This window comes from Ruegeria sp. AD2(2025) (genome assembly GCF_056542385.1).
The window spans coordinates 1-178,996 of record NZ_JBQFZS010000010.1 but is presented as its reverse complement, the minus strand read 5'-3'; the positions used below and the strand labels follow the sequence as shown (position 1 = coordinate 178,996).

Genomic DNA, 178,996 nt, shown 5'->3' with positions numbered 1-178,996 from the left:
AGGTGCCGTTATACGCATGGTACTGCCAGTCCGACTGCGCCACACCAAACTCCAGCTCGCCCTCGCGAATGGTGTTGATGTTGTAAACCGACCCACCCGTCGATTCCACCGAACACCGAACCCCATGTTCCTTGCGCCCCTTGTTCACCAAACGGCAAATCGCACCACCCGTCGGATAGTAAACACCCGTTACACCACCCGTCCCAATCGTGATAAACTCCTCTGCATAAACAGCCGGCGCGAGAAACGCAGCAGTTACAGCCGCTGTGATCGAAGATTTATTGAGCACTTTGACACTCCTGTTGTCAGTCTTTTTTGATCCTTGTGGGAATGCCTGATCGACCCAAAACACGGTTTTGGAATCAGCCACCCAGATGCAAAAGATGAAAGCGAAACCAATCGGCGCGTGTCTATACGGTAGATTACGTATAGGCTTGGGGGCCAGGGCGCGGGCATCATGGTCCGAGCCCATCCGCAACCACCATCTGGACAGAAGATTGGACAGCACAGCGCAACAGGATTTCCGCCGGGATCAGGCCGAACCCGCCCGCAGGCGCAGATCGCTGCGCGCGACGCTGGCCCTGTGTCTGGCGGGGCTGCAGTTTGTGGCGGTGCTGTCGGTCACGCTGTCGACCTTTGTCAGCTCGGAAAACGCGCTGTTGCGGCAATCGCGCATTTCGCTGAACGAGGTCAGCGTCAATGTCATCGGTCAGGTTAAGAACTTTCTGAACCCGGCGCGGCAGGTGCTGGATGCCACGCGGCGGCTGGCGGAAAACGATGTGCTGGACATCAACGATACCGCCGCGCTGGAAAGTCATTTCTTTCAGCAATTGCAAGTGGCCCCGCAGCTGGCCGGGATTTATCTGGCCGATGAAACCGGGCGCTTCGTCTATGTGATGCGCACCGAAGAACCCGGTCGCTACCGCACCAAAACCATCCCGCCCTTTGCGCCCGAGATCACCGAACATCCGGCGGATTTCCAATGGCGCAACGACCGTTTTACCCTGTTGGAAACCGCCGAGACCCAGACCGACACGTACGAGGCCCGCACCCGTCCGTGGTTCACGATGGTCGATGCCGCGAAAGCCCCGATCTGGACGCAGCCCTATATCTTCTACACGACCCGCCAGCCGGGGATCACCTATGGCGTGCCGGTGTTGGACGACGCGGGCGAAATCCGCGCCATTCTGGGCATCGATATCCAGATCGATGCGCTGTCGGGCTTTCTGCTGGACATTTGGTCGGAACGACGCGGCGCGGCGCTGGTGCTGAACGAGGATGGCTCGGTTCTGGCGCATCCGACATTGGTCCTGATCGATCAGGATGCGGATTTCGACAATCCGGAACTGCCGATGGTTGACCAGATCAACGACGCATTGGCACGACAGGCCTTTGGTACGTTAGTGCAGAAAGACAAGGCCGAGGTCGAAGGCCCCGTTCATACCGATTTCGAACTGGGTGGTCAGGACTATGTCGCAATGCTGATCGACGTGTCGGAGCCCGGCCTGAACTGGTTGATCGGGCTTTACGCCGCCGAAGACAACTTCATCGGCGAGATCAAGAAAAACCGGGTGCAGGGCATCTGGATTGCGCTGTCGATCGCCATCCTGACCGGCGCTATCGGTCTGGCACTGGCCGATCGTATCTATGCCCCGGTGCGCAGCTTCGCCAGCCAGACCCGGCGCGTTTCAAGCGGCGAAATTACCCCCGAGGAAGGGTTGCACAGCCCCTATCGCGAACTTGAAGATACCGGAGCCGCGCTGGCGCAGGAGGTGCGCCAGCGGCAGCGGTTTGAGACCGCCTATGGCCGCACCTTCGATCTGGCCTCGCGCGGGATGGCGCAGATTTCGCCGGAAACGGGCCGGTTCCTGCGGGTGAACGAGCAGCTTTGCGACATCATGGGTTATCAACCCGGCGAGTTGGAGGCCATGACGCTGGCAGAAACGCTGCCCGATGATGGCCAGCAGATCGCGGTCAAGTTCCGCGAAACACTGTTGCAGGATTCCGAATTCATCGTGGAAAACCAGTTTATCCGCAAGGACGGCTCGACCATCTGGTTGCGGGTGAATGCGATCCTGATCCGAGATGAAAACGGCGTGCCGGACCACGCGGTTGCCATTGTCGATGATGTCAGCGACCGCAAACAGGCCGAGGACGAGGCCAGCCGCCTCAGCCGTGATCTGTCGCATGTGGCGCGGGTGAATCTGATGGGCGAGATGGCCTCGGGGCTGGCGCATGAGCTGAACCAGCCGCTGAGCGCGATTTCTTACAATGTGGATGCGGCCAAGATCACGCTTGAGGAAATCGGCGATCCCGACCCCGAGCTGAGCCAGATCCTGACCGATATCGACCGCCAGTCGCGCCGCGCCGGTGACATCATTCGCGCCCTGCGCGAAGTGGTGCGCAAGGATCGCGGGCGGCAAACACCGTTCGAGCTGGGCGGGCTGATCCGGCAGACCGTCACCCTGATGGAGGGCGAGGCCCGGGTGCATGACATCGCGTTGACCTATGCCGAGACCCCTCTGCCGCAGGTCATCGGCAACCGCACGCAGATCGCGCAGGTGCTGGTCAACCTGTTGCGCAATGCCATCGACGCGCTAGCCCGCGCGCCGGTCCCTGCGGGCCGGATCACCATCGCCACCGAGATCACGGCGGAGTTTGTCGAGGTCCGGGTCGAAGATAACGGGCCCGGTGTCAGCGCCGATGTGACCCTGTTCAACACGTTCGATACCCAAAAGACCGACGGGATGGGTCTGGGCCTGTCGATCTGCCGCACCATCGTCAAGGCCAATGGCGGCACGATCTGGCATGATCCCAACGGCACATCGGGCGCGCGGTTCTGTTTCACCCTGCGCCGCAGCGACAGCGACGCAGAGGGCACGTCATGACCAAGCCGACCGTCTATATTGTCGATGACGATGATGATGTGCGCATCGCCCTGTCCCGTTCGTTGGGCAAGCGGGGCATGGTGGTTTCGCATTTCGCCGATGCGCAATCGTTTCTGGATCAGGTCAGCGCGGATGCGGCGGGCTGTCTGATTCTGGATTACGGAATGCCCGGCATGGACGGGCTGGAACTGCAGGATCACCTGGTCCGTCAGAACTCGACCCTGCCGATCATCTTTGTCTCGGGGCACGGTGGCATCCCGGAATCGGTGCGGGCGACCAAGGCCGGTGCGATTGATTTTCTGGAAAAGCCCTTTGACCTGACCGTTCTGATCGAACGGATCGAATCCGCATGGGAACTGGGTGCGCAACTGCGCACGGAAAAAGCCCGACGGCAGGAGCTGGCGGACAAGCGCGGCCTGCTGACCGAGCGCGAGGAACAGGTGCTGCACCATATCCTGACCCACCCCGCCCGCACGTCGAGTAAGGAAATCGCGGCTGAGCTGGGCATCAGCCCGCGCACGGTGGAAATCCATCGAGGCCGCATTCAGCAGAAGGTCGGGGTGAAGACCACCATCGAGCTGTATGAGCTGTTCGGGCAGATGCAATGATCGCCAGCTTGATGATGTACGCCCGCCCGCAGCTTGAGGGCGCGCATGGGCGGTACTGGTCCCTGATCCGCCAAACCCTGCGGCAAGCCGGGATCGACAGCCCCGAACATCTGTCGCAGCAGGCCGAGGAATTCTCGGTCTGGCAGGACCCCGATCTGGTGCTCAGCCAGACCTGCGGGATACCTTACCGGACGTGGCTGCACGATAAGGTCGCGCTGGTGGGCACACCGGATTATGGGCTGGCGGGTTGCCCACCCGGCTATTACCGCAGCGCGCTGGTGGTGCGCGCCGATGATAAGCGCGAAGAATTCGGGGCGTATCGGGATGCGGTCTTTGCCTATAACCAGACCTTCTCGCAATCGGGCTATGCCGCGCCCTACTGGCATCTGACGGCGCATGGGTTCTGGTTTGAAAACCGCCTGCAGACCGGGGGACATCTGGGCTCGGCCCGGGCGGTGGCCGAGGGTCGGGCGGATATTGCCGCACTGGACGCGGTCTCATGGCGGTTGATGCGCGCGCATGAGGGGTTTGCCCCAAAGCTGCGCGTTCTGGACTGGACCGAGCCCACTCCGGGCCTGCCCCTGATCACCGCACTCGGCAATGACGCGGACGCGATTTTTGCCGCCGTCCGGTCGGCCATCGAACAGCTTGATCCGGCGGACCGGGCAGCCCTTGGGCTACACGGGATCGAGCGTATCTCTAAAGAACACTACCGCGCCATCCCCAACCCGCCCGAGGGGGTTTAGACGACCATGGAACAGGCCCCGAATATCAGCCCCTTCGGGCAGATGCCTGATGGCCAGCCGGTGCATCGCATCACGCTGCAGAACGGTGGGCTGCGGGCCTGCATCCTGACCTATGGCGCCGCGCTGCAGGACCTCCGGCTGGACGGCGTATCGCATCCTCTGGTGCTGGGTTGGTCGACGCTGGACGGCTATGTGAACAGCAGCGCCTATTTCGGTGCCATCGTTGGCCGTTTCGCCAACCGCATCGGTGGCGCGTGCTATGAGATTGACGGGCAGGTCCACCACACCGACGCCAACTTTCGGGGCAGACACACGCTGCACGGCGGCAGCGCGGGCAGCGCCCGTCAGGTCTGGCAGATCGAGGCGGTCAGCGAAAATGCTGCCACCCTGTCGCTGCAGATGCCGGACGGGCACATGGGGTTTGCAGGACATCTGACCGTCCGCGCGACCTATGAGATCGGGGCAGATCACACCCTGCGCCTGTCGATCGATGCCGAATGCGACCGCCCCACCCCCTGCAGCTTTGCCCCGCACAGCTATTTCAACCTCGATGGCGGCGAGACCATCGCTGAGCACCACCTGCAAATTGATGCGCCGCACTATCTACAGGTCGATGACGACCTGATCCCAACCGGATCACTGACCCCGGTCACGAGCAGCCCGCTGGATTTCCAGACCCGTCGCCGGATCGGGACGCAGGCAATTGATCACAATTTCTGTGTCTCGGATGGGCGGCAGGCGTTGCGGCCTGTGGCATCGCTTTGCGGGCCGCGCTCGGGGCTCTGCCTGCATCTGGCGTCGACCGAGCCGGGGCTGCAGGTCTATTCCGCCGCCGGGCTCGACGAACCGGGCCGGGTCGGTCTGAACGGGCAAGTCTACAGCCCGTTCGCCGGCCTCGCGCTGGAGCCGCAGGGCTGGCCGGATGCCCCGAACCAGCCCGGTTTTCCGTCGGCCATCCTGCAGCCGGTGGAACGCTACCGGCACGAGACCACGTCTCAGATCACCCGGTCAGGGCACGGTCTGCTCTGAGACGACCTCGCCGAATGTCGTGAAGAACTTGCCTGACAGCTTCTTGGCGGTGCCCGCAATCAACCGGCTGCCCAACTGCGCGATCTTGCCGCCGATATCGACCTTGGCGGTGTAGGCCAGAACCGTCTCATCCCCGTCTTCGGTCAGCGTCACATCCGCGCCGCCCTTGGCAAACCCGGCAGCGCCGCCCTTGCCTTCACCCATCAGGGAAAACCCGTTCGGCGCGTTCGAGGTGTCCAGCGTCACCTCGCCCGCGAATTTCGCCTTCACCGGGCCAACCTTCAGCACCACCTTGGCCTCAAGCTGATCGGGACCGGCCTGTATCAACTCTTCGCATCCGGGGATGCAGTCGCGCAGCACATCGACGTTGTTCAGCGCCTGATACACAACATCGCGCGGGGCCTTGATGCGGATTTCGTCACTCAGTTCCATTCCTGTTTCCCTTTGATCAACAACATCTTGGATAGACGCGCAGCGCCTCTTCGGTCGCTTCTTTTGCGCTTAATTCGGGGCGCGCGGGCCAGATCGCCCGCAGCCATCTACGCAAGCTTTTCATCGTCACGGCTCTCCTTCACTGTATCAGTGTTTCGCCAGCGCACGATCTCGGCTAGGATCGAAAGTGCGATCTCATGCGGGTCGACGGCGTGGATATCCAGCCCGGCGGGCGCCTTGAGCTGCGCCGCGCGCGCAGGGTCCATCCCCTGCTTGATCAGCTTGTCACACAGCACCTGCGCCTTGCGCCGACTGGCCACCATCGACACGCGACGGGCCGCCGAGCCCAACGCCGCCTGCAACGCCGCGCCATCGCCATTGCCCTGCGAGGCGACAACGACGAAATCCCGCGGCTCAAGACCCAGCGCAGGCAGGTCATCGGGGTCAAACCGGGTCTGAGCTTCCGCCGCCCCTGTCGGCAGGCAAACCCGCAACCCGGCCAGAGTACCATGCGCCGCCAGTGCCGCAGCAATCGGCGTGTCGCCAAAGATCACCAGCCTCGGCGCGTGCTGATAGGGTTCAACCAACAGGTCGACAGTGCCGCCGCTGGGGCATCCGCTTTTATAGGTCTGCACACCGTCCGAGTCCGTCATGGCCACCACCTTGTCCGAGGGTTTCACACGGATCATCGCGGGCTGGCCGCTCTCCAGCGCCGCCTGGGCCGCCGCCCGGACCGCCCGCTGCACACAGGCCCCGCCCAGATGGCCCAATATCCGCCCATCCCGTGCAATCGCCGCCTTGGCCCCCGCCTTGGCCGAGGTCACATCCGCCGTGCGCAGCACCGTGGCGACGCAGAAACTGTCCCCGCTCTGACGCAGGTCTTCGATGGTGTCGAATATGTCGAAACCGGGCATATGGGGTCCTTTCACAACTTGCGAAACTGAGGTTCCAGCGCAGCCAGCGCCTGCAGCGTATTGGCAGGCAGATGCGCATCCAGATGCGGCAGCGCTGCCTGCATCGCGGCCGCTATGGGCTCATAACGATCCCAGCCCTTCAAAGGGTTCAGCCAAACGATCCGCCGCGCCTTGCGCCGGATCCGCGCAAGCGCCGCGCCCAGCGCCTGCGGATCGGAACTGCAATAGCCATCCGACAGGATCAGCACGACCGTCCGCCCATTCAGCGCCTGCGCGCCATAGCCGTCCAGAAGGCTCTCGAGACTGCCGGAGATATCGGTGCCACCGCCAAAGCCCTCGGCCATCAGCGACAGCCGCCCCGCCGCACGGATCGTATCATGGTCCCGCAACGCATCCGTCACCCGCATCAGCCTGGTGTGAAACAGATAGGCATCGGCCTGCGTGCCGCTTCCAATCAGTCCCTTGAGAAAGGCCAGAAAAACGCGCGCATAAACGGTCATCGAGCCACTGACATCGCACAAGGCCACAATCCGCATCGGGCGCGGCGGGCGGGCGCGACGGAACAGGTCGATGGGCTCACCCCCGCGCGCCAGACTGGCCCGCTGAATGCGCCGCATGTCCAAAGCCGTGCCGCGCAAGGCCCGTTTCCGCCGCCGCGACCGCCGATCCCGGATCGCCCGCGCCAAACGCTCAGCCGCCATTTCCGCCCGTTTTAGAGACTGTTCGTCCATCACTTCACGCAGGTCCCGGCGCGACAGGTTGGCCTTGCGGGTCGCAATCAGCTTCCCGTCCATCCCTTCGACCTCCCCGTCGCCCGGGCCAGGAGTGGTGGCTGCCTGATCTGTATCCGTCTGCCTGGTCTCCGCGTCCTGATCCGACCCCTGCCAGATCATCGGCTTGGCTGACTGCACGCGCACATGCGCTGCTTGCGCCTGACCCGCTCGCTGCTTGCCCGCGTTGTACCAATAAGCATCGAACAACGCGTCGAACCGCCGCCAGTCCTCGGCATCGCCCGCCAACAGCACACACAACGCCTGCCGCGCCTGATCGACATCGGTCGCGTCAACCGCAGTCAGGGCAGCAAGCGCATCGCCTGTCTCTTTCGGCCCCACACGCAACCCGTTCATGCGCAGATGCGCGATGAACCCCGACATCCGGTCGGCAAGGCCCAAGGCCCGAGACGGAAAGCGCGTCACCTGCATCAGGCGACCTTTCCAATCAGGCGATCCATCACCTCGGGCGGCGCGGCACCAAAATCTGCCGCCGTCTTCAGCAAACAGACCAAAGTCGCCTGTATTTCGTCGCGCGCCTGCGCCAGATCGTTGACACCCAGCCCAGACAGGGCCGCTGCCCAATCCAGCATCTCGGCAATCCCCGGCACCTTCTCAAGGTCTTCCTTGCGCAGCGCCTGAACAACGCCAATGATCTGACGCGCCAAAAGCGCCTCAACCTCGGGCATCCGCGCCCGCAGGATCGCCATCTCTGTCTCTTTCGACGGGTAATCCAGAAAACTGTAAAGACACCGCCGACGCAGCGCATCCGACAGATCCCGCGTCCCATTGGCCGTCAGAATCACAATCGGCCGCGCCTTCGCTTCAACAGTCCCAAGCTCGGGAATCGTGACCTGAAAGTCGGACAAGATTTCCAGCAGATACGCTTCGAACTCTTCATCCGCCCGGTCAATCTCATCAATCAGCAAAACCGGAGGCACATCCTGCGAAATAGCCTCTAACAAGGGTCGTTTCAGCAGATAGGCGTCAGAAAACAACTGCGCTTCCCCAACGCCTCCGTGCGCTTCACTCGCGCGGATCGCCAACAACTGCCGCTGATAATTCCACTCATAAATCGCGTGGCTGGCATCCAGCCCTTCGTAACACTGCAACCGGATCAACCGCGCCTCAAGCCAGGCCGCCATCGCCTTGGCCACCTCGGTCTTGCCAACCCCAGCAGGCCCCTCCAGCAACAAAGGCCGCCCTAAAGCCCGCGCCAGATGCAACGCCATCGCCAACCGATCATCAGCAACATAGCCTTGCGCGGCCAACCCGTTCTGCACATCACTCAAAGTCAAAACCAGGATCCAATCTTCATCTGGCTAAAAATATCCCGGGGGTCCAAGGGGGCAGAGCCCCCTTGCTCGATCGGACCGGCCCAAGCCGGTCCGAACCCAATCACCCATGCATCCCCAACCCATTGGCAATCTTCCAGATCCGCCAATGATCATGCGGCATATGGCTCTGCACCAACCCAAACGGCCGGAACGCATCATGCACCGCATTCGAAAAGCACGGCACGCCACCCACATTCGGGCTCTCACCCACACCCTTGGCACCAATCGGATGATGCGGGGACGGCGTCACCGTGTAGTCGGTGATATAGTTCGGCGTCTCCCACGCGGTCGGCAGGAAGAAGTCCATCAGCGTACCGGTCTTCACATTGCCCATCTCGTCATAGGCAATCTCCTGCCCCATCGCGATGGCCAGCGCCTCGGTCACGCCCCCATGGACCTGCCCGTCGATGATCATCGGGTTGATCCGGGTGCCGCAATCGTCCAGCGCATAGAACTTGCGAACGTCCCATTCGCCGGTATCCACGTCGATCTCCATGACGCAGATATAGGCCCCGAACGGATAGGTCATGTTCGGCGGGTCATAGTAGCTGACGGCCTCCAAACCGGGTTCGAGCCCTGGAAACGCCTGATTATATGCGGCAAATGCGATTTCCTTCATCGTCTTGAACCGCTCGGGCGCGCCCTTGACCGCGAAGCGATCCACATCCCACTCGACGTCATCATCATGAACCTCAAGCAGATAGGCCGCGATCATCTGCGCCTTGGCACGGATTTTGCGCGCAGCCATCGCCGTTGCCGCTCCGGCCACAGGCGTGGACCGAGACCCATAGGTCCCAAGACCGTAAGGTGCCGTGTCGGTGTCGCCTTCCTCCAGCGTGATATCATCAGCCGGCAGGCCGATCTCACTGGCTATGATCTGAGCGAAGGTCGTGGCGTGACCCTGACCCTGCGAGATCGTCCCCAGCCGCGCGATGGCAGACCCCGTTGGGTGGATGCGGATTTCGCACGAGTCAAACATGCCAAGCCCGAGGATATCGCAGTTCTTCACCGGCCCGGCACCCACGATTTCGGTGAAATGCGTCAGACCAATGCCCAGCAGCTTGCGGGTTTTACCAGCTTTGAAGTCCTCGACCCGCTGCGCCTGTTCCGCCCGCAGACCGTCATAGTCCACGGCCTTCAGCGCCTTGTCCCAAGCGGTGTGATAATCGCCTGAGTCATACTCCCAGCCCAGCGCAGACTGATACGGGAACTGGTCCTTGGTGATAAAGTTGATCCGCCGCAGCTCGGCCGCGTCCATGTTCAGCTTGATGGCCAGAACCTCGATCATGCGTTCGATGAAATAGGCGGCCTCGGTCACACGGAAGGAACAGCGATAGGCCACCCCGCCCGGAGCCTTGTTGGTATAGACACCATCCACGGCCAGATAAGCGGTGGGGATGTCATACGACCCCGTACAGATATTCATGAAGCCTGCCGGGAACTTGGTTGGATCGGCACAGGCGTCAAACCCGCCGTGATCCGCGGTCGTATGGCACCACAAACCGGTGATCTTGCCATCCTTGGTGGCGGCGATCTTGCCCTGCATCCAGTAGTCGCGGGCAAAGGCGGTGGACATCAGATTCTCCATCCGGTCCTCGACCCATTTCACCGGCTGGCCGGTCACGATTGAGGCCACGACCGAGCAGACATAGCCCGCATAGGCCCCGACCTTGTTGCCGAAACCGCCACCGATATCAGGGCTGATCACGCGAATATTGTGCTCGGCGATGCCTGAGATCAGCGACACAACAGTCCGGATCGCGTGCGGGGCTTGAAACGTACCGTAGAGCGTCAGCTTGCCGGTCACCTTGTCCATGCTGGCCACGGACCCACAAGTTTCCAGCGGGCAGGGATGGGTGCGGTGATAGTACACCATCTCTTCGGCCACGACATCGGCCTCTGCCAGAATAGCCTCGGTCGCGTCTTTGTCGCCTTGCTCCCATGTGAAGATGTGGTTGTGATGCTTGCGGGGGCCATGCGCGCCTTCGGTCTGGCCCTCAAGGTCTTCGCGCAGAACCACATCGGACTTCAGCGCCTCGAAGGGGTCGGTCAGAACGGGCAGTTCTTCATATTCAACCTCGACCAGTTCCGCAGCGTCCGCCGCGATATAGCGGTCTTCGGCGACGACAAAAGCGACCTCCTGGCCCTGGAACAGCACCTTGCCATCGGCCAGCACCATCTGCTTGTCACCAGCCAGGGTCGGCATCCAGTGCAGGCCCAGCGGCGACAGGTCCTCAGCGGTCAGAACAGCGATCACGCCGGGCAGCGCCAGAGCGGCCTCTTTGTTCACGCTGACAACGCGGGCATGTGCGTAGGGGGAGCGCACAAAGTCGCCGAACAGCATCCCGTCCAGCTTGATGTCATCGACATAATTGCCCTTGCCTTGGGTAAAGCGCACATCCTCGACGCGTTTGCGCGAGCTGCCCATCCCTTTGAGGTTGGCGGCGCGTTCTTCGGGGGTCAGAGTCTGGTCGTTCATTCCGCGGCCTCCTTCTGCCCATTGAGAACCTCGGCGGAGGCCGAGATCGCCTTGACGATGTTCTGGTATCCGGTGCAGCGGCACAGGTTCCCGGCCATTCCGAAACGAATTTCTTCCTCGGTCGGGTTCGGGTTTTCCTGCAGCAAGCGGTGCGCGCGGGTGATCATGCCCGGCGTGCAGAAGCCACATTGCAGCCCGTGATGCTCGCGGAACATTTCCTGCAACACACCAAGGCTGCCATCGTCATTGGTCAGCCCCTCGACGGTGGTGATATCGGCGCCGTTTACCTGCGCGACAAAGGTCGTGCAGGATTTGACGGACTTGCCGTCGATATCCACGGTGCAGGCCCCGCAATGGCTGGTTTCACATCCGATATGAGGGCCGGTGATTTTCAGGTCTTCCCGCAGGAAGTGGATCAACAGCGTGCGCGGCTCGGCCAGACCTTCGACCTCTTTACCGTTCACGGTGAGTTTGACGTGCATTTTCGACATGGTTTCCTCCCCTCAACCCGCGCGGCTTTGCGCGCGGTCGATGGCGCGGCGCAGCATCACGGCGGCCACATGTTTCTTGAATTCGACAGGTCCGCGGTTGTCGGCAACGGGTTCGATCGCATCCAGCATCGCAGCAACGCAGCCGTTCACATCGCCATCAGCCAGCGCAGCGCTTGCACTTTCGGACCAGACCGGCGTGTCGGCCAAATTGGTCATCGCGACCGAGGCCGTTCCGTTGCCCACCATCACGGCGGCGGCGGCGGTGGCATAGTCACCGATCTTGCGCTTTTGCTTTTCATAGGCCTGACCGACACCGGCACCCGGCACCGGGATCGAAATCCGAGTCAGGATTTCCTCATCCTCACGGGCGGTGAAATACGCAGCCTCGTAAAACTCCCGCGCGGCGACACTGCGGGACCCATCGGGGCCGGACAGATCGAATGTCGCGTTCAGGCATTGCATCAGCCCCGGCATGTCATTCCCCGGATCGCCATTGGCCACGTTGCCGCCAACCGTCCCGACATAGCGCACCTGCGGATCAGCGATCTGCAACGCCGCCTCGCGGATCAGCGGAATGGCCGAGGCGAGGCCATCATGGGTGATCAGCTCATGCTGCGTGACCATCGCGCCAAGGGTCACGGTGTCGGACCCGACCTCGATGCCTTTCAATTCCTCGATGGCCTGCAGATCGACAAGATGGCCCATCTCGGCCATGCGCAGTTTCATCATCGGGATCAGGCTGTGCCCGCCCGCGATCACGCGCGCCTCGTCTCCGTGTTCCTGCAGAATGCCGATGGCCGAGGCGATGTCGCCTGGCCGGTGATACTCAAAACCGGCTGGTATCATATGTTTCCTCCCTGGGTCCGGGCAGTATGTCTTGGGGGACCTGCAGCCAGCAGAGGATGCGGGGATCAGCCATTCCAGCCAACGGAAACAGGGCGCGCAGCTTGTTTCACGAAATGCGAATGGGCTGCACGAACTGCGATCAGAGACCCAACGCGTCGCGGATATCGGTCAGCCGCGACCGGCTGACCGGCACTTTGGGCAGGGCGTCTATCCCGTCGAAATAGCAGGTGCCATTGTCCTTGTGCCGTTCGAAGCTTGAGACATGACGGGGATTGACCAGATAGCTTCGATGGGCGCGCAGGAACCCGTCAGGTTGCAGGCGGGTTTCGGCCTCAGTGATCGACCACGGGCAGAACAGTTTCTCAGACCCCATGTAGAGGACGGTGTAATGCCCCTCGGCCCGGATGGCGGCGATGCGGGCGGATTCAGCAAAGAAGGTCTGGCCTTCGCGCTCGAACGGGACACCGGCGCGCAGGGCTGCGGGTTCGGGCGCAGGGGTGGGCTGTGCGGGGGCCTCTTTCGGCTCGACGAAGGAAATCCCGGTCAGCAGGAAGGCCCCGCAGATCAGAAAGACCGAGACGGTGACGCCCATGGCCAGAACCTGATTGTCCAGCGCCGGGCCCGCGCCGCCGGGGCTGTCGCTGGCAATGAAATCGGTCAGGCCGGTGGCGACGAAATGCATGGTGAACACCGCCAGCCCGAAACAGACCGTGCCCAGCAGGATGTTGCGCTGGGTCCGGTTGCCATAGGCCACCCAGATCGCAGCAACCGACAGGATCACCGAGGCCAGCGTCGACAGGACGACATCCAGAGCGTTGTAGACCGGGCGGCAGAGCTGCATCCCCGCCATGCCGATATAGTGCATCACCACGATGCCAAGACCGACGATCACCCCGGCCCAGACCATGGTCTGAACCGTGCGCAGCCGGAAATGCAGCAGCAGCAGCGCCAGCCCCACCATCAGGATCGCCACCAGCGCCGAGATCAGCGTGATCAGCGCGTCGTAATAGAACAGGATCGGCAGCTGCAGCCCCAGCATGGCGACGAAATGCATCGACCAGATGCCGCCGCCCAGCACGACCGCCGCCAGCGCCACCACCAGCTTGCGCCGCTGGCTATCCAGCCGCGACGCGCCATGGGTCAGGTAAAGACCGGTAAAGCCCGCCATCAAGGCAACGGCCAACGAGGCCGCCACAAGCCAGGCGTTATGCGAATAGTCCAGCATTTCGGTCTGCACGCCCTCCCCCGGCGTGAGCAGACGTTAGCAAACGGATTTGACGGGAACAATCGGAGTTTGGGGCCGCCAACTGACGGACGGCCCCAACAGTAATCAGTCGCTGATCGCGCCTTCTTCGTCGCGACGCTGGTGCATCCTGGCCTTCAGGCGCGCGCCCACGATCAAGGGTAGGACGAAGCCGATGATCGCGATCGCCCACAGACCGATGGACAGCGGGCTGTCGATCAGGGTCCACCAGTTGCCGTTGTCGATGGTGACGGCGCGGCGCAGGTTGTTCTCCATCGAGTTGCCCAGCAGCGTGCCAAGGATGATCGGCACCAGCGGCACGTCCAGCTTGCGCAGAACCCAGCCCATGACGCCGAACCCGATCATCACCAGCAGATCAAAGCTGGACCCCGAGATGCCGTAGATGCCGACAAAGCTGACCATCGCCACGATCGGCATCAGAATGCGCGAGGGCACCATCAGCACGCGGGTGAACAGGCCCACCATCGGGATATTCATCGCCAGCAGCATGAAGTTGGCAATGAACAGCGCCGCAATCAGGCCCCAGACCACATCCGGGTTCTGGGTGAACAGCAGCGGCCCCGGCGTGATGTTCAGCGCCAGCAGAACCGCCAGCAGCACGGCTGTGGTCCCCGATCCCGGCACGCCCAGCGCCAGCATCGGCACCAGGGCGCCGCCAGCAGCGGCGTTGTTGCCGGCCTCGGGCGCGGCCACGCCACGGGGATCACCGGTGCCAAAGGTGTTCTCTTTATCGACCAGCCGTTTCTCCATCGAATACGAGATGAACGAGCCCAGCGACGCGCCCGCCCCCGGCAGAACACCGGCGATGAAGCCAAGGAAGGACGTCCGCAGCATGGTCGGTGTGCATTTCTTGACCATCGACAGCGGCGGATAGAGGCGACCAATGTTCAGCTTGCTGCTGGTGGCATCCGACCCGCCGTGGCGGTGTTCAAGGAAGATGAACACTTCGGACAGGGCGAACAGGCCCACGATGGCCACAAGGAAATCCAACCCGTCATAGAGATGGACCTCGCCAAAGGTAAAACGCGGCACGCCGGTCTGCGTATCGACGCCGATGGTGGCCAGCCCCAGACCCAGGGCAGCGGCGAAGGCCGATTTCGCCTGATTGGTCGAGGACACGCCTCCCAGCGTCATGAACGCCAGTGCGAAAAGGGCGAAATACTCGGCCGGGCCGAACAGCAGCGCGATCTTCACCAGCTGCGGCGCAAGGAAGATCAGGCCCCATGTGGCCAGAAACGCGCCTACGAAGGATGCGATGCCCGACAGCGACAGCGCCTCACCGGCAAAGCCCTTTTTCGCCATTGGATGCCCGTCGAGACAGGTCATCATGGCGGGCTCGTCCCCGGGGATGTTCAGCAGGATCGACGAGATCCGGCCCCCGTACATTGCGCCGTAATAGACACTGGTCAGCAGGATCAGCGAGGGCGTGGCCCCCAGCCCCAGCGTAAAGGCTAGCGGGATCAGGATGGCCACGCCGTTCGACGGGCCAAGACCGGGCAGCGCGCCCATGATGGTGCCCAGAAAACAGCCCAGCAGGGCCAGCATCAGGTTCTGCCATGTCAGCGCGATGGCAAACCCGTCGCCAAGAGATGCAAGAGTTTCCATGTTCTATTCCTCAGAACCCCAGCGGGCCACGGGCCAGCGACAGGCCCAGAACCAGATGGAAAATGACGTAGATGCCCAGCGAGGTGCCAATGCCGACGATGACGCTTTCGATCGGGCCCGAGCCCAGACGCCAGGCCAGATAGGCGGCAGCAAAGGCGGTGGCGATAACAAAGCCCGCGATGGGCAGGAACTCGGCATAAAGGATCATCACGACCACGGCCGCGCCGACTTCGACCAGACGGCCCAGCGTGGGCCATTCGGGTTCGGCATCCGGGCGGATGGCGATGACAAGGCTCGACAGGCCCAGAATAGCGGCGATGATCAGGGGGAAGGCCTTGGGCCCGACGGCATCGGACAGAAAGCTTTCCTCGATGGCCAGCGCCGAGATGGCAAATCCGATGGCCAGCAGCAGTCCGACGACCCCGAAGATACGGTCACTCATCGGTGTCTCCTATTTTTGCGGGTAAATCTGGTGATCCCGGGCGCGGCAAGACAAGGCCGCGCCCGGGTCTTCGTGAGTGGTTACTTAATGATCCCGATCTCTTTCGAGATGGTCTGAATCTGCCCGACAGATTCCGCCACGAAGTTCTGGAAGTCAGCGCCCTGCAGGTCCAGCGGGGCCAGACCGTTTGCGGCCATGACCTCTTTCCACTCGTCCGAGGCGTACAGATCACCGATCTTGCCGACCCAGTCGCCATAGGCGTCGTCGGTCATGCCGCCCGGAGCGTAGAAGCCGCGCCAGTTGGCCCCAATTGCATCAACGCCCTGCTCTTTTGCAGTCGGGAAGTCGGCGAACTCACCGGGCAGGCGGTCGGGGGCCAGGACGGCGATGACCTTGATGTCACCGGAATCCACGAAACCCTTGGCCTCGGAAATGTCACCGGTAAAGGCCTGAACCGAACCGGCCAGCAGCTGCGTCACGGCCTCGCCACCGCCATCAAAGGCGATGTATTTGACCGAACGGACATCCTCGATGCCATAAGCATTGGCGGCGATCAGCACCTTCAGGTGGTCCCAGCCACCCACGGCCGAGCCACCCGCGACCGACACGGCGGTCGGGTCGGCTTTGATCTGATCCAGCAGTTCAGGCAGCGTGTTGACCGGGCTGTCGGCCGCGACGGCAATCACGCCATAATCGGCACCGATGGCGGCCAGCCAGCGGACCTGATCCATGGTGTTGCCGGGATACGCGCCCTGCGCCAGACGGGTGGCGGTTGCGGCACTGGCGGCCACGATCAGCTCATTATCTTCGCCGCGCTTGTTCACAACTTCTGCAAAGGCCACACCTCCGCCGCCACCGGCGAGGTTCACCACCTGCATGGTCTGGTCGATCAGGCCCAGATCCTGCAGCGATTTACCCACCTGGCGGCAGGTGAAATCCCAGCCGCCGCCGGGGTTGGCGGGGGCGATACATTCCTGTGCACTGGCAGCTACGCCGGACAGGGCAAAGACAGCAGCCGCAATTGCGCCACTGGTTCCAAACAGTTTCATTCGTTCCTCCTCCTAGGGTCTTTTTGGGCCGCGCGCGCGGCCGAAACCGATCCCTGCCACGGTCGGGGTCTTTCGTGCGGGTCCGTTCTGTGTAACGATAAACCTGTCACGAACCTGTCACGCCAAACTGACCAAGGGGGCGAGGGGGATATGCGCGTTCTGATGATCGAAGATGCCGAGGATCTGGCCGAGGGTGTGGTCGCCCATCTGGCGCGGTCCGGCGTCGTCTGCGATCTGGCCACCACGGTCGAGGCGGCGCAGGATTTCCGCGCGGTGCAAAGCTATGACGCCATGCTGCTGGACATCAACCTGCCCGACGGGTCGGGTCTGAACTTCCTTGCCAAGATCCGCGCGTCGGGCGACCGGACACCGGTTCTGATGCTGACGGCGCTGACCTCGGTCGAGGATCGCGTGGCCGCGCTGGACAAGGGGGCCGACGATTATCTGGGCAAGCCTTTCGATCAGCGCGAGCTTGAGGCCCGGCTGCGCGCGCTGGTACGCCGCGATGCGGATCGCAAGACCGAACAGGTCACGCTGGGGCCCCTGATCTACGCCCCCAAGGACCGCAGCGCCACGCTGGACGGCAAGCGCCTGAACCTGACCGCGCGCGAGGCCGCCGTGCTGGACGCCCTGATCCGGCACGAGGGGCAGTATATGTCCAAGGCGCGGCTTTACGATTCGCTCTATGGGTTCGAGGACGCCGATGTTGGCGAAAACGCCATCGAGCTGTATATCGCCCGGCTGCGCAAGAAATTCTCGGGCAGTGCCGTAAGCATCACCACCCAGCGCGGGGTGGGATATCGGATCGGGTTGGATGGGTAGCCTGCACCTGCCCCACAGCCTGACGGCCCGCGTGCTCAGCGCCGTGGTGCTGATCCTGGTGCTGGGCGGGCTGCTGGTAGCGTTGTCGATCTGGGCCAACGGTCGGCTGGCAGCGCGGCAGGCCTATGACCGACTGCTGCTGGGCGCGGCCAGCGACATCGCGGAATCGGTACGCATTCAGGACGGCGCACCGGTGGTGGACCTGCCGGTTTCGGCATTTCAGCTGCTGGCGCAGGCGCCCGAGGACCGTATCTACTACGCGGTTCAGGTGCCCGGCGGCCCCTTCATCACCGGGCTGGACCGCGACACGGTGATCGACGCCCCGCCCGCCACCGGCACCGCGCCGCAATATTTCGCCGCCGATCTGAATGGCGAGCCCGCACGGTTCGTCCGCGTGGCGCGGCTGTTTGCCGAACGTGATTTCTCGGGCGAGGTCGAGGTTCTGGTCGGTCAGACCCTGCGCGCGCGCCATTCGATGACCGCTGGGCTGATGCGCGACGCGCTGTTGCCCATGGCACTGGCCGGAGGGCTGCTGGTCATCATGTCGTGGTTCGTCACCCGCTCGGCCCTGCGCCCGCTCGAGGCGCTGTCGGATGATCTGACCGGGCGCGACCCGTATGATCTGACGCCGATGCCCAGCGCCGGATTGCCGCGTGAATTGCAGGTGATGCTGGGCGCGATGAACCGGTTCATGGGGCGGCTGGACCGGCAGGTGGATACGATGCGCAACCTGATCGCCGATACCGCACATCAGCTGCGCACCCCCGTCGCCGCCATCCGCGTGCAGGCCGAGATCGCACAGGACGACCCCGACGCCCCGGCCCGCGCCCGGGCGCTGGATCGGCTGCTGGGCCGGACCCGGTCGCTGGGTACGCTGCTGGATCAGCTTCTGTCGCGCGCCATGGTGATCCACCGTATCGACAGCGCCCCCCGCCGCCCCGTTGATCTGCGCGAGGTGGCGCTGGAGATCGTCGAACAGCGCGATCACGAGGTCATCGCCCCCGGCGTCGAGGTCCGGCTGGAGATCGGCGAACAGCCGGTGCTGGTGCGGGCCGATGCCTTTTCCATCGGCGAGGCGGCCAAGAACCTGCTGGGCAATGCGCTGCGGCACGGGCAGCCTCCGGTCGGCATCGGGGCCGAACTGGCTGGGGGTCGCGCCGTGCTTTGGGTGCGCGATTGCGGGCCGGGGCCGGACCGGGCGATTGCCGACCATCTGGGCGCGCGGTTCAACCGCAACGCAGGCTCGGGCGAGGACAGCACCGGGCTGGGCCTGTCCATCGTGAAATCCACCGCCGAGGCCTTTGACGGCACGGTCGAAATGGCCAGCGACGACCGCGGCTTTCGCGCCGCGCTCAGCTTTCCGGCGGCATCGGAAGGAGGCGCCTCATGATCCGGCTTATCGGTCTTTTCCTGCTGACCCTGACAACCGCTGCACGGGCGCAGGAAGATACGGCACAGTTTGGGCAAGGCCCCGAGGCGATGCTGGTGCGCTCGACCACCGACATCGCCATCATCCGCCCGGTGATCGAACGGTTTGCGGCGTTGAACCCGAACCTGACCATCACCTACGAGCAATGGGGGTCAAACGCGCTGTTTCAGCACAGCCGGACGGCCTGCAGAACCGGCGAAGGCGCGGCGGATGCGGTGCTGTCTTCGGCGGTGCAGCAGATGGTGTGGCTGGTCAACGCGGCCTGTGCCAGCCGCTATAGCTCACCCGCGACGCAGGCGTTGCCGTCCGCCCGCCGCTGGCGGGACGAGCTGTGGGGGATCACGACCGAGCCCGCCGTCATCGTCTACAACAAGGACGGGCTGAAGGATCACGAGGTTCCGCGCAGCCGCTTTGCCCTGCTGGACGCGATGCGCACCCAGCCCGAATTGCTGCGCGGGCGGGTTGCCACCTATGACATCGCCGCCTCGGGCCTTGGATATCTGTTTGCCTATGGCGACAGCCTTGAGGCGACGACCTTCGGCTCGTTGATTGAAGGCTTTGCGCGCATCGACGCGGTGGCCACCTGCTGTTCGGCGCGCATCATTGACGACGTGGCGCAGGGTCGGTTCCTGATCGCCTATAACGTGCTGGGGTCATATGTCGCCAGCGCCGAGGCCCCCGGTGTGGGTGTCATCCTGCCCGAGGATTACACGCTGGTCCTGTCCCGCGCCTACATGATCCCGCGGCAGGCCGGGAACATTCAGGCCGCCACCCGGCTGCTGGATTTCCTGCTGTCGCCCGAGGCGCAGGACCTGCTGGCCGCCTCGGGTCTGGTGGCCCGTCTGGACGCCGCCGATACCGGGCTTGCGCCCAGCGCCCGGCGGTTCATTCCGCTGTCACCTGCCCTGCTGGTCGCGCGCGATCAGAACCGGCGGGCCGAGTTGTTCAAGCTGTGGAACGACGCGTTCAACGTCGAAACCGCGCGCTGACGATCAGGCCTGCCGGGCGACATCATCCTGAACCGGTTCGGCCTGCGCTTCGATCACATCCTCTTCGGGTGCCTCGGCGGGGGTTTCATCCTCTGCCGCCTCGTCCGCGTCGGCCTCGTCTATCTCGGCCTGATTCTCAAGCGCGCCGACGATCAGCGGCAGCATGTGCACACCTGTTGCGCTGGCGATCTCAGGCGTTTGCGGGGTCTGCCAGCTGAGCGTGTCAAAGCTGTTGCAATTCTGGCAGACCGGCCCCCATTCGGGCTGAATGTCATGGCAGTTGTTGCACACCCATTGCGGACCGCGCGGCGCCGTTAGCGCCTTGGCCAGCCAGCCCTGCACCACCGCATCCGAGGCGCCCTCGCCCCGTTCGACCGCCGCCATCAGCGTATAGGCCCGCGCATCGGCCTGTTTCTCGACCAGATCGCCCAGCGCGCGACGGGCTTCGGGGAAATCCTCGGCCACGATGTTCAATTCGGCGCGGATCAGGCGGGTTTCCATGTGATCGGGGTGAATGCGGGTCAGGGCAGTGAAGCGCTTGATCCGCTGGTCCGGGGTTTCATCCGGCGCGATCTCGGCAAAGGCATGGGCCAGATCGGGATGCGGCTGCACCTCCCACGCCTTTTTCAGAATCTTGGTCGCGGCGCGGGGCTTGCCCTTGGCCAGATAGGCCCGTGCAGCCATCGCGGCGGCGGGCACTAGGTCGGGCGACAGGCGGTTGGCCTCGATCGCGTGCTCCTGCTGCTCGACCGTGCTGGTCTCATCCAGAATATCGCGCGCCTCGGACAGGGCCAGCACCGCGTCGCGGCGTTTGAACACGTCGCGTGGCAGATGGCCCGATTTCAGCTTGGCTGTCAGGGTCGAGCGCGCGCCCGCCCAGTCCTGCGCCTTGGTCTGCAGGGTCAGCAGCACGTCCTGTGTTTCCTCGTGCCGGGGCTTCATCGCCAGCGCCTTTTCGGCCAGTTTGCGGGCGGTGTCGTCATCGCCCTCGGCCAGTTTCTGCTTCATGATCCCGCGCACACCGACAAAGCGGGTTGCACTGTTCGTCACCAGCTTCTTGTAGGTCTCGGACGCCTTGCGCGTGTCGCCCGTCATCTCAGCCGCCTGCGCCACCAGCAGGTTGGTCAGTTCGGGCTTGTTCAGCAGCTTTTCGGCCTTGGCCGCCTTGGTCATCGCAATGCGCCCCTCGCCCGAGGCCAGCGCCATCAACCCATCCGACAGCGCCTGATACCCGCGCTGTTCGCGGCTGCGGTCGAAATAGCGCGACAGGGCGGTTTCATCGCCGTTGAGGAATTTCAGCGTTGCAATCAGCAGGCTGAGCAGTTTGAAGAACAGCCACACCGCCAGCACCAACACGCCCAGCGCGATCACCGATTGTAGCGGGCCCAGTGTGTATTCCGTGCCCGCGACGGTGATCTGCACCCCGCCGCTGGATTCCATCAGGAACCCGGCGCCCAGGGCCAGAAGGCCGATAATCGCAACAAAAACAAGGATTTTTAACAATGACCACAGCATGTCAGGCCCCTCAGTTCGAATTCGCGCCGGATGTCAGCGCCTGTGCGGCTTCCACCGCCGACAACCGCGTCTGGGCCGCCTGTTCCCACTCGGCCAAGGCGGCCCGCGCCGCCTCGGGCAGCGCTTTCAACTCGGTCAGCGCGGTGGCCACATCGCCATCGGCCAGCGCCGCCTGCGCCCGCGACAGAACCGCATCAGGGTCGTCGCCCTGCTGCGGCGTCACCGAACGCGCGCCGGTCTGGCGCTGCAGAAACGCCACCAGCCCAGTGCCTTTGTCTGCGTCACGCGCATCGGCCAGCGCCGTCCGCGCGACCGGTTCAAAAGACGCACGCAGGGCGGCCATCGTCTCGACCCCCTTCTCGGCCGGGTCCGACAGCGCAGCGGGCACATCGACCCCGCCCGCCTTCAACTCGCTCACAAGCTCATCATAAGGCTGGCCCGTGTCCAACTGGCCCTGCAGCCGCGACAGGATGGCGGTGTTGGTCGCCGCGCGGGCCTCGGATGCAGCCTTGGCCTCGAGCGCTTGTGCGTCCGAAACCATCTTTTCCACCTCGGCCCGCTGGGTGGCCAGTGAGTCCTGCAATTTCTTCAGTTCCGCCTCATAAGCCGCCACCGCGTCGGGCGAGGCCGCATCGGTGACAGGGCGCTTTTCCAACTCGGTCAGACGGTCGGCCAGCGGATCAACCTTACCGCCCAGCGCATCCAGGCCGGATTTGACCGTGCCAAGATCGGTCTCGATCGGGGTCAGCTTGTCGGTCAGGGCGGTGATCTGGTCCGACAGGCCCGAGATATCAGGGCTGTCCGACAAGCTCTTGGCCAGTTGGCTGAGTTGATCCGACTGATCGGCCAGCTTCTTCTCAAGCGCCGCGATAGTGTCGGTTTGGTCACCACCCTGCGACAGCAGGCCCCCATTGCCGACAACAAACCCGATCCCGGCGGCAATGACGCCCCCGATCAGCGCCGGGACAAAGCCGCCGCGCTTTTCCACGGTGCGCTCGATGATCTTTTCCTCGACCGGCGCGGGCGCAGCTTCGGCTTCGGCTTCGGCTTCGGCTTCGGCTTCGGCTTCGGCTTCGGAAGTTACCTCGGCAGCGGGCTCGGTCGTGTCAACCGAATCGTCCGCTTTATTGGGGGCGTTTTCAGCCCCGGTATCCTCGGTCTGTTCTTCAACATTGGGGTCTTCGACCGGTTCCTGATCGGGTTTTTTCTTATCAGCCACCGCCTTATTCCCCTTATTGATTCCAAAAACACATGAACAACAGACCAACCCAAGTTAATCCGCACCCGGCGCGCCCTCAACCCGCATCGCGTATTTCACAAGTTTTTTAACGGCTTTCTGCATCCGGGCCGGGGTCGGTTCGCGGGCGATGATCAACCGTTCGAAAGCCAGGGATTCAACGGGTTCCGCCGCCGCATCGCTGATCGCGACCAGCCACAGGGGGGCAGAGCCGGGCCAGACATTGGCAAATTGTCGCGCCGTGCGAGGTGAAAACAGTGGCACGATCACCGGCTCATCACCTTCGGCTGCGACCGAAGCCTCATCGCTGAGCGGCAGCAGGTGCTGCTGGTACACCGGCTGTTCGCGGGTGGTCAGGCCGGAACCTGTCAGTCGTTCCGCGATATTGCCGCGGCTGTGTTCGCCGCGCAGATGCAGCAGAGGGCTGGGGGGCCGCAGCCGTAGCAGGCCGGCCACAAGCTCTTCGGCTGTGCCGCCGATCATCTGCGCATCCCAACCCGCCGATCGCGCGGCCTGCGTTGTGGCCGGGCCCACGCACCAGGCAGGCAGCCCGCGATCGACGTCCAACGACGCCGCAGCCTGCACCCCGTTGGCCGAGGTAAAGATCAGCCCGCGCATATCGCCGGTGTCCACCGGCACAGCCAGCGGCCTGATGTCCAGAAGCGGGGAATAGAGCACCGAAACCCGGGACCGAACACTGTCGGGCAGCTGCGCAACGAACCTGTCCGAGGCGGCGCGAGGGCGGGTCATCAACAAATACAACGGTCGGTGCCTTCGGCCCTGGGATTGTTTGCGTCCGCGCGGGGTGCTACCCCGCCATAAGATCATGATGCAACGGATCAGGCCAATGGTGCAAACACTTACCGTCCTCGGGCTGGAAAGCAGCTGTGATGATACCGCAGCCGCCGTGGTGCGGGGGGCTGAGACTGGGGCGCAGATTCTGGCCTCGGTCGTGCATGGCCAGACGGACCTGCACAGCGCCTATGGCGGCGTGGTGCCCGAGATCGCGGCACGTGCCCATGCGGAAAAGCTGGATATCTGCGTAAAACAGGCTCTGACACAGGCGGATTTGACGTTGGCCGAGATCGACGCGGTGGCCGTCACCGCCGGGCCCGGCCTGATCGGAGGGGTGATGTCCGGCGTCATGTGCGCCAAAGGGATCAGCGCGGCAACCGGGCTGCCGCTGATCGGAGTGAACCATCTGGCAGGTCACGCGCTGACGCCGCGGCTGACGGACGGGATCGCGTTTCCCTATCTGATGCTGCTGGTCTCGGGCGGGCATTGCCAATATCTGATCGCCCACGGGCCGGAAAGCTTTACTCGTCTGGGCGGCACCATCGACGACGCGCCGGGCGAGGCGTTTGACAAGACCGCCCGTCTGCTGGGCCTGCCACAACCCGGCGGACCCTCGGTCGAGGCTGAGGCGCGCGCGGGTGATCCCAACCGGTTCCGCTTTCCCCGGCCTTTGCTGGACCGACCCGGATGTGACCTGTCGTTCTCGGGGTTGAAGACCGCGCTGATGCGGATGCGGGACCAGATCGTTGGTGAAAAAGGCGGGCTCACGCGGCAGGACCGCGCCGATCTGTGCGCCGGGTTTCAGCAGGCCGTCGTCGATACGCTGGCCGAGAAAACCCGCCGGGCGCTGGCGCTGTATCTGGCCGAAAAACCACCTGAACCGGTTGTCGCCGTTGCGGGCGGCGTGGCGGCCAATTCGGCTATTCGCGCCGGATTAGAGACTGTTTGTTCCGAGGCAGGCGCGCGGTTTATCGCCCCGCCATTGGCATTGTGTACGGACAATGCAGCGATGATCGCTTATGCCGGGCTCGAGCGGTTTCGCAGCGGCGCACGCGACGGGTTGGACTTGACCGCCCGTCCGCGCTGGCCCTTGGATCAGACCAGCCCGGCGATGCTGGGCAGCGGCAAGAAGGGGGCCAAGGCATGAGCGTTTCGGTTCTGGGCTCGGGCGCATTCGGCACCGCGCTGGCAATCTCACTGGCCAGGAACGGGCCGGTGACCCTGTGGGCGCGCGATGCGGAACAGGCCCGGTTGATGCAAACCACCCGCGAAAACGCGGCACGGCTGCCCGGCGTAACATTACCTGACCGGATTACCGTCACCTCGGACATCGCGCAGACCGCGGAAAGCGAAACGCTGCTGCTGTCGATCCCGATGCAGAAACTGCGCGGTGCCCTGCAGGACCATGCCCCGGTTCTGACAGGCAAGACGCTGGTCGCCTGCTGCAAGGGGATCGAGCTGTCGACCGGGCTAGGGCCGGTCTCGGTCATCCGGCAGACTGTCCCGGACGCCTGCCCTGCCCTGCTGACCGGGCCCAGCTTTGCCGACGACATCGCGCGTGGGTTGCCCACGGCGTTGACGCTGGGCTGTGCGGATGATGAAAAAAGCGAGCAACTTCAGCATCAGCTCAGCAGACCGAACCTGCGCCTATATCGCACCACCGATGTGATCGGGGCCGAGCTAGGCGGGGCACTAAAAAATGTCATGGCAATTGCCTGCGGTGCTTGCATTGGCGAAGGGTTGGGCGACAGCGCCCGCGCTGCCCTAATGACCCGGGGCTTTGCCGAGATGCAGCGATACGCCGCCATGCGCGGCGCGCGACCCGAAACCTTGATGGGGCTTTCGGGCATGGGCGATCTGGTTCTGACCTGTTCGTCTGAAAAGTCGAGAAACTATCGCTTTGGACTGGCTTTGGGGCGGCTGGACGAGTTTGATGCCGACACGACCGTCGAAGGTGTCGCGACAGCAAAAGCTGTGGCCGAAATTGCTGCGACCGAAGAACTGGACATGCCCATAAGCACGATAGTAGCAGAGATAAGTACCGGAGAATGCAGCGTTGGCGAAGCGATCGTCTGGCTGCTCAACCGACCCCTGAAGGAGGAATAACATGCTGATCGCCCTGATCGCGCGCGACAAGGCTGGCGCGCTGCAAACCCGGCTGGACAACCGCGCCGCCCATCTGGCCTATATCGAAGAGACCGGCGTCGTCGCGCAGGCCGGTCCGCTGCTGGACGGAGAGGCGATGATCGGCTCGCTGATCATACTCGACGTCGAGGATCTGGCCACCGCGCAGGACTGGGCCGCGAACGATCCTTATGCCATGGCGGGGCTGTTCGAGTCGGTCGAGCTGATCCCATGGAAACGGGTGGTGGGCTGATGGCCTATTGGCTGTTCAAATCCGAACCCTCGACCTGGAGCTGGGACCAGCAGGTTGCCAAGGGCGACGCGGGCGAGGAATGGGACGGCGTGCGCAACTATCAGGCGCGCAATTTCATGCGGCAGATGGCGGTGGGCGACCGGGGGTTCTTTTACCACTCGCAAAAAGACAAGGCGATTGTCGGCATTGTCGAAGTCTGCGCCGAGGCCCATCCCGACAGCACCACCGATGACGACCGCTGGGAGTGCGTCGACATCAAGGCGGTGCGCCCCTTCACCACGCCGGTCACGCTGGACCAGATCAAGGCCGATGAACGGCTGGCCGAGATGGTGCTGGTACGCAATTCGCGCCTGTCGGTGCAACCGGTGGCCGAGGCCGAATGGGCGGTGATCTGCGGGCTGGGCGAGACGCAGCCCGATTGAAGAAAAAAGGGAAGGTCCTGACGATGCAGAACCTTCCCTACCCCCCGCGTGCTCCCAACTCACCACACGCGTATGGAATTCAATGGCTCTGACCGTCCTGGTCTTTCCGTGACCTTAGCCCACAGAAGGCGGACGGTTCAAACACCAAGTCCTTAAATTACATCTCAAATCCAAGACGCCCGCCGGGGGCGTCAGCCATAGACCGACTCTTTGCCGAAATGCTTGGTCAGCATGTAATAGACCACGGCGCGGTATTTGTTGCGCTCGGACATGCCATAGGTCTCCATGCTCTTGTTGATCGCTTCCATCAGCTCGGGACCGTCCGACAGGCCCAGCTTCTTGATCAGGAAGTTGTTCTTGACCGTCTCAAGCTCACCCTCCTGGCTGGCCGCCACGGTCGAGGCGTCGGCGTCATAGATTGCCGGGCCGCAGCCGATCGTGACCTTGGTCAGCAGGTCCATATCGGCATCCATGCCGCATTTCGATTTCAGGTCTTCGGCGTATTTGGCGATCAGCTCGTCACGTTTTCCCATAAAGCATTCTCCCGTCAAACAGTCATTGCTGCGTTAAAATCAAACCCTTGGGGCAGGTGCGGAAAGCCTAGCCAGATCGGCGCGCCGCACAAAGGGAAAATTTCGGCGCTTTCCCCCTAAGCGCGGGCCTGAAACGCCTGCGTGGCCAGATCGGAGAAGGCGCGCACCTTGCGGCCCGGCGTGGCGTTGCCGGCGTGAACGAAGGCAATCGGCGCATCGGGTGCGCGCAAGGCGCCGGGCATGACCTCGCGCAGCAGCCCATGGTCCAGTTCGCGCTGCACCGCCAGACGGGATTTGACCGCAAGGCCCAACCCCTGCACCGCCGCCTCGGTCAGCATGTCCGAGTTCGATACGGCAATACGGGTGGGCACGGTCAGGCGGGTGCCGTCGCGCAGGTCGAACCGGGTCTGCCACGGCAGGCAGGCCCAGCGCATCAGGCGCAGATCCTCGACAGTCTGCGGCGTGCCGTAGCGGTCGCAAAACGCAGGCGCGGCGCAGATCAGGCGGTCATTGTCGCTCAACTTGCGGGCCTTCAGGGTGCTGTCGGCCAGCTGGCCCACGCGGATGGCGCAGTCGATGCCTTCATCCACCAGCGAGACATAACGGTCGACCGCAAGGAATTCGACAGACAGGTCGGGGTGGCGGGTCTGGAAATCCTCCATCAGCGGCATGATGAAGCGCGACAGGATCCAGGGCGACAGCGTCACCCGCAGATGCCCGCGCAGCGCGCCGGTGCCGCTGCCCGCGTCCAGTTCGGCGTCGCGCAGATCGGCCAGAACGGGCTCGATCCGGTCCAGAAAGATGTGACCTTCGTTGGTCAATTGCACGGTACGGCTGTTGCGGTGAAACAGCTTGAGGTTCAGCACATCCTCAAGCTTGGCAATGCGGTGGCTGACCGTCGCCGCCGAAACGCCCAGCGCCTTTGCGGCGGACCCCACGCCCCCGGTTTTGGCAACCGAGACAAAGGTGAGCAGGTCGTTCACGTGGTACATTCGAAAAATCCTGATGCTGGTTTCAGGATCAAGCCAGTTATCGTGAAAAATTTCAAATGGTATCTGAGCTGGTATCAGAGGAGGACCCCATGAAACACCTGTTCGCCATTTGCGCCCTTGCGCTGGCCGCCCCTGCAACTGCAGCGGAATTGGAAACCTATCTTGAGTTCGAAAAGGCCATGCCCCCGGGCAATCTGGCCATTGGCCCCGATGGGCGCATGTTCATGTCGGTGCATGAATTCTACGGCCCCGAATTGCGCGTGGTCGAGGTGATGCCGGACGGCTCCACCAAACCCTACCCGACCGAAGACTGGGCGCGCGCGCCGCAGGACGATGCGGATGGGCTGAACGGTGTGCTGGGGTTGCGGGCCGACCGCGATGGTATCCTGTGGATGCTGGATGGTCAGGGCGAGAACCAGACCGGGCGCATCGTCGGTTGGGACACCAATACCGAAACGCTGCATGCGATCTATTACATCGGTGCACCTGTCGCGCGCCCGACCTCGTTCCTGAACGATCTGGCCGTGGACCGCGATCATGGAGCGATCTATATCTCGGATACAGGCGACGGTCAGAACTCGGCCATTATCGTGGTTGATCTGGACACCGGGCGCGCGCGGCGGGTTCTGGAAGGCTCTAAATATACGATTCCCGAGGATACGCCGATGGTGATCGACGGGCGCGAGATCACGCTCGGCGGCAATCCGGCCAAGATCGGCATCAACCCGATCACCGTCGATCCGACCAACACATGGGTCTATTTCGCCCCGATGACGGCCAGCGCGATGTACCGCATCCCGACCGCCGCACTGCTGGATGAAAGCCTGTCAGATGCTGATCTTGAGGCGCAGGTCGAACGCTATGGCGATAAGCCGATCTCGGATGGTTCGACCGTAGATACAGGCGGCAATGTCTATATCACGGCGATGACGGATAATGCGCTGGGTGTGACCAAGCCGGACGGGACCTATGAGGTTCTGTTCCAGTCGGATGATGAATTGCCGTGGCCAGACGGGTTCTCGATCGGTGCGGATGGGTATGTCTATGCCACGATTAACGAGTTGCACCGCTCACCCGTTCTGAACAATGGCGAGGATGCCTCTAAGGGCATCTACAAGATCGTCCGGTTCAAATCGCTGTCTGACGCGGTCAGCGGACGCTAAGCGAAAACCCCGGTCCTGCTGATGCGGGGCCGGAAACCCTATCGGCAATAGCCCCAACCGGGGCCTTGCAGATGGAAGTGATCCGCGTGCAGACGATTGAAGTTCGGGCCAAGCACCACGCGGAACCAGTCGCAGGCCCCTTTTCCGATCCGGTGTAGAAAATCGGCCTCAGGCCCCGGCGTGGTCCAGTCCTGTAGCAGGCTAAGTGTCCTGCCATCCGCCAGTTCAACCCCCACGATATCGATGGAATCCGCCGTGGCGTGGCTGCTCCATCCGCTGTTTGCACCCTGCGCAGTGCGCATGCGGCGGCAATTGTAACTGCCGAGATGCCGCAACGCGCGCACCTCGATTCCCAACAGCTCGCGCGCGGCGGGTTGCACCACATGATGTTCCCACATCGCCAAACGCAGGGCGGTCGTACAGCGGGTCTCGACCCCGCTGACCCGGGCGCTGACCAACTGTGACAGCGTTCCCCGACCTGCGATGCCGCAATTCTGATCGACCACCAAATCCTCCATCTCCGAGAATGCTGCACCAGCTTGTGACAGCACCGCCCGGCACTGTGCCTCGTCCGCCAGCGCGCGGTTCAACTGGAATTTGGTGGCAGGTGTGACCGGGGCTGTCAGGGTCAGGTCCCGAAGGGGATTCCAATGCGCAGGAAGCGGGGTCTTGGGATGCGCCAATAGCAGATACCCGGCCGACCCAACAAGACATAGAAATACAATGATCGAAAAGAAAGACGCCGCCAGTTGCATCAACCGGCGGCGTCCAGAAGGTTTGGTCATACCCGACCCGCGATCAATAGCGGTAATGCTCGGGCTTATAGGGGCCTTCAGGTTTCACACCGATATAGGCCGCCTGTTCCGCATCCATCTGCGTCAGCTTCACGCCGATACGGTCCAGATGCAGACGCGCGACTTTCTCATCCAGATGCTTGGGCAGGATGTAGACCTTGTTTTCGTACTGATCGCCCTTGGTGAACAGTTCGATCTGCGCCAGAACCTGGTTGGTGAACGACGCCGACATCACGAACGAAGGATGACCGGTCGCGTTGCCGAGGTTCAGCAGACGGCCCTCGGAAAGCAGGATCAGACGATTGCCCGAAGGCATCTCGATCATGTCCACCTGTTCCTTGATGTTGGTCCATTTGTGGTTCTTCAGGCTGGCCACCTGAATTTCGTTGTCGAAATGGCCGATATTGCCAACGATGGCCATGTCTTTCATCTCGCGCATATGCTCGATGCGGATCACGTCCTTGTTGCCGGTGGTGGTGATGAAGATATCCGCCGATGCGACTTCGTCTTCCAGAAGGGTGACTTCGAACCCGTCCATTGCAGCTTGCAGGGCGCAGATCGGGTCGACTTCGGTGACTTTCACCCGGGCACCTGCGCCACGCAGCGAGGCAGCCGAGCCTTTGCCCACGTCGCCATAACCGCAGACGACAGCAACCTTACCAGCCATCATGGTGTCGGTGGCGCGGCGGATACCGTCGACCAGCGATTCCTTACAGCCGTATTTGTTGTCGAATTTCGACTTGGTGACCGAGTCGTTCACGTTGATCGCGGGGAACGGCAGGTGGCCGTCTTTCACCAGCTGATACAGACGGTTCACACCGGTGGTGGTTTCCTCGGACACGCCCTGAATCTGGTCGCGCATCTTGGTGAACCAGCCGGGCGAGGCCGCCATACGCTTGGCAATCTGCTTCTTGATCACCTCTTCCTCTTCCGAACCCGGAACGGGGATGATGTCTTCACCCGCCTCAGCGCGCGCGCCCAGCAGGATATACAGCGTCGCGTCGCCGCCATCGTCCAGGATCATGTTGGGGCCGTCTTCGAACAGGAAGGATCTGTCCAGATAATCCCAGTGCTCTTCCAGCGTCTGGCCTTTGATGGCAAAGACCGGAATGCCCGCATCGGCAATCGCCGCCGCCGCGTGGTCCTGCGTCGAAAAGATGTTGCACGACGCCCAGCGCACATCCGCGCCCAGCGCGACCAGCGTTTCGATCAGAACAGCGGTTTGGATGGTCATATGCAGCGAACCCACAATACGGGCGCCCTTCAAAGGCTTGCTGTCGCCGTATTCCGCTCGCAGAGACATCAGCCCCGGCATTTCGGTTTCAGCGATATCCAGTTCCTTGCGGCCAAAGCCCGCCAGCGAAATGTCTTTAACGATATAGTCCCCGGCCATCAGGTGCTCCACTCCGGTAAATCTTGATCCGGATTGCCCCTAGCATTCCTTCGGGCAAGTGGCAACGAGGATGGCCGGAAACGGGAACTTACGCCTTGATAATCAGCTTGGCGTACCCTCGACCTTGATCTTGGGGATCGCCTCGAAAAAATCAGTACCAACAGCGACAATACAACTGATGCCGTTGGGTTGCGTGACCAGAACGGTGTAACTTCCCGTCTCCTTTGAGGTCCAGACCTCCATCACAGATTGCGCGCCCCGAGATTTCTGCAATCCGCCAAAGGCCAATTCCTCGGCGTATTTGTCCTGCAGATTGGAAATCAGTTGATCGCGGACGGCACAGTTATTCTGGGCAAAAGCCGGCGGCGCGGTCGCGGCCATACCAAAGGTCAGGGCAATTCCAAGTAGACGCTTGAACATGACAAGCTCCTTTCGATACGAGTTTCGTTTCGAGAGGGGCGCAACTGGGAGGAGTCAGCGCCCCCCTCAGTCCTTGATGTCGGGATCGTACCGAACGGTTTCAAAGCACGAGTGCTCAAGAAAATGTTGGCAGCCGGTGATCCGGACAGGTACATCATAGCATAAAGACACGGATTTTATGTGTCCCACTTCACAAGGCATGGCAAAATGGCAACACAACCCCGCGCATGGCAGAGGATGCTGTCGGGCCGCAGGCTGGACCTGCTGGACCCGACGCCCGTGGATATCGAGATCGAGGATATCGCCCATGGCCTTGCCTTTGTGGCGCGCTGGAACGGGCAAACGGGCGGCGATTTCGCTTATTCCGTCGCTGAACATTCGCTGCTGGTAGAAGAGCTGTTTGGGCGGATTGCGCCCAGAGCACCCGTGAAATGGCGGCTGGCGGCCCTGTTACATGATGCCCCCGAATATGTGATCGGAGACATGATCTCGCCCGTCAAATCCGCCGTCGGCCCGGATTACGGCGCGCTGGATGATCGGTTGGCGGTGGCGATTCATATCCGGTTCGGGCTGCCCGCCGAGGTGCCGAAGACAGTGAAACGGCAGATCAAGAAGGCCGACAAGATCAGCGCCTGGATGGAGGCGACGCAGATCGCGGGGTTCTCCGAGGCCGAGGCGACGAAGTTTTTTGGTCGACCGGATAAAGCGGTGATGGAGGGGTTACAGATTAGGTTGAGACCGCCGGTTGAGGTAAGGCAGGCGTATGCGGAGCGGCATCGCGCATTAATCCAAAATATGGAATAACAGTTGACGTGGTTTCGGATTGGCGAAGTAAATCAGTGGGAAATGTAGAAATACCCTACAACCAACAAACCGACTAGAGAGAGCCAGCCGATAATCTGATAGAGAAACCTCAGCTTCTCGGCATTTAACTCGCTTACATCAATGTGCGGCTGAGATGATCGCTTCTGCTTGCTTCCGAGAAGACTGGGAAAAGCTGCCGTCAAAGCATGCACGATGCCAATCAGAGACAGCAAAGTACAAAGTACCAAACCAAAGGCGCTCGCCCATACGCCTGCGATGGTCCATGGTTCAGTCCAAGCATGAAAAACGACACCGCCCACAACAAGCAAAGACAATAGCGAGATGGCGCCAAAAACCAATGCACCCAGACGTTGCACCCAAGTTTCAGGCGCGGTTTTAGCTAGGAGTTGCAACACTTTCTGGGCTCAGTCAGTAGTCTACCGCGGACTGCGCTTCGCCAAAATCCGCTGCAATGTCCGGCGGTGCATGTTCAGCCTCCGCGCGGTTTCGGAAACATTCCGATCACACAGCTCATAGACCCGCTGGATATGCTCCCAGCGTACGCGGTCCGCGCTCATGGGGTTTTCGGGCGGCGGGGGCAGTTCGTCGCCTCTGGCCAGCAGCGCATTGGTGATGTCGGTGGCATCTGCGGGTTTGGACAGGTAGTCGGTCGCGCCGATCTTGACGGCGGCCACGGCGGTGGCGATGGCTCCATAGCCGGTCAGCACCACAACCCGGCTGTCGGGGCGTTTTTCACGCAGAACTTCGACCACGTCCAGACCGTTGCCATCCTCAAGCCGCAGGTCAACCACCGCATAGGCGGGCGGGCGGGCGGTGGAGATGGCGCGGCCTGCGGCGACGGAGCCTGCGGTTTCAACCTCGAACCCGCGCTTTTCCATGGCCTTGGCCAGACGTCTCAGAAACGGCTCGTCATCATCTACCAGAAGCAGCGATTTGTCGGGGCCGATCTCAAGCTGGGAACTGTCTGCCATATGTGGGTCTTTCCGCTATTTCATGCCTTTGGCTTAAACATGAGTAATAGCAGCGCCATTCCAAAGGTCAAACAACCCGTCGTACCCTAGAGCCGGTCGATAAAGCAGCCCACCTTGTCCGCCATCTGCTCGGCCGTGTCCTCACGCTTGAAGAATTCAAGAAATCCATCCCCGGGGGTGACCAGATAGGTAAAGGTGGAATGATCGACCAGATAATACTCGTCGCTTTTGTCATGGGCCTTGTAGTAGGTCTTATAGGCTTTGCTGGCCGCCTTGACCTGCTCGGGCGAGCCGGTCAGCGCGATCATGCGCTCGTGCAGGTTGAAGGCGTAATCGCCCATGACTTCGGGCGTGTCGCGGTCGGGGTCGATCGAGATGAACAGCGGCGTCACCGACTGGCCGCGCTCGGCCAGAATGTCGATCGCCTCGGCGTTGCGGGACATATCGAAGGGGCAGACATCGGGGCAGAAGGTATAGCCGAAATAGATCAGCGTCGGTTCGGTGATCACATCCTTGTCGGTCACGGTCTGGCCTTCGGCGTTGATCAGCTCGAACGGGCCGCCAATGGCTGCGGTGCCGCCCGCGATCTGGCTGGACCGGCATTGGGCGAACCGGTCATCCGATCCCGCGCCCCGGGTCAGCAGCCACATGGCCCCCAGCCCGACGGCCAGAACAACGGCGGCAAGTATGGCGTAAAGGCGGATCATGGCGGCGTTCCTCGCATGAGGGGTTATTGATCGTTTCGGCGCGGACACCTATCAACATGAGGGGCCGACGCAATAGGACATAATCGACCGATGACCGATTCCAATACCAGCCTCTGGCGCGGGCATGAGCGCAGTACCTGGATCAGACTGCGCACGCTGATCCTGCTGCGCTGGGTCGCCATCGTCGGCCAGATCACCGCGATCACCGTGGCGCAGCAATCCTATCACGTGCAGCTAGAGCTGGGCCTGTGCTATTTCGCCATCGGCGTCTCGGTCATGGGCAACCTCACGGCCATCCTGCTGTTCCCCGAAAACAAGCGCCTGTCCGAGTTTGAAAACTTCCTGATGGTGCTGTTCGACCTGCTGCAACTGTCCTTCCTGCTGTATCTGACCGGCGGGCTCAACAATCCGTTCGCCCTGCTGCTGGTCGGCCCTGTCACGATTTCCGCCAGCGTGATGAGCACACGCTCGACCCTGATCATCGGCGGGGTGGCGGTGATCCTGACCACTTTGCTGGCGCAGTTTCACCTGCCGTTGCGCACCGATCTGGGTCTGGTGCTGGACATCCCCGACATCCTGCTGTTCGGCAACTGGGCTGCGATCATCATCGCCATCGTGTTTCTGGGCGCCTATTCCCACCGCGTCAGCTCCGAGGTGCATTCGATGTCCGAGGCGCTGTCGGCCACTCATATGGCGCTGGCACGCGAACAGAAACTGACCGATCTGGGCGGCGTGGTCGCCGCCGCCGCGCATGAACTTGGCACGCCGCTGGCAACCATAAAACTCACCAGCTCGGAACTGATCGAGGAACTGGACGACCGCCCCGAGCTGAAGGAAGACGCCGCCCTGATCCGTGAACAGGCGGACCGGTGCCGTGATATCCTGCGCGACATGGGCCGGGCGGGCAAAGACGACCTGCATCTGCGTCAGGCCCCGCTGTCGGCGGTGATCCACGAAGCGGCAGAGCCGCATGTCGACCGTGGCACAGAAGTGCATTTCGCCGAAGGGCCGCTGCAGGACGGGGACGTGCAGCAGCCGTCGATCCTGCGCAAGCCCGAGATCATTCACGGGCTGCGCAACCTGATCCAGAACGCGGTGGATTTCGCCCAGACGCAAGTCTGGGTCGAGGCCGGGTGGACGGCAGACCAGATCACCGTCTGCATCATGGATGACGGGCGCGGGTATCCTTCGCATATCATCGGGCGGATCGGGGATCCGTTCATGCGTCGGCGGCGCGCCGACCGCAGCAGCCGCCCGGAATATGAAGGCATGGGCCTGGGCCTGTTCATCGCCAAAACCCTGCTGGAACGCAGCGGGGCCGAGCTTTACTTCGCCAACGGGGCCGACCCCTATCAGAACCTCACCGATCAGCCCGAGCGGCGCGGGGCCATCGTCAAGGTGGTCTGGCCGCGCAAGCTGATCGACGCGCAGACCGGCGATACCCCAGTGCCCTCGGGCGCGAACCAGCCGTTTCAGATCTGAGTTAAGACCCCGTTAACATTTCACCGGCATACAAGGCGCTGAGGGTTTTTCAGGGACGCGACAGCAATGGCTGACTGGATCATTGTGGCTGCAATCAGTCTGGTTTCGGCGGGTTTTGCAATACGCTGGTTGCTGCCGCGCAGACCATATCGAGGGGGCGATTACGGGCTGTCGGCCCGGGGGTGCCTGTTCGATGCGGTGTTCCTGTTCGAAGACGAACATCTGATCGGCCATTCCGATATTGCGCTGGACGGGTATGAGGCGGTCACCTGCTGGGCCGATCTGCGGCGGCTGCTTCAGCGCGATTTCCCGGCCTTCCCCGAAACCCCGCAAATCGTCTGCTACAAGGGTAATCTGGTGGTCCCTGCCATCGACTGCACAGTCCAGCGCGAAGTTGTCTGCGAATGGATCGACGGCATCGTCCGGGTGCAGTTGCGCGACCTGACCGACGGCGCCCCTGTGGCCCGGTGGGATCAGGATGATCCGATCCGGCTGGCCATGGACCAGGCACCCTACCCGGTCTGGCTGCTGGACAGCGCCAACAAGGTCAGCTGGTGCAATGCAGCTTATGTTGCGCTGGCGCGCAAGGCCTGCGGCCCCGATGCCGATCTGACGATCCCGTTGTTCCCCACTCCGCAGGACGAGGCACAGCTGGGTCGGAAAACCCGCGTCCCGATACCGGTGCAAGGCGGTAACGCGAAGCTCTGGTTCGACCTGACCCGGGTATCTCATGAACAGGGGCAGCTATGCTATGCGGTTGATATCAATGCGATTGTCGAGGCTGAGGTGGCGCAGCGCAAATTCGTCCAGACCATGACCAAGACCTTTGCCCAGCTGTCGATAGGTTTGGCCATTTTCGACCGCAACCGGCAGCTTGCCCTGTTCAACCCCGCGCTGATCGACCTGACCACGCTGCCGCCCGATTTCCTCAGCTGCCGCCCCAGCTTGTCCAGCTTTTTCGACCGGCTGCGCGATCAGCACATGATGCCCGAGCCCAAGAACTATCGCAGCTGGCGCAACCAGATGAACGATCTGCTTGAGGCGGCGCAGGACGGGAATTATCAGGAAACGTGGTCGCTGCCCTCGGGGTCGGTCTATTCCGTCAGCGGCCGCCCGCATCCCGACGGCGCGGTGGCCTTCCTGTTCGAGGATATCACCGCCGAGATCACGCTGACCCGTCGCTTCCGGTCCGAGATGGACCTGATGCAATCCATTCTGGACAAGCTGGCAGATGCGATCGCGGTGTTCTCGGATGACGGAACGCTGGCGCTGACCAACTATGCCTATCGGATGCTGTGGGGCGGCAGCGATGAGGCTGGGTTTGAGCCCGTGACCGTGCTGGACGTCACCCGCCAGTGGCAGGACCGCTGCACCGCCACCCCAGTGTTAGGTGAAATCCGCGATTTCGTCGCCGCACGCGAGAACCGGGTCGAATGGTCCGCCGATCTGACGCTGCGCAACGGCACCATCCTGACCTGTACGGTCAACCCGATGCAGAATGGCGCGACCATCGTCCGGTTCGGCACCAGCGACAGCGCCCACACCCCAGAGGAAATCCGCAAGATCAGCGCCTGATCCGGGTTGCGGCCACCGGGGCGCAGGTTCATTGTGGCGCCATGATTGCGCCGCTCAAGCTTACCCTCCGCTCACCGCAGGACACCGCCGCCCTCGCCGCCCGCCTAGGCGCTGCGCTGTGCCCCGGCGACACTATTTTGCTGGACGGCGCTATCGGCAGCGGCAAGACCCATTTCGCCCGCGCGCTGGTGCAATCCGTGCTGTCGGTGCCCGAGGATGTCCCCTCACCCACCTTCACCCTCGTTCAGGTCTATGACACCCAGATCGGCGAGATCTGGCATTCCGATCTCTATCGCCTCTCCTCGGTCGAAGAGGTTGAGGAACTGGGGTTGATCGAGGCCTTCGACACCAGTATCTGCCTGATCGAATGGCCTGAAAAACTGGGCGCGCTGACACCTGACGCGGCGCTTTTGATCCGCTTTGCCGCCGACCCGGATGGCCCGGACATGCGGCATCTGGACCTCAGCTGGGCAGACCCGAAATGGACCACCAGACTGGAGGGGACCTCATGACAAACCGGGCGGTTCTGGCCGAGGCGCTGATTGCCCAGACACCCTGGCGCGGGGCGCAGCATACGCCGCTGGCCGGCGATGCCTCGAACCGCCGGTACGAGCGTCTGACCGATCCCGCGACCGGCCGGACTGCGGTGCTGATGGACGCACCGCCGGACAAGTGTGAAGATATCCAGGCGTTTGCCCGCATGGCCGAGTATCTGCGCTCGCTTGGCCTGAGCACACCGAAGATCTATGCGGAAGATGCCGAATACGGGTTCCTGCTGCTTGAAGATCTGGGGGATGCGCTGTTTGCCCGCGTCCTGCGCGATGATCCAAAGGCCGAACGGGAGCTCTATGGCGCGGCCACGGATGTTCTGGTGCATCTGCACGCGGCCCCGACCCTGTCGCTGGACAGTTACGACCCGGCCATGATGACCGAGTTCGCGGCGCTGTCCTTCACCAAATACACCCAGGGCGTGCTGGGAACCCATGACGCCGAAGCCCGCGCCCGGTTCGAGCTGCGGTTTGCCGACATCCTGCACCGCGAAACCGGCGGCACCCGCGTTGTGGTGCAGCGCGACTATCACGCCGAAAACCTGATCTGGCTGCCCGAGCGCGACGGGTTGGCCCGCGTCGGTCTGCTGGATTTTCAAAGCGCGATGCTGGGCCATCCCGCCTATGATCTGATGTCGCTGCTGCAGGATGTGCGCCGCACCGTGCCCGCAGGCATCGAGATGCGGATGATCGACCGTTATATCTCGGCGACCGGCGTTGACGGACATGATTTCCGCACCGCTTATGCGGTGCTGGGTGCCCAACGCAATCTGCGTATTCTGGGCGGGTTCGCGCGGTTGGCGACAGATTACGGCAAGCCGCATTACGTCGATCTGATCCCCGCCGCCTGGGCCCATCTGATGCGCGATCTGGAACACCCCGCGCTAGTTCCGGTGGCTGATCTTCTGCACAAGGCCCTGCCCGCACCCAGCCCCGAAAACCTCGCAAAGCTGAGGCCGCAATGACCGACAGCCCCCAAGCCGCGATGCTGTTTGCCGCCGGGTTCGGCACGCGTATGGGTGCGCTGACCAAGGACCAGCCCAAACCGCTGATCAAGGTGGCCGGGCGGCCCCTGATCGACCACGCGCTTGACCTGTTCGCGCCGCTGCAGTCGGTGCGCGTGGTGGCCAACACCCACTATCACGCCGATCAGATGGCCCGCCACCTGACCCCGAAAGGCGTGCTGCTGTCACATGAGGCCCCGCAGATTCTGGAAACCGGCGGCGGGCTGCGAGCTGCGCTGCCGATGCTGGGGTCGGGTCCGGTGTTCACCCTGAACAGCGACGCGATCTGGGCCGGGCCCAACCCGCTGCAAATGCTGCAGGACCATTGGGACCCAACCCGGATGGACGCCCTGCTGATGTGCATTCCCACCGGCCAGACGATTGGCCACACAGGTGCCGGAGATTTCACCCAGGACGCAGCCGGGCGGATCACCCGTGGCCAAGACCTGATCTATGGCGGCGCACAAATCCTTAAGACCGAAGGTTTGCGCGATATTGCCGAGGATGCGTTTTCGCTGAACCTTCTGTGGGATCGGATGCTTCAGGATCGCCGCCTGTTTGCGCTGGCCTACCCCGGTCGCTGGTGCGACGTAGGCCGCCCCGAGGGAATCGCGCTGGCCGAAGGTCTGCTCGCCGATGTTTGAGCCCGGCACCCTGCCCCGGGTCTTTGCCGTCCCACCCGGCGCGGACTTCCCGCGCGTTCTGGTCGACGGGCTGCGCAACCGGTTTGCATCACACCCGCCCGAGGCGCTGGCCCGGGTTCAACTGGTGGTCAACACCCGCCGCATGGCCCGGCGCGTGCGCGAGCTGTTCGATCAGGGGCCGCCCTGTTTGCTGCCACGATTGTCTCTGGTCACCGATCTGGGCGACGGCGCTGATCTTGCGCAGGTGCCGCCCGCGATCCCGCCGTTACGGAGACGGCTAGAGCTGACGCAACTGATCGCGAAACTTCTGGATCAGCAGCCCGATCTGGCCGCGCGGTCGTCGCTGTTTGACCTGTCCGACAGTCTGGCGGCGCTGATTGACGAGATGCAGGGTGAAGGCGTCTCTCCGGATGCGATCCGGGCGCTGGATGTCAGCGATATGTCCGGCCACTGGGCCCGGGCGCAGGCCTTTATTGGGATCGCCGATCATTTCATGCAGACCAGCCCCGACGCGCTGGACCCGCAGGCGCGGCAACGGCGCGTGGTCGAAGGTCTGATCGCGCGTTGGGAAAAGACCCCGCCGCAGCACCCGATCATCCTTGCCGGGTCCACCGGATCGCGCGGCACAACGATGATGCTGATGCAGGCCATCGCGCGCCTGCCGCAGGGGGCGCTGGTACTGCCGGGCTATGATTTCGATCAGCCTGCTCAGGTCTGGAGCAGCCTTGATGACGCTCTGACATCAGAGGATCATCCGCAATACCGCTTTCACAAACTGATGCGCGACCTTGATCTGACACCCGACCAGATTCAGCGCTGGACTGCGGATCAACCACCCTCACCCACTCGTAACAAATTGATTTCGCTTGCCCTGCGCCCTGCCCCGGTCACCGATGCGTGGATGGCCGAGGGGCCCTCCCTGACCGATCTGCAGGGCGCAACCCAGGACGTGACGCTGATCGAGGCCGCCTCACCCCGGGCCGAGGCTCTGGCGATTGCGCTGCGTCTGCGTCAGGCGGCCGAGACCGGCCAAACCGCGGCATTGATCACCCCCGACCGGATGCTGACCCGACAGGTCAGCGCCGCGCTGGATCGCTGGAACATCCTGCCCGATGACAGCGCGGGCCTGCCGCTGCAACTGTCGCCACCGGGCCGGTTCCTGCGCCATGTGGCGGGGCTGTTTGCCCACCGTCTGGATGGTGAGGCGCTGCTGACCCTGCTCAAACACCCGCTCTGCCACGATGGCGCGGCGCGCGGCGCGCACCTGCTGCACACCCGCGATCTTGAGCTTGACCTGCGTCGCCACGGCCCGCCCTTCCCCGACAGCGCCAGCCTGACCGCCTTTGCCATCCGCGCCGAAGCACCCGACGATTGGACTCGCTGGGTGATCCAATCCTTCTGCGATCAATACAGCCCGGCTGAGCGCCCGCTGGCCGATTGGGTGGCACGGCTGCGAGGGCTGGCCGAAGCAATTTCTGCCGGGTCAACGGACGCACCCGGCACGCTTTGGGACAAGAACGCCGGTCAAAAAGCGCTGACGGTCATGACCACGCTGGAAGCCGAGGCGCAGCACGGCGGAGCAATGACCGCACATGATTTCGCCGACCTTCTAGGCGCGCTACTTGCCGGAGAGGAAGTGCGCGACCGCGACGCCCCACATCCGCATCTGATGATCTGGGGCACGCTCGAGGCGCGGGTTCAGGGGGCCGACCTGCTGATCCTCGGCGGGTTGAACGAGGGCAGCTGGCCCGAGGCCCCCGCACCCGACCCGTGGCTGAACCGGCAGATGCGCAACGCCGCCGGGCTGTTGCTGCCCGAACGCCGCATCGGCCTGTCCGCACATGATTTCCAGCAGGCGGTGGGCGCGCCCGAGGTGGTTTTGTCTCGCGCCACCCGCTCGGACGATGCAGAAACCGTACCATCGCGTTGGCTGAACCGGATGACCAACCTGCTGCAGGGCCTGCCCGAACAAGGCGGCGCGGATGCTCTGGCCGCGATGCGCGCGCGGGGTCGGCAATGGCTGGGCTGGGCCGAAGCACTGGAACAAGCCCCCCGGATCGACGCCGCGCATCGCCCCTCACCCCGCCCCCCCGTCTCGGCCCGGCCCCGGCGTCTGTCGGTCACCGAGATCAAGCGCCTGATCCGCGACCCTTACGCCATCTACGCGCGCCACGTCCTGCGCCTGAAACCGCTGGACCCGCTGGTCCGCGCCCCCGACGCCCTGCTGCGCGGGATCGTGATCCATGAGGTTCTGGAACAATTCGTCCGCGACAGCCTGCTGGACCCGGCCCTGCTGACCCGAGAGAATTTCCTGAAACGCGCAGTGGCATTGCTGAGTGAGCATGTCGCGTGGCCCACGGCGCAAAAACTGTGGCTGGCGCGGCTGGACCGGATCACCGACAGTTTTCTGTCCGCCGAAATCCAGCGCCGCGGTGACGGTGGGCCCGTCGCCTTTGAGGTCGCCATGAAACTGGCGCTGACGCCGTTGGATTTCACCATCGCGGGACGCGCCGACCGGATCGATCTGAACAGCCGCGGCGCGATGCGGATCATCGACTACAAGACCGGGATGCCCCCCACCGAGAGCCAACAGGCCAAGTTCGACAAACAGCTTCTGATCGAGGCCGCGATTGCCGAACAGGGCGGGATCGAGGGCTTCGACCCGCTGCCCGTGGCGCAGGCCGTCTTCATCGGTATGGGCGGGACCTATAAAGAGGTCGACGCGCCGCTGGCGAAAGAGCCGGCTGACAAGGTGCTGGCCGACCTCAAACAGCTCATTTCTGTCTATTTAGAGCCGGATCAGGGCTTTTCCTCGCGCCGGATGCTGCACAAGGACACCGATATCGGGGACTATGATCATCTCGCTCGGTTCGGTGAATGGGATCGATCCGCCGAAACCCGACCGGAGGACTTGCGATGACCCCGCGCAATGATGCCACCGAACGACAGGTGCAGGCCGCGCGCCCGGATGCCTCGACGTGGCTTGCGGCGAATGCGGGCTCGGGCAAGACGCGGGTTCTGACCGACCGTGTGGCGCGGCTGCTGCTGGACGGGGTGCAGCCGCAACATATCCTGTGCCTGACCTACACCAAAGCCGCCGCCAGCGAGATGCAGAACCGGTTGTTCAAACGGCTGGGCGAATGGGCGATGCTGGGCGACACGCCGCTGTTGGCGCAACTCACCGATCTGGGTGTCGAAGGTGCGATCAGCGGTGACCGGTTGGCGCAGGCCCGCACCCTGTTTGCCCGCGCCATCGAGACGCCGGGCGGGCTGAAAATCCAGACGATCCACTCTTTCTGCGCCTCTCTGCTGCGGCGGTTTCCGCTGGAGGCCGGGGTCAGCCCCCAATTCACCGAGATGGAAGACCGCGCCGCCGCCCTGTTGCGCGAAGAGATTGTTGAGGATTTTGCCGAGGGCCCGCAGGCCGCGCTGATCGAGGATGTGGCCCGTTTTGTTACCGACACCGGCTTTGACAAGCTGACCGGCGCCATCGCACAGAAACGCAGCCATTTTGCGCAGCCGCTTGCATGGCCAGACCTGCTGCAACGCTTTGATCTGCCGTCAGATTTCGACGAAGATATCCTGCTGGGCCGCGTTTACATGGGTGGAGAGGTTGACCTGATCCGATCCACGCTGCCTGCGCTGACCGAGAGCGGCGGCAATAATGCCAAAGCCGCGGCCAAGCTGGCCGGTTTCACCGAACCAACGCTCGGGAATTTGCCGCTGTTGGAAAGCGTTCTGCTGACTGGAAAATCCGCGAAAGAACCGTTCACCGCCAAGATCAACAGCTTTCCCACCAAAGCGCTGCGCGAGGGAGCGCTGGCCGACCGGATGCCCCAGCTTGAGGCGTTGATGCTGCGGGTCGAGGCGGCACGAGAACAGCGTCTGGCGCTGGTGGCGGCCCGGAAAACCCATGTATTACATCGCTTTGCCGCTGCCTTCCTGCCGGAATACGAGCGGCGCAAGCAACTGCGCGGCTGGCTCGATTTCGACGATCTGATCCTGCGCGCGCGGCAGGTCCTGAACGATCCGGCGGTGGCGGAATGGGTTCTGTATCGGCTCGACGGTGGCATCGACCACATCCTTGTGGACGAAGCACAGGATACCAGCCCGGATCAGTGGGACGTGATCGAGAAACTGGCGCAGGAATTCACCAGCGGAGAAGGGGCCCGGTCCGGGGTTGAGCGCACGATCTTTGTGGTCGGCGATAAGAAACAGTCGATCTATTCCTTCCAGGGCGCTGACCCGCAGGCCTTTGATCGGATGCAGGCCGAGTTTGGGCGGAGGTTGCAAGAATCAGGCTCTAAACTGTGGGATTCGACGTTGGAATATTCGTTCCGATCCTCCAGCGCGATCCTTGGATTAGTCGATATTCTGTTCGAAAACCACACTGAGGCCGGGTTTCACAAGGACGCGCTGCACCGCGCTTTCAAGGCCGATCTTCCCGGTCGCGTCGATCTGTGGCCCGTGGTCGAGAAGGTCGAGGAGGATGACGAGGGCGACTGGACCGACCCCGTCGACCGACCCGGCGCGCGGCATCATACCGTTGTTCTGGCCGAGCAGGTCGCGCATTCAATCAAGGATATGATCGCGCGCGGCGAGACCATCCCGGAAGATGGCGACACGCCCGGCGACTTTGTGTGCCGCAAAGTGCAGCCGGGGGATTTTCTGATCCTTGTCCAGCGCCGCTCGGACCTGTTTGCCGAGATCATTCGCGCCTGCAAGGCCGCGGACCTGCCCATCGCGGGCGCGGACCGTCTGAAAGTGGGTGCCGAATTGGCGGTCAAGGACCTCGCTGCTTTGCTGAGTTTTCTGGCCACGCCCGAAGACAGTCTATCGCTGGCAACGGTGCTGAAATCGCCTCTGCTCGGGTGGTCAGAACAGCAGCTGTTCGATCTGGCGCATCGGCGCGACGAGGCCTTTTTGTGGGCCGCGCTGCGCAAGCGGGCCGAAGACTTCCCCGAAACACTGGAAATTCTCAATGACCTGCGGGGTCAGACCGACTTTCTCCGCCCCTATGATCTGATCGAACGCATCCTGACGCGGCATGACGGACGGCGCAAACTGCTGGGCCGGTTGGGGGCCGAGGCCGAAGATGGGATCAACGCGCTGCTGTCGCAGGCGCTGGCCTATGAGCGCACGGATGTCCCCAGCCTGACCGGATTTCTGGTCTGGATGCAGACCGACGATCTTGAGATCAAGCGGCAGATGAGCGGTGTCGGCAACGTGATCCGGGTGATGACCGTTCATGGCTCAAAAGGGCTGGAGGCGCCGATTGTGATCCTGCCGGATACGGGCAAACGACAACCTCCGCGCGATGCCGAGATCATGATGGCCAAAGAGACGCCGCTGTGGAAGGTGCCCGCCGACGCATCGCCCGCGCTGGTCGCCGCGGCGCGGGAAGAGGCGCGTAAGCGGGAAGAAAATGAGCGGTTGCGGCTGCTCTATGTGGCTCTAACACGAGCAGAAAAGTGGTTGATCGTTGCTGCGGCAGGCGATGTCGGTAAGGATGGAACCAGTTGGTACCAGATGGTCGAGGCCGCGATGGCCCGCGCCGGGGCGACGCAGTTGCCCGGAACACAGGTGCAACGGCTGGCGCATGGCGATTGGGATGCGCTGCCCTTGGTCGACCACCACGCGGACACGTCCCGGCAACAGGAACTGCCCGAGATGTTTCGGCAGGCGGCGAAGGAACCACCCGAACCGGTGGACACCATCAGCCCCTCGGATCTTGGCGGGGCAAAGGCGCTGCCGGGGGATGCGGGGCAGGATGAAGAGGCCGCCAAACTGCGCGGCACCCGGCTGCATCTGCTGCTGGAACACTTGCCCGCCACCGACAGGGACCAATGGCCGCAGCTGAGCGCCCGATTGCTGCCCGATATGTCCGATACGGATCGGCAAGAGATCGTCGCCGAGGCTGAAATGGTACTCACCGCTGATCACCTGCAACAGGTGTTCGCGCCCGGGGCATTGGCCGAGGTGCCCGTCTCTGCCGACCTAAACGGCACCCGGATGCACGGCGTCATCGACCGGCTGATCGTCACAGATACCGAGGTGCATGTGGTTGATTTCAAGTCAAACACCACCGTCCCGGACACACCCGAGGCCTGCCCGGACGGGCTGCTGCGCCAGATGGCGGCCTATGCCCAAGCGCTGGCACAAATCTATCCCGATCATCAGATCCGAACCGCGATCCTTTGGACCCGCACGGCACAGCTGATGTGGCTGCCACACGATCTTGTGACAGATGCCTTGACCCACCACCCGATATCTTGACCTCCCCCAACGCGGCACCTAGGTTCTGTGCCCAAGCATTCCCCATTCAGGAGACAGAATATGTCGACCGTTGCCGTAACCGACGATACCTTTGACGCCGAGGTCAAGAACTCGGACGTTCCCGTAGTTGTGGATTTCTGGGCCGAGTGGTGCGGACCCTGTAAACAGATCGGTCCCGCGCTGGAAGAACTGGCCAATGAATACGGCGGCAAGGTGAAGATCGCCAAGGTGGACGTGGACAGCAACCCGAACTCGGCCGCAGCCATGGGCGTGCGCGGCATTCCGGCGCTGTTCATCTTCAAGGACGGACAGGTCGTATCGAACCGTGCGGGCGCGGCCCCCAAAGCGGCGCTGCAAAGCTGGATTGACGAGTCGATCTGATCCAACCGCATAGACAAAACAAAGGCGCCCGAACCGGGGCGCCTTTTTTCATGGGCTTTTGTCTTGCCCCAAAAAGAAAAGCCGCCTGAGGATCAGACGGCCATCTTGATTAGGCTGTGCCAGCGGCGATCAGAAGTTGTCGATGTCGCTGCGGCTGAGGCCGATATCGTCCAGTTGCTCGTCGGTCAGGCGGTCCAGCTCTTGGCGGGTTTTCCGCGCAAGGTGCCATTCGACAACGCTTTCAAAGCGATGGATGATTGCGTCCACTACGTGCAGGATGGTGACTGCTCCGAGTGGCGCGTGGTTTTTGGTAATCGTAGCCATGTGCGCGTTCCTTCAAACAGAAACAGCCGACCCGTTGTCGGTTGTCCCGCCCGTTTAGCCCCGGCACATGAGTCCCACAAATGCTGGTTCGACAGCCCCGCTTTGCGCTGTGTGCATATCTTTTAGGCAGTTTAAGAACGGTTGCGCCGTCCGCGCGCCCGGCCCATATATATCGCCACGGATTACGGAGGCTTTCATGGCAGACAGCGATTTTCCCGGTTGGCACGGCACGACCATCATCGGCGTCAAAAAGGGCGGACAGGTTGTGATTGCCGGGGACGGGCAGGTCAGTCTGGGCCAGACCGTGATCAAGGGCACCGCGCGCAAGGTACGCCGCCTGTCGCCCGGCGGATTTGAAGTCGTCGCGGGTTTCGCCGGATCCACCGCTGACGCCTTCACGCTGCTGGAACGACTGGAAGCCAAGCTGGAAGCGACACCCGGTCAACTGGCCCGTGCGTCGGTCGAGCTGGCAAAGGACTGGCGCACGGACAAGTATCTGCAAAAGCTTGAGGCGATGCTGATCGTCACCGACGGCAAGGATTTGTTGGTCATCACCGGGGCAGGGGACGTGCTGGAGCCCGAACATAACGTGGCCGCCATCGGATCGGGCGGCAACTTTGCGTTGGCCGCCGCGCGGGCGATGATGGACAGCGACAAGCCCGCCGAAACGGTCGCACGCGAGGCCATGGCGATTGCCGCAGATATCTGCGTCTACACCAATGGCAATCTGACGGTTGAGACCATATCAGGCTAGCAGCGCCTTGATCTCTTTGCCTTTCCAGCGCAGGTGCATTCCGATCAGACCCATGATCGCGGTGGCAATCACGATGTAATAGGGCAAGCGGATGTCGACGCTCATCAGCCCGCCGCCGATCAGAGACATGATGCCGCCCGCAAGGCAGAACACCGCAGTGGTGACGCCCATGACCCAACCCTGATCCGTCTCACTGACCGAAGATGAGAACAGGCCCAGCAAGGTCGGGTAGGATACGCCGAAGAAGAAGTAGAAGAAGAAGACGGGGATATAGCTCAGTACGCCGCTGGGGCTGAAGGCAAAGCCAAAGCCGCAGATCACCATGACCACCAGCGAGAAATAGATGATCTGGTGTTTGCTGAACCTCTGCTGCGCGGGTTTCACCAGGAAGGTGCTTGAGAAGGCCAGCGCGAAACCGATCACAACCATGGCCATGCTGCCGCCGATCACGCCATAGCCCCAGGCGCTGGTCAGGAAATTGTCGACGAAGACATAGAAGGTGACGTTGGCGATCATGAACAGCGCGTAAACCGGCAGGATTTTCAACACCATCGGATGCCCGCGCACGGCAATCAGGCTGTCGGTGATGTCGCGGGGGCGAAAGACAAAGGGCGCGCGCTCGGCCCGTGTGTCCTTGAAGAATGTGGTCACTAGGAAGATGGCGATCACGACCAGCACAAAGGCCCCGTAGAACGGGGTTTTCAGTGTCGCCGCGCTGCCCAGCAGGGCCGCGTCGGACAGGACCGCACCGATGATGGGCCCTCCGACCAGACCAAAGCTGACACCGGTGACGATATAGCCCATGTTGCGGTCCCGGTCTGCCGCATCGGTGCTGCCGTCGATCATCGCCGCCTGCGCAATGGGCTGGTTCCCGGCGGTGAACCCCGTGATCGAGCGCCCGATGATCAGCATCAGAAGGCTGTTCATGTAAAGCGCGGCGATGGTCAGCGCATAGCCCACCAGCGCCCCGCCCAGACAGATCAGCAGGGCATTCTTGCGCCCGATGGAATCCGAGACCTTGGACACGTAGACAACGCCCAGAAACCACGACAGGAAGAAGCACCCAATCACCAGCCCGTAGTAGAAATGCCGCCGTCCCATGGGGGTGTTTTCAGGCAGGAAGCCCGATTTCGTCTCCATGATCAAAGAGTTGATGATGGGGAACACCAACCCCTGTCCGATCAGGTCCACAAACACCACAAACAGCAGGGTGATCTTGGCAATTTTCGTCATCTGCGCGCTCCGGACCCTCAACACCTTGAAATCACTGTATCAGAGGGCGCGCCGATCGCCTAAGGAAAGCATTTGCAAACCGGGTTGGGCGTTGCTAAGCAACGCCGCCGCTGTTGTTTTCGCCTGCGCGGTGACTACGTAAGCCAAACCGCTGATCGAAAGGACCGCCACCCGTGACCGACCTGACCCCGCGCGAGATTGTCTCGGAACTGGATCGTTTTATCATCGGGCAGAAGGATGCCAAACGCGCAGTGGCCGTGGCGTTGCGCAACCGCTGGCGGCGCAAGCAACTGGCGGATGATATCCGGGATGAAGTCTATCCCAAGAACATCCTGATGATCGGCCCCACCGGCGTCGGCAAGACCGAGATCAGCCGCCGTCTGGCCAAACTGGCCCGCGCGCCTTTCATCAAGGTCGAGGCGACCAAGTTCACCGAGGTCGGCTATGTCGGTCGAGACGTGGAACAGATCGTGCGTGATCTGGCGGACGCGGCAATCATCCAGACCCGCGAATACATGCGCGAGGATGTGAAGGCCCGTGCTTATCAGGCTGCCGAGGATCGCGTGATCGCTGCTATCGCCGGGGAAGACGCCCGCGAGGCCACGCGCGAGATGTTCCGCAAAAAGCTGAAAGCCGGCGAATTGGACGATACAGAAATCGAGCTGGAGCTTTCGGACACGTCGAACCCGACGCCGATGTTCGACATTCCCGGCCAGCCCGGCGGGCAGATGGGGATGATGAATCTGGGCGATATCTTCGGCAAGGCCTTTGGCGGGCGCACTGTCAAAAAGCGCATGACCGTCGCCGACAGCTATGACGCGCTGATCGGGGAAGAGGCCGACAAGCTGCTGGATGACGAAACCGTCAACCGTGTGGCGTTGGAGTCGGTGGAACAGAACGGCATCGTCTTTTTGGACGAGATCGACAAGGTCTGCGCACGTGCCGAAGCACGCGGCGGCGATGTCAGCCGGGAAGGGGTGCAGCGCGACCTGCTGCCTCTGATCGAAGGCACCACCGTTTCCACCAAACATGGTCCGGTGAAAACCGACCACATCCTGTTCATCGCCAGCGGGGCGTTCCACATCGCCAAGCCCTCGGACCTGTTGCCGGAATTGCAGGGGCGTTTGCCGATCCGTGTCGAGCTGCGGGCGCTGACCGAAGAAGATTTCGTGCGTATCCTGACCGAAACCGATAACGCTCTGACCCGCCAATACACCGCGTTGATGGGCACCGAAGAAGTCACCGTCAGCTTTACCGATGACGGCATTGCCGCGCTGGCCAAGATCGCGGCGGATGTGAACCAGAGCGTCGAAAACATCGGCGCGCGGCGGCTATATACAGTGATGGAGCGCGTGTTCGAGGAACTCTCATTCACCGCGCCCGATCAGGCCGGGGTCGAAATCACCGTGAATGCACAGTTTGTCGAGGACAATCTGGGTGAACTGACCAAATCCACCGACCTCAGCCGTTACGTTCTGTAACACGGACAGGCCGGTTTTCGCCGCTGTTGCGACCCTGCGCTGCTGGACGTCGGGTCAGGATTTATTAGCATTGGGCACAGTCTAGCTGAGGGCCGCCTTGTGCTTCGTTACATCCTGATTGCATCCGTCGCGGTGACCCTGACCGCATGTGTTGACCGCACCATTTCGGAAGTCGTGCCCTCGGCGCTGAACGTCGGCACACCGGAAACCATCTATGCCACAACGACCCGCGCGCGCGAGCCCGATGGCTCTTACGGGTTTCGGCGGGCTGACAGGTTGCAGTTTCTTGAGATGACCGTCTCGATCCCACCAAGCCATACGCCGGGGACACTGGACTTTTCTTATGCCAACCCCAACCCCAACAAGCAGTTCGTCATGGCCGGGGTGGAAGAGCTGCGGGGTCCCATGGATTTGAAATCCCGACTGCGCGGTGTGGATGAAGTGTCGATCTTTGTCCATGGCTACAACACGACACAATCGGAAACCGCCTTTCGTGCCGCGCAGCTGCGCCACGACCTTGAAATTCCCGGCGCCACGATGGTCTATTCCTGGCCCAGCCAGGCAACGGGCTATGGCTACGCCTATGATCTGGACAGCATGTTGTTTGCCCGCGACGGGTTAGAGCAGACCATTCGACAACTGAAATCCATGGGGGTTCAGCGCGTCCTTCTGGTCGCACATTCGATGGGCACCGCGTTGACGATGGAAATGATGCGACAGGCCGAATTGCGCGAACCCGGTTGGTCGAACCGCAATCTTGAGGGCGTTGTTCTGATTGCACCCGATCTGGATATCGACCTGTTCCGCTCACAAATGGATACGATCAAAACACCACCGGATCCGTTCATCGTGATGGTTTCGCAGAAAGACAAATTGCTGAACATTTCGGCGCGGTTGCGAGGCACGACAAAGGGCGAGCGGTTGGGCAATATCAGCTCGGCCGATGCGTTGTCCGAGTATAAGATCAATATCATCGACACGACAGCCTTCAACAGCGATGCGGAATCTTCGCACTTCATCGCTGCGACCTCGCCGGCTTTGCTGGCCATCATCGGATCAGCCCGGCGGGTCAGTAACACTTTCGGAACCGAGCAACGCGGATTTGATGTCATAGCGCCTGCGAGCGTTCGAAATCCAACCGGCGCGACCGAGATCGTTCTGACCGAAACCGGGCAGGCCCGGGTGACGTCACCCTAGCCCCTCAGCGTACACGCCTGAGATAGACGTAATAGGCCCCGTCGCCCCCATGGCTGATATGGGCCGGTGTAACCTGCAGCACCGCCTGCGCCAGCGGCGGGATCGACAACCAATGCGGCACCTGATTGCGCAGCACACCGCGCGGCGTCGGGATCGGGCCGGGTTCGTCACGGTCTTTGCCCTTGCCCGTGACCACAAGCACCAGCCGCTTGCCCTGCGCCTGCGCGGTCAGGACGAAACGGATCAGCGCCGGATGAGCCGTAGCCATCCGCATCCCGTGCAGGTCCAGCTTGCCCTCGGGCTTCAGCTTGCCACGCTTCATGCGGCCAAAGGCTTTGGTGTCCATCTGCACAGGCGCGGCCCGCATACCTTCGGTCACCGAGGGTTTCAGACTGTGCCGCGCCGGTTTCGACGGCGCGATCTGGCCCAGTTCAAACGCATCGATGCGCGCCTTGGGCGTCTTGGTCGGCTTCGGCTTGGGCAGGGTGGTCGGGTGCACGGTCTGCGGCAGTTCGGGGTGCAATCTTTCGGCCTGTTTGGCGACTTTGCGCCACAGCTCGATCTCATCCGAGGTCAGTTTGCGCCGAGTCATCAGAACTCATCCGGCAGCAGGGCATAGGCCCGCTGGATCGGCAGCAGCAGCACCATCCGGCCGGGGTCTTTCAAACGGCCCGCAGCCTGACCGGCGTCATCGCCGGTGCCAAAGAAGATATCGGCCCGCTGCGCGCCCTTGATCGCCGACCCGGTATCCTGTGCGATCATCAAGCGTCGCAGGGGGTTTTTGCCGTCCTTCTCAACCCAGACCGGCGCGCCCAGCGGCGTATAGGCTGGGTCAGCGGCAATGCTGCGCATGGTGGTGACCGAGCGGTTCATCGCGCCCAGCGGTCCAAACTCGGGCGCAACGCGCGTGACCTCGCGGAAAAACACATATGAGGGGTTGTGAAACAGCAGTTCCGCCCCGGCTTCGGGGTTCTTGCGCACCCAGGCGCGGATCATCTGGGCGCTGACCTCATGCGCGCCCAGCGCACCGCGTCGGATCAGCTCGGCCCCGATCGACCGATAGGGGTGCCCGTTCGCCCCGCCATAACCCACCCGCAGGCCCGAACCATCGGGCAGGCGTATCCGGCCCGAGCCCTGAATCTGCAGAAAGAACAGCTCAACCGGGTCATCGACCCATGCGATTTCAAGCCCCCGACCCGACATCACATCGCCGGTCAGCAGATCGCGGCGGCTGAGCCATTGGCCCGCGCCGCGCGCCTCGGGCGGCATGCGATAGAGCGGATAGCGGTATTTGTCCGTGCGCGTTTTCGACCCGTCCAGTTCGGGCTCGAAATAGCCGGTGAACAGGGCGTCGTCACCGTCTTCCACCAGAACAGGACGAAAGAACAATTCAAAAAAGGCCCGCGCGGCGTCGGGCTCATAGGTCTGCGCCACGCCGCACAGCGCCTGCCAGTCCGGATCATCCAAATCGCCGCATGTGTTCAGGAAAACCGACAGGGCCGCCCCGTGATCATCGGCGGCCCAGCCATCGAGGTCATCGAATGACAGGATGGTTCGCGTCGCCTCGGCTCCGGCGGCGCTGGCGGTGGTCATGACAACCCCCAGTAGAAGCGACCGGAGTGCGGCAATCATGCGTCCGTGGCAACAAGCAGCCAGTTCGGATCGTCCGAGCCCATGACACGGGCAAAGGTCCAGCTGTCCTTTTGGCGTTTGACGGCGTTGGGGTTGCCTTCGATGATGTCGCCACCCCGATCGCGCACGACCGAGGTCAGCTCACCCACAAAGCGCATGGTGATCTCGGCCTCATTGCTGTCCTTGTCGAACCGCGCATCGGTCAGCGTCGTTTCGCGCACGCCGATGAATTCGGCCTCGACCGTCAGGCCCTGATCCTCGCGCGCGGCGACGACCGAGACGAAGCTGTCGAACACCTCTTCCGACAGGAAGGGCTGGATCTCGTCCAGATTGCCCTTTTCAAAGCCCATCACGATCAGCTCATAGGCCCCGCGCGCACCCTGCACGAATTCGCTGACGGAAAACCCGGGCTCGATCCGTTTCATCGCGGCCAGGGTCTGCGCCTGTTCGCTGTCTTCGGCCACGTGGTCGGTGATGTCGTGATCCGGGCCGCCCTCGATCACCTCGAAATCGCGGCGCGCGGTATTGCTTTCGGGCTGCTGCAGCGGAGGCTTCTCGAAACCTTCGCGGGTACCCAGAACGCTTTTCAGGCGCAGGATCAGGAAGATGGCAATGCCGGCCAGCACAAGAAGCTGGATCAGGGGTGAGTTCATTTCGTCCTCTTTTCAGAACCGGGGCTTTGTATACGGGGCCTCATGCCACTATGTAGGTGACAGTTCGGGCCAAGTCCACAGCCCGGCACATCCTGAAGGATAACGCAAATGTATCTGTTCTTGGCATTTTTGTTGGTCCCCATCATCGAAATCGCCCTGTTCATCCAGGTCGGCGGCCTGATCGGGCTGTGGCCGACGCTGGCCATCGTGGTGCTGACGGCGGTTCTGGGCACGGTTCTGGTGCGGACACAAGGTCGCATGGCGCTGGCCAATCTGCAGCAATCCTTTGCCCAGCTCGATGACCCGACCGAGCCGCTGGCCCATGGGGCGATGATCCTGCTGTCGGGCGTTTTGCTGCTGACACCGGGGTTTTTCACCGATGCCATTGGTTTTGCGCTGCTTGTTCCGGGTATCCGGGTGGCGGTGTTCCGCTATCTGAAGTCCAAAGCCACGATCACGCAGTTTCAGATGGGCACCGGCGCGCAGTTCCGGTCAGGCCCCGATCCGTTTGCGCAGGACGACGTGATCGACGGTGAATTCACCGAAGTGCGGCCTCGGCAGCACCCGGATAAGCCCTCGAAATGGGTCGAAGGGCCGCACCGGCATTGAGGTGCCCCGCCCAACTTGCTAATCAGTGGCGAATTTCATTTTTGGAGTAGCTTCATGGCCGAAGAAAGCGCCGCGGAAAACACCGCCGCCCCGCAACCCCCCCAGATCCAGATGCGCGTACTGGGGCAGTTCATCCGCGATATGTCCTTTGAAAACGTGATGGCGCAAAAGGGCGTATCGGGCGACGTACAGCCCGAGATTTCCGTGCAGGTCAATCTGGACGCGAAAAAACGCACCGCCGATCATCAGTTTGAAGTGTCGATCAAGCTGAACCTGAAATCCAAGGCCAAGGGCATGGAGGACGTTCTATTCCTGTGCGAGATCGACTATTGCGGCCTGTTCCACGTGGAAGGCGTGCCCGAGGATCAGATGCACCCCTTCCTGATGATCGAATGCCCGCGCATGTTGTTCCCCTTCCTGCGCCGCATCGTCAGCGACATCACCCGCGACGGGGGCTATCCGCCGGTCAATCTGGACAACATCGATTTCGTCGCGCTCTATCGCAACGAACTGGCGCGCCGTCAGGCCGCACAGGCGCAAAAGACCGAAGCCTGATTGCTTACGACCCGCGCGTGATCGGAATCAGGCGCGGGTCCACAGGGCGTTTTCGCCCAGTTTTTCCACAAATTCCTGATGGGCCGCACGTTCGTCTTCGGTGATCCGGGGTGGCAGGGCGGTTGGCCGCGGGGATGGCCTCCATTCATCTGCACCGCCTGCTGCATTTGAACCCGAATTGGACAGGCCGAAATCGGGCTGGCGGCCGCCGATCAGTTCCAGATAGACCTCGGCCAATATCTCGGAGTCGAGCAGCGCGCCGTGCAGCACCCGGTTCGAGTTGTCGATCCCGAACCGGCGGCACAAAGCGTCCAGCGAGGCGGGCGAGCCCGGAAACCGTTTGCGCGCGATGGCCAGCGTATCGATGGCCTGATCCATCGGGATCAGCGACGCACCCATCCATTTGAGCTCGGCATTCAGGAACTTCATATCGAACGACGCGTTGTGGATCACCAGCTTGGCGTCGCCGACAAAATCCCGAAACCCCTGACCGACCTTGGCAAAGACCGGCTTGTCCTTCAGCGTCACCTCTCCCTTTTCCGGTGGTCGCGGGTTTTCCAACAGGTCGGGGCCGATCCCGTGAACGCCGAACGCCTCGTCGGGCATGCCGCGTTCGGGGTTTATGTAAACGTGATAGGTCTCGCCCGTCGCCACATGATTCCATAACTCGACCGCGCCGATTTCAACAATGCGGTCGCCGCTTTCGGGATCAAAGCCCGTGGTTTCGGTATCCAGTACGATCTCACGCATCTGCCATCCCCGCCCGTATCTGCCTGACCACATCCTGCACCTGCGCGCGGGCGTGGTCCAGAGTGTCCGTGACGATGATGAAATCCGACCGCGCGCATTTTTCGTCATTCGGCATTTGCTTGGCGCGGATCTGTTCGAACTGCGCCTCGGTCATGGTGCCGCGGTCCATCACGCGGCGCTTTTGTTCCTCAGCAGGGATCGAAACGCAGGCGACTGCATCCATCGCGGCCTCGCCGCCGGTCTCGAACAGCAAGGGGATATCAAAAACCAGAATGTCCGCGGTCGCCGCATCCCGAAAAGCGGCCCGGTCGGCGGCGACCAGCGGATGCACGATTGCCTCGATCCGTTTCAGCGCGGTCGGGTCCTCGGCAATGATCCGTTTCAGCGCGTCGCGGCTGACCGCTCCTTCAACAACGGCGTCGGGCAGAGCTGCCCGCATCGGCGCAACCGCTGCGCCGCTGGTTGCATACAACCGATGCACCGCCGCATCCGCATCCCACACCGCGCAGCCTTCGTCTGCGAACAGCTGCGCCGTGGTGCTTTTGCCCATCCCGATCGAACCGGTCAGACCCAGAGCGAAGCTCATGCCAGCACAGCCGCGCGCAGATCGTCATCCACCTGAGGTCGAACACCGAACCAGCGCTCAAAGCCGGGCGCGGCCTGATGCAGCAACATGCCCAGACCATCAACCGTGGTGCATCCGGCCTGCTCCGCCGTTTGCAGCAGGCGGGTTCTCAGCGGGGCATAGACCAGATCGGTAACCACCGCTCCGGGTTGCAGCCCGTCCAACGGCACCCGCAGTTCCGGCTGGCCCTGCATCCCCAGCGAGGTCGTGTTGACCACCAGTTCCGCGTTTTCGATCACGTTTCCGGCCTGTACCCAGTCGACCACGGTGATCCGCTGGCCGAATTCCTCTTTCAGATGATCGGCGCGGGCCCGTGTGCGGTTGGTCAGCAGGATTTCGGGCACGCCCGCCTCGGCCAAGGCTTGCAGCACCGCGCGCGCGGCCCCGCCTGCGCCGAACACCACTGCCGGGCCATCACCCGGAACCCAGTCCGGCGCGCCGCTGCGCAGGTTTTCGATGAATCCGTAGCCATCGGTGTTGTCGGCATGGATCGAGCCATCCTGCCGGAAGGTCAGCGTATTCGCCGCGCCGATGACCGAGGCGCGATCCGACACGTGATCGGCCAGACGCAGCGCGGCCTCTTTATGCGGAACCGTCACATTGGCCCCGACAAACCCCGCCTTGGGTAAAGTCCGCAGAACCTGCTCCAGATCAGCCGGGGCCACATCCATCGGGACATAATGCCCGGCCAGCCCATAGGTTTTCAGCCAATGCCCGTGCAGCTTCGGCGACCGGGAATGCGCAACCGGATGGCCGATCACCCCGGCCAGCGGAATAGAATGGTCCGTCATTGGTCGATCACCCCTTTCACGGCCAGAAAATTGAGCAGTTCCAGCAGGGGCATACCCAAGACGTTAAAATAGTCGCCGTCAATGGTGGCAAACAGGCGCACACCTTCTTCTTCCAGCTTATATGCGCCAACCGCATGGCGAATGCTGTCCCAGTTGCGCGCCACATAGGCCTTCAGATAGGCATCCGAGCTGGCGCGCATCTGCAGACGCACCTGCCCGACATGCCGCCAGAGGGGTTCGCCGTCGCGGTAAATCACCGCCGCCGACAACAACATATGCCGCTTGCCCCGCATCGCCTTCAGCTGAGCCAACGCATCTTCGGGGGAGGTTGGTTTCGACAACACGCGCCCTTCGAAATCCAACACCTGATCGCAGCCCAGAACCATTGCGCCGGGGTTCTTGTCACTGACCTTGCGCGCCTTCATCTCGGCCAGCGTATCCGCGATATCACGCGGCGCAGCGCCTTCGGCCAGCAACGCCCGCTTGGCGGTCTCCTCATCCACGCGCACCGTCTGCACGTCGAAGGGAACCCCCGCATTGCGCAGCAGCTGCGCCCGGATGGACGAACCCGAGGCCAGAAGAATGGGGACAGTCATGTGGAAAACCCCCTGTGTAAATCGTTGAGCTGTCCTGAACGGTTTGTATGGTTTTCCGGTTGACACGCAAGCCCGGGATTTTGGCCGCGATCTTCCCCGAGTCGTTCGAATTCGATCCCACCGGGGTAAGGATAACTGAGGGAGATGGAATAACCGGGATATCCCCGCTTGGCCCAAGAGTTATCCCCAGATTGGATGGCCTGTATTCGAATTAACTATATGAAATAATTATATTATTCACGTTCCTAACAGAATCTCTTCCAATCCAAGGAAATCCATCCACTTGGGGAGAAGGCATGGATAAAAAAGTAATCCACCGATTTTGATCTCCCTACAAAACCATCATCCTTTTTCTTTTCTTATTTTTTTATTAGGGAGGGTCCCAAGCAATGCCCGGAGCCCCCGATGACCGATCTTCTTTTCACGATATACCCGTGGGTGAAGTCCCTGCATATCATGGCGGTAATCTCTTGGATGGCGGGTCTGTTCTATTTGCCCAGATTGTTTGTCTATCATGTCGAAAAGGCGCAGGCCGTCGATGGGGCGGAACCGATTTTCTTTGAAATGGAAGAAAAGCTGCTGCGCGTGATCATGCGCCCCGCGATGATCGTGTCCTGGGTCTGTGGCCTGATCATGGTGTTCACCCCCGGCATCGTCGGCTGGGACTGGAGCTGGCCCTGGATCAAGGGTGCGGCGGTGATCGGGATGACATGGTTCCATCATTGGCTGATGGCCCGACGCAAAGACTTCGCAGAAGGCCGAAATAAGCTCACTGGACGGCAGTACCGCATGATGAACGAGGTTCCGACCCTTCTGATGATTGCCATCGTTCTGGCGGTCGTTGTGAAGTTCTGAGGGGTCATTTGACTCCGTAAGCTTGCGCGCATATGTAGGTTTTAACACGCCCGTCCGGGCGGCGTATCTTCCGTGCTGAAATTCCAATCCATGCCGCAATCCTTCGCGGTGAAGGTGTATATCATGACGACCGAGTCCCTGAATCTTGCCGATCTGAAAGCCAAGAGCCCCAAAGACCTTCTAGCCATGGCCGAAGAGCTTGAGATCGAAAACGCCTCGACCATGCGCAAAGGCGAGATGATGTTCCAGATCCTGCGCGAACGCGCAGATGAGGGCTGGACCGTTGGCGGCGATGGCGTGCTGGAAGTGCTGCAGGATGGCTTTGGCTTCCTGCGCTCGCCCGAGGCGAACTATCTGCCCGGTCCGGACGATATCTATGTCTCGCCCGACATGATCCGCCAGCATTCGCTACGCACCGGCGACACGGTCGAAGGCGAGATCAAGGCCCCGAACGAAAGCGAGCGCTATTTCGCTCTGACCAAGGTCACCAAGATCAATTTCGAAAACCCCGATAAGGCCAAGCACAAGATCCTGTTCGACAACCTCACGCCGCTCTACCCTGATGAGCGCCTGAAGATGGAGATCGAGGACCCGACCATCAAGGATAAGTCTGCTCGTGTGATCGACCTTGTGTCGCCGATCGGTAAAGGCCAGCGGTCTCTGATCGTGGCCCCGCCGCGGACCGGTAAGACCGTGATCCTGCAGAACATTGCGCATTCGATCGAAAAGAACCATCCCGAGTGCTATCTGATCGTCCTGCTGATCGATGAACGGCCCGAAGAGGTGACGGACATGCAGCGCTCGGTGAAGGGTGAGGTTGTCTCCTCGACCTTTGACGAACCGGCAACGCGCCACGTTGCCGTGTCTGAGATGGTGATCGAAAAAGCCAAGCGTTTGGTCGAACATAAACGGGATGTTGTTATTCTGCTCGATTCGATCACAAGACTTGGTAGAGCCTTTAACACCGTGGTCCCATCCTCGGGTAAAGTTCTGACCGGTGGTGTGGATGCGAACGCCCTGCAACGGCCCAAGCGGTTCTTCGGTGCGGCACGGAATATCGAAGAGGGTGGCTCGCTGACCATCATCGCCACCGCGCTGATCGACACCGGCAGCCGGATGGACGAGGTCATCTTCGAAGAATTTAAGGGTACAGGTAACTCGGAAATCGTTCTGGACCGCAAGATTGCCGACAAGCGTGTGTTCCCGGCCATCGACATTCTCAAATCCGGCACAAGGAAAGAGGACCTGCTGGTCGACAAGGGCGATCTGGCCAAGACCTTCGTTCTGCGCCGCATCCTCAACCCGATGGGCACGACCGACGCCATCGAGTTCCTGTTGTCGAAACTGAAACAGACCAAGACAAACGGCGAGTTCTTCGATTCGATGAACACCTGACGCCGGTCCGGCACTGTCGCGGGGGCTATCCATGGATACGATATTCGCCCTGGCCAGCGCCCAGGGCAAAGCAGGCGTAGCGGTCATCCGTCTTTCCGGACCTGATGCGCATAAGTCGGCCAACGCGCTGACCGGGGGCGGGTTGCCTCCGCGCGGGATGCACCTGCGGACGCTGCGCGGGCCGGACGGTGCGGTTCTGGATGACGGGCTGGTTCTGACCTTTCAGGCACCGTCCAGCTTCACCGGCGAAGATGTGGCCGAGTTCCAGATCCACGGCAGTACCGCCTCGGTCAACGCGGTGTTGCGGTGCCTATCGGATCGCGACGACCTGCGTCTGGCCGAACCCGGAGAGTTCACGCGCCGGGCGCTGGAAAACGGCAAGATGGATCTGGCCCAGGTCGAAGGGCTGGCCGATCTGATCGACGCAGAAACCGAAGCGCAGCGCAAACAGGCGCAAACCATTCTGTCCGGGGCACTGGGCACGCTGGCCGAGGGCTGGCGGCGCGATCTGATCCGGGCCGCCTCCTTGCTTGAGGCGGTAATCGACTTTGCCGATGAAGAGGTGCCGACGGATGTCACACCAGAAGTCCGCAGCCTGATTGCGGGCGTGAAAGCGGATTTGACGCGCGAGGCCGACGGGGTTCGGATTGCTGAACGCATCCGCTCGGGCTTTGAGGTGGCGATTGTGGGTCCTCCGAATGCGGGCAAGTCAACGCTGCTGAATGCGTTGGCTGGCCGTGAGGCGGCGATCACCTCGGAATATGCCGGGACCACGCGGGATGTGATCGAGGTGCGGATGGATCTTGGTGGGTTGCCGGTCACGTTGCTGGATACAGCCGGCCTGCGCGAGACCGAAGATCATGTCGAAAGCTTGGGCATCGAACTGGCCCGCAACCGGGCAGAGGCCGCCGATCTACGGGTGTTTCTGACTGACGCGCCGGATGCACTGGGGATTCAGATGCGGGGCGGGGATATTCACGTTCATCCGAAATCCGACCTGCGAGAGGGTGCGGCAGAGGGTATTTCGGGGAAAACCGGGCAGGGCATTGATCGGCTGATCAACAATATATCGCGGGCTCTAAGTGAGCGAACTACTAGCCATGGTATCGCGACGCGGGAACGGCACCGCACCGCGATGATTCGGGCCGGCGACGCGTTAAAGGCTGCTCAGACGGTTCTGGAATCAGGACCCGAGATGTATGATATAGCGGCTGAGGAACTGCGGACCGCAATCCGCGCGCTTGAATCTCTGGTGGGCAGAATAGATGTTGAAACCCTTCTCGATGAGATATTCGCCAGCTTCTGTCTGGGTAAGTGAGGAGTGTTTCACGTGAAACATTCAGATTTTGATGTGGTGGTGATTGGCGCGGGCCATGCCGGGGCCGAGGCCGCCCATGCGGCGGCCCGCATGGGTGTCTCGACGGCGCTGGTGACCTTGTCCGAACGAGATATCGGTGTGATGTCCTGCAATCCCGCGATTGGTGGGCTGGGCAAAGGTCATCTGGTTCGAGAGATCGACGCGCTGGATGGTGTCATGGGGCGTGTTGCAGATCAGGCGGGGATTCAGTTCCGCCTTCTGAACCGAAGAAAGGGCCCGGCTGTTCAGGGCCCGCGCGCCCAGGCGGACCGGGCCTTGTATCGCGCCGCCATGCTGAAGGAAACGCAGGGCCAGCCCCTTCTGTCCGTCATCCCGGGAGAGGTCGTGGATTTCCGCATGGACGGCACGCGGGTTACGGGTGTTATTCTGGCGGACGGATCAGAGATTACATCAAAGACGGTCATTCTGACTTCGGGTACGTTCCTGCGCGGCGTGATCCATATCGGTGATGTATCAAGACCCGGGGGTCGTATGGGCGACCGCCCGTCGGTGAGGCTTGCCGAACGTCTTGATGGTTTCGCGCTGCCCATGGCGCGGCTAAAAACCGGCACACCGCCGCGTCTGGATGGACGGACGATCGATTGGGACGCTCTTGAACGGCAAGACGGTGACCCCGAGCCGACGCTGTTCTCGTTCCTGTCGACGACCGTGACGGCGCCGCAAATCGCCTGTGGCATCACCCATACCAACACGCAAACCCACGAGATCATCGAGCGTAACTTGTCCCGATCCGCCATGTATGGCGGGCATATCGATGGGGTCGGTCCCAGATATTGCCCCTCGATAGAAGACAAGATCGTGCGCTTTGCGGATAAGGAATCGCACCAGATATTTCTGGAACCTGAGGGCGTCAACGACCACACGGTCTACCCCAATGGAATCTCGACTTCTCTGCCGCAGGATGTTCAGGTGGCCTATGTTCGCTCGATCAAAGGCCTTGAGCAGGCAGAGATCCTGCAGCCGGGTTATGCCATCGAATACGACTATGTCGACCCGCGTGTGCTGAGTGCTTCGCTGTCGCTGCTTGATGCGCCGGGGTTATATCTTGCGGGGCAGATCAATGGCACCACAGGATATGAGGAGGCTGCGGCCCAAGGTCTGGTCGCCGGACTGAATGCGGCGCGCGAGGTTCAAGGGCGCGATCCGGTGTTTTTCACGAGATCAGACAGTTATATCGGCGTGATGATCGATGATTTGACCACCCGCGGGGTCGCGGAGCCTTATCGGATGTTCACCTCCCGCGCCGAGTTCCGCTTGTCTCTTCGCGCCGACAATGCAGATCAACGCCTGACACCGAAAGGCATTGAACTGGGCTGTGTCGGCGCGCTGCGGCAACAGGTTTTCGCAAAAAAATCGGATAAGCTGCGGGCGGTGAGCGCTCGATTGACTGACAGAACTTATACGCCGAAAGAAGTTCGCGCGGCCAGGATCGCAGTCAATCAGGATGGAAATCGCCGGGACGGGATGGCGATACTGGCCTTCCCGGATGTCACCTTCGACGATCTGATTGCGCTTGATCCCGAACTTGCAGCCACCGATGACGATACGCGGCGGCAAGTCGAACGTGATGCGCTTTATGCCAACTATATCGAGCGGCAGCAGCGTGACGTCGAAGCGATGAAACGTGACGAATCTCACACGATTCCAAGGGATTTTGATTATTTCGCGCTAGATGGCCTGTCGACCGAGATGAAGCAAAAGCTGTCGAAGGCCAGGCCCGAGAATATCGCGCAAGCCGGACGTGTCGAAGGGGTAACCCCGGCGGCACTGACGCTGGTGCTGGCAAAACTGCGTCGCGAGACGAGGGCGCGCAAAGCATGACCGCCCGGAACGGTATGACGCCCGAGGATCTGGATGTTTCACGTGAAACATTTGATCAGCTCAATACGTATGTAGACCTGGTCGAGCGTTGGAATCCTAAGATCAACCTTGTGTCGCGGAACAGCCTGAGCACCATATGGGAGCGCCACATTCAGGATTCGGTGCAGGTCTTCCGGTGCGTTGATCCCGGCGCGCGTTGGATTGATCTGGGTAGCGGCGGAGGATTTCCGGGGCTGGTATGCGCAATCATGGCGGTCGAAGCGGCGCCCCAGATGCAATTCACTTTGGTAGAAAGCGACCAGCGTAAATCGGCCTTCCTGCGCACTGTTGCGCGCGAATGCGGCGCCAATTGCAAGGTCATATCACGACGGATCGAGGATATTGAACCGCTTGAGGCGGATATCCTGTCTGCCCGGGCACTGGCGGACCTGAGCAAGTTATTGTCTTTTTGTGACAGGCATTTAAGCCAGAACGGCATCGCGCTGTTGCCGAAAGGCGCAAGCTGGAAAAAAGAACTGAACGATGCGCGCAAGGAATGGAAATTCGAGGCCGAGCCGATTACAAGTTTAACGGAACCCCAAGCCGTTATCCTGAAAGTCAAAGGAGTCACTCGTGGTTGATCTGTCTCGCCCTGCCGGGCCCCGGATTATCGCGGTCGCCAACCAGAAGGGCGGGGTGGGAAAGACAACAACAGCAATCAATCTGGCCGCGGGGTTGGCCGAGGCTGGGTGCAAGGTGCTGGTGGTCGACCTTGATCCGCAAGGCAACGCGTCGACCGGGCTGGGTGTCGAGGATCGGGATTGGACGACATATGACCTGATCTTGGACGACGCGCCGCTTGAAGCCGTGGTGCAGGAGACCGAGATCAGCAACCTCTATGTGGTTCCGGCGACAGTTGATCTCAGCTCGGCGGATATCGAACTGATTTCAAACGAGAAGCGCAGCTATCTGCTGCACGATGCGTTGCGTCAGACCGCGATTGACGCCTTTGGTCTGGATTTCGTGCTGATCGACTGCCCGCCATCGCTGAACCTGCTGACGGTCAACGCCATGGTCGCGGCGCATTCGGTGCTTGTGCCGCTGCAGAGCGAATTCTTCGCGCTCGAAGGTCTGTCGCAGTTGATGCTGACGATCCGTGAGGTCCGTCAGACCGCGAATCCGGACCTCAGAATCGAAGGTGTTGTGTTGACCATGTATGACAACCGCAACAACTTGTCCCGCCAAGTCGAAAAGGATGCGCGTGACAATCTGGGTGAGATGGTATTTAAAACCAAGATACCCCGGAATGTGCGGGTGAGCGAGGCGCCGTCTTACGCGCTGCCCGTTCTGCAATATGATTCCGGGTCTCTGGGGGCGATGGCCTATCGGCACCTCGCCCGTGAGATCATGCATAAGAACAACAAAGCGGCCGCCTAAGCCGCGGTCAGGAGAGCAAATGAGCGTCAGGAAAAGCAAACCCCGCGGGCTGGGTCGCGGTTTGTCGGCGTTGATGGCCGACGTGACACCCGAGGCCGACGGCCGGATCGCGTCCGAGCCGCGCCGCCCAGATCTGAAGGTTCCGATCGAAAAACTTCAGGCCAACCCGGATCAGCCGCGCCGCCGCTTTGCGCAAGAGCAGTTGGATGAGCTTGCGGCCTCGGTGAAAGAGAAGGGGATCATTCAGCCCCTGATCGTGCGCAGCATCGCAGGGGGGCAGTATGAAATTGTCGCGGGCGAGCGTCGCTGGCGCGCCGCCCAGATGGCGCAACTGCATGAAATCCCTGTGATTGTTCGCGAATTCGACGATACCGAGGTTCTTGAGGTCGCGATCATCGAGAACATCCAGCGCGCGGACCTGAACGCAGTCGAAGAGGCCGCCGGTTTCAAGCAACTGATGGATCGGTTTGGCCATACGCAGGAAAAACTGGCCGAGGCTTTGGGCAAAAGCCGCAGCCATATCGCCAACCTGCTGCGCCTGCTGTCGCTGCCGATGGATGTGCAAACTCTGGTGATCGAGGGCAAGCTGTCGGCGGGTCATGCTCGGGCTTTGATCACGGCGGAAAACCCGTCGGAGCTGGCGAAACAGGTGGTTCGGGACGGGTTGTCGGTTCGGGCGACCGAGGCTTTGGTCAAGAAGCAGCAGGGCGGGTCTGACACCCCGGCACCGCGGTCCAGAAATCTGAACGCCGGGAAAGATGCGGATACGCGCGCGCTCGAGAAAGACCTCTCGGCGATTCTGGCGATGAAGGTGACCATCAATCACAAGACCGGATCGGAGTCGGGGCAGGTTGTGTTGACCTATGAAAACCTCGATCAGCTGGATGATCTGTGCGCCAAGCTCAGCCGTTAGGCCGGGTCCAGATAAAGGTCATGACGCCGCCCAGCACAACCGCCTGAATAATCAAGACATGCGCCGGGACGGAAATCAAAACTGACAGGCCAAACACGGCGGTGACCGAGACGGTGGCCGCCTTTTTCGCGGCAGGCCGGATTGCGCCCGAGCTTTGCCAATCCAGGATCAACGGACCAAAGGTCTTGTGACTCAGCAGCCAGTGATGCAGGCGCGACGACGAGCGCGCAAAGAAGAACGCGGCCAGCAGCAGGAACGGGACGGTCGGCAGTAAGGGCATGGCGATGCCGATCATGGCAAGCGCGACGCAGAGCAAACCCAGACCGGCCCAGAGATATTGCATCATTCCAGAACTTCCCGGATTACCGCGTTCAGCACCGCGCGCCCATCATGTGTGGCGCGTAGACGGTTTTCGCAGAGCTCGATCATCCCCAGATCGACCAGTGCAGCAACCTTGTCCTGCGGGAGCGCGTGGCCTGCCAATCCTTGATATCTATCAACACCTAGACCCTCTGAGAGGCGAATACACATCATAAGGTACTCAGATGCCTGATCCTGCTGACTGAGTTCGATCCGATCACTCTCACCCAGACCTTGCGCCGCAGCCAACAGCCATTTCGCCGGCGACAGGTAGGTTTCGGTTGCAAGCTTGCGCCCGTTCAGAGTGATCCGACCATGCGCGCCGGGGCCGATGCCGACATAGTCCCCATAGCGCCAATAGATCAGATTGTGCTGCGATTCCGCGCCGGGCCGGGCGTGGTTCGAGACCTCATAGGCGGGCAATCCGTGCGCGTCACAGATGTCCTGCGTGGCCAGATACATATCGGCGGCGTGATCGTCTTCGGGCAGGCCGCGCAGTTTGCCCACCGCATAGCGGTCGCCAAAGGCGGTGCCGTCTTCGATGGTCAGTTGGTAGAGCGACAGGTGATCGACGGCCATCGACAGCGCCTCGGACAGCTCAGCCCGCCAGTCCTCCAGCGTCTGGTGCTGGCGGGCATAGATCAGGTCAAAGCTGACGCGCTCGAAACAGGTCCGCGCGATGTCAAAGGCGGCGCGGGCCTCGGCGACGGTGTGGATACGGCCCAGTCGACGCAGGTCGTCATCGTTCAGGGCCTGCACGCCCATGGAAATCCGGTTTACTCCGGCGTCGCGATAGGCTGCGAAGCGCCCGGCCTCGACCGAACCGGGATTGGCCTCGAGCGTGATTTCCATGTCATTGGCGGGGCGCCAGAGCGCGCGGGCTTCGTCGATCACCGCCGCTACAGTGTCGGGTTCCATCAGGGATGGGGTGCCACCACCGAAGAAGATCGTGTTCAGGACCCGGTCGGGCGTTTCGGCGGCAGAGCGGCGCAGTTCGCTCAGATAGGCGTCAAGCCATTGTTTTTGATTGATATTTCGGGAAACATGGCTGTTGAAGTCGCAATAGGGGCACTTGGCCTCGCAAAAGGGCCAATGCACATACAGGCCAAAGCCCCCGTTGCGCCAATCATCCGCCAAAGCAGCCTTTCACGAACATCTCCACCGCGCGGCCGCGATGGCTGATCTTGTTCTTTTCCCAGCGATCCATTTCCGCAAAGGTAATGTCGTGGCCCTCGGGGACAAACATCGGGTCATAGCCAAAGCCGCCTTCGCCCCGGATCGGCCAGACCAGATGGCCGGGGGCGATGCCCTCGAACACTTCGTCATGACCGTCGGGCCAGGCCAGCACCAGCGTGCTGCGGAATTGCGCGGTGCGGGGGTGGGGGGCGTTTTTCGCCTCAAGCTCAGTATGCGCGCGGGTCATCGCCATCAGGAAATCGCGGCCATTGCCGGTTTCAGCCCAGTCGGCGGTGTAGACACCGGGCGCACCGTCGAGCGCGTCGATGGTGATGCCGGAATCATCAGACAGGGCAGGCAGGCCGGTTGCTTGCGCGGCGGCGTGGGCTTTGATCCGGGCGTTGCCGACAAAGGTATCCTCGGTTTCTTCGGGCTCGGGCAGATTCATGTCGCCCGCGCCCACCACGTTTACGCCAAAAGGTTCAAGCAGATGCGCGACCTCTTCCAACTTGCCTTTGTTGTGGGTGGCGACCAGCAGCCGGTCGCCGTCGAATTTGCGGGTCATGCGGTGGCGGCTTTCTGGGCTGCGGCCAACTCGCCGACGCCTTTTTCCGCCAGATCCATCAACTGATCCATCTGCGCGCGGCTGAAGACGGAGCCTTCGGCGCTCATCTGCACTTCGATCAGCTTGCCCGAGCCGGTCATGATGAAATTGCCGTCCACACCGGCCTCGCTGTCCTCGGGGTAATCCAGATCCAGCACCGGCTGCCCGGCGTAGATTCCGCAGGACACGGCGGCCACGGGATCGACCAACGGATCAGAGATCACATCGCCAGCCTTCATCAGCTTGTTTACCGCCAGACGCAGCGCGACCCAACCACCGGTGATCGAGGCGCAGCGGGTGCCGCCATCGGCTTGGATCACATCGCAATCAACGGTGATCTGGCGTTCGCCCAATGCGACACGGTCCACACCGGCGCGCAGGGCACGGCCGATCAGGCGCTGGATTTCAACGGTGCGACCGCCTTGCTTGCCGCTGGCGGCCTCGCGGCGCATCCGTGTATTTGTTGCGCGGGGCAGCATTCCGTATTCGGCGGTGACCCAGCCCAGACCCGAGCCCTTGATGAAGGGCGGCACGCGATCCTCGATTGTGGCGGTGCACAGCACATGGGTGTCGCCCATCTTGATCAGGCAGGACCCTTCGGCATGTTTGGTGAAACCTGTCTCGATGGAAACAGCGCGCATTTCGTCTAGATTACGTCCTGAGGGTCGCATGGGCATTCCTTTATCTGATGGCTTGGGGATACCGCCCCGTGGCGTTACGATGCAACCCCGATTGACCTTTCGAATACCTGCTATTTAATGACGACCCAGCAGGGGATGCGGATGAGCGAAGCAAGCAAGATTCTGAACGAGATGAATGACCGGTCGCGTGAGGTGTTCCGGCTGATCGTCGAAAGCTATCTGGACAGTGGTGAACCGGTGGGCAGCCGCACTCTGACACGCACCCTGTCGGAAAAGGTCAGCGCCGCCACCGTGCGCAACGTGATGCAGGATCTGGAGTTTCTGGGCCTGCTCGACAGCCCGCATGTCAGCGCGGGGCGGATACCGACGCAGCAAGGGTTGCGGATGTTCGTGGACGGGCTGCTTGAGGTCGGCGATCTGGGGGTCGATGACCGGCAGAAGATTGATGAAACATTAGGCTCTAAGGCGGGCGATGTGGCTGGGATGCTGGACCGAGTGGGTTCGGCCCTGTCTCACGTGACACAAGGCGCGTCGCTGGTGCTGACGCCCAAACATGAGGCCGAGATCAAGCATATCGAGTTCGTCTCGCTGGGCCATGACCGGGCTTTGGTGGTGTTGGTGTTCTCGGACGGGCATGTTGAAAACCGGTTGTTCACGCCGCCGCCGGGACAGACGCCCAGTTCCATGCGCGAGGCGGCGAATTTCCTGAATGCGCTGATCGAGGGGCGGACCCTTAGCGAAGTGCGCAAGCAGATGCTGTCTCAGATCGATGCGCGGAAACAGGAAATTGATGTCCTGGCGCGTGAGATGGTCGAAAGCGGGATTGCGGCTTGGGACGGAGATGGCAGCGACTCGGCCCGGTTGATCGTGCGAGGGCGGGCGAATCTGCTGGGTGATCCGGGCGAGGCCGATGAGCTGGACCGTATTCGCACACTGTTTGATGATCTGGAACGCAAACGTGATATCGCCGAATTCCTTGAATTGACCGAAGACGGCGAAGGTGTGCGCATTTTTATCGGCTCTGAGAACAAACTTTTCTCACTTTCGGGTTCCTCTTTGGTGGTGTCTCCATATATGAACGCTGATCGTAAGATAATCGGTGCGGTCGGGGTCATCGGACCCACACGTCTGAATTACGGGCGGATCGTACCTATAGTGGATTATACAGCGCAACTGGTCGGCAAGCTGATTTCCGACCGGAGCTAGAGGGTAAGAAATGGCAGAGCCCAAGAACGAAGAATTTCTGGACGATATCATGTCCGCCGAAGCAGAAGAACTGGCCGAGGAAATCGCCGAGATCAGTGAAGAAGCGCTGGAACTGGATGAGCTGCGGGCGCAGCGGGATGAATACAAAGACCGGTTCATGCGCGCACTGGCGGATGCCGAAAATGCGCGCAAGCGCGGCGACAAGGCACGTCGGGATGCGGAACAATATGGCGGGTCCAAACTGGCGCGCGATATGCTGCCGGTTTACGACAACATGAAACGCGCGCTTGAGGCCGCAACCGATGAGCAGAAAGAGGTTGCTGCCGGTCTGCTGGAAGGGGTCGAGCTGACCATGCGGGCGCTGAAGGATGTGTTCCAGAAACATGGGATCGAGGTGATCACGCCTGAAGTTGGTGATCGGTTTGATCCGAACGTGCATGAGGCGATGTTTGAGGCTCCGGTGCCGGGGACACGCGCGGGGGATATCATTCAGGTGTCTGCCGAAGGGTTCATGCTGCATGACCGGTTGTTGCGGCCGGCGCAGGTTGGGGTTTCTTCGACGCCTGCGAGCTGATTGACCTCTTCGAGGCCAAGCCTCCGGCGGAAGTATTTTTGAACAGAAGAAGGGGCGGTCAGGATTTGGCCGCCTCTTTCAGTTTATAGATCAGGTCGAGCGCCTCGCGGGGGGTGAGTTCGTCGGGCAGGATGTCGGTAAGCATTGCCGCGACGGGCGAGGCTTTGGGGGCGGGCGGCGGCGGTGGCGGCGCGGCTGAGAAGAGGGGCAGGTCGTCGATCAGCGCCTTCTGTTTGCCGCCCTCGCGTTCGGTCTTTTCCAGCTGGTCCAGCACGACGCGGGCGCGGTCGACGACCGAGGCGGGCAGGCCTGCGAGTTGCGCCACCTGAACGCCGTATGAGCGGTCGGCGGCGCCTTTGTGGACCTCGTGCAGGAAGATCACCTCGCCTTCCCATTCCTTGACGGCGACGGTGGCGTTTTCGACGCCTTCGAGTTCACCGGCCAGCGCGGTCAGTTCATGATAGTGCGTGGCGAACAGCGCGCGGCATTGGTTGGCGGCGTGCAGGTGTTCGAGCGTGGCCCAGGCGATGGAGAGGCCATCATAGGTGGCTGTACCGCGACCGATTTCATCAAGGATCACCAGCGCGCGGTCGTCGGCCTGATTGAGGATGGCGGCGGTTTCGACCATCTCGACCATGAAGGTCGAGCGGCCTCTTGCCAGATCGTCCGACGCGCCGACGCGACTGAACAATTGGCTGACGACGCCGATATGGGCCTGTTCGGCGGGAACGTAGCTGCCCATTTGCGCCAGCAGCGCGATCAAGGCGTTCTGGCGCAGGAAAGTGGATTTACCGGCCATGTTGGGGCCGGTCAGCAGCCAGATGGCAGCGCCATCCTCGGCGCCGAGATCACAATCATTGGCGATGAACGCATCGCCGCTTTGCTGGCGCAGGGCGTGTTCGACGACCGGGTGACGGCCGCCCTGAACGTCAAAGCTGCGCGAGGTGTCGACCTGCGGGCGCGCCCAGTTTTCACCTCGGGCCAGATCGGCGAGAGCGGTGGTCAGGTCGAGCTCGGCCAGCCCTCGGGCGGCTTGGTTCAGGCGGGCGGCGCGGTCCAGAATTGCATCCGAAAGCCTTTGATAGAGTCTTTTTTCGATTTCCAGTGCCAGATTGCCCGCGTTCAGGATGCGGGTTTCGATCTCGGACAGTTCGACGGTGGTGAATCGGACCTGATTGGCTGTGGTCTGGCGGTGGATATAGGTTTCACTGAACGGCGGGTTCAGCATCTTTTCGGCATGGGTGGCTGTGGTTTCGATGAAATAGCCCAGCACGTTGTTGTGCTTGATCTTCAACGAAGTGATGCCCGTATGTTCCGCGTATTTCTGTTGAAACCCGGCGATGACCGACCGGCCTTCGTCGCGCAGGGTGCGGGCTTCGTCCAGTTCGCTGTCAAAGCCGGGGGAGATGAAGCCGCCGTCGCGGGCCAGCAGGGGGGGCTCGGCCACAAGGGCCTCGTCGAGCAGGGTGAGCAGATCGGCAAAGCCGGTCAGGTTCTGTACCGCGGTGGCCAGCAGGACCGGCAGGGTGTGGTTGGCGCACAGATCGGCAATCGCCGCCGCCTGCGTCAGCCCGTTGCGGATGGCGGCCAGATCACGAGGGCCGCCGCGGTCCAGCGACAGGCGCGACAGGGCGCGGTCCAGATCGGGGGTTTTGCGTAACGCTTCACGCAGGTCCGAGGCGGTCAGGCTGTCCTCGGTCGCGAAGGTCACGGCGTCCAGCCGGGCGTGGATAACGTCGAGCGTGCGCGAGGGGCTGGACAGGCGCTGTTCCAGCAGCCGCGCGCCGCCCGGAGTTACAGTGCGGTCGACCACTGACAGCAGCGAGCCCGCACGGCCACCGGACAGCGAGCGGGTCAGTTCCAGATTGCGGCGTGTGGCGGCGTCGATCTGGACGGTGCGATCCTCGGATTCCTTCAGTGGGGTTTGCAGCAGGGGCAGTTTGCCCTTCTGGGTGATCTCAAGATAGTCGATCAGGGCGCCCATGGCCGAAACCTCGGCACGGGTGAAACTGCCGAACGCATCCAGCGCACCTACGTGAAATAACCCGCAGATGCGCTTTTCCGCAGCCGTGCTGTCAAAGCTGGCGCGTCCGATGGGGGTCAGCGAGATGCCCAGATCGCGGGTTGGTTCGTGCAGCGCGGGCTCGGTTCCGTCGGCCACGATCAGTTCCGACGGGGCCAGCCGCGCCAGTTCCGGGCTGAGCCGCGCGCCGGTCAGCGGCATCACGTGAAACGCGCCGGTCGAGATATCGGCCCAGGCCAGCGCGGCCTCGTCCCGCACCGCGCTGTAGGCGGCCAGGAAGTTGTGGCGGCGGGCCTCAAGCAGCGCGTCCTCGGTCAGCGTGCCGGGGGTCACCAGACGCACGACATCCCGGCGAACCACCGATTTAGAGCCTCTTTTCTTCGCCTCGGCCGGGCTTTCCATCTGTTCGCAGACGGCGACGCGAAACCCTTTGCGGATCAGGGTCAGCAGATAGCCCTCGGCGGAATGCACCGGCACGCCGCACATCGGGATATCCGCGCCCTCGTGCTTGCCGCGTTTGGTCAGAGCGATGTCCAGCGCTTCGGCGGCGTTGACGGCATCGTCGAAGAACATCTCGTAGAAATCGCCCATGCGGTAGAACAGCAGCGCGTCGGCATGGGCCGCTTTGATTTCCAGATATTGTGCCATCATGGGCGTGACACCACCGGATGCCGACTTGTTCATGTGCCGCCTTACCCAAATTACCGGCCATCGCCGAGCGCGCCTTAGTGGCCCGCCATCCCGACAATCCCGATCCGTTTCACCAGGGGATCAGATCACTGATCCTGCCATCCCGCGTGCCGGGATGCCTCTGGTTGTTCTTGCCGGAGCGGATGGCATCTTGCAAGCGGCAGAACCGTCCGGAAGGGTCGGTGACCCGGAAATGCGCCGCGCCGCGGACCTTGCGGGCCAGCGGCGCGGAACATGGGGCATATTGATCGCTGATCCAAGCGGGGGCGTGATCAGGATCCGGCTGCAAATGGTGCGTCGCTGCCCCACAATTGACGGACACGGTCGTCGCGGCCGCAGGCCTTGCGATAGGCCTTATAGGCATTCTTCTGGCGTTTGGGTCCGAAGCGGGTGAAGACCAGCTTGTCGCCCTTGTAGTAGTCCTGGTGATATTCTTCGGCGGGATAAAAGGTACCAGCCTGCAGGATCGGGGTGACAACGGTCTGACCCAGCGCCGCCTGAGCGTCGGACTTGGCCCGCTGGGCCAGCGCTTTTTCCCCGTTGTTAGAGACAAATATGGCGGTGCGATAGCTGTTCCCCCGGTCGCAGAACTGACCGCCCGCATCGGTGGGGTCGACCGAGCGGAAGAACATATTCAGCAGCGTCTGGCGCGAGACGCGGGCGGGGTCAAAGGTGATCTGGACGGCCTCGTAGTGGCCGGTTCCGCCCTTGGACACCTGATCATAGGTCGGATTTGCCGCCTTGCCGCCGGTAAAGCCCGACACCGCGCCGATCACGCCGGGGACGGATTCGAAATCGGATTCCACGCACCAGAAACAGCCACCCGCAACGGTCAGCGTCTCGGTTCCTGCCGCGGGGGCGGGCAGGGCGCGCAGCATCGCGGCCAGCAGGATCAGCACGAACAGCGCTGTGGGTTTCAGGTAGTCAAGGTAAACGGTCCGGGTCATGGCAGGTCTCCTTCTGAGATCAGGCTGCCCTTAGTTCTGCCCGCTTGCAATGCGCTGACATCGTTTGTCACGGGCTGGTGAGACGAGTTTATCCGTGATCGCCCGTTACCCCAGCAGCTGCCCCAGCTTCATCGCCACGCCCATATTGCCCGAGATTTTCAGCTTGCCCAGCGCCACCCCGGTCATCGGATTCAGCTTGCCGGTCAACAGCTTGGTCAGATTCTCGCGCGAGATGCGGATGGTGCAGTCGGTATCGCGATCCTGCGTCGAGGCGGTATTATCGGCCAGTACGATAACCCCATCATCGCCGCAATCGAATTTCAGCGAGCCGTCAAAGTTTTTGCCGTTCAGGCCTTTCTGAATCCCGTCGGCGATGTCCTGCAGCATGATCCTCTCCCTTCTGATCAGGTCCATGGGTAAAGACCGCAGGCGGCGGCAGACAAGGCTGACCCCACGGGAACCGGCGCAAAAAAAGCCCGGCCTCCAATCGGACGCCGGGCCTTTGATTGATTGAATGGACCGATTACTTGGCCAGCCGTTTGTCGCGGGCGGCCAGCAGTTTCAGGCGCAGCGCGTTCAGCTGGATGAAACCGGCGGCATCTTTCTGATCGTAGGCCCCGGCATCGTCTTCAAAGGTCACATGGGCCTCGGAATACAGCGAATGATCGGACCAGCGCCCGACGGTCGATGCCAGACCTTTATACAGCTTCACCCGGACGGTGCCCGTCACATGCTCTTGCGACTTGTCGATGGCGGCCTGCAGCATCTCGCGCTCGGGCGAGTACCAGAAACCGTTATAGATCAGCTCGGCATATTGCGGCATCAGCTGGTCCTTCAGGTGCATTGCACCGCGGTCCATGGTGATGGATTCGATGGCGCGATGCGCTTCCAGCAGGATGGTGCCGCCGGGGGTTTCATAGATGCCGCGGGATTTCATACCCACGAACCGGCCCTCGACCAGATCCAGCCGCCCGACGCCGTGGCGACCGCCATATTCGTTCAGACGGGTCAGCAGGGTGGCGGGGCTGAGTGCTTCGCCATTGATGCTGACGGCGTCGCCCTTCTCAAAGCCGATTTCGATGAATTCCGGCGTGTCGGGCGCATCTTCGGGATGGACGGTGCGCTGATAGACATAATCGGGCGCCATATCAGCGGGGTCTTCCAGCACTTTGCCTTCCGACGAGGTGTGCAGCAGATTTGCATCGACCGAGAACGGAGCCTCGCCACGCTTGTCCTTGGCAATCGGAATCTGATGCGCCTCGGCCCATTCGATCAGGCGGGTCCGGCTGGTCAGATCCCATTCGCGCCACGGCGCGATCACCTTGATATCGGGTTCCAGCGCATAGGCGGCCAGTTCGAACCGGACCTGATCATTGCCCTTGCCGGTCGCGCCATGCGCTACCGCATCGGCTCCGGTGGCATGGGCGATATCGACCAGATGTTTCGAGATCAGCGGCCGCGCGATCGAGGTGCCCAGCAGGTACAGCCCCTCATACAGCGCATTGGCGCGGAACATCGGGAAGACGAAATCGCGGACGAACTCTTCACGGATGTCCTCGATATAGATGTTCTCGGGCTTGATACCCAGCATCTCGGCCTTTTCGCGCGCCGGTTCCAGCTCCTCGCCCTGACCCAGATCGGCGGTAAAGGTGATGACTTCACAGCCGTATTCGCTTTGCAGCCATTTCAGAATGATCGAGGTATCGAGGCCACCGGAATAGGCCAGAACAACTTTCTTGGGCGCGGACATCTGACTTCCTTTATGCGTAGAACGCTAGGCCCCTAGCGGGTTTTGGCCTTGGGGGCAAGTTATCAGCGTTGACCCGGCCTGCGAATTGGGATGAAACGGTGGGATAGAGAACACGGACCGATTGAAAAGGGCAGATTTCAGATGCTGGGCTGGAAAATTTTTGCGCATTCCCTGCGGATGGTATTTGGGAACATCACGCAGGTTCTGCAGATTACTGTGGGCCCGGCATTGATCGCCACGCTGGTCATCGTCGGGCTGTTTCTGGCGCTGGGCCTGCCCATGGATGTCTTCACCGATGACACAAGCAATCTGCCGGCGGATTTGTCGCCGGGCACGGTCATCATCTTCATCCTGTCGATGGTAGTGGTCATGTCGGTCGTCATGTTCTGGATCGCGGTGTCCTGGCACCGGTTCATCCTGCTCGAGGAATATCCCAGCGGTATTGTCCCGCCCTTCCGCACCGACCGTATTCTTGCCTATCTGGGCCGTGCGCTGTTGCTGGTTCTGCTGGCGATGGTGGGCTACATCCCCATCGCGCTGATTTTTGCGGTGTTGGGCCAGGCTCTTGCGATCGTGTCCGTCGTTGTATCGCTGGTCTATGGTATCTTTCTGGCGATCAGCCTGTACCGCTTGTCGATCATTCTGCCTGCGGCCGCAATCGGACATCCGATCACCCTGGGCGAGGCATGGAGCAAGACAGAAGGAATCGCCGGGACCATCGTTGTTCTGGTGATCGTGGCCATGCTGTTTCAGCTTTTGGTGCAACTTGGCTTTACCATGCTGGCCGCTGTCCCGGTTCTGGGGGTGCTGCTGTCGGTGTTTTTCGGAACGCTGATCCTGCCGATGGTCAATATCAGCATCCTGACGACCATGTACGGGATCTTCATCGAAAAGCGCGAATTGGACTAGGGTCCGCACACATATGTATTCCTTGCCCTTTCGGGCGGGATAGGCCAGTGACAGGCGCATGACTGATTTTGCAACCCGCGCCCGCGCCGCCGAACAGGCGATGCGCTCTGTCTTCCCGGCGACGCCCTTGCAGCGCAACGCCCATCTGTCCGAGCGCTACGGGGCCGATATCTGGCTGAAGCGCGAAGACCTCAGCCCGGTGCGGTCGTATAAGATCCGGGGCGCATTTAATGCCATGCGCAAGCAGCAGGGGCAGGAGCTGTTCGTGTGCGCTAGCGCGGGCAATCACGCGCAGGGCGTGGCCTATATGTGCAAGCATCTGGGCGTGAAGGGCGTGATCTTCATGCCGGTCACAACCCCTCAGCAGAAAATCCAGAAGACCCGAATCTTCGGCGGCGATAATATCGAGATCCACCTGACCGGAGACTATTTCGACGACACGCTGGCCGCTGCCCAAGCCTGGTGCGCGCAGCAGGGCGGCCATTTCCTGTCGCCCTTCGACGACACGGATGTGATCGAAGGGCAGGCCTCGCTGGCGGTTGAGATCGAAGAACAACTGGGGGCCGTGCCCGACCATGTCGTGCTGCCGGTGGGCGGCGGCGGTATGTCCTCGGGCGTGGCGACCTGGTTCGGGGACCGCAGCCATTGCCTGTTCGTCGAACCGGCGGGTGGCGCTTGCCTGCGCGCGGCGCTGGCGGCGGGGCATCCTGTGGCGCTGGATCATGTGGATACGTTTGTCGATGGCGCGGCCGTGGGCCGGATCGGAGAGAAGCCGTTCGAGCTGTTGAAATCACGCCACCTGTCGGATGTGCTGACCCTGGCCGAGGACCGCATCTGTGCCACCATGATCGAGATGCTGAATGTCGAAGGCATCGTTCTGGAACCCGCAGGCGCGCTGGCCATCGAGGCGGTGGGCGATGTGCAAAGCTTTGTGCGCGGCAAGACCGTGGTCTGTGTGACTTCGGGCGGGAATTTCGATTTCGAACGGCTGCCCGAGGTCAAGGAACGTGCGCAGCGCTATTCAGGGGTCAAGAAATACTTCATCCTGCGCCTGCCGCAGCGCCCAGGTGCGTTGAAAGAGTTCCTGAGCATCCTCGGTCCCGAGGACGATATCGCCCGGTTCGAATACATGAAGAAATCGGCGCGCAATTTCGGCTCGGTCCTGATCGGGATCGAAACCCGCAGACCCGAGAATTTCATGCGTCTGTTTGCCCAACTGGACGAGGCCGGGTTCACCTATACCGACATCACCGAAGATGAGACGCTGGCCCAGTTCGTAATCTAGCGGAGGTTTTCGGCCAGCCCGTCCTGAAACAGCGCTTTTGATTGGTCATAGGCGGCTAGTATTTCGGTCAGATCGACCGTAGCGCTTTCGCCCGCCGCCGCGCGACGCTCACCATCCTGACAGAGCTTGGAAAAGCTGTCGAACCCAAGGCTCAGCGCGCTGCCTTTCAGGAAATGCAGGTTCTGTTCCAATTCGGATCGCGCGGTATCGTTGCGCAGCTTCGCGATCACCTCCTGCACCTCGTCCAGAAAGATCTCGACCACTTCATCGAATTCATCTGCGCCGACCTCGTCGCGCAATTGCCGGACTCTGGACCAGTAAATCATGTCACCCTCTTGCGGTTGGGTTCTGCATAGCGCGGGGGCGGTAAAGATGCAGTTAAATCGCCAGCCCCGGGGGCTTTCATCAGATGTTAAACCCGCACCCCTAGCGTCGTGGCATCTTGGACGTTGAACAAATGCAGGGATTCCATGGTGCCGGACGTCAGTCAGTCAGACAGCCGGGTCGCGCCGGACTTCGGCGCGATCCGCAAGGTTCTGGTCGTGGATGACAGCCGGCTGCAGCGGCGGATCCTGGTGGCTTCGCTCAGGAAATGGGGGTTCGAGGTGCTCGAGGCCGATACCGGCGAAGCGGCGATTGATCTGTGCGCCGGAGATCCGCCCGATCTGGTCCTCAGCGACTGGGTCATGCCGGGGATGAGCGGGCTGGAATTCTGCCGGACGTTTCGCGGGCTTGAGAGCGAGCAATACAGCTATTTCATCCTGCTGACGTCAAAAAGCGAAAAGCAAGAGGTGGCGAAGGGGCTGGATGCCGGGGCCGATGACTTTCTGATCAAACCGCTTGAGGCGGATGAACTGCGCGCGCGGATCTCGGCGGGGGCGCGAATTCTGGATATGCAGCGGGAATTGTCCAAGAAAAATCGCATGATCGAGACCGCCCTGAACGAGTTGAAGCTGGCCCATGACGCCATCGACAAGGATCTGATGCAGGCCCGCAAGATCCAGGATTCTCTGGTGCCCGAGCTGATCGGCCAGTTCGGCAAGTCCCGGGTCAGCCTGTTGCTGAAACCCTGCGGCCATATCGGCGGCGATCTGGTGGGCATGTTCTCGCCCGGCGTCAACCGGCTGGGGTTTTACAGCATCGATGTGTCCGGTCACGGCATCACGTCGGCGATGATGACCGCACGGCTGGGCGGATACCTGTCCAGCACGCATTTCGACCAGAATGTCGCGATGGAGCGGCGCTTTAACAAGTTCTATGCCTTGCTGCCCCCGGAAGAGGTCGCTGCTCTGCTGAATTCCCGTCTGATCGCCGATACCGGGGTCGAGGAATATTTCACTATGGTCTATGCCATCGTCGATCTGCGCAACGGTCATGTGAAGATGGTGCAGGCCGGGCATCCGCACCCCTTGCTGCTGCGCGCTGATGGCGGGGCCGAGTTTCTGGGCGAGGGCGGTCTGCCCATCGGCCTGCTGCCGGATGTTCCGTTTCACCAGACCGAGACTTATATGCAACCCGGCGACAAGCTGCTGCTTTATTCGGACGGTTTCACCGAATGTCGCCTGAAAGACGGAAGCCTGCTGGATGAAAATGGGCTGCGCAGCATGGCCTCTGATTGCCTGACCGAGAATGTGGGGTCAGAGTTTCTGGACGATATGTTCTGGCGGCTGACGCAGGTCATGTCCCCTGAACACGGGCTCGAGGATGACGTCTCGGCCGTGTTCTTCGAATATAACAGGCCCTAAAGGCCCAGAAGGTGGCGCTGGGCGAAATGGGCGTCGCCTTCGTTGCCCAGCAGATGCACGGCGTCCGCTGTTTCCATCCACAGGGCTTCGTGAAACGGTTCGGTCGGCGGGCCGATGCGGCGCACGGGACGGGCGCGGTAGATCAGGCAGATTTTCTCGGCCCACAGATCGTATTCGGGCATATAGGTGAACCGGCGGAACGCGCCGACGCGACGGGGATCGGCGATCAGCCAGCCGGTTTCCTCGTACACTTCGCGGTGCAGGGCGGTGATTGGGGATTCGCCCGGATCAATGCCGCCGCCGGGCAGTTGCAGATCGGGGCCGGGTTCCAGCTGACAGGTCAGCAGCAGGCGGTTGCCCTGTGGCAGCAGGGAATAGACGCCCACACGCCGCGTATATCTGCGCCCGGCTTCGGGGCTTTCACCGAACCGTCTGATCATGTATGGCCCCTTTCAACACAATTTGTTCGACCTATATGGTGGCGGTATGCCAACCTGTGGCGTGTAAGGAAACCCTCATGTCTCTTGGAACCAAAATCGCGTGGGACGATACCGTCCTGCCCTTTCAACTTGATGTACCCGACATGCGTGGCCGCGTGGCTCGGCTGGATGGTGTGTTGGGCGGCATCCTGAAACAGCACGACTATCCGCAAGTGGTCGAGGCGCTGGTGGCCGAGATGGCCTTGCTGACCGCATTGATCGGGCAGACGGTTTCGCTGCGCTGGAAGCTGTCGCTGCAGGTGCAGTCCAAAGGCCCGGTGCGGATGATCGCAACCGATTACTACGCGCCGCAGGTCGAGGGTGAGCCCGCGCAAATCCGCGCCTATGCCAGCTTTGACCGGGACCGGCTGACCGACGCCGCGCCGTTTGATCAGGTGGGCGAAGGCTATTTCGCCATCATGATCGACCAGGGCGAGGGCACGCAGCCCTATCAGGGCATCACCCCGCTGGCCGGAGGATCGCTGAGCGCCTGCGCCGAGGCTTACTTTGCGCAGTCCGAACAGCTGCCCACGCGATTCTCGCTGAGCTTTGGCAAATCGACCGAACCCGGCGTCGGAGAGCATTGGCGCGCGGGCGGAATTATGTTGCAGCATATGCCCAAGGCCTCGCCCTTCGCCGCGTCCGGCGAAGGCAGCGGAGAGATTCTGACTGCCGCCGATTTGGTAGACGGGGAAGAGGGTGAGAACTGGGGCCGCGTCAACATCCTGCTGGACACCGTGGACGATCTGGAGCTGATCGGTCCGTCGATTGCGCCCACCGATCTGCTTGTGCGCTTGTTTCATGAGGAACAACCCCGCGTCTATGACGCGCAGCAGGTCCGGTTCGGTTGCACCTGTTCTGAGGATCGCGTGCGTCAAAGCCTGTCGATCTATTCGGCGCAGGATATCGCGACGATGACCACCGACGAGGGCACCGTCACCGCCGATTGCCAGTTCTGCGGCGCGCATTACGTGCTGGACCCGACCACTGTCGGGTTCGAGGCCGAAGGTCCGGATGGCGCGTGATCTGATCAGTGATTTGACGGCGGCGTTGGGCCGGGACGGTGCGGGGTCCAGCGACTTTGACCTGAACCCCGACACAGTGTTGCTTGCAGGGCGCAAACTGCGCCCTGCCGGTGTGTTAGTGCCTGTTTCGTTGGCTTATGACGCGCCCCGATTGATCCTGACAAAGCGATCATCGGCGCTGAAACACCACCCCGGTCAGATCGCTTTTCCCGGCGGCAAACAGGATGACGGGGACATGGACGTCACCGCCACCGCATTGCGCGAGGCGCAGGAAGAGATCGGCCTGCCGACCGACTTGCCACGGATCCTGGGTCACCTGCCGACCCATGAAACGGTCACGTCGTTCTCGGTCACGCCCGTGGTTGCTGTGGTGGAATCCAGTTTTGACACCGTCCCTGAACCCGGCGAGGTGGACGAGGTTTTTTCGGTCCCGCTTGCGCATGTGCTCAACCCCGAGAATTATGTTGTCGAGTCGCGCCGTTGGCGCGGCCAAAGACGATATTACTATGCCGTGCCCTATGGCCCCTATTACATCTGGGGTGCCACGGCGCGGATGCTGCGCGGGTTGGCCGCACGGATGGGCGAATGAAGCAGATCACCGAAGACTGGATTCGTGAGCCGGCAACGCAGGCGGTTTGTGCCGCGTTGACCGAAAGTGGCGCGCAGGCGTTGTTTGTGGGGGGCTGCGTGCGTAACGCGCTGCTGGGGGCTGCGGTCTCGGATATCGACATTGCAACCGATGCGCGGCCCGAACGGGTGATGGAACTGGCGCAGCAGGCCGGGTTGAAACCGATCCCCACGGGGATTGATCATGGCACGATCACTGTGGTCAGCGATGGTATCCCACACGAGGTCACTACCTTTCGCCGCGATGTCGAAACCGATGGCCGCCGGGCAGTCGTCGCGTTTTCGGACAAGGTGGAAGAGGACGCTGCGCGCCGCGACTTCACCATGAACGCTCTTTATGCTCGTCCCGATGGCACGATCCTTGACCCGCTGGACGGTTTGCCAGACCTGCAGGCGCGGCGGGTGCGGTTTATCGGCGAGGCTCAGGATCGTATCCGCGAGGACTATTTGCGGTCGCTGCGCTATTTCCGGTTTCACGCGTGGTACGGCGATGCCGAGGCCGGGTTCGACCCTGATGCATTGGCTGCAATTGCCGCAAATTTGGACGGTTTAGAGACACTTTCCCGCGAACGCGTCGGGGCCGAGATGTTGAAATTGTTGGCCGCGCCCGACCCAACACCCTCGGTTGCCGCCATGCGCAGCACCGGGGTGCTGGCGCAACTGCTACCAAGTGCAGATGACCGGGCGCTGGCCGTTCTGATCCAGCTGGAACAGGACGCCCACGCCGCGCCCGAGGCGATTCGTCGTCTGGCCGCAATCGCGCCACCGGAGGCCGCCAAAACCCTGCGCCTGAGCCGTGCGCAGCTGCAGCGTTTGACCCGAATGCGCGACGAGGCCATGGCGGCCACCAGCGTCGCGGAACTCGGCTATCGCTATGGGTCCGAAGGCGGTTTGCACGAAACCCTGCTGCGATGTGCGTTTCTGGAACAGCCATGGTCAAACGACCTTGCCGCCGCTCTGGAACAAGGGGCCGCGGCCAGTTTTCCGATCAAGGCTGCCGATCTGATCCCCGCCTTCTCAGGTCCCGCGCTGGGCGCAAAACTGGCCGAGCTTGAGGCGCGTTGGATCGCCTCGGATTTCGCGCTGAACCGCGAAGAATTGCTGGCGGATTAAGACGAAGTCTCAAAAGGGGATGACAAATCCCGCAAGTTTTGGCAGGGTGCGCCTGACTCAAACCGAGGGAGGACTGCGAATGTATTACGGGATCTGGGACAGCTAAGGCTGAACACTTGACCCGTAGGGGTGGTGTTCAGACGCCATCTTTCTTCGCATGACCTATTATCTGCTCAATCGGAGCACCCTCTATGTTTCGCTATTTCGAAAATCTTGTAGACCCTTTTGTCGCCTATGACGAAGTTGACACGCCGCCGACACGGCTGTGGCCCTTCATGCTGGAATATTCACGGCCATTTTTCCGCGTTTTTGCCTGGACCGCACTGATCTCGGTCATCGTGGCGGCGGTTGAACTTGGGCTGATCTACTATATGGGCCGCATCGTTGATCTGCTGAACGGCTCACCTGCTGAACTGTGGCAGGCGCACGGGACCGAACTGGTGCTGATCGCGCTGTTTGTTCTGTTTCTTAGGCCGCTGTTGCATGTGGTGGACGTGCTGTTGCTGAACAATGCGATCCTGCCCAATTTTGGTACGCTGATCCGCTGGCGGGCGCATAAACACGTTCTGCGTCAATCGGTTGGCTGGTTCGAGAATGACTTCGCAGGGCGCATCGCCAACCGTATCATGCAAACGCCACCCGCCGCTGGCGAGGTGGTGTTTCAGGTGTTCGACGCCATTTCCTTTGCGCTGGCCTATATGATCGGTGCGGCCATCCTGCTGATCGCAGCGGATGCGCGCCTGTTGCTGCCCCTGCTGATCTGGTTCGTGTTCTATGGCGCGCTGGTCGCATGGACGGTCAAGCGCGTGGGCCCGGCGTCGCAAGCGGCATCTGATGCACGCTCGACCGTGACGGGACGGGTTGTGGACAGCTATACCAATATCCATTCGGTCAAGATGTTCGCCCATGACACGCAGGAGATGGATTACGCGCGTGAGGCGATCGAGGAAACCCGGCGCACCTTTCAGATCGAGATGCGGATTTTCACCATCATGGATGCCGCTCTGGTCACGCTGAACGGGTTCCTGATTGTCGGCGTGTGTGGCTGGGCCATTGCTCTGTGGATGCAGGGTAGCGCATCGGTTGGGGTGGTTGCAGCAGCCACGGCGCTGACCCTGCGGCTGAACTCGATGACCGGCTGGATCATGTGGGCGCTGACCAGTTTCTTTCGCGAGCTGGGGATCGTCGCCGAGGGGATGCAGACCATCGCGCAGCCCGTCGGTTTGCTGGATGATGCAGACGCAAAGCCCTTGCGCCTGAAGAATGGTCAGATCGAAATCCGCGACCTGTCGCATCATTATGGCCGCGAAACCGGCGGGCTGGATCATGTCAGCCTGACCATCCAGCCGGGTGAAAAGATCGGCCTGATCGGGCGTTCGGGTGCAGGAAAATCGACCCTGGTTAAGCTGCTTTTGCGGTTCTATGACGTCGAGCGAGGCGCGATCCTGATCGACGGTCAGGATATTTCGAAGGTCACACAGGACAGTCTGCGCAGCCATATCGGCATGGTGCAACAGGACAGCGCCTTGCTGCACCGCTCGGTCCGGGCCAATATCCTCTATGGTCGCCCTGACGCGACCGAGGAACAGATGATCGCCGCCGCCAAGCAAGCCGAGGCGCATGACTTTATCCTTGACCTGCAGGACCCGCAGGGGCGCAAAGGCTATGATGCGCACGTGGGCGAACGCGGCGTGAAACTGTCGGGGGGTCAGCGGCAACGGGTAACGCTGGCGCGGGTGATCCTGAAGGATGCGCCGATTTTGCTGTTGGATGAAGCCACATCCGCCCTAGATTCCGAGGTCGAAGCTTCGATACAGGAAACGCTCTATGGTATGATGCAGGGGAAAACCGTGATCGCCATTGCCCACCGGCTCAGCACCATCGCGCAGATGGACCGCATTCTGGTCATGGATGGGGGCCGCATCGTGGAACAGGGCGGCCATTCCGATCTGTTGGCGCAGGGTGGGCTTTACGCCCAGTTCTGGGCGCGGCAATCTGGGGGCTTCCTGAACCCGGAGGCCGCCGAATGAGGATTGCCGACCTCATCCAACCGTTCAAAGACACCGACACGCCCCCGCCGCAAACGCTGGGGGCGTTCATTCGCTGGGCCCTATCCGGTGCATGGCCAATGTTGTTCATCGCTGCCCTGTTCTCGGCCACCGCAGGCGCAATGGAGGCCGGAACCGCGTGGATATTGGGCCGCGTCATCGATGTGGCGACGCTCGGCGGGCCGGATGCGTTTCTGACCGGCAGCAATCTGTGGATGATCCTTGGCGCAGTGGCGTTTTTCATGCTGCTGCGCCCGGTGTTCTTTGGCCTTTCAGCGTTCTCGAACAACTACGTGGTCATGCCCAATATCCCGCCGCTGGTTCTGGCCAAGCTGAATCGCTGGACGCTGGGGCAGTCGGTCACCTATTTCGACGATGATTTTGCAGGACGGATCGCGCAGAAACAGGTTCAGACCGCAACCGCGCTGACCTCGGTGGTCTCGGAAACGATCAGTGCCATTGTGTTCGCGCTGGCCTCACTTGCGGGCTCTTTGCTTTTGTTAGGGTCTATTCATCCGCTGGTGATGCTGCCCTTTGTCCTGTGGCTGAGCGTCTATTTCCTGCTGGTCCGCTGGTATCTGCCGCGCATCCGCAAACGCTCGGGCGCGCGGGCCGGGGCGCGGGCGATGGTGTCGGGGCAGATCGTGGATACGATCACCAACATCAAGACCGTCAAGCTGTTTGCCCATGCGCAACACGAGGACCAAGCCGCCCGAACTGCGCTGGTCGATCTGCGGAAAAAGGCACTGGATTTCGGTCTGCTCTCGGCCAGTTTCCGGTTCATCCTGATGACGCTGGCCGGAGTGCTGCCGGTGATGCTGATCGGCGCGACCCTGTGGCTGTGGCAGGCGGGCAATGCGACCACCGGCGATATCGTGGCGGCAGGGGCCGTGTCCGTGCGCATCTCGCAAATGACGGGCTGGGTCAGTTTTACGCTGATGGGGCTTTATGCCAATGTCGGCGAGATCGAGAACGGGATGCACACCTTGACCAAACGCGACCGTGTCGAGGACGCCGCAAATGCCGTCCCGCTTGGGGTGACGCAGGGCGAGATCGCATTCGATCACGTCAGCTTTGCCTATGGCCGGAATGTAGGTGGCGTGTCGGACCTGCATTTCACCGCCGCCCCGGGTGAGAAACTGGGCATTGTGGGTGCGTCGGGTGCTGGGAAATCGACCTTGGTTTCGTTGCTGCTCAGACTCTATGACGGGGAAAAGGGCACTATTCACATCGACGGTCAGGATGTCTCGGCGGTGACGCAGGACAGCCTGCGCCGTCAGATCGGGATGGTCACGCAGGAAACCGCGATGTTCAACCGCTCGGCGCGCGAGAACATCCTATATGGTCGTCCCGACGCGACTGAGGCCGAGATGATCGAGGCCGCCACCAAAGCCGAGGCGCATGAGTTTATCCTTGGCCTGCAGGACGCGCAGGGCCGCAAGGGTTATGACGCGCATCTGGGGGAACGGGGGGTGAAGCTTTCCGGCGGGCAGCGGCAAAGGATCGCTCTGGCCCGCGCCATCCTGAAAGACGCACCGATTCTGGTGCTGGACGAAGCCACATCGGCGCTGGATTCCGAGGTCGAGGCCTCAATCCAGGCCGCGCTGCATCGGGTGATGCAGGGTAAGACCGTGCTCGCCATCGCCCACCGCCTGTCCACGCTCAGCGAGATGGATCGGATCATCGTTCTGGATCAGGGGCATATCGTTGAAAGTGGCACGCATGAGGTGCTGTTGGAACGCGGCGGGCTTTATGCCCGGTTCTGGCACCGTCAGTCTGGCGGGTTCATTCAGGCGGAAGCAGCTGAATAAGGGGCCTTTGCGTTTCTCACAAATCAAGCATCGGAATGCGCGTTCGACCGTAGGGAGAGGCAGCGTATTTCGATCCAAAGCAAACGCAAAGGACCCAAAGGGGTTTTGTTGCGTCCAAACCCCCGGTATCAGGCCCCCATGACGCAGCACCACACCATAACCCGCCTTGGCCATCAGGGCGACGGCATCGCAGATGGCCCCGTCTATGCACCCCGCACCCTGCCGGGTGAGGTGGTCAGTGGCACGCTGCTTGGTCAAATGCTGACCGATATCCGGGTCGAAACACCCTCGGACCAGCGGGTGAAAGCACCCTGTCGCCATTACAAGGCCTGCGGTGGCTGCCAGTTGCAGCACGCAGCCGATGATTTTGTCGCCGACTGGAAAGTTGCGGTGGTGCGCAACGCGCTGGCCGCGCAGGGGCTCGATGCCCCGATGCGGCCCATTCACACCTCACCTGACCGTTCGCGCCGCCGCGCCACTATTGCCGTGCGGCGCACCAAGAAGGGCACTTTGGCCGGGTTCCACGGGCGGGCGTCCGACACGATCACCGAGATCCTCGATTGCCACCTGCTGCATCCCGACCTGATCGCCGCCATTCCGGTGGCTCAGGCGCTGGCGCTGCTGGGCGGCAGCCGCAAGGGCGTTCTGGCCGTGACGCTGACCCTGTCCGAGGTTGGTCTGGACGTGTCGGTCAAAGGAGGCAAACCACTGGACGGCCGGCTCGAACTGGCGCTGGCGCAAGCAACCGAACATCATGGCCTCGCCCGGCTGAGTTGGGAGGGGGAGGTGATCGCCATGCGCGAACCTCCGACCCAACGGTTCGGTCCTGTGGCTGTCGTACCGCCGCCGGGTGCCTTTTTGCAAGCGACTAAAGATGGAGAACAGGCTCTAAAGCAGGCCGTTTCCGAAGCGACGCAGGGCGCAAAGCGTATCGCCGATCTGTTCGCGGGCTGCGGCACCTTCTCCCTGCCGCTGGCGCAAACGGCCGAAATCCACGCGGTTGAGGGTGAGGGTGAAATGACCAAAGCCCTGGATCAGGGCTGGCGCAAGGCGCAAGGGCTGAAACAGGTCACGACCGAGACGAGGGACTTGTTCCGCCGCCCGCTGATGCCCGGCGAATTGAAAAAATTCGACGCTGTGGTCCTTGACCCGCCGCGCGCCGGGGCCGAGGCGCAGGTGAGCGAGCTGGCGCAGGCCAAACGCCCGGTGATTGCTTATGTTTCGTGCAACCCTGTGACCTTTGCCCGCGACGCAAAGACGCTGGTTAACGCGGGATACACCCTTGAATGGGTACAGGTGGTTGACCAATTTCGATGGTCGTCACACACCGAACTTGCCGCCCGGTTCGCCCTGAACCCGAAATCCTGACAGGAGACACCCGCATGGGGATCGCCCAACGCTTGCTGCCCATCATCGAAGCGCCCGCTTTCGGGAAATTCATCACCGGCGTGATCATGTTCAACGCGGTGCTGCTGGGCATGGAAACCTCGCCCACGCTGATGGAGGTTGCGGGCCCGCTGATCGTGACGCTGGACAGGCTGTGCCTTGCCATCTTTGTCGCGGAAATTGCGATGAAACTGATCGCGACGGGGCGCAGGTTCTTTACCAGCGGATGGAATATCTTTGATTTCATCATCGTGGGCATCGCGCTGGTGCCCAGCGCCGGGGCGCTGTCGGTGCTGCGGGCGCTGCGGATATTGCGGGTGCTGCGGGTGATCTCGGTTGCGCCACGCCTGCGCCGGGTGGTCGAAGGCTTCATTTCGGCCCTGCCGGGCATGGCCAGCGTGTTCCTGCTAATGGCCATCCTGTTCTATATCGGCGCGGTGATCTCGACCAAACTGTTCTCGGCCACCTTCCCCGACTGGTTCGGCGATCTGGGTCTGTCGGCCTATACGCTGTTTCAGATCATGACGCTGGAAAGCTGGTCCATGGGCATCGTCCGCCCGGTGATGGAGGTCTATCCCTACGCATGGCTGTTTTTCGTGCCCTTCATCATGGTCACCACCTTCGCCGTGGTGAACCTGCTGGTCGGTCTGATCGTGAACTCGATGCAGGACGCGCACCATGCCGAGGATGAGGTCAGAACCGACGCCTATCGCGACGAGGTGCTCGAGCGGCTGGAATCCATCGAACGCCGCCTGACCGAACAGGCGCACATCAAAAAGTGATTTCCGTTTTGGCGGGTCTGACGTAATACTTGCAAAAAAAAAGAGCAGTAGGCAGTGAAACTCATGGATCGTCGAGCATTTGGATTGGGTGCGGTGGCCACGCTGAGCCTTTCGGCATGTGCCTCAGCCAGCCCCAGATTTCTGGCTTATGATGGCCCCGAGGTGACGTCGTTGGTCATCAACAAGGGCGCGCGTAAGCTTTATCTTCTGCATAACGAGCAGATTTTGAAGGAATACAAGGTCGATCTTGGCTTTGCCCCGGCGGGCACCAAGACCAAGAAAGGCGACGGGCGCACGCCCGAGGGCACCTATCTGATCGACCGCCGCAACCCGCGCAGCCGCTATCACCTGTCGCTGGGCATTTCCTATCCCAACTCGGCGGATCGCGCGCAGGCCAAGGCGGCGGGTGTCGATCCGGGCGGTGATATCTTCATCCACGGCCAGCCCAACAAGCGCTCCGAACGGAAGCGGGCCAAGAAAACGGTGGATTGGACGGCAGGCTGCATCGCGGTCAAGAACGAAGAGATGGAAGAGATTTACGCGATGGTGAACGAGGGCACGGTCATCACCCTGCGCCCCTGATCACAGCGGCTTCCAGTCCCCAAACCCGAACAGCAGATAGTCACGCTGGTAGGCCTCGACCGCCAGCGCCTCAAGCTCGGCGTCGTAAATCTGGGCCAGAGAAAACGGTGTGTCCGCCTGCGCCGCACCCGGGGTTGCGGGGTTCGGGTGGCCCAGCTTTTGTGCAAGATCGGGCAGGGCGGTGGCGATCTCATCCTCGCGCAGGATCAGGTCGGGCAGGGTGAAACCGGCCATCCCCTCAAGCGTTTGCGCCTGACCGCACCATTCGCCATCCACACGCACGGCGGTCTGACCGGCCAGAATGCGCTGCAGCATCACCAGAAAGGCTGCAAATGCGGTGCGATGCTGGTCGAGCGTATAGCACGCCGGATCAAACGTCTCGGGGATCGGCAGCTCATACCGGCGGCGCAGCATGTTGCGAATCTTGCGATAGGCCCCTGGTCCGGTACCCAGGATGCGGGCACAGAACACCGCATGTGCCCGCGCCAGCGGATGGCGCAGAACGGTGAATTTGCGGTGACCGGGGTGGTCCAGCATCCACCTGCGCAGCTGTTTCTGATTGCGCCCGGTCAGCAGGCCGTCGGCTTCGACCCCGTCCAGATCCGCCAGCCATTGCGCCACCTCAGCCTCGGGCCCTCCGCGCACCGGCAGATACAGCAGCGGCGTCTGCGGCGCGGCAACATAGCGCGACACCGCAGGGCCCCGGTGCGGCTCAAAGCTGGGGATGTGATGCAGACCGAACCGGTCCTGATGCGACAGCGCCTGCTCCATCTCATCAGGATTGGTGACCTTTGACAGGGCGGGCGCGGGGTTCTGACGTCTGAGATGTTGGTCCAATGCCTCAAGTCGCGCGTCGACGCCCAGCCACGCGGCAAGGCCGTTCAGAACCTCAAGATCGTTGAGGTCTTCGTAGTCGATCTGAAACGCAGCCTGGCCTGTCTTTTGCAGGTGGTTCAACACGGTGTGCTGAAACTCCCGCCGTTGCGCCAGCTGATCGGCGAATTCATCGGCGTCGAACGCGACCTGCGCGTCGCGCCGCTGTTTGATATTGACCAGCTTCCACTGTTTCGTGGCTTTCGCGATCTTCCACGACAGGTAGCTGTCCAGCGGATTGCGGGTCAGCAGGATCTTGGCGCAGCGCGGATCGTCCAGAGCAGGCACCAGACCGCGCGGGTCATGGTCGCTGAAGAACCGAAACCCGTTGATCGCGCCGGGGGCGGTTCGGATCGCCTCAATCAAGCCCAGCGGATCGGCATCGCGGTCGCCTAACGTGAAGCCCAGCAGCTGATCCAGTTTCGGCAGGCCCACGAAATAGGGGTTGAATGCCTCGCCATGGCAGGTGATGCCGTCAAACGCATTCAAATGCTGTTCCAGCAGGTTCGAGCCGGTGCGCATATCGGCCAGCACGATGAAAGTGTCAAAGGCGCGGGTCATTCCGGGTTACTGCACCAGATAGGGTTTCTTGAAGGATTTGGGCTGCGTTCCGAATATGTCATCGGCGGGGAAATCCCCCATCAGATACGGGTGCATCCCCTGATTCTTGAGGTTTTGCAGGAACTTGCCGAACCCGGTCAGGTCTATCATCGTGGGCGCTTCGGTCAGGTGATTGGGTTGCGGGGCGCCCATATCCTCAAGAATCGTCTGCAACGGATCCATCGGAGATTCCACGAAATCCGCCATCGTCCAGACCCGGATGCGCGCCTTGGCACGGGCCGTGTCCAGCAGCTCTAGCTGTTTGGTTTCCAGCTGTTGCAGCCGCGCCGCCTCGCATCGGATATCGGCGAAGTTCATGTTTGAGCGGAACAGCGGCACCGCCCATGCCCCGGTGACAATCGAAATCTGGGCATTCTTGTCGCGGATCAGGAAATCGTTGATTTTCTGCGTGTCCGACGGGCAGAACTGGAAACACTGACGCTCACCCCGTGTGTTCCAGATCAGGTTCGTCAGGAACGCCGCGGGGTTATAATCCCGCAGGCTGGCGCAATCGCTGAGGCTGCCGTTGATCAGGGGCGTGTCCCCGGCAAACTCTGCGTGATCGGGGTGGAACAGGCGGCCATGCACCCGTGCGCCGGTGGTGTTGGCCAGCCAGGGCGCAAAATCCTCGAACAACTCGGCAAAGCCCTGAAACACCGAATACGGGTGGGCGGTCAGGTTGAGTTCGGTCGTATGACGCGGAAAGCGGCTTTGCATATACAGCCCGTCGCGGCCGCGGACCCGCCGCTCGACCGCTTTGGAAAACAGACGGTCGATCTTGCCCGGGTTGGGCTCGGCCGGGGTCATGGCGCTGCTTTGATCGGTCAGAAACGCCTGATACAGCCGATCCGCCTTGTGCCAGACTTTGCGGGCCACAAAACAGTCGGACCGGCGCAGCAGCTGCAGATGATCGTCATAGAACATATGCGGACGGCCCTGATAGTCGAATTTCGACAGGGTCAGTGACCGGCTTTCGATATGGGTGGAATAAAGCCGCGCCAGCGTCTGGAAATAGCTTTCATCCGGTATCCAGACGCTGCGGAAATAGCGGTCATAATCCTTGCGCTTGGGGTCCTGCAGGATCGCCGACAGCGTCTGCCGCGTCAGGCACCACCACTGGCTGCCCATATGCGGCACCAGCCCCTCGGGGATCGTGCGGCGCATTCCCAGAGCCCGTTGCAGGCGGACATAGGCGTCAAACAGCCTGCGCTGCTTGCGCCATGAAAACGGAAACCGCAGGGTAAAGCGTTCGAGATCCAGTCCACCCACGGTCCAGCTGACATCGCGCGTGGTGGCGCTTTCGATGAAATCGACACGGGGGCGGTCGGCCAGATAATCGATCAGCTCGCCCACCGGGCGCAGCGGCAGGCAGGCCCCCGAGGACAGGTAGACATGCCGGACATCCGGAAACCGCTCAAGCATCAGCGAGGCCGCGGATTGCGAGGCCGCAACGATGCCCCAGCGCCCCCAGTCACAGACATGACGGTCGGAAAACAGGATCAGCGGGTCATCGGCGCAGGTGGCGACAAACCTGGCATAGGTCTTTTGGCCCACCTTGCGATCCACGTGGATGACCACCGGGCAGCCCGAGGCGGTCCAGTGCCGCGCCACCTGCGCAACCCGATCCAGCGCCGTATGCACCAGCATCACAATACCCAAGCTGCTCATGCCCAGTTCCCCTTGGACATCAGGCCCAGAATCTCAAGCTGTCGCCAGTTGATGTATTTCTCGGACCATTTGTTCCAGAAAACCGGCCTATCCTCTAGCTGCTCGGCATAGGCCTTGTATTCGCCCGAGGCGCGGTAATGCTGACCGCGCTGCATTTCCTCGCGCGCCTTTTCGCCCAGCGTGTCGATCAGTTTTGCATGCAGCAGCGCGCCGCTGGTCTTTTCACCGCCCTTTTCCTCATAGACCTGATTGAGTCCGCGCGGCAGCAGCGCATGGGTCGAGCTGACATAGGCATAGCGGCGATGCCATTTCACCAGCGGTATCTTGTTCAGGGCCGGGGCCTTTTTTGGCGCGTCCTGAAAGAACACCCGCGCCCGCGCGCCGCCCTGTATCCACAGGTTCCCATAGGTCGGGTTGCGGGTGATCATATAGTTCCCCGCATCAAACCACGGGGCCAGCTCGAACGGGTTTTGCCCCTCGTGATAGGGCGCGTCCTCGATTGCGCCTTCGGGGTACATATCGATCAACATGGTGCCAAAGCTGCGCACACCGGTATCGTCCAGCCAATCGGTCAGTGCTCCGATAGAACGGGTGTCGCAGAACGGATAGATCAGGAATTCGTCGGGATCGACGGTCAGCACCCAATGGCCATGGGCATAGCTGCGCAGCAGATAGTTCGACCAGTCCACCCCATAGGTCGATTGCTTGTAGCTGGCATTGGTCCACCATAGCGATACGTCCGGCTGATCCCGAAGGAACTCGGACGTGCCATCATCGCTGTTGTTGTCGACGAACAGGAAATTGCTGACACCCAGCTTGCGGTAATAGTCCAGAAAATAGGGCAGCCGGATTTTTTCGTTCCGCACCACGCTCATCAACAGCACATCCCCGGCGCGGATCTGTGCCGTCCGGTCGTTTACGGCCTTCAGATCGCGTCGTTTGCGCAGGCAGCGCAGCAGGCGGCGCTTGCGCCGCACTCTCATGCGATAGGAATCCAAAAGGCTCACGCGGCTGCCCAACCTTTTTGATATGCGCGTCTGCCCGGGGCCGCCTGTGGCCTGAGTGGTGCCGGGCAATTACCGTTTTATGACATTTCCGCACCTTGCGAGGCAACGGGTTTAAATCCGGTTTACTTCCCCTCTGTGTCCGGGAAACCGCCTGCGTTCATCAAGCCAAGGTCCTGCAGTTGCTGCCAATCCCGCAGTTGCACCGATTGTGGCGTCCACAGGTTTGGTCCGTTGATGATCCCGTCATAGTAGGGGCCGAACTGATCGGGATCGTGGAAATGCTGCCGCCGCAGTTTCTCGGACCGGGATTTCTCGACGATCTCGGGCAGGAACTTGGTGTGCAGCAGCACGCCCGACGGGGCCTGACCCCCCGGCCCGTCATAGGCAAAGTTCAAACCGCGCGGCAGGGCAGAATGGCACGAGTTCACGTAAGCATAGCGCCGAGACCAACGGAGCAGAGGGATCTTGTTCAGCGTCGGGGATTTCCGCGGCTGATCGGCGAAAAACGCCCGTTCCCGCACCCCGCCCTGTACCCACAGATTGCCCGTCGGGCTCTGGCGCTGGGCTCGATAGGGGGCGGGGTCGAACCCGGTTAGGATGTCGGTCGGATCGGTTTGCGGATCGTAGTCCTGCGCGCCCAATGACCCCCTGGGATAGAGGTCCAGCATCAGCGCGCCAAAGGCGGGCTGCCCACGCGCGTCCAGCCATTTGGTCAGATCGTGCAGGGTCTGCGTTTCGTGATGCGCATAGATCAGCAGCTCGTCCGCATCGATCATCAGCGTCCAGTGGCCGTGGCCATACCGCATCTGCAGCCATGTCAGCCAATCCAGCCCGAACCGCGCAGCGCGATAGCTGGCACCGGTCTGCCACAGCGACACATCCGGTTGATCCAGCAGATAAGGCACCGATCCGTCGTCGCTGCCATTATCCACCATCAGAAAGTGATCCACGCCCAGCGCCCGGTAATGTCGGAAAAACCAGGGTAGGCGGGTGATCTCATTGCGCAGGGTGGTGAGGGCAAGGATCGCGCCGGGGGTGATCTGATCTGTGCGATCTGCCAATGCGCTCAACTGGCGGCGGCTGCGAAAGGACCGCCACAACAGCCGCTTGCGTTTGAGGCGCAGCTTGTAACGCTGCACCCAATTCAGCGGTTGGTCTTGCGTGCTCACGCTAGGTAGCTGCCGGTCTGGTGCCAGCGCCACGCATCGGTAATCATCGTCTCTAACGTTGAGCGTTTGGGGCTCCACCCCAACTCCTTCTCGGCCCGGACCGAGCCCGAAACCAGCCGCGTGCAATCCCCGGCACGACGCGGGCCTATCGTATAAGGCACCGCGCGGTTGGTGACGGATTTGGAATGCTCGATCACCTCCATCACCGAAAAGCCCGAGCCGGTGCCCAAGTTGAAAACGCGGCTGTCTTTGCCTTGCTCCAGCCAGCGCAGCCCCAGAACATGCGCGTCGACCAGATCGCAGACATGCACATAGTCGCGGATGCAGGTGCCATCCGGCGTGTCGTAATCGGTGCCGAACACCGTCAGCCCGTCACGCTTGCCATCAATGGCGTCCAGCATCAGGGGCACCAGATGGGTCTCGGGCTGGTGGTACTCGCCCACCTCACCCTCGGGGTCGGCACCGGCCACGTTGAAATAGCGGAAGATCACGTGGTTCAACCCATAGGCGGACTGAAAATCTCGCAGGATATCCTCAATGGCCCGTTTCGAGGCCCCGTAGGCGTTCAGCGGATGCTGCGGCGTGGCTTCATCCAGCACCACATTGTCATGATCGCCATAGGTGGCGCAGGTTGAAGAAAACACAAAGTTCAAACAGCCCGCATCCACCGCCGCCTGTATCAGCGTTAGCGATCCGGCCACATTGTTCGACCAGTATTTGCCGGGCTCGGACATCGCCTCGCCGACCTGAGACAGGGCGGCGAAATGCATCACGGCGGCGGGCTGGTATTTGGCGAACACCTCATCCAGCCGCGCGCGATCCAGCAGGTCGCCCTGTTCAAAGGGGCCGAATTTCACCGCATCACGCCAGCCGGTGACCAGACTGTCATAGGTCACTGGCACATAGCCCGCCTGCGCAAGCGCCTTGCAGGCGTGCGAGCCGATATAGCCCGCGCCGCCGGTGACCAGAATATGGGTCATTCCAGCCCCATCGCGGCCATCATTTCCTCGATCTTGGCGACGTCCTGCGGGTTGTTCAGTTCCCAGAACTGGCGGCCCTTGGCTTCGACCTCGACGCACAGAACCTTGCGACCGTTTTCCATGAAGCGCAACTGTTCCAACCCTTCCAGCGTCTCAAGCGGTCCGCTCTCCCAGCCGGGATAGGCAGCCAGCGCGTCGGGGCGATAGGCATAGACGCCGACATGGTGGAACACCGGGGTCGGGTCGGTGCTGGCATAGGTCTGGGCGGTATAGGGGATCACCTCTTTCGAGAAATAGAGCGCGCTGTGGTCGTTCCCGAACACCGCAGTTGTGCCACCTACGCGGCCATGTTTGCGATCGTTCAGCAGCCCGTTCAACGCATCACCATCGCAGCGCAGGACCGGTGTGGCCACGCCAGCCTCGGGCGCGGCGCGCAATCCGTTGATCAGGTCTTCGACGAACCAATGCGGGGTCAGCGGCGCATCACCCTGCAGGTTGACCACGATGTCATAGCCGCTGCCCAGCACCTCATGCGCCTCGGCGCAGCGTTCGGTGCCATTGCGGCAGGTGTCCGAGGTCATCACCACCTCGGCCCCGAACCCTTCCGAGACTTCGCGAATGCGATCATCGTCGGTGGCTACAACCACCCGGTCCACGCCCGAGACGGAAATTGCCGCGCGCCAAGACCGTTCGATCAGCGTCATGCTGGTGCCATTGGCACCGGTCAGCGGCACCAGAGGTTTGCCCGGATAGCGGGTCGAGGCATAACGGGCGGGGATGGCGATCAGAACAGACATCAGGCTTCCTTCAGGTCGACGCCCGGAGCATAGGCGATGAAAAACGGATTGGCATAGCCGTCTTTGCCGTAGGTCAACGGCGAATGGTCGTCAAAGCGCACCACATCACCGCCCGCACCGGCCAGAACGGCATGGCCTGCGGCGGTGTCCCATTCCATCGTGCGGCCTACGCGGGGGTATAGGTCGGCCTCACCGGTCGCGACCAGACAGAACTTCAGCGATGACCCGGCGCTTTTGCTGTCGCGCACCTGATACTTGTTGATGTAATCCTCGGTCGCCTGATCGCGGTGCGACTTCGAGGCGACGATCATCAGCGCCGAATTGTCAGGTTTAGAGACTGATATGGGCGTGACCGCGCCCGGCTGATCCTTGTCCAGCGCGCCGGTTTCCTCAACCGCCTGCCCATCGGCCTGCGTATAGAACATGCGGCCCCGCGCAGGCGCATAGACCACGCCACGGGTCGGCACGCCGTTTTCGACCAGAGCGATATTCACCGTGAAATCGCCGCGCCGGTTGATGAACTCCTTGGTTCCGTCCAGCGGGTCAACGATCAGGAAGGTATCGCCCTTTTCGGAATGCGAGGCCGCCTGTTCCTCGGTCACGAGCAGGATATCGGGGAAGGCGTCGCGCAGCCCGGCTGAGATCAGAGCGTCCGCCGCTTCGTCCGCCTCGGTCACGGGGCTGGAATCGGATTTGACTTTGACGTCGAAATCATCCGCCTCATAGATCTGCATGATCTTGTCCCCGGCCTGCAGGGCCAGCCGCCGGATGACGGGAATAAGGGCGTCGTAGGTCACAAAAAAGCTCCGTTCCTGTGTTTATTGATCCGAATTGCTGACGGACTTATGATGCGGCGGATACGGAACAGCAAGAATTTCGTGCCACAGTCGCGGGCAACGCAGCAGAAAAGAGCGATCGAGTGTTCAAGTACCAACGAAGTCAGTCAATGCTGGGCAGCGCCTTTACCACGGCCGAGCTGATTTTTCATGCGGTGGTGCGGGATATTCGCGCACAACATACCAATGCGGTTCTGGCGATTGTGGTCAACATCCTGCAGACGCTCGTGCTGGCAACGTTCTTCTATCTGCTCATGACATTGCTGGGGCGGTTCGGGGCGCCCAAGATCCGCGGAGAGTTCGTTCTTTACATCCTCTCGGGCATCTTCATGTATCTGACACATATCAAATCCGTGATGGGGGTGATGAAGGTGGGTTCGGGGAACAACCCCATGACATTGCATTCTCCGATGAGCATGATGGTGATGCTTCTGGCGGCCGCGCTGGGGGCGTTTTATACGCAGATCGTCTCGATCTTGGTGATTTTATTTTTCTACAGCGCTGCTGTCTCACCGCTTGAGATACAAGAGCCCGGCGGCGCGTTTGGAATGCTGGTCCTTGCGTGGTTCACGGGCTGCGCGGCGGGGCTTCTTTTTCTTGCCCTGATGCCCTGGTTTCCTCAGGTGGTTGGCATTCTCAGTCAGGTCTATCGGCGTCTGAACATGATCTTTTCCGGCAAGATGTTCGTGGCCAATGCGCTGGGCGGGGTCATGCTGTCCATGTTTGCGTGGAACCCGCTGTTTCACATCATCGACCAGTGCCGGGGCTTTGTGTTCCGCAACTATTTCCCGCGTAATACCAACTGGGAATATGCGCTTTGGGTCGGCATCGTTCTGACCATGATCGGGTTGCTGGCTGAGTTCTACACGCGCAAGCAGGTCTCGAAAAGCTGGGATGCCCGCCGCTAGGTGGCGACCCGCAGCGTCAGATTGAGCCGCCCGCCTTTTGGCAACAGCTTGGATGACCCAAACCGGATACGATCCACCCCGTGATAGGTCAGCCGCGCGGGGCCACCCATGATCACCACATCGCCGGAACTCAGCCAGATCGACTCGGTCTTGCCGCCGCGGGTGGTGTTGCCGATGCGGAACAGCGCGTCATCGCCCAATGAGATCGACAGCACGGGCCAAGAGAAATCGGCTTCGTCCTTGTCCTGATGCAGGCCCATCTTGGTGCCTTCGCCGTAATAGTTGATCAGGCAGCAATCTGGTTCACGATCCGCGCCCGTCAGGTCCTGCCAGATCGCAAGGATCTCATCCGGGATTGCAGGCCATGTCATGCCCTTTGGATGGCTGTCCTGATATCGATATCCGGCCCGATCCGTGACCCAGCCCAACGCCCCGGCCGAGGTCATGCGCACCGACATCTCTTTGCCCGAAGGCGTAACGGGCCGATACAGCGGCGCAGCTTTCAGAATCGGCCTCAGCAAATCGATCAGGCCGGTTTGCGCCGCCGCATCCAGATAACCCTTGCGGATATCAAATCCGCGCAAAACCAGCCGCGCCATTCAAGAATCCCCAAACCTTGCCAAAACCTTGCCAAAAAAGGCCACAGAATCCCGAAAACCTGCGTTTCTGAACGCTTGCAGGCCCCAGATTGCGCCCTTATATACGCCTCGACGCGCGATGGTGTAGTGCTGTCGCGCACATCAATCGGGGGCAGGATGCCGCAACGGGTCCAACCCTCGGGACATCGCCTTGAAGAGAAAGGGATTGCAAAAATGGGAAAAGTAATCGGGATTGACCTCGGGACCACCAACTCGTGCGTGGCCATCATGGACGGCTCGCAGCCGAAGGTCATCGAAAACGCCGAAGGGGCGCGGACCACGCCCTCGATCGTCGCCTTCACCGAGGATGAGCGACTGGTCGGTCAGCCTGCAAAACGTCAGGCGGTCACCAACCCCGACAACACGATCTTTGGCGTCAAGCGCCTGATCGGTCGTCGCGTGGATGATGCCGAAGTCGAAAAAGACAAGAAAATGGTGCCGTACGCTATCGTTGATGGCGGCAATGGCGACGCGTGGGTGGAAGCCCGCGGTGAGAAATACTCCCCAAGCCAGATCTCGGCCTTCACTCTGGGTAAGATGAAGGAAACCGCAGAAAGCTATCTGGGTGAGGACGTCACGCAGGCGGTTATCACCGTTCCGGCCTATTTCAACGATGCTCAGCGTCAGGCCACCAAAGACGCCGGTAAAATCGCCGGCCTCGAAGTGCTGCGGATCATCAACGAACCGACTGCTGCCGCTCTGGCCTATGGTCTGGACAAGGAAGAAACCCAAACCATCGCGGTCTATGACCTTGGTGGCGGTACCTTCGACGTAACCATTCTGGAAATCGACGACGGATTGTTCGAGGTCAAATCGACCAACGGCGACACCTTCCTGGGTGGTGAAGACTTTGACATGCGCATCGTCAACTACCTGGCAGACGAGTTCAAAAAGGAACACGGCGTCGACCTGTCTGCGGACAAGATGGCTCTGCAGCGTCTGAAAGAAGCTGCTGAAAAAGCCAAGATCGAACTCAGCTCGACCTCGCAGACTGAAATCAACCAGCCGTTCATCTCGATGGGCTCGAACGGTCAGCCGCTGCACATGGTCATGAAACTGACCCGTGCCAAGCTGGAATCGCTGGTTGGCGACCTGATCAAGAAGTCGATGAAGCCTTGCCAAGCCGCTCTGAAAGACGCAGGCCTGTCGGCGGGCGACGTGGATGAGGTTGTTCTGGTCGGTGGTATGACCCGGATGCCGAAAGTGATCGAAGAGGTCACCAAGTTCTTCGGCAAAGAGCCGCACAAAGGCGTGAACCCGGACGAAGTGGTTGCCATGGGCGCCGCCATTCAGGCCGGTGTTCTGCAGGGTGACGTTAAGGATGTGGTTCTGCTGGACGTGACCCCGCTGTCGCTGGGGATCGAGACGCTGGGTGGCGTGTTCACCCGTCTGATCGACCGCAATACGACCATTCCGACCAAGAAGTCTCAGGTCTTCTCGACCGCCGAGGACAACCAGAACGCCGTGACCATCCGCTGTTTCCAGGGTGAGCGCGAAATGGCTGCGGACAACAAGATCCTCGGTCAGTTCAACCTCGAAGAAATCCCGCCTGCACCGCGCGGCATGCCTCAGATCGAGGTGACTTTTGACATCGACGCCAACGGCATCGTCTCGGTTTCGGCCAAGGACAAAGGCACCGGCAAAGAGCAGAAGATCACCATTCAGGCCTCTGGCGGTCTGTCGGACGACGACATCGACAAGATGGTCAAGGATGCCGAGGAAAACGCCGAGGCAGACAAGGCCCGCAAAGAGCTGGTCGAAGCCAAGAACCAGGCCGAAAGCCTTGTCCACGCGACCGAGAAATCGATCGAGGAACATGGCGACAAGGTCGACCCGTCGACCGTCGAAGCAATCGAACTGGCCGTTGCCGCGCTCAAGGATGAGCTGGAATCGGACAATGCCGACAAGATCAAGGCAGGCATCCAGAACGTCACTGAGGCGGCCATGAAACTGGGCGAAGCGATCTATAAGGCACAAGCGGAAGAGGGCGAAGATGAGCCCGCAGCCGCAGATGCCGCGCCGGGTGAGGACGATATCGTCGACGCCGAGTTCGAAGATCTGGACGACGACAAGCGTAACTAACGGGTAACCGTGCCAATCTGGGCCGGTCCGGTTGCCGGGCCGGCCCAAATACGTTGAGGCAGAAGGAAATACTGATGTCCAAACGCGACTATTACGAAGTGCTCGGCGTGTCCAAGGGCGCTTCTGCGGATGAGATCAAGAAAGGCTTTCGCTCGAAAGCCAAACAGCTGCATCCGGATCGCAACAAGGACAATCCGGATGCCGAAGCGCAGTTCAAAGAGGCCAACGAGGCCTATGATGTGCTGCGCGACGCCGACAAAAAGGCCGCTTATGACCGCTTTGGCCATGCCGCCTTTGAAAACGGTATGGGCGGCGGCGGCCGTCCTGGTGGCGGTTTTGGGCAGGGCGATTTCTCCAGCGCCTTCTCGGACGTGTTCGACGACCTGTTCGGCGATTTCATGGGTGGCCAGCGCGGAGGCGGCGGCGGACGCCGCGCTGCACGCGGATCCGACCTGCGCTATAACCTGCGCGTGACGCTGGAAGAGGCCTATGCAGGCCTGCAGAAAACCATCAACGTACCCACGGCGGTCGCCTGTTCCTCATGCGAGGGCACCGGCGCCGAAAGTGGCGTCGAACCCACGGCCTGCCCCACCTGTTCCGGCATGGGCAAGGTGCGTGCCCAACAGGGATTCTTCACCGTCGAACGCACCTGCCCGACCTGTTCCGGGCTGGGTCAGATCATCAAGAACCCCTGTAAATCCTGCGGCGGGGCCGGGCGCGTGGAAAAAGAACGCGCACTGTCCGTCAACATTCCTGCCGGTGTCGAAACCGGCACCCGCATCCGCCTGGCGGGCGAGGGCGAGGCCGGAATGCGCGGCGGCCCTCCGGGTGATCTCTATATCTTCGTGGAAGTATCCGAGCACAAACTGTTCGAGCGCGACAGCGTGAACCTCTATTGCCGCGTACCCGTCAGCATGGCCAAGGCGGCGCTTGGCGGTTCGATCGAAGTGCCCACAATCGATGGCGGCCGCGGTCGCGTGCAGATCCCCGCGGGCAGCCAGTCGGGCCGCCAAATGCGGCTGCGCGCCAAGGGTATGCCCGCTCTGCGTGGTGGCGGTGTGGGTGATATGTTCATCGAACTGGCCGTCGAAACCCCGGTCAATCTGACGAGCCGCCAGAAAGAACTGCTGCGGGAATTCGATGATCTCGGTGAAGACAATCACCCGGAATCGAAAAGCTTTTTCTCATCCGTTAAATCCTTCTGGGACGGGATGAAAGGCTGATACGCCGAAATCCGGGGGCTCTGCCCCCGCCGCGGCAAGCCGCGACTCCCCCGGGATATTTAGAGCCAGATGAAGCAGGGGATCCGCACTTCATCTGGCCAGAAATATCCCGGAGCGCGAGGCAGAGCCTCGCAAAAATCCCTTGATTCTTTGTGCTGCGCCTGAGATGTTCCGCGCCAACCGTTGGGGTGCCCCTCTAAAGGGGCTGAGAGGTGCAACTGCATCAACCCATCGAACCTGATCCGGGCAATTCCGGCGGAGGGAACGGTCTTAACACGTCAGACGTTTTCCACGCCCCGTTGCCCAACAGAGATGGAGCACACGGATGGCGCCTATTGCGATGACGATTGCCGGTTCGGACAGTGGCGGCGGGGCCGGGATTCAGGCAGACCTGAAAGCCATGTCGGCGCTGGGTGTTTATGGGGCCAGCGTGATCACCACCGTGACTGCGCAAAACACGCAGGCGGTGACAGCGGTGCATGGCATCCCGCTGGATGTCATCACCGCGCAGATCGATGCGGTTCTTGGTGATCTGGACGTACGCGCGATCAAGATCGGGATGCTGGCCACGCCTGAGATCATTCACACCGTCGCAGGGGCGATTTCGGGATTCGATGGACCCATTGTGCTGGATCCGGTGATGATTGCCAAATCAGGGGATGCGCTGCTGGCCGATGAAGCGGTGCAGACATTGCGCGAGGTCTTGTTACCCCGCGCAACGGTGCTGACCCCGAACCTGCCCGAGGCGGCGCGCCTGCTGGATCAACCCTCTGCTGAGACGCCGGAAGATATGATTGCGCAAGGCCTAGCGTTGTGTGGGCTGGGGGCGACATCCGTTCTGATGAAAGGCGGTCATGGGGCCGGGGACGTCTGCCATGATCTTTTGATAGATGGCTCGGGCGTGGTGGGTGAGTTCCGGGCACCGCGGCAGGACACAAAGAACACCCACGGGACGGGTTGCACCTTGTCCTCGTCGATCGCTGCGGGTTTGGCCCAAGATCTACCCCTGACCGACGCGGTCGCGCAGGCGCATCACTATCTGCAAGGCGCGATTTCGGCGGCGGACGATCTGAGGATTGGGCAGGGGCACGGCCCTGTGCATCACTTCTATCGGATTTGGCCTGCGTGACCGTCTGGTCCGTCATAGGCGCGGGTGTTGCCGGATTGGCCGTCGCCAGCGAGCTCGTCTCGCGCGGGGCGACGGTGCAGGTGTTCGATCCCGGCGGCCCTCCGGGCCCGCACGGGTGTTCGTGGTGGGCTGGCGGGATGCTGGCACCGTGGTGCGAATATGAAAACGCCGAGGAGCCTGTCTTGCGGCTGGGGCAGAAGGCCATCGATTGGTGGACGGCTCGGACTGCGGTGCAGCGGCGGGGGACATTGGTGGTTGCCAATACGCGTGACTTACCGGACCTGCGCCGGTTTGCGCGTCGGACGCAGGAGTTTCGGGATGTCGATCAAGCCGAAATCTGCGATTTAGAGCCTGATCTGTACGGTTTCGGCAAGGGTCTTTATTTCAGGGACGAAGCGCATGTAGAGCCACGTCAGGCATTGCAGGACCTGTATCGCGACCTGACAGACAAGGGCGTCACGTTTCACCGGAAGCTCGCCCCTGCTCGGCTGGACCATGCCATCGATTGCCGCGGCCTGCATGCCCGTGAGGTGCTGCACGATTTGCGCGGCGTGAAGGGTGAGATGCTGGTGATCCGCTGCCCGGATGTGACCCTGACCCGGCCCGTGCGGTTACTGCACCCACGGATGCCGCTCTATATCGTGCCGCGGGGGGATGGCATCTACATGCTGGGCGCGACGATGATCGAATCCGAGGATAGCAGCCGGATCACCGCGCGCTCGATGCTGGAACTGCTCAGTGCGGCCTATGCGCTGAACCCTGCATTCGGTGAGGCCGAAGTGTTGGAAATTGGCGTCGATCTGCGCCCGGCCTTCCCGGACAACCTGCCGCGTATCCGGCGACTTGGCCGGACAATCTATGCGAACGGACTGTACCGCCATGGGTACCTGCTGGCCCCCGCGCTGGCGCAGGGCGTGGCTGATCTGGCGCTTGAGAACAAATATTCGGAGATGGTCGATGAAGATCGTGCTTAACGGCGAGGCGTGCGAGGTACAGGCTGCGACGCTGGCCGAGGTGCTGGAGGAATGTGGGTTCTCGGGCCGTGTCGCGACGGCGGTGAACGAAAGCTTCGTGCCCTCCAGCCTGCGCATTGCCCATCAGCTGACAGATGGCGACCGGGTTGAGGTCGTCGCACCGATGCAAGGGGGCTAAGCATGAAGAGGTTCTACGGCACCGAATTGCCCAACCCGCTGATGCTGGGCACCGCGCAATATCCCAGCCCTGCGATCCTGGAACAGGCGTTCCGCGACAGCGGCGCGGGGGTGGCCACGGTGTCTCTGAGGCGTGAATCCGGGGCAGGGCAGACCTTTTGGCAGATGATTCAGGACCTTGGCGTGTTGATCCTGCCCAACACCGCTGGGTGCCATACGGTGAAGGAGGCGGTGACCACAGCGCAGATGGCGCGAGAGGTGTTCGACACCAACTGGATCAAGCTGGAGCTGATCGGTCACACCGACAGCCTGCAACCGGACGTGTTCCAACTGGTCGAGGCTGCGCGCATTCTGACCGAGGATGGCTTTCAGGTCTTCCCCTATACCACCGACGATCTGATCGTGGGGGAACGCCTGCTTGCGGCCGGGTGCGAGGTGCTGATGCCATGGGGTGCTCCGATTGGCTCGGGGCGGGGGTTGAATAACGAATATGCTTTGCGCGCGATGCGGGCGGAGTTTCCCGACATACCGCTGGTGATCGACGCAGGTATCGGCCTGCCCAGCCATGCCGCACATGCGATGGAATTGGGTTATGATGCCGTTCTGCTGAACACCGCCGTAGCCCGCGCCGGAGATCCCGCGATGATGGCCCGCGCCATGATGCGCGCGATCGAGGCCGGGCAACTGGCCCATCAGGCCGACCCGATCGAGGCACGCGATATGGCCGAACCTTCAACCCCTGTGATCGGAAAGGCCTTTCTGTCATGACGCTGGATCGTTTCTATCCGATCTTTGATCACTCGGACTGGCTGCGGCGGATGCTGCCTTTGGGCGTGAAGCTGGTGCAGTTGCGCATCAAGGATCAGCCCGAGGATGTGGTACGCGATCAGATCGCCGTGTCGCGCGACCTGTGCCGGGATCATGGCGCGGTGCTGGTGGTGAATGACTATTGGCAGGCTGCGATTGATCTGGGCTGCGACTGGATTCATCTGGGGCAGGAGGATCTGGACGATGCCGATCTGAACGCCATCCGCCGCGCGGGCCTCGGGCTGGGCGTATCCACCCATGATGATGATGAGCTCGAGCGGGTGCTGGCCATGGACCCGGACTATGTTGCTCTGGGTCCGGTCTATCCGACCATTCTGAAAAAGATGAAATGGCATCAGCAGGGCCTGCCGCGCGTCACCGAATGGAAGGCGCGCGTGGGCGGTATCCCTCTGGTCGGGATCGGCGGGATGAGCGTCGAACGTGCTCCGGGTGTGCTTGAGGCGGGGGCGGATATCGTCTCGGTCGTCACGGATATTACCCTGAACGACGACCCCGAGGCGCGGGTGCGCCAATGGATCGAGGTCACCAGATGAGCCGCTACGCGCGCCAGACGTTACTGCCCGAGGTTGGGGCCAAAGGGCAGGCGCGTCTGTCCTCGGCTCGGGTTCTGGTGGTCGGGGCCGGAGGGCTGGCTGCGCCAGTCTTGCCTCTGTTGGCCGGGGCTGGCGTCGGGCGGATCACGATCGTGGATAGCGACACGGTCGATCTGTCGAACCTGCATCGCCAGACCTTGTTTGCCGAGGTGGATTGTGGGCGACCCAAAGCCGAAATCGCTGCGGATCGGTGTCGCGCTTTGAATGGCGAGATTGCGGTCACTGGCCAAAAACAGACTCTAACAAGCGAGAATGCAGCCACCTTAGTGGCGCGGGCAGACGTGATCCTGGATTGCGCCGACAGCTATGCCGCCAGCTATATCCTGTCGGACACCTGTCTGGCGCAGGGCAAAGCGCTGATCAGCGCCTCGGTGCTGGGGCTGTCGGGTTATGTCGGCGGGTTCTGCAGCGGAGCTCCGTCGCTGCGCGCCCTGTTTCCGGATGCGCCGGACAGCGGGGCCAGTTGCGCCACGGCGGGCGTTCTTGGCCCCGTGGTGGGGACGATTGGAGCGATGCAGGCGCAAATGGCGCTGAACATGATACTCGGGCTCGACCCGTCTCCTCTGGGTCAGATGGTCCAGTATGATGGCCGCACTCTGCGCAGCAGCAGTTTCCGGTTCGATGATGCGCCCGAGCCCAGTAGCTGTTTCCGCTTTCTCTCGGCCAGTCAACTGACGGCTGAGGACCAGATTGTCGAACTGCGCGCCCTCGACGAAGCACCGACCCCTGTGCACCCCAGCGCGCAGCGTATCTCACCAAATGACCTGAACAATATCGACGCTAACAAAGGGAAACGACTGGCACTCTGCTGCGCCACCGGTCTGCGGGCATGGCGCGCAGCCGAACGGATTCAACCGGATTGGCCGGGCGAGATTGTCCTCGTCGCGGCCTCAACCTCGTGAAAAAAGGAAACGCGAGCTATGAAAAAACTGATCGCTGCGATCGCCCTGCTGGCCGCCGCGCCCGCCTGGGCCGAGGACAAGATGACCGTCCTGCTGGACTGGTTCATCAACCCCGATCACGGCCCCATCATCGTGGCGCAGGAAAACGGCTATTTCGCCGAGCAAGGGCTTGAGGTCGAGATTGTCCCGCCCGCCGATCCGTCCGCTCCGCCCCGTCTGGTGGCCGCAGGTCAGGCCGATCTGGCCGTGTCCTACCAGCCGCAATTGCACCTGCAAATCCACGAAGGCCTTCCGCTGAAACGCGTCGGCACGCTAGTCGCGACCCCGCTAAACTGCCTGCTGGTGCTGCAGGACGGCCCGATCAAATCGCCCGCCGACCTCAAGGGCAAGAAGATCGGCTTTTCCGTCGCAGGCGTGGAAGAGGCCGTTGTGGGCACCGTTCTGGGCAAATACGGCGTGACGCTGGACGAGGTCGAGATGATCAACGTGAACTTCTCTCTCTCGCCGTCACTGATGTCCGGTCAGGTGGATGCGGTGATCGGGGCGTATCGGAACTTTGAGCTGAACCAGATGGACATCGAAGGCGTCCCCGGCACCTGTTTCTACATCGAGGAAGAAGGCGTGCCGCCCTATGATGAGCTGATTTACGTCGCTAACCCCGAAACGATGGATATCGACAAAGTCACCCGCTTCCTCGCCGCGACCGAGAAGGCGACGCAATATATCGTCAACAACCCGGAAAAAAGCTGGGAGATTTTCGCCGCGACCTCGACCGAACTGCAGGATGAGTTGAACGCCCGCGCCTGGGTCGACACGCTGCCGCGCTTTGCTCTGCGTCCGGCGGGTCTTGAGGCCGGTCGCTATGCGCGGTTCGAGCAATTCCTGAAAGACAGCGGCATGATCGACAGCATCAACCCGGTCAGCGACATCGCCATCGACGTGACTGCGCAATGAGCGGGTATGGCAAAGCCTTCACCCTGATGCGGGATGCCGCACAGGACCCGTGGCGGGACTATACCCGCCACGCTTTTGTCGAGGGCCTGAAGGACGGAACGCTGCCGCGCGCGGCGTTCCTGCACTATCTGCGGCAGGATTATGTGTTCCTGATCCACTTTTCTCGCGCCTGGGCGTTGGCCGTGGTGAAATCGGAAACGCATTCGGAAATGCTGACGGCTGTGGGCACCGTCAACGCGCTGGTCGCCGAAGAGATGCAACTGCATATCGGTATCTGCGAGGCGGCAGGGATCTCGCAAGAGGACCTGTTTGCAACCCCCGAACGGGCGGAGAATCTGGCCTATACCCGCTTCGTGCTCGAGGCCGGATACAGCGGCGATTTGCTCGACCTGCTGGCGGCGCTTGCGCCCTGCGTGATGGGCTATGGCGAGATCGGCGCGCGGCTGGCGACCGAGGCAACCTCGGACACCTATCGCGACTGGATCAACACCTATGCCGGCGAAGACTACCAAAGCGCGTGTAAGGCGGTCGGGGAATTGCTTGATCAGGCTCTAACACGGCGTATTGGGGCGGATTTTGAAACTTCTCCGCGCTGGGATCGTCTGTGCCAAACCTTCCGCACCGCGACCGATCTAGAGGTCAATTTCTGGCAAATGGGCCTGACGCCATGACCCCCGCGCCCGATCTGACCATCAGCGGCACGGCCACCATCGACGGCGCGACCTTGTTCGCGCCGTTGACCCTGACCCTCGGGTCCGGGGCGTGGACCTGTCTGCTGGGCGGATCGGGCGTTGGCAAAACCACCGTTCTGCGGCTGATTGCGGGGCTGGAAACCGGCGCCGCGTTCAGCGGTCAGATTAACGCCAGCGACGGGCAGCCGGTGACCAAACGCGTGGCGTATATGGCGCAGGATGATCTGCTGTTGCCTTGGGCGAGCGTGGCGCAGAATGTCACTCTGGGTGCGCGGTTGCGCGGCGAAGCGCCCGATCTGGACCGGCGGGACCGGCTGATCGAGCGGATGCGCCTGCAGGATCACCTGACCAAGAAACCGGCTGAGCTTTCAGGTGGTCAGCGGCAACGCGTGGCCCTTGCCCGCACGCTGATGGAGGACCGCCCCATCGTGCTGCTGGATGAGCCCTTTTCAGCCCTCGACGCCCGCACCCGTGCCGACATGCAGGATTTGGCCGCCGAGGTATTGCAGGGTCGCACCGTCCTGCTGGTCACCCATGACCCGGCCGAGGCCGCGCGTCTGGGGCAGTCCATCATGGTGATGACGCAGCACGGCTTGACGCCTTGTGATCCGCCTTCAGCCTCCGCGCCGCGCCGCGTGGACGATCTTGAGACGCTGGAAACACAAGGCGCGCTGCTGAAACTGCTGCGAGAGGCCGCATGAAAGTCCTCTCGGCCCTTGCAGCAACCATCTTTGCTCTGGCCGTCTGGCAGGCGATTGTCAGCCTGACCGGGTTGCCGAAATTCATCTTGCCGGGCCCGGCGTTGGTGGCCGAGACATGGTGGCAGAACCGCTGGCTGATCGCCGAGCACACATGGATCACGGCGGTTGAGGTGGTCATCGGTCTGGCCGTCGGAACCGTGTTGGGCGTGGTGACAGCGTTGCAATTGGCCAATTCCCGCGCCGCGCGGGTGTTGGTGCAGCCGATGTTGGTGTTCACGCAGGCGCTGCCGGTTTTTGCGCTGGCACCGCTGCTGACTCTGTGGCTGGGTTATGGGCTTTGGTCCAAAGTGGCGATGGCTGTTCTGATCATCTATTTCCCGATCACCTCGTCCTTCTTCGACGGGCTGATGCGAACCCCTGCGGGCTATCTGGACCTTGCGCGCACGATGCAGGCGAGCCCGCGCGCGGTGCTGTGGCATATCCGCATTCCCGCCGCGCTGCCGCCGCTGGCGTCGGGGATGCGGCTGGCGGCGGTCTATGCGCCGATTGGGGCGGTGATTGGCGAGTGGGTCGGCTCTTCGCAGGGCTTGGGGTATCTAATGCTGCTGGCCAATGGCCGCGCCAAGACCGATCTGATGTTTGCGGCAATGCTGACGCTGGGCGTGTTTTCGATTGTGCTGCATATGATCATCCGCCGCGCCACGGCGCGCATGGCGGGTGAGGCACGTTAACCATTCGGAAACTGATTCTGCGTCAGGGTTGGCCCATGACACAGGACGCCTTTGCCGAAGCCCCCATGCTGTTCGATACGGACGAAGCGCCCGCGCAGCCGCTGCCCGGTGGTCGGTTACCCTCCTACATCAAAGACCACCGCAAGCGGCTGCGCGAACGGTTCATGGCAGGCGGGTCATCCGCGATGCCGGATTACGAGCTGTTGGAGCTGGTCCTGTTCCGTTCCATCCCCCGGCAAGACGTGAAACCGCTGGCGCGGGCCTTGATGGACACGTTCGGCGACTTCAACCGCGTCCTGACCGCGCCCGAAGAACGGCTGCGCCAGATCAAAGGCGTGGGCGATACGGTGATCACCGATTTGAAAATCCTTGAGGCTTGTGCCCATCGCATGGCCCGTGCGCGGGTGATGCAGCGGCATGTAATCTCTGGCTGGGACGCGCTGGTGGACTATTGCCACACGACAATGGCCCATCGCGAGACCGAGCAGTTCCGGGTGTTCTATCTGGATCGCAAGAACGTGCTGATCGCGGATGAGGAACAGGCCAAGGGCACCGTCGATCACGTCCCGGTCTATCCGCGCGAGGTGGCGAAACGGGCGCTGGAGTTGAACGCTTCGGCGCTGATCCTGGTGCACAACCACCCGTCGGGCGACCCGACGCCCTCGCAATCGGATATCGACATGACCAACCGGATTCAGGATGCGTGCTCGGCGCTGGGGCTGACCTTGCACGATCATCTGATCATCGGCAAATCAACTGAACTGAGCTTCCGGGCACAGGGATATCTGTGACGGCTACTGCACCCAGACCTCGACCCGCCGGTTGACTTTGCGGCCCCATTCGCTGTCGTCGCAGGCCATGGGCATGGCCTCGCCAAAGCCTTCGACCGCGATCTCGATGCTGTCGGGGATGCTGGTTTCAACGGCGGCCAGTACCAGATTGCGCAGGGTCTGGGCGCGGCGCTGGGCGATGCGGGTGTTCGCCTCGGCCCCGCCGACCCCGTCGCTAAAGCCGACAAAAGCCAGTTTGCGCACGTCCAGAGTGCCGCTTTCCAGCGCTTGCGCCAGTTGCAGGATGTTGGATCGGGATTGCGCATCCGGGCGCGATGATCCCGGCTCGAACCGGAAGGACAGCGACAGGCGGCGCATCGGGCGCAGGGTTTCGATCATGCGCTGTAGCGCGTCCAGCCCCACCTCGGTGCCACCGGTTGCGATGGCGTTGGCCAGCCGGTCGCCTTGCAGCCCGACGCGGATGGTTTCGGGCGCTTGGTCGACAAACCCGGCCCGCCGGATCTCCACCTGCGCCGCCGGGCTTTGGGTATAGGCCAGAAACTGGCGCGCCATCCGGGGCAGGCGACGCTGCGGCAGGTACAGGAACAGGGGCGCGGTCAGAGGGTAATCTTCGGTTTTTACCGCTTGCCGCGTTGCCCGGATCGCATGGCCGCAGCCTCCAGCCAGTGGCAGGGCCCGGGCGCGCCCGGTTTCCGCAAGGCTGGCGACGCCGATGGCAAAAGGGTCATCGGCCACGGCGCGCACCAGATCGCTGTTGCGGGGGTGGCGGGTGATTGCCCCGGACAGCGCCGCCTCGACCGGGGTCATCAGCAGGTCGTCCACCGCCTGCGCCAACCCTGACCCCGCGACCGTCAGATTCAGCGCTATCGGCGCGTCCGGGCCGCCCAGATCACCCCAGTTGCTGATCTCGCCCGCAAACACCCGCGCCAGATCCGAGGCCGAGATCTGCTGCACCGGATTGTCTGCCGCGACAACCGGCACAATCGCGTCCAAAGCCAGAACCCGCGACCGGCGCGGATGGGTCAGATCGCCCAGCCCGGCCTCGGTCGCCATGTCCTGCTCAGACAGCCGTATCTCGCGCTGGGCCAATACGATGTCCGCCGTGTTTCCGGCCAGATCGGCAAAGCCCTGTCCGGTGTCGGCGGCGCGCAGCAGAAACCGGGCCAGAGGGGCTTGCCGGTCGGGTTGGTGCAGGGCGTACCCCGTGCCATCCGGCGATTGTGCAACAACCAGCCCCTCTTGCGCGGCAAAACCGTCGATCAGCGCGGGCAGCAGGGTTTCGGCCATCACGGACGCGCCGGACAGGCGAATCTCGGCCACGAAGTCGGTCAGGTTGGGGCAGGCGGGTCCATCGCAGGTGACGCCCGAGCCATCAACGGTCAGCTCTCCGAATTGGGTATCGACGCGGTAAAACTCGCCATCATAGCCGAGCAGGGTGCCGACCACCTCGACCTTGCCGTCATGTGAGGTCAGGGTGATATCCTGCGCCGCCGCGCCCGCGGCCCCGCACAGGCCAATGAGCGCGGCCAGTGCCGCACGAAGAAATGTCATGGGGAAGTGTCGACCTGCCTGCTGTTTATTTTGCAGCGATTGTCAGGTCTGGGAACAGATTGTTCAACACCAGAAAATCACCCGTGGCGTCACAGCCCGGCATTTCCAGCGTCAGATCGCGTGAGCGCAGGCGCTGATCGGCGCGCCATTCCAGCGATTGCACCGGCAGGGCGGTGCCGCAATTGGCGGTGGTCACCTCGGCCTCGACCGACAGGGCGATTGCACCGGCCTCGGTCGTGGTGCCGACCGGGAAGGAATAAACCTCGATATTGCGCGCCTCGGCCGAGTCGCCCTGACCCAGATGGATGACCGACCCCGCGCCGCTGGCCTGGGGCCCGGACCAGACATGGCCCTCTTGCCCATAGCTGGCGCCAAATTCCAGCGCGTGTAGTTGCAGGTCGGTTTCGCCCTGCCATTGCAGCGCGATCCGGTTGAACCCCTTGATCTCGGGGACGTGAGTGGTGGCGACGGTGCCGGTCTGACCGGGCAGCGAGATCAGGAAGATTGCATATTCCGCCAGCGCGGGAATCGTCAGGTCCAGTCGGCCCAGCGCGTCGGTGCGGGTCGAAAAGACCAGCCCACTGTGATGCACCTCGACCGGTTCATCCATATGACAGGGCGCCTTGACTTGCAGCCGGGCATTGGCACCCGGCACGGCCATCGCCCGCGCCGACAGGTCGCAATTCGACGGGAAACGGGGCTGGACGCGGGCGGTCGGCGCTGCCTCGGGCGAGACGTCGTTGCGCGCATCCGTGGGGGAAGACGAGGTCAGCACAACGCTCTCGAGCCCGGGCAGGCCCGCCGATTGCGCCGAGATCGACGCAACACGTTCTGCGCCTTCAGGCGCAGGATGCCGAGCCGATCCGCTCTGCATCAGATATCCGATGGCCAGGGCGCAGGCAACGGTTCCGCCCGTGGTCACGTAATTCTTAATTACAAACAAGTCACCCTCCCCAGTTGAAGGAGCGAGTCGCAATCTGGCCGCCAATCGCGGCCAATATGTGGCCGCGAGGCGGACTCATTGTGTCGGATTGTGGCTAACGTTAGGTCAGCCTGCCATGACAATGCTTGAATTTCTTGCCTGATCCGCAGGGGCATTTGTCATTGCGGGACGGGTTGCCCCACGTTGCGGGGTCGTCCTCGACAAAGCCCGGCCGCGCATCGCCCGAGGCATCGGCCTCGGCCAGCGCTTCGGCCCGGTTTGCGGCCTGATCGACCGCCTGCTGCGACTGCGCCTGCTGGGCCTGCATCTGGGCCAGCATCTCGCGCTGTTCTTCTTCGGTCAGCGGGCGCACGCGCGACAATTGCTGTGTCACCGTTTCGCGCAGGGAATCCAGCATCCCTTCGAACAGCTGGAAGCTTTCGTTCTTGTATTCGTTCAGCGGATCGCGCTGGGCATAGCCCCGGAACCCCACGACCGAGCGCAGATGTTCCAGCGTCAGCAGATGTTCGCGCCATTTGCCGTCGATGGTCTGCAGCAGCACCTGCTTTTCGATGTTGCGCATGTTCTCGGGGCCAAAGGCCACCGCCTTCTGCGCCATCATCTCGTCTGCGGCCTTGACCAGACGCTCGCGGATGTGCTCGTCATCCACGCCTTCTTCGGCGGCCCAGTCCTGCACCGGCGCATCAATGGTCAGCTTGTCCTTGATCGCTTCATGCAGACCCTCGGTATCCCACTGATCGGCATAGGACTTGGGCGGCATGTATTCGTCGATCAGATCGTCAATCACCTGCTCGCGCATGTCCGAGACGATCTCGGACAGGTCGTCTGACGACATGATCTCGCGGCGCTGGCTGAACACCACCTTCCGCTGGTCGTTCATCACGTCGTCGAACTTCAGAACGTTCTTGCGCATGTCAAAGTTGCGGCCTTCGACCTTGGACTGCGCGCGCTCCAGAGACTTGTTCACCCAGGGATGGACGATCGCCTCGCCCTCTTTCATGCCCAGCGTGGTCAGCACCTTGTCCAGACGTTCCGAGCCGAAAATGCGCATCAGGTCGTCTTCGAGGCTCAGGTAGAACACCGTGCGGCCCGGGTCGCCCTGACGGCCTGACCGGCCCCGCAGCTGGTTGTCGATGCGGCGGCTTTCATGCCGTTCCGACGCCATGACGTACAGACCGCCGGCCTCAAGCACCTTTTGCTTTTCTTCGGCGTGGCGGGCCTCCTGCGCGGTGCGCAGCTCGGCGGGGTCGGCCTCGGGGTTTTCGGCCAGCGCCTGCAGCACTTTCATCTCGACATTGCCGCCCAGCTGAATATCGGTGCCGCGCCCGGCCATGTTGGTGGCGATGGTCACCGCGCCAAAGCGGCCCGCATCGGCGACGATCTGCGCCTCTTGCTCGTGCTGGCGGGCGTTCAGAACGTTATGTTCGATGCCCTCCTTGCTCAGCAGCTGGCTCAGCACCTCGGATTTCTCAATCGACGTAGTGCCCAGCAGAACCGGCTGGCCCTTTTCCTTGGCGGTCTTGGTCTCTTTGATCATCGCGCCGTATTTCTCGGCGGCGGTGCGATAGACCTGATCGTCCTCGTCCAGACGGGCGATGGGCTTGTTGGTCGGCACCTCGACCACGCCGAGGCCGTAGATCTCGGCAAATTCCTCGGCCTCGGTCAGCGCGGTACCGGTCATGCCCGACAGCTTGTCATAGAGGCGGAAATAGTTCTGGAAGGTCACGCTGGCCAGCGTCACGTTCTCGGGCTGGATCTGCACGCCTTCCTTGGCTTCGATGGCCTGATGCAGACCTTCAGACAAGCGGCGGCCGGGCATCATGCGGCCGGTGAATTCGTCGATCAGCACCACGTTGCCGTCGCGCACGATATAGTCCTTGTCGCGGGTAAACAGCTTATGCGCGCGCAGGCCCTGATTGACGTGATGCACGACTGTGGTGCTTTCGGGGTCATAGAGCGAATGGCCCTCGGGGATCAGACCGGCGGCCAGCAGCTGCTGTTCCAGAACCTCGTTGCCTTCATCGGTGAAGGTGACGCTGCGGCTCTTTTCATCCAGCGAGAAGTGATCTTCGTTCAGCGTCGGGATCAGCGCGTCGATGGCGGTATACAGGTCCGAGCGGTCCTGCGAGGGACCCGAGATGATCAGCGGCGTCCGCGCCTCGTCGATCAGGATCGAATCCACCTCGTCCACAATCGCGAAATTGTGGTACTTCTGATAGACCTGCTCCAGATCGGCTTTCATGTTGTCGCGCAGGTAATCGAACCCAAGTTCGTTGTTGGTGGCATAGGTGATGTCGCATTTGTAGGCGGCCATCTTCTCGGCATCGGGCTGACCCGACCAGATCACGCCGGTGGTCATGCCCACAGCGGCAAACACTTTGCCCATCCATTCCGAGTCGCGCTTGGCTAGGTATTCGTTCACCGTGACCACATGCACGCCCTTGCCGGTCAGCGCGTTCAGATAGGCCGGGAAAGTGGCGACCAGCGTCTTGCCCTCACCGGTCTTCATTTCCGAGATATTGCCCTGATGCAGGAACGCGCCGCCCATCAGCTGCACGTCAAAGGCGCGCAGTCCCAGCGCGCGCTTGGCGCCTTCGCGGACGTTGGCAAAAGCCTCGGGCAGCAGGTCATCCAGCGCCTCGCCATCCAGCGCGCGTTTGCGCAGCTCGGCGGTCTTTTCGATCAGGCCCTCGTCGGACAGTTTCTCGAACTCGGGTTCCAGCGCGTTGATCTTTTCGATCAGGGGGCGGGTCGCCTTGATCTTGCGGTCGTTCGGTGTTCCGAACACCTTTTTGGCGAGCGTTCCGAGTCCCAGCATGTTCACTCCAGCGGATCTGTTCTTATCGTGGTTGCGACAGGCTTGCCCACCTTGCGCGCAACCCATAGATACGGGGGGTGAAAGGCGGCCCTGTCCAAGGCTTCAAGGCGATGTAAGCGGCAGGTTCCACAGTGTCAACGCTGCGCCCTGTCGCGGCAAAGAAATAGGATGAATCCATGCCCAAAGGCCTCACTTTTCTGCCATCGCTGGCCCTGACCGCCGTGATGGCGCTGCCGCTGGCCGCCCAAACCGCGCCCGATGCATCGACCGTCGTGGCCCGCGTTAACGGGGATGAGATCACATTGGGTCACGTCATCGCGACCGCATCCGCATTGCCCGCGCAGTACCAGGAGCTTGAAGATGAGGTGCTGTATGACTTCATCCTCGAACAGCTGGTCCAGCAGCACCTGCTGAGTCAGGAACAGGATGCGTTGAACCCCCTGAACGCGCTGCGGCTGGAAAACGAAACCCGATCCCTGCGCGCGGTGCAAACGGTCGAGGCGATCACCGCCGCCACCGTCACCGAAGAGGCCATTCAGGCCGCCTATGACGCGCAGTTCGCCGATTTCGAAGGCGAGGATGAATTCAACGCCAGCCACATCCTTGTCGAGACCGAGGAAGAGGCCAATGCCATCAAGGCACAACTGGATGACGGCGCTGATTTCGCTGAACTGGCGAAAGAGAAATCCACCGGCCCCTCGGGTCCGAATGGCGGCGCGCTGGGCTGGTTCGGCACCGGCCAGATGGTGCCCGAATTCGAAGGCGCGGTGATCGCTCTGGAAAAGGGTCAGGTCTCGGATCCGGTGCAAACGCAGTTTGGCTGGCACGTTGTCACGCTGAACGACAAGCGCAAATCGCAGGCCCCCGCGCTTGAGGCTGTGCGGGGCGATCTGTCCCAGACCATCCGGCAAGAGGCGATTCAGGCCAAGATTGACGAACTGACCCAAAGCGCACAGATCGAACGCCCCGCGCTGGAAGGTGCAGGCCCCGAAATCCTGCGCCAGATCGAACTGATTCAGGAGTAATCCCCGTGGCCACGATCACAAAGGTTTCTCCGCTGGCCCCGGCGGGCTTTCCCGAATTGCCCGCCATCGACGGCGTACGTTTCGCCACCGTCGAAGCAGGGGTGCGGTATCAGGGCCGCACCGATGTGATGCTGGCCGTGCTGGACCCCGGCACTTCGGTGGCCGGGGTGTTCACCCGGTCCGCCACCCGCGCGGCCCCGGTGCTGGATTGTCAGGACAAGATCGGGGGGCCTTCGGACGGGCCCGCGGCGATCCTTGTGAACTCGGGCAATGCCAACGCTTTTACGGGGCACTACGGCCAGACCTCGGTGGCCGAGCTTACGCAAGCCGTCGCCACAGCCACCGGCGTTCCGGTCGAGCGTGTCTTTACCTCATCGACCGGTGTGATCGGCGAGCCGCTGCCCCATGAGAAGATCGTATCGCAGCTTGAGGCGCTGAAAACAGGCCTCAGCCGCCACGCCATCGAAGACGCGGCGCGCGCCATCATGACCACGGATACCTTCCCGAAAGGAGCCAGCGCGCAGGTCGAGATTGACGGCAAAACAGTCTCTATTGCAGGAATTGCGAAAGGGTCTGGCATGATCGCGCCCGACATGGCGACGATGCTGGTTTATGTATTCACCGATGCGCAGATCGACCAATCGGTGCTGCAATCGATGCTGAGCGCCCAGACAGATCGCACCTTCAACTGCATCACCGTCGACAGCGATACCTCCACCTCGGACACGCTGCTGCTCTGCGCTACTGGAGCCTCGGGCGTCGATGTCACCGGCAATGCCGCCTTCGCGGACGCTTTGGAAACGGTGATGCTGGACCTCGCGCAGCAAGTGGTGCGCGACGGTGAAGGGGCCACGAAATTCGTAGAAATTCGTGTGACCGGAGCGGCCACGGACGCAGACGCCAAAACCCACGGGCTGGCCATCGCCAACTCGCCTCTGGTCAAAACTGCCATCGCGGGCGAAGACCCCAACTGGGGCCGCATCGTCATGGCCATCGGCAAATCCGGAGCCGCCGCCGACCGTGACTTGCTAAGCATTTCCTTCGGAGACATCCTTGTCGCCGAAAAAGGCTGGGTCAGTCCCGATTATAGCGAAGAAGACGCTGCCGCCTACATGAAAGGTCAGGATTTGGTCATCGCCGTTGATCTGGGCTTGGGCGAGGGCACATCCACCGTCTGGACCTGCGACTTGACCCACGGCTATATCGAGATCAACGCGGATTATCGCTCGTGAAAACAGTTCTGGTATCTGCCGTCGCCCTGATCGACATCGAGGGCCGCGTCCTGCTGGCCCAACGCCCCGAGGGCAAATCCATGGCCGGTCTCTGGGAATTCCCCGGCGGCAAAATCGAACCCGGCGAAACCCCCGAAGCCGCCCTGATCCGCGAATTGCACGAGGAACTGGGCATCGACACCTGGGCCTCCTGCCTCGCGCCCCTGACCTTCGCCAGCCACAGCTATGACGACTTTCACCTGCTCATGCCGCTGTTCGCCTGCCGCAAGTGGGAGGGCATCCCGCAGTCAAAAGAAGGTCAGGCGTTGAAATGGGTGCGGGCGAATGATCTGCGGAGCTATCCGATGCCTGCGGCGGATGTACCGTTGATTCCGATTCTAAGGGATTGGTTGTAGTGTTTTCCATATATATCGAGAAAAAGTTGTGAAGAATATTTCGGCAGTTTTGATTTTTCTTTCTACGACTGCGTACGCGGGCGAAAGGGAAGAACTCGTCGCGGCTCTGATGCAAGGGGGAAGCCATCAATTCGAAGATGAACGCCGTGAAGTTCAGGTTGATGGGTGTCAAATGACCACCTTTAGGTGGCGCGAAATACCCAACCATGGCTGGGTTCTCTGGACTTCATTCCAATTCGATATGATTGACGCTCAACTCAATGAGGACAATCGTTTTCCTGGAAAGAAGTACGCCTATGGCAAGCTTTACGACGGTACACCTGAGGTAGGTTTGGCGCTGTACGGATTCACAATGCGAGATGGCACGCTCACGAGACAAGAACGATCGGTGTTAAGAGAGCCCTCGTCGGATACGTCTCCTTCTCCTAGAGGTGACGGAAATAGCCACTATTACGAGTGGCGAGATAGCATGGTGATTTCGATGACAGGGCCCGGTGTAGAAACAAAAGCTATTACGTTTACAGAGGCTTATGATGCATACGTCAGCAAGTACTGCTCCTTCTCAAGTTAACATTCCTGTATTGCTTAGCTCGTAGGAATTATCAATTGATGTAACTGGAACCAAAGTCACTAATGCCGTTAAACGGCCACTCTCCGCCAACGCATGACAGCTGGTAAGCCTTCTTATGCGTTTCGTACAACTCGAAAGATCACCCCTCCAGCCCTGTTACAATTCGTAAGAATTGAGAAAACATCAGGCAAAACTTGACGCTGATCGTGACCGTGCCCTCAATGGGGCATTGGCGTTCGGGCACCATCCCGGACCCGCCATTTCCGACCCGGGGAGGGGTCGGGTGGGGAGGAGAGAAAGATTGGCTCAGACGCAGTCGGGTGCCGAAGGGATGCAGTCCCTTCCGGCGCTGTTACACCGCAATGTCGCGCAGTTCGGGGATGCCCCGGCCTATCGGGAAAAGGAATTCGGGATCTGGCAATGCTGGTCCTGGGCTGAAACGGCCAAGGAAATCCGCGCCATCGCGCTGGGGTTTCTGGAGCTGGGCGTTGAAAAAGGCGACCACATCGCCGTCATAGGCCGCAACCGTCCGGCGCATTACTGGTCGATGGTGGCCGCGCAGATGGTGGGCGCTGTGCCTGTGCCTCTGTATCAGGACTCGGTCGCCGAAGAGATGGCCTATGTGCTGGAACATTGTGGCGCGAAATACGTGGTCTGCGGCGATCAGGAGCAGGTCGACAAGGTCATCGAGATTCAGGAAAACCTCCATCAGGTCAAACACATCCTCTATACCGACAAGCGCGGTATGCGGAAATATGACCACTCCCAGATGAACGCGCTCGAGGACATCATGGCTGAGGGCAGCGCCGGGCATTTCCGGTTCGACGCCGAGCTCGACAAGCGCATTGCGGCGATCACCTATGACGATACCTGCGTGATGCTGTATACCAGCGGAACGACCGGCAAGCCCAAGGGCGTGGTGCTGTCAAACCGCAATGTCATTGAAAGCGCGAAGAATTCCGCTGAGTTCGACCATCTGACCCGGAACGAAGACATCCTGTCTTACCTGCCGATGGCCTGGGTCGGGGATTTCATCTTTTCCATCGGTCAGGCCTATTGGTGCGGGTTCTGCGTGAACTGCCCCGAAAGCGCCGACACGATGATGACCGACCTGCGCGAGATCGGGCCGACTTATTTCTTCGCCCCGCCGCGCGTGTTCGAGACCCAGTTGACCAATGTCATGATCCGGATGGAAGACGCGGGCAAGTTGAAGCGCAATATGTTCCACCACTTCATGGCGCATGCCAAAAAGGTCGGTGGGTTGCTGCTAGATGGCAAACCCGTGGGCTTTGGTGACAAGCTGAAATATGCGCTGGGCAACCTGCTGGTTTACGGTCCGCTCAAGGATACGCTGGGCTATGGCCGGTTCCGCGTCGGCTATACGGCGGGTGAAGCGATCGGGCCGGAAATCTTTGATTTCTATCGCTCTTTGGGCATCAACTTGAAACAGCTTTATGGCCAGACCGAGGCGACTGTGTTCATCACCGTGCAGCCTGATGGCGAAGTGCGTGCCGATACGGTTGGCGTTCCTGCGCCGGATGTTGAGTTGAAGATCGATGATAAGGGCGAGATCCATTATCGCTCGCCCGGGGTGTTTGTGGAGTATTACAACAACCCGGATTCCACCGCCTCGACCAAGGACGCCGAGGGCTGGGTGGCCACCGGGGATGCCGGGTTCATCGAGGAGGGCTCGGGCCATCTGCGGATCATCGACCGCGCCAAGGATGTGGGCAAGATGGCCGATGGGTCGATGTTTGCGCCCAAGTATGTCGAGAACAAGCTGAAATTCTATCCCGATATTCTTGAGGTCGTGCTGTTTGGTAACGGCAAGGATCGCTGTGTCGCTTTCATTAATATCGACCTGACGGCGGTGGGCAACTGGGCCGAACGCAACAACGTGGCCTATGCCTCCTACCAGGAACTGGCGGGACATCCGCGTGTGTTAGAGACGATTCGCAGCCATGTAGAAGAGGTGAATAAGTCGGTCGCGGCGGATGAGATGTTGTCGGGCTGTCAAGTGCATCGCTTTGTGGTGCTGCACAAGGAACTGGATGCCGATGACGGTGAGATGACGCGGACGCGGAAGGTGCGGCGCGGTTTTGTCGAGGACAAGTTCCACGACATCATCGCCGCTTTGTATGACGGGTCGGACAGCGTGTCGACCACGACCGAAGTGACCTATGAGGATGGCCGCAAGGGTTCGATCTCGGCGACGCTTGAGATTGTCGATGCGCCGGTTGTGCCGGTCACGCCGCATAAGGTGGCCGCGGAATGAGGGCCGTTCGAGCGCCGCTCGACCTTGCGGTCATCGCCCCGCCCGCCGTCCCGTTTTTTGTGTCAGGGAGGGTCTGATGCTGGATAATTCCGAAGGATATGTCACCGAAGACGGCCGCCAGATCGGCGGCGTGGTGATGGAGATGAAGAACATCACCCTGCGCTTTGGCGGTGTGGTGGCGATCAAGGATATCTCGTTCGACATCCGCGAGGGTGAGATTCGCGCCATCATCGGGCCGAACGGGGCGGGCAAGTCCTCGATGCTGAATGTGATTTCGGGGTTCTATGTCCCGCAGGAGGGTGAGGTCTGGTTTCATGGGTCGAAACGCCCGCCGATGCGACCTTTTGAGGTGGCGCAGCAGGGCATCGCGCGGACGTTCCAGAATATCGCTCTGTTCGAAGGGATGAGCGTTCTGGACAACGTGATGACCGGGCGTCTGAGCTTTATGAAGACTAACATCCTGCAGCAGGCGTTGTGGAAGGGGAAGGCCGAGGCGGAGGAGACCGAGAACCGCGAGGCGGTCGAGAAGATCATCGATTTCCTTGAAATTCAGCACATCCGCAAAACGCCCGTGTCTCGTCTGCCCTATGGTTTGAAAAAGCGCGTCGAACTGGCCCGTGCCTTGGCGGCAGAGCCCAAGCTGTTGCTGCTGGACGAGCCGATGGCCGGGATGAATGTTGAAGAAAAAGAGGACATGAGCCGCTTTATCCTCGACGTGAATGACGAGTTCGGCACCACGATTGCCCTGATCGAACACGATATGGGCGTGGTGATGGACCTGAGCGACCGGGTGGTCGTTATGGACTACGGAAAGAAGATCGGTGACGGCACACCGGATGAGGTCCGCAACAACCAAGAGGTTATCGACGCCTATCTGGGGGTCAGTCATGATTGATCGCCAAATGGAAATCTGGGGAGGCACCAATGCCTGAACAACTCGTATTTGCGATGGAGGTCATCCTCAACGGTCTGATGGCCGGGGTGCTTTATGCGCTGGTCGCGCTGGGCTTTGTGCTGATCTACAAGGCGTCCGGGATTTTCAATTATGCCCAAGGGGTTATGGCCCTGTTTGCGGCAATGACGCTGGTCGGGATCATGAAAGGACAGGTGCCCTTTGCGCATCTGATCAATGCGACCTTTGGCACGCATATCCATTACTTTGGCTGGAATGTACCGGCGCTGCTGGCGATTATCCTGACCATGGCCGTTATGGTCCTGTTGGCCTGGGCGGTGCAGCGGTTCGTGATGCGACATCTGGTGGGGCAGGAGCCGATTATCCTGTTCATGGCTACCATCGGTCTGGCCTATTTCCTTGAGGGCGTGGCCGACCTGATGTGGGGGTCCGAGATCAAGACGTTGGATGTGGGTCTGCCGCAGGGGATCAACCTGTGGATCGACGAGACGACCTTTAACATCTTCGATTATGGTTTCTTCATCGATAATCTGGATATCGTGGCAACGATCATCGCGGCCCTTCTGGTGGCGGCGCTGGTGGCGTTCAGCCAGTATACCAAACAAGGCCGGGCGATGCGTGCGGTGGCGGATGACCATCAGGCGGCGCTGTCGGTGGGGATTTCGCTGAACTTCATCTGGGTCATGGTCTGGTCGGTGGCCGGGTTCGTCGCGTTGGTCGCAGGGATCATGTGGGGCACCAAATCGGGCGTTCAGTTCTCGCTGAGCCTGATCGCGCTCAAGGCGTTGCCGGTGCTGATGCTGGGCGGGTTCACCTCGATCCCCGGAGCCATCGTCGGCGGGTTGATCATCGGCGTCGGAGAGAAGCTGTTCGAATTTGCCCTCGGCCCCGCGCTGGGCGGCGCAACCGAGAACTGGTTTGCCTATGTGCTGGCGCTGATCTTTCTGGTGTTCCGACCGCAGGGTCTGTTTGGGGAGAAGATCATTGAAAGGGTTTAAGTTCCCCATGATTTTGGGTGTCTCTGCGAGCATGGTTTTTCTTTGCGCGCTGGCCGCTTGGGGTGTCCCAGAGCTATGGACCGATGAGGGCGTATTCCGCTCTGGGTTGCTGAAGAAATTGATGATCTACGCGGCACCGATATTGGTGGCATTGCTCTATTTTGCCATTGCCGCTCTGCTTTTCAGGACTGGTTTCTTCGAAAGAACTATGGCGGTAGCTGGCTTTCTAGTCGCGCTTTCACTGCTGTTTTTTGCAGCGATTTCTGTGTTTGGCGTAATGGTAAGCATTGGAATTACTGGGATCATTTTTGGGACATTTCCACTCGCAATCACTGCTCTGTCGCTGGTCGGAACGTCCTTGGTGCTCCTCGACCGCGGAAATGAGGAAAAGGCTTCGATCTCATGACCAAACTGATCGCCATCATCAACGTCATCGCATGGGCGGGGTTCTGGGCCTTTGGGTATATCGCGCTCACCTCGGATGATCTGAGTGCAGGTCAATTGACCATCGCGGCCATTCTGGCCTTTGCCGGGCTGATCATGGGCGTTCTGGCCTATCTGAAACTGGTGCGCGCGTCCGAGGCGACCGGATACGCCAAAGGGTCCAACCAACTGGACGCAGCTGCCCGAAATCGGGCGCAGGAAGAATGGGGAAAGTAAGAAATGTTCTATCGTGAAGCCGGGGACTTCAAAGTCTCATATGTCGATGACAGCCAGACTTTCCCGATCAAGTTTGACCGGTATCGGTACTACGTGGTGCTGGCGGTGGCGTTTGGGATCATCCCGTTCATCATCAACGATTACTGGGCCAATGCGCTGCTGCTGCCCTTTCTGATCTACGCCATCGCGGCGATCGGGCTGAACATTCTGGTTGGTTATTGCGGACAGGTCTCGCTGGGGACCGGCGGGTTCATGGCGGTGGGGGCCTATGCCTGCTACAAGCTGATGACCGCCTTTCCGGATGTCAGCATGTTCATCCACGTCCTGCTGGCCGGAGGTATCACCGCCATCGTCGGTGTGCTGTTCGGCCTGCCGTCCCTGCGGATCAAGGGGTTCTATCTGGCCGTGGCCACGCTGGCGGCGCAGTTTTTCCTTGTGTGGCTGTTCAACCGGGTGCCGTGGTTCTACAACTATTCGGCCTCCGGTCAGATCAACGCGCCCGAGCGTGAGGTGTTCGGCATCATCATCACCGGGCCGAACGCGCCTGCCTGGGCCACCTATCTGTTCTGCCTGATCTTCCTGACGGTCTGCGCCATCATCGCACGCAACCTGACCCGCGGCACCACGGGCCGCACATGGATGGCGATCCGCGACATGGACATCGCGGCCGAGATCATCGGGGTGAACCCGCTCAAGGCCAAGCTGACCGCCTTTGCCGTCAGCTCGTTCTTTGTCGGCATCGCGGGGGCGCTGTTCTTCGCGGTCTATCTGGGCGCGGTCGAGGTCGGAGAAGTCTTCGGCATCCAGAAATCGTTCCTGGTGCTGTTCATGGTAATTATCGGCGGATTAGGATCTATTTTTGGCTCCTTCGCCGGGGCGGCCTTTCTGGTGCTGCTGCCGGTGGTTCTGAAAGTGGTCGGCGTCGATGTTCTGGGTTGGCCCACGGATATCGTGGCGCATCTGCAGCTGGTGATCGTCGGTGCGCTGATCATCATGTTCCTGATCCTCGAACCGCACGGGCTGGCGCAGCTGTGGCGCGTGGCGAAAGAGAAACTGAGACTCTGGCCGTTCCCGCACTAGGGGGCAGGCCCAACCAAAAGACGGGTGGCAAGCCCGAACCTCAACATCGGATCAATCAAGGGAGGAGACACCCGATGAAAACGAAACTGGCAACCATGGCGCTGGGCGCCCTGATGGCTGCAAGCCCCGCACTGGCGGATCTTGTGATCCCGGACCTCAGCTATCGCACGGGTCCATATGCGGCGGGCGGTATTCCGTTCTCGGATGGCTATAACGACTATTTCACCCTGCTGAACGAACGCGATGGCGGTATCGGCGGTGTTCCGGTTCGCGTGATCGAGTGTGAGACCGGCTATAACACCGAAAAAGGTGTGGAATGTTATGAATCCACCAAGGGCGAAGGCGCGCTGGTCTATCAGCCGCTGTCCACCGGGATTACCTATCAGTTGATCCCCAAAGTGACCGCAGATGGCATTCCGCTGCACACGATGGGCTATGGACGGACCTCGGCGGCAAACGGCAAGGTGTTCAGCAACGTGTTCAACTATCCGGCCAATTACTGGAACGGCGCGTCGGGTGCGATCAACTATCTGCTGGATGAAAACGGGGGTGACCTGAGTGGTAAGAAAATCGCGCTGGTCTATCACAACTCGGCCTATGGCAAAGAGCCGATCCGCACGCTGGAAATGCTGTCGGAAAAGCACGGCTATGATCTGACGCTGCTGCCGGTGGATCACCCCGGTCAGGAGCAGAAGTCGCAATGGCTGCAAATCCGCCGTGAAAAGCCCGACTATGTGGTCATGTGGGGCTGGGGCGTGATGAATCAGGTCGCAGTTCAGGAGGCCGCCAACATCCGCTTCCCGATGGAGAACTTCATCGGCGTCTGGTGGTCCGGTGCCGAGTTTGACGTGGAACCTGCAGGCGACAAAGCCACCGGTTATAAGGCGCTGACATTCACCGGTCTGGGTGATGACTATCCGGTCTATGACGATCTGCGCAAATACGTGGTCGATGGTGGCAAGGCAGCCGGTGCCGGTGACCAGTTGGGTGCCGTGCAGTACAACCGTGGCCTTTATGCAGCGATGCTTGCGGCCGAGGCGATCAAAACCGCGCAGGAAATGCACGGTGTGGCTGACATCACTCCGGCGATGATGCGGGACGGGATGGAAGCGCTCGAAATCACCAATGCCAAGATGGAAGGCCTCGGCATGGCCGGGTTCGGCCCTGAATTCTCGGTCTCGTGCGAAAACCACGGCGGCCCCGGTCTGGTCGGTGTCGTGCAGTGGGATGCGTCGACCGGAACCTGGAATAGCATTCAGGAGTTCAAGCCGACCGACGCCGAGGTGATCGGCCAACTGATTGCAGAAGATTCCGCAGCCTACGCCGCTGAGAACAACATCTCGTCGCGCTGCGAATAAGCACAAGCGCCCCGGTTCGACCCCGGGGCGCCCCAAGAACCCGAAGCGGCGGGTCATCTGCCGCTTCTTATAAACCGCCCCGGGTGGGCAGGCATGAGGACACGCGCTGATGCTGGATGCGGCACAAACCACAGATGTGCAGGCGGAAACCCTGCTCGAGGTCAACAATATCGAGGTGATCTACAACCACGTGATCCTCGTGCTGAAAGGCGTCAGCCTGACCGTGCCCAAGGGTGGCATCACGGCGCTGCTGGGCGGCAATGGTGCAGGCAAGACCACGACGCTGAAGGCGGTGTCGAACCTGCTGCATTCGGAACGGGGTGAAGTCACGAAGGGCTCGATCAAGTATCGCGGCCAGAGTGTACACGAAAGCGATCCTGCCGATCTGGTGCAGAAGGGCGTTATTCAGGTGATGGAGGGTCGTCACTGTTTCGAACACCTCACGGTCGAGGAAAACCTGCTGACCGGTGCCTACACCCGCAAGGATGGCAATGCCGCGGTCCAGCAGGATCTGGAACTGGTTTACAATTATTTCCCGCGCCTGAAGGAACGCCGCCGTAGCCAGGCGGGCTATACCTCGGGCGGGGAACAGCAGATGGTGGCGATGGGCCGGGCGCTGATGTCGCGGCCCGAGACGATCCTGCTGGACGAACCCTCGATGGGTCTGGCCCCGCAGCTGGTCGAAGAGATTTTCGGCATCGTGAAGGACCTGAACGAGAAAGAAGGCGTATCCTTCCTGTTGGCCGAGCAGAACACAAATGTGGCTCTGAGATTTGCCCATTACGGCTATATTCTGGAATCGGGCCGCGTGGTGATGGATGGCCCGGCCGCCGAATTGCGCGAAAACCCGGACGTTAAGGAGTTTTACCTCGGCATGTCGGACGAAGGCCGCAAGAGCTTTCGCGACGTGCGCTCATACCGCCGCCGCAAGAGATGGCTGTAAGCGGATGGAGGATCTTTCGATGACCTATTTCGACAAGCTTGAAACCCGTTCCGCCGACGAACGCGCTGCCGATCACGCGCGCGCGTTGCCGGCCCAGATTGCACGGGCGCAATCGGCCCCCGGCTATGCGGATATCCTGACGGGCATTGACGCGGCTGCGGTGACCAGCGCCGAGGCTTTGGCCAAACTGCCGGTGTTGCGCAAGTCCGATCTGACGCAGGCGCAGGGCACGCGGCCTCCGTTCGGTGGTTTCACCGTCAAGCCCGCGCGGCATTTCCAGCATGTGTTCCAGTCACCGGGCCCGATCTATGAACCGGGCAGCACCGATCACGACTGGTGGCGCATGGGGCGGTTTCTGAACGCCGCCGGGGTGGGTCCGGGTGACATCGTGCAGAACTGTTTCGGCTATCACCTGACCCCGGCGGGCATGATCTTTGAAAGCGGCGCGCAGGCCGTTGGCGCGGCTGTGCTGCCCGCAGGCACCGGCCAGACCGAGTTGCAGGTGACCGCCGCCCGCGACGTGGGCTGTTCCGCCTATGCGGGCACACCGGATTACCTGAAAATCATCCTCGACAAGGCGGATGAGATGGGCGTTGCCCTGCAATTCGCAAAGGCTGTGGTTGGCGGTGGCGCTCTGTTCCCGTCGCTGCGCCAGGAATATGCGGACCGCGGCATCGCCTGCCTGCAATGCTATGCTACCGCCGATCTGGGCAACATCGCCTATGAAAGCCCCGCGATGGAAGGAATGATCCTCGACGAACATGTCATCGTCGAGATCGTCACCCCCGGCACTGGCACCCCCGTGGCCCCAGGAGAGGTAGGTGAGGTTGTGGTGACCACGCTCAACCCCGATTACCCGCTGATCCGCTTCGCCACGGGCGATCTGTCGGCGATCATGCCCGGAACCTCCCCCTGTGGGCGCACCAACCTGCGCATCAAGGGCTGGATGGGCCGCGCCGATCAGACCACCAAGATCAAAGGCATGTTTGTCCGCCCCGAACAGGTGGCTGCGCTGGTCGACAAGCATGATGAGATCGTCAAGGCGCGCGTCATTGCCGCCCGGCAGGGTGAGATGGACACCATGACCGTCCAGATCGAAAGCCCCAGCAGCAATGATGGCGTTTACGCCAAATCCGTAGTCGAGGTGCTGAAACTGAAAGGCGCGATCGAGGTTGTGGCCCCCGGCTCTCTGCCCAAGGATGGTTTGGTGATCGAGGATCAGCGCGTCTACGAGTGATCCGCGCGCGCCCTGTGACGCAGATTTGTGGCGCGGCCCACTGGCTTTTCCTAGCGTTTTGGTCGATTAAGGGCCGAACCTTGAGGGATGTCAGGCACAGGCCATGACCGAGATCGAATATTCGGAACACGGAACCCGCAATCGCGGCGCGCTGGGCACCCGGCTGGTGGGTGGCGTGGCCTATGTGGTGGCTGCGGCCTGTCTGTTGCCGATGGTTGCGGTGGTGCTGGCGGCGGTGACAGGCGGAACCGATACGATTTCGCACCTGTTAGAGACTGTTTTGCCCGGCTACACGGCCACCACGCTGATCCTTGTGGTTCTGGTTGCCGCCGGAACATTCTCGATCGGCACCGGGGCGGCGTGGCTGGTCACGATGACCAAATTCCCCGGGGTCCGGTTTCTTGAGATCGCTCTGGTCCTGCCGCTGGCTTTCCCGGCCTATGTGCTGGCCTATGCCTATACGTTCATTCTGGATCATCCCGGCATCGTGCAAACGACGCTGCGCGAGGTGACGGGCTGGGGTCCGCGCGACTATTGGTTCCCCGAGATACGCTCGACCGAGGGCGCGGCGGTGATGCTGATCCTGGTGCTGTATCCTTATGTCTACCTGCTGGCCCGTGCGGCCTTTCTGCAGCAAAGCGCCACCGCCTTTCTGGCGGCGCGCGCGCTGGGCAACAATCCGTGGTTGGCGTTCCGGCGGGTGTCGCTGCCGATGGCGCGCCCGGCCATTGCAGGCGGTGTGCTGCTGGCGGTGATGGAGACCATCGCCGATTTCGGCACCGTCTCGTATTTCGGGGTGCAGACCTTTGCCACAGGCATCTACACCAGCTGGTTTTCCATGGCTGACCGCGCGGCGGCGGCGCAGCTGGCGCTGTGCCTGCTGGGCTTTGCGCTGGTCATGGCCGTGGCGGAACGAACCCAGCGCGGCAAGGCGAAGTATTATCAGGCGGGCAAGCGTCACACGGTTATGCCCGCTGCGCAGCTGAAAGGCTGGCAGTCGCTGGCGGCGTTCCTGCTGTGTGCCATTCCGGTGCTGTTCGGGTTCCTGCTGCCCGTGGTGATCCTTGTGCAGATGGGGCTGGAATCCGAGCAGAACCTGCTGTCAAAGCGCTATATCGGGTTCATCCGGAATTCACTGACGCTGGCCGGGACCGCAGCGGTGATCACCGTCTGCGCCGCCGTTTCGGTCGGGTTTTTTCAGCGTTTGCGCCCCGGGCGCGGCTCGGCCACGGCGGCTTATCTGGCGCGGCTGGGCTATGCGGTACCGGGCGGCGTGATCGCGGTGGGGCTGATCGTGCCCTTTGCCGGGTTCGACAATGCTCTGGACGCTTGGATGCGGCAGACGTTTGATATCTCGACCGGGCTGCTGGTGACTGGCTCGATCTGGTTGCTGATCGCGGCTTATATGGTGCGGTTTCTGGCCGCCGCGCTCAGCGCCTACGAGGGTGGCCAAAGTACCGTGCATGCCAACATGGATGCTGCCGCGCGGTCGTTGGGGCAGACGCCCCTTGGCACGTTGCGCCGGGTGCATCTGCCGATCCTGACGCCATCGCTGCTGACCGCGTTGCTGATCGTCTTTGTCGATGTGATGAAGGAACTGCCCGCAACCTTGATCATGCGGCCGTTCAATTTCGACACGCTGGCGGTGCAGGCCTACCGTCTGGCCTCGGACGAACGGCTTGAAGGTGCTGCGGTGCCATCGCTGGTCATTCTGGCCGTGGGGCTGCTGCCGGTGATCCTGATCTGCCGTCAGGTCGGACGCCGGTAACCGCGCACGGCGGTTCAAAAATACCACACCGCGTTTGCGCCGGACTTGATTCAAAAGCCAATTCCGGCAAGGCTTGTTCCATGAACATGCAGCCTCCCAGCCGGTTCGGGTCCGGCTCTGCCCAGATGCCGGTCGCGTTTGACCGGCGCGAGATGTCTCATATCCTGTCAGTCTATGGCCGAATGGTCGCCGCCGGGGAATGGCGCGACTACGGGATTTCGAACCTGCGCGACATGGCGGTGTTTTCGATCTTCCGCCGCACGGCTGAACACCCGATCTATCGCGTCGAGAAGCACCCCCGCCTGCGGCTGCGTCAGGGGATGTATTCGGTGGTCGGGATGGACGGACGCATCCTGAAACGCGGCCACGACCTGCGGGCGGTACTCAGGGTGCTTGAGCGCAAGCTGATCCGTTCGGTTGACCTTGATTAGAGCCGTTTATGTGATGTGACCGGCCCGTCCCCTTGCGCTGCGATGCGGGCGATTGCCTGATCCATCGGCTCGAGCGCGACGGCCATGTGGTAGGCATTGGCGTGCAGCAGTAGGTTCTCGGCGGCGACCCAGGCGACATGGCCTTTCCAGAACAGCAAATCCCCGCGTTGCGGCGGTGCGCCCGGCGGGACAAGCGTGCCGACCTCGCGTTCCTGATCGCCGCTGTCTCCGGGGCAGGGGATGCCACAGGCCAGAAGCACCGCCTGCACCAGACCGGAACAATCCAGCCCGAACCGGCTGTTGCCACCCCATAGGTACGGCGTGCCCAGAAAAAGCTGCGCAGCGGCCACCGGATCGGTCAACCGTGTATCGACAGGCATCGCATGGACCGCAGGGATGAAGCCCAGGGCGGTTTCCAGAAATCCGTCCCGCTCGGACAGTGACCGGATTTTGCTGCCGAAACTCAGCGAGACCTGATCGGCGCTTTTCATATTGGGGGTCGCATAGGCATGGGTCGCGGCTGCTGCGATCCAATGGGTCGGTGGCTCAATCGGGCCCAGATGGTCCGAGACGACCCAGCCGGTATATCCGTCCTTTGCCGATACAACCCGGCTGCAGCCGTCTTGTGTATCGGTCACCGAGACGGTGTCGCCGAACAGCAGCTGCCGGTCTCGCGGCCCGTCGGGCTGGCGCAGCAGGTTGACGACCGGATTGATGATCTGCGCTTGACTCACAGGTTCAGAATCTCGGGCAATGCGGCCAGCAGGGCGCGGGGGCCCTGGCCCAAGCCGCCCTTGCTGCGTCCCGGTTCTTTGCTGCGTTGCCAGGCGTAGATGTCGAAATGCATATACCGGCTATCACCGGCAAAACGACGCAGGAACAGCGCCGCGGTGATCGAGCCCGCAAACCCGCCCGCAGGCGCATTGTCCAGATCGGCGATACCCGGTTCGATCATCGTCTCGTAAGGATCGTGAAACGGCATCCGCCAAACCGGGTCGGCGGCGGGATGGGCCGCGCGCGCCAAGGCCTCGGCGGCGCTGTCGTCATCGGTGTAGAACGGGGCCAGATCAGGCCCCACCGCCACCCGCGCCGCGCCGGTCAGCGTGGCCATCGAGATCACCAGATCAGGTCCGCCCTCATCCGCAAGCGCCAGTGCATCGGCCAGCACAAGACGCCCTTCGGCATCGGTGTTGTTGATCTCGACCGTCAGGCCGTTGCGGGCGGTCAGGATGTCGCCGGGGCGGAAGGCATTGCCTGCCACCGCGTTTTCCACCGCCGGGATCAGCACCCGCAGCTGGAGGTTCAGCCCCAGCTTCATGATCATCTGCGCCAGCCCCAGCACATTGGCCGCGCCGCCCATGTCCTTTTTCATAAGGCCCATCGACGCGCCGGGTTTCAGGTTCAGCCCGCCCGTGTCGAAACAGACGCCCTTGCCCACCAGCGTCAGCTTTGGCCCGCTGTTGCCCCAGTTCAGCTCGATCAGACGCGGCGCTTGGGCAGCGGCGCGCCCGACCGTGTGGATCATCGGAAAGTTCTGGTCCAGCAGGGCGTCTCCGGTGATGACGGAACAGCGCGCGCCGCAGTCCTCGGCCAAAGTCTCGGCTGCGATCTGCAGCTGTTCCGGCCCCATATCCGAGGCTGGCGTGTTCACCATATGCCGGATCAGCAGTTCTGCATTGGCCATCGTCTCGACCCGCGCCGCGTCGATGCCATCCGGTGCGACCAGCCGCGCCTTGGCCGCAGCGCCGGGGGCGTAACGGTCAAAGACATAGCCCGTCATCAACCACCCGAAACACTCGGCCTCAAGCACCTCGGCCGACACACCAGAGGCGATGCGATAGGTGCCCTCGGGCAGGGCTTCGGCCGCTGCTGCCAGCGGGAAGCGTTTGCGCGCGCGCTTAGCTGCGCTGCCATAGCCCGCAAGCGCAGCCTCTGGTGCGCCGTCACGGCCGGGCAGCAGCAGTACCTGACCCAGCGCGGCGGCAAAGCTGCTGGCTGCGACCCAAGCCTGAATGCGGTCGGGCTGATCCGCCAGCCAGTCGGCAAGGTCGGCTTGGTCCAGCACATAAAGCGGCAGCGCGGGGTCGGAGGGCGGGGCGAAGGACAGGGTCATGGGCGTCTCGGGCTGGTTCAGATCGCGCCCAGACTAGCCGCCTATGATCCGCCCGCAACCCCCCTCAGACCGAAAGGTCCTGCTGATCCCAAACCGCCGTCAGCGAGCGCTCGCCGACCCGGATCAGACGCCCCAGCGTGGCCCCGGTGGCCACAGCATCGCCGTAATCCACCGTATGGGCCACATCGCCCGCCACGCGGGCCAGCGCCGTCATCCCGACCTGATCGGCAATCGCCACCAGAGATTTCGCGCATTTGCGCAACCCCGGCCAGTCGCGCTGTCGCCAAAACCGTTCGCAGTTCGACAGGCGCAGCGCCAGTTCCTCGACCGTGCGGCACAGCACGTCCAGCGCGTTGGTGTCGCCCAGCTGATGATACAGGCTGCTGAGCCGGTCCGGGTCCAGCCGCACGGATTCTTTCTGTTCAAGCGTGATAATCTTGTCCACCACATTCACCCCATTCGTCATGCCCCCACGGCACAGGGCCACCCTGCCACCGGATACCTTTGCAATTCCTTGCGTTGCAGGGGGATAATGTCTCGAATTTTGTGCGAATTCGGGTTACAGAGCGGATCAGTCAAGATCACAGGGGCATCACAATGAACTTCGCCAAACCTTTGCCGAACTATCTGGTGAAACGGTATCACGGCTGGAAAGCGACGACCTATTCGGAAAATCAGGTCTGGTACCGGCGGCTGGCGACCGAAGGGCAACGCCCCCGCGCGATGGTGATTTCCTGCTGTGACAGCCGGGTGCATGTGACCTCGATGTTCGGGGCGGATCAGGGCGACTTCTTCATCCACCGCAACATCGCCAATCTGGTGCCGCCCTATCTGCCGGACGGTGATCACCACGGCACCAGCGCAGCCATCGAATATGCGGTGACCGCACTGAAAGTGGCACATCTGATCGTTCTGGGCCATTCCCAATGTGGCGGCGTGCAGGGCTGCATCGATATGTGCAAGGGGCAGGCCCCGCAGTTGGAGAACAAGGACAGTTTCGTCGGGCGCTGGATGGATATCCTCAAACCGAAATACGAACTGGTTGCCGATGTCGAGGACAGCACCGAGCAGGCCCGCCAGTTCGAACGTCACGCCGTCGTTGCCTCGCTGGAAAATCTGATGACTTTCCCGTTCGTATCATCGGCCGTCGAAGATGGCGCGCTGAGCCTGCATGGCCTGTGGACCGATATCGGCGAGGGCGGGCTGGAATGCTACGACCCGGCTGAGAAGAAATTCGTCACGGTCTGAGCGGGCCTCTGCCTGCCCATTTTGGAATGACGCGGATCAGCCCTCTGATTTCGCGTCATTTTTTGTTATGATCACGGTGTCGTTATTGGAATCGGATCATACTCATGCGATTGATTAAACGGATTTTTGTCACTCTGATCGTGGTTGTTGCAACGCTGGTCGCGGTGTCCTACCTGCTGCCCGGCAAGGCCGAAGTGTCGCGTAGCATCACCATCGACGCACCGCCGGCTGCCATCTTTCCCTACGTGAATTCGATGCAGGAAACCGAGAAATGGTCACCCTGGCTGTCCCGCGACCCCGAAACCAAACTGTCCTATAGCGGCCCCGAGGCCGGGGTCGGAAACACCCTGAACTGGAGTTCCGAGCATCCGCAGGTCGGGACCGGATCGCAGGAAATCGTCGAAAGCGTGCAGGACCAGCAGGTCAGGACGGCGCTTGATTTTGGTCCGATGGGCCAAGCCTCGGCCTCGTTCGTGCTGCAGCCCGAAGGTGGTGCCACCCAGGTCACCTGGGGGTTCACATCCGATCTGGGCCTGAACCCGATGTCGCGCTGGATGGGGCTGATGATGGATAAATGGGTCGGTGGAGATTACGAGCGCGGGCTGGATAACCTGAAAGCGGTGGTTGAAGGGCAGGGGTGATCTGACCAAGGCCGACGGATCGTCGTGACGTAGACAAACGCAACTACCGAAAGACTGTTCAGGACCGCTGGCGGATATGAGCAGGCGGGGCCATGAGTCGTTTTCGTATGGCTCGCCCAGCGGGCTTTTCCAGCCATTTGTTGGCCAGAACAGCCGTTGCAATGGAGACTGCAACGTAGATCGGCAGGGTTGCCATACTGTTTGCAAAGGCGCGGCTGCCGTCGAACATCAGATCAGCCACCAGAAGTGCAGACATCTGCAGCGGCACGTGAACAAGGTAGAGGCTGTAGCTGATATCGCCGACAACCGTCACCCGTTTTCCTGATCTCGGCGCGATCCGATCCAGCGCTACAAAGAAGCACAGGATTGCAACGGAAGTGCCGGGAACAATCAGGAAATGGTGCCCGGACGCGATGCCAAGAGCCACAAGCGCGGCACCAAGCAGAATGATCAGGATTGCTCGGAGTGGTCTGTCATAAGGCCTAAGCGCATACAGAACGGAGCCCAGGAAAAAATACCCGCCACATTCGAATACCAGATCCGAAACATACCACAGCCCGCCCGGCCGAAGCGCGAACCAGCACCAGAAAAAAGCGCTCAGAAGCAGGGGAACCCCAAGCGGGAATCGTCGGATCATTGTCAGGGCAAAGAAGAACAGGACATAGATGAAGATTTCGGCCGATACCGACCAGATCGGCCCGTTAAAGCTCAGCCCCCACGAGAATGTGGGCCAGTTCGACGACATGAACAGCTGCAAGACAAAGTGAAACAGGTCATTATTGCCGTAGACCTGCCAGTGCCCGACCATCTTCAGGCTGAACCATTGCAGCAATGCAACGTAGATCAGGGTGCAAAAATGGAGCGGATATAGCCTTGCAAAGCGGGCTACTCCGAACTCGCGGGCGGTTGTCTTGCGCGTAAGATAGACATGCGCGAACACAAATCCGGATATCAGCCAGAACAGCTCGACGGCATTGGCTGCCCAATGGCTGTACAGCGGCTCAAGGATGGCGGCATAAGGAAACGTGCCGATGGGCGGGATAGACGGGCGATCAAGGGCGTCGGCCAGATAGAAATGGTGGTAGTGGAATATCACCACAGCAAGGGCGGCGACGCCTCGCAAAAAATCGACCCAAACAAAATGCTGAATTCGTGAATTGGCAGGATTCAAATGGTTGCAGCCCTCGGTTCGTGTAATCGCACGCATTGCCACCAAAACCCGGCCTCACGACCAACGTTTCGCTAACTGCAGATCAATCGATCGCAGGGTTGCATTCTATTTCGGTCGATACAAGGTTTTTCCAGCTGACATCAGAGCGGCCCGTTCAGCCGTTTTTTCCGGATCAATGCACCCGCAAAAGCAAGAACCCCGCCACGGGGGGCGGGGTTCAGGGCGTTCGGTCCGGCGGTTGTGCCGGTTAGCCCTTTTTCAAAACCTCACGGCCCAGCAATTCAGCGATCTGTACCGCGTTCAGGGCAGCACCCTTGCGCAGGTTGTCCGACACACACCACAGGTTCAGGCCGTTCTCGATGGTCGAATCCTGACGGATGCGGCTGATGAAGGTGGCGAAGTCGCCCGCGCATTCGATGGGCGAGACGTAGCCACCGGGTTCACGCTTGTCGATCACCATGATGCCCGGCGCTTCGCGCAGGATATCGCGGGCCTCGTCTTCGTCCAGGAATTCCTCGAACTCGATATTCACGGCCTCGGAATGGCCGACAAAGACCGGAACGCGGACGCAGGTTGCGGTGACCTTGATCGACGGGTCGACGATCTTTTTGGTCTCGACAACCATCTTCCACTCTTCCTTGGTCGAGCCGTCTTCCATGAAGACATCGATCTGCGGAATGACGTTGAAGGCGATCTGTTTCTGGAATTTCTTCGGCTCAACCTCGGTGGTGGGGTTGTAAACCGCTTTGGTCTGATCCCAAAGCTCATCCATGCCCTCTTTACCGGCACCGGAAACCGACTGATAGGTCGAGACAACCACACGCTTGATCTTCGCACGATCATGCAGCGGCTTCAGCGCAACAACCATCTGCGCGGTCGAGCAGTTGGGGTTCGCGATGATGTTCTTGTTCTTGTAGTCGTGGATCGCCTGCGGGTTACATTCCGGCACGATCAGCGGGATATCCGGGTCATAGCGATAAAGCGACGAGTTATCGATCACAACGCAACCCGCCGCGGCCGCCTTGGGCGCGTAGACCTTGGTTGCGTCCGAGCCGATGGCAAACAGCGCCATGTCCCAGCCGGTGAAATCAAAGGTATCGATGTCCTGGGTTGTCAGTGTCTTGTCGCCAAAGCTTACTTCTGTCCCCAGCGAACGACGGCTTGCCAGCACGGCAAGTTCATCGACCGGGAACTGGCGTTCCGCCAGAATGTTCAGCATTTCGCGGCCCACGTTACCCGTGGCGCCGGCGACAACGACGCGATAGCCCATTTCATGTCTCCAAAGTTAAGGACGCGCGTTCATAGCCGCGTTGCGGCCAAGAAAAAAGAGGCGTTTCGGCTTATTTCACCCCGTCACACCGATTTGACGCAGTTCAGAACCGTTCAGGGTTGTTTCAGCAAGGATCGATAAACCTCGACGATGGCCTGTGCTTCGCCTTCGATTCGAAAATTCTGTTCGACATGGACGCGGGCGGCCTGTCCGGCGGATGCCAGCGCGGCGCGATCCTGCAGCATATCCTCCAGCGCAGCGGCCAGCGCCGGGGCGTTGTCCTTTTCGACCAATCGCCCCGTCTCGCCATCCTTGATCTGCGCGCTGAACGCGCCGACCCCATGGCAAGCAATCGCGGGCACGCCCGAGGCCATCGCCTCAAGCGGGGTCAGGCCGAACCCTTCGTGACGCGCAGGGGCCACGAAAAGATCGAGCGCGCGATAGGTCTCGACAATTTCATCCCACGGTCGTTCGCCCAGAAAATGCACGCGATCGCCAAGGCCTGCGTCTTGCAGCTTTTGTTCCTGTTCGGCCTGAAATGCTTCAAACTCCTTGGTGGTGCGCCCGGTGAAGATTACATGAGCGTCCGGGTGATGGGGCAGGACCTCTAAGGCAGCTTCCACCAGCAAATCGACGCCTTTCTGGGGGCGGATGCGGCCAAAGCAGCCGATCAGAAGGCCATCGGGCAGGCCAAGCTTCTGGCGCAGGGCGTGCTTGTCTTCGGCGGGGTGGAACAGTTCGGTATTCACCCCATGCATGATGACGGTTGCGGGATGTTCCAGAAACGAGGCCGCCTGCGGGGTCGTTGCAATCAGCGCGTCCATCTTACGGATCAGCCCTTTGGTGAACCCGGAATGATCCCGTTGCGCGGCAGAGGTAAACAGCAGTTTGTAGTTGCGCCGAAACACCGTGCGCAGGATCAGCCCCATCAGCATCTCGGTATTACGCCGCGCATGCCAGACCCGTTTGCGATTGGGCAGAAACAGCAATTTCCAGAGCCTAATATGGGGCAAATCATCCGGAAGGCCGGGGCCTGTGGCGCGGATACGTATCATCTTTTCCTGTATCGGCAGCAGCCGGACCACGGTGGTTGTCACGCCCGACAGGGAATGCTTCAGATTGGGTGCGATGACCTCGATATCCTGCACGGGTTTCTCCAATCCATCAGTCGACGCTGTCCCGACTGAATAGATAGATCACGCAACCAATGGCAAGGGTGGCGGCGAAAAAGCCAAAGATCGCGGTATAGGGCGCGGCGGGGCTGATCCCGGCGCTGGCGGCATGGATGCGTCCGGTGGCAAACTGCGCCAGCCCTACGCCGCCGATGCCGAAAAGATTCAGCAGCGTGACGCCCCGGCCCACCAGATGCGCCGGAATAAACGCGCGCCCATGGGCCATGATGACCGGAAAACTGGCCCCCAGAAATCCGATCACCGCCAGCAGCAGGACGGACATCCAGACGCCGCCGTCGATCCGCAGGCACAGCAGTCCCAACGCAGCGGCGCCAAGGGCGTTGCCACCGAAGATCACCCATTTGCGGGTCCCCAGAACGCGGTCCAGCGGCCCATAACAGAACGTGCCCGCGATCATCGCAGCCCCCATGATCAACGTCGCCTGCCCGATCTGCGTGGTGCTGAGGTCAAACACATCGCGCAGATACGGCCCGGCCCAAAGCCCCCGCAAGGCGGCCGAGGGGGCATAGGCCACCAGCATCAGCGGCAGAATCGCCCACAAGGCGGGTTCTTTCAGAAGATCCAACACCGATCCCTTGTGTTCGGTCTCGACCCGTTTTGGATCATGCACCGACAGCCAGATCCCTGCCGCTACCACGCCCGAGATGATTGCAAGCCCCGCCAGCGTCGCGCGCCAGCCCATCAGTTCGACCGCCAGTGCGGTGGGGTACGAGGCGACCAGATTGCCCACAGACCCCACACCCAGCATTACTGCGGCAAGTGTGGCGAACTTGGCAGGCGGGAACTCTCGGGCGAATATGTAGTAGGACGCCATCAGCACAGGCGAGCATCCGACCCCGATCAGCGCCATGGCCAGCGCCACATGGACCGGCGTGGTGGCCAGCGCGAACAAGGTCGCCCCGCCCCCGCCCCCGGTCAGCAGCAGTACGGCAGAGCTGCGCCGGGGTCCGACCCGGTCCAGCGCCCAGCCCACCGGGATCTGCATTGCGGCAAAGACCAGAAACCAAAGGCCCGAAGCAAAGGCGAGATCTTCGGGCGTCGCCCCGATGTCCCGGCCCAGATCGGTGGTCAGGACGGCCAGAAAGGCGCGGAAAAACTGGCTGAGGACGTAAGCCAGACACAAGATCACCAATCCTGCCTGCATCTGCCTTATCCCCTTCTCAATGATCTGCGCAGATGCTTGGCACGTCGCGCTGTTCCGCACAAGCGGTCGGGCGGTGACGATTGGGCAGGACATTCTTCACATTTGGGCTATCTTCAAAGCAGATTTAAGATTTTCAGAGAGCAACATGACCGCTTTAGACTCTGTTTTTTACGATTCTGTCCCTGTTTCAGACAACTTCCTGAGCCTCAGCAACCCGGCGCAATTCACCCCCTTGCCCGAGACATGGGTGCTGGGCGTGGCTGATATCGTGGACTCGACCGGAGAGATCGCGCGCGGTCGCTACAAGACTGTCAACATGGTCGGGGCTGCCGTGATCTCGGGCATGATCAACGCGTTGGGCGGGCGCGTGTTTCCCTATGTCTTCGGTGGCGACGGGGCCGGGTTTGCGGTGCCGGGCGAGGATGTCGGGGTTGCGCAGGAAACGCTGGCTGCGCTGCAAAGCTGGGCCGAGGCCGAGTTTGCCATCTCCCTGCGAGCGGCGCTGGTTTCGGTGTCTGACATCCGCGCTGCCGGGCGCGACCTGCGAGTGGCCCGATACGCGCCCTCAGCCGGGGTCGACTATGCCATGTTCTCGGGTGGCGGGCTGGCCTGGGCCGAGGCGGAGATGAAATCCGGGCAGTTCACCATCCCGCCAGCAGGCCCCGAGGCGCAGCCTGATCTGACCGGCCTGTCCTGCCGATGGTCCAACAGCCCCACGCGGCACGGTCGGATCGTGTCACTGGTGATACAACCAGATTCAGGCTCTAACGAGGCTGAATTTGCGTCCTTGACCCAATCTATCTTGTCCGTCGCCGAAGGGTTGGAACGTGCCGGGCACCCGGTTCCGGCCAAGGGACCGCCGATGAGCTGGCCTCCGCCCGGTGTCGATATCGATGCGCATGTGTCCCGGGCCGGCCGAAACCTGTTGGCACAGAAGATAAGGCTGACGATCGGCAATATGCTGATCGGGCTGCTGTTCAAAACCGGGATGCGGCTGGGGCAGTTCGAGCCGGACCACTACAAAGAGATGGTCAGTCGTAACGCCGATTTCCGCAAGTTCGATGACGGGCTGAAAATGACACTGGATTGCGACCCGGCCACTCTGGAACAGATCACCCGGATGCTGGAAGACGCGCAGGCGCAAGGCAAGATCCGCTATGGCCTGCACGCCCAGCAAGAGGCGATGATGACCTGCTTTGTCCCCTCGGCCATGCGCGATGATCATGTGCATTTCGTCGATGGGGCCTCGGGCGGATATGCGCAGGCCGCCGCGGCGATGCGCGGCTAGGGCTGTTGCTCTTGGTTCCGGCTTCCGGCACCGGACATGGCGCTGTTTTTTGGTCCTGCCAGTTACCCGGGTCCGTCGGTGTCTAATCGGGCTTCGGGCGGCGATTTCAGCAAAAACTTGCGAAATATATGAAATTGCGCGAAAATTCATCATGGCAGACAACTTACCATTGATGTCCCGTTCGTTGCCGATTGCGCTGCTGCGCGCGCGTGAGCGGGTGATGGGGCCGATCCGGGGCGTGCTTGCCAATGCGGGTGTGACCGAGCAGCAATGGCGCGTGCTGCGCGTCCTGCAGGAGGAAGGCCCGCAGGAGCCGACCCGGATTGCCGAGCGTGCCTGCCTGCTGTTGCCAAGCCTGACCCGAATCCTGAAAAACCTTGAAGACAAGAAGCTGATCGTCAGGCGCCCGGACCTGAAGGATCGCCGCCGCCAGATCATTGAAATCAGCGAAGACGGGCTGGCGATTATTCGCGCGAATCTGTCCTCCATCGTCGAGCTTGCGGATCAGACGCGGACAACGCTGGGGCCGGATCGGCATGAGATGCTGCTGGATCTGTTGAACGAGCTTCACTTGATGGAGCCCTAGCAGAGCGCGCGAGGCGGGCTCTGACATGGTGTCTTTCAGGGACAATGACCGGTTGCGCGGCGTCCCGGTTCGGGAGGCCTTGCCAAAATCCGTTGCCCGCGCGGGTTCGGCGTCGTACTTTGTGCATTATTTTACACAGACGGTCTGATCGAGATGGATGCGTCCAAGCCACCGGCCCCTGCCAAGGGGGTCGACCTGCATGACCTGAGCGCCCGCGTCGGTGCCCGGGTCCGGCGTGCCCGGCAGATGCGGGGCATTCCGCGCCGGGTGCTGTCGGAAAGCTCGGACGTTTCGCCGCGCTATCTGGCGCAGCTTGAGGCGGGGGAGGGCAATATCTCGATCGGGCTGCTGCAGCGGGTGGCGCAGGCGCTCGACTGCAAGGTCGAGTGGCTGATCGGCGAGGAAGATCCCTGGGATTCAGATGCCTTGCAGGTGGCCGAACTGTACCGGCAGGCCAGCGCCGAGGTTAAAGGCGCGGTGATGGACGCCCTGCGCCCACAGCCGGGCGGCGATGCCCGGGCTCATCGGATCTGCCTGATCGGCCTGCGCGGGGCCGGAAAATCGACGCTGGGCGCGCAGCTTGGGGACGCCCTTGGCCTGCCCTTCGTCGAACTGACTGCCCGGATTGAAGAGATGGCCGGTATGCCCCTGTCCGAGGTGATGGCCTTTTATGGTCAGGACGGCTATCGCAACCTCGAAGCGCAGGCACTGGACCGGGTGATTGCCTCGCATGACCGGCTGGTGCTGGCGGTAGCCGGCGGCATTGTGGCCGAGCCCGCGACCTATACGAACCTGCTCAACCGGTTTCATACGATCTGGCTGCGTGCCTCGCCGTCCGAGCATATGGACCGCGTGCGGGCGCAAGGCGATGAACGCCCCATGGCCGGAAATCCCGAGGCGATGGAGCAGCTCAAGTGCATTCTGGCCAGCCGCGAGGCGCTGTATGGCCGCGCGGATGCCCAGCTGGATACATCGGGCCGGTCGGTTGAGGTTTCTCTGACAGAGCTGCGGCAACTGGTGCAGCAGCAGGGCTTTCTGGACTGAAATAAGGCTCTATTTCGAGGTTTTCAGCCAGTCATTGGCGAATTCGACATCCTGCAGCCCCGCAAACCGAGATACCCGGTCCAACTCGGCCTGTAGCCGCTTTGTGCGCGCGTCGGACCAGCGCAGCCTGCGCTCGGGCCAGAGTGCGCGAACATGCAGCACGCCCCGGTCCCGCTGCGCTTTCATGTCGATCCGCCCGATCAGCCGGTCGCCTTCCAGCAGCGGGAAGACGTAGTAGCCATAGATGCGCTTGGGCTCGGGCACAAAGACCTCGATCCGGTAGTGAAAGCCAAACAGCCGCTCGGCCCGGTTGCGGTCACGCAGCATCGGGTCAAACGGGCTCAGTACTCTGATCCGCCCGGGGGCCGCATCCAGGGCCTGCGCCTCGTCACAGAGGCCGGGGCGGGCAAACACCTTCCGTTCTTTCCCATCGGCGCAATCTATGACGATTTCTTCGATATCGCCCCGTATTAGAGCCTGTTCGCACCATATTTTCGCCTCAGCCGCGCTGATCGTATCCCAAAAGGCCGCCAATTCGCCCGAGGTCGCAAATCCCAAACGATCCAGCGCCGCGTTGCACAGCCAATCCGTGGTGGCCTCGGCATCACAGTCCCCACCGGGGCACAGATGCGCGTCGATCACCCGTTCGGTCAGGTCATAGCGCTTCTGGAACCCATCGCGCCCGACAACCGTCAGCGCGCCGGACCGCCACAGATATTCCAGCGCCGTTTTGGACGGGTGCCAGTCCCACCAACCGCCCGAGCCCTTCTTTTCGTCCTTGCCTACATCGGATGATCCGACCGGCCCATGGTCGCGGATATGCTGTAGGACGGTTGCGAATTTCCGTTCAAACCCATCGCGCCGCCAGTTCTTCCAGCGCGCTTTCAGCATTTCAGCATCGCGCAGAAACCGCAGATGCCAGTGGCGGTAGAACTCCATCGGGATCATCGCGGCGTCATGAGTCCAATGCTCGAACAGCGCCCGGTCATGTTCATAAAGTCGTTTGAGGTGGCGCGCGCGATAGCTGGGCCTGCGCGCATAGAGGATCATGTCATGGGCCCGCGCAACGGTGTTGATACTGTCAAGCTGAACGAACCCCAGACGGTGGATCAACTGTGACAGGTCCTCACCCTTTGAACCGCCCGAGGGCTGTTCCAGCAGCGCGTGGCGATCCATGAACAGGGCCCGCGCGGCGCGATTGTCCAGACGTTGCAGGGCCATCGCGCGTCAGCGCCGTTTCAACGTGTCGCCAAAGCTGATCTTGGGGGTCAGGGTCACGCGGGTTTCGGCCTCGGTGTTCGGATCGGCCAGTTTCGCCGCGATGATCTGGGCCGCAGTGCGCCCGATCTCGGTTCGGCAGGCATCCATCGTGGCCAGTTTGCGCGGCAGCCCCTGCAGCAGTTCAACATTGTTGAACCCGGCCAAGCCAATCTGACCGGGCACATCAATCCCCTGATCCAACAGGTACAACAACCCGCCCGCACCGATCATATCGTTGGAATAATACAGAAAATCCAACTCGGGCGAGCGTTCCAGCATTGCCTGCGTCATCTCTCGCCCCTTGGCCAGCGCCGAGCCGCCCGAGTAGAATTCGCGATCCTCGATCTCGACCCCATGCTTGCCCAGTACCTCGGTGAACCCTTCGAACCGTTTCCGCGCACGGTGGTCCAGCGGCATCTTGGTGCCCATAAAGCCGATATGCTCGTACCCGGCCTTCAGGATCGCCTGCGCCATCTCGCGCCCGGCGCGGCGGTGCGAAATGCCCACCATCGCATCCACCGGCTTGCCGTCGGTATCCATGATCTCGACCACCGGAATACCGGCTGAATCCAGCATGGCGCGCGCAGCGTCGGAATGTTCCAGCCCCGCGATGATCACACCGGAAGGTCGCCACGAGAGCATCTCGTACAGCACCTTCTCTTCTTTCTCGGGCAGATAATCGGTGACGCCGACCACTGGCTGCAGCTCTGTGTCCTCTAACACCTGATTGATGCCGGTCAGCACCTCGGGGAAGACCATGTTCGACAGCGAGGGGATGATGACCGCCACCAGATTCACCCGGCTGGACGCCAGCGCGCCTGCGATCTTGTTGGGCACATATCCCAGCTCTTTCGCGGCGGCCAGAACGCGGGTTCTGGTGGCGTCCGAGACATCGCCGCGATTGCGCAGCACCCGGCTGACGGTCATTTCCGACACCCCGGACGCTTCCGAGACATCACGAAGGGTAAGCGGGCGTTTAGTTTCTGTTGTCACCGGGAATACCTGTATTGTTTGTCGGGGGGATGGTAGCGCGAACAGGGCAAGCTGTTCAACTGTTGTGCAAAGCCGATGACAAGCTGCAAAAACCCCGCTACAGAAAGCGATGCGCGGCCCCGTGGCTCAACTGGATAGAGCAGCCCCCTCCTAAGGGGCAGGTTGCAGGTTCGAATCCTGCCGGGGTCGCCAGGTTTTGCCCACGCAGCGGACCAATTTTTGTGGTTGCAGGTCGACCGTAATCGGAACTGCCACTGCCTTGAATGGAGTAAACCGCAGGCGATGGGCCTCAATCTAAACCCCGCACGGCACGCGCCGACAAAATCTGGCTCTGCATGTTTTTGGGGATATGGTGCCCAGGAGAGGACTCGAACCTCCACGTCCATACGGACACTAGCACCTGAAGCTAGCGCGTCTACCAATTCCGCCACCTGGGCAGGTGTCGTGGAGGGGCGTTTAAGCCCACAGAAGGGGGGCGTCAACCGGATTCGGGCAGTTTTCGGAAAAGTTTTTTTGCGACACGCACTCGGCACGGTTTTTCGGACCCGCGCGGCGTTATTGCGCCTTGTTTGCCGGGCGCTTGGGCGGTAGATCGGATCAGGACCCAGACAGCAGGAGCGCCATCATGTCGAAACTGGTCACGATTTACGGTGGATCGGGCTTTGTCGGCCGTTATATCGCGCGCCGTATGGCCGCCGAAGGGTGGCGTGTGCGGGTGGCCGTGCGCCGCCCGAACGAGGCGATGTTTGTCAAAACCTACGGTGCCGTCGGACAGGTCGAGCCGATCCTGTGCAATATCCGCGATGATGCCTCGGTGGCGCAGGCGATGCAGGGCGCGCAAGCGGTGGTGAATTGCGTCGGTGTTCTGAATGAATTGGGCAAGAACGGGTTTAATGCCGTGCAGGCGGAAGGGGCCGAGCGGATCGCGCGTCTGGCCGCGGCGCAGGGCGTGGACCGGATGGTGCATATCTCGGCCATCGGCGCGGATGCAGAGTCTGACAGCGACTATTCGCGCACCAAGGCCGAAGGTGAGGCCGGCGTGCTGGCGCATATGCCCGATGCGGTGATCCTGCGACCCTCGGTCGTGTTCGGGCCCGAGGATCAGTTCTTCAACCGCTTTGCCGGGATGACCCGGACCAGCCCGTTCCTGCCTCTGGTTGGTGCCGATACGCGGTTCCAGCCGGTCTATGCCGACGATGTCGCGCAGGCCGCCGTGCTGGGTGCGATCGGGCAGGCGCAGCCGGGCGTGTATGAGCTGGGCGGCCCCGAGGCCAAAACCTTCCGCGCGCTGATGGAGCAGATGCTCGAGGTGATCCACCGCCGCCGCGTCATCATCGGGATGCCGTTCGTCGCTGCGAAGATCATGGCGGGCGTTCTGGATATTGCGAAATTCGTCAGCTTCCAGCTTTTCCCCAATTCCATCCTGACCCGCGATCAGTTGAAAAACCTGCGCCGGGACAATGTGGTGTCGGATGGGGCCAAGGGCTTTGCCGATCTGGGCATCGAGCCCGTGACGCTGGAATCGATCCTGCCGGAATATCTGTGGAAGTTCCGCCCGGCGGGTCAGTATGACGACATTCAGAACTCGGCCAGCAACCTGCGGACCTGATCAGCCATAGGCGATGATCAGCAGGACGATCCCCAGCACCACGCGGTAGATCACGTAAGGTGTGAAGCTGACGCTGCGCAGCAGGCGCATCATCAGGCTCAGCGCCAACAGGGCCGAGACAAAGGCGAACAGCGCCGCAATTGCGCCGTCGCGGGCCAGTTGCGCATCGGCCTGACGGATCACATCGACCGACAGCAGCGCGCCCGAGGCCAGAATGGTTGGGATCGACATCAGCATGGCCAGCCGCGCACCGTCTTCGCGGGTATAGCCCAACTGTCGCGCGCCGGTGATGGTGATGCCTGACCGAGACGTGCCTGGGATTAGCGCCAGCATCTGCCACAACCCCATGACCAGCGCGTCCCGCAGGCCCCAGTCGCTGGCTTGTTTGGTCTGCGGCCCTTTCTGGTCCATCCAGTAAAGGACCAGCCCAAAGACCAGCATCGCCCATCCGATCACCGCGACCGAGCGCAAGGCGTGGGTCAGCCCCGTGACATGCAGAACTGCGCCTACAACAATCGTGGGAAGAGTGGCCACGATCAGCCCCATCGCCAGCCGCGCCTGCGGGGTATCCAGCCGCCCGGCCAGCGCCTGCGGCACCCCCGCCAGCGCCTGTTTCACGTCAGCCCGGAAATACAGAACCACCGCGCCCAGCGTGCCCACATGCACCGCGACATCAATCGCCAACCCCTGATCTGCCATGCCCGTCAGGCGGGGCAGCAGGATCAGGTGACCTGAAGACGAAACCGGCAGAAACTCGGTTATGCCCTGGATGATCGCCACCAGAATCAACTGAAAAAGACTCATCTGCCCGTCCGCCCGGATACCGGTTATTCTTTGGCTTTAATGGGTATAAGCGCCATGACGGAAAGAAAAGTGCTCAAATAGGTCCGAATCGGAACTAAAAAAGCCCATAAAATTCTAAAACTTCGCTGCGAAGGTAAAGTTTCTTGGAAAAAGGTCAGTGTATCTGACTTTTCATCCAGAGCCGGTTCCCCTAAACAGGCCGGACCAAGCCAATTCATGGAGTCTGACCCGTGGCCAAGCAACCGATGCTGAAATTTGTGCAGATCGACCGTGTCATGCCGGAAAAGCGTGCCGCCGATGATCGCAGGGAAGACTTCGACGAAATCTATGCCGAGTTCGCAGCCGCAAAGGCCGAAGAACAGGCCAGCCGTTGCAGCCAATGCGGTGTGCCCTATTGCCAGTCTCATTGCCCGCTGCACAACAATATCCCCGACTGGCTGCGCCTGACCGCGACAGGCCGTCTGGAAGAGGCCTATGAGACCAGCCAGGCCACCAACACCTTCCCCGAGATCTGTGGTCGCATCTGCCCGCAGGATCGTCTGTGCGAAGGCAATTGCGTAATCGAACAATCCGGTCACGGCACGGTCACCATCGGTACGATCGAGAAATACATCACCGACACCGCGTGGGACAAAGGCTGGATCAAGCCGGTCGCACCGGGCGCTGAACGTAGCGAGAGCGTGGGCATCATCGGCGGCGGCCCCGGTGGTTTGGCTGCCGCGGATATGCTGCGCCGGGCGGGTATTCAGGTCACTGTCTATGATCGCTATGACCGCGCCGGAGGTCTGCTGATGTATGGCATCCCCGGCTTCAAGCTGGAAAAGGATATCGTGCAGCGCCGCAATGACCTGCTGGCCGATGGCGGCGTGACGTTCGAGCTGAATTGCGACGTCGACGCCACGAAATTCGAAGAAATTCGTGGCAAGCATGATGCGGTGATTATCGCCACTGGAGTCTACAAGTCCCGCGATCTGACCATGCCCGGCAGCGGGCTGGACGGGATCGAAAAGGCGATCGACTTCCTCACCGCCTCGAACCGCAAAAGCTTTGGTGACGCGGTGGAAGATTTCGACAATGGCCGTCTGAATGCGGATGGCAAGAAGGTCGTCGTCATCGGCGGCGGCGATACCGCGATGGATTGCGTGCGGACCTCGATCCGTCAGGGCGCGACCTCGGTCAAATGCCTGTACCGTCGTGACCGGGCCAATATGCCGGGCTCGCAGCGCGAGACGCAAAACGCCGAGGAAGAAGGCGTGATCTTTGAATGGCTCAGCGCGCCCAAAGGGTTCACTGGCGATGACAAGGTGACCGGCGTGATGGTGCAGAAGATGCGTCTGGGTCAGCCCGATGCCTCGGGCCGTCAGGCGCCTGAGGTGATCGAAGGCGCCGACTATGTTGAAGACGCCGATCTGGTGATCAAGGCTTTGGGTTTTGAGCCCGAAGACCTGCCCACCCTGTTCGGTCAGCCCGACCTGCCGGTAACCCGCTGGGGTACCGTCAAGGCGGCGTTCCAGACTGGTGAGACCGAGATGGAGGGCGTCTATGCCATCGGTGACATCGTGCGCGGGGCCTCTCTGGTCGTGTGGGCCATCCGCGATGGCCGTGACTGCGCCGATGCGATCATCGACCGGTTCAACGCCAAAGCGGCTGTTGCGGCCGAATAAGCCCAGCGATCAGGAGCGATAGCTATGCCCGAATTGCAAGGCCAATGCATGTGCGGCGCGGTCACCGTGACCGCGACCCCTGCGCGAGACGCGCTGGGCGCCTGCCATTGCGACCAGTGTCGCCGCTGGACCAGTTCCATGCTGATGACCTTTCAGGCCGAACCCGGATATGCCGCGTTGGGTCCGGTGAAAACCTTCACCTCGTCCGACTGGGCCGAGCGCGCCTTCTGCGCCGACTGCGGCTCGGCGCTTTGGTACCGGATCACCCTGCCGGGTGAGATGCACGGACACACACAGATGGCGGCAGGGCTGTTCGACGACACCCAGCTGCCGCTGCAAATTGAACTCTATATCGACAAAAAGCCCGAAGGCTACGCGTTCGCGGGCGAGCGCAAGCAGATGACCAAGGCCGAGGTTGAAGCCATGTTCGCCCAGCCGGAAGAAGGAGACAGCCAATGACCAAGTATGATGCCGATTGGGTCAAAGCCGAAGAAACCAAGCGTCAATGGATGGCGCAAAACGGTCTCTATTCCGAAGAAGAAGAGCATTCGTCCTGCGGCGTGGGTCTTGTGGTCTCGGTCGATGGCAAGAAAAGCCGCAAGGTTGTCGATGCCGGGATTGATGCGCTCAAGGCGATCTGGCACCGCGGTGCGGTGGATGCGGACGGCAAGACCGGTGACGGGGCGGGTATTCACGTGCAGATTCCGGTGCCGTTCTTTTATGACCAAATCCGCCGCACCGGCCATGAACCCAACCTGGACGAGTTGATCGCCGTTGGTCAGGTCTTTCTGCCCCGCACCGATTTCGGTGCGCAGGAGCAATGCCGGACCATCGTGGAAACCGAAGTTCTGCGCATGGGCTATTATATCTATGGCTGGCGTCATGTGCCGGTCGATGTCACCTGTCTGGGTGACAAGGCCAACGCGACGCGCCCCGAGATTGAACAGATTCTGATCTCGAACTCAAAGGGCGTGGATGAAGAGACGTTCGAGCGCGAACTATACGTCATCCGCCGCCGCATCGAAAAAGCGGCGCTGGCCGCAGGGATTTCGGGCCTCTATCTGGCGTCGCTGTCGTGCCGGTCGATCATCTACAAGGGCATGATGCTGGCCGAACAGGTCGCGGTCTTTTACCCCGATCTGATGGACGAACGCTTTGAATCGACCTTTGCGATCTATCACCAGCGCTATTCCACCAACACCTTCCCGCAATGGTGGCTGGCGCAGCCGTTCCGTATGTTGGCCCATAACGGTGAGATCAACACGCTCAAGGGCAACGTCAACTGGATGAAAAGCCATGAGATCCGCATGGCCTCGGGGACCTTTGGTGACCATGCCGAAGACATCAAGCCGATCATCGCGGGCGGATCGTCGGATTCGGCCGCATTAGACTCGGTTTTTGAGGTTCTGGTGCGCGCGGGCCGCTCGGCTCCGATGGCGAAAACCATGCTGGTGCCGGAAAGCTGGTCCAAGCAGGCCGTAGAATTACCGCAGGCCTGGCGCGATATGTATTCCTACTGCAACTCGGTGATGGAGCCATGGGACGGCCCCGCCGCGCTGGCGATGACCGATGGTCGCTGGGTTTGCGCCGGTCTTGACCGCAACGGCCTTCGCCCGATGCGCTATGTGGTGACGGGCGATGGTCTGGTGATTGCTGGGTCCGAGGCCGGGATGGTGCCGATTGACGAGGCATCGGTGGCCGAAAAAGGCGCGTTGGGTCCGGGCCAGATGCTGGCCGTGGATATGAAGCGCGGCAAGCTCTATCGCGACAAGCAGATCAAGGACAAGCTGGCGCGCGCGCTGCCGTTTGGTGAGTGGGTCGGCAAGATTCACGATCTGGACGAATCCCTTGCCGGTGTGACCGAGACGCCGATCTTCTCGGGCGAGGCGCTGCGCAAGCGGCAGATCGCCGCCGGGTATTCGGTGGAAGAGCTGGAACAAATCCTGTCGCCCATGGCCGAGGACGGTAAGGAATCGCTGGCCTCGATGGGCGATGACACGCCATCTGCCGTGCTGTCCAAGCAATACCGCCCGCTCAGCCATTTCTTCCGGCAGAACTTTAGCCAGGTGACGAACCCGCCCATCGACAGCTTGCGCGAATACCGGGTGATGTCGTTGAAAACTCGGTTCGGGAACCTGAAAAACGTGCTGGACGAAGACAGCAGCCAGACCGAGATCGTGGTGTTGGAAAGCCCCTTTGTCGGCAACGCCCAGTGGGACAAGCTGGTGGAAACCTTCGCCTCGCCGCTGGCCGAGATCGACTGCAGTTTTGAACCGGGGCAAGGCGCCCTGAGCGCCGCTTTGGCCCGTGTTAGAGCCGAAGCCGAAGAGGCCGTGCGTTCGGGCGCAGGGCATCTGGTGCTGTCGGATATGAACTCGGGCGCGGGCCGTGTCGGGATGCCGATGATCCTTGCAACCAGCGCGGTGCACTCGCATCTGACGCGTCAGGGGCTGCGGACCTTCTGTTCGCTGAATGTGCGATCAGCAGAATGTGTCGATCCGCATTACTTTGCTGTGCTGATCGGCTGTGGCGCGACCGTTGTGAACGCCTATCTGGCTGAGGATTCGCTGGCCGACCGCATTGATCGCGGGCTGCTGGATGGGACGCTCACCGAAAACGTCGCGCGTTATCGCGAGGCCATCGATCAGGGTCTGCTGAAGATCATGGCCAAGATGGGAATCTCGGTGATCTCGTCCTATCGCGGTGGCCTGAATTTTGAGGCGGTGGGCCTCAGCCGTGCGATGGTGGCCGAGTATTTCCCCGGCATGACCAGCCGGATTTCGGGCATCGGCGTTACCGGCATTCAGACTAAGGCTGAGGAAATCCATGCCAAGGCATGGCACAGCGGTCTGGACGTGCTGCCCATCGGTGGCTTCTACAAGGCGCGCAAATCGGGTGAGACCCACGCGTGGGAAGCGACCTCGATGCATATGATGCAAATGGCCTGTAACAGAGCCTCATATGAGCTTTGGAAGCAGTATTCCGCCAAGATGCAGTCAAACCCGCCGATCCACCTGCGTGACCTGATGGATTTCAAACCGCTGGGCAAGCCGGTGCCGATTGAAGAGGTTGAATCGATCACCTCGATCCGCAAACGGTTCGTCACGCCGGGTATGTCGCTGGGTGCGCTAAGCCCCGAAGCGCACAAGACGCTGAACGTGGCGATGAACCGGATCGGAGCAAAATCCGACTCGGGTGAGGGTGGCGAAGATCCGGCGCATTTCGTGCCGGAACCCAATGGCGATAACCCATCGGCCAAGATCAAACAGGTGGCTTCGGGCCGGTTCGGTGTGACCGCCGAGTACCTGAACCAGTGTGAAGAGCTGGAGATCAAGGTCGCGCAAGGCGCAAAACCCGGTGAGGGTGGTCAGTTGCCGGGCATGAAAGTGACCGATCTGATCGCGCGTCTGCGTCATTCGACCAAAGGCGTGACGCTGATCTCGCCGCCGCCGCACCACGACATCTACTCGATCGAGGATCTGGCGCAGCTGATCTATGATCTCAAGCAGATCAACCCGCGCTGTAAGGTGACGGTCAAACTGGTGGCATCCTCGGGCGTTGGCACGATTGCTGCGGGTGTGGCCAAGGCGAAAGCGGATATTATCCTTATTTCGGGACACAATGGTGGTACGGGTGCCTCGCCCGCAACCAGCATCAAATATGCGGGTCTACCGTGGGAGATGGGCCTGACCGAGGCGCATCAGGTTCTGGCGATGAACAACCTGCGCGACCGGGTGACCCTGCGCACCGATGGCGGCCTTCGCACAGGCCGCGACATCGTCATGGCCGCGATGATGGGGGCCGAGGAATACGGCATCGGCACCGCCGCCCTGATCGCGATGGGCTGCATCATGGTGCGTCAGTGCCAGTCGAACACCTGCCCGGTCGGCGTGTGTACGCAGGACGAGAGCCTGCGTGCCAAGTTCACCGGCAACGCCGACAAAGTCGTCAACCTGATCACCTTCTACGCGCAGGAAGTGCGCGAGCTGCTGGCCAGCCTCGGCGCGCGTTCCGTGGATGAGATCATTGGCCGGGCCGATCTGCTGGCGCAGGTCAGCCGCGGCTCGGCGCATCTGGACGATCTGGACCTGAATCCGCTGCTGATCACCGTCGATGGCGCGCATGACATTGTCTACAACCGCGACAAGGATCGCAACGCGGTGCCCGATACGCTGGACGCCGAGATCGTGCGCGATGCGGCGCGGTTCCTGAAAGACGGTGAGAAGATGCAACTGTCCTATGCCGTGCAGAACACGCATCGGACCGTAGGCACACGCGTTTCCAGCCATATCGTGCAGAATTTCGGTATGCGGAACACGTTCCAGGACGACCATCTGCATGTGAAGCTGCAAGGCTCGGCAGGCCAGTCGCTGGGAGCGTTTGCGGCTCCAGGGCTCAAGCTGGAAGTATCCGGCGATGCCAATGACTATGTCGGCAAAGGTCTGTCCGGCGGCATGATCGTCGTGCGCCCACCGCAGGTCAGCCCGCTGCAGGCGGATGCCAACACGATCATCGGCAACACAGTGCTGTACGGTGCAACCGACGGCCACCTGTTCGCCGCGGGCCGCGCCGGAGAGCGGTTTGCGGTGCGCAACTCGGGTGCGAAAGTGGTGATCGAGGGCTGTGGATCGAACGGGTGCGAATACATGACCGGCGGGGTGGCCGTCATTCTGGGCGATATCGGGGCTAATTTCGGCGCGGGCATGACCGGCGGCATGGCCTATCTCTACGATCCCGAGGGCAAAGCCGAGGCGTTGATGAATATGGAAACGCTCGTCACCTGTCCGGTCACGGTCGACCATTGGGAAGATCAGCTGAAATCGCTGATCGAGCGTCATGTCGAGGAAACCAACAGCCGCAAGGGCGTAGATATTCTACAGCATTGGGACGTGGAAAAAGCCCATTTCCTGCAGGTCTGCCCGAAGGAGATGTTGAATAAGCTCAGCCATCCCCTGACGCTTGAGGCAGAGGCGGTTCCGGCAGAGTAATACGGCACCGCACACCAAAGCTCGGACCCGCGTGCTCAGTCGGTGCGCGGGTTTTCTTATGGGCGGGCCGCCACAACACCCGTTTCAAACAGCGAGCGCACGTCGTATAGCTGTGCCATGGCAAAGAAAGCAGTCCGCAAGAAAAGCGGTAAGAAAAAAAAGGCAGCAACGGCCAATATCCCGGTCCTGAAGCGGATTCGCCGCTGGATCACGCGTGGCGTGTTGGCGGGTGTGGTTCTGCTGGTCGCGCTGGTTGCGCTTTACGCTGTGGTTAATCCGCCGGTGACCCATACGATTTGGTCCGAATGGCGCAGACTGGGCAAGGTGGAGCGTGAGTGGGTGCCGATAGAGGAGATGGCACCCATCATGGCGCAATCGGTTGTGGCGGCTGAGGACGCGAATTTCTGCCTGCACTGGGGCTTTGACGTCGAGGCGATCCGGGACGCGCTGGAAGATGGCGGCAGTCGGGGGGCCTCGACCATCTCGCAGCAGGTGGTGAAGAATGTGTTTCTGTGGCAGGGGCGCAGTTGGGTGCGCAAGGCGCTTGAGACCTCAATCACACCTGTGGTCGAGATCGTCTGGAGCAAGCAGCGCATTCTTGAGGTCTATCTGAACGTCGCCGAAACCGGGCAGGGTGTGTTTGGGGTCGAGGCTGCGGCCCAGAAGTATTTTGGCGTCAGTGCCGCAAAAATGAGCCCGGTGCAGGCGGCGCGGATTGCGGCGATCCTGCCCTCTCCGCGCAACCGGTCGGTCACCGATCCCTCGGTGCGGACCCGGCGGCGCGCGGCGTCAATCTTGGACGGAGCGGCCACCATTCGCGCAGATGGGCGCGCTGATTGTTTCGAGGATTGAAACCCCGCCCCCACTGGCGCTAAAGCTTGAAGCGTATTCTTTGGTTCGAATGGAAGTCCATGGCGCGTCTGTTTCACGTTCCCCTCTCACCCTATTGTCGCAAAGTTCGCTTGTCTCTGGCCGAAAAGAAGATCGAGGTTGAGCTGGTCGAAGAACGATACTGGGAACAGGACCCGGATTTCCTACGCCGCAACCCGGCGGGCAAGGTTCCGGTGCTGCGGCTGGACGGTCAGATCATGGCCGAAAGCGCTGCGATCTGCGAGTACATAGAAGAGACGCGCCCCGAGCCGCCATTGATGCCCAAAAAGCCCGAAGCGCGGTATGAGGTGCGGCGGCTTGTGGGATGGTTCGATGACAAGTTTCATCACGAGGTGACGTCGAAGCTGCTGTATGAGCGGGTGAACAAGAAAGTCACCGGGCAAGGTTATCCGGACAGCAAGAACGTCAAGGAAGGCGCGCGGGCGATCAAGTATCATCTGGATTACATGGCGTGGCTGCTGGACCATCGCCGCTGGCTGGCCGGGGATCAGATGACATTGGCTGATTTTGCCGCAGCGGCGCATCTGTCGGCGCTGGATTATATCTCGGACGTGGACTGGAACCGTAGTGCGGCGGTGAAGGATTGGTATGCGAAGATCAAGTCTCGGCCAGCGTTTCGGTCGATACTGGCGGATCAGGTGCCGGGGTTTCGGCCGCCGGCGCATTACGCTGATCTGGATTTCTGATATCTAAAGTAGGACCGGGGGCTGTCTGCCCCCGGACCCCCGAGGATATTTATGGCCAGATGAAGGACGGATCGGATTTTAAGGAGCGGGTGGTACAGCAGGCCCTTGCCGAGGGGTTTGTGGCTTGCCGGGTGTGCCGCCCTTGGGATGTGCCTCAGGTGGCCGGGCGTTTGGAGGCGTTTTTGCAGGCCGGTTATCATGGGCAGATGGGGTGGATGGCGGAACGCAGCCATTGGCGGGGCGATCCATCAGCGCTGTGGCCCGAGGCGCGATCGGTGATCATGCTGGCCGAGAGTTATACGCCTGAGCATGATCCGACGGAGGTTTTGGCGCATCCTGCGTTGGGTGCGATTTCGGTTTATGCGCAGAACAAGGACTATCATGATCTGGTCAAGAAGCGCCTGAAACGGTTGGCGCGGTGGCTGATTGCCGAAGCGGGTGGGGAGGTGAAGGTGTTTGTCGACACTGCGCCGGTGCCGGAAAAGGCGTTGGGGCAGGCCGCCGGGTTGGGCTGGCAGGGTAAGCACACCAATCTGGTCAGTCAGGATTGGGGAAACTGGGCCTTTTTAGGGTCTGTTTTTACAACGATTGACTTGCCCGTGGACGGGGCTGAGGTTGATCATTGCGGATCGTGCCGGGCCTGTTTGACCGCCTGCCCGACCGATGCGTTTCCCGCGCCTTACCGGTTGGATGCGCGTCGCTGTATCTCATACCTGACCATCGAGCATAAGGGGCCGGTGGATGAGGATCTGCGGGCGCTGTTGGGCAACCGGATCTATGGCTGTGATGATTGTCTGGCGGCCTGTCCCTGGAACAAGTTTGCGGTTGCGGCCAGCGATCTGCGCTATGCGGCGCGGGAGGAGTTGAAGGCTCCTCCGCTGGCAGAACTGGCGTCTTTGGATGATGCGGCGTTTCGGGCGATGTTTTCGGGCTCGCCGATCAAGCGGATTGGGCGGGATCGGTTTGTGCGCAATGTGCTTTATGCGATTGGCAATTCTGCGCAGCCAGCGCTGAGGTCTGTTGCGCAGGGTCTGACCGCTGATCCCGATCCGACCGTCGCGGATGCGGCGCGCTGGGCGGTGGCGCGGTTGTCGTAAACGGGCTGGACGCGCCGCAGGAAAACGCTACACCCGATTCTGGCGAACAGATGGAGGACCCGATGGCGCTGGCTTTGGGGGTGGATACGGGCGGAACCTATACGGATGCGGTGCTGATCCGGGATGAGCGCGAGGTGATCGCCTCGGCCAAATCTCTGACCACGCGGGCGGATCTGGCGATTGGGGTGGGCCGAGCGGTCTCGGTTGTGCTTGAGACAGCGAATGTTGCGCCGGATCAGATCGGAATGGCGTCGCTGTCGACTACCCTGGCCACCAATGCGCTGGTCGAGGGGCAGGGCGGGCGCGTGGCCTTGATCTATGTTGGCTTTCGCGAAAGCGATTTGGAAAAGCATGGGCTGCGGGATGCGCTGAAAGGCGACCCGGCTTTGGTGCTGGCCGGAGGGCACAATCATGCCGGAGGGCAGGCTGCCGAACTGGATATCGAGGCACTTGAGGCCTTTTTAGACTCTCATACGGGCATCTCCGGCTATGCGGTTGCGGCGCAGTTTGCCACAAGAAATCCGGCGCATGAATTGGAAGTGGCCCGCGTGATTGCCGAGCGTACTGGCATTCCGGTCACCTGTTCGCATCACCTGTCGGCCAAGCTGAACGGGCCGAAACGAGCGGTGACGGCGGTGTTGAATGCCCGGCTGATCGGGATGATCGACCGGCTGATCGGGCGCGCGCAGGACCAGTTGCAGGCGCAGGGGATCACCGCGCCGATGATGGTCGTGCGTGGCGACGGCGCGCTGATGAGCGCCGAACAAGCGCGGGAACGGCCGATCGAGACCATTCTAAGCGGGCCCGCCGCGTCAATTGTGGGCGCACGCTGGCTGACCGACGCTGAGAACGCGCTGGTGTCGGATATCGGAGGTACCACAACCGATGTGGCGCTGATCCGCGATGGGAAGCCCGCGATTGATCCGGCAGGCGCGCAGGTCGGTGGCTTTCGCACCATGGTTGAGGCGGTGGCGATGCGCACCCATGGTCTGGGCGGCGACAGTCAGGTGCATGTGGTCACCGAAGGCCTGGGCGGCGACGTCTTTCTTGGTCCGCGCCGGGTGTTGCCGGTGTCGCTGATTGCGACCGAGGCCCCTGAGGTGGCGCATGCGGCGCTGGATGAGCAACTGCGCGCCACGACCGTGGGTGAGCACGACACCCGGTTTGCCCGCCGGGTGCCGGGTATCCCGACCGAAGGGGTCGGTCCGCGTGAGGCCGTATTGTTGGAACGTCTGGCAGACCGTGTGGTGCCGCTGAGCGGTCTGCTGCAGACCCGGATGGAACATGGGGCGCTTAGCCGTCTGGTGGATCGCGGCATCGTGCAGGTCTCGGGCGTGACGCCGTCGGATGCCAGCCACGTTTTGGGGCGGCTTGCGGATTGGGACGTTGACGCCGCGCGCAAGGCGCTGGAACTGGTGGCGCGTAAGCGGGTTGGGTCAGGTGACCGGCTGGCGCAGTCGCCCGAGGTGCTGGCGCAGATCATTGTTGATCAGCTAACCGAACAGACCGCTTTGACCTTGTTAGAGACTGCTTTTGCCGAGGAAAGCAATGGATTCGACTTGCCCGCGAAAGAACTGGCGCGTCATGTTCTGACCCAGCGCGGGCTGGTCAAGCATCGCGGGCTGGTCGCGCTGGATACAGCGCTGAACGTGGATGTAGTGGGCCTTGGGGCCTCGGCCCCCAGTTATTACCCGGCGGTCGGAGAGCGGCTGCATTGTAACATGGTGCTGCCGGAACATGCCGGTGTTGCGAACGCCATCGGTGCCGTGGTCGGGCGTTTGACTCTGCGGCGGACCGGCACCGTGACCTCGCCTGCCGAGGGCCGCTATCGGGTGCATCTGGAAGAGGGGCCACAGGATTTCTCGGATTCGAACAGCGCCTTGCAGCTGCTAGAAGACGTGTTGCGAGGTGAGGCGGAAGGTGCGGTGCGTGACGCCGGGGCTGAAGACATCCGCGTGACCGTCGACCGTGACATCCGCACAGCCAAGATCGAAGCACAGGAAGTGTTTGTCGAGGCGCTGATCACGGTTGAGGCCAGCGGACGGCCCCGCGTGGCGGTGGGGTAGCCCCAAGCGGGGCTACCGGACGGTTACTCTGCCGCGCTGGACCGTTTCGGCAGCACCCAGTCTGGGCGCGGGAAATGGCAGGTATAGCCGTTGGGGATACGCTCAAGGTAATCCTGATGCTCCGGCTCGGCTTCCCAGAAATCACCGACGGGCTCAAGCTCAGTTACGACTTTGCCGGGCCAGATGCCGCTGGCATTCACATCGGCAATTGTGTCCTGGGCCACCTGTTTCTGCGCATCATCCACGTAGTAAATGGCCGAACGATAGCTCATCCCGCGGTCGTTGCCCTGACGGTTGATCGTGGTCGGGTCGTGGATCTGAAAAAAGAACTCCAGCAGATCGCGATAGGTGATCTGTGCGGGATCGAACCAGATCTCGATCCCCTCGGCATGGGTGCCATGATTGCGATAGGTGGCGTTGGGCACATCGCCCCCGGTGTATCCCACACGTGTGCGGGACACGCCCGGCAGTTTGCGGATCAGGTCCTGCATACCCCAGAAGCAGCCCCCGGCGAGAACGGCGCGGTGTTCGGTCATCAGATATCCTCCACATGAATCAGGAATTCGCCATAGCCCTCGTCCTCCATCTCGTCGCGATGGATGAACCGCAGGGCGGCAGAGTTGATGCAATAGCGCAGCCCGCCATGTTCGCGCGGGCCATCAGGGAACACATGGCCCAAATGGCTGTCGCCGTGTTTGGAGCGGACCTCGGTGCGGATCATGCCCAGCGTGCGGTCTTCCAACTCTTCGACATGCTCATGCACGATGGGTTTGGTGAAGCTGGGCCAGCCGCAGCCGGATTCGTATTTGTGGGTCGAGGCAAACAGCGGCTCGCCCGAGACGATGTCCACATAGATGCCCGGTTCCTTGTTGTTCAACAGCTTACCGGTGCCGGGCCGTTCGGTTCCGCTGCGCTGGGTGACGTGGAATTCCTCGGGCGACAGGGCGGCGACGGCTTCGGGTGACTTGGAATAGCGGGTCATGGCTCCTCCGATTCTTACTACTTTGCCACACTAGATGGGGTTTGGCAGAGGAAAGCAAAGGCTTGTTGCGTCGCCTCGCGCAGACGTGCGGCGGTTCAGGTCGGTGCGCTCTCGGGCTGGCGCGACAGTTGGACCGCCAGAATGCCCAGCGTGATGACCAGAACGCCTGCCAGATCCAGCGGCCCCAGCTGCTCGCCCAGCAGCAGGGCGGCGATGGTGACGCCGAAGACCGGGTTGAGAAAGTGGAACGTTGCCGCCCGGACCGCGCCGATACGGTCCAGCAGCAGGAACCAAATCAGCGTCGCCACAAGGCCGGGGAACAGGATGGTATAGCTGAAGGCCAGTGCAAAGGGCAGGGTGGGGCGGACATAGATCGTTTCAAGCATCGGCGCGGCAACGAACAGGATCGCGGCGCCGACCAGCATCTGCAGCCCCACCACCATCATGAAATTCCCGCCCGAGGTCGCGCCCCGCACCGCCAGCGTGGCAAAGGTCAGCGCCAGCGCCCCGATGCCGCAGAGCAGGACGCCGAACAGGTCGACCCCTGCGCTGATCCGGCTGCTCATGATCAGGGCGACACCGGCAAATCCGGCCAGCAGGCCAAGAATGCCCAGCGGGCGCAGCCTTTCGCCCAGCAGCAGCCAACCGGCCAGCGCCACCAGCAGCGGCATCGTCGATGCGATGATCGCGGCGACCGAGGCCTCGACCGTTTGCATCGCATAGAAATTCAGACCCAAATACAGGGCATTCTGGCAAATACCGAACAGGATGGTGGCCCGCCACTGGCCCCGCGTCAGGTGCCAGCTTTGGCCCATAAGACGCGCGATGGCCACGCCCAGAACGCCCGAGATCAGAAAGCGCAGCGCCAGCGAAAACAGCGGCGAGGCATCGGCGACGATGATCCGTGCCGAGGTGAATGCCGACGACCAGATCAGCGCAAATGCAAGCCCCATGATGATGGCGCGCGGATCCATTTCTGCCTCCCCAATATCCCTGGCGACTGTCACCGGTTTTTCCGGTGATCGCAAGAAAAAGGGGCCGCCCGGCGGCGACCCCCTCATTCTTGTTCACCTGTGGCGGTGATCAGCCGTTGACGCTGTCCTTCAGGGCCTTGGCGATGGTCATCTTGACCACCTTGTCGGCCTCTTTCTTGAACTGCTCGCCGGTGGCGGGGTTGCGCACCATGCGCTCGGGGCGCTCGCGGCAGTAGATTTTGCCAACGCCGGGCAGGGTAACGGCACCACCGGCCGAAACTTCGCGGGTGATCAGGCCGGTCATGGCCTCCAGCGCGGCATTTGCGGATTTCTTGTCAGTTCCCATTTCCTCAGCGAGAGCAGCCACCAGCTGAGTCTTTGTCATAGGCTTTGCCATTTCTTGGTCTCCTTAACGTGCCCGATAATTTGGGCCTCACCGAGTAACTGTAACGGGATATTGTGGCCGAACACAACGAATAGTAGCACTGAAAACCCTAAAAATATGGGGAAATCGTTGCTTTTTTGCTTCAGAGAAAGGCCGTTTCGTCGAAGGAACGCAATTTCCGGCTGTGCAGGCGCTCCAGCGGCATGCCGCGCAGATGTTCCATGGCGCGGATTCCGATCGCCAGATGGCGGCTGACCTGAGTGGTATAGAACGCCGAGGCCATGCCGGGAAGCTTTAATTCGCCATGCAGCGGCTTGTCGGACACGCACAGCAAAGTGCCGTAGGGCACCCGGAAGCGATAGCCATTTGCGGCAATCGTCGCGCTTTCCATATCCAGCGCAATCGCGCGCGACTGACCGAGCCGTTGCACCGGGCCGGACTGATCCCGCAGCTCCCAATTGCGGTTGTCGACCGAGGCAACGGTGCCGGTGCGCATGATCCGCTTCAACTCGTAACCTTCCAGCCGGGTCACCTCGGCGACCGCCTGTTCCAACGCCACCTGAACCTCGGCCAGCGGCGGAATCGGCACCCAGACGGGCAGGTCGTCATCCAGCACCTTATCCTCGCGCAGATAGGCATGGGCCAGCACGAAATCCCCCAGCGCCTGCGTGTTGCGCAGCCCGGCACAGTGGCCGACCATCAGCCAAGCATGGGGGCGCAGCACGGCAATATGGTCGGTTGCCGTTTTGGCGTTCGACGGCCCAACCCCGATATTGACCAGCGTGATCCCTGACCCATCTGCCCGTTTCAGGTGATAGGTCGGCATTTGCGGCAGTTTCAGGGGTTGCTCGATTGCTGCGTTCGGGTCCGTGATCTCGACATTCCCGGTCGAGACAAAGCTGGTGTAGCCGCTGGCAGGGTCGGCCAGTTGCGTGCGGGCGTAGTTTTCAAACTCCGAGACATAGAACTGGTAGTTTGTGAACAGGACGTGGTTCTGGAAGTGGCTGGGGTCGGTCGCGGTGTAATGTGACAGCCGCGACAGCGAGTAATCGACCCGCTGTGCAGTAAACGGCGCCAATGGCCCAACGGTGTCGTCATGGTCATGCACGCCATTCACGATGTCATCATTGGTGGTCGTCAGATCCGGTACGTCAAAGACGTCACGCAAGGTAAATCCCGCTGCGCCTTGATGTGGAACATGCAAATCGGGATTGCTGGCAACCGCAAAATGAACCGGGATCGGCGTATTAGACGCTCCGATGGTGACGGGTTGGTCGTGGTTCTTGATCAGCAGGGCAATCTGCTGGGTCAGGTAAGATCGGAACAGATCCGGCCGGGTCACGGTCGTGGCATGGGTTCCGGGCTCTGAAACGTGGCCAAAACTAAGGCGGCTGTCGACCTGCGCATAGGATGAGGTTTTGATGCGAATTTCGGGATAGTAGGCTCTGATACGTTCGGCTGGTGCCCCGTCTTTCATCGCCTGTGCGAAGTTCTCACACAGGTAAGTCGTGGCCTGCTCATAAAGCACCTCAAGCCGTGCCACAGCGGCGGCGGGGTCGGTGAATTGTTCGGGCTTCGGGGCCTCGGGGGTCTTAATATTGGTCATGCAAGCGGTTCCAGAAGGTCTATCTTTTCGAAGGTGCGCACATCCACCAGCCCAAGGTCCGAGATCCGCAGTTCCGGGATCACCACAAGGGCCAGCAACGAGTGCTGCATGTAAGCGTTGTTGAGCTGACAGCCGCAGGCCTGCATCGCCTCGACCATCTTTTGCGCCTTGGCGGCCACCTCGGTGGCCGGGCTGTCGGACATCAGGCCTGCAATCGGCAGTTCCACCAGCGCCAGTTCTTCGCCATCGCGGAAAATCGTGATACCGCCGCCCACCTCGGCCAGCCGGTTCGCCGCCAGTGCCATCTGTTCGCGATCGGTGCCGACGACAATCATATGGTGGCTGTCATGCGCCACGGTCGAAGCCATGGCCATGCGCCCCTGATATCCGAACCCCGAGACAAAGGCGTTGGTCACCCCACCCGTGGCGCGGTGCCGTTCCACCAGCGCGATCTGGCAGACATCGCCTTCGCCCTCGACCAGCCCGCCGATGATGGGCAAGTCGGCCTTCAGCGCCTGTGTTGGGGCCTGATTTTCGACCACACCGATGACGTTGGCCCTGACGCGGTTGGCCCCGGCGGGGGCTTTGATTTCAAAATCGGTGTCCGTCAGCGCATGACCCAGATGGACCGTGTTGCGCGCAGTCGCGGGCCAGTTCAGGTGCGGGCACTCCACCCTGACCTTGCCACCCTCGGCCACGATCTGTCCCCGGGCGATCACCGTCTCAATCGGCAGCTCGGTCAGGTCCGAGGTCAGGATCACATCCGCCCGCCGTCCGGGCGTGAGAGAGCCGATCTCGCGTTCAAGCCCGAAATGGGCCGCGGTGTTGAGCGTTGCCATCTGCAGCGCGACCAGAGGCTCGCACCCGCAGGCAATCGCATGCCGCACCACGCGGTTCATGTGCCCGTCATTGACCAGAGTGCCCGAATGGCAATCATCGGTGCAAAGAATGAAGTTGCGCGGGTCCAGACCTTTCTCGGTCACGGCCGTAATCTGGCTTTCCACATCGTACCAGGCCGAGCCCAGCCGCATCATCGACCGCATCCCCTGCCGCACCCGAGCAATGGCGTCTGCCTCGCATGTACCTTCGTGATCGTCAGCGGGGCCTCCGGCCACATAAGCCGCGAAATCAGGCCCTAAATCGGGTGAAGCATAATGTCCGCCCACCGTTTTGCCCGCCCGTTGTGTCGCCGCGATCTCGGCCAGCATCTTCGGATCGCCATGAATCACACCGGGGAAGTTCATCATCTCGCCCAGCCCGATGATACCGGGCCAGGCCATCGCCTCGGCCACATCCTCGGCGGTGATCTCATAGCCGGTGGTCTCAAGCCCCGGCGCCGAGGGCGCGCAGGACGGCATCTGGGTGAAGATATTCACCGGCTGCAGCAGCGCCTCATCATGCATCAGCCGAACGCCTTCCAGCCCCAGCACATTGGCGATCTCATGCGGGTCGGTGAACATCGATGTCGTGCCATGCGGGATCACCGCGCGCGCGAATTCCGCCGGGGTCAGCATTCCGGATTCGATATGCATATGGGCGTCACACAGCCCGGGGATCATGTAGCGGCCTTGCGCTTCGATGATCTGTGTCTCAGGACCGGTACAATGCGCGGCATCGGGTCCGACATAAGCCACCCGCCCGGCGGCAATGGCCACGTCGTGATCGGGCAGCAGCTCGCGGGTGTGCACGTTCACCCAGATGCCGCCACGGATGACCATATCAGCCGCTTCGCGACCTGCGGCAACAGCGATAAGGCGGGGGGCGGTGTCGGGCCAACTGGGGAAAGTCTTGTATTCCATGGCCCAACTTTCCCGAATGCGGCAGAAGGTGCAACCCCCGCCGCGCACCTATCATGAAATCATCACAATCCCTGAATAAGGCACCACCCTCAGCGCGTCAGCGCTGCCACCCCCAACCAGAGGAGAGGCCCCGCAGGGGCCGCGACGATGGGCGGGAGTGCCCCGTTCTAGGCAGAAACATCCGCCGCGATTTCCGTGCGTATCCAATCGGCAAAAGCAACTGCACCGGTGTTTTCCTCGGCCTGAGGCGACAGCAGCAGGTAGTAAGCCTCGGGCATCGCGGCGCGATGGGGGAAGGGGGCGACCAGCTGGCCCTGGTCGATCAGGTGCCGGGCTATGGTGTCATGGGCTAGGCACAGCCCCCCGCCCGCCATGGCGACCGACAGGCTGACCAGATAGGTGGTGGAATAGGTGACCGGCGGATTTTCCCAATTAAGACCCCGATCTTCGGCCCATCCCGCCCAGTTCGACAGCAGGTTCGAGCAGTCGAACAGCGGTTGCCGCTGCAGGTCCTCCAGCGTCACGGGGAACCCCGGCGCGCAGACCGGATAGTAGTGATCGGTCCGCAGCAACTCGGTCCGCACCGTGTCGGCGGGACGCAGGGAATAGCGGATTTCGACCGCAGCGCCCTCGGCCATTTCGCGGGGCTCCCAAAGTTCGGTGAAGATGTTCAGGTGCACCTCGGGGTGTTGCGCCCGAAACTTGGGCAGGCGCGGGGCCAGCCAGTTGACCGCGAAGGTGATGTTGCTTTGCACCTGCACCGCGTTCTGCTGTGCGCCCGTTACCGCCTGAGTGCCGCGTAGAAGCGTGCGAAACGCCTCGCGCACGACGGGCAGATAGGTGATGCCTGCCTCGGTCAGCTCCAGCGCGCGGGGGCGGCGCAGGAACAGGGGCTGTCCCAGATACCCCTCCAGCGACTTGATCTGCTGACTGACCGCGCTTTGGGTCATGTTCAGATCCCGCGCTGCGCCGGTAAAGGACAAATGCCGGGCCGCGGCCTCGAACGTGCGCAACCACCCCAGCGGAGGAAGCTGTTTCTGCATCTGCATAACCTTGCCATTAGTTTTGCTAATGAAATAGGCGCGATTTTTTCGTTGGTCAAATAATCCCCGCGCGGGCACGATTTTCCAAACCTCGAAGGAGCCCGGCATGACCGTCACCAACCTGCGCCCCAACATGGATCACTGGTCTAAGCGCGTCGACATGGCCGCCGCCTTTCGCTGGACCGAGCGGCTGAACATGCACGAAGGCGTGGCCAATCACTTCAGTCTGGCGGTGAACCCGGACGGGACGCAGTTTCTGATGAATGCAAATCAGATGCATTTCTCGCGCATCAAGGCCTCGAACCTGCTGCTGCTGGACGCCAATGATGCTGCGGTGATGGACCAGCCCGGCGCGCCGGACCCGACCGCCTGGGGGCTGCACGGATCGATCCACCGCCATTGCCCGCATGCGCGCTGCGTCATGCATGTGCATTCGATCTTTGCGACGGTTCTGGCTTCGCTGACGGACAGCACATTACCGCCGATCGACCAGAATACGGCGACGTTCTACAACCGCTATGTCATTGATGAGGAATTTGGCGGGCTGGCCTTCGAAAGCGAAGGACAGCGCTGTGCCGCGATGCTGTCGGACCCGAAAAAGAAGGTCATGATCATGGGCAATCACGGGGTTCTCGTGATCGGCGAGAACCCGGCAGATGCCTTTAATAGACTCTATTATTTCGAACGCGCGGCCGAAACCTATATCCGCGCCCTGCAGACAGGTCAGCCCCTGCGCGTCCTGTCCGATGAGATTGCCGAGAAAACGGCGCAAGAGTTGGATGACTATCCCGGTCAGGCCGATGCGCATCTGCGCGAGATCAAGGCCGTGCTGGATGCCGAAGGCTCGGACTACGCAACCTGAAGATCCTGTAAGGAGCATCTGCCATGACCGACGCTCATGACGCTGAGGCCGCCCGCTGGAACTATCGCCCCGAGGGACCGGTTGGGCTGAATCCGCTGTTCAGCTGGCCACCGCGCCCGATGGCGATCTTACGGTGGTACCGGGGCGCATGGCTGCCGCTGACGTCATTGACGTTGTGCATGGCGCTGGCCCTGATCGCATATGCGGCGTTTTTCCCCGCGTTAGAGACGATGCGAAGCTTTGCACCCGGCTGGATGTTTCGCATCTGGCTGCTGAACATGGTGCCGCAAATCCTGGTGGCCGGAGGGCTGCACTGGTGGCTTTACATGCGCAAGGGGCAGGGCATGTATAAGAAGTTCGACCGCCGGGACCTGACCCGCGACAACGGCACTTTCACCTTTCGCAATCAGGTTTGGGACAACATCTGGTGGACGCTGGGCAGCGCCATGACGGTGGCGACGGTGTATCAATGGGTGATCTTCTGGGCCATGGCCAATGCCTATGTGCCGGTGATCACATGGGCCGCTGCTCCGGTCTGGTTCGTGATCTGGATGCTGTTCATCCCGATGTGGTCGGGGCTGCATTTCTATTGGGTACACCGGCTGGAACATCATCCCAAACTATATAAACACGTCCATGCCGTGCATCACCGCAACGTTAACATCGGCCCGTGGTCCGGCATATCGAACCACTGGTTCGAGAACATGCTGTACTTCACCACCTATTTCATCCATCTGATTGTGCCCTCGCATCCGCTGCACGTGCTGTTTCACGTCTATTTTCAGCAGATCAGCCCGGTTCTGTCCCATTCCGGGTTCGAAAAGCTGAAGGCCGGGGATACCGACGCCGCCAAGGCCGGCGACTTCTTCCATCAGCTGCATCACCGGTATTTCGAATGCAACTACGGCACGTCCGAGATCCCGTTCGACAAGTGGTTCGGCACCTATCACGACGGCTCGGCCGAGGCGACCGTGCGGACGCGGGCCTACAAGAAGCAGATGTATACCTAGCGCCGCGACCGCAGCGCCCGCGGTGTGGTATTGAACTCGGCTCGAAAGGCGCGGGTCAGGGCGCTTGGGTTCTCATAGCCCGCGCGTAAGGCGATTTCGCTGACGGTCAGGTCGGTCTCGGCCACCAGCTTGCGCGCCAGATTCAACCGCAAACGGCGATAAACGCGGGCCGGACCGGCCCCGAGGTCTGACTCCATCCGTGCCTCGAGCATCTTTTGCGACCGTCCGACGCGCCGGGCGATCTCGGGTATCGGCAGGGGCGCTTCCAGATGTTCCTGCATCAGGGCCAACGCCGCGTTCACGTCGCGGCTGGCCGATCCGGCCCCGCCGATATGCGACCGGGCCGAATCGCGCGTCATGAACATCTGCGCCACTTCCAACGCCAGCGCCTGCCCATGATCACGGCCAATCAGATGCGTCACCAGATCGAAGGCCGCCATCGCTCCGGAACAGGTGATCCGGTCGCGGTCGATGACAAAACGCTCGCGGCAGGTGTCGACCTCGGGGAAGCGTTCGGCAAAGCGGGTCAGCTCCTCCCAATGGATCGTGGCGCGATGCCCGTCCAGCAAGCCCGCCAGCGCCAGCAGCCAGCTGCCGGTGTCCAGCCCGGCAAGGGTGCCAAACCGACCCGCCGCCGCACGCAGCCCGGCCTGAGTGGGCCAGCCGCCATGGGTCTGAAAGCCATAAGACGGCATCACCATCAGCATGTCGCCCGAGGCTTCGTGCAGGACCCCGTGCGGTGCGACCTGCAACCCTGAGGACGAGGTGACGGCACCCGGCCCCAGCGACAGAAACTGCCAGTCATAGACCCGCCGCCCGGCCAACGTGTTCGCCGCGCGCAGCGGCTCGACCGTGTTGGCGAGGCAATGGTTGGAAAAGCCGTCAAACAGAAGGACGCCGATATGTTGCATCTCAGATGAGGATTTCTGCCAAACATGCATCACAAATGTCTAAACCTGCATGGTCATGCCTGCAAGCCACGTCACACTGAACGCGGTTTCAGATGCGGAGTGTCCCCGATGCAATATGGCCTGACTGACGAGCAGGAGATGATCGCCGCAACCGTGCGCAGCTTTGTCGAGAATGAGATCTATCCGCATGAGGCCCTGGTGGAACGCACCGGCGAGGTCCCGCGCGAGATTGCCGACGAGATCAGGCGCAAGACACTCGAGCTTGGATTTTACGCCTGCAACTTTCCCGAAAGCGTTGGCTGCGCCGGGCTGAGCCATCAGGATTTCGCGCTGGTCGAGCGGGAACTGGGCCGGGGCTCGATGGCGCTGACGCATTTCTTCGGCCGCCCGCAGAACATCCTGATGGCCTGCGAAGGCGATCAGATCGAACGCTACCTCATGCCCGCGGTCCGGGGTGAGAAGATGGACGCGCTGGCCATGACCGAACCCGGCGCGGGGTCGGATGTGCGCGGCATGTCCTGCTCGGCCGTGCGCGACCGGGGCGACTGGGTGGTGAACGGGACCAAGCATTTCATTTCGGGTGCGGAACATGCGGATTTTGTCATCGTCTTTGTAGCGACGGGCGAAGATCAGACTCTGAAAGGGCCGAAAAAGCGGATCACGACCTTTCTGGTGGATCGGGACACGCCGGGTTTCACCATCCGCGACGGCTATCGCTCGGTCAGCCACCGGGGCTACAAGAACATGGTGCTGGACTTCGACGATTGCCGCCTGCCACAGGCGCAGGTTCTGGGCGAGGTCGATGGCGGGTTCGATGTGATGAACACCTGGCTCTACGCCACCCGCATCACTGTCGCTGCCATGTCGGTCGGGCGCGCGCGCCGGGCGTTTGACTATGCGCTGGACTATGCCGCCACCCGCGAACAGTTCGGCCAGACGATCGGGCGGTTTCAGGGGGTCAGCTTTCAGATCGCCGATATGATCACCGAGATCGACGCTGCCGATCTGCTGACCCTGGCGGCGGCGGACCGGTTGGACAAAGGCCTGCCCGCAAACCGCGAGATCGCCTCGGCCAAACTCTATGCGTCCGAGATGCTGGCCCGGGTGACGGATGCGGCCATTCAGATCCACGGCGGGATGGGTCTGATGGACGACTATCCGCTGGAACGCTTCTGGCGCGATGCACGGGTCGAGCGTATCTGGGACGGAACCAGCGAAATTCAGCGCCACATTATCAGCCGCGATCTTCTGCGGGCGCTGGGCGCGTGATGCAGCCGGATGCGCTGAGGCGGCTTCTGCGGCCCGCGTCGCTGGCGGTGATCGGCGGCGGCGCGTGGTGCGATGCGGTGATCCGGCAGGCCCGCGCTTTGGGCTTTTCGGGGGACATCTGGCCGGTACACCCCAAGGCCACCCTGGTGGGTGGTCTGTCGGCCTATCCACGCATCGAAGACCTGCCGCAGCCGCCTGATGCGGCCTTTATCGGGATTAACCGGCAGGCGACGGTGCAGGCGGTTGCTGCCCTGTCGCGGATCGGCGCTGGCGGCGCGGTCTGCTTTGCCTCGGGCTTTACCGAGGCGCAGGCTGAGGATGATCAGGCCCCGGATTTGCAGGCGCAGCTGGTCGCCGCGGCACGGGATATGCCGATTCTGGGGCCCAATTGCTATGGTTTCGTGAATGCTCTGGACCGGGTTGCCATCTGGCCTGATCAGCACGGGATGAAACCGGTGGATCGGGGCGTGGCGATCCTGACCCAGAGCTCGAACATCGCGATCAACATGACGATGCAGCGTAGGGCCCTGCCGCTGGCTTTCATGATGACCTGCGGAAATCAGGCGCAGACCCATCAGGCCGATGTTGCTGCGGCCCTGTTGGACGATGACCGGATCACTGCTATCGGCGTCCATATTGAAGGCTTCGGCGATTTGCGCAAATGGGAGGCGCTGGCGGCCAAGGCCCGTGCGCGCGCCGTTCCCATCGTCGCGCTGAAGATGGGCCGGTCGGCACAGGCACGGGCGGCGACGGTGTCGCATACCGCCTCTCTGGCCGGGCAGGACGCGGGCGCGCAGGCTTTTCTGGACCGGCTGGGCATTGCGCGGCTGGACGATGTGCCGGGGTTTCTCGAGACGCTGAAACTGCTGCATGTCATCGGGCGGTTGCCCGGAAACGGCTTGGCGGCGATCAGCTGCTCGGGCGGCGAGGCCAGCCTGACCGCCGACATGGCCGTCGGGCGCGATCTACGCTTTCCGCCGTTGACCGAGGCCCAGACAGCCGATCTGCGCGGGGTTCTGGGGCCGTTGGTGGCGCTGGCCAATCCGCTGGATTACCACACCTATATCTGGCGCGATACCGATGCGATGACCCGGGCCTGGTCGGGGATGGCGGGGCCTGATGTGGCTCTGACACTGGCAATTGTTGATTATCCGCATACCGATGCGACCGATTGGGAAGCCGCGACGCAGGCGGCGCTGAACTGCCGTGCGGCGGGTCGGCCCTTTGCCGTGGCCGCCACCTTGCCCGAGCTGATGCCCGAACGCACCGCGCAGCGCCTGATGGCTGGTGGCGTGGTGCCTTTTTCCGGTCTGCACGAGGCGCTGGCTGCCATCGAGGCCGCAGCCCGCCCCGATCCGGGTCCGGCTGATCCGGTTCTGCTGCCCGTGGGCGGCGATCCGGGTCAGATCTTGTCCGAGGCGCAGGCCAAGGCCGCGCTTTCGACGTTCGGGGTGCCCGTTCCCCGCCATGTCGTGACCGGCCCCGAGACCGCCGCCGAGGCTGCGCGGGGCTTAACGCCGCCCTTTGCCGTCAAGGGGCTGGGTCTTGCGCATAAATCCGAGCAGGGGGCCGTTCGGCTGGGCGTTTTGACAGCAGGTGTGCCTGACGCGGTTGCGGGTATCGGGACCGAAAAGGTTCTTATTGAAGAGATGGTGCCGGACAGGGTGGCCGAACTGCTGGTCGGAGTGACCCGTGACCCGGCGCATGGCTATGTCCTGACCTTGGGCGCGGGCGGCGTGCTGACCGAGATCATGCGCGACACCCGATCCCTGCTGATCCCTGCGCCGCGGGGGGCGCTGCGGGCCGCGCTGGGATGTCTGGCCTGTGAGCCTCTGCTGAGTGGCTATCGCGGCAAGCAAGCGGCTGACATCGAAGCGGTTCTGGATGCCATCGAGGGCATTCAGCGCTATGTTATTGCCAACGCCGAAACCGTTGGCGAAGTTGAAATCAACCCGCTGATCTGCACGCCCCGGGGGGCGGTTGCGGTGGACGCGCTGATCCGAAAGGCAAGCTCATGAACCCGATCCGGACCCGCCGTGAGGGCGCCATACTCGAGGTCACGCTGGACCGCCCCAAGGCCAATGCCATTGATCTGGCCACAAGCCGGATCATGGGCGAGGTGTTTCGCGATTTCCGCGACGATCCCGATCTGCGGGTGGCGATCCTGACCGGCGGAGGCGACCGGTTCTTTTGCCCGGGCTGGGACCTGAAGGCCGCCGCCGAGGGCGACGCGGTTGACGGCGATTACGGTGTGGGCGGGTTTGGTGGCTTGCAGGAGCTGCGCGACCTCAACAAGCCGGTGATCGCGGCGGTCAACGGGATCGCCTGCGGTGGCGGGCTGGAACTGGCGCTGAGCGCGGACATGATCCTGGCGGTCGAGCAGGCCCAGTTCGCCCTGCCCGAGATCCGCTCGGGGACGGTGGCCGATGCGGCCAGCGTCAAGCTGCCCAAGCGCATCCCTTATCACATCGCCATGGAGCTGTTGTTGACGGGGCGCTGGTTCGACGCCGCCGAGGCGCAGCGCTGGGGGCTGGTGAACGAGGTTCTGCCGGCCGATCAGTTGATGGATCGCGCATGGGAGCTGGCCCGGTTGCTGGCCAGCGGGCCGCCGCTGGTCTACGCGGCGATCAAGGAAGTGGTGCGCGAGGCCGAGGATTCCAAGTTTCAGGACATCATGAACCGGATCACCAAACGGCAATTGGCCACGGTGGATGTGCTTTACGGGTCCGAGGATAATCTGGAAGGCGCACGGGCTTTTGCCGAGAAACGTGATCCTGTGTGGAAAGGGCGGTAGGGGGCGCTGCCCCCGCCCAGCCCCGAATGGGGCTGGCCTCCCCCGAAGTATTTTTTAACAGAAGAAGGGGTGGGTCAGGTTTTCTCGAATGTGGCGATTTGGGCTGTGTCGGTCCTGTTTGGGCCTGCGGCGAGGTCGCCGTAGATCTGGACTTCGGTCAGCGAGAGGTTGGTGATCTGGTCGGTTTCGAGGCGGGCGAGCGCGTCGGCAAAGCCTTGCGTTTCGAAATGTCTGGCGTTGATGGACAGCGCAAATTGCGCGCCGGGGCGCGCGGCGCGCAGCAGGGCGGGCAGGACTTCGGGACCCAGGTGACCGTGGGTGAAGGTGCCCGAAGAAACGATGCCCGCATAGCTATCGCGCGGGACCGGCAGGCCCTGATTGAGATCCGCCTCGATCGCGTCGCGGTAGATGTCCTTGCGCATGGCCTGATCCAGCATCTCGCCGCTGATATCGGTGGCATCGATGGGCCCGACGCCGAGACCTGCCAGAATTGCACCGCACAGGCCGGTGCCCGCCCCCGCGTCCAGAACCGGGCCCTGACCGCCCGCCGCCACAAAGGCGCGCGCGGTATGGATGTGAAGCTGATAGTCCTCAAGTGCGGCAAAGCCGTCGTCATAATCCCCGGCCCATTCGGCGTAGAGACGCCGGTTGTCCTCGGGCGTTTTCAGCGCATAGGCGGCCTGCAGGTTGGGGGCTTTGTCGCTCATGTTTCCATGAAGGCGCATCGGGGGATTCGAATCAAGTGCGTCCATCCGGCGCTTGCATCCCCGGGGCGAGGGGATCATCAAAGGGGTATGACACAGTTCTTGTTCTCTTTCGGCCATGGCTATTCTGCGCGGGCGCTGTCGCGGCGGCTGCGGTCGGAGGAATGGCGGATCGTTGGCACCAGCCGCGATGCACAGCAGCTTGGGGCCATTCGCGACTCGGGTGCTGAACCGGTTGTCTGGCCCGGCGCGCGACCCGATCTGGACGGGGTCACGCATCTGCTGATCTCGACCGTGCCGACGGCAGAGGGGGATCCGGTTCTGGCTGAGTTAGGGCATGAGATTGCCGCCCGTGCAGGGCAGTTCCGCTGGGTCGGTTATCTGTCTACCACCGCCGTTTATGGTGACCATCAGGGCGGTTGGGTGGACGAGACCACACCGCCCGCACCCACGGCGGCGCGGGGCCGGTGGCGGGTTCAGGCCGAACAGCAATGGGCCGGGATTCCGGGTCTGCCGCTGCATATCTTTCGCCTGGCGGGTATCTACGGGCCGGGTCGGGGGCCGTTTTCAAAGCTCCGCCGGGGCGGGTTGCGGCGCATCATCAAGCCAGGGCAGGTGTTTTCGCGCATTCATGTCGAGGATATCGCGCAGGTTCTGGCTGCCTCAATGGCGCGGCCTGATCCGGGGGCGATCTATAACGTCTGCGACGATGAACCGGTGCCACCTCAGGATGTGATCGGCTATGCTGCCGAGCTGCAGGGGCTGCCCTTGCCACCTGCCGTGGCCTTTGATGAGGCCGATCTGACCCCGATGGCGCGGAGCTTTTACAATGAAAACAAGCGTGTTCGGAATGACCGGATCAAGACGGACCTTGGGATTTCGCTGCTATATCCGAATTACCGGGTGGGTCTTGAGGCGCTGATGCGGGAACAGGGCGGGGATCGTGGGTGATCCCGACCGCTTGTCAACGAAACGCTGCGGGTTGTAAGGGGTGAGGGATGGATGACCGCTCTGCGCCTTTGAAGATCACCGTATCGACCCTGACGCGACAGCGCCCCGGGATGCTGGCCGCGTTGATCCAAAGCTGGGGTGAGATGGCGATCCCGCCTGATTGCAGCGTCCGGTGTCTGGTGGTCGAAAACGATACCTCTCCGTTCAGCGAGGCGACCGTGCGAGAGGCCGGTGCGACCCTGCCCAACGGGGCCGGTCTGGACTATGTGCTTGAGACCGAGCCGGGGATTCCCTTTGGCCGCAACCGCGCCGCGCGCGAGGCGCTGTCTGCCGGGGCCGACCTGCTGTGTTTTGTCGATGATGATGAGGTTGTGGCCCCCGACTGGCTTGAACGGCTGGTGGCGGGATACCGCGCCAGCTCGGCGGTTTTGCTGGGTGCACCCTTGCGGGCGGCGGGTCCGTCGGGCGGTGAAACGGCGCTGCAGCGGCTGATGTTGCGCAATATTTCCAACCGTTATCTGGATAAGGAACGGGCGGCGGCGCGTCGGGCCACGCTGAACGACACGGGCGGCGTGACCATCGTGACCAATAACTGGCTGGGCGAGACGCGGCTGTTTCGGGACACGGGCCTCTGGTTCGATGAAACCATGCGCATGACCGGTGGCACGGATGCCAAATTCTATGCCGAGACGGTGGCCGCCGGGTTGCCCGTGGGATGGGTGCCGGATGCGTTTGTCTACGAGACCATCCCGCCCGAGAGGCTGTCGTTCTGGTATCAGGCCGCGCGTGGGCGGGACCAGTCGAACACGCACATGCGCCGCAAGCTGGACCAAAAGCCTGCGCGCGCGTTGCTGGGGTTTCTCAGCGCGCCCTTGCGGTTGATCGCCCTGCTGGGAGCGGTGCTTTTGTTTCCGTTTCAGCCCGACCGGCGGCTTATTCAGATTGCCCGGGGCGCGGGCTGGCTGGTGGGCGTGTTGGGGATACCGTTTGGATATAAATCCGCGCTTTACAAGAAGGTGAGCGGGCACTGAGGCGGCAAGTGCGGTCCCGGTGTCCCAGATTCAGGCGGCGGCTATCAGGTCGGCGGCTTTTTCCGCAATCATGATCGTGGGCGCATTGGTATTGCCCGAGACCAGCGTCGGCATGACCGAGGCATCGACCACCCGCAATCCCTGAACTCCGTGCACCCGCAGGTCGGGGTCGACCACCGCCATGTCATCGGTGCCCATCTTACAGGTACCGACTGGGTGATAGATCGTGTCGGCCCGGGCGCGGATGTGGCGCTCCCAATCCGCATCCGTCTGTGCGGTATCGGTGCCGAACATCTCTTTGCGCCGATAGGGGGAAAGCGCAGGGGCTTGCAATATCTCGCGCGTCATCCGTGCGCCTCGGATCATCGTCTCAAGATCGCGGGGGTCGGACAGGAAATCCGGGTCGATGGCGGGGGCGGCCAGAGGATCGGCGCTGTGCAGCCCGACGGTGCCGCGGCTTTCGGGGCGCAGTTTGCAGATGTGGCAGCTATAGCCATAGCCCAGATGCAGCTTGCGGGCATGGTCGTCGACCAGCGCGATGGTGAAGTGCAGTTGAATGTCGGGCCGGTCCAGATCGGGTGTGGTCTTGAGAAAGGCCGCGCCCTCGGCAAACGGGGTGGCGGCCATGGAAACGCCGGATTTGCGCCAACGCATCAGGTGGCCCAGCAGCCGCGCCGACCCGACCGGACCGATGCCGAACGTGTCGGTATCGCGGGTCTTGTAGGCCAGCGTGAAATCCAGATGATCCTGCAGGTTCTGCCCCACGCCGGGCAGGTCGTGGCGCACGGCGATCCCGTGTTGGGTCAGTGCCGCCCCGTCGCCGATACCGGACAGCATCAGCAGATGCGGAGATTTGAGCGCCCCGCTGCACAGAAGCACTTCGCGCCGCGCTGTCACGGTCACCTCGGTGCCTTTGCGATATACCACGCCGGTGGCGCGTTTGCCGTCAAAGGTCAGGCGCTGGGCGTAGGCCCCGGTGATGACCGTCAGATTGGGCCGCTGCATCACCGGAAACAGATAGGCCGCCGCGGCCGAGCAGCGCTCGCCATTGCGGGCCGGGTCGTGGAACTGTGTCACCTGATAGAGGCCGACGCCCTCGTTGTCTCCGCGATTGAAATCCTCGGTCCGGCGGTGCTGCATCTGGGTGGCGGCTTCGACAAAAGCGCGGGTGATCGGGCGTTCCTGTTTTTGGTCCGAAACCTGCAGGGGGCCGGTGTCACCATGCAGGTCATCCGCGCCGCGTTCGTTGTGTTCGGCGCGCTTGAAATAGGGCAGCACGCTGTCCCAATCCCAGCCGTCGCAGCCCAGATCGGCCCAGCCGTCGTAATCCTGACGCTGCCCGCGGACATAAAGCATGGCGTTGATAGCGCTGGACCCTCCCAGCGCCTTGCCGCGCGGCTGGTATCCTTTGCGCCCGTTCAACCCCGGCTGGGGCACGGTCTCGAACGCCCAGTTGTTGATTCTGGGCCGCCCCGGCAGCATCGCCACCACCGCAGCGGGCATCCGCACCAGTAAGCTGTCACCACGTCCTCCGGCCTCAAGCAGGCAGACGCTGACATCGGGGTTTGCGCTCAGCCGGTTGGCCAGAACGCAGCCCGCCGATCCGCCGCCGACGATTACATAGTCATAAGTCATGCCCGATCCCCTGTATGCCGTGCCCGGACTGACTGTTCACCGCCGCCCGCGCGCAGGAAAGCGGAACGCTGCGTCACTGGGATCACATTCAATAGTTTTTGATTATGAAAACCATCAAGAAACAACATTTTTTCGGATGGCTCTGATTTGGTACATCTTGGCCCAGACAAGAAGAACGAGTCGCCCATGCGAGTTTCCGCCAGTATTGCAAATCGCCCCGCTGCGCCTTTGCGCAGCCTGCTTGCGGTTTGCGGGATGGGCGGTATCGTTCGATCCTGTTGTTCACATTGGATTTGACCGCGCGACGCATACAAGCCTCAGCCAGTATTGGAGATTGAAATGGACGGAAGCGACACCCCCAACATGGGCAAATGCCCGGTAATGCACGGCTCGGATGCCCGGACGAACCGCGACTGGTGGCCCAACCAGCTGAACCTGTCGATCCTGCACCAGCATGGGGTGGCCTCGAACCCGATGGGTGAGGCGTTCAGCTATGCCGAAGCGTTCAAGCAGCTTGACCTGCAGGCGCTGAAGGATGACCTCTATGCGCTGATGACCGACTCGCAGGAGTGGTGGCCTGCGGATTACGGGCACTATGGCGGGTTGTTTATCCGCATGGCGTGGCACGCGGCTGGCACCTATCGCACGGCGGATGGCCGCGGCGGCGGCTCGACCGGCAACCAGCGGTTCGCGCCGCTGAACAGCTGGCCGGACAATGGCAATCTGGACAAGGCGCGTCGCCTGCTGTGGCCGATCAAGCAGAAATACGGCAACCAGATTTCGTGGGCGGACCTGTTCATTCTGGCTGGCAACTGCGCGATCGAATCCATGGGCGGCAAGACCTTTGGCTTTGCTGGCGGTCGTGAAGACATCTGGGCCCCCGAAGAAGACATCTATTGGGGCACCGAGACCGAATGGCTGGCCCCCACCGACAACCCGCACAGCCGTTATTCCGGCGAACGTGATCTGGAAAACCCGCTGGCCGCCGTGCAGATGGGCCTGATCTATGTGAACCCTGAAGGCCCAGATGGTCAGCCCGACATTCTGGCCTCGGGCCGCGATATCCGCGACACCTTTGCTCGGATGGCGATGAATGACGAGGAAACGGTGGCCTTGGTCGCTGGCGGCCATACTTTCGGCAAGGCCCACGGTGCCGGTGATCCCGGTCTGGTCGGCCCCGAACCCGAGGCCGCCCCGATGGAAGCCATGGGCTTTGGCTGGATCAACGATTTCGGCAGCGGCAAGGGTGATGACACCACCACTAGCGGAATCGAGGGCGCATGGACCGCAAACCCGATCAAATGGGACAATGGCTATTTCGATCTGCTGTTCGGCTATGACTGGAACCTGACCAAAAGCCCCTCGGGCGCGTGGATCTGGGAGCCGGTGGGCGTGAAAGAAGAAGACATGGCCCCTGCGGCGCATGATCCGTCCAAGAAGGTCAAGACCATGATGACCACCGCCGATATGGCGATGCGGATGGACCCGATCTATGGCCCGATCTCGAAGCGGTTCCACGAAAACCCCGAAGAATTCGCCGATGCCTTCGCCCGCGCGTGGTTCAAGCTGACCCACCGCGACATGGGCCCGCGCTCACGCTATCTGGGCTCCGAGGCCCCGACCGAGGAACTGCTGTGGCAGGACAACGTGCCCGCCGTTGATCACGAGTTGATCGACGACGCGGATGCGGCGGACCTCAAGGCCAAGATTCTGGCCACCGGGCTGTCGGTTTCGGAACTGGTCTCGACAGCATGGGCCTCGGCCTCGACCTATCGGGGTTCGGACATGCGCGGTGGCGCCAATGGTGCCCATGTGCGTCTGGCCCCGCAGAAGGACTGGGACGTCAACGAGCCGTTGAAACTGGCCAAGGCGCTTGAGGCGCTTGAAGGTGTGCAGACCGCGTTCAATGCTGCGCAATCCGGCGGCAAGAAAGTCTCGCTGGCTGATGTCATCGTGCTGGGCGGTGCGGCGGCCATCGAACAGGCGGCCAAGGCAGCCGGTCAGGATGTCGACGTGCCCTTCACCCCGGGCCGCACCGATGCCGCGCAAGAGCAGACGGATGTGGACAGCTTCGCGGTGATGGAGCCCATCGCCGACGGCTTCCGCAACTACCTGCGCAAGGAATACTCGGTCCCGGCCGAGGCGCTGCTGGTCGACAAGGCGCAGCTGCTGACCTTGTCCGCGCCCGAGATGACCGCGCTGGTTGGCGGGATGCGCGTGCTGGGTGCCAACTTCGGCGGCACCTCGCATGGTGTGTTCACCGACCGGGTTGGTACACTCAGCACCGACTTCTTCGTGAACCTGCTGGATATGGGGACCGAGTGGAAGCCGTCGGGTGACGGTATCTATGAGGGCCGCGACCGCGCTAGCGGCGACGTGAAGTGGACTGGCACCCGTGTTGATCTGGTCTTTGGGTCGAACTCGCAATTGCGGGCGCTGGCCGAGGTATATGGTCAGGACGATGCGGGTGGCAAATTCGTCTGCGATTTCGTCTCGGCCTGGAACAAGGTCATGAATGCAGATCGGTTCGATCTGGACTAAACACCCCAACCACTCACTGAACCACGCCGCCTTGGGAAACCTAGGCGGCGTTTTCTATGGGTGAGTCCGAGGGCGGAAGACCGGCATGTGATGCGATTCCATTCATTCCTGTGATTTGGGCTGCCGAAAAGACGTATTCGGAGAGCTGCGCGAGTTGAATTGTGAGTGTAACCTGTTGTTTTTATTAAGGTGATGGAAAATCTGGCAGGAAATTCAAAGTTTTTTCAAATTGGGGGTTGCAGGTCCCGGACCCAATCCGTAAATACCCCTTCACCGGCGCTGCTGAGGTGCTGGAGCTTACCGGAGACGGTGGCTGGACTGGCCGGAGAGACGGTTGAGACGCATCGGAGAGACGGT

169 protein-coding genes, 2 tRNA genes and 1 riboswitch are annotated in these 178,996 nt (G+C 61.7%); of the genes, 97 read left to right on the top strand and 74 right to left on the bottom strand.

The window, feature by feature from the left end:
- Positions 1-472: TAXI family TRAP transporter solute-binding subunit (locus ACR1XV_RS18020; RefSeq protein ID WP_480533860.1), on the bottom strand; the 472-nt coding region annotated here is incomplete at its 3' end.
- 25 nt (positions 473-497) lie between these two features.
- On the opposite strand from ACR1XV_RS18020, the gene ACR1XV_RS18015 reads away from it, so the two are divergent.
- The 4 genes from ACR1XV_RS18015 to ACR1XV_RS18000 are packed head-to-tail and all read left to right on the top strand — an operon-like array spanning position 498 to position 5,271.
- Positions 498-2,888: an ATP-binding protein gene (locus tag ACR1XV_RS18015; protein WP_480533858.1), complete on the top strand. Its 2,391-nt coding sequence runs from the start codon at positions 498-500 to the stop codon at positions 2,886-2,888.
- The gene (locus ACR1XV_RS18010) at positions 2,885-3,496 is read left to right on the top strand and encodes a response regulator transcription factor (RefSeq protein ID WP_480533856.1); all 612 of its coding nucleotides are present in this window, start codon (positions 2,885-2,887) and stop codon (positions 3,494-3,496) included. The genes ACR1XV_RS18015 and ACR1XV_RS18010 overlap by 4 nt, the downstream gene beginning before the upstream one ends.
- On the top strand, positions 3,493-4,242 hold the full coding sequence (locus ACR1XV_RS18005; protein WP_480533854.1) for a phosphate/phosphite/phosphonate ABC transporter substrate-binding protein: 750 nt from the start codon (positions 3,493-3,495) through the stop codon (positions 4,240-4,242). Before ACR1XV_RS18010 ends, ACR1XV_RS18005 begins: the two co-directional genes overlap by 4 nt.
- A gap of 6 nt (positions 4,243-4,248) precedes the next feature.
- Positions 4,249-5,271: an aldose epimerase family protein gene (locus ACR1XV_RS18000; RefSeq protein WP_480533852.1), complete on the top strand. Its 1,023-nt coding sequence runs from the start codon at positions 4,249-4,251 to the stop codon at positions 5,269-5,271.
- Here the strand turns inward: ACR1XV_RS18000 and ACR1XV_RS17995 are convergent.
- From ACR1XV_RS17995 to ACR1XV_RS17945, 11 genes are all read right to left on the bottom strand, one after another.
- Entirely contained in the window at positions 5,251-5,703 is a 453-nt protein-coding gene (locus ACR1XV_RS17995) for an SRPBCC family protein (protein ID WP_480533850.1), read from the bottom strand. The two genes, ACR1XV_RS18000 and ACR1XV_RS17995, sit on opposite strands and share 21 nt — an antisense overlap.
- A 107-nt stretch (positions 5,704-5,810) precedes the next feature.
- The gene (locus ACR1XV_RS17990) at positions 5,811-6,617 is read right to left on the bottom strand and encodes an XdhC family protein (RefSeq protein ID WP_480533848.1); all 807 of its coding nucleotides are present in this window, start codon (positions 6,615-6,617) and stop codon (positions 5,811-5,813) included.
- An 11-nt stretch (positions 6,618-6,628) separates the two neighbouring features.
- A complete protein-coding gene (locus ACR1XV_RS17985; RefSeq protein WP_480533846.1) occupies positions 6,629-7,819 on the bottom strand; it encodes a vWA domain-containing protein in 1,191 nt (396 codons plus the stop codon).
- Entirely contained in the window at positions 7,819-8,685 is an 867-nt protein-coding gene (locus tag ACR1XV_RS17980; protein ID WP_480533844.1) for an AAA family ATPase, read from the bottom strand. Before ACR1XV_RS17980 ends, ACR1XV_RS17985 begins: the two co-directional genes overlap by 1 nt.
- A gap of 100 nt (positions 8,686-8,785) precedes the next feature.
- On the bottom strand, positions 8,786-11,203 hold the full coding sequence (locus ACR1XV_RS17975) for an aerobic carbon-monoxide dehydrogenase large subunit (RefSeq protein WP_480533842.1): 2,418 nt from the start codon (positions 11,201-11,203) through the stop codon (positions 8,786-8,788).
- Positions 11,200-11,694 (bottom strand): (2Fe-2S)-binding protein, encoded by a 495-nt coding sequence (locus ACR1XV_RS17970; RefSeq protein ID WP_480533840.1) that lies wholly within the window; start codon positions 11,692-11,694, stop codon positions 11,200-11,202. The genes ACR1XV_RS17975 and ACR1XV_RS17970 overlap by 4 nt, the downstream gene beginning before the upstream one ends.
- Positions 11,695-11,706: 12 nt before the next feature.
- Complete coding sequence (locus tag ACR1XV_RS17965; protein WP_480533838.1) at positions 11,707-12,540, bottom strand: FAD binding domain-containing protein; 834 nt, start codon at positions 12,538-12,540, stop codon at positions 11,707-11,709.
- A gap of 139 nt (positions 12,541-12,679) precedes the next feature.
- Complete coding sequence (locus tag ACR1XV_RS17960) at positions 12,680-13,765, bottom strand: MHYT domain-containing protein (RefSeq protein WP_480533879.1); 1,086 nt, start codon at positions 13,763-13,765, stop codon at positions 12,680-12,682.
- Between the two features lie 105 nt (positions 13,766-13,870).
- Positions 13,871-15,409 (bottom strand): tripartite tricarboxylate transporter permease, encoded by a 1,539-nt coding sequence (locus ACR1XV_RS17955; protein WP_480533836.1) that lies wholly within the window; start codon positions 15,407-15,409, stop codon positions 13,871-13,873.
- 10 nt (positions 15,410-15,419) lie between these two features.
- Positions 15,420-15,851, bottom strand: a complete 432-nt coding sequence (locus ACR1XV_RS17950) for a tripartite tricarboxylate transporter TctB family protein (RefSeq protein WP_480533834.1) — start codon at positions 15,849-15,851, stop codon at positions 15,420-15,422.
- A gap of 80 nt (positions 15,852-15,931) precedes the next feature.
- The gene (locus ACR1XV_RS17945; protein WP_480533832.1) at positions 15,932-16,900 is read right to left on the bottom strand and encodes a Bug family tripartite tricarboxylate transporter substrate binding protein; all 969 of its coding nucleotides are present in this window, start codon (positions 16,898-16,900) and stop codon (positions 15,932-15,934) included.
- Positions 16,901-17,050: 150 nt separating this feature from the next.
- Between ACR1XV_RS17945 and ACR1XV_RS17940 the strand changes: the two genes are divergently transcribed.
- The 3 genes from ACR1XV_RS17940 to ACR1XV_RS17930 are packed head-to-tail and all read left to right on the top strand — an operon-like array spanning position 17,051 to position 20,140.
- Positions 17,051-17,722: a response regulator transcription factor gene (locus ACR1XV_RS17940; protein WP_480533830.1), complete on the top strand. Its 672-nt coding sequence runs from the start codon at positions 17,051-17,053 to the stop codon at positions 17,720-17,722.
- Complete coding sequence (locus ACR1XV_RS17935; RefSeq protein WP_480533828.1) at positions 17,715-19,112, top strand: sensor histidine kinase; 1,398 nt, start codon at positions 17,715-17,717, stop codon at positions 19,110-19,112. The genes ACR1XV_RS17940 and ACR1XV_RS17935 overlap by 8 nt, the downstream gene beginning before the upstream one ends.
- Complete coding sequence (locus ACR1XV_RS17930; RefSeq protein ID WP_480533826.1) at positions 19,109-20,140, top strand: ABC transporter substrate-binding protein; 1,032 nt, start codon at positions 19,109-19,111, stop codon at positions 20,138-20,140. The genes ACR1XV_RS17935 and ACR1XV_RS17930 overlap by 4 nt, the downstream gene beginning before the upstream one ends.
- A gap of 3 nt (positions 20,141-20,143) precedes the next feature.
- Here ACR1XV_RS17930 and ACR1XV_RS17925 read toward each other — a convergent pair whose 3' ends face one another.
- Genes ACR1XV_RS17925 through ACR1XV_RS17915 form a run of 3 tightly spaced genes read right to left on the bottom strand, consistent with a single transcriptional unit; the run spans position 20,144 to position 23,642 of the window.
- On the bottom strand, positions 20,144-21,655 hold the full coding sequence (locus ACR1XV_RS17925; protein WP_480533825.1) for a heme biosynthesis HemY N-terminal domain-containing protein: 1,512 nt from the start codon (positions 21,653-21,655) through the stop codon (positions 20,144-20,146).
- A gap of 10 nt (positions 21,656-21,665) precedes the next feature.
- On the bottom strand, positions 21,666-22,874 hold the full coding sequence (locus ACR1XV_RS17920) for a COG4223 family protein (protein WP_480533823.1): 1,209 nt from the start codon (positions 22,872-22,874) through the stop codon (positions 21,666-21,668).
- A 54-nt stretch (positions 22,875-22,928) separates the two neighbouring features.
- Positions 22,929-23,642 (bottom strand): uroporphyrinogen-III synthase, encoded by a 714-nt coding sequence (locus tag ACR1XV_RS17915; RefSeq protein ID WP_480533821.1) that lies wholly within the window; start codon positions 23,640-23,642, stop codon positions 22,929-22,931.
- A 97-nt stretch (positions 23,643-23,739) separates the two neighbouring features.
- Here ACR1XV_RS17915 and tsaD point away from each other — a divergent pair, with 97 nt between their 5' ends.
- Genes tsaD through ACR1XV_RS17895 form a run of 4 tightly spaced genes read left to right on the top strand, consistent with a single transcriptional unit; the run spans position 23,740 to position 26,486 of the window.
- Positions 23,740-24,834: a tRNA (adenosine(37)-N6)-threonylcarbamoyltransferase complex transferase subunit TsaD gene (tsaD, locus tag ACR1XV_RS17910; protein WP_480533819.1), complete on the top strand. Its 1,095-nt coding sequence runs from the start codon at positions 23,740-23,742 to the stop codon at positions 24,832-24,834.
- Positions 24,831-25,793, top strand: coding sequence for an NAD(P)H-dependent glycerol-3-phosphate dehydrogenase (locus ACR1XV_RS17905; protein WP_480533817.1), 963 nt, complete (start codon positions 24,831-24,833; stop codon positions 25,791-25,793). Before tsaD ends, ACR1XV_RS17905 begins: the two co-directional genes overlap by 4 nt.
- Position 25,794: 1 nt before the next feature.
- Complete coding sequence (locus ACR1XV_RS17900) at positions 25,795-26,064, top strand: YciI family protein (RefSeq protein WP_480533815.1); 270 nt, start codon at positions 25,795-25,797, stop codon at positions 26,062-26,064.
- On the top strand, positions 26,064-26,486 hold the full coding sequence (locus tag ACR1XV_RS17895) for an EVE domain-containing protein (RefSeq protein WP_480533877.1): 423 nt from the start codon (positions 26,064-26,066) through the stop codon (positions 26,484-26,486). The genes ACR1XV_RS17900 and ACR1XV_RS17895 overlap by 1 nt, the downstream gene beginning before the upstream one ends.
- 191 nt (positions 26,487-26,677) lie before the next feature.
- On the opposite strand, the gene ACR1XV_RS17890 is transcribed toward ACR1XV_RS17895, so the two are convergent.
- Together ACR1XV_RS17890 and ACR1XV_RS17885 are read right to left on the bottom strand one after the other, a co-directional pair.
- A complete protein-coding gene (locus ACR1XV_RS17890) occupies positions 26,678-27,019 on the bottom strand; it encodes a DUF2853 family protein (protein WP_480533813.1) in 342 nt (113 codons plus the stop codon).
- A gap of 116 nt (positions 27,020-27,135) precedes the next feature.
- Positions 27,136-28,011: a LysR family transcriptional regulator gene (locus ACR1XV_RS17885; RefSeq protein WP_480533811.1), complete on the bottom strand. Its 876-nt coding sequence runs from the start codon at positions 28,009-28,011 to the stop codon at positions 27,136-27,138.
- 89 nt (positions 28,012-28,100) lie between these two features.
- Here ACR1XV_RS17885 and ACR1XV_RS17880 point away from each other — a divergent pair, with 89 nt between their 5' ends.
- Positions 28,101-29,174, top strand: coding sequence for an L-dopachrome tautomerase-related protein (locus ACR1XV_RS17880; RefSeq protein ID WP_480533809.1), 1,074 nt, complete (start codon positions 28,101-28,103; stop codon positions 29,172-29,174).
- A 38-nt stretch (positions 29,175-29,212) separates the two neighbouring features.
- Here the strand turns inward: ACR1XV_RS17880 and ACR1XV_RS17875 are convergent, their stop codons facing one another.
- The 3 genes from ACR1XV_RS17875 to ACR1XV_RS17865 all read right to left on the bottom strand — a co-directional run bounded on the left by ACR1XV_RS17875 (position 29,213) and on the right by ACR1XV_RS17865 (position 31,781).
- Positions 29,213-29,959, bottom strand: a complete 747-nt coding sequence (locus tag ACR1XV_RS17875) for an extensin-like domain-containing protein (RefSeq protein WP_480533807.1) — start codon at positions 29,957-29,959, stop codon at positions 29,213-29,215.
- Between the two features lie 13 nt (positions 29,960-29,972).
- The gene (gene ahcY, locus ACR1XV_RS17870) at positions 29,973-31,361 is read right to left on the bottom strand and encodes an adenosylhomocysteinase (RefSeq protein ID WP_480533805.1); all 1,389 of its coding nucleotides are present in this window, start codon (positions 31,359-31,361) and stop codon (positions 29,973-29,975) included.
- 102 nt (positions 31,362-31,463) lie between these two features.
- Positions 31,464-31,781, bottom strand: coding sequence for a hypothetical protein (locus tag ACR1XV_RS17865; RefSeq protein ID WP_480533803.1), 318 nt, complete (start codon positions 31,779-31,781; stop codon positions 31,464-31,466).
- A 207-nt stretch (positions 31,782-31,988) separates the two neighbouring features.
- On the opposite strand from ACR1XV_RS17865, the gene ACR1XV_RS17860 reads away from it, so the two are divergent.
- Entirely contained in the window at positions 31,989-32,585 is a 597-nt protein-coding gene (locus ACR1XV_RS17860) for an HD domain-containing protein (protein ID WP_480533801.1), read from the top strand.
- A gap of 32 nt (positions 32,586-32,617) precedes the next feature.
- On the opposite strand, the gene ACR1XV_RS17855 is transcribed toward ACR1XV_RS17860, so the two are convergent.
- The 3 genes from ACR1XV_RS17855 to ACR1XV_RS17845 all read right to left on the bottom strand — a co-directional run bounded on the left by ACR1XV_RS17855 (position 32,618) and on the right by ACR1XV_RS17845 (position 34,284).
- Positions 32,618-33,001 (bottom strand): hypothetical protein, encoded by a 384-nt coding sequence (locus ACR1XV_RS17855; RefSeq protein ID WP_480533799.1) that lies wholly within the window; start codon positions 32,999-33,001, stop codon positions 32,618-32,620.
- Positions 33,002-33,022: 21 nt separating this feature from the next.
- The gene (locus ACR1XV_RS17850; RefSeq protein WP_480533797.1) at positions 33,023-33,577 is read right to left on the bottom strand and encodes an ActR/PrrA/RegA family redox response regulator transcription factor; all 555 of its coding nucleotides are present in this window, start codon (positions 33,575-33,577) and stop codon (positions 33,023-33,025) included.
- An 86-nt stretch (positions 33,578-33,663) separates the two neighbouring features.
- Positions 33,664-34,284, bottom strand: a complete 621-nt coding sequence (locus ACR1XV_RS17845; protein WP_480533795.1) for an SCO family protein — start codon at positions 34,282-34,284, stop codon at positions 33,664-33,666.
- A 90-nt stretch (positions 34,285-34,374) separates the two neighbouring features.
- Between ACR1XV_RS17845 and regB the strand changes: the two genes are divergently transcribed.
- The 8 genes from regB (at position 34,375) to trxA (ending at position 46,194) form a co-directional block, all read left to right on the top strand.
- Positions 34,375-35,766, top strand: a complete 1,392-nt coding sequence (gene regB / locus ACR1XV_RS17840; RefSeq protein WP_480533793.1) for a sensor histidine kinase RegB — start codon at positions 34,375-34,377, stop codon at positions 35,764-35,766.
- A 66-nt stretch (positions 35,767-35,832) separates the two neighbouring features.
- Positions 35,833-37,341 carry a PAS-domain containing protein gene (locus tag ACR1XV_RS17835; protein WP_480533791.1) on the top strand — a complete coding sequence of 503 codons (1,509 nt, stop codon included), beginning with the start codon at positions 35,833-35,835 and terminating at the stop codon, positions 37,339-37,341.
- Positions 37,342-37,382: 41 nt separating this feature from the next.
- Positions 37,383-37,853, top strand: coding sequence for a tRNA (adenosine(37)-N6)-threonylcarbamoyltransferase complex ATPase subunit type 1 TsaE (gene tsaE / locus ACR1XV_RS17830; RefSeq protein WP_480533789.1), 471 nt, complete (start codon positions 37,383-37,385; stop codon positions 37,851-37,853).
- The gene (locus ACR1XV_RS17825; protein ID WP_480533788.1) at positions 37,850-38,854 is read left to right on the top strand and encodes an aminoglycoside phosphotransferase family protein; all 1,005 of its coding nucleotides are present in this window, start codon (positions 37,850-37,852) and stop codon (positions 38,852-38,854) included. The genes tsaE and ACR1XV_RS17825 overlap by 4 nt, the downstream gene beginning before the upstream one ends.
- Entirely contained in the window at positions 38,851-39,537 is a 687-nt protein-coding gene (locus ACR1XV_RS17820; protein ID WP_480533787.1) for a nucleotidyltransferase family protein, read from the top strand. Before ACR1XV_RS17825 ends, ACR1XV_RS17820 begins: the two co-directional genes overlap by 4 nt.
- Positions 39,530-42,457 carry a double-strand break repair protein AddB gene (gene addB / locus ACR1XV_RS17815; RefSeq protein WP_480533785.1) on the top strand — a complete coding sequence of 976 codons (2,928 nt, stop codon included), beginning with the start codon at positions 39,530-39,532 and terminating at the stop codon, positions 42,455-42,457. Before ACR1XV_RS17820 ends, addB begins: the two co-directional genes overlap by 8 nt.
- Positions 42,454-45,813 carry a double-strand break repair helicase AddA gene (gene addA / locus ACR1XV_RS17810; protein ID WP_480533783.1) on the top strand — a complete coding sequence of 1,120 codons (3,360 nt, stop codon included), beginning with the start codon at positions 42,454-42,456 and terminating at the stop codon, positions 45,811-45,813. Before addB ends, addA begins: the two co-directional genes overlap by 4 nt.
- A gap of 60 nt (positions 45,814-45,873) precedes the next feature.
- Positions 45,874-46,194: a thioredoxin gene (gene trxA, locus ACR1XV_RS17805; RefSeq protein WP_170410773.1), complete on the top strand. Its 321-nt coding sequence runs from the start codon at positions 45,874-45,876 to the stop codon at positions 46,192-46,194.
- Positions 46,195-46,323: 129 nt separating this feature from the next.
- On the opposite strand, the gene ACR1XV_RS17800 is transcribed toward trxA, so the two are convergent.
- Complete coding sequence (locus ACR1XV_RS17800) at positions 46,324-46,518, bottom strand: DUF1127 domain-containing protein (protein ID WP_480533781.1); 195 nt, start codon at positions 46,516-46,518, stop codon at positions 46,324-46,326.
- A gap of 196 nt (positions 46,519-46,714) precedes the next feature.
- Here ACR1XV_RS17800 and hslV point away from each other — a divergent pair, with 196 nt between their 5' ends.
- Positions 46,715-47,272: an ATP-dependent protease subunit HslV gene (gene hslV, locus ACR1XV_RS17795; RefSeq protein WP_480533779.1), complete on the top strand. Its 558-nt coding sequence runs from the start codon at positions 46,715-46,717 to the stop codon at positions 47,270-47,272.
- Here the strand turns inward: hslV and ACR1XV_RS17790 are convergent.
- On the bottom strand, positions 47,264-48,505 hold the full coding sequence (locus ACR1XV_RS17790) for an MFS transporter (RefSeq protein ID WP_480533777.1): 1,242 nt from the start codon (positions 48,503-48,505) through the stop codon (positions 47,264-47,266). The two genes, hslV and ACR1XV_RS17790, sit on opposite strands and share 9 nt — an antisense overlap.
- A gap of 173 nt (positions 48,506-48,678) precedes the next feature.
- On the opposite strand from ACR1XV_RS17790, the gene hslU reads away from it, so the two are divergent.
- Both hslU and ACR1XV_RS17780 read left to right on the top strand, forming a co-directional pair.
- Entirely contained in the window at positions 48,679-49,986 is a 1,308-nt protein-coding gene (hslU, locus tag ACR1XV_RS17785; RefSeq protein WP_480533775.1) for an ATP-dependent protease ATPase subunit HslU, read from the top strand.
- Between the two features lie 99 nt (positions 49,987-50,085).
- On the top strand, positions 50,086-51,183 hold the full coding sequence (locus tag ACR1XV_RS17780) for an alpha/beta hydrolase (protein WP_480533773.1): 1,098 nt from the start codon (positions 50,086-50,088) through the stop codon (positions 51,181-51,183).
- A 4-nt stretch (positions 51,184-51,187) separates the two neighbouring features.
- Here the strand turns inward: ACR1XV_RS17780 and ACR1XV_RS17775 are convergent, their stop codons facing one another.
- The 3 genes from ACR1XV_RS17775 to ACR1XV_RS17765 are packed head-to-tail and all read right to left on the bottom strand — an operon-like array spanning position 51,188 to position 53,468.
- Positions 51,188-51,775 (bottom strand): Smr/MutS family protein, encoded by a 588-nt coding sequence (locus ACR1XV_RS17775; protein WP_480533771.1) that lies wholly within the window; start codon positions 51,773-51,775, stop codon positions 51,188-51,190.
- Positions 51,775-52,815 (bottom strand): murein transglycosylase A, encoded by a 1,041-nt coding sequence (gene mltA / locus ACR1XV_RS17770; RefSeq protein WP_480533769.1) that lies wholly within the window; start codon positions 52,813-52,815, stop codon positions 51,775-51,777. Before mltA ends, ACR1XV_RS17775 begins: the two co-directional genes overlap by 1 nt.
- Entirely contained in the window at positions 52,812-53,468 is a 657-nt protein-coding gene (locus ACR1XV_RS17765; protein WP_480533767.1) for a Tim44/TimA family putative adaptor protein, read from the bottom strand. Before ACR1XV_RS17765 ends, mltA begins: the two co-directional genes overlap by 4 nt.
- 108 nt (positions 53,469-53,576) lie before the next feature.
- On the opposite strand from ACR1XV_RS17765, the gene ACR1XV_RS17760 reads away from it, so the two are divergent.
- Entirely contained in the window at positions 53,577-54,077 is a 501-nt protein-coding gene (locus ACR1XV_RS17760) for an FxsA family protein (protein ID WP_480533765.1), read from the top strand.
- Between the two features lie 54 nt (positions 54,078-54,131).
- A complete protein-coding gene (secB, locus tag ACR1XV_RS17755) occupies positions 54,132-54,632 on the top strand; it encodes a protein-export chaperone SecB (protein ID WP_480533763.1) in 501 nt (166 codons plus the stop codon).
- A gap of 27 nt (positions 54,633-54,659) precedes the next feature.
- Here the strand turns inward: secB and dnaQ are convergent, their stop codons facing one another.
- Genes dnaQ through ACR1XV_RS17735 form a run of 4 tightly spaced genes read right to left on the bottom strand, consistent with a single transcriptional unit; the run spans position 54,660 to position 57,394 of the window.
- The gene (gene dnaQ / locus ACR1XV_RS17750) at positions 54,660-55,382 is read right to left on the bottom strand and encodes a DNA polymerase III subunit epsilon (protein WP_480533762.1); all 723 of its coding nucleotides are present in this window, start codon (positions 55,380-55,382) and stop codon (positions 54,660-54,662) included.
- Positions 55,375-55,968, bottom strand: a complete 594-nt coding sequence (coaE, locus tag ACR1XV_RS17745; RefSeq protein WP_480533761.1) for a dephospho-CoA kinase — start codon at positions 55,966-55,968, stop codon at positions 55,375-55,377. Before coaE ends, dnaQ begins: the two co-directional genes overlap by 8 nt.
- Positions 55,965-56,798, bottom strand: a complete 834-nt coding sequence (locus ACR1XV_RS17740) for a shikimate dehydrogenase (protein ID WP_480533760.1) — start codon at positions 56,796-56,798, stop codon at positions 55,965-55,967. The genes coaE and ACR1XV_RS17740 overlap by 4 nt, the downstream gene beginning before the upstream one ends.
- Positions 56,795-57,394, bottom strand: coding sequence for a Maf family protein (locus ACR1XV_RS17735; protein ID WP_480533758.1), 600 nt, complete (start codon positions 57,392-57,394; stop codon positions 56,795-56,797). The genes ACR1XV_RS17740 and ACR1XV_RS17735 overlap by 4 nt, the downstream gene beginning before the upstream one ends.
- Before the next feature lie 405 nt (positions 57,395-57,799).
- Here ACR1XV_RS17735 and ACR1XV_RS17730 point away from each other — a divergent pair, with 405 nt between their 5' ends.
- The 7 genes from ACR1XV_RS17730 (at position 57,800) to ACR1XV_RS17700 (ending at position 65,172) form a co-directional block, all read left to right on the top strand.
- Complete coding sequence (locus ACR1XV_RS17730; protein WP_480533756.1) at positions 57,800-58,249, top strand: CopD family protein; 450 nt, start codon at positions 57,800-57,802, stop codon at positions 58,247-58,249.
- 123 nt (positions 58,250-58,372) lie between these two features.
- Positions 58,373-59,644, top strand: a complete 1,272-nt coding sequence (gene rho / locus ACR1XV_RS17725; protein WP_480533754.1) for a transcription termination factor Rho — start codon at positions 58,373-58,375, stop codon at positions 59,642-59,644.
- Positions 59,645-59,675: 31 nt separating this feature from the next.
- Positions 59,676-60,962 (top strand): tRNA uridine-5-carboxymethylaminomethyl(34) synthesis GTPase MnmE, encoded by a 1,287-nt coding sequence (gene mnmE / locus ACR1XV_RS17720; protein ID WP_480533752.1) that lies wholly within the window; start codon positions 59,676-59,678, stop codon positions 60,960-60,962.
- Between the two features lie 12 nt (positions 60,963-60,974).
- Positions 60,975-62,843, top strand: a complete 1,869-nt coding sequence (gene mnmG, locus ACR1XV_RS17715) for a tRNA uridine-5-carboxymethylaminomethyl(34) synthesis enzyme MnmG (RefSeq protein WP_480533750.1) — start codon at positions 60,975-60,977, stop codon at positions 62,841-62,843.
- Positions 62,840-63,463, top strand: a complete 624-nt coding sequence (gene rsmG, locus ACR1XV_RS17710; protein WP_480533748.1) for a 16S rRNA (guanine(527)-N(7))-methyltransferase RsmG — start codon at positions 62,840-62,842, stop codon at positions 63,461-63,463. The genes mnmG and rsmG overlap by 4 nt, the downstream gene beginning before the upstream one ends.
- Complete coding sequence (locus tag ACR1XV_RS17705) at positions 63,456-64,259, top strand: ParA family protein (protein WP_480533746.1); 804 nt, start codon at positions 63,456-63,458, stop codon at positions 64,257-64,259. Before rsmG ends, ACR1XV_RS17705 begins: the two co-directional genes overlap by 8 nt.
- A gap of 19 nt (positions 64,260-64,278) precedes the next feature.
- Entirely contained in the window at positions 64,279-65,172 is an 894-nt protein-coding gene (locus tag ACR1XV_RS17700) for a ParB/RepB/Spo0J family partition protein (RefSeq protein WP_480533744.1), read from the top strand.
- On the opposite strand, the gene ACR1XV_RS17695 is transcribed toward ACR1XV_RS17700, so the two are convergent.
- The 4 genes from ACR1XV_RS17695 to rph are packed head-to-tail and all read right to left on the bottom strand — an operon-like array spanning position 65,162 to position 67,983.
- On the bottom strand, positions 65,162-65,515 hold the full coding sequence (locus ACR1XV_RS17695) for a YbaN family protein (RefSeq protein ID WP_480533875.1): 354 nt from the start codon (positions 65,513-65,515) through the stop codon (positions 65,162-65,164). The genes ACR1XV_RS17700 and ACR1XV_RS17695 overlap by 11 nt on opposite strands.
- Positions 65,515-66,669 carry a radical SAM family heme chaperone HemW gene (hemW, locus tag ACR1XV_RS17690; RefSeq protein WP_480533742.1) on the bottom strand — a complete coding sequence of 385 codons (1,155 nt, stop codon included), beginning with the start codon at positions 66,667-66,669 and terminating at the stop codon, positions 65,515-65,517. Before hemW ends, ACR1XV_RS17695 begins: the two co-directional genes overlap by 1 nt.
- Positions 66,659-67,273 (bottom strand): RdgB/HAM1 family non-canonical purine NTP pyrophosphatase, encoded by a 615-nt coding sequence (gene rdgB, locus ACR1XV_RS17685; RefSeq protein ID WP_480533740.1) that lies wholly within the window; start codon positions 67,271-67,273, stop codon positions 66,659-66,661. The genes hemW and rdgB overlap by 11 nt, the downstream gene beginning before the upstream one ends.
- Complete coding sequence (gene rph, locus ACR1XV_RS17680; protein WP_480498089.1) at positions 67,270-67,983, bottom strand: ribonuclease PH; 714 nt, start codon at positions 67,981-67,983, stop codon at positions 67,270-67,272. Before rph ends, rdgB begins: the two co-directional genes overlap by 4 nt.
- A 111-nt stretch (positions 67,984-68,094) precedes the next feature.
- Here rph and hrcA point away from each other — a divergent pair, with 111 nt between their 5' ends.
- Together hrcA and ACR1XV_RS17670 are read left to right on the top strand one after the other, a co-directional pair.
- Positions 68,095-69,159 (top strand): heat-inducible transcriptional repressor HrcA, encoded by a 1,065-nt coding sequence (gene hrcA, locus ACR1XV_RS17675; RefSeq protein ID WP_480533738.1) that lies wholly within the window; start codon positions 68,095-68,097, stop codon positions 69,157-69,159.
- Between the two features lie 10 nt (positions 69,160-69,169).
- Positions 69,170-69,733, top strand: coding sequence for a nucleotide exchange factor GrpE (locus tag ACR1XV_RS17670; protein ID WP_170711201.1), 564 nt, complete (start codon positions 69,170-69,172; stop codon positions 69,731-69,733).
- 58 nt (positions 69,734-69,791) lie between these two features.
- Here the strand turns inward: ACR1XV_RS17670 and mutS are convergent, their stop codons facing one another.
- The 4 genes from mutS to ACR1XV_RS17650 all read right to left on the bottom strand — a co-directional run bounded on the left by mutS (position 69,792) and on the right by ACR1XV_RS17650 (position 75,143).
- Positions 69,792-72,407, bottom strand: coding sequence for a DNA mismatch repair protein MutS (gene mutS / locus ACR1XV_RS17665; protein WP_480533873.1), 2,616 nt, complete (start codon positions 72,405-72,407; stop codon positions 69,792-69,794).
- A 311-nt stretch (positions 72,408-72,718) separates the two neighbouring features.
- Positions 72,719-73,393 (bottom strand): peptide-methionine (S)-S-oxide reductase MsrA, encoded by a 675-nt coding sequence (gene msrA / locus ACR1XV_RS17660; RefSeq protein ID WP_480533736.1) that lies wholly within the window; start codon positions 73,391-73,393, stop codon positions 72,719-72,721.
- A 105-nt stretch (positions 73,394-73,498) separates the two neighbouring features.
- Positions 73,499-73,780: an SCP2 sterol-binding domain-containing protein gene (locus ACR1XV_RS17655; protein WP_480533734.1), complete on the bottom strand. Its 282-nt coding sequence runs from the start codon at positions 73,778-73,780 to the stop codon at positions 73,499-73,501.
- 136 nt (positions 73,781-73,916) lie between these two features.
- Positions 73,917-75,143, bottom strand: coding sequence for an argininosuccinate synthase (locus tag ACR1XV_RS17650; protein WP_480533732.1), 1,227 nt, complete (start codon positions 75,141-75,143; stop codon positions 73,917-73,919).
- Positions 75,144-75,284: 141 nt separating this feature from the next.
- Here ACR1XV_RS17650 and ACR1XV_RS17645 point away from each other — a divergent pair, with 141 nt between their 5' ends.
- On the top strand, positions 75,285-76,052 hold the full coding sequence (locus tag ACR1XV_RS17645) for a hypothetical protein (RefSeq protein ID WP_480533730.1): 768 nt from the start codon (positions 75,285-75,287) through the stop codon (positions 76,050-76,052).
- 58 nt (positions 76,053-76,110) lie between these two features.
- Complete coding sequence (ilvA, locus tag ACR1XV_RS17640; RefSeq protein ID WP_480533728.1) at positions 76,111-77,337, top strand: threonine ammonia-lyase IlvA; 1,227 nt, start codon at positions 76,111-76,113, stop codon at positions 77,335-77,337.
- Here the strand turns inward: ilvA and ACR1XV_RS17635 are convergent.
- Entirely contained in the window at positions 77,334-77,663 is a 330-nt protein-coding gene (locus tag ACR1XV_RS17635; RefSeq protein ID WP_480533726.1) for an Hpt domain-containing protein, read from the bottom strand. The genes ilvA and ACR1XV_RS17635 overlap by 4 nt on opposite strands.
- Before the next feature lie 144 nt (positions 77,664-77,807).
- On the opposite strand from ACR1XV_RS17635, the gene ACR1XV_RS17630 reads away from it, so the two are divergent.
- The gene (locus tag ACR1XV_RS17630) at positions 77,808-79,082 is read left to right on the top strand and encodes a PP2C family protein-serine/threonine phosphatase (RefSeq protein ID WP_480533724.1); all 1,275 of its coding nucleotides are present in this window, start codon (positions 77,808-77,810) and stop codon (positions 79,080-79,082) included.
- On the opposite strand, the gene ACR1XV_RS17625 is transcribed toward ACR1XV_RS17630, so the two are convergent.
- Entirely contained in the window at positions 79,079-79,522 is a 444-nt protein-coding gene (locus ACR1XV_RS17625; protein WP_480533722.1) for an NUDIX hydrolase, read from the bottom strand. The two genes, ACR1XV_RS17630 and ACR1XV_RS17625, sit on opposite strands and share 4 nt — an antisense overlap.
- A 77-nt stretch (positions 79,523-79,599) precedes the next feature.
- Between ACR1XV_RS17625 and hslO the strand changes: the two genes are divergently transcribed.
- The 8 genes from hslO to ACR1XV_RS17585 all read left to right on the top strand — a co-directional run bounded on the left by hslO (position 79,600) and on the right by ACR1XV_RS17585 (position 88,935).
- Entirely contained in the window at positions 79,600-80,586 is a 987-nt protein-coding gene (hslO, locus tag ACR1XV_RS17620; RefSeq protein WP_480533720.1) for an Hsp33 family molecular chaperone HslO, read from the top strand.
- Positions 80,576-81,175 carry a CoA pyrophosphatase gene (locus tag ACR1XV_RS17615; protein WP_480533718.1) on the top strand — a complete coding sequence of 200 codons (600 nt, stop codon included), beginning with the start codon at positions 80,576-80,578 and terminating at the stop codon, positions 81,173-81,175. The genes hslO and ACR1XV_RS17615 overlap by 11 nt, the downstream gene beginning before the upstream one ends.
- On the top strand, positions 81,172-82,326 hold the full coding sequence (locus ACR1XV_RS17610; protein WP_480533716.1) for a CCA tRNA nucleotidyltransferase: 1,155 nt from the start codon (positions 81,172-81,174) through the stop codon (positions 82,324-82,326). The genes ACR1XV_RS17615 and ACR1XV_RS17610 overlap by 4 nt, the downstream gene beginning before the upstream one ends.
- A 191-nt stretch (positions 82,327-82,517) precedes the next feature.
- On the top strand, positions 82,518-84,356 hold the full coding sequence (locus ACR1XV_RS17605; RefSeq protein WP_480533714.1) for an ABC transporter ATP-binding protein: 1,839 nt from the start codon (positions 82,518-82,520) through the stop codon (positions 84,354-84,356).
- Entirely contained in the window at positions 84,353-86,185 is a 1,833-nt protein-coding gene (locus ACR1XV_RS17600) for an ABC transporter ATP-binding protein (RefSeq protein ID WP_480533712.1), read from the top strand. The genes ACR1XV_RS17605 and ACR1XV_RS17600 overlap by 4 nt, the downstream gene beginning before the upstream one ends.
- A gap of 138 nt (positions 86,186-86,323) precedes the next feature.
- Positions 86,324-87,553, top strand: coding sequence for a class I SAM-dependent RNA methyltransferase (locus tag ACR1XV_RS17595; protein WP_480533710.1), 1,230 nt, complete (start codon positions 86,324-86,326; stop codon positions 87,551-87,553).
- Positions 87,554-87,567: 14 nt separating this feature from the next.
- Entirely contained in the window at positions 87,568-88,353 is a 786-nt protein-coding gene (locus ACR1XV_RS17590; protein ID WP_480533708.1) for an ion transporter, read from the top strand.
- Positions 88,354-88,416: 63 nt separating this feature from the next.
- Positions 88,417-88,935, top strand: coding sequence for a L,D-transpeptidase family protein (locus tag ACR1XV_RS17585; RefSeq protein ID WP_480533706.1), 519 nt, complete (start codon positions 88,417-88,419; stop codon positions 88,933-88,935).
- Here the strand turns inward: ACR1XV_RS17585 and ACR1XV_RS17580 are convergent, their stop codons facing one another.
- The 7 genes from ACR1XV_RS17580 to cysQ all read right to left on the bottom strand — a co-directional run bounded on the left by ACR1XV_RS17580 (position 88,936) and on the right by cysQ (position 96,826).
- Complete coding sequence (locus ACR1XV_RS17580; RefSeq protein ID WP_480533704.1) at positions 88,936-90,369, bottom strand: nodulation protein NodH; 1,434 nt, start codon at positions 90,367-90,369, stop codon at positions 88,936-88,938.
- Between the two features lie 6 nt (positions 90,370-90,375).
- Complete coding sequence (locus ACR1XV_RS17575; protein ID WP_480533702.1) at positions 90,376-92,076, bottom strand: DUF5927 domain-containing protein; 1,701 nt, start codon at positions 92,074-92,076, stop codon at positions 90,376-90,378.
- The gene (locus ACR1XV_RS17570) at positions 92,073-93,059 is read right to left on the bottom strand and encodes a glycosyltransferase family 2 protein (protein WP_480533871.1); all 987 of its coding nucleotides are present in this window, start codon (positions 93,057-93,059) and stop codon (positions 92,073-92,075) included. The genes ACR1XV_RS17575 and ACR1XV_RS17570 overlap by 4 nt, the downstream gene beginning before the upstream one ends.
- Positions 93,060-93,205: 146 nt before the next feature.
- Positions 93,206-94,252 carry a glycosyltransferase family 2 protein gene (locus ACR1XV_RS17565; RefSeq protein WP_480533700.1) on the bottom strand — a complete coding sequence of 349 codons (1,047 nt, stop codon included), beginning with the start codon at positions 94,250-94,252 and terminating at the stop codon, positions 93,206-93,208.
- Positions 94,249-95,232, bottom strand: coding sequence for a UDP-glucose 4-epimerase GalE (gene galE / locus ACR1XV_RS17560; RefSeq protein ID WP_480533698.1), 984 nt, complete (start codon positions 95,230-95,232; stop codon positions 94,249-94,251). Before galE ends, ACR1XV_RS17565 begins: the two co-directional genes overlap by 4 nt.
- On the bottom strand, positions 95,229-96,029 hold the full coding sequence (locus tag ACR1XV_RS17555) for a 3-deoxy-manno-octulosonate cytidylyltransferase family protein (protein WP_480533696.1): 801 nt from the start codon (positions 96,027-96,029) through the stop codon (positions 95,229-95,231). Before ACR1XV_RS17555 ends, galE begins: the two co-directional genes overlap by 4 nt.
- Positions 96,029-96,826 (bottom strand): 3'(2'),5'-bisphosphate nucleotidase CysQ, encoded by a 798-nt coding sequence (cysQ, locus tag ACR1XV_RS17550; RefSeq protein ID WP_480533694.1) that lies wholly within the window; start codon positions 96,824-96,826, stop codon positions 96,029-96,031. The genes ACR1XV_RS17555 and cysQ overlap by 1 nt, the downstream gene beginning before the upstream one ends.
- Before the next feature lie 122 nt (positions 96,827-96,948).
- Here cysQ and ACR1XV_RS17545 point away from each other — a divergent pair, with 122 nt between their 5' ends.
- Complete coding sequence (locus ACR1XV_RS17545) at positions 96,949-97,773, top strand: ABC transporter permease (RefSeq protein WP_480533692.1); 825 nt, start codon at positions 96,949-96,951, stop codon at positions 97,771-97,773.
- Here ACR1XV_RS17545 and ACR1XV_RS17540 read toward each other — a convergent pair.
- On the bottom strand, positions 97,770-98,372 hold the full coding sequence (locus tag ACR1XV_RS17540) for an alpha-ketoglutarate-dependent dioxygenase AlkB family protein (protein WP_480533690.1): 603 nt from the start codon (positions 98,370-98,372) through the stop codon (positions 97,770-97,772). The two genes, ACR1XV_RS17545 and ACR1XV_RS17540, sit on opposite strands and share 4 nt — an antisense overlap.
- Positions 98,373-98,585: 213 nt before the next feature.
- On the opposite strand from ACR1XV_RS17540, the gene dnaK reads away from it, so the two are divergent.
- From dnaK to radC, 13 genes are all read left to right on the top strand, one after another.
- Positions 98,586-100,493, top strand: coding sequence for a molecular chaperone DnaK (dnaK, locus tag ACR1XV_RS17535; protein WP_480533688.1), 1,908 nt, complete (start codon positions 98,586-98,588; stop codon positions 100,491-100,493).
- Between the two features lie 74 nt (positions 100,494-100,567).
- On the top strand, positions 100,568-101,716 hold the full coding sequence (gene dnaJ, locus ACR1XV_RS17530; RefSeq protein WP_480533686.1) for a molecular chaperone DnaJ: 1,149 nt from the start codon (positions 100,568-100,570) through the stop codon (positions 101,714-101,716).
- 174 nt (positions 101,717-101,890) lie between these two features.
- A riboswitch (TPP riboswitch) is annotated at positions 101,891-101,997 on the top strand.
- A 44-nt stretch (positions 101,998-102,041) separates the two neighbouring features.
- Positions 102,042-102,845: a bifunctional hydroxymethylpyrimidine kinase/phosphomethylpyrimidine kinase gene (gene thiD / locus ACR1XV_RS17525; RefSeq protein ID WP_480533684.1), complete on the top strand. Its 804-nt coding sequence runs from the start codon at positions 102,042-102,044 to the stop codon at positions 102,843-102,845.
- Entirely contained in the window at positions 102,842-103,819 is a 978-nt protein-coding gene (gene thiO / locus ACR1XV_RS17520; RefSeq protein WP_480533682.1) for a glycine oxidase ThiO, read from the top strand. The genes thiD and thiO overlap by 4 nt, the downstream gene beginning before the upstream one ends.
- Positions 103,803-103,997, top strand: coding sequence for a sulfur carrier protein ThiS (gene thiS, locus ACR1XV_RS17515; RefSeq protein ID WP_480533680.1), 195 nt, complete (start codon positions 103,803-103,805; stop codon positions 103,995-103,997). The genes thiO and thiS overlap by 17 nt, the downstream gene beginning before the upstream one ends.
- A gap of 2 nt (positions 103,998-103,999) precedes the next feature.
- Positions 104,000-104,764, top strand: a complete 765-nt coding sequence (locus ACR1XV_RS17510) for a thiazole synthase (protein WP_480533678.1) — start codon at positions 104,000-104,002, stop codon at positions 104,762-104,764.
- Complete coding sequence (locus ACR1XV_RS17505; RefSeq protein ID WP_480533676.1) at positions 104,761-105,357, top strand: thiamine phosphate synthase; 597 nt, start codon at positions 104,761-104,763, stop codon at positions 105,355-105,357. Before ACR1XV_RS17510 ends, ACR1XV_RS17505 begins: the two co-directional genes overlap by 4 nt.
- The gene (locus ACR1XV_RS17500) at positions 105,354-106,319 is read left to right on the top strand and encodes a HesA/MoeB/ThiF family protein (RefSeq protein WP_480533674.1); all 966 of its coding nucleotides are present in this window, start codon (positions 105,354-105,356) and stop codon (positions 106,317-106,319) included. Before ACR1XV_RS17505 ends, ACR1XV_RS17500 begins: the two co-directional genes overlap by 4 nt.
- 18 nt (positions 106,320-106,337) lie before the next feature.
- The gene (locus ACR1XV_RS17495; protein ID WP_480533673.1) at positions 106,338-107,273 is read left to right on the top strand and encodes an ABC transporter substrate-binding protein; all 936 of its coding nucleotides are present in this window, start codon (positions 106,338-106,340) and stop codon (positions 107,271-107,273) included.
- Positions 107,270-107,944: a thiaminase II gene (gene tenA, locus ACR1XV_RS17490; protein ID WP_480533672.1), complete on the top strand. Its 675-nt coding sequence runs from the start codon at positions 107,270-107,272 to the stop codon at positions 107,942-107,944. Before ACR1XV_RS17495 ends, tenA begins: the two co-directional genes overlap by 4 nt.
- Positions 107,941-108,666 (top strand): ABC transporter ATP-binding protein, encoded by a 726-nt coding sequence (locus ACR1XV_RS17485; RefSeq protein WP_480533670.1) that lies wholly within the window; start codon positions 107,941-107,943, stop codon positions 108,664-108,666. Before tenA ends, ACR1XV_RS17485 begins: the two co-directional genes overlap by 4 nt.
- Positions 108,663-109,397, top strand: coding sequence for an ABC transporter permease (locus ACR1XV_RS17480; protein ID WP_480533669.1), 735 nt, complete (start codon positions 108,663-108,665; stop codon positions 109,395-109,397). The genes ACR1XV_RS17485 and ACR1XV_RS17480 overlap by 4 nt, the downstream gene beginning before the upstream one ends.
- A gap of 35 nt (positions 109,398-109,432) precedes the next feature.
- A complete protein-coding gene (radC, locus tag ACR1XV_RS17475) occupies positions 109,433-110,188 on the top strand; it encodes a RadC family protein (RefSeq protein ID WP_480533668.1) in 756 nt (251 codons plus the stop codon).
- A 3-nt stretch (positions 110,189-110,191) separates the two neighbouring features.
- Here the strand turns inward: radC and ACR1XV_RS17470 are convergent, their stop codons facing one another.
- From ACR1XV_RS17470 to secA, 3 genes are all read right to left on the bottom strand, one after another.
- Positions 110,192-111,739, bottom strand: a complete 1,548-nt coding sequence (locus tag ACR1XV_RS17470; RefSeq protein WP_480533667.1) for a phosphate ABC transporter substrate-binding/OmpA family protein — start codon at positions 111,737-111,739, stop codon at positions 110,192-110,194.
- 25 nt (positions 111,740-111,764) lie between these two features.
- Positions 111,765-112,682, bottom strand: a complete 918-nt coding sequence (locus ACR1XV_RS17465; RefSeq protein ID WP_480533665.1) for a hypothetical protein — start codon at positions 112,680-112,682, stop codon at positions 111,765-111,767.
- A gap of 100 nt (positions 112,683-112,782) precedes the next feature.
- Positions 112,783-115,500 carry a preprotein translocase subunit SecA gene (gene secA / locus ACR1XV_RS17460; RefSeq protein ID WP_480533663.1) on the bottom strand — a complete coding sequence of 906 codons (2,718 nt, stop codon included), beginning with the start codon at positions 115,498-115,500 and terminating at the stop codon, positions 112,783-112,785.
- A gap of 176 nt (positions 115,501-115,676) precedes the next feature.
- Here secA and ACR1XV_RS17455 point away from each other — a divergent pair, with 176 nt between their 5' ends.
- The 15 genes from ACR1XV_RS17455 (at position 115,677) to ACR1XV_RS17385 (ending at position 130,386) form a co-directional block, all read left to right on the top strand.
- Positions 115,677-116,525 carry a peptidylprolyl isomerase gene (locus ACR1XV_RS17455; RefSeq protein ID WP_480533661.1) on the top strand — a complete coding sequence of 283 codons (849 nt, stop codon included), beginning with the start codon at positions 115,677-115,679 and terminating at the stop codon, positions 116,523-116,525.
- Positions 116,526-116,530: 5 nt separating this feature from the next.
- Entirely contained in the window at positions 116,531-117,757 is a 1,227-nt protein-coding gene (gene argJ / locus ACR1XV_RS17450) for a bifunctional glutamate N-acetyltransferase/amino-acid acetyltransferase ArgJ (protein WP_480533659.1), read from the top strand.
- Positions 117,754-118,152, top strand: a complete 399-nt coding sequence (mutT, locus tag ACR1XV_RS17445) for an 8-oxo-dGTP diphosphatase MutT (RefSeq protein WP_170444583.1) — start codon at positions 117,754-117,756, stop codon at positions 118,150-118,152. The genes argJ and mutT overlap by 4 nt, the downstream gene beginning before the upstream one ends.
- Before the next feature lie 28 nt (positions 118,153-118,180).
- Entirely contained in the window at positions 118,181-118,723 is a 543-nt protein-coding gene (locus tag ACR1XV_RS17440) for a hypothetical protein (protein WP_480533656.1), read from the top strand.
- A 301-nt stretch (positions 118,724-119,024) separates the two neighbouring features.
- A complete protein-coding gene (locus ACR1XV_RS17435; RefSeq protein WP_480533654.1) occupies positions 119,025-120,998 on the top strand; it encodes an AMP-binding protein in 1,974 nt (657 codons plus the stop codon).
- A 76-nt stretch (positions 120,999-121,074) separates the two neighbouring features.
- Complete coding sequence (locus ACR1XV_RS17430; RefSeq protein WP_480533652.1) at positions 121,075-121,893, top strand: ABC transporter ATP-binding protein; 819 nt, start codon at positions 121,075-121,077, stop codon at positions 121,891-121,893.
- A 29-nt stretch (positions 121,894-121,922) separates the two neighbouring features.
- Positions 121,923-122,909, top strand: coding sequence for a branched-chain amino acid ABC transporter permease (locus ACR1XV_RS17425; protein ID WP_480533650.1), 987 nt, complete (start codon positions 121,923-121,925; stop codon positions 122,907-122,909).
- On the top strand, positions 122,896-123,315 hold the full coding sequence (locus ACR1XV_RS17420) for a hypothetical protein (RefSeq protein ID WP_480533648.1): 420 nt from the start codon (positions 122,896-122,898) through the stop codon (positions 123,313-123,315). The genes ACR1XV_RS17425 and ACR1XV_RS17420 overlap by 14 nt, the downstream gene beginning before the upstream one ends.
- On the top strand, positions 123,312-123,569 hold the full coding sequence (locus ACR1XV_RS17415; protein WP_480533646.1) for a hypothetical protein: 258 nt from the start codon (positions 123,312-123,314) through the stop codon (positions 123,567-123,569). Before ACR1XV_RS17420 ends, ACR1XV_RS17415 begins: the two co-directional genes overlap by 4 nt.
- 3 nt (positions 123,570-123,572) lie before the next feature.
- Entirely contained in the window at positions 123,573-124,649 is a 1,077-nt protein-coding gene (locus ACR1XV_RS17410; RefSeq protein ID WP_480533644.1) for a branched-chain amino acid ABC transporter permease, read from the top strand.
- Between the two features lie 74 nt (positions 124,650-124,723).
- A complete protein-coding gene (locus tag ACR1XV_RS17405; RefSeq protein WP_480533642.1) occupies positions 124,724-126,007 on the top strand; it encodes an ABC transporter substrate-binding protein in 1,284 nt (427 codons plus the stop codon).
- A 109-nt stretch (positions 126,008-126,116) separates the two neighbouring features.
- Positions 126,117-126,950 (top strand): ABC transporter ATP-binding protein, encoded by an 834-nt coding sequence (locus ACR1XV_RS17400; protein ID WP_480533640.1) that lies wholly within the window; start codon positions 126,117-126,119, stop codon positions 126,948-126,950.
- 19 nt (positions 126,951-126,969) lie between these two features.
- Positions 126,970-128,187, top strand: coding sequence for a phenylacetate--CoA ligase family protein (locus tag ACR1XV_RS17395; protein WP_480533638.1), 1,218 nt, complete (start codon positions 126,970-126,972; stop codon positions 128,185-128,187).
- A 103-nt stretch (positions 128,188-128,290) separates the two neighbouring features.
- Positions 128,291-129,955, top strand: a complete 1,665-nt coding sequence (locus ACR1XV_RS17390) for an ABC transporter permease (RefSeq protein WP_480533636.1) — start codon at positions 128,291-128,293, stop codon at positions 129,953-129,955.
- A gap of 80 nt (positions 129,956-130,035) precedes the next feature.
- On the top strand, positions 130,036-130,386 hold the full coding sequence (locus tag ACR1XV_RS17385; RefSeq protein WP_480533634.1) for a DUF2794 domain-containing protein: 351 nt from the start codon (positions 130,036-130,038) through the stop codon (positions 130,384-130,386).
- Here ACR1XV_RS17385 and ACR1XV_RS17380 read toward each other — a convergent pair.
- The 3 genes from ACR1XV_RS17380 to ACR1XV_RS17370 form a co-directional block, all read right to left on the bottom strand.
- Positions 130,383-131,120: a C40 family peptidase gene (locus ACR1XV_RS17380; protein WP_480533632.1), complete on the bottom strand. Its 738-nt coding sequence runs from the start codon at positions 131,118-131,120 to the stop codon at positions 130,383-130,385. The genes ACR1XV_RS17385 and ACR1XV_RS17380 overlap by 4 nt on opposite strands.
- A complete protein-coding gene (locus ACR1XV_RS17375; RefSeq protein WP_480533630.1) occupies positions 131,117-132,499 on the bottom strand; it encodes a leucyl aminopeptidase family protein in 1,383 nt (460 codons plus the stop codon). The genes ACR1XV_RS17380 and ACR1XV_RS17375 overlap by 4 nt, the downstream gene beginning before the upstream one ends.
- A gap of 64 nt (positions 132,500-132,563) precedes the next feature.
- Complete coding sequence (locus ACR1XV_RS17370; RefSeq protein ID WP_480533869.1) at positions 132,564-132,953, bottom strand: hypothetical protein; 390 nt, start codon at positions 132,951-132,953, stop codon at positions 132,564-132,566.
- A 143-nt stretch (positions 132,954-133,096) separates the two neighbouring features.
- Here ACR1XV_RS17370 and ACR1XV_RS17365 point away from each other — a divergent pair, with 143 nt between their 5' ends.
- Positions 133,097-133,747 (top strand): carbonic anhydrase, encoded by a 651-nt coding sequence (locus ACR1XV_RS17365; RefSeq protein WP_480533627.1) that lies wholly within the window; start codon positions 133,097-133,099, stop codon positions 133,745-133,747.
- Between the two features lie 104 nt (positions 133,748-133,851).
- A complete protein-coding gene (locus ACR1XV_RS17360) occupies positions 133,852-134,388 on the top strand; it encodes an SRPBCC family protein (protein WP_480533625.1) in 537 nt (178 codons plus the stop codon).
- 58 nt (positions 134,389-134,446) lie between these two features.
- Here the strand turns inward: ACR1XV_RS17360 and ACR1XV_RS17355 are convergent, their stop codons facing one another.
- From ACR1XV_RS17355 to ACR1XV_RS17340, 4 genes are all read right to left on the bottom strand, one after another.
- Positions 134,447-135,595, bottom strand: coding sequence for an acyltransferase family protein (locus tag ACR1XV_RS17355; RefSeq protein WP_480533867.1), 1,149 nt, complete (start codon positions 135,593-135,595; stop codon positions 134,447-134,449).
- A 211-nt stretch (positions 135,596-135,806) separates the two neighbouring features.
- Positions 135,807-136,829: an aspartate-semialdehyde dehydrogenase gene (locus ACR1XV_RS17350; RefSeq protein WP_480533623.1), complete on the bottom strand. Its 1,023-nt coding sequence runs from the start codon at positions 136,827-136,829 to the stop codon at positions 135,807-135,809.
- Between the two features lie 113 nt (positions 136,830-136,942).
- The gene (locus ACR1XV_RS17345; RefSeq protein WP_480533621.1) at positions 136,943-137,977 is read right to left on the bottom strand and encodes a glycosyltransferase family 4 protein; all 1,035 of its coding nucleotides are present in this window, start codon (positions 137,975-137,977) and stop codon (positions 136,943-136,945) included.
- Positions 137,978-137,993: 16 nt separating this feature from the next.
- Positions 137,994-139,166 (bottom strand): MFS transporter, encoded by a 1,173-nt coding sequence (locus tag ACR1XV_RS17340; protein WP_480533619.1) that lies wholly within the window; start codon positions 139,164-139,166, stop codon positions 137,994-137,996.
- Positions 139,167-139,311: 145 nt separating this feature from the next.
- Between ACR1XV_RS17340 and ACR1XV_RS17335 the strand changes: the two genes are divergently transcribed.
- The 3 genes from ACR1XV_RS17335 to ACR1XV_RS17325 all read left to right on the top strand — a co-directional run bounded on the left by ACR1XV_RS17335 (position 139,312) and on the right by ACR1XV_RS17325 (position 142,084).
- Positions 139,312-140,454 carry a DUF3095 domain-containing protein gene (locus ACR1XV_RS17335; RefSeq protein WP_480533617.1) on the top strand — a complete coding sequence of 381 codons (1,143 nt, stop codon included), beginning with the start codon at positions 139,312-139,314 and terminating at the stop codon, positions 140,452-140,454.
- Positions 140,455-140,605: 151 nt separating this feature from the next.
- A complete protein-coding gene (hpaR, locus tag ACR1XV_RS17330; RefSeq protein ID WP_480533615.1) occupies positions 140,606-141,040 on the top strand; it encodes a homoprotocatechuate degradation operon regulator HpaR in 435 nt (144 codons plus the stop codon).
- Between the two features lie 153 nt (positions 141,041-141,193).
- The gene (locus ACR1XV_RS17325) at positions 141,194-142,084 is read left to right on the top strand and encodes a helix-turn-helix transcriptional regulator (RefSeq protein ID WP_480533613.1); all 891 of its coding nucleotides are present in this window, start codon (positions 141,194-141,196) and stop codon (positions 142,082-142,084) included.
- Between the two features lie 9 nt (positions 142,085-142,093).
- Here the strand turns inward: ACR1XV_RS17325 and ACR1XV_RS17320 are convergent, their stop codons facing one another.
- Positions 142,094-143,305 (bottom strand): winged helix-turn-helix domain-containing protein, encoded by a 1,212-nt coding sequence (locus tag ACR1XV_RS17320; protein ID WP_480533611.1) that lies wholly within the window; start codon positions 143,303-143,305, stop codon positions 142,094-142,096.
- 6 nt (positions 143,306-143,311) lie between these two features.
- A complete protein-coding gene (locus ACR1XV_RS17315) occupies positions 143,312-144,337 on the bottom strand; it encodes a LacI family DNA-binding transcriptional regulator (protein ID WP_480533609.1) in 1,026 nt (341 codons plus the stop codon).
- Positions 144,338-144,452: 115 nt separating this feature from the next.
- Between ACR1XV_RS17315 and ACR1XV_RS17310 the strand changes: the two genes are divergently transcribed.
- Positions 144,453-144,529, top strand: a tRNA-Arg gene (locus tag ACR1XV_RS17310).
- A gap of 158 nt (positions 144,530-144,687) precedes the next feature.
- Here ACR1XV_RS17310 and ACR1XV_RS17305 read toward each other — a convergent pair.
- Positions 144,688-144,774: transfer RNA gene (locus ACR1XV_RS17305), tRNA-Leu, on the bottom strand.
- Between the two features lie 188 nt (positions 144,775-144,962).
- On the opposite strand from ACR1XV_RS17305, the gene ACR1XV_RS17300 reads away from it, so the two are divergent.
- Positions 144,963-145,946, top strand: a complete 984-nt coding sequence (locus ACR1XV_RS17300) for a complex I NDUFA9 subunit family protein (protein ID WP_480533607.1) — start codon at positions 144,963-144,965, stop codon at positions 145,944-145,946.
- On the opposite strand, the gene ACR1XV_RS17295 is transcribed toward ACR1XV_RS17300, so the two are convergent.
- The gene (locus tag ACR1XV_RS17295; protein ID WP_480533605.1) at positions 145,947-146,750 is read right to left on the bottom strand and encodes an undecaprenyl-diphosphate phosphatase; all 804 of its coding nucleotides are present in this window, start codon (positions 146,748-146,750) and stop codon (positions 145,947-145,949) included.
- Between the two features lie 230 nt (positions 146,751-146,980).
- On the opposite strand from ACR1XV_RS17295, the gene ACR1XV_RS17290 reads away from it, so the two are divergent.
- The 7 genes from ACR1XV_RS17290 (at position 146,981) to ACR1XV_RS17260 (ending at position 158,142) form a co-directional block, all read left to right on the top strand.
- Positions 146,981-148,414: an NAD(P)-dependent oxidoreductase gene (locus ACR1XV_RS17290; RefSeq protein ID WP_480533603.1), complete on the top strand. Its 1,434-nt coding sequence runs from the start codon at positions 146,981-146,983 to the stop codon at positions 148,412-148,414.
- A gap of 24 nt (positions 148,415-148,438) precedes the next feature.
- The gene (locus tag ACR1XV_RS17285) at positions 148,439-148,873 is read left to right on the top strand and encodes a GFA family protein (protein WP_480533601.1); all 435 of its coding nucleotides are present in this window, start codon (positions 148,439-148,441) and stop codon (positions 148,871-148,873) included.
- On the top strand, positions 148,870-153,402 hold the full coding sequence (gltB, locus tag ACR1XV_RS17280) for a glutamate synthase large subunit (protein WP_480533599.1): 4,533 nt from the start codon (positions 148,870-148,872) through the stop codon (positions 153,400-153,402). Before ACR1XV_RS17285 ends, gltB begins: the two co-directional genes overlap by 4 nt.
- 117 nt (positions 153,403-153,519) lie before the next feature.
- Positions 153,520-154,254, top strand: a complete 735-nt coding sequence (gene mtgA, locus ACR1XV_RS17275; RefSeq protein WP_480533597.1) for a monofunctional biosynthetic peptidoglycan transglycosylase — start codon at positions 153,520-153,522, stop codon at positions 154,252-154,254.
- A 59-nt stretch (positions 154,255-154,313) separates the two neighbouring features.
- The gene (gene fzlA / locus ACR1XV_RS17270) at positions 154,314-154,979 is read left to right on the top strand and encodes an FtsZ-binding protein FzlA (RefSeq protein ID WP_480533865.1); all 666 of its coding nucleotides are present in this window, start codon (positions 154,314-154,316) and stop codon (positions 154,977-154,979) included.
- A 59-nt stretch (positions 154,980-155,038) separates the two neighbouring features.
- Positions 155,039-156,076: a tRNA epoxyqueuosine(34) reductase QueG gene (gene queG / locus ACR1XV_RS17265; RefSeq protein WP_480533595.1), complete on the top strand. Its 1,038-nt coding sequence runs from the start codon at positions 155,039-155,041 to the stop codon at positions 156,074-156,076.
- Positions 156,077-156,138: 62 nt separating this feature from the next.
- Entirely contained in the window at positions 156,139-158,142 is a 2,004-nt protein-coding gene (locus ACR1XV_RS17260; protein ID WP_480533593.1) for a hydantoinase/oxoprolinase family protein, read from the top strand.
- A 23-nt stretch (positions 158,143-158,165) separates the two neighbouring features.
- Here ACR1XV_RS17260 and msrA (ACR1XV_RS17255) read toward each other — a convergent pair whose 3' ends face one another.
- The 7 genes from msrA (ACR1XV_RS17255) to ACR1XV_RS17225 form a co-directional block, all read right to left on the bottom strand.
- Positions 158,166-158,678 (bottom strand): peptide-methionine (S)-S-oxide reductase MsrA, encoded by a 513-nt coding sequence (gene msrA, locus ACR1XV_RS17255; RefSeq protein WP_480533591.1) that lies wholly within the window; start codon positions 158,676-158,678, stop codon positions 158,166-158,168.
- Entirely contained in the window at positions 158,678-159,124 is a 447-nt protein-coding gene (gene msrB, locus ACR1XV_RS17250) for a peptide-methionine (R)-S-oxide reductase MsrB (protein ID WP_480533589.1), read from the bottom strand. Before msrB ends, msrA (ACR1XV_RS17255) begins: the two co-directional genes overlap by 1 nt.
- Before the next feature lie 95 nt (positions 159,125-159,219).
- Positions 159,220-160,098 (bottom strand): DMT family transporter, encoded by an 879-nt coding sequence (locus ACR1XV_RS17245; protein ID WP_480533587.1) that lies wholly within the window; start codon positions 160,096-160,098, stop codon positions 159,220-159,222.
- A 109-nt stretch (positions 160,099-160,207) separates the two neighbouring features.
- Complete coding sequence (locus ACR1XV_RS17240; RefSeq protein ID WP_010442901.1) at positions 160,208-160,495, bottom strand: HU family DNA-binding protein; 288 nt, start codon at positions 160,493-160,495, stop codon at positions 160,208-160,210.
- A gap of 130 nt (positions 160,496-160,625) precedes the next feature.
- On the bottom strand, positions 160,626-162,089 hold the full coding sequence (locus tag ACR1XV_RS17235) for an AMP nucleosidase (protein WP_480533585.1): 1,464 nt from the start codon (positions 162,087-162,089) through the stop codon (positions 160,626-160,628).
- Complete coding sequence (gene ade, locus ACR1XV_RS17230) at positions 162,086-163,888, bottom strand: adenine deaminase (RefSeq protein WP_480533583.1); 1,803 nt, start codon at positions 163,886-163,888, stop codon at positions 162,086-162,088. The genes ACR1XV_RS17235 and ade overlap by 4 nt, the downstream gene beginning before the upstream one ends.
- A gap of 167 nt (positions 163,889-164,055) precedes the next feature.
- Complete coding sequence (locus ACR1XV_RS17225; RefSeq protein WP_480533581.1) at positions 164,056-164,931, bottom strand: LysR family transcriptional regulator; 876 nt, start codon at positions 164,929-164,931, stop codon at positions 164,056-164,058.
- A 106-nt stretch (positions 164,932-165,037) separates the two neighbouring features.
- Here ACR1XV_RS17225 and ACR1XV_RS17220 point away from each other — a divergent pair, with 106 nt between their 5' ends.
- Positions 165,038-165,793, top strand: coding sequence for a class II aldolase and adducin N-terminal domain-containing protein (locus tag ACR1XV_RS17220; protein WP_480533579.1), 756 nt, complete (start codon positions 165,038-165,040; stop codon positions 165,791-165,793).
- A 23-nt stretch (positions 165,794-165,816) separates the two neighbouring features.
- Positions 165,817-166,803 (top strand): sterol desaturase family protein, encoded by a 987-nt coding sequence (locus tag ACR1XV_RS17215; RefSeq protein ID WP_480533577.1) that lies wholly within the window; start codon positions 165,817-165,819, stop codon positions 166,801-166,803.
- Here the strand turns inward: ACR1XV_RS17215 and ACR1XV_RS17210 are convergent.
- Complete coding sequence (locus tag ACR1XV_RS17210; RefSeq protein ID WP_480533575.1) at positions 166,800-167,744, bottom strand: GlxA family transcriptional regulator; 945 nt, start codon at positions 167,742-167,744, stop codon at positions 166,800-166,802. The two genes, ACR1XV_RS17215 and ACR1XV_RS17210, sit on opposite strands and share 4 nt — an antisense overlap.
- Before the next feature lie 78 nt (positions 167,745-167,822).
- Here ACR1XV_RS17210 and ACR1XV_RS17205 point away from each other — a divergent pair, with 78 nt between their 5' ends.
- The 3 genes from ACR1XV_RS17205 to ACR1XV_RS17195 are packed head-to-tail and all read left to right on the top strand — an operon-like array spanning position 167,823 to position 171,777.
- The gene (locus ACR1XV_RS17205) at positions 167,823-168,983 is read left to right on the top strand and encodes an acyl-CoA dehydrogenase family protein (RefSeq protein WP_480533573.1); all 1,161 of its coding nucleotides are present in this window, start codon (positions 167,823-167,825) and stop codon (positions 168,981-168,983) included.
- On the top strand, positions 168,983-171,001 hold the full coding sequence (locus ACR1XV_RS17200; RefSeq protein ID WP_480533862.1) for an acetate--CoA ligase family protein: 2,019 nt from the start codon (positions 168,983-168,985) through the stop codon (positions 170,999-171,001). Before ACR1XV_RS17205 ends, ACR1XV_RS17200 begins: the two co-directional genes overlap by 1 nt.
- Positions 170,998-171,777: a carnitinyl-CoA dehydratase gene (locus ACR1XV_RS17195; RefSeq protein ID WP_480533571.1), complete on the top strand. Its 780-nt coding sequence runs from the start codon at positions 170,998-171,000 to the stop codon at positions 171,775-171,777. Before ACR1XV_RS17200 ends, ACR1XV_RS17195 begins: the two co-directional genes overlap by 4 nt.
- 74 nt (positions 171,778-171,851) lie before the next feature.
- On the opposite strand, the gene ACR1XV_RS17190 is transcribed toward ACR1XV_RS17195, so the two are convergent.
- Entirely contained in the window at positions 171,852-172,484 is a 633-nt protein-coding gene (locus tag ACR1XV_RS17190) for a class I SAM-dependent DNA methyltransferase (RefSeq protein WP_480533568.1), read from the bottom strand.
- An 87-nt stretch (positions 172,485-172,571) separates the two neighbouring features.
- On the opposite strand from ACR1XV_RS17190, the gene ACR1XV_RS17185 reads away from it, so the two are divergent.
- Positions 172,572-173,432 (top strand): SDR family oxidoreductase, encoded by an 861-nt coding sequence (locus tag ACR1XV_RS17185; RefSeq protein WP_480533566.1) that lies wholly within the window; start codon positions 172,572-172,574, stop codon positions 173,430-173,432.
- A gap of 47 nt (positions 173,433-173,479) precedes the next feature.
- The gene (locus ACR1XV_RS17180) at positions 173,480-174,463 is read left to right on the top strand and encodes a glycosyltransferase family 2 protein (RefSeq protein WP_480533564.1); all 984 of its coding nucleotides are present in this window, start codon (positions 173,480-173,482) and stop codon (positions 174,461-174,463) included.
- A 30-nt stretch (positions 174,464-174,493) separates the two neighbouring features.
- Here the strand turns inward: ACR1XV_RS17180 and ACR1XV_RS17175 are convergent, their stop codons facing one another.
- Positions 174,494-176,098 carry a GMC family oxidoreductase gene (locus ACR1XV_RS17175; protein ID WP_480533562.1) on the bottom strand — a complete coding sequence of 535 codons (1,605 nt, stop codon included), beginning with the start codon at positions 176,096-176,098 and terminating at the stop codon, positions 174,494-174,496.
- A 339-nt stretch (positions 176,099-176,437) separates the two neighbouring features.
- Here ACR1XV_RS17175 and katG point away from each other — a divergent pair, with 339 nt between their 5' ends.
- Positions 176,438-178,639: a catalase/peroxidase HPI gene (katG, locus tag ACR1XV_RS17170; RefSeq protein ID WP_480533560.1), complete on the top strand. Its 2,202-nt coding sequence runs from the start codon at positions 176,438-176,440 to the stop codon at positions 178,637-178,639.
- Positions 178,640-178,996: the final 357 nt, after the last annotated feature.

Coding starts and splice junctions, on each gene's coding strand:
- ACR1XV_RS18010 (WP_480533856.1), top strand. CDS start 2,885: ATGACCAAGCCGACCGTCTATATTGTCGATGACGATGATGATGTGCGC.
- ACR1XV_RS18005 (WP_480533854.1), top strand. CDS start 3,493: ATGATCGCCAGCTTGATGATGTACGCCCGCCCGCAGCTTGAGGGCGCG.
- ACR1XV_RS18000 (WP_480533852.1), top strand. CDS start 4,249: ATGGAACAGGCCCCGAATATCAGCCCCTTCGGGCAGATGCCTGATGGC.
- ACR1XV_RS17995 (WP_480533850.1), bottom strand. CDS start 5,703: ATGGAACTGAGTGACGAAATCCGCATCAAGGCCCCGCGCGATGTTGTG.
- ACR1XV_RS17990 (WP_480533848.1), bottom strand. CDS start 6,617: ATGCCCGGTTTCGACATATTCGACACCATCGAAGACCTGCGTCAGAGC.
- ACR1XV_RS17985 (WP_480533846.1), bottom strand. CDS start 7,819: ATGCAGGTGACGCGCTTTCCGTCTCGGGCCTTGGGCCTTGCCGACCGG.
- ACR1XV_RS17975 (WP_480533842.1), bottom strand. CDS start 11,203: ATGAACGACCAGACTCTGACCCCCGAAGAACGCGCCGCCAACCTCAAA.
- ACR1XV_RS17970 (WP_480533840.1), bottom strand. CDS start 11,694: ATGTCGAAAATGCACGTCAAACTCACCGTGAACGGTAAAGAGGTCGAA.
- ACR1XV_RS17965 (WP_480533838.1), bottom strand. CDS start 12,540: ATGATACCAGCCGGTTTTGAGTATCACCGGCCAGGCGACATCGCCTCG.
- ACR1XV_RS17960 (WP_480533879.1), bottom strand. CDS start 13,765: ATGCTGGACTATTCGCATAACGCCTGGCTTGTGGCGGCCTCGTTGGCC.
- ACR1XV_RS17955 (WP_480533836.1), bottom strand. CDS start 15,409: ATGGAAACTCTTGCATCTCTTGGCGACGGGTTTGCCATCGCGCTGACA.
- ACR1XV_RS17950 (WP_480533834.1), bottom strand. CDS start 15,851: ATGAGTGACCGTATCTTCGGGGTCGTCGGACTGCTGCTGGCCATCGGA.
- ACR1XV_RS17945 (WP_480533832.1), bottom strand. CDS start 16,900: ATGAAACTGTTTGGAACCAGTGGCGCAATTGCGGCTGCTGTCTTTGCC.
- ACR1XV_RS17940 (WP_480533830.1), top strand. CDS start 17,051: ATGCGCGTTCTGATGATCGAAGATGCCGAGGATCTGGCCGAGGGTGTG.
- ACR1XV_RS17935 (WP_480533828.1), top strand. CDS start 17,715: ATGGGTAGCCTGCACCTGCCCCACAGCCTGACGGCCCGCGTGCTCAGC.
- ACR1XV_RS17930 (WP_480533826.1), top strand. CDS start 19,109: ATGATCCGGCTTATCGGTCTTTTCCTGCTGACCCTGACAACCGCTGCA.
- ACR1XV_RS17925 (WP_480533825.1), bottom strand. CDS start 21,655: ATGCTGTGGTCATTGTTAAAAATCCTTGTTTTTGTTGCGATTATCGGC.
- ACR1XV_RS17915 (WP_480533821.1), bottom strand. CDS start 23,642: ATGACCCGCCCTCGCGCCGCCTCGGACAGGTTCGTTGCGCAGCTGCCC.
- tsaD (WP_480533819.1), top strand. CDS start 23,740: ATGGTGCAAACACTTACCGTCCTCGGGCTGGAAAGCAGCTGTGATGAT.
- ACR1XV_RS17905 (WP_480533817.1), top strand. CDS start 24,831: ATGAGCGTTTCGGTTCTGGGCTCGGGCGCATTCGGCACCGCGCTGGCA.
- ACR1XV_RS17900 (WP_480533815.1), top strand. CDS start 25,795: ATGCTGATCGCCCTGATCGCGCGCGACAAGGCTGGCGCGCTGCAAACC.
- ACR1XV_RS17895 (WP_480533877.1), top strand. CDS start 26,064: ATGGCCTATTGGCTGTTCAAATCCGAACCCTCGACCTGGAGCTGGGAC.
- ACR1XV_RS17890 (WP_480533813.1), bottom strand. CDS start 27,019: ATGGGAAAACGTGACGAGCTGATCGCCAAATACGCCGAAGACCTGAAA.
- ACR1XV_RS17885 (WP_480533811.1), bottom strand. CDS start 28,011: ATGTACCACGTGAACGACCTGCTCACCTTTGTCTCGGTTGCCAAAACC.
- ACR1XV_RS17880 (WP_480533809.1), top strand. CDS start 28,101: ATGAAACACCTGTTCGCCATTTGCGCCCTTGCGCTGGCCGCCCCTGCA.
- ACR1XV_RS17875 (WP_480533807.1), bottom strand. CDS start 29,959: ATGACCAAACCTTCTGGACGCCGCCGGTTGATGCAACTGGCGGCGTCT.
- ahcY (WP_480533805.1), bottom strand. CDS start 31,361: ATGGCCGGGGACTATATCGTTAAAGACATTTCGCTGGCGGGCTTTGGC.
- ACR1XV_RS17865 (WP_480533803.1), bottom strand. CDS start 31,781: ATGTTCAAGCGTCTACTTGGAATTGCCCTGACCTTTGGTATGGCCGCG.
- ACR1XV_RS17860 (WP_480533801.1), top strand. CDS start 31,989: ATGGCAACACAACCCCGCGCATGGCAGAGGATGCTGTCGGGCCGCAGG.
- ACR1XV_RS17850 (WP_480533797.1), bottom strand. CDS start 33,577: ATGGCAGACAGTTCCCAGCTTGAGATCGGCCCCGACAAATCGCTGCTT.
- ACR1XV_RS17845 (WP_480533795.1), bottom strand. CDS start 34,284: ATGATCCGCCTTTACGCCATACTTGCCGCCGTTGTTCTGGCCGTCGGG.
- regB (WP_480533793.1), top strand. CDS start 34,375: ATGACCGATTCCAATACCAGCCTCTGGCGCGGGCATGAGCGCAGTACC.
- ACR1XV_RS17835 (WP_480533791.1), top strand. CDS start 35,833: ATGGCTGACTGGATCATTGTGGCTGCAATCAGTCTGGTTTCGGCGGGT.
- tsaE (WP_480533789.1), top strand. CDS start 37,383: ATGATTGCGCCGCTCAAGCTTACCCTCCGCTCACCGCAGGACACCGCC.
- ACR1XV_RS17825 (WP_480533788.1), top strand. CDS start 37,850: ATGACAAACCGGGCGGTTCTGGCCGAGGCGCTGATTGCCCAGACACCC.
- ACR1XV_RS17820 (WP_480533787.1), top strand. CDS start 38,851: ATGACCGACAGCCCCCAAGCCGCGATGCTGTTTGCCGCCGGGTTCGGC.
- addB (WP_480533785.1), top strand. CDS start 39,530: ATGTTTGAGCCCGGCACCCTGCCCCGGGTCTTTGCCGTCCCACCCGGC.
- addA (WP_480533783.1), top strand. CDS start 42,454: ATGACCCCGCGCAATGATGCCACCGAACGACAGGTGCAGGCCGCGCGC.
- trxA (WP_170410773.1), top strand. CDS start 45,874: ATGTCGACCGTTGCCGTAACCGACGATACCTTTGACGCCGAGGTCAAG.
- ACR1XV_RS17800 (WP_480533781.1), bottom strand. CDS start 46,518: ATGGCTACGATTACCAAAAACCACGCGCCACTCGGAGCAGTCACCATC.
- hslV (WP_480533779.1), top strand. CDS start 46,715: ATGGCAGACAGCGATTTTCCCGGTTGGCACGGCACGACCATCATCGGC.
- ACR1XV_RS17790 (WP_480533777.1), bottom strand. CDS start 48,505: ATGACGAAAATTGCCAAGATCACCCTGCTGTTTGTGGTGTTTGTGGAC.
- ACR1XV_RS17775 (WP_480533771.1), bottom strand. CDS start 51,775: ATGACTCGGCGCAAACTGACCTCGGATGAGATCGAGCTGTGGCGCAAA.
- mltA (WP_480533769.1), bottom strand. CDS start 52,815: ATGATTGCCGCACTCCGGTCGCTTCTACTGGGGGTTGTCATGACCACC.
- ACR1XV_RS17765 (WP_480533767.1), bottom strand. CDS start 53,468: ATGAACTCACCCCTGATCCAGCTTCTTGTGCTGGCCGGCATTGCCATC.
- ACR1XV_RS17760 (WP_480533765.1), top strand. CDS start 53,577: ATGTATCTGTTCTTGGCATTTTTGTTGGTCCCCATCATCGAAATCGCC.
- secB (WP_480533763.1), top strand. CDS start 54,132: ATGGCCGAAGAAAGCGCCGCGGAAAACACCGCCGCCCCGCAACCCCCC.
- dnaQ (WP_480533762.1), bottom strand. CDS start 55,382: ATGCGTGAGATCGTACTGGATACCGAAACCACGGGCTTTGATCCCGAA.
- coaE (WP_480533761.1), bottom strand. CDS start 55,968: ATGAGCTTCGCTCTGGGTCTGACCGGTTCGATCGGGATGGGCAAAAGC.
- ACR1XV_RS17740 (WP_480533760.1), bottom strand. CDS start 56,798: ATGACGGACCATTCTATTCCGCTGGCCGGGGTGATCGGCCATCCGGTT.
- ACR1XV_RS17735 (WP_480533758.1), bottom strand. CDS start 57,394: ATGACTGTCCCCATTCTTCTGGCCTCGGGTTCGTCCATCCGGGCGCAG.
- ACR1XV_RS17730 (WP_480533756.1), top strand. CDS start 57,800: ATGACCGATCTTCTTTTCACGATATACCCGTGGGTGAAGTCCCTGCAT.
- rho (WP_480533754.1), top strand. CDS start 58,373: ATGACGACCGAGTCCCTGAATCTTGCCGATCTGAAAGCCAAGAGCCCC.
- mnmE (WP_480533752.1), top strand. CDS start 59,676: ATGGATACGATATTCGCCCTGGCCAGCGCCCAGGGCAAAGCAGGCGTA.
- rsmG (WP_480533748.1), top strand. CDS start 62,840: ATGACCGCCCGGAACGGTATGACGCCCGAGGATCTGGATGTTTCACGT.
- ACR1XV_RS17700 (WP_480533744.1), top strand. CDS start 64,279: ATGAGCGTCAGGAAAAGCAAACCCCGCGGGCTGGGTCGCGGTTTGTCG.
- ACR1XV_RS17695 (WP_480533875.1), bottom strand. CDS start 65,515: ATGCAATATCTCTGGGCCGGTCTGGGTTTGCTCTGCGTCGCGCTTGCC.
- rdgB (WP_480533740.1), bottom strand. CDS start 67,273: ATGACCCGCAAATTCGACGGCGACCGGCTGCTGGTCGCCACCCACAAC.
- rph (WP_480498089.1), bottom strand. CDS start 67,983: ATGCGACCCTCAGGACGTAATCTAGACGAAATGCGCGCTGTTTCCATC.
- hrcA (WP_480533738.1), top strand. CDS start 68,095: ATGAGCGAAGCAAGCAAGATTCTGAACGAGATGAATGACCGGTCGCGT.
- ACR1XV_RS17670 (WP_170711201.1), top strand. CDS start 69,170: ATGGCAGAGCCCAAGAACGAAGAATTTCTGGACGATATCATGTCCGCC.
- mutS (WP_480533873.1), bottom strand. CDS start 72,407: ATGATGGCACAATATCTGGAAATCAAAGCGGCCCATGCCGACGCGCTG.
- msrA (WP_480533736.1), bottom strand. CDS start 73,393: ATGACCCGGACCGTTTACCTTGACTACCTGAAACCCACAGCGCTGTTC.
- ACR1XV_RS17655 (WP_480533734.1), bottom strand. CDS start 73,780: ATGCTGCAGGACATCGCCGACGGGATTCAGAAAGGCCTGAACGGCAAA.
- ACR1XV_RS17650 (WP_480533732.1), bottom strand. CDS start 75,143: ATGTCCGCGCCCAAGAAAGTTGTTCTGGCCTATTCCGGTGGCCTCGAT.
- ACR1XV_RS17645 (WP_480533730.1), top strand. CDS start 75,285: ATGCTGGGCTGGAAAATTTTTGCGCATTCCCTGCGGATGGTATTTGGG.
- ilvA (WP_480533728.1), top strand. CDS start 76,111: ATGACTGATTTTGCAACCCGCGCCCGCGCCGCCGAACAGGCGATGCGC.
- ACR1XV_RS17635 (WP_480533726.1), bottom strand. CDS start 77,663: ATGATTTACTGGTCCAGAGTCCGGCAATTGCGCGACGAGGTCGGCGCA.
- ACR1XV_RS17630 (WP_480533724.1), top strand. CDS start 77,808: ATGGTGCCGGACGTCAGTCAGTCAGACAGCCGGGTCGCGCCGGACTTC.
- ACR1XV_RS17625 (WP_480533722.1), bottom strand. CDS start 79,522: ATGATCAGACGGTTCGGTGAAAGCCCCGAAGCCGGGCGCAGATATACG.
- hslO (WP_480533720.1), top strand. CDS start 79,600: ATGTCTCTTGGAACCAAAATCGCGTGGGACGATACCGTCCTGCCCTTT.
- ACR1XV_RS17615 (WP_480533718.1), top strand. CDS start 80,576: ATGGCGCGTGATCTGATCAGTGATTTGACGGCGGCGTTGGGCCGGGAC.
- ACR1XV_RS17610 (WP_480533716.1), top strand. CDS start 81,172: ATGAAGCAGATCACCGAAGACTGGATTCGTGAGCCGGCAACGCAGGCG.
- ACR1XV_RS17605 (WP_480533714.1), top strand. CDS start 82,518: ATGTTTCGCTATTTCGAAAATCTTGTAGACCCTTTTGTCGCCTATGAC.
- ACR1XV_RS17600 (WP_480533712.1), top strand. CDS start 84,353: ATGAGGATTGCCGACCTCATCCAACCGTTCAAAGACACCGACACGCCC.
- ACR1XV_RS17595 (WP_480533710.1), top strand. CDS start 86,324: ATGACGCAGCACCACACCATAACCCGCCTTGGCCATCAGGGCGACGGC.
- ACR1XV_RS17590 (WP_480533708.1), top strand. CDS start 87,568: ATGGGGATCGCCCAACGCTTGCTGCCCATCATCGAAGCGCCCGCTTTC.
- ACR1XV_RS17585 (WP_480533706.1), top strand. CDS start 88,417: ATGGATCGTCGAGCATTTGGATTGGGTGCGGTGGCCACGCTGAGCCTT.
- ACR1XV_RS17580 (WP_480533704.1), bottom strand. CDS start 90,369: ATGACCCGCGCCTTTGACACTTTCATCGTGCTGGCCGATATGCGCACC.
- ACR1XV_RS17575 (WP_480533702.1), bottom strand. CDS start 92,076: ATGAGCAGCTTGGGTATTGTGATGCTGGTGCATACGGCGCTGGATCGG.
- ACR1XV_RS17570 (WP_480533871.1), bottom strand. CDS start 93,059: ATGAGAGTGCGGCGCAAGCGCCGCCTGCTGCGCTGCCTGCGCAAACGA.
- galE (WP_480533698.1), bottom strand. CDS start 95,232: ATGACCCATATTCTGGTCACCGGCGGCGCGGGCTATATCGGCTCGCAC.
- ACR1XV_RS17555 (WP_480533696.1), bottom strand. CDS start 96,029: ATGTCTGTTCTGATCGCCATCCCCGCCCGTTATGCCTCGACCCGCTAT.
- ACR1XV_RS17540 (WP_480533690.1), bottom strand. CDS start 98,372: ATGGCGCGGCTGGTTTTGCGCGGATTTGATATCCGCAAGGGTTATCTG.
- dnaK (WP_480533688.1), top strand. CDS start 98,586: ATGGGAAAAGTAATCGGGATTGACCTCGGGACCACCAACTCGTGCGTG.
- dnaJ (WP_480533686.1), top strand. CDS start 100,568: ATGTCCAAACGCGACTATTACGAAGTGCTCGGCGTGTCCAAGGGCGCT.
- thiD (WP_480533684.1), top strand. CDS start 102,042: ATGGCGCCTATTGCGATGACGATTGCCGGTTCGGACAGTGGCGGCGGG.
- thiS (WP_480533680.1), top strand. CDS start 103,803: ATGAAGATCGTGCTTAACGGCGAGGCGTGCGAGGTACAGGCTGCGACG.
- ACR1XV_RS17510 (WP_480533678.1), top strand. CDS start 104,000: ATGAAGAGGTTCTACGGCACCGAATTGCCCAACCCGCTGATGCTGGGC.
- ACR1XV_RS17505 (WP_480533676.1), top strand. CDS start 104,761: ATGACGCTGGATCGTTTCTATCCGATCTTTGATCACTCGGACTGGCTG.
- ACR1XV_RS17500 (WP_480533674.1), top strand. CDS start 105,354: ATGAGCCGCTACGCGCGCCAGACGTTACTGCCCGAGGTTGGGGCCAAA.
- ACR1XV_RS17495 (WP_480533673.1), top strand. CDS start 106,338: ATGAAAAAACTGATCGCTGCGATCGCCCTGCTGGCCGCCGCGCCCGCC.
- tenA (WP_480533672.1), top strand. CDS start 107,270: ATGAGCGGGTATGGCAAAGCCTTCACCCTGATGCGGGATGCCGCACAG.
- ACR1XV_RS17485 (WP_480533670.1), top strand. CDS start 107,941: ATGACCCCCGCGCCCGATCTGACCATCAGCGGCACGGCCACCATCGAC.
- ACR1XV_RS17480 (WP_480533669.1), top strand. CDS start 108,663: ATGAAAGTCCTCTCGGCCCTTGCAGCAACCATCTTTGCTCTGGCCGTC.
- radC (WP_480533668.1), top strand. CDS start 109,433: ATGACACAGGACGCCTTTGCCGAAGCCCCCATGCTGTTCGATACGGAC.
- ACR1XV_RS17470 (WP_480533667.1), bottom strand. CDS start 111,739: ATGACATTTCTTCGTGCGGCACTGGCCGCGCTCATTGGCCTGTGCGGG.
- secA (WP_480533663.1), bottom strand. CDS start 115,500: ATGCTGGGACTCGGAACGCTCGCCAAAAAGGTGTTCGGAACACCGAAC.
- ACR1XV_RS17455 (WP_480533661.1), top strand. CDS start 115,677: ATGCCCAAAGGCCTCACTTTTCTGCCATCGCTGGCCCTGACCGCCGTG.
- ACR1XV_RS17430 (WP_480533652.1), top strand. CDS start 121,075: ATGCTGGATAATTCCGAAGGATATGTCACCGAAGACGGCCGCCAGATC.
- ACR1XV_RS17425 (WP_480533650.1), top strand. CDS start 121,923: ATGCCTGAACAACTCGTATTTGCGATGGAGGTCATCCTCAACGGTCTG.
- ACR1XV_RS17415 (WP_480533646.1), top strand. CDS start 123,312: ATGACCAAACTGATCGCCATCATCAACGTCATCGCATGGGCGGGGTTC.
- ACR1XV_RS17410 (WP_480533644.1), top strand. CDS start 123,573: ATGTTCTATCGTGAAGCCGGGGACTTCAAAGTCTCATATGTCGATGAC.
- ACR1XV_RS17405 (WP_480533642.1), top strand. CDS start 124,724: ATGAAAACGAAACTGGCAACCATGGCGCTGGGCGCCCTGATGGCTGCA.
- ACR1XV_RS17400 (WP_480533640.1), top strand. CDS start 126,117: ATGCTGGATGCGGCACAAACCACAGATGTGCAGGCGGAAACCCTGCTC.
- ACR1XV_RS17395 (WP_480533638.1), top strand. CDS start 126,970: ATGACCTATTTCGACAAGCTTGAAACCCGTTCCGCCGACGAACGCGCT.
- ACR1XV_RS17390 (WP_480533636.1), top strand. CDS start 128,291: ATGACCGAGATCGAATATTCGGAACACGGAACCCGCAATCGCGGCGCG.
- ACR1XV_RS17385 (WP_480533634.1), top strand. CDS start 130,036: ATGAACATGCAGCCTCCCAGCCGGTTCGGGTCCGGCTCTGCCCAGATG.
- ACR1XV_RS17375 (WP_480533630.1), bottom strand. CDS start 132,499: ATGACCCTGTCCTTCGCCCCGCCCTCCGACCCCGCGCTGCCGCTTTAT.
- ACR1XV_RS17365 (WP_480533627.1), top strand. CDS start 133,097: ATGAACTTCGCCAAACCTTTGCCGAACTATCTGGTGAAACGGTATCAC.
- ACR1XV_RS17360 (WP_480533625.1), top strand. CDS start 133,852: ATGCGATTGATTAAACGGATTTTTGTCACTCTGATCGTGGTTGTTGCA.
- ACR1XV_RS17355 (WP_480533867.1), bottom strand. CDS start 135,595: ATGCGTGCGATTACACGAACCGAGGGCTGCAACCATTTGAATCCTGCC.
- ACR1XV_RS17350 (WP_480533623.1), bottom strand. CDS start 136,829: ATGGGCTATCGCGTCGTTGTCGCCGGCGCCACGGGTAACGTGGGCCGC.
- ACR1XV_RS17340 (WP_480533619.1), bottom strand. CDS start 139,166: ATGCAGGCAGGATTGGTGATCTTGTGTCTGGCTTACGTCCTCAGCCAG.
- ACR1XV_RS17335 (WP_480533617.1), top strand. CDS start 139,312: ATGACCGCTTTAGACTCTGTTTTTTACGATTCTGTCCCTGTTTCAGAC.
- hpaR (WP_480533615.1), top strand. CDS start 140,606: ATGGCAGACAACTTACCATTGATGTCCCGTTCGTTGCCGATTGCGCTG.
- ACR1XV_RS17325 (WP_480533613.1), top strand. CDS start 141,194: ATGGATGCGTCCAAGCCACCGGCCCCTGCCAAGGGGGTCGACCTGCAT.
- ACR1XV_RS17320 (WP_480533611.1), bottom strand. CDS start 143,305: ATGGCCCTGCAACGTCTGGACAATCGCGCCGCGCGGGCCCTGTTCATG.
- ACR1XV_RS17300 (WP_480533607.1), top strand. CDS start 144,963: ATGTCGAAACTGGTCACGATTTACGGTGGATCGGGCTTTGTCGGCCGT.
- ACR1XV_RS17295 (WP_480533605.1), bottom strand. CDS start 146,750: ATGAGTCTTTTTCAGTTGATTCTGGTGGCGATCATCCAGGGCATAACC.
- ACR1XV_RS17285 (WP_480533601.1), top strand. CDS start 148,439: ATGCCCGAATTGCAAGGCCAATGCATGTGCGGCGCGGTCACCGTGACC.
- gltB (WP_480533599.1), top strand. CDS start 148,870: ATGACCAAGTATGATGCCGATTGGGTCAAAGCCGAAGAAACCAAGCGT.
- mtgA (WP_480533597.1), top strand. CDS start 153,520: ATGGCAAAGAAAGCAGTCCGCAAGAAAAGCGGTAAGAAAAAAAAGGCA.
- fzlA (WP_480533865.1), top strand. CDS start 154,314: ATGGCGCGTCTGTTTCACGTTCCCCTCTCACCCTATTGTCGCAAAGTT.
- queG (WP_480533595.1), top strand. CDS start 155,039: ATGAAGGACGGATCGGATTTTAAGGAGCGGGTGGTACAGCAGGCCCTT.
- ACR1XV_RS17260 (WP_480533593.1), top strand. CDS start 156,139: ATGGCGCTGGCTTTGGGGGTGGATACGGGCGGAACCTATACGGATGCG.
- msrA (WP_480533591.1), bottom strand. CDS start 158,678: ATGACCGAACACCGCGCCGTTCTCGCCGGGGGCTGCTTCTGGGGTATG.
- msrB (WP_480533589.1), bottom strand. CDS start 159,124: ATGACCCGCTATTCCAAGTCACCCGAAGCCGTCGCCGCCCTGTCGCCC.
- ACR1XV_RS17245 (WP_480533587.1), bottom strand. CDS start 160,098: ATGGATCCGCGCGCCATCATCATGGGGCTTGCATTTGCGCTGATCTGG.
- ACR1XV_RS17240 (WP_010442901.1), bottom strand. CDS start 160,495: ATGGCAAAGCCTATGACAAAGACTCAGCTGGTGGCTGCTCTCGCTGAG.
- ACR1XV_RS17235 (WP_480533585.1), bottom strand. CDS start 162,089: ATGACCAATATTAAGACCCCCGAGGCCCCGAAGCCCGAACAATTCACC.
- ade (WP_480533583.1), bottom strand. CDS start 163,888: ATGGAATACAAGACTTTCCCCAGTTGGCCCGACACCGCCCCCCGCCTT.
- ACR1XV_RS17225 (WP_480533581.1), bottom strand. CDS start 164,931: ATGCAGAAACAGCTTCCTCCGCTGGGGTGGTTGCGCACGTTCGAGGCC.
- ACR1XV_RS17220 (WP_480533579.1), top strand. CDS start 165,038: ATGACCGTCACCAACCTGCGCCCCAACATGGATCACTGGTCTAAGCGC.
- ACR1XV_RS17215 (WP_480533577.1), top strand. CDS start 165,817: ATGACCGACGCTCATGACGCTGAGGCCGCCCGCTGGAACTATCGCCCC.
- ACR1XV_RS17210 (WP_480533575.1), bottom strand. CDS start 167,744: ATGCATGTTTGGCAGAAATCCTCATCTGAGATGCAACATATCGGCGTC.
- ACR1XV_RS17205 (WP_480533573.1), top strand. CDS start 167,823: ATGCAATATGGCCTGACTGACGAGCAGGAGATGATCGCCGCAACCGTG.
- ACR1XV_RS17200 (WP_480533862.1), top strand. CDS start 168,983: ATGCAGCCGGATGCGCTGAGGCGGCTTCTGCGGCCCGCGTCGCTGGCG.
- ACR1XV_RS17195 (WP_480533571.1), top strand. CDS start 170,998: ATGAACCCGATCCGGACCCGCCGTGAGGGCGCCATACTCGAGGTCACG.
- ACR1XV_RS17190 (WP_480533568.1), bottom strand. CDS start 172,484: ATGAGCGACAAAGCCCCCAACCTGCAGGCCGCCTATGCGCTGAAAACG.
- ACR1XV_RS17185 (WP_480533566.1), top strand. CDS start 172,572: ATGACACAGTTCTTGTTCTCTTTCGGCCATGGCTATTCTGCGCGGGCG.
- ACR1XV_RS17180 (WP_480533564.1), top strand. CDS start 173,480: ATGGATGACCGCTCTGCGCCTTTGAAGATCACCGTATCGACCCTGACG.
- ACR1XV_RS17175 (WP_480533562.1), bottom strand. CDS start 176,098: ATGACTTATGACTATGTAATCGTCGGCGGCGGATCGGCGGGCTGCGTT.
- katG (WP_480533560.1), top strand. CDS start 176,438: ATGGACGGAAGCGACACCCCCAACATGGGCAAATGCCCGGTAATGCAC.